The following is a 180,045-nucleotide window of genomic DNA, read 5'->3' as shown; positions in this document are numbered from 1 at the left end:
CAAGGACGGCAGATTTATGCTCCTGCAAAATCTGCATTTCCACCATCCCTGGCGGGCATAGGTAAGGAGCGTGACCGGTTTTTGCTCCTGCAAAACCGGCATACATCACATCCCTGTGAATAAGCAGGAGCGGAAGCGTTGCCTACAGGGAAGGCAAAGATTGCTCCAGGCAATCTTATTGCATTTCCACCATCCCTGGCGGGCATAGGTAAGGCCGATATTTGCTCCTGCAATATTGGCATTCAACACATCCTTGTGTTTCGAGCGTGACCGGTTTTTGCTCTGACCGCCAGGGAAGGCGGAAATGTAGAAAACGGAAATGCAGGAGCAATTTTCTACCTGCAATATTGGCATTCAAGACATCCTTGTGTTTCGAGCGTGAGCAGGAGCGGAAGCTTTGCCGTAACTATTCAGTATCTTTCAGGGTTTAGGGAGTAGACCATTGATTTCTCGGGACGCGTTCACCCAGCACCTAAATACCCTAGGTTATTGGCTATGATTAATAATCTTCGTTAATTTAGGTGCTGGGTGAATACTTCCATGGCAGCTAACGGCATCCTGCCTCACGCGGCACTTGCACTTCCCTGTGCGGCGTAAGCTCTGACTGCAACGTCTGACCGTCAGGGACGATGGAAATGCAGATTTTGCAGGAGCAAAAATCTGCCTGTTGCAGTCAGCCCGATAAATCAATAGCCTACTCCCTCTGATAAAAATACGCTGAATAATTACATAAATTTTACATCTATGCTATGCCTGTCGGCTAAAGCTGATATTCTTAAAGGTCATTTTTTCTATCGATCCAGCAATGAAACTCTTCTCAAAGTGGCAATGGGAAATACTTTCTCCATTGGCCGGATTTCTACTGACATTGTCTTTTGCGCCCTATAACTACAGTTATCTGGCGATCATTTCGTTGGTCTTTGCCTTGTTAAGTTGGCGGGCGGTATCGCCGCGACGGGCGGCCCTTCGAGGTTTTTTATATGGAGCCGGCTTGTTTTGCTCCGGAGTGTTCTGGGTTTATATCAGTATCCACGATTATGGCGGCGCCCATTTCATCGGCGCGGGGTTGTTGACGGCCTTTTTTTGTCTATTTTGGGCGTTATTCCCGTCTTTAACCGCTTACCTGATTGCCAAGTTATCAAGGGGGCAAGGTGTGGGGGCGAGCGCCTTGATCGCTGCGGGGATATGGATTCTGGTCGAGTACTTCCGAGGCTATTTGCTGCTTAATGGTTTTCCCTGGTTACAAGTCGCCTACAGCCAACTGGAGACTCCTTTGGCTGGCTATGTCCCAATATTGGGCGGTTATGGCGCAGGGTTTATGTTGTTGCTGTCGACGGCCTTGCTTGCCGGAACGCTGCAACAGCGAACTGGCTGGGGGAGAAATGCCGTAGCACTGGCTTTAATCTGGGGAGGTGGTTTTCTTTTACAATGGATCGATTGGACCGATCCTGTTAAACAACCGATTAAAGTCAGCCTGATTCAAGGCAATGTCTCCCAGGACAAGAAATGGCTGCCGGAATATAGAATCAAAACCTTGATCAAATACCGGCAGCTGACCGAGCAACATTGGAATTCCGATGTCGTGATCTGGCCGGAGACGGCGATTCCGGCGTTTTATCACCAGGTCGAGGAGTTTTTTATTAACCCGCTGGAGCAACAAGCGCGGCAGCACAACACCGATCTGATTGTCAGCCTGCCTGCGAAGGGGAAGACTTTAAAAGAGAATTACAACATGGTCGTGACACTGGGGGAGCAGAGGGGCGACTATAAGAAAAACCATTTGTTGCCGTTTGGCGAATATTTGCCGCTGCAGCCGTTATCAGGTTATGTTCTTGATTTATTGCAGGTCAATCTGGGCAATTTCTTACCCGGCGGCGATGACCAGGCGTTGATGAAGGCGGGAGGCTATAGCTTTGCGGCGTCTATTTGCTATGAAGACGCCTTTGCTTCGGCCTTTCTGCCCGCTTTACCGGAGGCAGCCTATTTGGTTAATGTGACCAATGATGCCTGGTTTGGAGATTCGATAGAGCCTCATCAGCATCTGCAGATCGCTAGGATGAGGGCCTTGGAAACAGGGCGATACTTGTTGCGCGCGACAAATACCGGGGTGACTGCCGTGGTCGATGCTAAAGGCGGAATTGTCGAGCAGGCGCCGTTGTTCGAGCAGGCAGTGGTGACTGCGGACATTTATCCGATGACCGGCATGACGCCTTACGCCTGGGTAGGCGATCAATGGATCATCGCTGTATTGGCGTTATTGTTGATGGTTCAACTGATCGTAGGCCGCGTTAAACGTAGGTGAAGCCATTGCCCGACTGCAGCGCTAAGCCGGGCGATGATGTCGAATTTAGGGATTGATTTCCAGATATAAGGCGCGAAATTCGTCGGTAAGTTTATGGTTGGGCGCGAAATGCACTAAGGGCTTCGATAGACTATGCGATTCGCGGATTTTTACCGACGGAGATATTTTTGGCTCCAATACCGCATGACCTTCCTGTATCAATTCCTCGACCAATTGACGAGGCAGATTGGCCTGCTTCTGATATTGATTGACGACGATGCCTTCAACTTCCAGAGTCTGATTATGGTCCGCCTTCACTTCGGCCACTGAATTCAGCAGCGTGTACAGGGCCTCTCGGGCAAAGGTGTCGCAGTCGAACGGAATCAGGCATTTTTGCGCCGCGATCAACGCCGATTGGCTGTAGAAATTCAGCGTCGGCGGGGTATCCATGTAGATATGATCGAAGCCGTCCAGTTTTTCCAGGGCTTCTTTCAATTTGAATATTTTATAGCGGGCGTCCAGTCTGCTTTGCAGGGCTTCCAGGTCGGGGTGGGCTGGGATCACATAAAGGTTGGGAAAAGGCGTTTCATGAATGACGCCGTCCAGGCCTTCTTTGCCGCCGCCAAACAAGCCCAATCCCAGGCAGTCCTTAAAAAAATGGGCAATGGTTTGATCCGAGTCGGTCACTTTTTCACCCAACAGGTATTGGGTTGAATTACATTGAATATCCAAATCGACCACCAGAGTTTTATTGCCTTCAACCGCACTGATAGCCGCTAGATTACAGGTGATAGTCGATTTGCCTACACCGCCCTTTTGATTGAAGATGACCCTGCGCATGTTTTTCCTCTATTGAAGCAATTGGTTTAAAGATTGCATTATCAAGCTTTAAGCCTTTAATATCAACAGCGTGTGAAATTTTCGCCGTCGCATTTAGGACATTTGGGAATGACGCTGGTCGATTTGAAAGCAATTTGTTTGCCGCAGGCATCGCAAACCAGGGTGCCCGGGCCGGTGATTTCCCCGCTTTTATAAGGGTGGTATTGCCTGGCTTGGTTCTCCAGCTTGGCCAACTCGATACGGGTTTTATCGGCGACATCCATGAATGCTTCCAGGGCAAAATTCTCGATGAGTTCGATGTCGAATTTCAGCCATTCTGTTAGCGATTCGTCATCCTTAACCGGTTCAGATGAGGTTGCGGCATGTTCGATATCGCGCAGGACGTAATGGGAGATGCGGTCCAGTTCTTCTTGAGTGAATTCCTGGGCATGACCGCCGAATTCGCTGACTTTTTCCTTGGCAATCTCCATGGCTTCGGCAACGGTATGCAGGGTGCCGTCCATTGCCTCATAAAGATGTTCCATTAATTTATTATATACGTCGATAAATTTATTTTCGTTCATGTCTATCTCCATTAAATGACACTTTAGATTTATGCGTCTGTAAGGTATTCTAACGCTTTTGACCGGAAAAAGACGAGCAGGATGGAAGAAAATTACAAACCGTTAGTGATAGAGCAAAAAGTTCAGGAAAAATGGGAGCAATCAGGCGTATTCAATGCCTCTGAAGACTCCGATAAAGAGAAGTATTACTGTCTTTCCATGTTTCCCTATCCCAGCGGCAAATTGCATATGGGACATGTCAGGAACTACACGATAGGCGATGTCATCAGCCGCTTCCAGCGCATGCAGGGCAAAAATGTCATGCAGCCGATGGGGTGGGATGCGTTCGGTCTTCCGGCGGAAAATGCGGCGATGCAAAATAATGTGCATCCGGCCGATTGGACTTATGAAAATATCGCTTATATGCGAGATCAATTGAAACGCTTGGGCTTCGGTTACGATTGGAAGCGCGAACTGGCGACGTGCGATCCTGACTATTATCGCTGGGAGCAATGGTTCTTCTTGAAGCTGTTGGAAAAGGATCTGGTTTATAAGAAAACCGCGCCGGTTAACTGGTGTCCGAACGACATGACCGTGTTGGCCAACGAGCAAGTGATCGATGGTTGCTGCTGGCGTTGCGATACCAAGGTCGAGAAAAAGGAAATCTCGCAGTGGTTCCTGAAGATCACCGCCTATGCCGATGAATTATTGCAGGACCTGGAGAAGCTGGATGGCTGGCCGGAACAGGTCAGGACCATGCAGGCCAACTGGATAGGACGCTCGGAAGGCGTGGAAATGGATTTCGCTGTCGAAGGGCAGGCTGAACCGATACGGATTTATACGACTCGCCCCGACACCTTGATGGGGGTCACTTATGTCGCGGTCGCCGCCGAACATCCGGTCGCATTGACGGCGGCGCAGAACAACGCCGACATTGCCGCGTTCCTGGAAGAGTGTCGAGTCATGGAGACTTCGGAAGCGGCGATGGAGACCATGGAAAAACGCGGTGTCGATTCAGGCGTCAAGGCGATACATCCGGTCACTGGCGAACCCGTTTCGGTCTGGATCGCCAACTTCGTGTTGATGGGCTACGGCACCGGCGCGGTGATGTCGGTTCCGGGACATGATCAGCGCGATTATGAATTCGCCAAAAAATACGATATCGACATTAAGCAGGTGATCTTTGCGGCGGACGGCGGCGATGACGATATCTCCGAACAAGCTTATACCGACAAGGGCGTCTTGAAAAATTCGGCGCAGTTCGATGGTCTGACATCGGCCGAAGCCTTCGAGGCCATCGCCGCCTATCTGGAAAAACAGGGCAAAGGCGAGCGCAAAACCAATTTTCGTCTGCGTGACTGGGGGGTCTCCAGACAGCGCTATTGGGGGGCGCCGGTGCCGGTGATTTATTGTGATGATTGCGGAACCGTCCCGGTGCCGGAAAGCGACTTGCCAGTGGAATTGCCGCGCGACGTCGTGCTGGACGGTTCGCAAGCGCCATTGGCGGCGCATCACAGTTTTCCGCATGCGGATTGTCCGCGCTGCGGCAAGGCGGCCAGACGGGAAACCGATACCTTCGATACTTTCATGGAATCGTCCTGGTATTTTGCCCGTTACGCCGGCGCCAGCGACACGGCGATGCTGGACGAGTCCGTTAATTATTGGCTGCCGGTCGACCATTATATCGGCGGCATCGAGCACGCCATTCTGCACTTGCTGTATGCGCGCTTTTATACCAAGTTGTTGCGCGATGAAGGCTTGGTCAACGCCGACGAGCCGTTCAAAAACCTGCTGACTCAAGGCATGGTCGTTGCCGAGACTTTCTACCAGATCGATCAGAACGGCCACAAACGCTATTTCAACCTGACGCAAGTCGATGTTGAGTGCGATGCTAAGGGGCGAATTGTCGGTGCTAAGTTGTTGGAAGATGGTTCGCCGGTGATCGTCGGGCCGATCGAAAAAATGTCCAAATCCAAAAATAACGGTGTTGATCCGCAAATGCTGATCGATAAATATGGCGCCGATACCGTCCGCTTATACACGATGTTCACGTCACCGCCGGATCAGTCGCTGGAGTGGAATGATGCCGGCGTGGAAGGCGCTTTCCGCTTTTTGAAACGATTGTGGCGTCAGGTGTTCAATCATGTTGAACAAGGGCAGACCACCGCGGCTCTGGACAAGGCGTCCTTGAACGAAGCGCAAAAGACGATGCGTCGACAATTGCATCAGGCCTTGAGCAAGGTCAGCGATGATTTGAGTCGTCGCCATACCTTCAACACCGCGATTGCCGCCAACATGGAGCTGATCAATGCGCTGTCAAAATTCGACGATGCTACGGATAATGGCAAGGCGATCAAACAGGAAGTTCTGGAGGCCATCGTATTGATGCTGGCGCCGATTATTCCTCATGTCTGTCAGCAATTGTGGCAGGAGCTGGGACATGACAGCGATATCGTGGTCGAAAGCTGGCCGACGATCGACCAGTCGGCGATGCAGCAGGATAGCCTACAGATGGTGATACAGGTCAATGGCAAGTTGCGCAGCAAATTGGACGTGGCCGTATCCGCTTCTAAGGAAGAGATCGAGGCGCTGGCGTTGGCCGACGATAATGTGCAGCGTTATCTGGGCGACAAGGCGGTTAAGAAAGTCATCGTCGTGCCAAAAAAACTCGTTAATATCGTCGCTTGAAGTTGGATAAGTAATAAGTCATGGGAAATCAATTAATCCGTCACGCCGCATTTTTTGCGGTGATGTTGCTGTCGACAGCCTGTGGCTATCATTTGCGCGGCGCCCTCGATATACCCGAGGAAATGAAAAATATCTATATCGAAGGCGCCAGCGCGTCATTGCGTGACGAAATCAATTTGTCGCTGAAATCAGCCGATGGGCAATTGGTCAGTTCGACTGAAGAGGCCAGCATGGTCATCAAGGTGATCCGCGATGACATGAGAAGGCGAGTGTTGTCACTGAATTCGGCCGGTAAGGCCACCGAATTCGAATTGAATTACACGGTCAGGTTCATGTTGCTCGATCCTACGGGGCAGATTTTGATGGACCAGCAGGAAGTGGAAATCAACCGAGATTTCTTCAATGACCAGGTAGATATTCTGGCCAAAAGCAATGAAGAAGCGGTGATCCGCGATGAAATCTACCGTCAGGCGGTGCGGGCTATTGTCATGCGCGCCCGAGCGGTGCTGAAAAATTAATCTCGAAGATGCGTTTAAAACTTGAACAGCTCAGTTCCGCCTTGCAAAAGTCGCTGGCGCCTATCTATCTGCTCTGTGGCGAGGAACCCTTGCAGATCGGCGAGGCGGCCGACGAAATCCGCACCTTTGCCAGGCAAGCCGGCTATAGCGTACGCGAGGTGCTTTCCGTCGAGGGAAATTTCGATTGGCAGCAATTGAGCGACGAGGCTGATTCGCTGTCCATTTTCGCCGAAAAAAAAATCATCGATCTGCGCTTGCCTACCGGTAAGCCGGGTACAGATGGGGCGAAGGCCTTGCTTGCCTACTGTGAAAGGCTTCCTGCCGATACCCTATTATTGATCAGCTGCGGTAGGTTGGCCTCAGCTGCGCAAAAATCGCGCTGGTTTCAGGCCATAGACAAGGCCGGCGCCGTGATTCAGGTCTGGCCTTTACAAGGCCCCGATCTGGTGCAGTGGCTGCAGCGCAGGGGGCAAAAAAAGGGCATGCAAATTGTTCCCGAGGCTTTGAAGCTGTTGGCCTCGCGTATCGAAGGTAATTTGCTGGCGGCGGCACAAGAGATCGAAAAACTTTATATCTTGCATGGCGCCAAGCCTATTTCCCGTCAGGACGTCGAAGACCTGGTGGCCGACAGCGCTCGTTTCGATGTATTCAAGTTGCAGGACAGCCTGTTGGCGGCCCGCAGCAATCGCGGCGTGAAGATCCTGAACGGTCTGAAGGCGGAAGGCGTCGCCGAACCGGTGGTGTTGTGGGCCTTGAGTCGGGAAGCCAGGACGCTATTGACGCTAAAAAAAGACTTGACTAAAGGCGGGCGGAAAGACAGTGTATTGGCCAAGCATCACATCTGGGATAAGCGCAAGTCGCTGGTTAGCGCGGCATTGACTCGCCTGACAGAAGCCGATCTGGAAGATATTCTGCTGTTATGCGCTAAAGCGGATCAGCAGATCAAGGGACAAAGACGAGGCAATAGCTGGGAAACGCTGTACGCCATCTGTCTGCGCTTTTGTTCGTTGCCGGTCATGGCAGAAACAGCCTGAAACGCGCCCCGCCGAGGCGGCTCTGATTGTCGATGCGAATATAGCCTTGTTTGTCGCCGTTCTGGTGCAGCGAGGCGATTGTCGCGACGAAATAAAGACCCAGGCCGGTACTACCGCTGACCCAGTCCATCTGTTCGTGGTCGGTTGGGTCGATGCTTAGTAATTCATCGGGATAGCCTGCGCCGTCATCCTCTATCGTTAAGCAAACATAGTCTCCGTGTTGATCAGCGGAAAGCGCTACCTGGCTGAGGCTATAGCGCTGCGAGTTATTGAAGATGGTGCCCAGGGCATTGCTGATATGGGTATAGTCGCAGAAACTCATGAGTTCATCCGGGCACTGCACCGTCAGCTTGATATCGTTCATTTTCAGCAAAGGGGCTTGCTGAGCCTGCACTTCATCGAGGATGTCCTGGAGCGGATATTCATCGATATCGAGATTGAATTTATCGTTATCGATCTTGTATAGGGCCAGCAGTTGCATCATGCTGTGATTCATGCGATTGGCTTCGAATTCCAGCTGCATGAAATCCGGATCGTTGTGCTGACGGCTCGCGGCAATATGATGGATGCGGTCCTGCAATATTCCCAGCGAGTTTTTGATGTCGTGCACCGTCGACGCCAGAATGGTGGAAAAATGTTGCTTCGTGTTACGCGGCATCGTGATTATTTGCGGGTCGAGCATGGGTGAGTCTGGAGAATTCCATTTGCATCGTGCCGATTTTATCATGGGCCACGCCGACTTGCTTGGCTCTTTTGAGCAGCGAATGGGCGAGCAATATTTTCTCTTCACTGGGACCTGCGGTCTTTAGATCATGCAGGGCGATTCGGGCCATGTTGAGGATAATGGTTTTGTTTTTCGGCATTTTGGCCGCCGCCCGTTCCAACAAGGTCATGGCCTCATGCGATTTTCCCTGCTTGAATAGCGAAACGCCCTGGTTGTTGATGTCGATCAGTTCCTGCTTGGTTTTCTGAATCAAAATTTCCGAATGATTATCGCGGCCGACGCTGCTTTGCATGGTGCGGATATCGTCCATAAACTGATCGTCGTCGATATGATTCTTGATCAAGGATTCGAGGATATGATCGGCGGTTTCCTGGTCATCGTTCAAAAAGCAGGCTTTGACCAGGTCCAACTGCAGGTCTTTCGGCATGTTTTTGCCGAGTTCCTCGCTGAGCGTGCGCACCTTGGCAAACGATTCCCGGGACAGCTTGTCATCACCCAGTTGTTGATAGAGTTCGGTTTCCAACGTGGCGGCGCGTAGTTCGGCCTCCGGGTTGTTGATATACTCCTGACGCATGTCGTCTAGCGTTTTGAGCGCTTGTTTACTGGCATGGGTTTTGGAATACAGTTTTGCCAGACTGGAAAAGTCGCTGCTGGACTTGTGTATCGAATGTTTGCCTAACTTGACGACCGTTTTGTAGGCCTGTTCGGCGATGTCTACGTTGTTGTTTTGATCTGCGGTTGCGGCCAGCTTCTTTTGTCTGAGTATCGATGTCGGCGATAGGTCTACGGCTTGAGTTAAAATTTCTTGGGCTTGCAAGGGCTGCTCGTCCGCTTGATAGGCTTTGCTTAGCCAGTCATAACTGTCCATGAATAGCGGATTGCTGTGGATCAGGCCTTCGAACGTGGCGATGGCTTGGTCGAGGTTGCGGCGTTGCAAATCGATGATCCCCAGCCCCAATCTGGCCCAAGGCAATTCGCGTTCCGCCAACACTTCGTGATAAATTTCCCCGGCCTTGGTCAGGTCGCCGACATTAAGCGCCAGCTCACCGCGAATCTTCAGCAGCGGCATGCGCATTCTTTTGTCGTCTTCGTTAAGCAGTCTGTCGCAATGATGGATGGCCAGGGCTAGGTTGCCGCGGTCGATTTCCCGTTCCACCGGGTGCAGATACTCCTTGCGCCTGAAATTTTTTTGCAGTCGGGTCAGCAACTGCAGCGCATTGAAGGGCTTGGTCAGATATTCGTCCGGTTTGTTTTCCATCGCGCCCAGCACCATGCCCGGCGCCTGTTCGCTGCTGATGATGATGAACACGGTGGTGAAAGGCAGAATTTTACGTAAACGCGCTTCCTCCAGCACCTGTTGGCCGTTTTTGCCGTTTCCTAGGTTGTAATCACATAATATGACGTCAAATTTTCCCCTGGCGATTTCTTTCAGGGCGTTCAGGCCGTTGTCGGCCTCGGCGATATTTTGGATTTCCAAGGTGCCCAGCATATCCTTGATGGCCTTGCGCATGACCGGATAGTCTTCGACAATCAGTATTTTTTTGGAGGATAAATTGAGCTTCATAACATGGCCAATCCGGTGTTCAAGGCATACGATCCTGAAAATCAGGTCTATCGTTAATTTTAACTTTAGTTTTCGAGCTGTCTACACTTGAAAAATAAAAATACTGTCCCCAATTTAAAGGCAATCCGTTTTTAAATTCAAATAGAGAGAAAAATGACTGTTGAGGCAAAAAAAGAAACCCTAGGTTTTCAAACCGAAGTTAAGCATTTACTGCATTTAATGATCCACTCTTTATATAGTAATAAAGAGATTTTTTTGCGTGAACTGATTTCCAACGGTTCCGATGCCGCCGATAAACTGCGCTTTGAGGCGTTGTCCAATGACGCTCTATACGAAGGAGATCCCGAGTTGAAAATCCGTCTGGATTTCGACAAAGACGCCAAAACGATTACCGTCAGCGATAACGGTATCGGCATGAGTCGGGACGAAGTTCAAGAGCATATCGGCACCATCGCCAAATCGGGCACTAAACAGTTTTTCGAACGGTTAACCGGCGATCAGGCTAAAGACAGTGAGTTGATTGGTCAGTTCGGGGTAGGCTTTTATTCCGCTTTCATCGTCGCCGACAAGGTGACTCTGACCACCCGTAAAGCCGGCGAGCAGGAAGCGGTACGCTGGGAATCAACCGGCGAAGGCGAGTATACGCTGGAAACGGTGGAAAAACCGGGGCGCGGCACCGAGATCGTCTTGCATTTGAAAGAAGGCGAAGAGGAATTTCTGGACGGTTTTCGCTTGCGTTCCATCGTCAAGAAATTCTCCGACCATATTTCGATTCCGGTGGTCATGGACAAAGAAATTCCGGCAGAGACCGACGAAGAAGGCAATGAAACAGCGCCGGCGCGAGTCGAGGAAGAAACCGTCAACAGCGCTTCGGCATTATGGACGCAATCCAGAGATAAGATCAGCGAAGAAGAATACAACGAATTCTACAAACATGTCGGTCACGACTTTCAGGATCCTTTGACCTATGTCCACAGCAAGGTGGAAGGCACCAACGAATACACGCTGCTGCTGTATGTGCCTTCACGTGCACCGTTCGATCTGTGGGATAGGGACGCCAAACACGGCGTTAAATTGTATATCCGTAAGGTGTTCATTACCGATGACGCCGAACAATTGATGCCGCGTTATCTGCGTTTTATCCGCGGCGTGATCGATGCGGACTCATTGCCGCTGAATGTGTCGCGGGAAATTCTCCAGCAAAGCAAGCAAATCAGCGCGATCAAGGCCGGTGCGGTCAAGAAAGTGCTAGGACTGTTGGAAAGCATGGCGAAAGACGATGCCGAGAAATACGCGACTTTCTGGGAGCAGTTCGGTAATGTGATCAAGGAAGGACCGGTCGAAGATCATAAAAACAAGGATCGCGTCGCCAATTTGTTGCGTTTCTCGTCGACCCATACCGACAGCGCCAAACAAGACGTGTCACTGGCCGATTACGTCAGCCGCATGAAAGAGGGTCAAGATAAGATCTATTATGTCACCGCAGACAGCTTTTCGGCGGCGAAAAACAGTCCGCACCTGGAAATCTTCCGTAAAAAAGGCATCGAAGTATTGTTGCTGTCCGATCGTGTCGACGAATGGCTGGTGTCCAGCTTGACCGAATTCGACGGTAAACACCTGCAGTCCGTCGCTAAAGGCGAGCTGGACCTGGAAAAATTCGATAGTGAAGAAGAGAAAAAGGAGCAGGAAGAAGTCAGCAAAGACTATGAATCGGTGCTGAAACAGATCAAGGAAGTGTTGGGCGACAAAGTCAACGACGTCAAGATCAGTCATCGTCTGACCGATTCTCCCGCCTGTCTGGTGACCGGCGCTTACGACATGAGCCTGAACATGGAACGGATCATGAAAGAGGCCGGCCAATCGATGAATATGATGGGCATGGGAGGCAGCAAGCCGACATTGGAAATCAATCCGAGTCATGCCTTGGTGAACGCGATCAAGGATGAGCAGGACGACGAACGCTTCGCCGACATCACCAATATTCTGTTCGATCAAGCCATCCTCAGCGAAGGCGGCCAGCTGGATGACCCGGCGGCATTCGTCCATAAGCTGAATGCCTTGTTGCAGGGATTGTTGAAGTAACGACAGCAAAAAAAGAAAGGCCGGTTTTTAACCGGCCTTTTTTATGGTTAGATAGTGTCAGTTAATATGCGTTTTGTTAAAGAGTGTAAGCGGAACGCAACTTCGGCTATTATTTTAAAACCCTGTTAAATCAGCAATTCCCATCAGTTTGAGTATTTTTGCGGTGTTTAGGGCATGGGGTGTGTCTGTCGAGGAGCGCCGTAAACCCATCCCTGGGGGCTTGACGGCAGCATCCTTGCTGCCGACATCCTCGCCAAACACACCCCATGCCCTTTTTGAACGCCAAAGTGGGAATTGCTGCTGTTAAATCTTAAGAGAAAAATATGAATAGATTTATGCTATCTCTGCTGTTGTCTACGCCATATTGGCGGCCTCCGCGCAAATGCCTCAGAACATGATGGACCAGGCGAAAATGCAGCAAATGATGCAACAAATGCAAAATATGCAGCGCTGTATGCAAGGCATCGATCAAGCTGAAATGAAGGCTTTGGAGCAACGCGGTAGAACGATGGAAGCAGAACTCAGAGGGCTTTGCGCTCAAGGCAAACGTGAGGAGGCGCAAACGGCGGCATTGGAATTTGCGATGGAAACAGCAGAGAATTCCGCCTTGCAGACGATGAAAAAATGCGGCGAACAAATGCAAGGCTTGCTTCCTGATTTACCATTAGGCCCCTCTAGAAATGATCTTAAAGACAGACATGTCTGCGATGGTATGCAATAAAGAAATTGGCTGCGCCATAAGCGAGGCTTTGCGCCATGCGACTGGCTATCAATCCCTATGACTCCCGCCATTTATGCCGTCAAGAAAGCCAAGCTTGTCCATAAGGTTCATGAATATGCCTATGAACCGTCGAATTTTTGATGCGCTTCACGCTGTTCAAAATCCGAAGGCAAGACGGTGTTTTGCGTAGGAGCGCCGCCCTCGGCGCGAAAAGAGCCATTCGGCCCGAGGGCGGGCCTCCTACGGGCAAGTCGCCCTTGCGCGAAAAGCAAGTAGCCCGCATGTCGTTATGCGAAGACGGCAGCATCCCTACTGTCGAAAACCTAACAGGAACAGTCTCTGTATCAGGTAGCCTGTGGTTTATATAGCCATTTTCGTAACTATTCAGTATCTTTCGGGTTTTAGGCAGTAGGTCATTGATTTCTCGGGACGCGTGAATACTTCCATGTAAGCTCTGACTGCAACGTCCTGTTGCAGACAGCCGGATAAATCAATAACCTACTCCCTCTTAGTAAAACTACGCTGAATAATTACGCCATTGCCATTTTATTTAATCGGGCTCTGATTCGATGAGTTCCTTCAACAATAGTTGGGCCCTGTCATAGTGACTGCCCCGCCAATAGACCTGGCCGCAGCGATCGCATCTTTTGAAGTCACGATAATGTTCTCGGGTCAGGGGCTCCAGACGTTCCAATACTTGTTTCTTATTGACGTCGACTAAGACGCTATTGCAGCGCATACAGCGGCTGAAAGGCTTAACGGCTCGATAAAGGTCGAAGCGGCGCAGGATTACTTTGACTTGTTCCCGCGGCAGCGACGCGCGGACGAAATAGCCGTGCGTGATGATTTTTCGGCGCAGCAGCAGGCGATCGCGGGTCAAGACGATGCGCCGCTGCCGGTTGGCTATCTCAGCGACTTCAACATCCCGATAATCATTGCGGTAAAGACAGTCGAAACCTAGCAGGCGCAGATAGCGCGCTAAACGGCCCAAGTTGCTGTCAACGACAAAACGGGGCTGGCGCAGCGGTTTGTCCCGCAAGCGCAGAAGGGGGCTGATATCGAGACTCTCAAACTGCGGATAAATGCTGATGCGGTCGTTATCTTGTACGGCATAGGAAAAATCGACAGAGACGCCGTTGACCAGGATCAATTCCACTTCGGTATGCGGAACTCCTAGCGATTCGATGACATCCTTGACCGAAGCGTTACGGTTAAGGGTATGCAAAAATTCGGTTTTACGTTGTTCAGGCCGGAGGAAATCGTTCAGTTCTTCATAAAATCTTAAATGCAGTGTAGGCATATTAGTTCATGGCTAATTGGCTTTTAAGCTCGTATCAATCGCCCTGTTCGTCCATGCATAGGGGTGTGAGATTATGGGCAGTTCGAAATTATTTTATGACCCGGCTCAATAAAAAGCTTGAAAAACTTTAAACGCGACTTAAAATCGCCCGGTTACTGATTTTAGCGATGTTGAGATGAAACTGATTTCATTTGATGCTTTACGGACATTGGGTATTCCAAATCAAACTTATATCAAACCCGAGCTCATGTTTGTCAAGCTCGATACCATTGTAGATGCGGATGGTGTTTTATTTCCTCAATACTGGCAGCTCAATCCACTGATCTATGGCTTGAAGGCGCGGATATTTCCCAATCAGGCGACTTATTTGATCGGACACAATAAGATTGAAATGACGCGCTGCTTCAAGACGGTGGCGCCGGCCAATGTGCCGTTTACGTTGATAGAAGCCAATTCGACTGTTAATGCCGAGCGGATATGGGAACAAATGCACCTGCCGTTCGTCGCCAAGATTCCTAAAAGCAGTATGGGGCAGGGTGTCTATTTAATCGAAACCCAACAGCAATGGCGGCAGTACTTGCAGGTGGCGCCGGTCATTTATGCTCAGGAATATCTGGAGATAGATAGAGACCTAAGGGTGATCTGGGTGGGCGACAGGGTCGTTTATGGCTACTGGCGGCTGCAAGCTGAGGGCGGTTTCTACAACAATATCGCGAGGGGCGGGACAATTGAAGACGCCGTTGTGCCGATTGAAGCGCGGCGCTTGGTCAGGCGTCTGGCGCGGAGCCTGGAAATTAACTATGGTGGTTTTGATATTGCGATGGTCGGTTCTCATCCATATGTGTTCGAATTCAACCGTCTCTTCGGCAACCAAGGCGTCGCAAATAAGAAGAGCAAGATCAATGAGGCCTTGCTCGGTTATCTGGATAAAGAATGGGGAGATTCAGATCCCGGCAGACCACGCACACCGCCTTTGTCTGTCGCCAGTTGAGGGCTTTCTATGGTTCGAAATGGATGAATCGTCAGCAGAGGCTTTCGACAACGCCAATCTCGAGACATTGACGGCGACGCCGATACGGCCCGACAGATCCCAGGGGCGTTAAAACGATGGCTTTGTCTTCTCCCTGCACCTAAATGCCCCTAAACACAGCAAAAATGCTCAAGCTGGGAAAGTTTGCTGCAGATGTTTTTGCCGTCAGTATAACTGACAGATTTTTTGTCAGTCTTATATAATAGACGATTTTGTTGATCGTCTTTATTGTCCATTCGGAGTTTTTCCATTTAACCATGCAATTTGATTTAATTAACACCGACGGCCATGCGCGTCGCGGACGGCTGACGTTTGCCCGTGGCGTGGTAGAGACGCCGATCTTCATGCCGGTAGGCACATATGGTACCGTCAAGTCGATGACCCCGGACGAGCTAACCGGCATCGGCGCGCAGATCATCCTCGGCAATACCTTTCATCTGATGTTGCGCCCCGGCATGGATGTAATCAAAGAGCATGGCGGATTGCATGGTTTCATGGGCTGGGATAAGCCGATACTGACCGATTCCGGCGGCTTTCAGGTATTCAGTCTTGGCGCCTTGCGCAAGATCACCGAGCAAGGGGTAACCTTTCAATCGCCCGTCAATGGCAGCGCCATCTTCATGGGGCCGGAAGAATCGATGCAAGTGCAACGCGATCTGGGCTCCGATATCGTGATGATTTTTGATGAATGCACTCCGTATCCGGCGACGGTAAAGGAAGCCGCCGATTCGATGCGCTTATCATTACGCTGGGCGGAACGCAGTAAAAAAGCCCATGGCGACAATCCGTCGGCGTTGTTCGGTATCGTACAAGGCGGCATGTACGAGCACCTTCGCCAGGAATCGATCGAAGGTCTGGTCGATATCGGTTTCGATGGTTATGCCATCGGCGGGCTTTCGGTCGGCGAACCGAAAGAAGAGATGTTGGCGACCCTGGAGGCGCTACAACCAAAAATGCCGGTTGATAAGCCGCGTTATCTAATGGGGGTAGGCACGCCGGAAGACCTAGTGGAAGCAGTGCGGCGCGGCGTCGATATGTTCGACTGCGTGATGCCGACTCGCAATGCCCGTAACGGCCATTTGTTTACCCGTCAGGGAGTGATTAAAATCCGCAACAGCAAATATCAGTTCGATACCCGGCCGTTGGATGAACAGTGCGGGTGCTATACCTGCCGCAATTATTCGCGCTCTTATCTGCGTCATTTGGATAAGTGTAAGGAAATGTTGGGTCCGCGGCTCAACACCATTCATAACCTGTACTATTATTTGGAGCTGATGCAAGGTTTGCGCGATGCGATTTCAGAGCAACGGTTGGATGGTTTTGTCAAGGAGTTTTACCTGCAACGAGGAAAAAGCGCACAGGCTGTGGCATAATAACGAGATTTTTCTGCTTGAATGCCGAGCGAGATTGTATCCAGCTTGGCATTCTGCAGTTTTTTTCAGCAGGTCATTGATTTCCAGGGATGGGGGTAGATATCCCACTAAGCGCTATCAGCAACGTCTGACCGCCAGGGAGGGTGGAAATGCCACACCGGTCGGGAACCGGTGAGGTAGACCGCCAGGGAGGGTGGAAATGCCACACCGGTCGGGAGCCGGTGAGGTAGACCGCCAGGGAGGGTGGAAATGCCGCACCGGTCGGGAACCGATGAGGTAGACCGCCAGGGAGAGTGGACATGTCAATTTTGCAGGAGCAAAGATTTGGTTGTTGCGGACGGCTCGATAAATCAATAACCTACTCCCTTTTCTGCAAATAACGCAGAATAACGATTTAAATTTTATATAACGATAACAATTGAGGATTACAATGAGTTTCTTTATCTCTGATGCGATGGCTGAAGCGGCGGCCCCCGCGGTTCAACAACCAGGATTTGAGGGCATGATATTCCCGTTGGGAATTTTGATTTTTTTCTATTTTCTGTTTATTCGCCCTCAATCCAAGCGCAATAAAGAGCAAAAGCAAATGTTGGCCGCGCTATCGAAGGGCGCCGAAGTAGTGACCTCGGGCGGTATTTTGGGCAAGGTGGAGGATTTGGATGAAAACTTCGTCAAACTGGAAGTTGCCGACAACAGCTTTATCCAGGTACAGCGCCACGCGATCGCCAATATGATGCCTAAAGGCACCTATAAAGCATTGAATAAAAAAGTCTCGAAGCCAAACAAATAATTTACGAGCTTTATTTTAACCGCAGATGGCCTGGCCGCTCATTTTTAGCCGCCGGGCCATAGCTGTTTTATTGATGGAAAAAAAATGCAAAACCGGTTCCCTATTTGGAAAAATACTCTGATTCTGATCGTTCTGTTGATCGGAATTATTTATGCGTTGCCCAATCTGTTCGGTAACGACCCTTCGGTGCAATTATCTTCTTCGACGGTAACGCCGCTTGAGCAGACGCAGGCGAATGAAGTCGAGGCCAGTATTAAAAGCGCTGGTTTAGCGGTCAAGTCGTTCGAATTCGCCGATGGCCGGATTTTAGCCCGTTTTAAAAATACCGATGACCAATTGAAGGCGGCCGATATGTTGCGCGACAAAATGGGCAACGATGTCACCGTGGCGCTAAATCTGGCGCCGGCGACTCCGGCCTGGTTAAGCGCGTTGGGGGCTGAGCCGATGTATCTGGGACTGGATTTGCGCGGCGGCGTGCACTTCTTGTTGGAAGTGGATATGAAGGCGGCGATCAAGCAAGCCGAAGAGCGTTACAACAACGATATTCGTTCGGCCTTGCGCGCGGCCAAGGTGCGTTACCGCTCGGTGAGCAATGAAGAGGGCGCGATCAAAGTTGTGCTTAGAAACGCCGATGACAAGCTCGCCGCTCTGGATCTGATGGCCAAAGATTTTCGCAATCTCGATGTCGTCGAATCGGAGGAAGGTTTCGAATTCAACGCGACGATTGGCGAAAATGAGTTAAGGGAAATCAAGAAATTTGCCCTGGCGCAAAACATAACTACGTTGCGTAACCGGGTCAACGAAATCGGCGTCGCGGAGCCGGTGATTCAGCAACAGGGCGACAACCGCATCGTCGTTCAGTTGCCTGGCGTGCAGGATACCACCCGGGCTAAGGAAATTCTCGGCACGACGGCGACGCTGGAATACCGTTTGGTCGATGTCGAACATGATGTAGCGAAAGCCGTGCAGGGGCGAGTGCCGGTCGGCAGCCGTTTATATTACGAAAAGAATGGCAACCCCATTCTGCTGAAGCGTCGAGTAATCGTCACCGGTGATCAGATTGTCGACGCTTCTTCCGGTCTGGATCAGAACGGTTCGGCCGCGGTTTTTATTACCTTGAATGGAGTCGGCGCCAAGAAAATGGGCAAGATGACCCAGGCTAATATCGGCAAGCCGATGGCGGTCGTGTTCATCGAATATAAAACCGAGACGCGAGTCGTCAATGGCGAAAAAGTTCGGCATAAGGTCAAAGAGGAAAAGGTCATCAGCGTGGCGACCATCCGTGATGCCTTCAGCAAACGTTTCCAAACCACGGGCCTGGACAGTACCCAGGAGGCAAGAACCCTGGCGTTGTTATTGAGGGCTGGCGCGCTGGCGGCGCCGGTTGATATCGTCGAAGAACGCACCGTCGGACCTAGCCTAGGGCAGGACAATATCGACAAAGGCATGATGTCGGTCGTCGTCGGTCTGTTGTTGGTGCTGGTGTTTATGGGCGTTTATTACAAGGTTTTCGGCTTGGTGGCCAATGTCGCGCTGGCGTTTAATTTGGTCGCTATCGTCGCCCTGCTGTCGCTGCTGCAGGCGACGCTGACCTTGCCGGGTATCGCCGGTATCGTTTTGACGGTGGGCATGGCCGTGGATGCCAACGTGCTGATTTTCGAACGGATCAAGGAGGAGATCCGTGTGGGTAATACGCCTCAGTCCAGTATCTACACCGGTTATGAGAAGGCCTTTGTGACCATTTTGGATGCCAATATTACGACTTTACTGGTCGCATTGGTGTTGTTCGGCTTTGGCACCGGCCCGATTAAGGGTTTTGCCGTGACTCTGTCGATCGGTATCCTGACGTCGATGTTTACCGCGATCATGGGAACCCGGATGTTGATTAATTGGCTCTACGGTAATCGCCGGGTTGAAAAACTGTCGATTTAATGACGCAAGCCCTTACATAAAGACCTACAGATAAAAGAAGAACATGTTTAAACAAGAAATTGATTTTTTAGGCAAGCGTAAACTGGCGCTGATTTTTTCCAGTTTGCTGTTGGTGATGTCGATCGTTTCGTTAGCGCTAAACGGCTTGAAACTGGGCATCGATTTTACCGGCGGCACGTTGGTGGAAGTCGGCTATGATCAAGCGGCCGATTTGTCGGCTTTACGCGCCTCGCTGGATGAAGCCGGATTCGCCGATGCGACAGTGCAAAATTTTGGTACTGCAAAGGATGTGTTGATTCGGATCAAACCCGATGAAAATCTGAGCAGCTCTGAGCTTAGCACGCAAGTGTTGGAAGCGATCAATAAGAATGTCGCCGATCCGGCGGAACTGCGCCGGGTTGAATTTGTCGGACCCCAAGTGGGCGATGATCTGGCCGAAGATGGCGGCTTAGCACTGCTGTATTCAGTATTTGGCATATTGATATATGTGGCTTGGCGCTTCGAGTATAAATTTTCATTAGGTTCGGTTGCCGCGTTAGTCCACGACGTTATTATCACACTGGGCGTCTTTTCGGCGTTTGCCATGGAGTTTGACTTGACGGTATTGGCGGCCATTTTGGCGGTCATCGGTTACTCGTTGAACGATACCATCGTGGTCTATGACCGCATCCGGGAAAACTTTCGCAAGTTGCGCAAGGGCGATTCGGAACAAATCATGAACGCCTCCTTGAATCAGACTTTGAACCGGACGTTGATGACCTCGCTGACGACGGCGCTGGTGCTGCTTGCGCTGGCCTTCCTGGGCGGCGAGATCATTCATAACTTCGCCTTGGCCTTGTTGATCGGCGTGGTGATCGGGACTTATTCGTCGATTTATGTCGCCAGCCCCGTCGTATTGGCCTTAGGGATCAGCAAAGATGACCTGATGATTCCGGAAAAGGAAGGTGTAGATATCGATGAGATGCCTTAAAAGGCGCTCGGCACGGCACCGGCAAAAAAAATATAGCTTGAAAAGCTTATTCGCTATAATGGTCGATTATTTTATTTTTACTTAAGCAAACTGGAGTTTGAAAAAAATGGCAATTGAACGTACGTTCTCAATTATTAAACCTGATGCGGTCGCCAAAAATGTCATTGGTGAAGTTGTCAGCCGTTTCGAAAAAAACGGCCTGAGAATCGTGGCATCCAAAATGCTGCAATTGACAAAAGAACAGGCGGAAGGTTTTTACGCTGTTCACAAAGAACGTCCTTTTTTCAATGATCTGGTGTCATTCATGATTTCAGGCCCGGTAGTGGTGCAAGTATTGGAAGGAGAAAACGCGGTATTGAAAAATCGTGAACTGATGGGCGCAACCAATCCTGCGGAAGCCGCGCCTGGAACCATACGCGCCGATTTCGCCCAAAGCATCGACGAAAATGCGGTACACGGTTCCGATGCTCCGGAAACCGCGAAAGAAGAAATCGCTTTCTTTTTCTCAGAAGATGAAATCTGCGAACGCATCCGTTAAGTCGGAAAAAATCAATCTTCTCGATTTCGACAGAAAAGGTCTGCAGGCCTTTTTTGTCGAGATGGGAGAAAAACCGTTTCGGGCGACTCAGTTGCTGAAATGGATTTATCAGGAAGGGGTCGAGGATTTCGATCAAATGACCAACCTGAGCAAATCGCTGCGCGCCTGGCTGAAAGAGCGTTGCTGCATTAAGGCGCCGGAGATTATTGTCGAACAAAAAGCCAGCGACGGCACCTGTAAATGGGCCATACAGATGAGCTGCGGTAACCGGGTCGAAACGGTGTTCATCCCCGAAGAAAAACGCGGCACCCTGTGCGTCTCTTCTCAGGTGGGCTGTGCGCTGGCTTGCACGTTTTGCTCAACTGCGCAGCAAGGCTTTAACCGCAACTTAAAGATTTCCGAAATTATCGGTCAGCTGTATGTGGCGCAAAAAAGGCTGGGCGCCCATAACAGAATCACCAATGTCGTGATGATGGGGATGGGCGAACCCTTATTGAATTTCGATAATGTCGTTGCCGCGATGAACTTGATGATGGATGATTTCTGTTACGGTTTGTCGAAGCGGCGGGTCACCGTCAGCACTTCCGGCGTTGTGCCGGCGATGCGGCGCTTGAATGAGGTCTGCGACGTCAGCATGGCGGTGTCATTGCATGCCGCTACCGATAAGTTGCGCGACGTGTTGGTGCCGATCAACCAGAAGTATCCGTTGCAAGAACTGATGGAGGCATGTCGCGATTACGCCAGACGAGGACCGCGTAAACACATCACCTTCGAATATGTGATGTTGGACGGCATCAATGATACCGTTCAGGATGCGAAGGCGCTGATCACTCTGTTGAGCCATGTGCCTTCCAAAGTCAACCTGATTCCGTTCAATCCTTTTCCGCAATCGCATTACCGTTGTTCCTCGCCGGAAACGATTTTACGCTTCCGCGATCGTTTGCATAAAGCCGGGATCGTCACGACGATACGCAAAACCCGCGGTGACGACATCGATGCCGCTTGCGGTCAATTGGTCGGGCAGGTTAAAGATAAGAGCCGAAGGCACTTGAAAATTCGACAGATGGAGGCGGAGCGTGTTGCTAATTAAAGCCGTTAAATTAGTCGCGATCGGCGCATTTTGCACGATGCTGGGGGGGTGCGTGTCGAGTTCCGGTAGCAAGGATGCGCTCAGTGATCAGGAGCAGGCGGCGCTTAATTTGCAGATGGGGACGCGTTATCTGGATATGGGCATGTTGCAAGTGGCCAAGGAAAAGTTGGAAAAAGCTCGGGAATTGGATTCCGGAAATGCCAATATATACAATGCCCTGGCCGTTTTGCATGAGCGCATCGAGCAATTCGGAGCGGCCCGCGAGTATTATCAAGAGGCATTGGCGCTAGACCCTGATAACCCCAGCAGCAAAAATAACTACGGTCGCTTCCTTTGCGAGCAAGGAAATTATAGCGAGGGCGTGGTTTTGTTGGAGCAAACGGTGCAAATGCCGTTGAATAACCGCAAATGGATTGCTTTTACCAACTTAGGGCTTTGTTATGTGCAACTGAATCAGTCCGAGCAAGCCGAACGGGCATTTCGCCAGGCCTTGGAGTTGCAACCCGATTATGCGCCGGCATTGTTGGAAATGCAGCGCATCAGTTATCAGCAAAGAAATTATATGTCGGCTCGGGCTTTTCTCGAACGTTATCTCGGCGTTTCCCAGCATACCCCTAAGACTCTTTGGATAGCCGTCCAGACGGAGAGGGCGTTGGGAAACCGGAAGCTAGTCGAAAAATATCAGCAGCAATTATTGACCTTGTTCCCCGGATCCGAGCAGGCGCAGCAGGTCAGAACGGCGGTTAATCGTTAGCCCGTTTTTTTCAAGTACAATTCGTAAACGACTCAATGGCAAAAAAACAGCAGGCAATTCAGGCTATCCGTGGGATGCACGATATCCTACCGGAACATTCTCCACGTTGGCATAAGGTTGAAGCAGCTATCAGAGAGGTCGTCGACAGTTACGGCTATCAGGAAATACGTTTGCCGATCGTTGAGAAAACCGAATTGTTCAAGCGCTCCATCGGCGAAGTCACCGACATCGTCGAAAAGGAAATGTATACCTTCGACGATCGTAATGGCGACTCGTTGACGTTAAGGCCGGAAGGAACCGCCGGTTGTTTAAGGGCTTGTCTAGAACATGGTTTGTTGCATAATCAGGTTCATCGACTGTGGTATTGCGGGCCGATGTTCAGACATGAACGACCGCAAAAGGGCCGTTACCGTCAGTTTTATCAGTTGGGTGTGGAAACTTACGGCATGGCCGGTCCGGATATCGATGCGGAAATGATTCTACTCAGTGAACGTTTGTGGAAAAAACTGGGCATCCGCAACAAGGTCGAACTGCAGCTGAATTCATTGGGCACCAGCGAGGAGCGGGCCGCTTACCGGGAAAAATTGGTCGATTACTTCAAGGCCCATCTGGAGCTATTGGATGACGACAGTTTACGCCGGCTGGAAACCAATCCGCTGAGAATTCTGGATAGCAAAAATCCGGACATGAAGCAACTGATCGCCGAGGCGCCGGAATTGATGGATTATCTCGGCGAAGACAGCCGCAACCATTTCCATGCATTGACGGCGACCCTGGATGATCTAGGCGTTTCATATGTCTTGAATTCACGTTTGGTGCGCGGGTTGGATTATTACGGCAAAACGGTCTTTGAATGGGTTACCGATGAATTGGGCGCGCAGGGGACGATTTGCGCCGGCGGACGTTATGACGGCCTGATCGAACAATTGGGCGGCAAAACCAATCATGCGATCGGTTTTGCCTTGGGCATGGAAAGGTTGTTGGCGCTGGTGGAAATGCAGGCCGATTTCAAGGTCGATCCGATGGTAGACGCCTATATGATTCGGGTTGGAACGGACGCGGAAAAAGTCGGCATGCGTGTCGCCGAACAGCTCAGAACGGAACTGAGTGGTCTGAAACTGCAGGTGCATTGCGGTGGCGGAAGTTTTAAGAGTCAGTTCAAGAAAGCCGATAAAAGCGGCGCCGAATACGCCGTGATCATCGGCGATGAGGAAGCTGCGCGCGGTGAAGTCAGTCTGAAGCCGTTGCGTACCGGAGAGGAGCAACAGAATATGCCCGTTCCCGAGCTGGTTGGAGCTTTAAAAGGCTGGCTGGCGCGTAGGAATAGCCGTTCGGCAAGCTGAATTTTTAAAGAAAACGATAGAGAAAAACCGTGGAAATATACGAGACAGAAGAACAACAGGTCGAAGCCTTAAAGCGCTGGTGGAAAACCAATGGCGGGTCTATGATTGCCGGGGTAGTCGCGGCATTGGTTCTGGTCGGTGGCTGGAATTTCTGGCGCAGTTATCAGCAAGATAAGCTGAATCAGGCATCCGCCCAGTATCAACAATTGCTGGAAGCGGCCGAGCAAGGCAAGCATCAGTCGGTGGAGAAAATCGCTGAACGCCTGTCCGAGCAATACGACTCAACGCCTTATTCGGCATTTGCCGGCTTGATGTTGGCTAAAAGTAAGGTGGAACAGGGCGACCTGGAAGCCGCTAAAGCGTCATTACAACAACTGATGCAAAATGCGGATAGTGATGAGCTCAAAAATGTTGCCCGGATCAGATTGGTTAGGTTAATGTTGGCGACTGGCGACTATGAAGCAGGATTGAAGCTGATCGCGGAAGCCGATCCGACGGCGACCGAGGGATTTGGCGCCAGTTATCAAGAACTGAAAGGGGATTTGTATGTCGCGATGGAGCGTCTGGGCGAGGCTAGAACCGCCTATCAAAGCGCCTTGAGGTCAGGGCAGGGTTCGCCGTTATTGCAGTTCAAACTGGATGACATAAGCGCGGCGGAAATTGTTGAAAATCCTGCGCCCTAACGCAATTTCTTATTGAATGCTCCCCGATTCGTTCTTTTCCCAGCAAGGAAAAGAAATGATGCTTTTAACTTGAGGATACGCCGATGGATCCGGTTCCGGGTTTATCGGCGCCCGGTCAAGGAAAGATATATCCATTCATCTCGTACTGCTGGCGGTGCGGACTTGATCGGTAGTCGCTTAACAGTATTGAGAATAAACGGCCCTATGTTGAAAGTTTTACCCCGAAAAATTCCATCATGCTGAAAAACCATAAGCTTCTTAAACTGTTGTTGCCTTTGTTGTGGGCGGCATTGCCGTTGCTGAACGGTTGTGCCGCGCTTGAGGCCGGCAAGGAGCTGGTCGGCAGCGCCAGCAGTTATTTCCTGGGAGGTGAGGATAATACCGAACCGCCTGCGCCGTTAACCGAATACGAAGCGGAAATCGAAATCGAACGCTTATGGCGGGAAAGCACCGGTGATGGGACCGATGACCAGTACCTGAAGCTGGCTGTCTCGGTCAGTTATGGCAAGGTTTTAAGCGCGGATCGCGGAGGCTTGATTATCGCTAGGGACAGTCAAACCGGCGAGGTGGTTTGGGAAACGGAAACCGATTTCGCCTTTTCAGCCGGTCCGGGCAGCGGCATCGAAACGGTGATCATGGGGACCAGCAACGCCGAAGTGGTTGCCTTCGATATCGACAGCGGCGAGCAAAAATGGGTCACGGAGGTTTCCAGCGAGGTGCTGGCGGTCCCGGTGATCGCACAAGGCAAGGTCCTTGTTCGCACCATCGATGGCAAGATTATCGCGCTCAGTGAAAAGGACGGCAGTCAACAATGGGTGTTCGAACGCAATGTGCCGGCCTTGAGCATTCGCGGCACCGGCTCCCCGATCATCGTCGAAGACAATGTGATCGCCGGCTATGCCAATGGCAAGATCATGGCGTTGCGACTCGACGATGGCAAGAATATCTGGGAGACCAGTATCGCGATACCCAGCGGTCGCTCGGAAGTCGAGCGTCTAGTCGATCTGGACGTGGACCCGGTGGCGACCGAAGGCGTTATTTTCATCGCCAGTTATCAGGGCGGCACCTCGGCGGTGCTGGAGATCGATGGCGACGTGCTGTGGCATAACGAAGACGTTTCTTCCTATTCCGGCATCAGCTACGACTGGCGCTATCTCTATGTCAGCGATAGCAGCAGCGATGTCTGGCAGCTGGACCAGCGCAACGGCGCGGCGCTATGGAAGCAAGATGCACTGCGTTTCCGCAGACTGACGACGCCGGTCGCCTATGATAATTTTGTCGTCGTCGGCGATTTTGCCGGTTATGTCCATTGGTTGGCGGGGAGCGACGGCAGACAATTAGGGCGCACGCAGGTGACGGAGGCGGCGATCGAGGCTCGGCCGGTAGTGGTCGACAATACCGTTTATATTTATGCAAAAGACGGCACCTTGGCCGCTTACAAAGTAAGAAAAAAATAATGTTACCTGTTATCGCACTGGTCGGCCGGCCTAATGTCGGCAAATCCACCTTATTCAATTATTTAACCCGCAGCCGGGAAGCACTGGTTGCCGATTATCCCGGTTTGACCCGCGATCGGCAGTATGGACGCGTCAAACGAGGCAAGCGTGATTGTCTGGTCGTAGATACAGGCGGTATTGCCGATGACGGCAACGGCATAGAAGGCTTTGCCAGAAAACAGGTGGAAACCGCGTTGCAGGAAGCGGATGTCGTCTTTTTTATGGTCGATGCCCGGGCCGGCCTCAGCGCTTCCGATCAGGAGATTGCCGATACATTGCGCAAGCTCGATAAGCCGGTGGTTCTGGTCGCTAATAAAATAGACGGCATCAATGCCGACTTGGCCTGTGCCGATTTTTATGACATGGCGCTAGGTGAGCCGGTACAGATTGCCGCCTCGCATGGAAGGGGCGTCAAGGAGCTGTTGGCGCGTATCGATGCACTGTTGCCAGAGGAGGTTGAGGAAGAGGTCGAAGAGGAAGATCAGGGCATCGGCATCGCCGTCGTAGGTCGACCGAATGTCGGTAAATCGACGCTGGTCAATCGTCTGCTCGGCGAGGAACGCGTCGTCGTCTACGATGAAGCCGGGACGACACGGGACAGCATCTATATTCCGTTCGAGCGCAATGAGCAGAAATTTACCCTGATAGATACCGCCGGCATGCGGCGCAGAGCCAAGGTTTCGTTGGCGATAGAAAAATTTAGCATCATCAAGTCGCTGCAGGCGATCGAAAAAGCCAATGTCGTGATCTATCTGATCGATGCCCGCGAGGGCGTCACCGAGCAGGATGCGCATTTGTTGGGCTTGGTGCTGGAAGCCGGCAGGGCCTTGATTATCGGTCTGAATAAGTGGGACGGCATTAGCCCCGAGCAAAAGGACATGATCAAAAAACAGATCGAGATCAAGCTGCCGTTTTTGGATTTCGCCGAAAAACACCCGATTTCGGCATTGCATGGCAGTGGTGTCGGAAAACTGTTCGATGTGGTGCATGATTTGTATGAGGCGGCGATGATAGACATGTCGACACCGATTCTGACGCGTATCCTCAACGATGCGTTGGCGGCTCATCAGCCGCCTATGGTGCGAGGGCGCCGAATCAAGCTGAAATATGCCCATCAGGGTGGACGCAATCCACCGGTCGTGGTGGTGCATGGCGTACAGACCGATTCCTTGCCGGGCTCCTATAAGCGCTATTTAATGAATTATTATCGTGAGCAACTGGGCTTGAGAGGGACGCCGGTCAGGCTGGTGTTCAAGTCGCCGGAGAACCCGTTTCAGGGACAGAAAAACAAATTAACCGAGCGTCAGTTGAAAAAACGTAAACGACTGGCCGGTTTCAAAAAAAGAAAGAGACCCTAATTTAAAGGTGAAGAGAGATGGCAACAATTACTTTCCAAGGCAAGCCCATTCACACGTCAGGAGATCTGCCGGCGGTCGGCAGTCAGGCGCCCGATTTCAAGTTGGTCAGCAACAGATTGAAGGAAGTGTCTCTAGCCAATTATGCCGGCAAAAGGAAAGTATTGAATATCGTGCCTAGTCTGGATACGCCGACCTGCCAGACATCTACCCGGAAATTCAACGAGAAGGCCGCCCGCTTGGAAAATACCGTGGTTTTGGTGATCTCGGCCGATCTGCCTTTTGCCCAGAGCCGCTTTTGTGAAGCTGAAGGCATCAAGGATGTCATTCCGTTATCGACGTTTCGGTCCAGCTTCGGCAAGGATTATGGCGTTGAATTAACCGACAGCGTGCTGGCCGGTCTGACCGCGCGTGCGGTTGTGCTTCTCAATGAGGACGACAAGGTCGTTTACACCGAGTTGGTCAGTGAAATCGCCGACGAGCCTAACTATGAGGAAGTCTGGGACGCATTGAAGGATATATAAAAGACGAAAGGGTATGCGCTTCATACCCTTTGCCTGATTTGGTTTTATTTCAATTTGTCGGGGACGTGTGGCTCGATTTTCTGATACATCAGCTGATGCATTTTTGGGTTGCCGGTAATGACGTTGCCGGATTGCAGGTATTTGTTGTTGAAGGAAAAATCGGTGACCACGCCGCCGGCTTCCTGAATCAACAACAAACCGGCCGCCATGTCCCATTCCTGTAAACCGATTTCCCAGAAACCATCCAGTCGCCCACAGGCCACATAGGCCAGGTCGAGGGCCGCCGATCCCGCGCGTCTTATGCCGGAGGTGGCGGTGCATAGGGGGCGGAACATCGCCAGATAGGAATCCAGATATTCATCGCTTTTAAACGGAAATCCGGTGCCCAGCAAGGCGCCCTGCAGACTGGCGTGTCGACCCACCCTGATACGACGGTTATTCAGCATGGCTCCGCCGCCGCGTTCGGCGGTAAACAATTCGTCTCTGGAAGGGTCGTAGACGACACCCAGTTCGATTTTACCTTTGACTTTTAACGCGATAGAGACGGCATACTGGGGAAAACCATGGAGGAAATTGGTGGTGCCGTCCAGCGGGTCTATGACCCACTGGTGATCATTGCCTTCATGTTCGCCGCTTTCCTCGGCCAGAATGGCATGGTCGGGAAAGGCGGCGCGTAAGACTTTGATGATTTCCTGTTCGGCCTGAAAGTCGACTTCCGAAACGAAATCGTGCTGGCTTTTCTTGTTAATGGTCAGCTGACCAACATTGTCGGCGGAACGTTGAATCAGATCGCCGGCGTTTCTTGCCGCACGGACGGCAATATTAAGCATTGGGTGCATAGATTGATTTTTATAGAGCAATTGGATAATGGCTATAGGATAGCAAATTTTTGTGTCTAACGATTATGTATTCTTAGCTTTTTCGCAATTCTCAGGCCGAGTATTTCGAGCGTTTTAGCGATGTTTAGGGTCTGGGTGAACCCATTCTTGGGGGCTTGGCGGCGGTATCCCTACCGCCGACATCCTCGTCAAACACATCCCAGATCCTCTTTGTTATCTAAATTGGGAATTGCTTCTTTTGCTCAAAAATACGCTGCATAAATGCATTTTTGATAGAATCATCGATTTTTAACACGGGTTACGCCATTGCTGTCTAAATTTAAAATTGTGCTGGTGGAAACATCGCATCCAGGCAATATCGGTGCCGTTGCGCGAGCGATGAAGAATATGAGCATGGAGAATCTTTGTTTGGTTGCGCCTAAGATTTTTCCAAGCGCCGATGCGACGGCGCGTGCTTCCGGCGCTAATGATATCTTGAGTTCGCTGGAAAGATGTGAGACGTTGGAGCAGGCCGTTGCCGATTGTCATGTCGTCGTCGGCGCCAGCGCCCGGGATCGGACCATCAGTTGGCCGGAACTGGCGGTTCGGGAATGTGCGGAAAAATTTGTCTCCGCTGCGTTCAGCGATGTTCGTATTGCGCTGGTGTTCGGACGGGAAAATTCCGGATTGAAGAATCATGAATTGGATTTGTGTCAGTATTTGCTGCGTATCCCTTGTAATCCGGATTTCAGTTCACTGAATTTGGCCGCCGCGGTGCAGGTGGTTTGTTATGAATTGTTTATCGCTGCCGGTGACTATCGGCAGCCCGAGATAGGGGATAGAGGCGCAGATCCATTGGCGACCGCGGAGCAAATGGAATTTTTTTATCAGCATCTGCATCAAACGATGCAAGATATCGGTTTTCTGCATCCCGATAAGTCAAAAACCATCATGCGGCGTCTGCGGAGGATTTTTAATCGCACACATCTAGATGTTAAAGAATTGGATATACTCAGAGGAATCCTACGCTTTTCCCAAAATCATAATGTCAAGAAAGGAAATGATTAACCGAATCAAAGAAGAAATTAACTGCGTTTTTGATCGCGACCCGGCCGCACAATCGGTATTTGAAGTAGTCACCGCTTATCCCGGATTCCATGCGCTGCTGATACACCGTTTGAGCCATGCTTGCTGGCGACACGGGTTTCGCTGGCTGGGGCGCTTTACTTCTCATATCGGCAGGTGGCTGACCGGAATAGAAATTCATCCGGGGGCAACCATAGGCCGGCGTTTCTTTATCGATCATGGCATGGGGGTCGTGATCGGTGAAACGGCGGTGATAGGCGATGACTGCACCATTTACCATGGCGTGACGCTGGGCGGCACAACCTGGAATAAAGGCAAGCGCCATCCGACCTTGCGTAATGGCGTCGTCATCGGCGCCGGCGCCAAGGTGCTGGGGCCGATTGAAATCGGTGAAGGCGCTCGGGTCGGTTCAAATTCGGTGGTGGTGAAACCGGTGCCGGCTGGTAAGACCGTGGTGGGCATCCCCGCGCATATTATCGAGCGTAAGGCCAAGAGGAAGGTGGCCAATCGCGATGAGATCGCGACTAAAATGGGCTTTGACGCCTATGGAGCCACTGCCGATATGCCGGATCCGGTCGCTAATGCGATCAATCACATGCTTGATCATATCCATCAAATGGATAAGCAGTTAGAAGGGATGAAGCGAGTGCTGAATGAAGCCGGCATAGAATATAATGAACAGGCGATTCCCGAGTTGGATAATTATGCCATCAAGGATAATGATTAAATTACCCGAGTTCGGTTTAATCACGCAGCATCAGCATTCAATTATTCACTAACTGGCGGCCTGCAAGGCATAGTCGCTTAGGCTGTTAATCAGCAAAAACTGGGTCCGGACTCACTAAATAAATGCTCTTTAGCAGGGGGGCAATGGATCATGCAAACAGTCTGATAAATCAATAACCTGTCGAGGATCAAAAAATTGCATCTGAATAGTTGACTAAAATACTAGGTTTTATTATAGTGTCCTTACATTCATTAGGTATATAAGGATCTTTCAGTGCGACTAACAACTAAAGGGCGTTATGCGGTGACCGCGATGCTGGATCTGGCTTTTCATAGCCAAAGTAGACCGGTAACGTTGACTGATATCGCGACCAGACAAACTATTTCTTTATCTTACCTGGAGCAGTTATTTGCTCGTCTGCGTAAAGCCGGCATGGTTAAAGGGGTCAGAGGCCCCGGAGGGGGCTATAAACTGAGCCGCTGCGCCGAAGAAATTAATATAGCCGAAATTATTGCCGCCGTAGATGAGCAGGTCGATTCGACGAAATGCGGCGGTAAAGGCAATTGCCAGAATAATCAGCATTGCTTGACTCATGACTTGTGGATGGGGCTCAGCGATCAGATTCGGGGTTATTTGCGGGGCATCAGTTTGGGGTCCTTGCTGGAAAGAGAACTGGTTTCTGAAGTAGCCAAGCGCCAGGATAGAGACCTCGAACAGACGATCGAGATTCAAAGCAAACAGGAAAATATTCCGGTTTAAATGATCTATTTCGATCATAACGCCACGACTCCGCTCGACGAGCGGGTGTTGGAGGCGATGCTGCCTTATCTACAGTCTTTTTACGGCAATCCGTCCAGCCTGTATCGCCTCGGACGAATTGCGCGCAGCGCAATCGAGACAGCCCGCGAACAAGTTGCCGCCTTGGTCGACGTGCATCCATCGCAGGTGGTTTTTACCAGTGGCGGGACCGAAGCCAATAATCTCGCCTTAAACAATATCCCCAACGATGCCAACGTGGCGGTTTCCGCCATCGAACATCCCTCCATTATCGAGCCATTGATGAACCGGAGGGATCGTTTTCAACAAATCAATCTGATCGGAGTCGACGAAATGGGGCGGGTAAAAACCTCGGCTATCGATAGCTTGGCGTTGAAAAACAATGATTTTGTCTCCATTATGCTGGCTAATAATGAAACCGGCGTGATTCAGGACATAGCCGCCTTAAGCGCAAGACTCAAGCCCTTGGGGGTCACGGTGCATAGCGACGCCGTGCAGGCATTGGGAAAGATTCCGGTATCTTTTGCCGAATTGGGGATCGATCTGATGTCGCTATCCAGTCACAAAATTTATGGACCCAAGGGCTGCGGGGCGTTGCTCGCGGCGAAAGGGTTTGATCTTAAGCCGTTGCTGTTGGGCGGGGGACAGGAAAATAATTGTCGTTCCGGGACGGAGAATGTCGCCGCTATTGTAGGGTTCGGCAAAGCTGCGGAGCTGGCCAAAACAGAAATGGCGGAGCGCCGGCAAAAGGCATTGTTATTGCGCGATCAATTGCAACAAGCCTTGCTGGAACTGCCCGGCGTGGTTATTTTTTCCCGGGAAGCGGAACGACTGCCGAATACCGTGCAGATGTCGATAGCAGGGATGGACGGGGAAATGCTATTGATGCAGTTGGATCGAAAAAATATTGCGGTTTCCAGTGGGTCGGCCTGCGCTGCCGCGGGCGGTCAGCCTAGTCCGGTTTTGACGGCGATGGGGGTGGACGAATCGACCGCAAAAGGCGCAATTCGTATCAGTTTGGGTAAAGATAGTTCTGAACAGGACGTTATTGAATTTATCTCGGTTTTAAACGGTCTATTTTAAACTTAGATTTTTACAGAGGTGTAAATGGCTATCACATTGACAGCGAATGCGGCAACGCAAATTCAGAAACAATTACAGAAACGGGGTTCCGGCATCGGGCTCAAATTAGGCGTCAAACCCTCGGGTTGCTCGGGCTTTGCCTATGTGCTGGATTATGCCGATCAGTTGGGTGAGGATGAAAGCGTTTTTGAACAATTCGGCGTGAAAGTGATCGTCAAAAATAGTGATCTGGAGAAGCTGGAAGGGATAGAATTGGACTATGCCAAAGAAGGCATCAATGAGGCCTTTAAATTCAATAATCCGAATGTAACGGGCACCTGTGGTTGCGGAGAAAGTTTCTCTGTTTAGCATCCTGACTATTCAGTTAACCACCAGGGAGGGTGGTGATGGAAATTCATGAGCTCCGCCAAGAACCCAGAAAGCCTACCCTTGCTAGCCCTGTTTAAAGCGATGAATTTGTCGGCGTTGTTTTTTATTGGGTCTGCGCTCTCTTTCCGAATGGTCCATCAAGGCTCGCTGTTGTTTTTGCACGGCGATCTGCTCCCTACGCCTCGCTAGGCTTTGTTCGTCCTCTTGATATAACAACGTTGCTTCGTTGGCGGGCCGGCGCTGGCGGTTAATGCCGGTCACGGTAATGTCCCAGCTGTAATGGTCCTTGCTGATGTGCAAGTGAGTGCCGGGTTTGACTTCCTTGGACGGCTTGCAACGCTGGCCGTTAAGGTGGACCTTGCCACCGGCAACGGCGTCGGCGGCGAGCTTGCGCGTTTTAAAAAAACGCGCGGCCCACAGCCATTTATCGATGCGTAGCGATTCTTGTTCAGCCGAGCTCATAGCCATTATCCGTCCACGCCTTAAAACCGCCCTCCATGCTGACCGCCTTGTCATAACCGATTTTATGTAAGGCTTCGGCAGCCAGGGCCGAACGTCCGCCGGTCTGGCAGTAGACGATGATTTCCTCGTCTTGTTTATTATGCAGAACCGGGTCGGCGCTGATTTTAAATTCCAACACGCCGCGCGGAATGTTGATGGCGCCGGGCAAATGTCCGGCAGCGAATTCGCCCGGCTCCCGGACATCCAAAATCGGGCGGCTTGACAGCTTGCTTTTTGCAGTTTCAACAGAGACTTCGGTGATTTTTTGTTTGGCTTCGGCGACAAGGTCCATAGCGGTCTTGGTCATAGTGAGCTCCTTAGAGATGTAAAAAGTTTGAATATTAGAGAGATTTAATATTCTAGCGCTATTTTTTTCTATGTTAAATTTTTTTTCGGCAAAAATGAATAAATAATGTAACTATTCAGTATAAAAATACTTTCACTATCAGTTACTTGCTCCAGAAGACGCCGTTTACCCAGCACCTAAATAAACGAAGATGATTTATCGCAGCCATTAGCCTATGGAATTTAGGTGCTGGGTGAATATGTCCCTATAGGCTTGGATGCGACATCCCTGCCGCATACACTTCTTCCACAAGCAATTGATAGTAAAAGAAAAATTTTCTCAGTATCAAGCTGAATAGTTACTAAATAATTAGGGTAACTATTCAGTATCTTTCGGGTTTTAGGCAGTAGGTCATTGATTTCTCGGGATGCGTTCACCCAGCACCTAAATACCCTAGGTTATTGGTTATGATTAATAATCTTCGTTAATTTAGGTGCTGGGTGAATACTTCCATGGCAGCTAACGGCATCCTGCCTCACGCGGCACTTGCACTTCCCTGTGCGGCGTAAGCTCTGACTGCAACGTCTGACCGTCAGGGACGATGGAAATGCAGATTTTGCAGGCAGAAAATTGCTCCTGCAGTTTCTACATTTCCGCCTTCCTTGGCGGTCAGAGCAAAAATCTGCCTGTTGCAGACAGCCCGATAAATCAATAGCCTACCCACCTCTGATAAAAATACGCTGAATAATTACTTTTGCGGGACATTGCTAGCCCACCGATTGTTCAATGCAACGATCAACAGCGAATACAAACTGTTCTATATTCAGCATGGACTATACATGCCTAGGGGCTACCTTGCGCAACGGTGGATGAAGAAAACAAACAGAAAAGGCCTGGAGGCTCACGATTGAACTGTATGGAGTTAGCCTCTCCCAATCGAACAGGAGAGGCCAAGTTATCAGGCTTCTAAGTGTTTTTTCAGTTCTTTGGGGAGCGAGAAGACGACTTTTTCCTCGATGCCATTGTTCTCGGCGATCGAATCTCCACCCCATTGCTTAAGCTGAGAGATGACTTCCTGAACCAGAACCTCCGGCGCCGAAGCTCCGGCCGTCACCCCGACCACATCGATGCCATCGAGCCATTCCCGTTTTAGGTCCTTGTGGGTGTCGATCAAATAAGCCGGTTTTCCCAATTGCTCGGCGATTTCACGCAGGCGGTTGGAGTTGGAGCTGTTGGGCGAGCCGACGACTAAAATCAGATCGGATTTTTCCGCGAGGTCATGCACGGCATCCTGACGGTTCTGAGTGGCGTAGCAGATGTCATCTTTTTTCTGTTCCTGAATCGACGGAAAAGTCGCTCTCAACGCATCGACCATGATCTTAGTGTCGGTCATCGATAAGGTTGTTTGTGTGACATAAGCCAGGTTTTCCGGGTTGTTGACCTTCAGGTTTTTGACATCTTCGGGGGTTTCCACCAGATAGATGTCGCCGTTCTTGGTGCATTTTTCGTATTGTCCCATCGTGCCTTCAACTTCCGGGTGGCCGGCATGGCCGATCAGGATCACTTCCCGGTCTTGTTTGGCGTGTTTGGCGACTTGCATATGGACTTTGGTAACCAGCGGGCAGGTTGCATCAAACACGGTCAAATCACGATCCTTGGCTTCCTGTTGAACTTTCTTGGAGACGCCATGAGCGCTGAAGATCAAGTAAGAGCCGACCGGCACATCGGTCAGGTCTTCGATGAAGATCGCACCTTTTTCTTTCAAACCATCGACCACGGTGCGGTTATGTACGACTTCATGGCGAACATAGATGGGCGCGCCGAATGCCTCTAGGGCCTGGTCAACAATTTCAATGGCGCGGTCGACGCCGGCGCAGAAACCACGGGGGTTAGCGAGAACAATTTGCATATCTTGAGTCTTTTACTAGGTTAATAGATATAGGGATTCTAACCCAAATTTGCGTCCGAGACGATAATTCCATCCTCATCGGCATATAAATATTGGTCTTTCTTGAAATGAATGCCGGCAAAATTAATCATGACATCGCGGTCGCCTAGTCCGCGCTTATGGCTTTTCAACGGGTGCGTGCTCAGCGCCCTAATTCCGATCGGCAGCTGGTTAATGGCTGCGGAGTCGCGGATACAGCCGTAGACGATGATGCCCTGCCAGCCGTTACGACAGGCCAGTCCGGCAAGATTGTCTCCGAGCAGCGCGCAACGGCGGGAGCCGCCGCCGTCGATGACCAAAACCCTGTTATCGACTTTTTCCTCCAAGGTCTTGCGCACCAGGGAATTGTCTTCGAACACCTTCATCGTGGTGATTTGACCGTTGAAAGCCTTGTTCTTGCCGAATGCCTGAAACGTCGGCTCGGCAATCTGGAAATTTTCCTGCTCGGAAAACTGATCACAAAGGTCCGCTGTAGCTAATGACATGATATTAACCATTTAAATGGGCCTAAAATTATAACAGTTTTTCTTTATAACGAACAAAAAAGCCATGCAAATCCTCATGATAGGATAATAAAACCGGAATGACCAGCAGCACCAGCACCGTGGAAAATATCAGCCCGAAGGCGATTGCGGTGGCCATCGGAATTAAAAACTGTGCCTGCAACGAAGTCTCGAACAGCAGCGGCGCTAGACCGGCAATGGTCGTCAGTGAGGTTAACAGCACCGCCCGTAAACGTCGACAGGATGCTTCGACCAAGGCGTCGTGAGTGCTCATGCCTTGTTGAATCAGGTGCTGATAAAAGTTGACCAGAATGATGGAGTCGTTGATGACGATGCCGGACAGACCGAAGAAACCGAATAGCGACAGAATAGTCAGATCGATGCCCATGAACAAATGACCGAAGAGGGCGCCGATCAAACCGAACGGGATCGCACTCATGACCACCAGCGGCCAGCCATAGGAGGCGAACACCCAGGCCAGCACCAGATAAATCAGAGTCAAACCGATGATCAGGCCATAGCGCATGTCGGCCATCGTTTCGGCTTGGTCGGCAGAGCGCCCCTCGAAGGAATATTGAATGTCGTAGCGGGAGGCCAGTTGCGGCATCAGAGTTTGCCGCAGGGAGTCGATAATTAGCTCGGCGTTGTTGATCTTACTGTCGATCTCGGCCGATATTTCAACGGCCAGCTTGCCTTCGGCGTGACGGAGAATTTCAAAGCCGCGCTTAGAGCGCCATTCTGCGACATTGCTCAGCAGTACGCTGTTGCCGTTGGCTAAACGGATTTCCAGCTGATTCAGCGCATTCAGACTTTGTCGTTGCTGTTCCGGCAACTTGACCCTGACTTCCACCTCGTCCAGGCCGTCCTGAAACAGCTGTATCAGCCGACCTTCAAAGGCCGTGCGTAATTGTCGGCCCAGATCGGCCACCGTTAAGCCTAGCGCCTCTCCGGCCGGCGTTAGTTTGTAAACCAGTTGATTGCGCCCGTAGGGCATATCGTCTTCTATATCGCTGACGCCTGGAATCGAGCGTATGGTCTGGGCAAATTCCAACGCAGCTTGTTTTAATATCTCTGGCGTGTTGCCGGTCAGCCTGACCGACAAGTCGCGGCCGGGCGGGCCGACCGAGCGACTGGTGATCGTGAAGACATCCAGGCCGGCCGGTTTCCGTATACGCTGTTTCCAGGCCTTGATGAAGTCGTTGTTGCGCACTGTCCGTCGATCCGGTTCTTCCAGTTCCAGTATCATCGAGGCCAGATGATCGCCGCTATGCGCCGCTCTGCCTTTATTGGAAAGGCTGCCGCCATGCCGGCTAATCGCTTTCAAAACCAGCGCTTGTGCGCTGAGCGCCTGATCCGTTTCGGTCAACGTTTGCCGCAGGTGGCTTAGAAAGCGGTCGACTTGTTGCTTGGGCGTGCCGGGTACGAAGCCGGCATTGACATAGAGTATGGCTGACTCCGGAGACGGGAAAAAATGAAACTTCAGTCGCTTGCCGGCCAGTAAACCCAGCGCCGTGATCAGCAGGGCAATCACCAGGCTGAGGGCGATGGCGCGGTGATGCAGCGTCAACTTAACCAGTTTTTTGAAATAGACATTTTTGACGTGTTCAAAATGGTCATTGAAACGTTTATGCCAGCTTTCTTGTTCGATACGCGCCATGTGCACAAAGGAATGGCGTAAATGACCCGGCAGTACAAAAAAACTTTCCATGACCGAAGCGATAATGACGGCGACGATGATCAGCGGAATATCGAACAGGATGTTGCCGATGGGGCCGCCGATCAGCATCAGCGGAATAAACGCCGCAATCGTGGTCAACGAGGAGGCGATCACCGGAGCGCGCATGCGCCGGGCGCCGCCTTCCGCGGCCATCAATGGCTGCTCGCCGGCCTGGTAATGGGCCAGAGCGTCCTCGCCGACCACTATCGCATCATCGACGATGATGCCCAGCGCCATGATCAGGGCAAACAGGCTGATCATGTTGATGCTGCCGCCGACGCCATACAAGATCAGCAACGTCGCCATGAAGGATACCGGAATGCCGACCGCGACCCACAACGCGACCCGGGTGCTTAAAAACAGGTAGAGGATGGCGACCACCAACAGCAAACCGCCGCCGCCATTTTTCAATAGCAGAGAAATACGATCCTTGATCAGTCGCCAGCTTTGATCGTAGACGTATAGATTGACGCCCGGCGGAAGTCCTTGTCTGGTTTGTTGCAGCCAGCGTTGGAAAATCTCGGCGGATTCGAAGGCGTCACCGTAATCGGAACTGCGAATGACCAATTCCACCGCCGGTTTGCCGTCCACCGACAAGGTCACGCCGCCTTTTTCATCCTGGCGTTTAATCACGGCGATATCGCCCAGGTTGATACGACTGGTCGAGTCGCTGATGATGGGCAGCGAATGAAAACCTAATTCGCTGCGGCGCTGATCCAGGCTGCGCAGCTCAGTGGCGTTATCGGCTTCGCCAAAGGTTCCGGCCGGAATATCCTGGCTTAGTTGCTGGATGCGCTGGCCGACCTGGTCCAGGCTGATGCCGAGCTGTTGCAGATCGTTATGGTTGATCTGGATGGCGATTTCCTGTTCCGGCAGGCCGGCGACATCGACCTTATCGATACCGCTGTCGAGCAATTCCTGTTCGAAGCGGTTGGACAGAATGCGTAATTCGGCTGGTTCTGCCGGGCCGTATAACAGAATTCTGGCCACCTGCTCGTAACGAGCCACATTGATGACGCTGGGTTCCTCGGCGTCGGCTGGCAGGTTGCGGAATTCATCGACTTTCTGCTTGGCTTGATTCAAGGCGTCGATGGTGTCGGTGCCTTCGACCAGTTCCAGCGTGATCGTGGCCAGACCCTGGGTCGAGGTCGAAGTCATCTTGTGCAGGTTGTCGATCGATTTGAGGTTTTGTTCCAGCGGAATGGTGATCGCGGTCTCGACGTCTTCGGCGCTGGCGCCGTTCCAGACTACGCTTACCGTGATGACATCTAGATCGAAATTGGGAAAATAGCGAACGGTCAGTTTATGCAAGGCAAACAGGCCGCCGAGGATCATCATGATCATCAACAGGTTGGCGGCTACCTTGTGATGGGCGAAGAAACCCAGTAAATCGGACTGATGCTTCATTATTTGACGTCGACTTTCAGGCCGCTGACCGCGCCCGGCAATTGTGTCGTGATAATCTCATCGCCCGCCTGCAAGTCTTCGCTTTGCACCAGCAGCCAGGATTGATTGTCCCGCTGGTATTCGCCGAGGATCTGGACATCGATGGCCTGCAGGCGACGGTCGATGATCCGGAAAACGCGGTTGTTGTCGTAAATGGCCGGGTAGGGCAGCGGAATGACATCGTCTTGCGCCGGTCGTTGCAATGTTAGGCTGACCGTGGCGCCCAGCCTGAGCCATTGTTGCCCGTCCTGAATGCGAAACAGCGCGTCTATGCCGCGGCTGTCGGCTTTGCCGGAAAGACGGTCCATTTGTAGTTGTAAGCGGGCGCCGGCATATTCAGCTACGGCCATCAATGGAGAACCGGCGACTAAGGCATGTTGGATTTCATGTTGAAAGGCGGCAGGGATTTTGGCGCGCAATTCCAGCTGATCGCTGGGATACAGGGTCAACAAGACCTGGCCTTCGTTGACCTGATCGCCCGATGCGACCGACAGTTTTTCGACGAAGCCGTCGAAGGGCGCGATGACCCAGCTGCGTTCTAGGTTCAGCGCGGCCAATTCGACGTCGGCTTCGGCGTGGGCCAGTTTAGCCTTTAATTGCTGCAGGCGGGCGCCATGATCGTCGACAGCCAATTTCCGGCTTCTGTAGGCCAATTGTTGACGTTTCAAGGCTTCCTGGGCTTCTTCCAGCGCCGCGGTCGAACCCAATTTCTGTCGCTTGAGCTTTTTCGCCCGTTCTACCGAGGACTGCTGTAATTGCAGTATCGATTGTTCGTGCTTGATGGCGATTTGATCGTTACGAAACCTGAGTCGCTCGCTGTCAATCAAGGCCCGCAATTCCTCGGCCTTCGCTTCGGCCTGAACCAGTCGCGGTTTGAAATCCCGCTCATCCAGTGCCAGCAGCAATTGCCCGGTGCTGATCGCATCACCTTCACGCACGCTGATCGTCGTGACTCGGCTCTTGGACGGAGCGGCGGGTTTGACCAGCGCAGGCGTTTCGATCTGACCGTACAGCGTTAGGGTCGGCGCCAATTGTTGAGGACGGACCTTTATCGCATCGACCAACCAGCTGCGCTCCTGGACCGGGACGGCCGGCGAACCGGGGGCTGTCGCCGTCAGCATGGCGAAGACGACGAGGCCGCCGGCGATGATTAACAGCGGCAACAGGCGCTTTAGCGTAAGGAGGCTGCTAAATTTCATTTTCGGCATCAAACCGTTAAAAATAACGGGCCAGCAGGCCGTGTTGGCTATCCACTTCCGGCAACGGAATTTTGACTTCGTAACCGCCGCCCGCGGCCTCCTGCATCGCATGGCCGTACATATCCTCCATGCGTTCGACGACGATGTCGCGGTTGCCCTGTGGCAGAATCATTTCCAACCGGTCGCCGACGGCGAACTTGTTTTTCACCTTGATTTCCGCCATGCCTTTTTCGGCATCATAACCGCTAATTTCGCCGCAGAATTGTTGTTGATGACTTTTCGAATAGCCGGTGATGTAATTCTGATGCTCATGGGTGTGATGGCGCTGATAAAAGCCGTCGGTGTAGCCGCGGTTGGCCAGGTTATCCAGCACGCCTAGCAATTGCGGCTGAAATTCACGTCCGGCCAAGGCGTCATCGATCGCCATGCGATAGGCTTGGGCGGTACGGGCGACATAAAAATGCGATTTGGTGCGGCCTTCTATTTTCAGACTATCGACGCCGATTTCAACCAGACGTTGGACGTGTTCGATAGCGCGCAGATCCTTGGAGTTCATGATGTAGGTGCCGTTTTCATCTTCCATTACCGGCATCAATTCGCCTTTGCGGCCTTCCTCTTCCAGAAAGTAGACTTTGTCGGCCAGGGGGTGGCGTTCGGCGCCGCCGCAACTGGCATGGTTGAGGTCGGACAGCGACAGCGCCGCGCTGTCCATGACATAATCGCCTTCTGCATTTTCATGGGCGGGCAGGGTGTCGTATTTCCAACGGCAGGAATTAGTGCAGGTGCCCTGGTTGGGGTCGCGGTGATTGAAATAGCCGGATAGCAGGCAGCGGCCGGAGTAGGCAATGCATAAGGCGCCGTGGACGAACACTTCCAGTTCCATGTCGGGGCATTGCTGGCGGATTTCGGCGATCTCGTCCAGCGACAGCTCGCGAGAGAGAATGACCCGTTCCACGCCCATGCTTTGCCAGAACTTGACGCTGGCGTAGTTGACGGTGTTGGCCTGCACCGATAAATGGATCGGCATGTCCGGCCACTTTTCCCGCGTCATCATGATCAGGCCGGGGTCGGCCATGATCAGCGCATCCGGTTGCATCGCGATGATCGGCTCCATATCGGCCATGAAGGTTTTGATTTTGGCGTTATGCGGAATAACATTGGCGGCCAGAAAGAATTTCTTGCCCAATCGGTGGGCTTCGTCTATGCCTTTGGCCAGATTTCGTTCCAGGAAGTCATTGTTACGCACTCGTAAACTATAACGCGGTTGTCCGGCGTAGACCGCATCGGCGCCGAAGGCGAAGGCGTAACGCATGTTTCTGAGGGTGCCGGCTGGCGAAAGAAGTTCGACTTGTTTCATGAGTGTTTCTATGATTAAAAAAATGCAGGCTATTTTATCACTTCACCCAACATCTAAATTATCCTGGAATGAAATAGTAGCCCAAAAGTCATGGAATTTAGGGGGTGGGGGCTGCCGCCGACATCCTCGCTATATACCCCAGGCCCTCTTCGTTATCCAGATTGTAACTATTCAGTATCAAGCTGAATAGTGACTCCAAATTGGAAGTTGCCGCATTGTCTTAGGAGAGGTGACCATGAAATTGATTTTTTTCCTGTTTTTAGCGCTCATTCTGGTGTTCGGCGGCGCGTTCGTGTTGCTAAGAACCGCTGAAAAACCGAAAGTTCCCAAAGACTACAAGGCAAAAGGCTATGATGACGACGAGTCGGGATGGTGAGGTCGATCCGAACATTTCTCGGCCTTCATGGATTTCCGGGCAAATAATGTCGGTTGTGTCGACGAAAGGAGGCGCACCAGGAGAATATCCGTATGATGAGTCTGTCTGGATGACGCTGCACAACACCATCCAGACGACAAGTTGGCGGATATTAAACCACTACGCTTATCGAACAGTGGCTGAGCATTAACGCAGCAAACCGCATCAATGTTTGCCCGGTTCCAGTTTCACGCCGCGCCGCTCATGGGTCACATAGGCCTGCAACGCGGTCATCTTTGGGTCGTCGGCGTCCAGCGGCTGGCCTTCCAGCGGATTGCGCAGGCACCAATTGATCATTTCCCATAACGACACCACTTTGCCGATTTGCTGCTGGAATTTGGGGTAGGTTTCCGGGTGGGTGTTGGCGGCATTCGGGTGGCACTGCGCGCAGGCCACGCCGTTGCCGCCCAGTTCGCCGCTGGTCCATAATTCCCGGCCCTGTTTGACCGTGTCCATAAATTGCTGTTGCCAGCGCTGCATATCGCTTTCGCTGAACTCGTCTGCCTGTGTGGAGAACGAGACCATAAGGGCGAAGAAGCCTAAGCCGAGCAGCGTTTTTTTGCGTTGAAAAGTTGCCATCGTGTACTCCTTGAAAAGGATTCTTGATTTCGGGACCGACGCTTTTTGAGCGCTATCAATAACCTGAGTTCGGGTTAAGAAACCAGCCGTTATCAGGTCGCTCTTCCAGAAGACGCCGTTCACCCAGCACCTAAATAAACAAAAACCGCCATGCCGCGGACACTACTTCCAGAGCTGCCTGACAACGTCTTAATCCTTTGCAATATATGAATCTTTTATCCCGAGCTGAGGTTATCAATAATGTTTTTGCGGCGGAATGCGCGTCTCTTCGTCTTGGTAGTGTATGTCCTCCGGTTGTTTATTGACTTGGCTGAAGCGTACGCTGCGGTCTTCGTTGTTATACAGGGTGAAATGGAGGTCGACACGACCGTCGTTCAGGTTGATGAACTGCCAGCCGGTCGCATCCCGCTCGAAGAACGGGTCGGCGCGATTCATCGGCACGGTCAGTTTCGGCAGATATTGTTCGGCCTGCGCGTATGAGCCCGGATAGGGCCACGGCCAGGCGGTCGCCATCACCGAGTTGAAGCTGATATTGCCGATTTGATTATATTGAATTTGATGTACGTGGCCGTAAATCACCGAAACCTTATCGAAGGGGCGCAGTAACGCTTGGACCTGCTCGGCATCCTCGGTCCAGAAATTCCAGCCCTTGTAGATTTTCTGCAGCGGTGAGTGGGAAAAGACCACGATCGGTGTGGATTTTTTGACCTTGGTCAGGTCGTTCTTCAGCCAGCGCCGCTGCTGTTCGCCGACCATAAACGGCGAGCCGTTCGGATTGTCCAGTCCGGCCATTTCCACCATGCGTTGTTCGGCGCTGGGCCAGCGATGATAGGTCCAGTCGTCGTAGGTCAGGATGCTGTTCAGCACGATGAAATGTACGCCTTTGTGATCGAAGCTGTAATATTGCGGCCCGAACAGTTTTTCCCAATAGGCGCCCAGATCCAGGTAGTAATCGTGTTCGCCCATCACATACTTGACATCATGGTGCAGCGCCGACATGATTTCGGCGCCATGGTCCAGTTCGGCCGGCTTGCCTAATTGCGCTAGGTCGCCGCCGAACATGACGAAATCCGGTTTCGGCCTCAGCAAATTGGTTTCGGCGACGGCGCGGATCAGTCCCCGGTCCCAGTTTCTAACGAAACGGCTGCCTTTGATCTGTTGGATATGGGCGTCGGAGATATAGGCGAAGGTGAAGTCTTGGTCGCTGTCGGCAAAGGCCAGCTCGACCAGGCTGATCGGCAGCGTGCCGCCCAACGCCAGGGCGCCGCTGTTTCTGATGAAATTGCGGCGGCTTTTGTTGATTTTTTTCATGGTCCTGGTCTCCCTTATTGAGGCGTCGCGGATTTCGTTTGCTGGGCGATCTGCGGGCTGGTCAGGGCTTGCAGAAAAGCGACCAGGTCGTCTATTTGCGCGTCGGTCAGGTTCAGAGGGCGGATGCCGCCGCTGAGGAAGGCGTTGACCTTGGCGCCGGCCGGCGTCACGCCGCCGTTGTTATAGTGAATCACGACTTCTTTCAAGGTTTTCAGGCTGCCGTCGTGCATATACGGCGCGGTCAATGCGACATTGCGCAAAGTCGGCGTTTTAAAGGCGCCCATTTCGCTGAGCCGGTCGGTCACGGCAAATCGACCCAGCTCGGAAGACTTTCTATTGGTCAAGACCATGGTGTCGACCTCCTCGCCTTGATTTTTCGCCTCCAGGAACGCCGTCGCCAAGCGCGGCACATCCTGTTGAATGGAATTGATGCCGATGCCGATATTATGAAAGCGACTGTCGGTGAACAGCGCTCTGTCCTGTTCGATGGTGTGACAGGAGACGCAACGGCCCTGGCCGATGAACAGTTGGAAGCCGCGGACCTGGGCTTCGCTCAAGGCGCTATTGTCGTTGTTGAAATAATAACGATCGAACGGCGAATCGCCGGACACCAGCGTGCGCTCGAAGCTGGCGATGGCCTTGGCGACATGATCCATCGTCAATTGCTCGCCGCCGACGCCGAATACCGAAACGAAGGCGGCTTTATAGTCGGGATCGCTGCGGACGATTTGCAGAATCGGTTGATGGTTTTTCAGACCACCTTCGACGGGATTGATGAACGGTTGTTTGGATTGGCTTTCCAGGTCGGGCTCCCGGCCGTCCCAGAACTGAGACGTGTAAAAGGCCGCGTTGAGCACGGTCGGGGCGTTGCGGGTGCCTTGCAGGCCGTGATGACCGGTGGAGACTGGCAGTCCGTCGGTGAAGGCTTTTTCTTCGGCATGGCAGGTGGCGCAGCTGACGTTGCCGTCGGCGGAAAAACGGCGATCGTGATAGAGTTTGTCGCCCAGCGCGATTTTTTCGGCGGACTGCGGATTATCGGTCGGGATCGGCACCGGCGGCAAGCCGAGTAACGGGGTGTCGCTGGGCTGGGCCGCGCTGCTCACCGGCGGCGGTTCGGCGGTTGAGGAGGTTACGGAATTCTGGCTGAAAGCAAACAGCGGCGTGACGCTGAGCGTTAAGGTCAGGATAAGGCGCATACGAACCTCCTCGCTTGAGAGAATGAAGCCAGCATTAACGGACGGCTTTCGCTTGACTATAACGCCGCCATCAGTATTTGTAAAATGTGGTTTATAATCAGTAATTCCCATTTGAGCGTTTTAGCGGTGTTTAGGGCCTGGGGTGTGTCTGTCGAGGAACGCCGTTCACCCAGCACCTAAATTATGCTGGAATGTAAAATATAGTCCAGTAGCCATGGAAATTTAGGTGCTGGGTAAACCTATCCTTGGGGGCTTGACGGCGGACTCCCTGCCGCCGACATCATCGCCAAACACACCCCAAGCCCTTTTAGTTATTCAAACGCTGAAAATCTTGGAAACGGAGCGCCAGCGAAGTGGTGTGACTGGCATGGTAGTCAGCTAGCTGGTGAAAGTCCAGCCTTTGCCCTGTGAGAAGGGAAGAAGTAGGCGAAAGCAAGGGTGTCCAAAGAAACTCCCGGTAGCTACCCAACAGGGAAGCACGGTTACCGAGAGCCAATGCGGAATCTGAAAGAAGCTCTAGCCGAATCGGTCACCTAAACGAGAGTGAACCTTCGTAAGGCGGCAGCAAGAGGATGAGGTGCCCGCGTCCACCGAAGTCCGATATTCTCACCGTAACTTGCTGTTGTATTGAAGGTAGGTGGACCGAGATAAAGTTGACTATCTTACCCAGTGAAGGGCCGTCGGCTTCGGGTCGGTGTAACTGCGACACCTTAAGCCCTAAGCGCAGCAGTAATGCTGACGTGATGAACCGAGGGTCTGCAGATGAAGCCGTAGTAATCGTAAAGTTCGATGCCGATGAGGTTATGGTGACATAGCTGAGGGAAAAACATCGAACCAGTGACAGGAAGTTGGAGGTGAAGGGTGGAACACGTAAGCGGCCATGGCCGTTGATTATAAACTGAGGGTCTGAGATCAGCCTGACAGGAGCAATCGACTATTCGCGTCGTAAACAGTGAACGAATCGATTGCGCGAGATTGAAGAAAGGCCATTGCAAGAGAGAGAAAAAAGTGAAATGAACGAACATGACCGATTGATTGAGGAACCAAGACTCTTTGACCAACTGTGCTCAACGTTGTATTTGAGTGCGGGATTTGAACAGGTGAAGAAGAACAAAGGCAAACCCGGCATTGACGGGGTCACGATAGCCGACTTTGAAGCCCGTTTAGACGAAGAGCTAAGTCGTCTGCAACAGGAATTGCAGGATTGGACTTACCAACCCTCGCCGGTTCGCCGAGTGGAAATACCTAAGCCTGGCGGCAAGGGCGTACGTCTGCTCGGCATACCGACGGTGCGGGATCGTGTGGTACAGACGACCCTGAAATTGTTGCTGGAACCGATCTTTGATCCGCATTTTTCAGGGCACAGCTATGGCTTTCGTCCGGGACGGAGTCAACACCAAGCGGTGCAAGCGGCGCAACGGATCGTGGAAAGCGGTAAACCCTATGTGGTGGACATCGACTTATCGAAGTTCTTCGATCGTATTCACCACGACCGGCTGATTGGCCGGATGGGGCAACGGATCGCCGACAAACGCATCTTGCGCTTGATCGGCATGATGCTGCGCAGTGGCGTGATGATCAACGGCGTCGTCAACCCCAACAAGGAAGGTGCGATGCAGGGCGGACCGTTAAGCCCTTGCTGAGCAACATTGTTCTGGACGAACTGGATCAGGAATTGGAAAAGCGCGGACTGGAATTTTGTCGGTTTGCCGATGACTGCAACATTTTCGTTGGGTCGCAAAAGGCGGCGGAGCGAGTGATGGAGAAAGTCAGCCAATTCATCGAAAACAAGCTGAAACTGAAGGTGAACCGGGAGAAAAGCCAAGTGGCTAAATCCGATGCGGTAAAGTTCTTAGGCTTTACCGTGGTCGACGGGACGGTAGCGATTGCGCACAAAGCCCTGCAAACGGCCATGAGTAAAGTCAAAGCCTTAACGCCGCGAGGCACCCATCAGACGCTGAATCACACCCTGGCCGACCTTAATCAGTGGTACGTGGGCTGGGCCAACTACTACAGCTTGACCCAATACCCGTCCCAGCTGAGGAAAATCGAAGCCCATATCCGGCGACGATTACGAGCGAGGCTGGTGAGTCAGCAGAAGCGGAAACAGCATCTGTATCGAAACCTGGTCAAACGGGGCGTACCGCGAAAGCAAGCCGCCCAGACGGTCTTTTCCAACAAGAAACGGTGGGCGCTTTCCGCAACCCGAGCGGTGACGAGAGCCTATCCGAACAGTTGGTTTATCAACCTGATGGGACAGGAAATACGATCCGACCGACAGTTAGCGCATTGGTTTGAGGTATCTCAATGGATTCGTCTTACGTGAGGAGCCGTGTACGGACCCGTACGCACGGTTCTGTGGGCAGACGGGAGCTGCGGCTCCCTCTGACCCGATAAGATTTTTAGTCCCCGATAGGCGTAGGGCCGATTGTTTTGTCGGAATCGAAGCGAGAGCGAAGGTGGAGACAAAATAAAAGGTCTCCCGAAACGCCGTCAAGTCATTTGTGGGAGTGCGACGGAGCCAGTATCGAGTTTACGATGATATGGCGAAGTGGCACGGACGCAGGACGAATCGGGGCCGCCGGAGGCAATAATCGCCACGTAATTTCTGCCGCTTGCTTGGGCTGGGATGCCCAAAACAAGCTTTCGCAGAAATAGTGGCGCGCTAGTTAGGAATTGCTGGTTTATAAAGGCTCCACCTGGCGATAAACGTTCGATATCGTCAGGTAAAGCCTCAGTTGAACAATCTGGAAACCAGATCCGAAACGGCCTGGATCAGGTCCGGCTCCGAATCCATCGCATAGCTATAATCGCTAATATGACGAGATGCTATGGTTCGATTGACGGTTCTGCGTTTGTTGGGTTTTTCTTCGCTGTTCTGGCGGTGCAGAATCTGGCCGCCCGCTTTTTTCCATTCCATCAGGTGGGTGATTTCGCCGCTTTCCAGCCAGACGCCGTGTTTCTTGCAGCGGTCGATGACGACGCCGCTGCGGTGGCCGAAGTTGACCCGATTCATCAAGATTTGGCAGTCCGGGCATTTCAAATATTTGACTTGCTTGTCCCGATAGCGGTCCTTATTGATGTTGTGCAGCAACTGGTGATTGATGTCGAACACATTGGAAACCGAGCTTTCCAGCAGTATTTCGACTTCGCCGGGATCGAAGAACAGACCGAAACATTGCTCGCAACGTTCAATCAGGAAAGGTCCGTTCAGATTCAGATCGATGGTCTGCAGATGCTCGTTGCATTCGGGGCAAAGCCGTTTCGATTGCGAGCTATGCAGACTGTATTGATGCCTGCCGTGTAAATCGATGTCATTACGGACGCCGCAATAGCGGCATAGAGTGGTGTTGGCCAGTAACGGCGCCGAACAGCTTTTACAACGAGCCATGTCAGAGTTTATCCAGTATATCCTTTTTCTTGGCGGCGTATTCCGCGGCGGAAATCAGCTCCGCCTCGAACATTTTCTTCAACTGCGCTAGTTTCGCCATCGGGTCGTCGTCCGATTGGGTCGTCGATGCGCTGGGGGTATCGGCCATCGATTGCGCCATGCTCTGACCGAAACCGATGCCGGCGCCCAGCCCCATGCCCATTCCGGCGCCGCCGCTTTCGTTACGCGCCGCTTCGCGCATCGCCTCCAGATGCTGGACCTTGACGTAATCCAGGCCTACCGCCTGCGCCGCTTGGGCTTCGGCGCTGAGGTCGGCGATGCGATTGATCCGTTTTAAGGTGTCTTCGTCGAAGTCGGTGCCTTCGATGCGGAAATCGGTGATGTCGAAACCCAGTTTGCGGAAGGCGATCGACAGTTTGATCGAGATGCCGCGGCCGATTTCCTCCCGGTTGGCGTCGATTTCGGCATAGCTGTAGCGACTTTCGGCCAGGTAGTCGGAAATCGGATCGATGATCCGCGCCGACATCACCCGGCGGAAATCATCGATGTAGAATTCATTGTGGCTGCCGACTACGCTGACGAAAAAGGCCTTGGGGTCGTGAACCAGGTAGCTGTAATTGCCGAAGGCTTTCAGGCCGACCGGGAACTTGTATTTAGGGTCATCGTATTTGATCGGCGACAACGTCCCCCATTTTTGATCGAGGATTTTATTCTTGCGGTAGAAATAGATGCCGACCTTGTGTTCGCTCTCAAAAAACTGCATGAATTTTTTGATCGTGGTCCAGAACGGAATGTTGTCGGATTCCAGGTCGATCAGGCATTGTTCGTCGATGACCGCCTGTACCTTGCCTTCATAGACGAAAATACAGCCTTGGCCGGGGCCTACGATCAGCTTGGAGGCGTTCTTGATTTCGTCGCCGTTTTCGGTCCATTGCACCAACAGCGCATCGGGATGCGGATTTTTCCATTCGATGACGGAGCGAAGCTGGCGTTTGATGCCGTCGATAAAAGCCATGTCTACCTCGGTTTATGCATTGAAAAGAGATTCCACGTCGACGTCCTGGGTTTCCGTTTCGCTGAATTCCAGCAGATCGAAGGCCTGGAAGTTGGATAGCCTGGCGATGATCAGATCCGGAAATTGTTCGATGCGGATATTATTTTGGTTGGCCGATTCGTTGTAAAATTCGCGTCTGAAGGCGATGTCGTTTTCCAGGGCCGTGATGCGTTGCTGCAGTTGCTGAAAAGACTGATTGGCCTTGAGTTCGGGATAGGCTTCGGCGACCGCGAACAAACCGGACAGCCCTTGACGTAATTGTGTTTCAGCCGCGCCCAGCGCCTTGATGTCGCCATGTTCCTGGGCGCTGGCGATGCCGGCGCGGGCCTGAATGACTTTTTCCAGCGTAGTCTGTTCAAATTGCATGTATTGTTTGCATACTTCGACGAGCTTGGGCAGTTCGTCATGGCGCTGTTTTAATAATACATCGATATTGGACCAGGCCTTTGCGGTATTATGTTTTAAACTGACCAGGCCGTTATAGGTCACGATGACATATATGATCAGTAGAGCGATAATGCCGAAAAAAACGGCGCTGAAAACCAGCATGGTAACCCGTCGTTAATGTTATGAGTCATAAAAGTCAGCAATTCCCATCATCAGTTTGAATATTTTTGCGGTGTTTAGGGCATGGGGTGTGTCTGTCGAGGAGCGCTGTAAACCCATCCCTGGGGGCTTGACGGCAGCATCCTTGCTGCCGACATCCTCGCCAAACACACCCCATGCCCTTTTTGAACGCCAAAGTGGGAATTGCTGCATAAAAGTATAGTTAAAATTCGGAGAGAGTGTGGCGATTAGAAAATTTAAAGATAAGCACCCGCAAACAGGCAACAATGTCTATATCGATGACAGCGCCGTCGTCATCGGCGACGTGACGCTGGGCGATGACGTTTCGATCTGGCCGACCGTCGTGGTGCGCGGTGACGTGGAAAGCATCAGCATAGGCGCGCAAACCAATGTACAGGATGGCTCGGTGTTGCATGTCTCCCATGCCGGCGATTTTTCACCGCAGGGTTATCCGTTGGCAATAGGCCGCTGCGTGACCATCGGTCATAGGGCCGTCGTGCACGCCTGTAGCGTCGGCGATTACTGTCTGGTCGGTATCGGTGCGATCATCATGGATGGCGCGGTGTTGGAAGATTATGTCATGCTGGGCGCCGGTGCGTTGGTGCCGCCCGGTAAAAAACTGGAGAGCGGCTATCTGTATGTCGGCGCGCCGGCCAAGCAGGTGAGGCCGCTATCCGATGAAGAAAAGCGCTTCCTGGAGTATTCGGCCCGTCATTATGTGCAGCTGAAAGATGAGCATCGTGCGGAGCTGGGCTTAGACTGAAGACGATACGCATAGCCCCGACGAAACGTAAGGATGGCCATTTATGTCGGCCTCGTTCGGGCTTGCGCGGCACAGGCTTGCGTTTATTTTAGAGTAACTATTCAGTATCTTTCGGGTTTTAGGCAGTAGGTTATTGATTTCTCGGGACGCGTGAATACTTCCATGTAAGCTCTGACTGCAACGTCCTGTTGCAGACAGCCCGATAAATCAATAGCCTACTCCCTCTGATAAAAATACGCTGAATAATTACAAATATAGTCCAGTAGCCATGGAATTTAGGTGCTGGAGCTTGACGACCGCATCCTATCTGCCGACATCCTCGCCAAACACACCCCATGCCCTTTTTGAACACCAAAGGGAAATGCTGAGATAGATGCGAATTTATTCGCATTGCGCGGCTAAATCTGCACTTACTTTCATAATTGCCGATATATTTGTACTGTATTGAACGTTAATGGCAATGCTTTTCAAAGCTGTAAGGCGGATTCGCGTCAGCAATCCGCCATGACCGGAATAATCCGAGCGGATTCTCCCAGGATCGTTGCAAGAAGAGCCTTTGGGATGTGAGGGTTTTCGATATAGTAGTCGAAATGCGGTTTGCTGGCGCGTAATCGCATTTCGTCCTGATAACGCAAGCTTAGCTTTCTCTAGGCGGGTGACGCTGTGCTTGTTCCTTCTTGCGCCTGCACCAGGATCCAAGGTTTTACGACCACCGCCCAGACTTCGCTGTTATGCTGTATCCATTCCGCCGCCTGCTGGTCGCTGACATGGCCGACCTTATTTTGTTGCATCCATTGTTGTACCTGGGCTTTGTTGTCCTGGGAAAATTGGTAAGCCACTTCCACCAAATCTATATCATTGGCGACATGTATGGCCAGCCCGGCGGCGAAAAAACGCTGTAATTGCGACCAGGGGATCAATGATGTTTCCAGGTTGACTTTTTCTTTTTCGATATTTATCTCGGCTTCGCTCATTTAAGCTTTCTCTGATGCTGTATGCTGTTGTACTATCTGCGCTTATTTTAAAACAATAACTACAACTACCACCAGTTAATGAGGAACAGTATTCATGTCGTTATTCCCTCCGTTTTCTAAGAGTTCCACCTTAAAAGCCGCCATTAAACATGTCGCCGAAGCCCGCAACAGCGAAGGCGGCAAGGCCGATCAGCTTTATAAGAGCGCCTATCAGGGTTTTGCCAAAGTGGTTGCCGGTGACGCGGTTCTTGCCGATGCATTGCATAATTGGGGATTTGCCCAGCTGCATCACGCCAAAAACAAGGGGAAGGACGAGGCTATAGGCCTATATGAGGATGCCGTAAACAAGTTTACTTTTTGTCTGCTGGCCTCGCCTAATCATCTGGGCGGCGCGATTGACGGCGGCTTTGCTTATATGGAGTTGGCGCGTCTGAATAATGCACAGCCGGAGGATCCGCTTTATGACAAGGCGATCGAATTCTTTGAAAAAGCTGGGCATATTCAAAAAGGCAGTGCGGCTTATAACCTGGCTTGTATCCATGCCTTGCGTGATGATCACGAGGCCTGCCGCGCGGCGTTGGAATTGGCCAAGGAATGCGGCAGTTTGCCGGATGAGCAGGATGTGATGAACGATCCCGACATGGCTCCGGTAAAGGATGCTCAATGGTTTCATGAATTTCTCGGCAGCGTCGCGGTCAAGTTGGCGGAAGCGGCGGAAAATGACCGTAGAACTCGTCGAGGACTTAAGAAGGTGGACGAAGTCAAGCTGGATTTGCCGCCGCGTCCGACCGATTCTACGCTGAGACGCCATTATGACACGATGATTGCCGCCGAAATCGACAGGCAACGGGAAGCGCTGAAGGCAAAGCAGGAAAGAGAGGCGGAAGAAAAGGCTAAGAAAAAGAAGGGCGATAAGTTCGATTACTATAAATAGTACTCAGCGCAGAGGCATAGAAAGTTGCTGCTAGTACTCAGTCATTTTATATGTGACGGGTAAACCCAGGTCCAGGGCTCCCTCATTAAAAAATACCTGAATCAACAGATTGGTTAATATCGCGCCATCCATCAGGGCGGGGCGGGTTATTTAACCCGCCCCGAACGTTTAACTTACTCTAGTCACGGTTAATTCGTTCAGGGCCTCGTTGACCTGCATTTCGCATAGCGACAGCGGACTACTTGCTTTTCGCGCCAAGGGCGACTGCCCGTAGGAGGCCCGCCCTCGGGCCGAATGGCTCTTTTCGCGCCGAAGGCGGCGCTCCTACGCAAAGCACTGACTTGCCTTCGGATGTGCCGAACAGTGTGAAACGCATCAAAAACGGTGCGCTTCCTATCGTCAGCACACCCTACCGCATCGTAGGGCGGCTTCGCGAAGCAAGCCGCCAAAAACCGCCACCGGGACAAAATTGGCCGTTGTGCGTATCCAGGCGGATTGCCTGGCGGCGAATCCTGTTGCATGCCAATGTAGCCTTGCCTTCGGATGTGCTGAACAGTGTGAAGCGCATCAAAAATGGTGCGCTTCCTCTCGTCAGCACACCCTACCGCATCGTAGGGCGGCTTCGCGAAGCAAGCCGCCAAAAACCTGCGCGCGTGGCGGGTTATTTAACACACCCTAAACGTTTAACTTACTTTAGGCGTATTTGTTGCTAATTTTCTGTTTTGCTACTCATTCATTTAATGAGGTAGCCCTGAGGTCCCTAGGAGGCTGTCCGAGAATAGCAATCTCAGCTTTCTAGGCACAATATTCAGTGTTTAATGATTATTTACAGACGCTATATATTGACGTGAATGAGTTAAACGTTAGTTCTCGGACGGGCTCCTAGGCTGTTTTTAGCTCTGTGTCTCTGAGTTATCGCGTTTAGCCGCAGTTTGGCGGCACTGTTGCAGCAACCTTTGCAGTTTGTCTAAGCCCATTTGTCGGGTCAGCCTTATATTGCGCTCCGGAATGTTTTCCGGATGGGGGTAATGCCGTAAGGCTTGTTCGATGCTGGCTTCTCTGATCAGATGCAGCATCGGATAGGGCGAACGATTGGTGTAGTTGGCCGGGTCTTTATCGTCGCTGTCGGCAAATCGGTAGTGCGGGTGGAAGCTGGCCAGCTGATAAACGCCTTCATAACCCTGATCGACCAGCAGTCGTTCTGCGAGGCCGAGGAAGTCAAGATAGGCATCGAAGTCATGCAGCGTTTGCGGAAAAATGATCAACGTGGTTTCCGTATCCGGATCGGTGTCGAGGATATGGCATTCGCCGACTAGCCGGGTCAGACAGTCTCCCCAGTCGAGATCCTCGACGACGGCGTATCGGATGCGGTTTCTCTCGTATTCGCGCCGCGCAAACGGACAGATGTTGTAGTCGATGATGAATGATTTGAGCCATTCTCGGGTCGACGCCACGACGAGATCGGGATTCATGGTTGCAATAAAAAAGCCTCCTTCGCGGAGGCTTTGTTGTTATTGATGGCTGACGCCTTCGGCAATGCGTTTTTCCCTTTCTTCACGGGCGTGTTCCAGTTTTGAAAATACGCGCAAAATGTCGGTGGCCGACAAAATGCCAACCAGCTTTTCATCTTTAATGACGGGCAGGGCGCCGACCTTGTGTTCCGCCATGATGCCGGCGGCGTCGGAGGCTAGGGTATCCGGTTCGACGGTTAACACGCCTCGACGCATGATATTCATCACCTTTTTGGGGATGACATGCAGCTCGGTGCTGGCGGTGTTTGCTTCAATCGCATTGGAATTGCTTTTAGGCCCTAATGCCTTATACATGTCGCGATCGGATACGATGCCGATGACTTTGCCTTTTTCAACGACGGGCAAATGGCGGACTTTTTCGTAATGAATCAAAAAGAACACTCGATCGATCATGTCGTGGGGGGCCACGGTAAAAACTTTTGAAGTCATTAACTCTTCAACGCGCATGAAAGTACTCCTGGTTTAAATTAGCTGAACAAGAATAAGGAAAATTGCTCATTTTGACAAGAGATAAAGCGCTTGGTTATTAATTGAGATAAAATATAACGTTTTGCTGCGGTCGGAGCAGTTGTCCGAGTCCGCGTCGCTGTTTGTTTTTTCGGGCGCTCGCCGCCTCAATCATGCTTCTGGAGTTGTTTGTATGCGTATTATTCTTTTAGGTAGTCCTGGTTCGGGTAAGGGGACTCAGGCTCAGTTTATCACTGAAAAGTACGGGATCCCGCAGATTTCAACCGGCGACATGCTGCGCGCCGCGGTGCGCGAAGGCACTCCTTTGGGACTGGAAGCGAAAAAAGTCATGGATGCCGGCGGCTTGGTGTCCGATGACATCATTCTAGGACTGATCAAGGAACGTATCGCCCAGGACGATTGCGCCAACGGCTTCTTGCTCGACGGTTTTCCGCGCACCATCGCACAAGCGGAAGGTTTGCAGAAGATGGGGGTGGATATCGATCATGTCATTGAGATTGCCGTCGATGATGAAGAGATTATCAAACGCATGAGCGGCAGACGCGTCCACCCGGGGTCGGGGCGGACCTATCATGTCGAATTCAATCCGCCGCAACAGGAAGGCATCGATGATGTGAGCGGCGAACCGCTGATACAGCGCGACGACGATCAGGAAGAAACGGTGCGCAAGCGCCTCAGTGTTTATCATGAGCAAACCAAACCGTTGGTCGGTTATTACTCTGACCCGGCACAGCCGGCACAATTCGATTCGATAGCCGGCGTTGGTTCGGTCAGCGATATCACCACCAAGATTTTTGCCATTTTAGGTTGAGACGATCTCGTTAATTCTTAGGATGCTGCTTTAAACGCTATTTGAGTAGAGCGGGCGGAGAGCGCAAGATAGTCATTTTTCCGATGGGTTTTTTCGGCGAGCGTTCTTCCCATCTTACTCAGCGACACATAGACGGCGCTTTCCGGCTAGAGCGCGAGGTCTTTAAACCGCGCAAGGAATAATGAATATTTTTAGGTTTGCGCTGTCGCATTCAGCAATAGCAAGACTTTTGTCGACCGCTTGAACACATTAACAAGTTAAACAGAGAACGATGGCAGGTAAAACTTTATACGACAAATTATGGGACGATCATGTTGTCCATAGCGAAGAGGACGGATCTTCCTTGATCTACATCGACCGGCAGTTGGTGCACGAAGTGACATCGCCGCAAGCCTTCGAAGGCTTGCGTTTGGCCGGCAGAAAGCCATGGCGCACGGCCAGAAATCTGGCGGTCGCCGATCATAACGTGCCGACGACCGACAGGGAGCAGGGTATCGCCGATCCGGTTTCGCGTTTGCAGGTGGAAACGCTGGATAAAAACTGCGCCGAGTTCGGCATTACCGAGTTCGACATGAGCGACGTGCGTCAGGGCATCGTCCATGTGGTCGGGCCCGAGCAGGGCGCAACACTGCCGGGCATGACTGTGGTCTGTGGCGATTCGCACACTTCCACCCATGGCGCTTCGGCGGCGCTGGCGTTCGGCATCGGTACTTCGGAGGTCGAGCATGCGTTGGCGACCCAGTGCTTGATACAGAAAAAATCGAAAAATCTGCTGATCAAGGTCAATGGTCGAGTCGGGCCAGGCGTCACGGCCAAGGATATCGTGCTGGCTATCATCGGCAAGATCGGCACCGCCGGCGGCAACGGTTATGCGATCGAATTTGCCGGCGAGGCGATCACCGCATTGTCGATGGAGGGACGGATGACGGTCTGCAACATGGCGATCGAAGCGGGCGCGCGCGCCGGTCTGATTGCCGTGGACGACACGACGATCGATTATTACCGCGATCGACCGTTTTCGCCGAAGGGCGAGCACTGGCATATGGCGGTGCGAGCCTGGGAAAAACTGCATTCCGATGACGACGCGGTGTTCGATAAGGTCATCGAGCTGGATGCCGCCGCGATCAAGCCTCAGGTGACCTGGGGAACATCGCCGGAATTGGTGGTCGCGGTCGATGAAGTCGTGCCTGATCCGGCTGCGGAAGCCGACCCGGTCAAGCGGCAAAGCATGCAGCGAGCGCTGGAATACATGGATTTGAAAGCGGGTCAGAAGATCGCCGACATTCACGTCGATAAGGTGTTTATCGGTTCCTGCACCAATTCCCGCATCGAGGATTTGCGCCAGGCAGCTGCGGTTGCCAAGGGTCAGAAGGTCGCCGACAATGTCAAACAGGCGCTGGTGGTGCCCGGGTCGGGGCTGGTCAAGCAACAGGCCGAGCAAGAAGGTTTGGACAAGGTCTTTATAGAAGCGGGTTTCGAGTGGCGTGAGCCGGGGTGCTCGATGTGTCTGGCGATGAATGCCGACCGTCTGGAGCCGGGCGAACGTTGCGCCTCGACTTCCAACCGTAACTTTGAAGGACGGCAGGGCTATGGCGGCAGAACTCATCTGGTCAGTCCGGCGATGGCCGCCGCCGCGGCGATTACCGGTCATTTTGTCAATGTTGCCGAACTGGCGGGAGACGCGCAATGAGAGCTTTCACCACCTTAACCGCGCTGGTGGCGCCGTTGGACAGAGCCAATGTCGATACCGACGCAATCATTCCAAAACAATTTTTAAAATCGATCCGTCGCGCCGGTTTCGGCCCCTATCTGTTCGACGAATGGCGTTATCTGGACCATGGCGAGCCGGAAATGGATTGCAGCAACCGACCCTTGAATAAGGACTTTGTGCTGAATCAGCCGCAATATCAGGGGGCGGAAATTCTGCTGACGCGGGAAAATTTCGGTTGCGGTTCTTCGCGTGAACACGCGCCTTGGGCGTTGGAGGATTATGGTTTCAGAGCGATCATCGCGCCCAGTTTTGCCGATATTTTCTACAACAACTGTTTCAAGAACGGCATTCTGCCGATTGTGCTGGATGCCAAGGTCGTCGACAGTTTGTTCCAGGAAGTCAAGGATGGCTATCGCTTGACGATCGATCTGGAAAAACAAACCATCACCACACCGGCGGGCCGGGTCATCTCTTTTGAGATCGATGAATCCCGCAAACATCGTTTAGTGAACGGCCTGGATGATATCGCTCTGACCTTGCAGCATGCCGATGAAATAAAGGCCTATGAGTCGGAGCGGGCCAAACGAGCGCCGTGGCTGTTCGCCGATTGATGCCTACGCCGTCGTCGCAGCGCGGGGTTTCGCGAGCGCTTTACTCAGCCTACCTGGAGGATTTCTGCGCGGCGCTCAGGATGAATACAGCAATTCCCCGTTTGAGCGTTTTAGAGGGGAGTGTCTGTCGTGGAACGGCGTTCACCCAGCACCTAAATTATTCTGGAATGTAAATGTAGCCCAAAAGGCATGGAATTTAGGTGCTGGGTGAATCCTTGGGGCTTGACGTCGGACTCCCTGCCGCCGACATCCTCGCCAAACACACCTCAATCCCTCTTTATTATCAAAATCGGGAATTGCTGGGATGAATAAATAAATTGAATAAAGGTTTTATATAGATGACAAGAAAAATTGCCATTTTGCCGGGGGACGGCATCGGCCCGGAAATCGTTGCGGAAGCCGTCAAGGTATTGGAGTGCCTGAACACCGATATGGATTTGGGGTTGGAGTTCGAGAGCGGGCTGATCGGCGGCTGCGCTTATGATGAGCACGGCACGCCGCTGCCTCAGCAAACGCTGGATTTATGCAAGGCCGCCGATGCGGTGTTGTTGGGCGCGGTCGGCGGGCCGAAATGGGAGCCCTTGGAGCACGCCGTTCGTCCGGAACGCGGGCTGCTGGGCATTCGTTCCGAATTGGAACTGTTTTCCAATCTGCGGCCGGCGATTCTGTATCCGCAATTGGCCGACGCCTCGACCTTGAAAGCCGAAGTTGTTTCCGGGCTGAATTTGATGATCGTCAGGGAGCTGACTGGCGGGATCTATTTCGGTCAACCGCGAGGGGTCAGAACCTTGGCAAACGGCGAAAAGCAAGGCTATAACACGCTGGTTTACAGCGAATCGGAAATCCGCCGTATCGCCCATTCGGCTTTTTCCATCGCCCAGAAGCGGAACAAGCGCTTATGTTCGGTCGACAAAGCCAATGTGTTGGAATGCACCGAATTGTGGCGCGAAGTGATGACCGAGGTGAGCAAGGAGTATCCCGATGTCGAGCTTAGTCACATGTATGTCGACAACGCCTCGATGCAATTGGTGAGGGCGCCTAAACAGTTTGACGTGATGGTGACCAGCAATATGTTTGGCGACATATTGTCCGATACCGCGGCGATGTTGACAGGCTCTATCGGCATGCTGCCTTCCGCGTCGTTGGATGCGAACGGCAAAGGCATGTATGAGCCGATACACGGTTCGGCGCCGGATATCGCCGGGCGGGGCGTCGCCAATCCGCTGGCGACGATCCTGTCGGTGGCGATGATGCTGCGTTACACCTTCGCCGAAGCGACCGCCGCCGATCGCATCGAAAAAGCCGTCAATGCGGCCCTCGATGCCGGCATCAGAACCGCCGATATTTATTCGGAGGGAAAGCAAAAAGTCAGTACTGCGGAAATGGGTGACGCAGTCGTAAATGCCTTAAAAAACGGAGCGTAATTATGTCTAAGACCTATGATGTGGCTGTTGTCGGTGCAACCGGCGCGGTCGGGGAAGTCATGTTGTCGATCCTGGAAGAAAGAAATTTTCCGGTCGGTAACGTTTATGCATTAGCCAGCAAGCGTTCGGCCGGTAAACGCATCGCCTTCAAGGGCGGTTCGATTAAGGTCGAAGACCTGGCGGAATTCGATTTTTCCAAGGCGCAGATCGGCCTGTTTTCGGCCGGCGCCGGGATCTCTGCGGAATATGCGCCTAAAGCGGCCGCCGCCGGTTGTGTCGTGATCGACAATACCTCGCAGTTCCGCTATGACGATGAGATTCCGCTGGTGGTGCCGGAAGTGAACCCGGATAAGATCGCCGACTATAAGAAACACGGTATCATCGCCAACCCCAACTGTTCGACGATTCAGATGCTGGTGGCGCTGAAGCCGATATACGATGCCGTCGGTATCGACCGCATCAACGTCAGCACCTATCAGGCCGTTTCCGGGTCAGGCAAAGAAGCGATGGAAGAACTTGCCTCGCAAACAGCAGCCTTGCTGAATGGCAAGCCGGTCAAAGCCGAGGCCTATCCGAAACAGATCGCCTTCAATGTATTGCCGCAAATCGATGTGTTCATGGATAACGGCTATACCAAGGAGGAGATGAAAATGGTATGGGAAACCCGGAAGATATTCGGCGATGAAACGATAAGAGTCAACCCGACAGCCGTTAGGGTGCCGGTGTTTTATGGCCATTCCGAGGCCATTCATATCGAAACCAAGGCCAAGATTTCGGCCGAAAAAGTCAGGGAATTATTGTTGAACGCCCCGGGCGTTACCGTGCTCGATGATCGTGTCGATGGCGGCTATCCTACCGCAGTGACTGAATCGTCAGGCAAAGATGACGTTTTCGTCGGCCGTATCCGCGAGGACATTTCTCATGCGCAAGGCATTGATTTATGGGTGGTTGGTGACAATGTGCGCAAGGGCGCGGCATTAAATAGCGTACAAATTGCAGAAGAGCTGGTAAAAAATTACATCTAGGCTAAGCTTACCCAGTATATTTGGTTATTCTCGGTAAAGAACTGTGGTCAATATATTTGTAGGAGAGCGAAGTGCGCAATTTAACTAAAACTTTAGCGGTTGTATCGTTACTGGCACCGGCTAGTGCACAGCCCTTGGGAATTGGCGATCTTAAATTGCATTCAGCCCTTAATCAAAAACTCAATGCCGAGATTGACCTGTTGTTGTCCGCCGATGAAAATCCTGCCGATATCCAGGTAAGATTGGCGCCGCCGGAAAAATTTGATGAAGTCGGCGTGCCATGGAGCTATTTTCTGTCGAAAATCAAATTCGATACCGTGGTGCAGCCTAATGGCTCCGTCGTGGTCAAACTCAGTTCCAACGAGGCGTTGAAAGAACCTTTTCTGGATTTTCTGGTGGAAGTGAGCTGGGAAAAAGGCAATCTGTATCGTGAATTCACTGTGTTAATCGATCCGCCGGCGGCTTATCAGCAGCCGGTGATTCCGGTTGTCGAAAAAGCCGTGCAAGCGCCCGGGGTTGACGAACAAACAACTCCGGTCGTCGAGGAATCGTTGTCAGCACAGCCCGCTCCGGCCATTAACACTTCCACCGAGGCGGTTGGGAAGGTCGCGGTCGACAGTTATGGACCAACAACGCCCAGGGACACCTTGTGGAGTATCGCGGAAAACGTTAAACCATCGGCTGATATCGCCACCGAGCAAATGGTCATGGCGATCTATCAGGCTAATCCGCGCGCCTTTTATCAAGACAATGTCAACGCCTTGATGTCTGGAAGCACGCTTGAAATTCCTGATCGCGAGGCGGTAATCAAGCTGTCTAAAAGACAGGCTTTTCAGTTGTTCAAGCAACAAAACCAAGCATGGAAGGCGGCGGTTGAACAGAAGCCGGCTCAAGAGTCGGTTGCCGAAGCGGAACAGCAGGCCGAGGCAAGTCAACTGGAATTAGTTGCGCCGGTCGAAGCCGAAGTTGAAGAGCAAGTTGTCGTCACGCCGGAGCAACAGGCAGCTGCAGAACAGGCCCCGGAGGAAGGCTCGCCCGAGGCGGCGATAGCCGAGCCCGAAGTTTCTGAGGAAACGGCGGCTGTCGACGAGACGGGAGATGAGCCGTCGACCGAACAGACCAGTAACCTGGCCATGCAGGCGCGCTTGGAGAAACTAGAGCAGCAATTGGAAATGATGCAAAAGCTGCTGGTCATGAAAGATGAGCAGCTTGCCGCTTTACAGAATAAACAATTGCTGGAACAACAGCAGACTCAAGCCGCGACGACGGAGCAGGTAAGAACGGCCGAGGAGACGGTTAAACCGGCTCAGCAAAGCAAGCCGGTCGATCAGCCTAAACCCGCACCGCAACCCGAGCCGGTTGAAAAAGCCAAGCCTAAAGCGAAGGCTAAATCAGCCCCGTCTAAGCAAGCTGAAACCAGTTTTTTTGCGGATAACTATTATTTGCTGGTGGGCGGCCTAGGCGTGGCGATATTGGGTGTTTTGGGGTTATGGTGGCGCAAACGTAAGGTTGAGGAAGAGGCGGAAGCGGAAAGCATGTTCGCGTCATCCAGTGAAATCAGAATGCCGGATTCCGATGTTTCCGTGTTGAATGTCGACGATAATACGCCGGCCTATGATGTCGGTACGGTCGGGGAAAGTTCGTTCCTGAGCGAGTTTACCCCCAGCGATTTCGATGCCTTCGAAACCGATCAGAATGAAGTCGACCCTATTTCCGAAGCCGATGTTTATTTGGCATACGGACGATATCAACAGGCTGAAGAATTAATGCGTCAGGCGATCAAAGACGAACCGGATCGTGAGGATTGCAAGCTCAAATTATTGGAAATCTTTTATGCCAATGAAAACAAGGAAGCTTTTGAAGAGTATACCTTGGAGTTGGTCAAGGCAGGGTTGCATGAGGATCATGCATTTTGGTCCAAGGTGCTGGAAATGGCGAATGAGATCATTCCCGATTCCGCGGTATTGGCGCAGCCCAAAGACTCTGACGAGGCTGATTTTGACAGCGCTGAACTTGAATCCGATGAGTTGGAGTCATCTGATCAAGCCGAAGCCAAGCCTGAACAAGATAAGGATGAGATCGGTAAAGGAAACGTCGATTTAGCATCATTTGGTGAGTCCGTCGCGGATGAAGAGGAATTCAAACTCGATAGCGAGGAAGCGCTGGCCGACAATCAGGATTTAGATTTTGACCTGAGTTCGTTTGCCGAACCGGAAATCACGGGCGGCAGCGATGAACAAAATGCCGGAGACGAGACTGACCGAGCAGAAGAGGAATTGGAAGGCGTCGAATTTGATCTGAGCTCATTATCCGAGCCTGAGCCAAAAAGCGATGATGAGGCGGCCATTGTGTCGGAGACCGAAGATGAAATTGAATCGTTTGATTTTAATTTCAGCACCGAGGAGACTGAACAGAAAGTTAGCGGCGATGAGGCCGCTATCGCTTCGAAGGCGGAGGATGAAATTGAATCGTTTGATTTTGATTTCAGTACCGAGACTGAACAGAAAGCTGGCGATGTAGACGATAGCGGATTGAATTTGGATTTGCCTGATGACGGCGATGAAACGGAAACGCTGGAAAGCTTCGATTTTTCAACGACCAGCGAGTCGCCGGATACGCAACAGAAAAGCGCAGATGCTGAATTGAAAGACGATAGCGAGGATGATTTCGAATTCAACTTTGATTTCGATGACACGACATTTTCGGGTTCTTCGGAACAGGAAGAGGGCGAGCAAGGTGGTGTGGCTGACTTAACCGATATGGATGAGTTTGAAACGAAGATCGATTTAGCCAAGGCCTATATCGATATGGGGGATGAAGAATCCGCAAAATCGATAGCCGAAGAGGTACAGGAAAAAGGTAATGATCAGCAAAAACAAGCTGCTCAGGCCATTCTGGAACAGCTGCAATAATCACAAAGATGTCAAAATACCCAAAAAAAGCCCGTTCAGGGCTTTTTTTATGCCTGCTAGAATCATGGCAATGCGAGGTTTGTAGCGGCAATCCGGTCAATAGTCGAGTAGGCGGGCCGAATAGATAGAAACACAACAAGTCGAAGTCTTGCATGTTGATTTCACTCCCCGAACTGTCAGCCCACTGTGCGCGGTTAGTAACTATTCAGCTTGATACTGAGATAATATTTCTTTTACTATCAATTGCTTGTGGAAGAAGTGTATGCGACAGGGATGTCGCATCCAAGCCTATAGGGATATATTCACCCAGCACCTAAATTCCATGGCTACTGGACTATATTTTACATTCCAGCATAATTTAGGTGCTGGGTGAACGGCGCTCCTCGACAGACACACTCCATGCCCTAAACACCGCAAAAATACTCAAACTGAATTGCTGCCTTGTGCGGCGTAGGCTTGACGGCGGCTATCTGCCCGCCAGGGATGGTGGAAATGCAGATTTTGCAGGAGGAAAAAATCTGCCATGCCGCCGACACCTGTCAATCGAGCCACCGATTCCTCTTCCGACATTTGGGAAAGTTATTTCATACTCGTTCCTTAGAGCGCAAAAAGGATCGCTTACATTCGATACGGGGACTTATCTGACTGAAGCCTATGTCAGCGAAAACGGCAAGGCGGACGGCCGAATGCTGAGAGAGATTGAGCAAACTCTCGATGATGCCGACGCCCAGGTTGTCGGCATGGTGCGCAACAAGTTCCGGGTGATCGCTCCAAATCCGGGGCGGCGGCTCCGCGCCGGCGACATTCTGGTGATCGAAGCCGAGTCGCAGTCATTGGCGACGGCGCTTTCCAGTCTTGGTCTTGAAATTCAGAAAGACACCGTAGCGGATACCGGGACGGACTCCATCCCACGGAAAACGGCTGGCAATGAAAAAAACGACGACGATAAGGGCGAAGGGGAGAGCGAAGAAACAGCCTTGCTGGAAGCGGTCGTCAGGCCGGGTTCCAGCCTGATTGGTCGTTCCGCCAATAATATTCGATTAAGCAGCCGTTATGGTCTCAATCGTAAGTATTCACACACCCTAGCTGAAAATACAAAATAATTGACAAACCGACACAAGAACATTGTACAAATCCATTAAGAAGCCTTAGTATTTATCCCATGCAACTCAGTAACCAGGACCTAAGCCAAATCGATGAAGACGAGCTTCTCAATTTACCGGAAGAGGAATTACGTTACCTATCGATTAAGTTACTTAACGACCTAAAAGAAGCGCGTGAGCGCTTAAGCCAAAATTCGCGCAACAGCTCTCGTCCACCTAGCAGCGAAGCGCCTTGGGATAAAGCAGCTACAGATAATACAAACGATCAAGAACAAACGGAGATCGATAAGTCTGCTGAAACGGAAGACACCGTCACCCCCCCGTCGCCTTCTAAAAAAGATCAGCAACAGTCCGCTGATCCTAACAATGAACATCAAGAACCCCGCAAACCCGGCAAACAACCAGGCGCACAAGGCTTTGGCCGGACACAAAAGCTAGCCATTACCCACTATCAAGATCATTACCCTGAAATATGTGCCTGCTGCCATCAAACATTAGAGCCGCGTCATGCTATCGCCTATGCCGCGTATGAAACAATCAATGTCGAATGGGGCGATGTTGAGCATCCAGGCATTCTAGTCACCCATACCAAGCACACTCTCTATGAAGTAGTGTGCGCCAATGGACATATCACGCGCAAAGAAGTCAGTCGTAGCAGTCATGCTCAATTGCCGGGTATTAGCCGAACTGAATGGCGTTTAGTGGGGCCTGGACTGGCAGCAATGATTGTTTGTCTTGCCTACCGTATGCGCCTATCGCGTGAGCGTATTCAGGAATTTTATATGACTGGTTAGGTATTAAATTAAGTGTTGGCACCATCAATAATACCCTGCATGAAAGTGGCGCAGCGGCTATGCCGCTTGAAGATGAGTTTGCACAAGAAATCATTAACAGCGAATTGCTGCATGTAGACGAAACCTCCTGGATGGAGCACACGACTTTTCTTTGGTTATGGGTGTTCAGTACGAATCGCGTCACAGCCTATTGGATTGCTACGCGTAGCGCTGAATTATTGGAAAATCTTTTAGGCGACGACTTTAATGGTTGGTTAATGAGCGATGGCTACACGGTTTATCGCAAATATCTGAGTCGGTTACGTTGCTGGGCTCATCTTCTGCGTAAAGCGAAAGGGCTCAATGAAAGCTTAAACAGAGACGCCCAGCTTTTTGGTCAACAAACGCACGATTTACTGGCTGTGTTGATAGGTGCGGTACGCAAAGCGCGAATAACACCACCTGATACGCCACTTTCTGAAACTTATCGCCTGCAATTACTGCTCTATCAGCAGATGTGTATACAAATGAAAACCCATGAACATAAGAAAACAGCAGCATTAGCCACGGAAATGCTAAATGACTGGACAGCTATTTTCCAAGTTCTGGATCAACCGCATCAGCCCTTAACGAATAATGAAGCGGAGCGAGCGTTGCGCCACTGGGTTATTTTACGCGGCATTTGCTATGGCACGCGCTCGGAAAATGGGACGCGTGTGTTCGCTATTTTAATCAGCGTCATTGAAACCTGCCGCAAAAGAAATCAGTCACCGTGGATTTATTTGGCACAAGTGATCGCAAGTCAGCGGTCAGGCTTGCCGGTACCGGCCTTGCCAATTGTTAGGGTGTCTGAATAATTACTCTCAATCTGCTGGCTATTTCTCGGCAGGGGCGGAGTTCAATCAAGCGGCGGCGGTTCACTAAAATCATGGCGGGCGATGTTCTATTACTGCAAGGTCCGCTGGAAGCTTTGTCCGGTTTCTCCGACGAATTCGGCTGTGTGCCTCTGGCCAAACGCGCCATCCATATCCGGGATAAACGTAAATTGGCCATTGCCACGATAGTGATGACCATGGCGATTGGAGGCGCCGCCCTGGGGTTGTTATCCGCGGCAATCTCCTTTGCCGCCGGCGCTCTGCTGTTTACCGTGCTGAGAATAGTGCCGGCGCGGAATATTTATGATGCTATCGATGGGCCGGTGATTTTGTTGTTGGCTTCATTGATTCCGGTGGCCGGCGCCATGACGACGACCGGCGCGGCCGATCGGGGCTCCCAATGGTTGTTGAGCAGCATCGGTCAAGAAAGCCCGCTGATGGTGTTGGCGCTGATCTTAATAGTCACGATGACCTTGTCCGACTTCATGAACAATGCCGCTACCGCGGCGGTGATGAGTCCGATAGCGCTGAGCACCGCCGCAAATCTCGAAACCAGTGCCGATCCGTTTTTGATGGCGGTTGCGATAGGTGCATCATGCGCGTTTCTGACTCCGATAGGCCATCAGAACAACCTGTTGATTCTCGGGCCTGGCGGCTTTCGTTTTGGCGACTATTGACGTCTGGGGTTGCCAATGGAAATTCTGGTTGTAACCGTCAGCGTGTTGATGTTGCCTAAAACCCGAAAGATACTGAATAGTAACAAATTCGTTAAAGGTTTTGCAGAATGGCCTGTTCTAGGCCGATAAAGTGGTCGATTTGTCGCTGCAGCGTCGCAAAACTGCTCAATGCCGCTTCAATCTCACCGTCGCTCAAATGGGTCTCCAGCCGATGAGCGGCATTTTGTAAGTCCTTGAAGCCGCAAAACCCAACCGAGCCATGGAGCTTATGGGTTACATCCTTTGCCGACGTCCAATCCGTTTGCTCTAGCGCTTGCTTGATAACGTCTATTTGTTCCGGTAATTCGGAAAACAACTTGTTAAACAACACATTCGCCAAGTCTTTATTGTGCATCGTTTTTTCCAGCATCTGCTCGATATAGGCGTGGACCGGACTTTGTTTGTTGACGTTGTTGTTTTTTATCGGCTGCCATACATTAAGGACCTCGTCTAATTGTTCCAGCAGTACCGGTTTAATCAAGCATTCATCAAAACCGGCGTCGATCAATTTCTTGCGTTGGTGGCTCTGGGCGTGGGCGGTGATGGCGATGACCGGCGTATTGTGATTGATGCAATTCGACTGCTTGATCTTTTCCAGCAGTTCCAAGCCGTTGTAATACGGCATTTGTAGATCCAGCAAGATCAAACCATATTTGTTTTGTTGTAATAAAGAGAGCGCCTGTTTTCCATCTTCGGCCAGGGTAATGTCATCGGATCGCTTTTCCAATTGCGATTTAAGCAACAGACGGTTAATTTCATTATCATCGGCGATGAAGATCGGAAATGTTTGTTGAGGAATGGCCTGGGCATTATCAGCCGCTTCTGCTGGGACAGGTGCTGACAGCGTGGTTGTGTTTTCTATCAGTTGTTGCAGAAAACCCGAACGGCATGGCAGAGCCAGAGATTCTATCGTGCCCGAATTCAATAATTGATGGGTGATAAATATCACGCTAGCGCCTTTTGTATAGGGCCTTATTCTAGCGAGTTCGACATGATAGTCATCATCGCTGTTTATGTGTTCGGGAGCGGCGTATAAAATAATGTCCTGGCGTGTTTCCATAGACGCCTGATAATCTTCGATCGTATTAAAACATCGGTTTCTATAACCTAGATAGTTCAATTGTTTGATCAGCGCCTTACGTCTCAATCTAAACGGGTCGACCAATGTAACCAGGGTGTCGGCTTTCTTTCTCGGCGGCTCCAGAGCCGCGTTGACCGGAATATCAAACCAAAATACAGAGCCTTCTCCGAGGCGACTGCGGACGTCGATCCGCCCCTTCAGCCTTTCAATGATGTTTTTCGATATCGTTAAGCCGAGACCGGTTCCCAGTTCGTTATCAACCGCGTATTCGCTGATTTGTAAAAAGGGATGAAACAGGTCCTTGATCACTTCTTCGGCGATGCCGATGCCGGTGTCCGATACCGAGATAAACAGTCTGGACTGTCTGGTGAAGGTGCAGCGAATGATAATATGGCCCTGTTTAGTGTATTTACAGGCGTTTCCGACCAGGTTGGTGATGACTTGGCGGATACGGATGGGGTCGCTGTTGATCAGGGTCGGCGTTTGAGGGGCGATATCGATAATGATCTGGATTTTATCGGAGCGAGGAAGAATCGAGGTAATGCTGTTTTCAATGCATTCGCGGATATTGAAGGTGATGGTTTCGGTTTTGAAATTTCCCGTCTCGATGCTGGAAAAATCGAGGATTTCATTGACGATCGTCAGTAGATTGCTGGCCGAGGTCTTGATCAGTAAGGCTTGTTCCAATTGCCTGGGAGTCAGTTCCGACTGGGTGAGCAAGTCGATGAAGCCGATAATGCCGTTCATCGGTGTGCGAATTTCATGGCTGATATGGGCGAGAAACTGCGATTTGGTTTCGTTTTGGGAGACAGCCAGTTGAGTGGTTTTTTCCAGCGACTGATTTTTTTCTTCCAGGGTCTGCATCGCCAAGGTCAGTTCTTTGACGGCGTTATCAACTTGCTGCAATAGGTAATTTTGCGTTTGCTGCAGGCCGATGGCCATCGCATTGAAGCTATCGCATAACGTGGCAATTTCGGTGGTGCCGGTTTTCTTGGCTCGCGCATCCATGTTGCCGTTGGCCAAATCATCGGCGACCTCGGTCAAGTTAATAATCGGGGAGCTGATGACCTTGCCCAGACGAAGGGCGAACAGCGTGGCGAATATAAAGCAGGCGCTGATAATGGTTAGGCTATTCAGCAAAAAGCGTTGCTGGGCTCTCTTGATATTATCCAGCCCTAGGCCGATTTCCACGGAACCGATTTTTTTTTCAGCGTCTTTTTCAGCAAAATCAAAGAGACTGAGATCCATGTCGGCCGCGCTTTGCTGTAATAGTTGAATTTTAACGGGCGAGTCGAAAATTCGTATATTCCCCGTTTCTGTTCGAAGAATATGGCTGGCTAGCGCCAATGATTCACCTTGCGTATTTTTGATGCTGACAAAAACGACATCCTTTTCCTTCAACAAGTCGTTTGAGAGTTCTTGCAGCATCGGTTTGTTAGCGGAGAATACCCCGTAGATACTGGCCACAGCCAGTTGCTTGGAGATCGTTCTGCCGCGTTCATTCAAGGACTGCTCAAGATAATGAAACTGGTGTTCAATAAAATAATAAGTCAGCGAAATAACTAATAACAGGGCGGGAGCGACACCCAGGATGAATAATCGAAATCTTATCCCTTTGAAATTGATTTTCAGATGCATATGAAGTTAATCGTTAACGGTAATTGTCAGCATCATAAAGGAAGGAGAAGGAAAATTAAATTATGCTTGAGTACTTTAGAGAATTCTAATATTCTAAAAATGCGTATTACTTTAAAAAAAATCATATTCGGTGGCTTTTTCTGTTGTATAGTGCTATGAGCACTGGCACGATAAGTACGGTCCGAATAAGTAAAAAAATATCATGAGGAGAGTGTTATGGCTAGAATTGTAGTATTAGGCGCCGGAATAGGGGGTGTGCCTATGGCCTACGAAATGAAGGAGGTGGTGGGTAAAAATCATCAGGTTACCGTGATTTCCGATTCACCGACTTTTCATTTTGTACCATCGAACCCTTGGGTTCCCCCCAAATGGCGTAAACCGGAAGACCTGAAAATCGAGTTGGCGCCGGTGATGAAGAAAAAAGGCATCGAATTTATTCAACAAGCTGCCGTTAAATTAGACCCTGAAAACAACAAGGTGCATTTAGCCGACGACTCTACGGTTGAATACGATTACTTAATCATCGCCACAGGTCCTCGTCTGGCGTTTGATGAAGTGCCAGGTTTGGGGCCGGAAGGTCATACCACCTCGGTTTGTCATGTCGATCATGCCGCCATTGCGGCTCAGGATTGGGAAAAATTCATGGACGATCCGGGACCGATTGTGGTCGGCGCCGTACAGGGGGCTTCTTGCTTCGGTCCGGCTTATGAATATTTGATGATTCTTGAAACCGAATTGCGCAAACGTAAAATTCGCCACCAGGTACCGATGACATTCGTTACCTCGGAGCCCTATATCGGTCATCTAGGACTAGGCGGGGTCGGAGACACCAAGGGCTTGTTGGAAAGCGCATTAAGGGATAAAACGATTAAATGGATCACTAATGCCAAGGTCGATCGTATCGAGGAAGGCATGATGTATGTGACCGAAGTCGATGAAAATGGCAAGGAAAAGGCCAAACACGAATTGCCATTCAAGCATTCGATGATGTTGCCGGCCTTTACCGGTGTTGACGCGGTGCGTAATGTCAAAGCGGAAGGTCTGGTGAATCCGCGTGGTTTCGTGATCGTTGACGAGCATCAACGTAATCCGACCTTCAAAAACATCTATTCGGTAGGCGTCTGTATCGCCTTGCCGCCGGTGGAAAAAACGCCATTACCGGTGGGTACGCCTAAAACCGGCTATATGATCGAGTCTATGGTGACGGCGACGGCACATAATATTCGCGATGAATTGGCCGGTAAAGAACCCAGCGATGTGCCTAGCTTGAGCGCGCTGTGCCTGGCGGATCTCGGTGATACCGGTGTCGCATTTTTGGCGGTGCCGCAGATTCCACCTAGAAACACCACTTGGGCCAGCCAAGGAAAATGGGTGCATATGGCAAAAATAGGCTTTGAGAAATACTTCATGCGCAAGGTCAGAAAGGGCATCAGCGAACCTTTCTATGAAAGATTGATGCTGAAGCTGATGGGGGTCGTGCGCTTAAAATAGGAGCGAGCAATGACTATCGATCGTTGGGTTCTGGCGATTGCCGGAACGTTTATTCTAGTCAGCGTGGGCTTGGCGGTATGGCATTCCCTGTACTGGCTATGGTTTACCGCCTTTGTCGGTGCTAATTTGTTGCAATCGTCATTTACCGGCTTTTGTCCGTTAGCGATCATCCTGAAAAAAATGGGCGTCAAGTCGGGCACGGCGTTTTAATAGGCTATCACAGCGGGAGAATGGCCCCATGCCATTCTCCCGCCTATCTACTTTTTAGTGGCTATCACTATTTTTGTGTGCTTAGTCATCATTTCTTTTGCTCTCGATGGCGTTCATGCTGTCGTGAATCCTAATCTACGTTGCCGGTTTTTTCGATGCCGTGCAGATTATTACGCCTACTATTTTGTTTCATGCGCTCGGTTAATAAATCGCGGCGATCTGCTAGAATATTCAGATTAATGACTTGCCTCGATTTGTTGTGGCGGTGGTCGACCCCCGCGACAAAGCAGGAAAATTTCCAAACTGCCGTTGCTGATTACCTTGTCGATGAAAATAAGGGGTAATAATTATTCAGCGTAGTTTTATCAATGAACTACTGCCTAAACCCTGAAAGATACTGAATAGTTAGTGCGGCTTTTGTTGTTGTGGAAATTCTAACTTACTGATCTATAGGTTCTTTTTTTTGTTTGGAACATAGATTGCTTATGAATTCTTAATCGCAGGTTACCAGAATGGCGGAAGAAAATCCGGATGTAGGCGAAAAAAAATCGTCGAGAATACTGATGATGATCATCATTGTGTTGCTGTTGATCATTGCGGGCGGAGTCGCGGTATTTTTCATCAAAGATAAATCGGTCCTAAAGGGTGACGGAAGTGAAGCGCTTGGGCAGCAGGCCCATGCGGACGAGAATGCGGAAGCAACTGCTCAGGAATTTATTTACTATGAGCTCGAGCAGCCTTTGCGAGTAAATTTTCCCAAAGGCAGCAGCGCCAATCTGATCGAAATTCGGGTGGCTTTTTTAGTCGATCATGAAGAGGCCGAGGAAGCCCTGGAAAAACATGAGCCTATGATTATTAATAATTTATTGATGACGATTAGCGCGGCAGGCGCCGATAAATTAAAGCTGACCGAAGGTAAAAATGAATTACGCGCCAAGATACTTGAGGAGACGGGGAAAGTCATGAAAAAAATGACCGGCAAAAACGCTGTCAAAGAAATCTTTTTCACTGCGTTCGTGATGCAATAATATGTCGACGGCAGATCTTTTATCGCAAGACGAGATCGACGCGCTGCTGCATGGCGTCGATGATGGCGAGGTTGAGACCGAGGCGGCTGAGGAAGAGGGCGAACAAGGCGCGCGGGTCTATGATTTTACCAGCCAGGAGCGCATCGTCCGCGGGCGGATGCCAACGCTGGAAATGGTTAATGAACGATTCGCCCGTTATTTCCGTATCTCTTTATTCAATTTTCTCAGGCGCTCAGCTGAAATCTCGGTATCGGGCATACAAGTCCAGAAATTTTCCGAGTTTATTCAAAGTTTGTTTGTACCGACCAACCTGAACATTATTCGCATGTCTCCGTTACGGGGGCGCGCCCTGGTTGTGATGGAGCCACGGTTGGTTTTTACCGCGGTGGATAATTTCTTTGGTGGCGGCGGTCAGTTTTATAACAAGGTAGAGGGCAGAGAATTCACGCCGACCGAAATGCGCGTGATCCGATTGATTATCGACATTATTTTCAAGGACTTGGAAGAGGCTTGGAAACCGGTAATGGATATGGAGTTCGGCTATATGAATTCGGAGGTCAATCCCCAGTTCGCCAATATCGTCAGCCCGTCCGAGATTGTCGTTATTTCCACGATTCATGTCGAACTGGAAGGGGGGGGCGGCGATCTGAATATCGCCATGCCTTATACGATGATCGAGCCCATCAGAGAACTGCTCGATGCGGTGACCAGTGATCGCGGCGAAGTGGATGGGCGTTGGCGGGAATCCTTGCGCAGTGAAGTGATGCGCAGTCAGGTAGAGCTGAACAGTGTATTGGTGGAAAAGGAAATGACCCTACAAACCGTGATGAAGCTGCGAAAAGGCGACGTCATTCCCATCGAGATGTCGGAAACGGTGGTGCTGGCGGCCGAAAATGTGCCTGTCTTCAAAGGCAAATTGGGGTTGTCGGACGGTAATTACGCGATACAGATTTTAGAAAAACTAACTCAGGATTCCCTGTAAAGACCCTCGATAATCGTTTTTGATAGACTGGCGGCGAGGAAGCGAGATTTATCGGAGAGTCAATCGGGGGCCGTATCTCAGGCGGCGAGGAAGATTTTGCATGCAAGCGAGTGCTTTAACACAGATCGGGTAAGGTTATGAGTGAAAACGAGAATGACGAATTAGGCGACGATTGGGCCGCTGCGATGGATGAACAGTCGGGCGCCGAAGCCGATTGGGGTGATGCGATGAAGGAACAGGCCCAAGGTGGAAGCGGTGAGTCGTTTGACTCGGCGGAATTTCCTGAATTTGATGAAGACGGCCAGAATAATGACTCGGCTCTGGACGTCAATGGCGATGAACTGAAGTTGGATGTCATTCTCGATGTGCCGGTTACCATCTCGATGGAAATAGGACGCACCAAAATCAACATTAGAAATTTGTTGCAGCTCAATCAGGGATCGGTAGTCGAGCTTGATCGTCTGGCAGGCGAGCCGATGGATGTGCTGGTGAACGGCACCTTAATCGCGCATGGCGAAGTGGTCGTGGTCAACGATAAATTCGGTATCCGTTTGACCGATGTGATCAGTCCTTCGGAACGCGTGAAAAAGCTGGGCTGATGCTGACTCGACTGCTTGCTTTGTTCTGTGTGCTGGGGTTTGCCAGCGTCGCCTTGGCCGAGAATAAGGACTTGCCGTTGAAGCCGAGCGCCAAGACTTTGTCCTACAACGACGCATTAAACTGGTCCTTCAGTTTGTTACTGGTATTGGCGCTGTTCTTTCTATTTATTTGGCTGATTCGTAAGAGTGGGCAATGGTCAGGCGCCGGACGCAGTAATCTGACCGTGCTGGCCGGACTTTCGTTGGGCATGCGGGAGAAGGTGGTGTTGATCAAGGTCGGCGACAAACAGCTGTTGTTGGGCGTCACGCCGGGAAAAATAGACAAATTGATGGAGCTGGAAGGAGAGGAACGCTTGTTTCAGGAACCGGCAGACGGCGGCGCTTTCGCTCATAAATTGTTACAGGCAATGAAGGGGAAGAGCGGTGAATAAACTTTGTCGGATTGCCTTGCTGCTGGCGGCGGGCTTATGGCCCGAGACGGCGCCGTGGGCGGCCCCCGGCATCGATGCGGTGACCGTCACGACCGATCCGCAGGGAGGCCAGACTTATACCGTGACGATTCAGGTCCTGGCGCTGATGACGATGCTGACGCTGTTGCCGGCATTGTTGTTAACGATGACTTCGTTTACCCGGATCATGATCGTGTTAGGGCTGTTGAGACAGGCCATCGGCACCGCGCAGGCGCCCAGCAATCAGGTTTTGCTAGGTTTGTCGCTGTTTTTGACTATTTTCATCATGATGCCGGTGGTGGAAAAGGTCAACGAGAATGCGGTGCAGCCTTATCTGGAAGAAAAAATCGATGTGACTACGGCCTTGGAGAAGGCCTCCGAGCCGTTCCGCGAATTCATGCTTAGGCAGACCCGCGAGGCGGATCTGGAAATGTTTATGCGCATATCCGGTCGGGAGGATTTCGAGTCGATCGCCGATGTGCCGTTTTCGCTGTTGCTGCCGGCTTTCGTCACCAGCGAATTGAAAACGGCTTTTCAGATCGGCTTCCTGATTTTTCTGCCGTTTCTGGTCATAGACCTGGTCGTCGCCAGCGTGTTGATGTCGATGGGGATGATGATGTTGTCGCCGATGATCGTGTCGTTGCCGTTTAAAATCATGCTGTTCGTGTTGGCCGACGGTTGGTCTTTGGTGCTGGAAATGCTGGCCGCCAGTTTTTATATTTAAGGGGGAAGCATGACGCCGGAGACCATTTCTGTCATCGCCCAGGAAACGGTCTGGGTGGCGGTGAAAATCATCGGTCCGATACTGTTGTCGTCGCTGGCGGTGGGGCTGCTGGTGTCGATGTTTCAGGCCGCAACCTCGATTCAGGAACAAACCTTGACTTTCATTCCCAAGCTGGCGACGATCATTATTGTCTTGATGATTGCCGGCCCCGGCATGCTGCAAATGCTGATCGACTATTTTCAGGGCTTGGTCAGAGAAATTCCCAGCCTGATAGGATGAACTTCAGCGAGGATCAACTGCTGGGCTTGCTGGCCTCGTTTATTTGGCCCTTCTTTCGCATCAGCTCGATGTTCTTGGTCGCCCCGGTGCTCAGCGTACAAGCGCTGCCGGCCAGAATCCGGGTGATGGCGTCGTTGCTGATTACCGGCGTGATTGTGCCGGTGTTGCCGCCGATGCCGGCTATCGAATTGTTCAGTTATCAAGGCTTCGTCGTGGCGATACAGCAAATGGCCTTGGGCGTCAGCGCTGGATTTATTCTGCAAATGGTGTTTTCGGTGATGCTGGTGGCGGGACAGTCGATCGCTTACAGCATGGGGCTGGGGTTTGCCTCTCTGGTCGATCCCGCCACCGGCATACAGGTGCCGGTCGTGGCGCAGATTTTTGTGATTTCGGCCAGCCTGTTATTTCTGGCGGTAAACGGTCATCTGTTGTTGATCGAAATGCTTGCGCAGAGTTTCACCACGTTGCCGGTGGCGGAAATCGGTTTGCAAAAGTCGGATTTATGGCGCTTGATTGCCTGGAGCAGTCAAATTTTCGCCGGCGGCGTTTTATTGGCGTTGCCGGTCATGGTGACGATATTGTTTGTCCATATCAGTTTTGGCGTGGCCTCAAGGGCGGCGCCCCAGTTACAGATTTTCGGGGTCGGTTTTCCGATTACCATCATGCTGGGCATGGTGCTGATCTGGGTTACCTTGGCGGACATGTTGGAAGGTTTCGCCACGATTTTGCATGACGGCTTTACCCTGGTCAGCGACTTACTGAGGTTATAAATGGCTGAAGATTCAGGGCAAGACAAAAGCGAAGAGCCCACCAGTAAGCGTCTTGAAGACGCGCGTAAAAAAGGCCAAGTCCCCCGTTCCAAGGAGTTGGACACCTTTGTCTCGTTGATCACGAGTTCGGTGCTGTTCATTTTCATGGGCGGCTATATGGCTCGCGGTCTGGCTGAGATCATGAAGCGACAGTTTCGCTTGTCCCGGGAAGTTATTTTCGACCCGAGCAGTCCGCTCAGTCACTTCGGCCGCAGCATGAGCGATGGCATTCTGTTGATTGCGCCCTTCGCGTTGGTGCTGGCGGTGGCGGCGCTGATCACGCCGATGTTGATGGGCGGCTGGAATTTCAGCGGCGAGGCCATGCAACCGAAGCTGTCGAAATTCAATCCGTTGAAGGGGCTGAAGAAAATCTTCGGCATTCAGGGGTTGGTCGAACTGTTGAAGGCCCTGCTCAAAGTCACGTTGGTATTCATCGTCGCCGGCGCCTTGTTCAATGTATATCGAGATGAACTGGTCGCGATGAATAATTTGCCGGTGGACCGAGCCATTTATCGTTCCGCCGACATTATCGTTCGTTGCCTGTTGATCCTGAGTTCGGCGTTGTTATTGGTGGTGCTGGTCGATGTGCCTTATCAGTTATGGAATAACAAGCGCCAGCTGAAGATGACCAAGCAGGAAGTGAAGGACGAAAACAAGGAATCGGAAGGCAGTCCCGAGGTCAAGGGGCGGGTCCGGCGCATGCAGATGGAAATTTCCCAGCGTCGCATGATGGACGAGGTGCCGAAGGCCGATGTGATCGTGACCAATCCCAGTCACTTTGCCGTCGCGTTGAAATATGATCAAAACGGCAGCGGCGCCCCGGTATTGGTCGCCAAGGGCGTCGACCTGATCGCCGCGCAAATCCGTAACGCGGCGTTGGCGGCCGATGTGCCGTTGGTGGCCGCACCGCCGCTGGCCAGGGCCTTGTATTATTCCACCGATTTGAACGAGGAAATTCCGCAAGGTCTTTTTTTGGCTGTCGCCCAGGTCTTGGCCTATGTTTTTCAGTTAAAGGCGGCCTCCGAAAACGGCTGGGAAAAACCTTACCCGCCCGCCGACGTGCCGGTGCCCGATGAATTTAGACAGTCTTAAACGGTTATGGATTTACAGAAAATAGCGCATGCAGGCCGGACGATATCCGGTATGGGGCTTGGCGCTCCATTGATGATATTGATGATCTTGGCGATGGTGGTGCTGCCGTTGCCGCCGTTTTTATTGGATCTATTCTTCACCTTCAATATCGCTTTTTCGCTGATTATCTTGTTGGTGGTCGTTTATACCATGAAGCCGCTGGAATTCGCGGTGTTTCCCACCGTCATCCTGGTGGCGACGCTGTTGCGTCTGGCCCTGAATGTCGCCTCGACCCGGATCGTGTTGTTGGAAGGTCATGAAGGCGGAGATGCCGCGGGCAAGGTCATCGAAGCGTTCGGCTCCTTCGTCATCGGCGGCAACTTTGCGGTCGGTTTGGTGGTGTTCGCGATCCTGGTGGTGATCAACTTCGTCGTCGTCACCAAGGGTGCCGGTCGGGTCGCCGAAGTCGGAGCCCGCTTCACGCTAGATGCGATGCCCGGTAAACAGATGGCCATCGATGCCGATTTGAATTCCGGTCTGATCAACCAGGAGGAGGCCCGGGAACGGCGCGAGGAAATCGCCGCGGAAGCGGATTTTTACGGCTCTATGGATGGTGCCAGTAAATTTGTCCGCGGCGATGCGGTGGCCGGCATTATCATTTTATTCGTCAACATCATCGGCGGGCTGGCGATCGGCGTCGGACAGCATGACATGAGCTTTGCCGACGCCGGTGAAGTCTATGTGCTGCTGACGATCGGCGACGGGCTGGTGGCGCAAATTCCCTCGTTGTTATTGTCGTCGGCCTCGGCGATCGTCGTGACCCGGGTTAGGGGCAGCACCGAAGATATCGGCAAGCAGGTGTCGTCGCAATTATTCAATGACCCTAAGACGCTGTTGATTACCGCGGCGGTGATGGGTTTATTGGGCATCATACCGGGCATGCCGAATGCGGTGTTCATCCTGCTTTCTGCGGCCCTGGTCGGCGCCGCCTATCTGATCGATAAGCGACATAAACAGGAAGAAAGCCTGGCGTTGGAACGGGTCGCGACCGCGCCGCAGCAGGCGAAAACCGAAATCAAGGAGTTGGGCTGGGATGACGTGATGCCGGTCGATATGATCGGATTGGAAGTCGGCTATCGCTTGATTCCGCTGGTCGACAAAAACCAGGGCGGGCAGTTGATGACCCGTATCAAGGGCGTGCGCAAGAAATTGTCGCAGGAACTGGGTTTTCTGATTCCGTCGGTGCATATACGCGATAACCTCGATTTATCGCCGACCGAATACCGCATTTCCCTGATGGGGGTGACGACCGGGCAGGCCGATATCATGCCGGATTTGGAAATGGCGATTAATCCGGGCAGGGTGTTCGGCAGTTTGCAAGGCACGCCATGCCAGGATCCCGCGTTTGGCCTCGATGCGGTATGGATCGAGCCGTCGCAGAGAGATCATGCGCAAACGCTGGGCTATACCGTGGTTGATCCCGGCACGGTCGTGGCCACCCATCTGAGCCATATTCTGCAGTCCAACGCCCATGAATTGTTCGGTTACGAGGAAGCGCAGCAAATTCTCGACAATCTGGCCAAACAGGCGCCTAAACTGGTTGAAGATCTGGTGCCGAAAACGCTGCCGCTGGGCATTGTCGTCAAGGTTCTGCAAAATCTGCTGCAGGAACGCGTTTCGATTCGAGACATGCGGACGATCGCCGAAACTTTGGCGGAATACGGGGGCAAGAGTCAAGATCCGGACATCCTGACCTCGTCGGTTCGGTCCGCCTTGGGACGCTCAATTATTCACGAAATCAATGGGGTACATCAGGAAGTCGCGGTCATCACGCTCGATCCGGAGTTGGAACGGATATTGCAGCAATCTTTGCAGACGGCGAGCGAAGGCGGGGCCGGATTGGAGCCGGGATTGGCGGAACAAATGCACAAATCACTGGAAGAAAGCGCACAAAAAATGGAAATGGAAGGCATGACGCCGGTATTGTTGGTGTCCTCTTTCGTGCGTCCCTGGCTGGCCCGCTTCGTTCGTCATTCAATTTCCGGATTACATGTGCTGGCATATAACGAAATCCCCGAGGATCGGCAGATCAAGGTGATTTCGACTGTCGGACAGCGTGCATAATAGTGATGAGGACGCGCGATGAAGATTAAACGTTTTTTTGCTCCCGATATTCGCAAGGCGATGAAAATGGTCAAGGAAGAACTGGGCGCCGATGCCGTCATTATGTCCAACCGTTCGGTGGATGGTGGTGTGGAAATCGTGGCCGCCAGGGACTTCGACGAGCAGGTGATACATAATCGATTGAAAAAACAGACGACGGAAAGCAATGCTGGCGTGGAGCGGAAATCGGCCGGGTTCGCCAGCTTCGATAACTCTGACAAGCCGCTGCATGTCATTAGCAGCAGTAGAAAGAAAAGGCCTGACGGAACTATACCGGAAAGCCCGATTCGTCGTAACATGGATCAGTACTTGGGTTATGCGGAAAAAATGCAGGTGGCGAGTCGTCAGCAAAGTCAAAAAGCTTCCGATCAACGCCAGGTTAAGGCGAACAAAGCGGAAATTAGCCGGCCAGACCCACAGCCTCGGCAGGCATCGGTGACAGCGCCACGACCTGAAATATCGGTCGAACAGATCATGCAGGAGGTGCGTGGCGAGATGCGCAAACAAATAAGCGGCTTAACGTCGTTGATCGACGCCAAGCTAGAGGCATTGAACGGGCCGGTCGAACAGCCGGGACAGCCTGTCCGCCTGGAATTATTGCGACATTTGGCGGACATGGGGTTTTCCAGGAAGTTGTCGGCAAAAATCGCCAATCGCCTGGGCAGTCATAAAGAGACCGGCTTGGCCTTGGAAAAGGCCCAGGAGATGCTGGCCAGGATTACGCCTATCGCCGACGATCAACTGCTTGAACAGGGCGGTGTCGCGGCCTTGGTAGGGCCGACAGGGGTCGGGAAAACGACGACCATCGCCAAGATCGCGGCTCAGTTCATTCTCAAGCACGGCCCCCGGCAAGTGGCGTTGATCACGACCGACAATTATCGGATCGGGGCCCACGAACAATTGAATACCTATGGTCGGATTCTCGATGTGCCGGTCAGGGTGGCCAACAACGCCGAAGAACTCCGTCGTCATATCCAAAGTTTCGCCGACAAACGACTAATCTTGATCGATACGGCCGGCATGAGTCAACGCGATATGCGTTTGGCCGAGCAGATCAAGACCCTGCAGTACGATGATATGCCGATCAAAACCTATTTGGTGATGTCGGCGGCAACCCAGTATAAGGCCCTCAGTGAAACCATCGAAGCGTTTCAACAATATCAGCCTCAAGCCGGCATATTGACCAAGTTGGATGAATCAGTCGCGCAGGGATCGGCAATATCGGCTATCATCGAATATCAACTGCCGTTGTCATTTTTAACTGACGGGCAGCAGGTTCCCGAAGATATTCATATCCCGGAAGCGGAATCATTAATTGGTCATTGTGTTGCTGGGATAGAGCAGGAAAACGACTATACTAATGAATTGAGTTATGATGATTGGGGCGCCGAAGGTTATGTTTAGGTCCCTCGATCAGGCAGCTGGAATTAGAAAAATGAGTATGATGAAACCGGTGCGTGTTATTGCCGTCACCAGTGGTAAAGGTGGCGTAGGTAAAACCAACTTATCGGTCAACATGGGTGTGGCGCTGGCCAAGATGGGGCGGCGCGTGGCTTTGTTGGATGCCGATATGGGCTTGGCCAATGTCGATATCCTGCTGGGATTGTCGCCAAAATTTAATCTATCGCATGTGTTGAAAGGCGAAAAAACGTTGAATGAGATCATGTTGACGGCCCCGGGGGGGCTGCGGGTGATTCCGGGGGCGTCCGGCATTCAGCACATGTCGGAATTGTCGACGATAGAGCAAGCCGGCGTGATTCGCGCATTCAGCGAAATCGATAAAGAGTTGGATGTGTTGATTGTCGATACCGCGGCCGGCATCTCCGCCAGCGTCGTTAACTTCGCCAGGGCCTGTCAGGAAATCATCGTCGTCGTTTGTGACGAGCCGACTTCGCTGACCGATGCTTATGCCTATATTAAACTGCTGAATCGCGACTATGGCCTGAATAATTTTCATGTGATCACCAATATGGTGCAGTCTTTTCAGCACGGACAAAACTTGTTCACGAAGCTGACGAAGGTGACCGACCGTTATCTGGATGTGAATTTGCAGTTTGTTGGTGCGATTCCTATGGATGATTATTTGCGTAAATCGGTGCAAAAGCAGAGTCCGGTGGTCGATGTCTTTCCGCAGAGCAAGGCGGCATTGGCGTTCAAAAATCTGGCGCGTAGAGTCGATCAATGGCCGGTCAGAACCCGCAGTGGCGGTTACCTGGAATTTTTTGTCGAACGCATGATTCAATACGCATCGGAAGAGGACGTTGCATGAATGGAGCGGCTATGTATGCTTCGGTGCAGACCGGCGACACCCAGGACAGGGTGTTGCAACATGCGCCATTAGTCAAGCGCATTGCCTACCATCTGCTCGGCAGGCTGCCCGATACGGTACTGGTCGACGATTTGATTCAGGCCGGTATGCTGGGTTTGTTGGAGGCGATGAAAAACTATGACGCTTCACAGGGCGCCAGTTTCGACACCTATGCGGGCATCCGCATACGCGGCGCGATGTTGGACGAAGTTAGACGCTCCGATTGGACGCCGCGCTCCGTGCATAAAAAGGCGCGCATGGTGGCCGAGGCGATCCATGACGTTGAAAACAAACTGGGACATGACGCCCGAGAAAGTGACGTCGCCGAGCACTTAGGGATTTCGCCGGAAGAATACCGACAGATCTTGCAAGACAGTGTCGGTTGTAAGACTTTCAGCGTCGAAGAATTGGGCGATTCCGGCGATGCCTTTCTGCAAGAGGCGCAATTGTCGGACATGCAGCCGGTGGATCATTTGCTCCAGGAAAATTTTCATCAGGCATTGGCCGATGCGATTAAGAAATTACCGGAGAGAGAGCGTTTGGTGGTCTCGCTGTATTACGACGAAGAGCTGAATTTGCGAGAAATCGGTCAGGTGCTTGAGGTCAGCGAATCCCGGGTCAGCCAGATTTGCAGTCAGGCCATGCTGCGGCTGCGCGCCAGGCTTGCAGATTGGGTGCAGGGGAATGATAATAAACAAGATGTTTATTAAATGGTTATATAAACCACAGGTTACCTGAAACAGCAGCAGGTCATGGATTGTTCAGAATGCGATGCCATAAGTCCGAGAGCAATGCAAAAATCCGCCTGTTGCAGTCGGTCTGCTCAATCAACCGCCGACTCCTGTTCTGAAAATCACCGTGAATATGGTTCCCGCGACATGAATGGCCGTTCAGCTAAGCATTTACGGCGTTTGTTTAGAAACCGTTCAAGTTATCGCGGTTGATGTCGATTAATTGATTAATGATTATAGAGAGTAGCTTGGAGTTTATCCTTGGATAAAAATATGAAAATTCTCATCGTTGACGATTTTTCAACGATGCGGCGTATTGTCAAAAATCTATTGAGAGATCTCGGTTTTACCAACACCGTTGAAGCAGACGATGGTAAAACGGCTTTGCCTATCTTAGAAAAAGGCGGCATAGATTTCTTGGTAACGGACTGGAATATGCCGGGCATGACCGGTATCGATTTATTAAAGGCCGTTCGCGCCAATCCGAATTTAGCCAATCTGCCGGTGCTGATGGTCACGGCCGAAGCGAAGCGGGAACAGATCATACTGGCGGCGCAGGCCGGCGTTAACGGTTATGTGATCAAGCCGTTTACCGCAGCGACATTGAAGGAAAAAATCGAAAAAATCTTTGAACGAATCGATGGTTAGCGCGGAAAAGGAGAATATTGATGACTCATGAGACTCGCCTAGCGTTGGCCAGAGATTTAGTGACCGCCTTGGAGCAAGGCGACGAAGCAAGCGCCGATAGCTTGCTGGATGAAATTGCCGGCCTGCGGGAAACTCAGTTATTCAAGGAAGTCGGCCGTCTGACCCGTCAATTGCATGACACGATGACTGGTTTTGCGGTGGATTCAAGAATCGCGGCGATGACGGAAAAAGATATACCGGATGCTAAGGAGCGTTTGCATTATGTCATCAACATGACCGAACAGGCCGCTAATCAGACCCTGAATGCCGTCGAGGCTTTATTGCCGGTATCCGAACGATTGAACGAGCAGGCCTCGGCGCTGGCCGGAAAATGGGAGCGTTTTCTGGACCGAGAAATGCCCTATCAAGAATTCAAGGCGATGAGTCGGGAGATCGCCTTGCATTTTAGGACTTCGGAGAAATCCTTGCATGACGTTCAATCCGGGCTCAATGATATTTTAATGGCGCAGGGTTTTCAGGACATCACCGGCCAGATTATCCGCAGGGTCATCGACCTGGTGCAAGAACTTGAAGCCAGTATGGTGGAGCTGATCCGCATTTCCGGCGGCCGGGTGAAACAGGAAGAGGCGGTGGAAGAGTCACAGCTGCCTGGCCCGGTCGTGCCAGGCGTCGATGACAAGGTCGGCGATGTGGCAAACAATCAGGACGATGTGGACGATTTGTTGTCCAGTTTAGGATTCTAAGGGAACATCATGTCGATTGATCTGGATGACGAAATTTTACAAGACTTCCTGGTGGAGGCCGGAGAGATACTCGAGTCGTTGGGTGAACAGCTGGTCGAGCTAGAGCAATCACCGGATGACCTGGACTTATTGAACGCCATTTTCAGAGGGTTCCATACCGTCAAGGGGGGCGCAGGTTTTCTGGCGATCAATGCGCTGGTCGATGTCTGCCACAGCGCTGAGGACGTCTTCAATGTGCTCAGGCAGGGCGATCGTCAAGTTTCCGCCGACTTAATGGATGTCATCCTGCAGGTTGTCGACGTCGTCAATGAAATGTTTGACCAAGTGCGCGCCGGCAACCAACCTGAGCCGGCCAATCAGGCGCTGTTGCAACGTCTGCGGAGCTATACCGCGGCCGAGGAAGCAGAGCCCTTTCCGGGCGGCGATGTAGTCAGCGTGGAGCCGGCCCCTATTGTCGAGCCGGCAGCGGTGACCGATATCGTCGAGCAGGAATTTGAGGCGATGCTGGACAGCGGCGAAGAGGGCGGCGCCCAGGCTTCCGATGATGAGATTAGCGAAGAAGAATTTGAACAGCTTTTAGACAGCTTGCATGGCAAGGGCGGTTCGCCAACGCCTCAATCGAACAGCGCCCCCGCCGAGCAGCCGGCCGCGGACGAAATCAGCGAAGAAGAGTTCGAGCAGCTGTTAGACGAACTGCACGGCAAGGGCCGGTTCTCCGGAGAAAACGTCGTATCGGCGCAACAACAAACGGAAAACGAGGCTGTGACTGCGAAGACCGGCGATTCCGGCGATATTACCGAGGAAGAGTTCGAGCAGCTGTTGGATGAACTGCATGGCAAGGGTAAATTCAGCGGCGAAAACCTCAAAACCAACGTTCCATCAGTCGCCGAACCGGAAATTGCGGTTAACGAAACAAAAATCACAAAGCCGCAAGCGTCCTCCGAGCCAACGCCGAAAAAAGTCGAACCGGTCACAGCGGCGGCAAAACCGGTCAACGCCTCTACCGCTAAGGACGCGAAAAAAAATCACAAAGCCTCGCCTGCGCAAGGGGAATCTACCGTTCGAGTCGACACCCATGTATTGGATGAAATCATGAACATGGTGGGGGAACTGGTTCTGGTGCGCAACCGTTTTCAAACGCTGAAAGCGAATGAAGAGACCGGGGAGCAATTCTCCAAGGCCGTTTCTAATCTCGATGTGGTGACGGCCGATTTGCAGCTGGCCGTGATGAAGACCCGGATGCAGCCGATTAAGAAGGTGTTCGGCCGTTTTCCCCGCGTGGTCAGGGACTTGGCCAGAAGTCTGAATAAGGAAATCCGTCTGGAGCTGGTCGGGGAGGAAACCGATCTCGATAAGAATCTGGTCGAAGCCCTGGCCGACCCGTTGGTGCATCTGGTGCGCAACGCTGTCGATCACGGCATAGAATTGCCCGAACAGCGGCAAGCGGCCGGCAAATCCAGGGAAGGTTTGGTGATTCTGACCGCATCCCAAGAAGGGGATCATATCCTGTTGTCGATTCAGGATGACGGCAAGGGCATGAATGCCGATGCATTGAGGGCAAAAGTCATCGAAAAAGGCTTGATGGATGCGGAGACTGCCGCCAGACTCGATGACAAGGAATGCTATAACTTGATTTTTCTACCGGGTTTTTCCACCAAAACCGAAATCTCCGATGTTTCGGGACGCGGGGTCGGCATGGATGTGGTTAAAACGCGTATTTCTCAAATGAATGGCGTCGTGGAAATTGACTCCGAGGAAGGCGTCGGCAGCACCATCGTCATCAAGGTGCCGTTGACGTTGGCTATCATGCCGACGCTGATGACCAAACTGGGCGATCAGGCTTTTGCCTTGCCGCTGGCCAGTGTCGTGGAGATACTGGATTTGGACTTGCGCAAAACCAATGTCGTCGACGGGCAGCCGGTGGTAATCGTCAGGGAAAGAGCGCTGCCGTTGTTTTATTTGGGGGAATGGCTGGTTCATGAGCCCGGCTACGAGGTTAACAAACAGACGATGAGTCATGTGGTGGTCGTCAATGCAGGCGGTCGGCAGGTTGGCTTCGTCGTGGACCAATTGATCGGACAGGAGGAAGTCGTGATCAAGCCCTTGGGGGCACAGTTGCAAGGCTTGGAAGGCCTGGCGGGAGCGACCATTACCGGTGATGGCAAGATTGCATTGATCCTCGATGTGCCGGGACTAATGAATCGCTATGCCGGTTAGGAATATGCACAAAATAACTTCCCGAAACAGTAGGCTTTGTGGAGGTTCGGTAACTCGCTTGACAGGACGCCGTGAATACATCCGTGGCAGCTAACAGCTCCTGCTTACCGCAGCACTTATACGTCCTTGTGCGGCGTAGGCTTGACGGCGGCTATCTGCCCGCCAGGGATGGTGGAAATGCAGATTTTGCAGGAGGAAAAAATCTGCCATGCCGCCGACACCTGTCAATCGAGCCACCGATTCCTCTTCCGACATTTGGAAAAGTTATTTCATACTCGTTCCTTAGCGATGGCGGTTAGATTATGACTATTAGGGTGCTGATTGTTGATGATTCCAGGTTTATCTGCAAAAGAATACAGCAAATCCTGGAGGAAGATCAGGAATACACGGTTGTCGGGGTCGCCGGAAATGGCCGGGAGGCCGTCAAATTGGCCGCCCAACTGAAGCCGGATGTGATCACGATGGATGTGGAAATGCCGTTGATGGACGGCATCACCGCAGTCAAGAAAATCATGAGCGATTGTCCTGCGCCGATCCTGATGTTTTCCGCCTCGACTCAAGTCGGCGCCAAGGCCACGCTGGATGCGCTGAATGCCGGCGCCATTGATTTTCTGCCGAAACAGCTGGACGATATCGACGGCAATCGGGAAATGGCCAAGAGGCTGTTGAGAAGGCGTGTCCGGGTGGTCGCCCAGCAGGCGTCAAAAATCAGGAGACAGGTCAGTCAGGCTCAGGTGAAGCAGGCGGCTGCGCCGGTTCAGCGCATGGCCGGCGGCCGCAAGCCCCGGCGTGATTTGTTGTTGATCGCGGCCTCGACCGGGGGGCCGGTGGCGATACAAAAAGTTTTGGCTCGGATACCGAAGAGCTGTTCCATTCCCATTTTACTGATTCAGCATATGCCGCAGAACTTCACCAAGAGTTTTGCCGAGCGCCTGAATGATCTATGCAATATTCGAGTAAAACAGGCCGAACAAGGCGACATATTGCAGCCGGGGCTGGCGTTGCTGGGACCGGGGGGCATGCAGATGGAGCTGAAAAACCAATATGGCAAACAGATAGTCAGTCTGCGGCCTAAGGCTCTGGGAGAAATTTATAGTCCCTGCGCCGACATCACCTTCTCCTCGGTCGCCCGCCAGGCATCCGGTCAGGTGTTGGCGGTGGTTCTAACCGGCATGGGTTCTGATGGCCAGCAAGGCGCTAGCTTGCTAAAACAACGCGGCGCCGAGATTTGGGCCCAGGACGAGGCCAGCAGCACCATTTATGGCATGCCCAAGGCGATAGCCGATGCCCAATTGGCGAATCATATCTATAGCCTTGACGAAATCGCCCAGCAATTTGACAAATTAAGCTGATGGATATTCTGAGCATTATTGGCGTTTTGATTGGTTTTTCCGCGATCATTGCCGGTAATTCGTTGGGCGGCGGCGACTTTGACTTTTTATTGAATGTGCATGCACTGATCATCGTGCTCGGCGGCACTTTGGGGGCAACCTTGCTGCATTTTCCTCCCAGAGTCGTCTGGCAAAGCGTCAAAATATCGCGCTGGGTGGTCAGTCCGCAAAAAATTCCTTTGCGCCGGCAAATTATTAAAATAGTCGATTGGAGCGCGTTGGCCAGGAAAGAAGGCTTGTTGGGCCTGGAAGGGGTCATCGAGGTGGAACAAGACGCCTTTGCCCGCAAGGGCCTGCAATTGTTGGTCGACGGTAACGAACCGGAAGCGATACGCGATTGTCTGGAAGTTGAAATCACGACTCGCGAGCAGATGGATCTGCAGGCCGCTAATGTTTATCACGCGATGGGCGGCTATTCGCCGACGATCGGCATTATCGGTGCGGTTATCGGACTGATTCATGTGATGCAGAACCTTGCCAATCCGGAGCTGTTGGGGGCGGGCATCGCCACTGCATTTGTCGCGACGATTTATGGCGTGGGGCTGGCCAATTTATTGTTCTTGCCGATCGCTAATAAGTTAAAGGCTCAAGTGTTGATGATTTCCCAGGCCCAGGAAATGATGATGGAAGGCATCAGCGCCATTGCCGAAGGCGAAAATCCCAGGAATATCGAGCTGAAGCTGTCCGGATATTTGCTGGATTAACGGGAGCTAACGATGGCTAGACGCAGAAAAAGGGTTGTTGAAGAACCGCAAAATCATGACCGTTGGTTGGTTTCCTATGCCGATTTCATTACCTTGCTGTTCGCTTTTTTTGTCGTGATGTATTCGATTTCTTCGGTCAATAACAAAAAATATCAAAGCCTTAGCTCGGCGCTGGATCAGGTTTTTCATCGTCAACAAAGGCAGCAGGGCAGCGACAACCCGATTCAGATGGGCAATCCTCCCACCGTCATGCAGCCGATAGTCCTCGACCATCCAACGACCGAGGAAGACATCAAGCGCCAGCAGTTGAGTGAAGAGATCTTGCAGGAAAGAAGGCAGCTGAAACAGGTTTCGGAAAACCTGGAGGATGTGCTGGCGCCCTATATCGAAGACGAATTAGTGGCGGTGAAAAGGCATGATTTCTGGATCGAACTGGAAATGAACAGCGAATTGCTGTTTTCCAGCGGCGAAGCGGAATTGTCGCGCAAGGCCATTCCAGTGCTGAAAAAAGTCGCTGTAGTGATCAGACGGCTGCCGAATGTGGTTCATATAGAGGGGCATACCGATAATGTGCCCATCGATACGGTGGAGTTTCCGTCCAACTGGGATTTATCGGCTGCGCGCGCCACAAGCGTGGTCAGGGCATTAATCGATAGCGATATTCCGCCGTCACGCTTATCGGCGGTCGGCTATGGAGAATTTCATCCGATTGCCGATAACAATACCAGCAAGGGGCGTTTCAAAAATCGTAGAGTGGAAGTGGTGTTGATGTCTCAAGCCTTTGCTCGCTATGGCATGAGTGACGATGAAAGAGCCAAGGCATTGAATTTCGAGCGGGCAAGCGAAGGTTCGGTCAGCGAACGCGCCTTGCCTTAACCCGGGTTTATTATGAAAGTATGGTCCGTATCTAATCAGAAAGGCGGCGTCGGCAAAACCACGACGGTGGTGACCTTGGGCGGTCTATTATCGTCCTGGGGCTTTAACACCCTGTTGGTGGATCTCGATCCTCATGGTTCTTTGACCAGTTATTTCAAAATGAATCCCGATGAAATGCAAGCCAGCGTCTATAACTTGTTTCATGACGCCAGCCTGAAGAAAAAAAACAGCGGGCCGGAACCTTATATCGTCAAAACCGAGTTCGACGGCATTTCGGTGTTGCCGGCCTCGACCGCTATCGCGACGCTCGATCGCCAGGTGGCTTCAATGGGCGGCATGGGGCTGGTGATTTCCTCGGCCTTGAAAAAGGTCGCTAATCGCTATGATTATGTGATTATCGACAGCCCGCCGATGCTGGGCGTGCTGATGATCAATGCATTGGCGGCCTGCGATCATCTGGTCATTCCGGTGTTGTCGGAATATCTGGCCCTGAAGGGATTAGATCGTATGTTGCATACTATTGGCATGGTGTTTAATTCGCGTAAAATACCCCCACATTACACCATCGTGCCGACGATGTTTGATAAAAGGACACGGGCCGCGCGGGAAAGTTTGAGTTCACTGCGCATGAAATACCCGGATCATGTTTGGAAATCATTTATTCCGGTCGATACCAAGGTCCGCGAAGCCAGCCAGGCGGCGACGCCGCTGTCCTTGTTCGTCAAGGAATCGAAAGCGGTCGAGGCCTATGCCGATTTATTGGAATTATTATTGCTGGACAATCAGCAGCATGACAAAAAAATGGCAATGTCTTAATGGCCCATGATAAATCCCCTCATCAGCTTGTTCATCAGGAACTGGCGCTCGACAGCTATCTAAAGACACTGCTCGATGAGATCCCGAGCGACGACGCGGCGTCAGCGCTGGATAACGCGGAAGCGCAGTTAGAGCCCGCGCGGCAACAGGCAACGGAGCCGCTAGCACCGCCGCCGCTTGAGCAAGCGCCGAAAATGCCAGACATCGACGTCGAGTCGTCGGCGATCGTCAATGCTCCGGCGGTCATAAAGCGGCAGCCCTTATCGCTGATGCCGGAATGGTCCCGACATGAATTTCAGGCCTTGTTTTTTAAAGTGGATCAGCTAATCTTGGCCGCGCCCTTGACCGAGCTGCTCAGAACGATCACCATCACCCGGCAACCGACTAAAATACCGGGCCAGCCTTCCTGGTTTATAGGCTTGCTGGATGATCAGGATAAGCGCGTCGGGGTGCTGGATACCGGACAGCTGGTCTATGGCAAGAGCCGGGGGGGGCAGCGTGACCTGAAACAAGACCCTTTCAAGAGTATTTTGATTACCCAAGACGGACGCTGGGGCCTGGCTTGTGACGAAGTCTTGTCGATCAGCAAGTTGGAGCCGGAAAAAGTCAGATGGCGTACGTTGCGGAAAAAAAGACCGTGGCTGATCGGGACCGTGATCGAAGAATTAACCGCGGTGATCGATGTACAGCAATTGGTGCCGCATCGGAAGCCGCGCTGATAACGGATGGCGGCTGGATTGCGATTTCATGATTTGAAAGAGTGTCAGTCGTTCGGTTATGCGCCGAGCCACTCGCGAAGAACAATAATTGGATAACAGCAAACATGAGTGAAGAAGATAAGCAAAACGATCCGGTCATGCAGTGGGTGACCTTTTGTCTGGGCGATGAAAAATACGGCATCAACGTGATGCAGGTTCAGGAAGTGCTGAGAATCAGCGAAATTGCGCCGGTGCCTGGTGCGCCTTCCTATGTCTTAGGTATTATCAACTTACGCGGTAATGTCGTCACCGTGATCGATACCCGTAATCGCTTTGGCTTGCCTTGTCAGGAAGCCGATGATGCCTCTAGGGTCGTCATTATCGAAACCGAAGATCATATTATCGGCATCCTGGTCGACAGCGTTGCCGAGGTGGTCGAACTCAGGGCCTCGGATATTGAAACGGCGCCGAATGTCGGCAATGAAGAAAGCTCGAAATATATCCAGGGCGTGACCAGTCGCGATGACGAACTGCTGATCTTGGTTGATTTAAACAAATTTCTCAGCGACGACGAAAAAGCGGAGCTAGATATGTTTTAACCTCAGTTCGGGATAAAAGAAACGTAACAACGTAACTATTCAGTATAAAAATGCTCGCCCCACTTATCGAACGCGGCAGGGCCGATTTTTGCTCCTCGGCAATTGCTCCTGCATTGCTCTAATACACGCCCTCCATGGCGTTATCGGCAATTGCTCCTGCATTGCTCTACTACATGCCATCCATGGCATTATGGCAAAATCGGCATTTCCACCATCCATGGCGGTCAGCATGTAGGGTGGATAAGCCTGAAGGGCGCATCCACCAAAGATGCCGATCCGGGGGGATGCGCTCCGCTTATCCACCCTACGAATGGGGGTGAGTAGTTACAGTAAAAGAAATATTTTCTCAGTATCAAGCTGAATAGTTACAAAGAAACATATCTTGCAAAGGGTTAAGCCGGTATCAGGTTAAATACCGTTAAAACGCTCTGGGCATTGCTGCAAGCCGGTTATGCGTCGTTGTCGTGACAGACAGTATGGTAAAGTGAGGGCATTATGGCTGAAATAACTCCGATAACTCCTACCCATCCGCCGATCAGGCCGCATCGTATCGAACGTGATGACAAACGACGCCAGGATGAACAGCAACAACCACGGCGAGATGATGACAGCGGCGAACAAGGCGGCGATGAGCCGCTACAGCACATCGATGAAAGGGTTTAATGAACGAAATTCTGCTGGCTAGTTTGGTAGCCTTATTGATGGCTGTGCTTGCCGCTGTGCTTTGGTTGTTATATGAGCACAGAAAACTGAGACGGCGTTTGCTCGAACTGGAGCACAAGGTCAGTCGTAACAGCGAGGACATTGCCGGCATTTGTTCGGCGGCGGTCGCGGTCGATAGCCGCGTGCAGGGGGCCGATGAGCAATTGAAGGCGATGGCGGCGAAGATCGCGGCTTATGATGATGGAAACGCGACTCGGGATCAGCAAGCTGAATTGCCGCCCTATCAAGTCGCCATCGACAAAATACATCAGGGCGCCAGCGCCGAAGAGCTGGTCAGGGAATGCGGTTTAAGCCGAGACGAGGCCGATCTACTGATCAGGCTGCACGCCCGCTAAACTGTGAGGTAACTATTCAGTATCTTTCGGGTTTTAGGCAGTAGGTCATTGATTTCTCGGGACGCGTTCACCCAGCACCTAAATTAACGAAGATTATTAATCATAGCCAATAACCTAGGGTATTTAGGTGCTGGGTGAATACATCCATGGCAGCTAACAGCATCCTGCTTCACGCGGCACTTGCACTTCCCTGTGCGGCGTAAGCTCTGACTGCAACGTCCTGTTGCAGACAGCCCGATAAATCAATAACCTACTCCCTCTTAGTAAAACTACGCTGAATAATTACACTGTGAGAACAACGTTTCGGTACGCTGGCGGGCGGGTCAGATACTGTCCTGATAAGGGTCCGGCTTTTGCTTCGGTGGCGGAAATGATTTTTCCAGCTCCTTGCCCAAGTTGTCCAGCTGCTTTTGCAGTTCCTGCCCGAACGATTCCATTTCCTTTTCGATCTGCGGCATTTGCTGTTCCAATTGTTTGTTCAAGTTTTCGCCGATATTCTTCAGGCTGTCGAACAGGCCGTTGAACAGGTTGCCGGATAAGCTGTAGCGGGTGCGCCGATAATCGATTCGCCAATCATCGCCTTCTTTGATCAGGAAGGTGGAAAAAGACGACTGGGTGTTGTCGGGAAAGCTGGCCACGGTTTCGACGCGGGCCTGAGTGTCGTTAATGACGATTTGCCCGACCGCAAAATCGGCCTCTTGCAAGTTCCTTTCAGGCGCTTGCAGCAAATCCTCGCTATCCTTGCTGACATAGAGTCTGGCGCTGTCGAGGTCGTTGTCGGCCATCGCCTGCCAGAACTTCAGCGTGACTTGATCCGGAGTCTTAGCGACCTGGCAGCCGGTCAGCAGGGCGATAAAAAAAAGTCCGGCCAAGACCGGACTTTGTGCGCTTTTCGGGATGAACTTATTCATCGCCGCCAAAAGCCGCCAGCAATTGCAGCAGACTCAGGAACAGGTTGTAGATCGATACATACAGCGAAACGGTCGCCATTATGTAATTGGTTTCTCCACCGTGGATGATCGCACTGGTTTGGAACAGGATCATTCCCGACATCAACAGCACAAACATCGCCGAGACCGCCAGTGATAAAGCCGGAATGGAAAACAACATCGCGGCCAGGCCGGCGATAAAGGCGACCAGTATGCCGACCATCAGGAAACCGGCAATAAAGCTGAAGTCCTTGCGGGTGGTCAGAGCATAGCCAGACAAGCCCAGAAAAATGACCCCGGTGCCGCCCAATGCCGTCATGACCAACTCATGGCCGTTGCTGAACGCATTCAGATACATGTTCAGTATCGGGCCCAGCGTCAATCCCATGAAGCCAGTCAACGCGAATACGAACAACAGACCCAGAGAGCTGTTGCTGAATTTATTCGTTAAAAACAGCAGGCCGAAGTAACCGACCAAGGTTATGATCATGCCGGGATGCGGCATATTCAAGTACATGGCCATGCCTGCCATGGCCGCACTGAACAGCAGGGTCATGGACAACAGCATATAAGTGTTTCTCAGCATTTTATTGGTTGCTAAAATGCTTTCTTGTGAGTGTGAGCTTGCGGTAGTCAGTCTCATAGTTCTTTGGTTCCTCAATTAAACACAGTAACGATTATGACCAGACAATCTTACAAGAGTTTCTGTTCTTTTGTCAGTAATTTAAAAGCTGACTGCGGATATTTTAACAAAATGCAGATTTATTCAATGTTTCCTTAGAATAATTATTCACGCGTCCCGAGAAATCAATGACCGACTGCCTAAACCCTGAAAGATACTGAATAGTGACTCCTTAAGCGGAGAGGCGATACAGGGGAATCAGTTGAGCTGTATCGCCTATAGCAAGACGTTTGCGCCTCCAAGACAAGGGCTGTTCCGGCAACGATGGGCAAAAAATCCGAAACGGATCGCTGGCGGCTGTAAAATAAGCAATTAAGGAAAAACAAATATCTAATAATGGCAACACAAACAAAGACACCTTATGAATTGATCGGAGGCGAACAGGCCGTGTTGAGCCTGGTCGACCGCTTTTATTTTTACATGGATACCTTGGGCGAGGCCCAGGAGGTCCGGGCCCTGCATGGCAAGAGTCTGCAGCCGGCGAAGGATAAATTATTCAAGTTTTTGTCCGGATGGTTGGGCGGGCCAAATTTGTTCATTGAGGAATACGGCCATCCGATGTTGCGGAAGCGTCACTTTCCCTTTGCCATCGGTCAGGCGGAACGCGATCAATGGATGCTGTGCATGAACAAGGCGTTGGACGAAGTAAACATGGACGCAGCACTGCGCGAAAGCATCCGTTCGTCCTTGGCGCAGCTCGCCAGTCATATGATCAATCAATGACGCTGAGAAAACGTGTGCTGAACGGCGAAAAATACATTATTGGGCGACGACTGTGCGCTTCCTACGTCAGCACATCTTATGGACCCTATCTGTCATGCTGAAACATCTATTTACCAAAAAACGAGGCCGGCCTTTGGCCTTTGATTATCAGATCCGCCGCAGTCGACGAGCGAAAAAAACGCGTATCGTCGTCACCGGCGATAAGATCGAGGTCGTCGCGCCGCCCAAGGTAACGGAACAGCAAATTCATGGCTTTGTCTGTGCGCAGCAAGACTGGGTGCGCGAGGCCGTTAAAAAAATGCAGTGTCGCGGGGAAACGATCAAATCGATGGCGCCGGCTCACTATGGGCATGGTGTTAAAGTGCCGTTTAAGGGGCAACATTTTCTGTTGTCGGTCAAACCAGCGTCGGTACGCCGGACCCGCATCGATTTTGAACGAGAGCTGGGCTTTAGCGTCCAGCTTCCCAGTCAGTTGGACGGCGAAACCAGCGAGTTGATTCGCGCGGCGTTGATCAAATGGATGAAGGAGCAGGCCAGAAAGGAGGTGACCCTTTACGTGGAAAAACACGGCCAAAGGCACCGGCTTTATCCCCGTTCTATACGCATTAAAACGCAGAAAAGCCGTTGGGGCAGCTGCGGAATTCATGACGATATCAACATGAATTGGCTGCTGATCATCGCGCCGCCGGCGGTGATGGAATACGTCGTGGTGCATGAGCTTTGTCATATCCGCCATCGCAATCATTCGCAGGATTTCTGGCAACTGGTCGAGGATCATCTACCGGATTATCGGCGGCACAGGAATTGGCTGAAACAGCATGGCCACAGTTTGATGTTGGGGTTATGAAACTGAAGAAAACCTTGTTTTATCTGTTCGTGATCGGAGTCATCTTCGGCGGCCAGTTTTTCGTCAATCGTGGGCTGGTAAGCGGCAGGATGCCGCCGATCGCAGAGAAGACCCTGGCCGGCCGAACGGCCATGCCGCAAACGGACGCAGGCCCTAGAATGATTTATTTCTGGGCGGAATGGTGCGGCATCTGCAAGATGATGCAGGCTTCGGTGGATTCGCTATTGCGGGACGCTCCAGCAGTGACGGTGGCGGTCAGGTCCGGCAATGACGCCAAGGTCACAGCCTATTTACGGGAACGCAGGCTGACATGGCCGGTGGTCAACGATAACCAAGGGGCGATCGCCGATCGCTACGGCGTCAAGGGCGTGCCGGCGCTGTTTTTTGTCGACGGTGATGGCGACATCATGCTGACCTCGGTCGGTTACAGCAGCGAATGGGGCATGCGTTTGCGCTTATGGCTGACGGGGTTGATTTCCCGATAATACGCCCGCCTTCAACATGAGCCGGTAGTCGGGATGGTGCCAGCAATTTCCATCAGTTTGGCGTTCAAAAAGGACATGGGGTGTGTTTGGCGAGGATGTCGACAGCAAGGATGCTGCCGTCAAGCCCCCAGGGATGGGTTTACGGCGCTCCTCGACAGACACACCCCATGCCCTAAACCCCGCATAAATACTCAAACTGGGAATTGCTGGGATGGTGCGCAGCGTAATCCAGGAAAATAAGCTATGGGACTGTAGGCCTGATCTCAACATAATTCACCGCGTACTGACCGTTGATCAGGCTGTCTAATAGCCCGTTTAAATCGTATGTCGCCGGAACGCTGCTATGCGGATCAATGATGCGGTAGGTTCGGGAGTCGAAATCCAAGTCGACAATGGCCGAGGCGTGATAACGGATATAATCGATCAGCACCATGCTGATGCCGTCCCTGTCGCCAGCGATAATGTTTTTCAGGATCATCTCGGCATTCGCCGGGCTGCTAGGCTGAATTTCTTTCACCAGGCCCGCCGGCAGGCGGCGGTATTTATCGATATCGTCGATGTTTTCGACAGCCGCCTTGCCGCGCTTCCAGATCAGCATCTGTTCAGCGCCTGAAAACATGAACAAGGCATTCATCGGCACATCGTCCCAAAGACCTTCCGCCTTGATCGTTTTTTTCCAGATCTTATCGGCGGCGATTTCCAGGCTCGCGACATCGGGATCGCCCCAAACCGGCGCGGAATAACGATGACTATCCGAGCCGAGCAGGCGGTATGAGCGTTGTTCTTGTTCGCTCACCTCGGCGGCTCGTTCGGGGAGATTGGGAAAAACGATACGCCAGCGTCGTTGCTGTGGATTGCCGCGGAACGCCGATTCTATCAGTGCTTGGCCCTTAGAATCCTGGGCAATGGCCAACAGGCTGGCGAGAAAGAAACAGTCCCCGCCGGCGTTTTGCTTGAATGCGCCCAGTTTGCCATCTGCGACCGGGGCGCCGGCGCTCAAGAAAGGGTTTTCGGCGCCATGGGCGGGGCTTAATAAACCGAATCCCAGCAATAAATTTGTGATAAGGAGCGGCAATAACGTCGCCATGACCTTTAGGCCTTTTGTTTCGGGGTGTCGCTTTGCCGTCCCCATTCCGCCCAGGAGCCGTCATAAACCGGGACTTCGGCGACGCCAATTTGATATAAAGCCAATGCCAGCACCGCCGCGGAAACGCCCGAGCCGCAACTGGTGACGACCGGTTTGGCTAGCTCGACGCCGGCATCGGCAAACAACGCCTGCAATTGCCGGTTCGGCAGTAAGGTTTGCTGATCGTCATCCGTTAGCTTGGCATAGGGGATATTGAGACTGCCGGGTAGATGACCGGGCTGAAGCTTAGGGTCGGACAATGACCGGCGTCCCAGAAAACTGTCCGGCGAGCGGGCATCGATGATTTGCCGTCCGGCCGTTTGCTGGATGCGCTTCATCCGGGGCAGATCGCAGACCAGCTCGGGGCGATAATGCGCGCTAAAGTGTTTGTTTTTCGGCGCCGGCATGGCGCTGTCCAGCGGAAAAGATAATTGCTTCCAGCGGACCAAGCCGCCGTCGACGACCTTGACCCGCGCGTGTCCGAATAGACGGAACATCCACCAGGCCCGGGCGGCGGCGAAAAAACGATTGTTGTCGTAAATGATGACGTCGCTGTCATTGCCGATTCCCAGCTGTCCAACGGCCTCGGCGAACCGTTCGGCGCTCGGCAGGCTATGCGGCAAGGGATTGTCCAGGTCGGCGATCTTATCGATATCGAAAAACGATGCGCCGGGAATATGGGCCAGTCGATATTCGGCTAGCGCATCGCGCCGCTGTCTGGGCAGAAAGAAGGTCGCGTCCAGGATGACTCGCGATTCGGCATGCAGGTTTGTCCGCAGCCATTCGCAGCTGACCAAGGCCGATTCAGACATCGTTAAAACGGTTTCACTGTCGCCAAAATGACGATGCCGATCAGGAACAGCACCGGTATCTCATTGACCCAACGGAAATAAACATGGGAACGTCGGTTACGGTCATGTTTGAAATCCGACAGCCATTTTCCACAAAAAATATGGTAAATCACCAACAACAGCAACAAGGTCAGCTTTGCGTGCAGCCATCCGGAACTGCCGTATAACGCCCAGGCATAATCGACCAACATCCAGATGCCGAATAGCAGGGTCAGGATCATACCCGGGGTCATAATGCCGTAATAAAGCTTGCGCTCCATGACCTTGAAGCGCTCATGGCTTATCTGGTCCTCGCTCATGGCGTGATAGACGAACAATCGCGGCAGATAGAACAGACCGGCGAACCAGGTCACCATGAAAATCAAATGCATTGCTTTTAACCAGAGCATGTTTTTTCCTAATCTGTTGACGGAACGCGGTCATCTGAAAATGTCCGCAAAGGAGCATTCTATCACGGCTGAGCTCAGCAGGGTTCGACGCCGTCGTTCGAGTCCCGGCAAAAGTCGGCGGTGATGGAGGAGGTTAATTCGGTAATTTTTTTCTGCATCTGTGCACCGATGAATAATTGGGGCTGGGAGGGCGTCAGCTGTTCGGCCATTTCCCGTTTTGCTATGTTCTCGGCCGCCAGCTGAAAGGCCTTGACGAACGAAAACTGATATCTCAGTTGATCCTTGACTAGCGCTTCGCCGAAATAGGTGAAATCGTTTTCATGACTGCAGCCGAATGAGGTTCGTTCGGAGGCAGCGGCGGTGGCGATCAGCGTATGATCCGTCTGTAACGGCGCGATGAAGCCGCCGGAATAACAGGCGGAGATGACGATGATCCGCCAGCGTATCCCCGCGTCGTCCAGCATCGTTTTCAGCATCTCAGGATTAATATCGTTCAGCGGCAAGGGCCAAAAGTCGACCGCCAATTGATGGTCTTCGGAGCCGTGACTGCTTAGATAGAGGATCAGGACGTCTTCATCGCGGTTCATGAGCCTGCCGATATGGTTTAAGCTGGCCGCCAGATTGGTGGCGCTGGCCAGCGGAACGCTTTGATAGGTTTTCAGGTGATTGATCAGGCGTATAGAATGACCCCGGGCGCCAAAACGCCGGTCCAACAGGTCCTGGGTGTATTCCACCTCTTTCTTGAAGACGTCTTGATAGGCATAGCCGGCGAAGTTGACAGAAAATACATCGATGCGACCTTTCCGGCCCGGCTGCAAGGCGCCTAGGTGGTTAGACAAAATTCTCGCTTGATTAAACAGGATTTGTTCGGCGTTTAAGGCGCGATATTCGGCGTAGGGGTCTTCTTCATTGTCTCTTTCTTCCTGATACCAAAAATCGTAACGGTCGAAATAATAGGCGGGAGCGATCCACAGCAGCGCAAAAAGCACGATTCCCAGCCAGGCGTAACGTTTCAGCGGCCGGGCTACCAATTGGACTGGGCGGCTTAATAGCGCGGCCAGCAACGCATAATACAACAGCGTTACCGCATAGACGCTAAAGTTGACTTCGCTATAGCGTTGCAGCAGCCATAGCGTCGTAGATGTCAGATAGAGCAGAGGCATCGAGCTGTATAGCAGCACCAGCAAGCTCAACAGTGCGTCGCGCCGATCGATGATCTTGCCGATCAGATAGCAAGCGAACAGCAGGCAGGTCAGGCTGAATCCGAAGCCGGCGAAACCGAAGACGCTGAAATATGGGGCCGGCAAGTTCGTCAGGTAATCACCGAGGATATTCACGAGCAGCGCCAGAATCAGCAATAAAACGGCCTGATCGATGTTGATATGGAAATCCTGCAATCGGCAGCTTCTCCAGAGCATTAATTTCAGCCCGGAATGCAGATTCGATTTAAGTTCCGCCAGTGCCTTGTTCATCGATTCGGTGATCCTCGCAGCATGGTGATGACAGATTTTGAATAAAGTATGTGGCAACTATTCAGTCTGAAGTTTCCCAATTTTTTGAGGGCAAGGAATATCAGATAATGCTAATATTCAGCTTAAACATTAGCTGGCTCTAATATTGATTGTTAGGCTATGCCGAATCTCATTAAAAACAATAGCTTATGGGTGAATGAGGTCGCCTTTTGTAGTATAATATTGGTTTCTAAATCATTGATTACACAAACAAAAGGGCCTCATTCATGTTCATTTTACGCGATCTTCTCCGCCCTCTCCAAGCCCATTTTTCCGAGACTGATCTGGGACGGGAGCGAGCTTCTTTGTTTGTCTACACGCTGCTCGCCGTGATTGTTCCGTTTACCTCATCGATGTCGTCTAATTTATGGCGGGCCTTGGAGACTTTGTTCGGGATCGAGATTAAGCAAAAGCGGTTCTATACCTTCATGGCTTCGTCGACACTGCCCTGGGAAAGGCTTTGGACGACGCTGTGGGGATTGATTCCGTCCCCCACGACCGATGGCCGCTTATTGATTGGCTTGGACGATTTTATCAACCTCAAAGTGGGTCAACACATTTTCGGCTGCGCGTCGATTTTCGATCATGCCGCCAAAGCGAATCAAAGCCGTTACCCCTGGGCGCAAAATGTGGTGTCGATCGGCTTACTGAAGCAGGTCAAAGGTCGTTGGGCCTGTTTGTTTTGGGCTTTCGTTTTACTTACCCCGTCACATGATCGCCGAACAAAAGGAAACCGCCAAAATCAAAGGCCAAGTCGCGCCGTTTCAAAGCAAACTCACGCAAGCGGCGGAATTGCTAATCGCCGTCGCCGGTCACTTTGCTTCGACACCAATGCTGGCGGTCACCGACAGCTGGTTTGGGAATCAGGGGTTATGGAAGCCGGTGCGCCAAACGGTAGGCGAACGTTTTCACCTGTTATCCCGATTGCGCAGCAACCAGGTGCTCTATGCGCTCCCCGACGCCCGGTCCGCCGATGCCAAGACACGCGGACGCCCCCGTAAATACGGCCAGCGTCTGGGGACCGTGACCGACCGAGCGCACGCGCTCCGGCAGCAAACTGCTGCCTATCAGGTTAACCTGTATGGCAAAGTACGCGAAGTACTGGCGGTTGAGAAAACCGTCATGCTGAAGACCTTAAAATGCCCCATCAAGGTCGTGTGGGTGTTTCGTAAAACCCAGTGGGTCGCCTTGTTTACGACCGATCTCGACTTGTCGGTCACCCAGGTCATCGAATATTATGGCGCTCGCTGGAAGATCGAGTCCGGCTTTAAAGAACTCAAGCAAGACATTGGCAGTCAAAAATGCCAGAGCCGGAATGCCCAGGCCGTGATAAACCACCTGCATTTCTGTATGATGGCCACCACGGTCACCTGGATGTACGCCGATCGCATCAAAGCGGATCCGCAACGTCGGCACAAGGTCAAGGGGCGGACGAGTTTCGCCTTTTCCGATGTCCGGCGCCTCATCGCCGAAGCCTCACTGAGTGAAGATTTTGATAGGCTTTGCCATAAACCCACCAATCCCATGAAAAATTCGCTGGTCGCGGTGTTGTTACGCATGGTGGCTTGAGGCGTTTTTAGGAAACTTCAGCTATTCAGTATCTTTCAGGGTTTAGGGAGTAGACCATTGATTTCTCGGGACGCGTGAATACTTCCATGTAAGCTCTGACTGCAACGTCCTGTTGCAGACAGCCCGATAAATCAATAGCCTACTCCCTCTGATAAAAATACGCTGAATAATTACGTATGTGGTAACTATTCAGTATGAAAATGCTTTTACTATCAGTTACTTGCTCCAGAAGACGCCGTTTACGCAAGCAATTGATAGTAAAAGAAATATTTTCTCGGTATCAAGCTGAATGGTTACAGTATGTGTTTGTTAATTCATGGCAGGCTGTTTTCCTAGCACACTCCTTCCCGAGCGACCTGATACTGTCTTAACCCTTTGTAATATACGATTCTTTTATCCCGAACTGAGGTTAAGTCAAAGTCACCTGTGATTGGTTCCTAGTATAGGAGTTCGCAGGGAATACGGCCAGTCAAGTGCAGCAATTCCCAATTTAAAACCCTGGTAAAATAGTGGCAATTTTAAACCTGTAAATCACCCCCCATAATCCCATAGGTCAATTCAAATGGACTTGGAAATAATTAACCAGATTCGCACTACCTTCGAAAACCTGCCTGACCACCGCAAACCCGGCAACAATCGGAAATATGCGGTGGAAGATGCCGCCCTGAGCGCCTTCTCGGTCTTCTTTACGCAAAGCCCGTCTTTTCTGGACTATCAGCAGCGAATGCAAAAGCTTCACAATCGAAATAATGCGTAATCAATTTTTGGTGTCCATCAAATTCCTTCGACCAGCCAAATCGGCAACCTGCTGGATCCGATTGCACCGGAAACACTCTATCCGGTGTTGGCCGAGGTGGGTGACCAGCTTTACACGCAGGGTTGTCTGAAGCCGTTCATGAGTGTTGGCGGCACCTTGTTGGTGGCGATGGACGGCACCGATTCCTTCAGCTCGGAAAAGATTTCCTGTCCGTGCTGTACTCAACAAACGCTGAAAAACGGCCAAACCTTATACCGTCACACCGTCGTGACACCGGTGATTGTCGCCCCCGGGCAAAGCCGCGTGGTGCCTTTGCCGCCGGAATTTGTTCGCGTCCAAGACGGCGTCGACAAACAAGACTGCGAATTGGCGGCGGCCAAGCGCTGGCTCACCACGTGGGTGCTCATTACGCTCCTCGAGGCATCACCGTGCTGGGCGATGATTTGTATTGTCACCAGCCGTTTTGTGAGGCCGTGCGTGCGCAGCACCTGGATTTTCTGTTCGTCTGCAAGCCTGATTCCCATGCGTTATTGTACGAATGGCTCGACGATTTTACCCGGACCGGCGAGGTCCAAACGCTCGAAAAAAGCCGTTGGAACGGCAAACAACGCCTGACCGAACGCTACCGTTACCTCAATCAAGTCCCGCTCCGCAACAGCGACGATGCGTTAATGGTCAATTGGTGCGAAGTGACGATCCTCAATGCCAAACAAGAAGTGGTCTACCGTAATGCCTGGGCGACATCACACACCCTCGACGAACACAATGTGATCGACATGGTCGCTGCAGGCCGCGCGCGCTGGAAAATAGAGAACGAAAACAACAATGTTCTCAAGAATCACGGCTATCATTTCGAGCATAACTTTGCCCACGGCAAGCAGCATTTGTCCAACTTCTTGGCGACCCTTAACTTATTGGCTTTCCTCGCTCATACCGCGCTTGAATGGTTGGACGAGGCTTACCGGGCCGTCCGCCATGCGGCGCCCTCCAGGCGCACTTTCTTCGAACAATTCCGAACCTTGCTTCAGTTCATGCCTTTTGATAATTGGCAGCATCTGATGCGGTTCATGCTATATGGTGAAAATCTAATACCCAGGAAAACGTAAGGTTTTAAATTGGGAATTGCTGCAGTCAAGTGTTACGGAAATCCGCTTCGTGTCCGTTGCCGCATCCAACGGCCACGAAGAAATGTCTGTCGTCGCGCTCGCAGCGCTAGGTCTCGGGATGGCCGCCGTTTGCCGCTGTGCTTGTTGTCGGCGCGGGCTTAGCGAGGTTCAACAAGGCTTCGATTCTCGCCTTCATGTCTTGTAAATCGAACACGCCGATTTTCTGCATCACGATATTGCCTTCCGGCGATATCAGGAAGGTCGTCGGCGTCAGCATCACGTTGCCGAAGGCCTGGCTGTGTTCGGCCCGTAAATCCAGGACGACGTCATAAGGCAATTGCTTGGCGGTGCGCATGTTGACGACATGACTGGGTGGGTCGTAATACATCGATACCGCGATGATTTCCAGGCCGCGTCGATGATATTGGCGATAGAGCTCGATCAGGTGCGGAATTTCCTCGATACAGCCCGGACAGTCTGTGGCCCAGAATGTCACGATGACCGGTTTGCCTTTTAACGCACCCAGGCTGATGTCTTCATTGTCGATGGTTTTAAAGGCGGCGGCGGGAGCCGGTCTTATCGTCTCGGTCCGCCAAAGCCAGACGGCGGCGATAGACAGAGCGGCAATGAATAATAAGGTCAGGCCATGTTTAATCTTCATCTTTCGGTTCTACTTTTTTGTTCTCGTCGCGTTTGTAGTTGTCGCTCAAGGCGCGGTACAAAGGCAGTGGATTAATCAGTTTCGAGGTGCCGGTGGCGAAAAAGGCGGACGCCATTAACGGGATCAGGATCTCGTTGCTATAGGTCATTTCCATCACGATCACAAACGAAGTCAATGGCGACTGCAGCATGCCGGAAAAATAGGCGGTGATGGTCAACAGTATCATCACCGATGCGGGAGCTAGGGGAATCCAGTCGGCCAGATTGGCGCCGATGCCGGCGCCGGTCGCGATCGATGGCACGAAGATGCCGCCGGGAATGCCGCTGAAATAGGTGGCGCAGGTCGCCAGCATTTTATAGAGCGGGAAGTAAGGATCCATGTCATTCCGATTGACCAAGATCGATTTGGCTTGTTGGTAGCCGGTGCCGAAAGAGTCACCATGCGAATAAAAACCCAAGATCGCGATCAGGCCGCCGCAGACGAAGGCGATCGTGACGAACGATAAGCCGGTTCGTTTCAGTAGCTTGTCGCCGCTGATGATGATTTTGCTGAACAGGCCGCCCATGAAGCCGCCGACGATGCCGCATAAGGGCACGGCGAGCCAGCTGCGGTCCCACGGCATGACGAAGAAGTTGTCGGCGAAAAAGATATAGCTGTTAAGCAAGGCATAGGCGGTGACCCCGGAAAACACGATTGCGGTCAACACCAGGCTGCTGACTTTTTCTTCCAGGGCGCGGCCCATTTCTTCGATGGCGAAGATGATGCCGGCCAGAGGGGCGCTGAACATCGCGGCAAAACCGGCGGCGCTGCCGGCCAGAATCAGGCCTTTCTCCATATAATGCGGCGGGAATTTGACGGCCTTGCCCAAGGAGGCCATAAACGACGCGCCGACATGAGTGGCCGGTCCGCCGAAGCCGACCGAAGCCCCCGACAGCAGACCCATGATCGGCAGCAGCATTTTACCGACGGCGATACGCAACGACAGCAAACCGGCGCGCTGGGATAGGTCGCCGGTGATTTCCAGTGCGGATTTGACTTGCGGGATGCCGCTGCGTTCAGAGCCGGGGAAAAAACGGTAAGTCAGCCAGACGGTGAGACTCAATCCCAGCGGAGCGACGACAAAATTAAACCAGAAAAACTGTTGCGACAGGCTGCGGTAGGTTTCGGCGGCCCATTCGCTGAGCAGCGTCATCGCGACGATCAGCAGTCCGACGAAGATGGCGCCAAACCAGAAAACCAGACGTTGTTTCCAGGCGATGATCGATAAAAATGAGGCGGATTGTTCGGACATTAGGGAATTAAAGGATTGGTTAGGGATCAGGGATGCATTTTTTCAGAATTAGCGAGCCAATCCCCGTTTGAGCGTTTTAGCGGCATAGAATAAGCGCCGAGTTATTGTAATTATATCAAAGCTGTTAAAATAATTGGCTTATCCCAACACCTTCGGCAATGCACATATGAAGAAGATACTGATTTCCGATAAGCTGGCTGATGACGGCATTAATTTTCTGAATCGCCAGGAAGGCATACAAATTCATATTCAAACAGGCTTAAGCGAAGAGGAATTGTGCGAACTGATTCCGGAATATGACGCCTTGCTGATTCGCAGCGGCTCGAAAGTGACCGCGAAGGTATTGAAGGCGGGACGGAAACTGAAAGTCGTAGGTCGCGCCGGCATCGGCGTCGACAATGTCGACGTGCCGGCCGCCACCGAACAGGGCGTCATTGTCATGAACACGCCGGACGCCAATGCCACGACCACGGCCGAACTGGCGCTGGCGCATATGTTCTCGTTGAGTCGCAATCTGCCCGAAGCCAACCAGTCGGTCAAGCAGGGAAAATGGGAACGCAGCCGGCTGATGGGTGCGGAAATCAGCCACAAAACCCTGGCGATACTGGGCTTCGGTACGATAGGGCGCATCGTTGCACAACGCGGTAACGGTTTGAAGATGCGGGTCATCGCCTATGATCCGTTCGTGACGCCGGAGGTGTTCGCCGAATACGGCGCCGAACCGGTCAGTCTCGAAGAATTGATCAAGCAGGCCGACTATCTGACTCTACATTGTCCGATGATGGAAAAAACCCGAGGGATCATCGGCGCCGAACAATTGACGATGATGAAGAAGTCGGCCTTCCTGATCAATTGCGCCCGCGGCGGCCTGGTCGATGAGGACGCCTTATACCGGGCCCTGAACAATCACGAAATCGCCGGCGCGGCCCTGGATGTATACGAACATGAGCCACCCAAGGATTCGCCGTTGTTAGACTTGAGCAATGTCTTGTTTACGCCGCATTTGGGGGCGTCGACCCGCGAAGCCCAGGTTGCAGTCAGCGTCGAAATCGCCAGACAAGTCGTCACCTATCTGAATAGCGGCGAGGCGGTCAATGCGCTGAATCTGCCGCGGCTCTCGGCGGAAGAACTGAAGAAATCACGTCAATTCATGATGCTGGCCCACATTCTCGGCAAAATGCTGGCCAACCTGGTCGATGCGCCGATTAGGAAGTTGGAAGTGGGCACCTACGGCAAGGCGGCGGAAGTAGCGATTCGTCCCATTTCGGTGGAGGCGCTGGTGGGTTTGCTGGCCGATCAGTTCTCCACACCGGTAAACAGCGTCAACGTCGAAAACATCGCCAAGCGTCAAGGCATCTCGCTGATAGAAACGATGACCGACGAATCACAGGGCTATTTGTCGCTGATCAAGGTCACCGGTTACTGCGAAGACAAATCGGTGTCATTGGAAGGCGCTTTGCTCGGCGATTGCCATCCTCGTCTGGTCAGTATCGATCAGTTCGAAATCGAGGTGGTGCCGGAAGGCACGTTGTTGGTGACTCGTCATGATGACAAGCCGGGCGTCATCTCTGCGATCAGTTCGGTATTGGGTGAGTCGAATATCAACATCTCCAGGATGCAGGTCGGCATGGCCGATGAGCAACAGCAAGCGATGGCGGTGATTAGCGTCTCTGAACCGCTCGATGAAAAATTAGTACAGGCGGTTTGTGATATTGCTGCGGTCCATACAGTCAAACAGATACAATTATGAGTTTCGATACCGTTTGCTTTGATTGCGACAGCACCTTGAGTCGCGTCGAAGGCATAGATGAACTGGCGCGCCGCAACGGCATGTTCGAGCGCGTCGCCGAATTGACCAATGCCGCGATGAATGGCGAGCTGGCGCTGGAGGAAGTTTATGAAAACCGCTTGGCGTTGATTAAACCGGATAAAGCCTCGGTCGATTGGTTGGCGCAGCTCTACATCGACGAAGTGGTGCCCGGTGCGCGAGACACGATCGCCAAGCTGCAACAACAACACAAACAGGTGCATATCATCAGTGGCGGCTTGCGCCAGGCGATTTTGCCGCTGGCCGAATTTCTCGGCGTGCCTTCGCAGCAGGTTCATGCCGTCGATATAGAGTTAAGCGAAGAGGGCGCCTATCTGGGTTATGCCAAGGCCTCGCCGCTGGCTTACAGCGGCGGCAAGGCCAAAGTCTGTAAGCAGATTATTGATGGCAACGGCGTATTGGCGATGGTCGGCGACGGAAAAACGGACCTGGAAGCGAAACAGGCCGGCGCGACGGTGATCGGTTTCGGTGGCGTTGTCGCCCGGGATGCGGTCAAGGCGCAGGCGGACTATTTCGTCGCCGGACCGGATCTGACCGCGGTGTTGGCTTATCTGTTATAACTGTTCCCATCCTCAATTCGATCAGCGGATGGCGGCTGTGATAACAGTCATTCCCATTTGAGGATCGAAGAGGGTAAGGAGTCTATCTGGCGAGGACTTGGCGGCAGGTAGGCCGGCGTCAAGCCTCCAGCACCTAAATCCATGGCTTTAAAAATGCTCAATCTGGGAATTGCGGCTGTGATAAGCAAAATTCGATATGACGCGGGCACAATGGTAAAATCGGCTGTTATTCTGTGTGTCAGGGATTCGCGCATCGAACAGGATATTGACTTATTTCGTCCCGGATTTCGCGACTGTAAAAAAGGCGAGACCTTATTTACCCGCGATGCCGGGTCAACACAAGTAATTTTCAAGAACGATTTAGAGAGTAAACATGGCAGGACATAGTAAGTGGGCTAATATTAGACACCGTAAGGGCGCCCAGGACGCAAAACGAGGCAAAATTTTCACCAAACTGATCCGTGAGATCAGCGTCGCGGCCAAAGCGGGGGCCGATCCGACCAATAATCCAGCCTTGCGTTCGGCTATCGATAAGGCGCTGGGCGCCAACATGAAAAAAGACACCATCGATAATACCATCAAGAAAGCGACCGGCGCGTTGGATGGAGTCAGTTACGAAGAGGTTCGTTATGAAGGCTATGGCCCCGGCGGCACAGCGGTTATGGTCGATTGTTTGACCGATAACCGTAATCGCACCGTCGCCGAAGTGCGCCACGCTTTCTCCAAGGCCGGCGGCAACCTCGGCACCGACGGTTCCGTGGCCTATATGTTCAACAAGGTCGGCATCATCAGTTATGGCGATTCGGTGGACGAGGACGCCGTGATGGAAGCGGCGCTGGAAGCCGGCGCCGAAGATATTGTCACTAACGATGACGGTTCCGTCGATGTGATGACGACGCCGGAAGAGTATCTGACCGTCAAGGAAGCGATGGTCTCGGCCGGATTCGAGCCGGAGAACGCCGAAGTGACGATGCAGGCGGACACCAATACCGATCTGGATGCCGATACTGCGGCCAAGATGTTGCGCTTGATCGATCGCCTGGAAGACCTAGACGATGTCCAGAACGTTTATTCCAATGCCGATATCAGCGATGAAATCATGGCCGATATCAGCGAACAATGAGCTTGCCGCCGTTAATCCACGAGGATGAGATCGTTCACCCTCGCTATTTAAAGTTGAATAATCATTGACCAGAATTCTAGGTATAGATCCCGGTTCCAGGATCACCGGTTATGGCGTCATCGAATCGCTGCCGCAGGGCAACCGCTATATCGCCAGCGGCAGTATTCGGATCAAGGCCGATTCTTTTCCGCTGCGCTTGAAACAGATCTTTGACGGCGTGGCCGAAGTCATTGCCCTTTATCAGCCCCAACAAATGGCGATCGAGCAGGTGTTTATGCACAAGAATGCCGATTCGGCGCTGAAGCTGGGGCAGGCCAGGGGGGCGGCGATTTGCGCGACGCTGAACAGCGATTTGCCGGTTTATGAATACGCCGCCCGCCAAATCAAACAGGCTCTGGTCGGCAAAGGCAGCGCCGAAAAGGCGCAGGTGCAGCACATGGTGAAAATTCTGCTCAATATTCAAGGCGAGATGCAGGTCGATGCCGGTGATGCGCTGGGCATTTGCCTGTGTCACAGTCATCACCGGGAAACCGCAATGCGTTTGCAAAAGGGGCGAGTGTGATAGGCTTTTTGCGCGGTAAATTGGCGGCCAAGACGCCGCCGCAGTTGTTGCTGGATGTACAGGGCGTCGGCTATGAGGTCGAGGCGCCGATGACCACCTTTTACCAGCTGCCGGCTTTGGGCGAAGAGGTCACGCTGCACACCCATCTGGTGGTGCGCGAAGACGCCCATACGCTGTTCGGCTTCAGTTCCGTAAGCGACCGGATGATGTTCAGGACTCTGATCAAGGTCAATGGCGTGGGGCCCAAGTTGGCGTTGACGATCTTGTCCGGTCAGAGCGCCGAGGAATTTCATCGCTGTATACATAATAACGACACCCAGTCGTTGGTCCGCCTGCCGGGGGTCGGGAAAAAGACCGCGGAGCGCTTGATCATCGAAATGCGCGACCGCTTGCCGGATTTAAGCGATTCATCAGCTACGGACGGTAGAATGCCGGCGGAAACTGCCGATACGGCGGTCGGCAACCCCAGGCAAGAGGCGCTCTCGGCGCTGTGCGCGCTGGGTTATAAAGCGCAGGACGCCGACAAGATGGTGCGCAATATCGCCGTTGAAGATAAGAGTTGCGAAGATATTATTCGTTTGGCCTTGCAAGGAGCGCTGCGATGATCGAAAGCGACCGTTTGATCAGCGCGCAAGGCGGTTCCGATGAGGAGCGCTTGGATCGGGCGATCCGCCCCAAGCGGCTGGCCGATTATGTCGGACAAACGGAATTGCGTCAGCAGATGGATATTTTTATTCGCGCCGCGCTGGCGCGCGACGAAGCGCTCGATCATGTGTTGATTTTCGGTCCGCCCGGCTTGGGTAAAACCACGCTGGCCAACATCATCGCCACCGAAATGGGCGTCAATATCCGCCAGACCTCCGGGCCTGTGCTGGACAAGGCCGGCGACCTGGCGGCCTTGTTGACCAACCTGGAAGCTCACGATGTGCTGTTCATCGATGAAATTCACCGCCTCAGCCCGGCGGTGGAAGAGGTCCTGTATCCGGCGATGGAGGATTATCAAATCGATATCATGATCGGCGAGGGGCCGGCGGCGCGTTCGATCAAGCTGGATTTGCCGCCGTTCACGCTGATCGGCGCCACCACCCGGGCCGGCCTGCTGACCTCGCCGTTGCGTGACCGCTTCGGCATCGTGCAGCGCTTGGAATTCTACAGCATCGCCGAGCTGGCCGATATCGTGCGGCGTTCAGCCAGATTGCTGGGCGTCGCGATGGACAATGACGGCGCCGACGAGGTTGCGCGGCGTTCCCGCGGCACGCCGCGCATCGCCAACCGTTTGTTGAGGCGGGTGCGCGACTTTGCCGAGGTCAAGGGTGACGGTAAGGTCAACCGGGATATATCCAGTCAGGCATTGAAGATGCTGAAAATCGATGATAACGGCTTTGATGCGCTGGATCGCAAATTATTGTTGTCGATGATCGAACATTTTGACGGCGGGCCGGTCGGATTGGATACGCTGGCCGCTGCGATCAGCGAGGAACGCGGCACCATCGAGGACGTGCTGGAGCCTTATTTATTGCAGCAAGGGTTCATCATGCGCACGCCCCGCGGCCGCATCGCGACCCAGAAGGCTTATCTGCATTTTGGTTTGCAGTCGCCGGCAAAGGAAGCTCTCCGCGATGATATTTTTAATATCTGAGCAAGGTTCGGCGGTTTAAACTTCGTCCTAGGGACTGATAGTCGTCGCATTGAGCCTGATAAAATCAACACAAGCAGTAATCACAGACGTTGTTAAGCAATGGGAAAATTTAACTGGCCCGTCAGGGTCTATTACGAGGATACCGACGCCGGCGGCGTCGTATTCTACGCTAATTATTTGAAGTTTTTTGAACGAGCCAGAACGGAAATGCTGCGCTCCCAAGGCTTTGAACAGGATCAGTTGATCAACGAGCAAAAGGTCATTTTTGTCGTGCGTTCGCTACAGGTCGACTACCTGAAGCCGGCTCGCTTCAATGAGCAAATCCTGGTCAGCGCCGAAGTGACGCAGGCGAAAAAAACCAGTTTCTTGTTTGCCCAGGAAATCGTTCGCGGCGACGACTTACTCTGTCAAGGCGAAGTACGCATCGCCTGTCTCGATGCGCAAAGCATGCGCCCGAAGGCGATACCCGCCGCTATTTTGGAACAATTATCATGAGCAGTCATCCTTCTTTCATCGATTTAGTGCTGCAAGCCAGCTTTGTCGTGCAGTTTGTCATGCTGATCCTGCTGGTCGCTTCGGTGCTGTCCTGGACCTTTATCTTCAACAAGCGCAAAGAACTGAGCAGGTCGATGGAAATCACCGAAGATTTCGAACAGGAATTCTGGTCCGGCGGCGAGCTGACGGATCTCTACCGCAAGTTGGCCGGGCACGACATTCAACCGGAAGGCATCGAAAAAATCTTCATGGCCGGCTACAGGGAGTTTTCCCGCATGCACCAGAAAAGCGATATCAGCGCCGAGGTCAAGGTGGAAAGCGCGCAACGGGCGATGCGCATCGAATTATCGCGCGAGCTGGACCGGCTCGACGAAACCTTACCGTTCTTGGCGACGGTCGGTTCGACCAGCCCTTATGTCGGCCTGTTCGGCACCGTGTGGGGCATCATGAATTCCTTCCGCGCCTTGGGCGAAATGAAGCACGCCACGCTCGCCAATGTCGCTCCCGGCATTTCCGAGGCGCTGATCGCGACCGCGATCGGTCTGTTCGCGGCGATCCCGGCGGTGATTGCCTATAACCGTTTCAGCACCCGCCTGGACAGGTTGGCGGGCCGCTATGAATTGTTTATCGACGAATTCGTCACTCTATTGCACAGACAGGCGTAACCACGATGAGTCGGCGTTCCTCAAAAAGAAAACCGATGGCCGAAATCAATGTCGTGCCATACATTGATGTCACCTTCGTGTTGTTGATTATTTTCATGATTACCGCGCCGCTGGTGCAAACCGGCGTCGATGTCGATTTGCCTCAGGCCGTCACCGCGCCGGTAGAGCAGGAAAATGAACCGCCGGTGATCGTCTCGATCGACAAGCAGGGCCGCTATTATATCGATCTCGGCGAGCGCGAAGACCAGCCGGTGCAGCCCCAGGATTTGTTGATTCGGGTGGCAGCGGTGTTGCGCAATAAGCCGCAAACTCAGGTTTATATCCGTGGCGATCACAGCGTCGATTACGGCAAGGTCGTGACCGTGATGGCGGCGCTGAAAAATGCCGGCGTGCCCAGCGTCGGCCTGATGACCAGTCCGCTAGAGCAATAGGCGATGAACAAGATGCAGAAATTCGGTCTATCGTTTGCGCTGGCCTTGGCCCTGCACTTCAGCCTGTTGCTGGTGTTCGGGCTGAGTTTCGACAGCGAACCGGAAGTTGTGACGCAAAAGCCGGCGCCGGAAATTATCCAGGCCTCGGTGCTCGATGACGAACAGGTCATTCAGGAAGCCGAGCGTCTCAAGCAGGCGGAGGTGGAAAAACAACAGCTTAAGGAAAAGCGGCGGCAAGAGTTGGCCGAGCAAAGAGCGGCCGAGGAAAAAAGACTACAGCAGGTCCGCGAACGACGTCTGCGAGAAGAGAAAAAAGCCAAGGAGTTGGTCGAACGGCGAAAACAGGCGGAAGAGAAGGAGCGGCAAAAACAGGCCGATTTGAAAAAACAACTGGTTGAAGAAGCGGCCAGATTGGCTAAGATAAAGGAGCAGCGGGCCGCCGAACAGAAAAGGCTGAAGGCGCAACGCGAGGCCGAACAAAAACGCATCGAGGCGGAAAAAGCGGCCGCGGCGAAAAAACGCGAACAGGAAAGGTTGGCGGAGGAAAAACGTAAACAGGAATTGTTGGCCAAACAGAAAGCGGAGCAGGCTCGTCGTGAAGAGCTCGCCAGACAGCAGGCCGAGGCCGCCAAGGCCAAAGCCGAGCAGGATCGTCAGGCCACGATCACCGCGACCGCGGCGATCCAGCGCAAAGTCAACAACAGTTGGATACGGCCGATGACCTCCAGCAAGGGGCTGAGCTGCACCGTGCAGGTGAAGTTATTGGCCAGCGGCGATGTGATGGATGCCAGCGTGGTTAAAAGCAGTGGCGATTCGGTATTCGACCGTTCCGCCGAAAATGCAGTGCGCAAGGCCTCGCCATTGCCGGTGCCTAAGGACAGAACCTTATTTAGCCGCAACTTCAGGACATTCACCTTTGTATTTAAACCGGAATAATTGCCAAGTATGCCGCTATGATGGCGGCTAGGAATAAAAAAATGGTTTTATTGAGAAAATTAGTGCTGATCAGTTTATGCCTCTTGTGGAACGGAGTCTCCCAGGCGGCATTGACGATAGAAATTACCAAAGGCGCGGAAACGGCGGTGCCGATCGCCGTCGTTCCCTTCGCCGAGCAGCTGCCGGGGAGAGCGCCGGTCGATATCGCCGCCGTCGTTCAGGCCGACTTAAGCCGCAGCGGTTATTTTAAGACCCTGCCGGAGCGGGATATGCTGACCAAGCCTTCGGATGCCGCCAGCGTAAAATTGAGAAACTGGCGGGCGTTGGGACAGGACTATCTGTTGATCGGACAATTGAGCCCCAACGGCAGCCGTTATAACGTGCAGTTCCAACTGTTCGACGTCTACCAGGGCGTACAGATCATGGGCTATCGGTTGACCGTTTCCGCTTATGAGCTTCGCCGCACCGCACACCATATCAGCGATCTGGTGTTCGAGAAGCTGACCGGTAAGCCGGGGGTGTTCGACACCCGCATTGCCTATGTCACCAGCGTTATCGGCGCAGGGGGTAAAAAGCAGTACAAATTACAGGTCGCCGATGCCGACGGCTACAGTCCGAAGACCATCGCCGCTTCGTCGGAGCCGTTGATGTCTCCGGCCTGGTCGCCGGACGGCAAAAAAATCGCCTATGTTTCTTTTGAACGCAAGCGTTCGGCGATCTATGTGCAGACGCTGGCGACGGGACAACGAAACCGGGTGGCGTCGTTCAGGGGCATCAATGGCGCGCCGGCGTTTTCACCGGATGGCAAGCGCCTGGCGCTGACCCTGTCCAAAGATGGCAGTCCGGATATTTATGTGTTGAACCTGGCGAACAAATCGTTGCAGAAGCTGACTAAAAGCTATGCGATCGACACAGAACCGAACTGGTCGCCGGATGGCGGGAATATCGTGTTCACCTCGAATCGCGGCGGCAAACCGCAGTTGTACATGATTCCGAGTCACGGAGGCAGGGTCACTCGACTGACTTTTACCGGCGATTACAATGCCCGCGGACATTTTTCCCACGACGGCAAAAGCATCGTCATGGTCCATGCCAATCGCGGCGATTACCGGATCGCGGTGATGGATATGAAAACCCGCACCCTCAATGTACTGACGGCCGGGCCGCTGGATGAATCGCCCAGTTTCGCGCCCAACGATACGATGATTTTATATGCCTCCAAAAAAGGCAACCGTTCGGTGTTGGCAGCCGTTTCGGTGGACGGCAGAATGCAGCAGAAATTGGCGTTCGAAAGTGGCGAAGTGCGCGAGCCGGCTTGGGCGCCCTGACAAGAAAGCCGGCTGGCCGGCAGTAACGTAATTATCAACCAGTGTTATCAATCCTATATTCGGGGAATTAGACGATGAAATTTAGCAAAACTTACCTGGCTTTAGCCGCGACCGCGTTCCTGTTAAGCGGTTGTAGTTCGACAGAAGAAAAAGGCGCAGACTTGTTGGAAGGCGGCCAGAGCGCCGCCGTTGAAGGCGCCGCGACCAGCGGTTACAGTGAGGGAGCGGGGATCGGCGGTGGCGAAATGATCACCGGCGAGCTGAGTCCCGAGGAAATGGGGGCCGAGTTCACCGACCCGCAAAACCCGTTATCCAAACACACCATTTATTTCATGTATGACAGCAGCCAGGTGCAGCAGGATTTCATTCCGGTGATCGCCGCGCATTCTCAGTATTTGTTGGCACATCCTGCCCAGCGTCTGGTGTTGGAAGGACATGCCGATGAACGCGGTTCACCGGAATACAATATTGCGCTGGGTGAGCAGCGCGCCAAGTCGGTCGCCAGAATGATGAAGGTTCAAGGGGTTGCCGAGAGTCAATTGGAAGTGGTCAGCTATGGCGAAGAAAAGCCTGACGCGACTGGACATGATGAGGCTGCCTGGCAATTAAACCGCCGTGTTGAATTGGTTTATCAGGCTCGTTAAATGAACAAAAAATATTTGTTATTGTTGCCGTTATGCACCGGCGTGTCGGCCGAACCTCGGTCGTTGCCGCCGGTCATCGATAACTCGACCTATCCGGGAGGCGCCGCTTACAGCAGCGACGCGCCCTCCAGTAATGCCCTCTACGAGGTGCTGGGCCGGCTTGAACAGCTCCAACACGAGGTCCAGCAGTTGCGCGGCGTCGTCGAAGAACAGGCGCAGGCGATAGAAAACTTGAAGAATCGGCAGAGCAATATTTATTCCGATCTGGATCAACGGCTGCAGGCGCTGAGTTCAGGTTCGCAAGAGGGGGCTCCGGCCTTGCCGCCGACGCCTGTCTCGCCCGCGCCTAGTCGGATCGAGTCGACCAAGGTCGCCAGCCCTCAGGCTCCCGCCAGCCAGCCGGTCACGGTCAATCAGAAGCAACTCTATCGGGAGGCTTATGAAACGCTGAGAAACGGCCATAACACCCAGGCCATCGCGGCGTTCAAGGATTTGCTGAATCAATTTCCGGCCGGCGAGTATGCGGATAACGCCCAGTATTGGTTGGGCGAGGCCTACAAGGTCAATCAGGATATCGAATCGGCGCGGGTCGCCTTCACTAAAGTCATCGAGATCTATCCAAACAGTCCCAAGGTGCCGGATGCGTTATTGAAACTGGGCTATATCGAGTTTGACCAGAACAACATCGCCAAGGCCAGGGATTATCTGACTCAAGTCTCCGTGCAATACCCCGGCTCCACCGCGGCCCATCTGGCGGCGAAGAAATTAATGCAGCTGGATCAGCAGTAGGCCTAATGGATAAGACATTACGTATCAGCGAGATTTTTTACTCGCTGCAAGGGGAAGCCAATACCGTCGGTCTGCCGACCGTGTTCGTTCGATTGACCGGTTGTCCGTTGCGCTGCGTTTATTGCGATACCGCTTATGCCTTTACAGGGGGCGAGAAAAAGACCTTGGCCGAGATTCTGGCCCAGGTCAGGCAATATGACACCCGCTATGTCACCGTGACCGGCGGCGAGCCGTTGGCGCAGCCGAGGTGCAACGATTTGATGACATTACTGCTCGAAGAAGATTACAGCGTTTCATTGGAAACCAGCGGCGCGCTGGATGTGTCGGACATCGATCCGCGCGTCGTCAAGGTCATGGATTTGAAAACACCGGCTTCCGGCGAATTGGACAGGAACCGTTATGACAATATCGACTATCTGACTGAGCAAGATCAGGTGAAATTCGTCATCGCCAATGAGACGGACTATCAGTGGTCCAAGACCATCCTAGAAGAACATCGGCTCGCGGCAAAATGCCAGGTGCTGTTTTCGCCGGTCATGGGACAGATGCAGCCGGCGCAGCTGGCCGACCAGATTCTGGCCGATCAACTGCCGGTCAGGTTTCAGATCCAGTTACACAAATATCTTTGGAATGACGCCCAGGGAAAATAAGCTATGTCAAAAAAAGCCATCATTTTATTGTCGGGCGGCTTGGACTCGATCACCGTATTGGCCCATGCCAAGCAGCAGGGCTATGTATGCTATGCGCTGAGTTTCGATTATGGCCAGCGCCATAACGCCGAGCTCAATGCGGCCAAAAAAATCGCCGAGCATTATCAAGTCGTCGAACATAAGATTATCAGCCTGGGCTTGGGCGCGATAGGCGGTTCCGCCTTGACCGATGTGCATATCGCAGTCCCCGACCACCCCCAGGAAGGTATTCCGGTCACTTATGTGCCGGCGCGCAACACTATTTTCCTGTCCTTCGCGTTAGGTTGGGCGGAGGTTTTGCAGGCCCGGGATATATTCATCGGCGTCAATGCCGTCGACTATTCCGGCTATCCCGATTGTCGCCCGGAATTTATCGAGGCCTTCCAGAATCTCGCCAACTTGGCGACCAAGGCCGGCGTCGAAGGCGAAAAAACCATGATACATACCCCGCTGATTGCGTTAAGCAAAGCCGAAATCATCAAAGAAGGTTTGGAGTTGGGCGTCGATTATCGTCAGACGGTTTCCTGTTATTCCGCCGATAGCGAAGGCCGCGCCTGCGGCCACTGCGATGCCTGTCGCTTAAGAGCCGCCGGCTTCGCCAGCCTCGGTGTCGAAGACCCGACCCGCTATCAAAAAACGGCGACCGACGCTTAACAAATCCGGTAGGGTGCGCTGACGATAGGAAGCGCACCGTGTTTTTCGGGGGACGGGATATGTATCCCGTCCCAATGTTTCCCTTTTCCCCGGGCGCCCACGCTCCACCTTACCCATAACTTGCGGTATTTCTCACCGCGTAAATTGAGCTGAATGACAACCAGCAAATTCAAGGCGCTCCGAAAATGCTGGGCTCCACTATCGTTCATCGCCAACCGGCGCAATTAACCTAAAAATTAATCACAATTAGGAGCGCCGTCCTCGGAATTGATGATAAAACAAACCTAGTAGGGTGCGCTGACGATAGGAAGCGCACCGTGTGTTTTGCTTGGCTTTGGTTCAACACCGCCTACAATATCCCCTCGTATTCGCAAGCATTGGTCTCCGTTAATTGAGCGCCGCACCCGGCGCGCGAGGCTGTGCTGGTCGATTTTAAGCCTTGTTGCCCAGAGTTTAATTCCATAGTCTCGTGCTCGAAACCTGTTCAGTCGACTAGGATAATTTTGCGATCTGATCTAAGCTGGCTGTAACCAAACCGAATATCGCCCTGTAAGCGCCATAAAACCATGAGTGTGAGTCAAACAAAATCGCAGTTTGTAGCCGTCGCATCGATTGCCGCCGAATTAAGCGCCGTCATGGACGTCGCCAAAGAAATATCGCTGGCCGCCGCCAATGCCAAGGCCATCGCCTTCAGGGCCGGAGAGAAGGCCAAGGGCTTTCAGCCGATCACCGATTTCATCAATGAACTGGCCAAGGAAACGATAGAGCTGGTCAACGATATCAACAAACACGCGTCGTATCTTTATCAACTGACGGTCGATGAATATCGCATGACCGAGGCGTGCGATAAATTCGAACGGGTCTATCAAACCAGCAATAATGCCCCTTATGGGAGTTCTCTGGAACAGCCGTTGCATGAGGTCAGGCAAAAAATGCAGCAATGCCGGAAAAGCTTCAATGTCCATGTGACGGAATTGCTGGATCAATTAGGCGAGGTCATGCATCCGGCCAGGGCGGCCAGGGTGATCGCGGCCAATTCCAGAATCGAAGCCTCACAGGCCGGAGAATATCTGCAGAGCCTGCAGGCCGTGGCCGAAAGCGTTGACCATGCGGCGCAGATTATCCATGATAAGGTGCAACGATGCAGAAGTGCGTTAAATGTCATCGATTTGACCGATTGACGACATCTTCTTCAAGAACTTGTTAAAAGAGGCGGTGTATAAATGAAAATGACCAAAATTTACGAAGGATCGTACCAATGGATTATGTTCGGTCGTGACCCCGGCAAGCCGGAAAAAATTATCGATACCAATCAGTATGTCGTCAGAACGGCAAATCGCTGTCTTCTGATCGATCCCGGCGGCATCGAATTATTCGCGCCGATGCTGGCGGCAGTTCTGCATCATGCCCCCGTGGAAGAAATCACCGATTTGTTCGCCTCGCATCAGGATCCCGACATTATTTCGTCGCTGGGACTATGGGATCAGGCCTTGCCGCACGCCAAACTCCATGCCGCCGGCTTGTGGGAAGGCTTTTTAAGGCATTTTGGCTGCGAAACGATAGAATATGTGCCGATAGCCGATAATGGTGGCGTAATTCAACTGGATAGGGTAGAATTGCGCCTCGTTCCGGCGCACTATATGCACTCCTCGGCGAATTTTAATATTTATGATCCCGAGGCGAAGATTTTGATGTCCGGAGACATAGGCGCAGCTTTGGAGGCGCCTGGAGCACCGGTGTTTGTCGAAAACTTCGATGCGCATGTTGAAAAGATGCGCTTTTTCCATCAGCGCTGGATGCCCTCGAACCAGGCCAAGAGAGCGTGGATCGATAGAGTCAGAGAACTCGATATCGACATCCTGGCTCCACAGCACGGCAGAATGTTTAAAGGCGACGATGTCAAGCGTTTCCTGGATTGGTTTGAGGCTTTGCAAGTAGGGATAGCGGTTTAAACAACTTTTTTGAAAAAATAAAAAAAAGAGTTGCCAAGCCGGAAAAAATCTTTATAATAGTAAATCTTTCTCGGGTCGTTAGCTCAGCTGGTAGAGCACCGCACTTTTAATGCGATGGTCGAGCGTTCGAATCGCTCACGACCCACCATCAAGTTACAAATAAATCAAGCAGTTACAGTATAATCTGGGCTGCTTTTTTTATGCCCGTCGTTTTTATTTCCAAGTATTTTCTATCTCAAGGGAAATGTCGATCCTGATTTTCACCTGCAACGTCTAAAAAATGAAGCTCACGGAGATATTTGGTTAAAGCTGCCATGAAAAAACAAGTGTGTAAGTACAGCATTATTCGATTTCAGCCTTATGCTGAAACAGAAGAGTTTGCCAATATCGGTATTGTGCTGTATGCAACGGCTTCCAATCGCCTTGAATTCAGGCTGCTGGATAGCAAGCAACACGCAAGAATCACGCATTTTTTTGATCCCATGTGCAGGGATATTTTTGTTCAGACGAATAAAGTCATTCGTCGTGAAATTGAACGGATTAAGAAATTTATGGACAAAACAAAAGGAGCAGAGATTGATTTGTATGCCGAGTTAATTCGTTGTCGTGAAGATATTATTCGTTTTAGCGATAACCGTGTTTTATTTTGCAGTGACCCGGTAAAAACTGTTGATGAATTATTCGAACATTACGTTCATCGTAGCTTTCTTCATGAACCAAGTTATGAGGAAAAAATGAAAAAACAGATGCGCGATTTGCTTGATCGATATGATCTGGGAGCTAAATACAAAGAAGGTGCTGTCGGAGAACGTGATAAATATGAAGTTCGATTTCCATTTGTTCGTCAAAATAATAAGCTAAAGATCATTAAGCCTCTTCATTTCAAACATGATAAACCAAGTCAGCTAATTGATCATGGTCTTACATGGTTAGCAAAAATTCAACAGCTTGAGAAGTTACGTTTCATAAGGCCGGATGAGATTTTATTTGCTTATGATGCGCCAGATAAAAGTCAAAGTAATTTGACCGAAGCATTTAGCGAAATCAAAGAGCAAATTGAGAGAGAAGGAATAGTTATGGCTGATATGGGTAATCAAAATAAGATTATAAGTTTTGCCAGATAAGCCATGAAAATAAAATTGCGAGAAGCCAGGGTCAAGTCTTGCAATCAAGCGTTTATAGCTAAACACTGTCAGGCAGCTTTCATTTAAGTGCTGTCATACGTAATATTAACGTAGGAGGCGGCTTTTGGTCGACTGGGGCGGTTAATGAACGATAAGATCCTAGCACTATTCTAAGTTCACTTGATTTGTCGATTGTAGGACATCGCATTTTAAGGCGATAGAAAGGCGATTTTTTGTAACCGTTCACAACCCTCTAAACAGGTAGTGCCGGTAAGCGTTCTGAAAACAGGGAAACGTCAATGGGCTTGACTACTAAGCCTTGGGTACAGATTTCACTCAACAAGTCATAGTCGCTGATTGTTTGGCGCTTGCAGGTTTCCAACATGGATAAGATCATCGGTCGGAATTGGTCCCTTTGATGGGGATTGACTGAAGAAACGGGTCTTTCGCCTAATGACGTAGGGCCTTATCGCCCGTTCCGCCGTATTGTTAGTCAATGGAATGGCGCCGGGGGCATCCTTGAGAAAGGTCCAAAACCGCGGTTCATCGTGTAACAATTTTTGGCATTATTGATGTTGCTTGGCGGGATGGTCGTTGTAACCGCCATGACGATCGCTGACCAAGACCCCGTCGAAATTCGCCAACAGTGCATTGGCCGCTGTCTTGCCGCGTGAATAATGCGTCATCATATAAACGGCTTGGTCGGTACAGAGCCCCCACAGCCAAAAATGTGACGTGTTGCGATAATGCGTGGTTTCGTCGGCATGCGCCACGGCCGATTGGCGCACTTCATCGCCAATTTGCGCATAAACCGGTTGCAGCCAGTCCGTGATTTTGCCCTGTGATTCGCTGATCGCCCCTAAACTAAAGGCCAGTCCCCAGTCCCCAGTCCCCAGTGCTCTTGTAACAAGCGCTGAACCTGCCTCAACGACAACCGATAGCCGCCATTCAGTAAACTGATCCAGCTGATTAACCCCGGCCCCATTTGGCCTGATGGCACCGTATCCGGATACGCGCTTTTATGCCGACTGCCGCAATGCCGGCAAACGTCGGAATAGCGTTGATGTTCGGTCACGGTCGGTTTGACTTCGGGCAGATCAAAAATTTGATGACGCTCATCTGGCAGGCCGGCCATCTCTATCGTCCCTCCACAGGCCAACGCGCCGACGGGTAATAACGCTCGATGACATCCACTTTCCCTTCCTCCCATAAGGCTCGTTGATGTTTGCGATGACCGCGTTGCGCCCCTTTCGGCCGGCCACTTTTCGGTTTCTTCCGCCGTTCAGCCCGTTGTTTGGGAGAATCCTGCGAGGGAGGCGTTGAGTAAATGATCACCATGCCCCGTCACTACATGATTACAAAGGTAAGGAATATTTTTGACTCGTTCTGTTTGTTGAATCGGTGAAACAACCATTTTCACCGTTTTTAAAACAGCAAGCGTTTCTTCGTCCGATGCATGAGTGAGGGTTAAGCTCATTAAGCAGGGCTTCGTGAAGATATGTGCTCATGGTCACATCAGTTTTGATGATTATGTTGTTTTGTGATCTTTGAGTCATTGTGGAGTAATGCGCTGGGCTATATCAATTGCGTACTTTGTAGCTAATCATGGGCGACATCGCATACTCATTTTACAAATGAGCAATGAGGCCGTAGTAATACCGTTCAGTAATAATAAAGGTCTTTTCTAATGATTAGGCTATAATCTTACTTATCGGTAATTATTTTCTAATTAGGTATGAAAAATACAAAAAAAGTACCTTACGGTAAGATTAATAGCGTAGCAGAAATGGGGGTGTTAGTCCGTCAGCATCGTAAGTCTCAAAAAGTACGGATCGAAGATTTATCCGATCTTGCCTTGATAAGCCCTCGACTCATTGGGGAATTTGAACGGGGAAAAGAAACCTGTCAAATTGGCAAGGTATTGCAGATTTTGAAATTCCTAGGTCTTGAGATTCGTATCGTTCCACGGGGTACACCATGATCGAAGACGAGCTGAATGTTTGGCATGATGATCAGATAGTGGGCTATCTGTGGCGCAATGAGGCTGGCGTTATGTCCTTTCAGTATGATGATAATTGGAACCTGTTTCCGCTGTCTATCAGCCTCCCTTTGGATAAAAAAATTGAGCAGTCGGTGGGGCATCGTTTTTTTGCAAACCTGCTGCCGGAAGGTTCTGCAAGAGAACGATTATGTCGACGGCTTCGATGTCCGGATACCGACTTCGATTTACTCAGGGAAATAGGTGCTGAGTGCGCAGGGGCTATTTCTATATTGCCTGTCGAACAATCACCGGATCTTCAGTATGCATATCAGAAAATCGATGAAGCAGATTTGGTTAAACTGATTGAAACACGAGGGGCTTCTATAATACTTGAAAACAAACCGCGATTATCATTAGCCGGCGCCCAAGATAAAATGACCGTTCATGTCAAAAAAGACGGTCTTTATTTACCTGTTGGGCAGACGCCCTCTACCCACATTCTGAAATTTGAAGTTACCGATTTTAAGAATGTACCGCTCTATGAAGTATTTACTACGACTTTAGCGCAAGCCGTTGGCTTGAAGACTATCGATATTGAACTCAGATTTTTGGACTCGAAGAGTTACACACTCTCAAAACGTTATGATAGGTTGATAGGTGAAGATAAGGTGACCCGGATTCACCAGGAAGACTTTTGTCAAGCTTTAGGGTATAAGGAAAAATATCAACGAGGAAATGAGCCGAATTTTACCCAATGCTATCAATTGATCATCGAATACTCTTCTAATCCGTTAGAGGATGTAGAGCAACTTTTAAAGTGGCAGTTGTTTAACGTGATTGTGGGTAATTCGGACGCGCACATCAAAAACCTGTCGTTCCTTTATGACAAAAATCAAACTCGATTAGCGCCATTCTATGATCTGGTCAGTACCCGTGCAATTGAACATTTAGATAGCACATTAGCTCTCTATGTCGGCAATCAAAAGAATCCCGACCTAATTACCAGAACAAATTTAACCGAAATGGCGAACCAATGCCGAATACGCCCCAAGCGATTGATTGATATTTTGGATCAACTGATAACAGCATTTGAAAAACACTATCAGTTAATACAAGCAACGATCGAAAATCAGTATGGACAGCAACCAGCATTGCAGCGGGTAGGGCGTGTGATAGAAAAGCAGACCAAACTATTACTCGATTAGCAAGATGCGTCAGCTTGCCGAAGCCAATAATCCGGGCGGGGTTCAGTCGTAGCCGCAGCCACGATAAGGCGCGTCGTAATGGTATCGAGACGGAAGCGTCGGTTAAAGCGGTATGCGAACGCACCTAAGTAACGGGTGCCGTATTTTGCGAAATCGAAAGCATGGTAGGCGCCCCTAGACTGGTTTTGAGATTGCCCAGCACCGTATTGATCCAACAGAATTCCGGCAGGTCCTTGGGTTTCCGGCCACCGGCGATGATCACCTGGTGTTTGCAATCGGCATCGGTCACGCCGGAAAAACAGGCCAATCCATCGGGCCGCACGACACAGCCGGGGCTGAGATCATCTTGTGCCCAATTGGCAATGGCTTTACGGGTAAAACCGGGAATCGGCTCCATCTTGATAAACCTCGGCTGTCCCTCGGGGGTGAGTGAGAGTGCCGCGATAAACGGTACCTTGTTCTCCGAACCGCGACCGGCCTTGCTGCCAGCCAATTCGCCCCCGAGATAGGCATCGTCTACCTGGATGTCGCCGTCCAAGGTGTATCGGGCCTCTCGTTCGACCATCGCTTGCATCAGTTTCTGCTGGATCAACCATGCAGTGGGGTAACTGACGCCCAATTGCCGTTTCAAAGTGAGGGCAGACAAGCCGGTCTTAGCCTGGCTGATCAAGTAGATCGCCAGAAACCAGACCGTCAGTTTAAGGTGGGTGCTCTGGAATAAAGTGCCCGCAATCAGCGACGTCTGTAACCGGCAGGACCGACATTGGAAGGTTTTGCGCCTGCCAGATTTAAGTGCATAGTGTTCGGCATGTCCGCAGTCGGGGCAGCGAAAGCCTTGGCGCCAACGGGACTGTTCCTGGCTGACTTCACATTGCGCTTCGGTGCCGAATTGCGCTAAAAAGTCAGGCAGTGACAGGCCTGCTTGAAACTGAATTTTATTCATGGCCATGAGTTGGACTCCTGGGGAATTAAGTGGCCAGTATGCGCCTTCTGGCCGAGAATATCCTGGTTTTTGGGCTTTATCTGAAGAAGCTTGCTAATCAAAAAAAATTGCTGTTCTCGTTAAGCCAGAGGTGCCTGGAACTGGGTAAATGTATCCGAATCAACAGAGAAAAAGGCCTGATCAATCTGACCACATTGATTGCTCTGACCGCGAATATCGACTGAAACCAACTCATCAGATAGACTGTGTTTCATTGCTATGCTTTCTTGATTAGCCAACTAAGACAGACAACAGAAATTCATCCTCTTCAAAAATTGAAGGTTCGATTGCTGGCATTATTTTGATGATTCTTTGACGTGTTCTTCTTGAGGGGCATCTTCACCAATCAAAATGGGTTTATTGTCCGACCAGATAACAGCTATTGTCCCAAGCGCCTTTTCTTGTTCAGTGCTTTACTCACTGCTTTTTTTAACGCATCCAGCATGACTTGACTATCAGGCGAAGGTGTTTGATCAGGGCTAATCATCGTTCTGACTCTTGTAAAAGTAACGGGTATAAATCTTGATGAGCAATCGTCCGTTTATCGTTTTGCTGTTCGAAAATGAGCTCAGGGATTTCGCTACTATTCATAAAACAGCGCGTTCGATCTACGTGATGGCTGAAATGCATCAATAGATTTTTTAAACTTCGGGGAAAACGCCGAGAAATATCCTTTACTGGAATGTTATGACCACCATGCGCTACGCGTTCGGCCCCCCGAAGCTTTGACATTTCCATACTGGGCAATGTTAAATAAACCAACTCTATTCGCCAGCCATCATTTTGCAAACGATCGATCAACTTTAAATAAGTTTTTCCCGAAAGCGTAGTTTCGAAAGCAAAGTCTTGACGTTTGTCGATACGACGTTCAATCTCATTAAGAAAAATACGACTCGCAGCGATCGGTTGATGTCAGGCGCTAGCGGAGACACTCCTACCGCAATCATATCGGCATTGATAACGTTTTTACAGTGGGTAACTGCTGGCAGATACTCCATGGCAAACGTGGTTTTACCAGCCCCGTTAGGGCCGGCAATGATCCAAAAAACTTGCATGTATCTGTCTCCAATCTCCAGTGTTCAATAAATAAGTCAATCGCAACAATCGCTATGCGGAAATTATAAGCCATCATAGCAAAGGAAGCTCTAGACGGATCACATTGTAGTTCTTTAGGCTTAAGAATTGCTCGCAACGGATTTCAGAAATGCTGGTTCTGAGTATGCCACTATTGTTGCTTGCGTTAAGCTGTATTAACGCAAATGATCGAAAAAATGAGCGGTTATCTGTCATTTTCAGCACCAAAGCTAAGTCCTTTGAAAGAAGTTCATTGGTATAAGCTATCATCCATAATAACTGGATTCCGGCAATCCATGCCGGAACGACGAAGTCAAAGACAAGTAAACTTTTTCAGGTCACTTACTGTCTTTCCGGCAAAATAGCTAAAAACTCCTGAATATCAGTTGCCTGTGGACGGCTAGCCCTAATATCAGGAAGCCCAGACAAAAAAATAACCTCTGAGCGGGCATCCAAATAGGCTTCAAAGATATATTCGTGCCAATAAAAGGGTGATAGCCCGTATTTCATCAATTGATTTACGTCAGTCGCCGTTGTTTTGGTCTTTTTACCTGTCACTGTACGTGCCAGATAGTCTAACCAAGCATTTTTATCGGCATGAGATAATACATAAGGCGTTGTAAACACCAAGCTGTAATCGAAGCAATCAAATACGGGTGGCAAGATCCTGACAAACCATAACTCACCAGGCTGACTACCTTGATAACCTGCCGGGCAAATACACTCGATAATAGAGTCCTTGGTAAGTTCCTTTAACAAAATATGTCCGTTTTGCCGTCCTATAAATTCGTAGATGCCCATACGTGAATCTTGCATGATCCCTATGGTCTCAATCATTTGTTTATCTAAACCAAACTGACGAGCAAGATCGAGAATAATCGTTGTCAAAGTTTCTTTGTCCAACCCAATGACCAAGTCAAACAGCAACCAGCTATTGAAGTAACTTTTTGTCAAAGGGCTAATAGGTGGACCCTCGGGCATATAATCTCGATCAGCCTCGTCAATCACTTTAAAAAACCGATCAAGTGCGGGTTCAGGAACTTCTTGAAGACAATCCACTAATACAGACAATAAATTTTGGGCATGAATATAAACGGCATGTAAGGGATCGTGACCATTATCGATGTTTTTTTGAGTAGTTTTGATTTGACTAAATAATGCCTCAGCTTCTTGCTTTTGCTGGCGATAGCTAGAGAGGTCGATAATCTTAGAAGCTTGGACTTTACTCAATCGTTTAGAGATTTTACTGGCTATTTTTTTCATCAATTAAATTTGGAAGTAACAATCTGAATTAAGACCAGTGACTAATAACCTGGCACTGATAGCGGCCTTCCGTTATCGCTAGCACTTAACTTAAGCAGAAAAGGTACGGCTATTTCAGCCCAGCGTTCTGCAGACGGGTAATGCTTGGCCTCGTCACCAAAACAGATTTTCAGCATGTCGGTATCGATGATGCCCGGATTCAACGGTATCGCCGCCATATTCTTAGGCAGTTCTTGCGCTAATGAGCGTGTTAGTCCTTCAATAGCCCATTTAGTTGTACAGTACGGCGCGACACCTGAATCGGTTCCTCGCCCCCACCCCGAGCTGAAATTGACGATAACACCCGATTGCCGTTCGATCATGGCCGGGACAAAGTGACGAACGACGTTAGCGACTCCTTTTATGTTGACGTCGATAACCGGATCAAAATCTTGCGCTGACATCTGCCAGAGTGGCTTGACCGAGTTGATCAATGCAGCGTTGTTCATCAACAGATCGGGCGGTCCGAAGTCCTTAATGACCGATGCCGCCCAGGTCGCCACGTCTCCATCTCGGGTCACGTCAACCACATCAAACCGATGCGGCGTGCCAAGCTCTGTCATGAGGGTATCTATCGCGGCTTCAGATCGACCGCAGCCAATCACGGTGTGACCCAAACTGGCAATTTGACTGGCCATGGCGCGACCAAGTCCTCTTGTAGCACCTGTGATAACAATAACTTTGTGTTTATCCACGACGTTTCTACCGTTTGCATTGTAAGCTTTCTGGCTGAACATAGCGAATGACGATTTTTCCATCGTCGTCTGCCTTAATCTTTACCCGTTTTGGGGTTAACGCTAGCACATTAGCGCTAACCGGGTAGACATATTCCCCACCCGGAATACGCTCAAACCAAACAACTTTCTCCTGGTTTAAAAGTGCTTGGCGATTTGTTTTCTGAAGAAGTCATGAACGATACGCCTAATAATCAAACGCATATTGCTTTGGCGGCTTACCCTGTTTCTTAAGAACTTTTGGCTTTTGGTCACAGGGCTGATCAAGGATCGACTCTACGACACATGAAAACTCCCAGTTATCTCCAAAATCAAAAGTGAATACGATTTCCATTCCTTGCATTAACGGCAATTCACCAACCCTACATTCGACTGTGATTTTGGCGACATCAGTCATCATAGGGTGGCTGATGTGTTCTGAATAGCCATATACGTTTTTGAAGGAAAATTGGTATAGATGATCATGATCGAAGTCAAATGCATCTAAAATTGCGGAGGCAAAATCATCTAAGATGGTTGATCCTGATACCTGTATTAAGCGATAAGCCTTATGTAAAACCACTTTAAACACAATCGTTGCATTCAACATCCCCTCAGATACAGGTTCTGCCAATTGCCGTTTTAATTCGGGAAAAACCGATTGCAATTCGCTATCCCACGCCAGCGTAAACGGTCCTTGTTCCTCCTCTTGCTCTAAATTGCGGAGAGTTCTTGTACGATAATATTCGGTAATAAACTGTCCCCACTGAGTGGGTATTATTTTCGATACCGGCCAGTTCTGCTCTAAAGAGGGATCGATTTCAATTGTTACCAAACCGAACAAGTCCATTAGCGCTAGATTGTGCAACTCTGGATAATACTTGAGATGATCAAACCCATCTTTCGTGGCCGTGACATCAATACCTTCAGCAGGCATTCGCTTGAAAAATTCAAGACATTTGAAGAGGTAATAATGGCATTCCCAAATCCCAGGTCTATCCCCTAGAATCTCGGGACTACCACGTAAAAACCACGCATTGAGTAGAGAAAAATATTGCTCGATAGCTGTCAGCGAATGCCAATTGGCCAACACCTTCTCATCTAAAATCAAGCGAGGTTTTGGTCCAGCGTTGATTACCCTTGTTAAACCCGATGAGCGCAGAATCAAAAACAAGCCATTGATATAGGGAAACGACTTTTGTTGCGGCCGTTTCAATTTGACTGTCATTGGATTCGCCAAGCGCTGATTGATTTCCAGTAATGCCTTCTGGGGTAACAAATGTGTTTTGGCTGATACTTCAATGCCTGCGCTGACGAAATCCAGCAATACAGCAAAGTCGTGCAGCAACGATCCAGGCTGATCTAGTGCAAATCGCTGCAATTTTAGCGTGTTTAGATCAACATTGATAACAAGATTCGAATCCATCTATAAAACCTTCGATGACAATAATCAAGGCCGAGTAAATCGGGTTTCTAAACTGCATCGCTTCTATTCTGCGCGTATGATCTTCATCATCCCGAGGTAAGTTGATAATATTTTAAAAGTTAAAAAACCTATTTAATAACTTAACCTGATGTTACGTAAAACGATTGGCTGAATCACAATATATAGTGGTTATTTAGTCTATCATTACCCAATATTTTGTTGGTTTGCGTAACATCTGACTTTAATAGAAAACTAACCTTAAAATGTGTAAAACAGACCTATGCTCAGCAACCAGCTAAAAACACCTAAAAATCGATAATTTTAGGCGTTTTAATTCGCATTAATACGGAAAGGTAAAAGTCTGCGCTTAATCCCAAGGGCTATTTTCTTGAGTAAACGACGCAATTTATCCGTAGGAGGTAATGGTTAATCCAGCAACGTTTGGAACTTGAGCCAATGACCCCTCATCGACAGTGAAAAAAGATTGGTCGAGTAAGATATGCTCTGCTCTGCTTCAAGACAACTAGGCTCATGCATGTACTGAGCTAATGCAGCCCGAACAACTAATCACAAAGTTAATTATATCATGTTGTTTGCCACTAGAGCGGATATCGACTGAAACTGGCTCATCAAAATGAACTGACTGTGTTGCATTGCTATACGCCGCTTCAGCTAAAACTTTATCGTTAAAATAATAACGTCTTAGTCGTTAGCGTTCGGATTTTTAGAGATTTCGATTCTGAGTACGTTTCTATTACTTGTGTTAATGTGAATTAACACAAGTGATCAGAACCAATAGTCTGAAACATAACACACTCGTTCTTTTCAGGATCACGATCATTGATAGACAAAGATCAAGAGCAGGGGAGGTAATTCCGTTTTGTAATGTTAGAGCAAAATTCTATCTTTGATTTTTCCAGTTAGTGTTGGATTTTACTCGCCAATGAGTTTTTTAATGGTAACTACTCACCCCTAAAAAAGTCAAAAAAAGACTTGACAGGTTTTTCGACACAGAAAAGCTGTTTTCCGAAGAAGACTATGTTCATGCCTATTGCCGGATTTCCAGTTATTTACAGACCATGGCCAATAAAGGCTATAACCCGCTGACCGCCATTCAATTAGCATTGGCGGGGAAGGCTTGCGAGTGAGGGGCGAGTAGTTACGTTTTTTCAAGCGCGCCACGATTTTTCGCGAAAGCTGAAATGGGGTCCGTCCGATTTCAGCAGCGAAAAATGACGTGGCGATTATTGCCTTCGGCGGCCTCGATTCGCCCTGCGTCCGTGCCACTGCGCCACATCATCGTATACTCGATGCGGGCTCCGTAGCACTACCTCAAATGGCTCTACGCCGTTTCGCGAGGCCTTATCTCGACCATGAGATTCTTACCGCTCCCGATTGCAGTATGATTACCGAATGACTTTCTAAGGGCACTCTAGTTATCAGCAAGTACGTAGCCCAGTCCCTTATAACCCGCCAGGCGTTTGTCTCTCATCCGGTTCAGCATGGGCACATCATCCGCATAGTCATAAATGAGGACTTCGGTTTTGGCGTGATGTAGCCGGTGTAGCCTTCCAACGTACTGAGCTAATGTGCCTTTCCAGGATACCGGTAAGACTAATAACAAAGTATCCAAGCGAGCGTCATCAAATCCTTCGCCCAAGTAGCGACCGGTTGCAATTAAAACCCGTTCTTCCTGTTCAGGGATATTGTCGAGTGTTGATTGGATAATCTTTCGTTGTTTAGTTGTTGCACCACCTTGCAGTACGACAACATGTTTGGCAAATATTCGGATTTTTTCCGCCAATACGGAAACATGCTGTTTACGTTCAGTTAGCACTAGCGGTGATCGTCCTTCTTGCAACAATTTTTTCACATCATCAATGATCAGCTGATTGCGTTTTTCATCCTGGATCAACGCTTGGTATATTTGATGAATAGCTAAATGAGAATCAACATTTTCTGTTGCCGGTAAGCTAAACTCGGTATCCCTGAATACCAACCTGTGCTCAAATGGCCGGGCTACCGCTTGTTTTTTCGCATCGACTTTATAGCGTACAGGGCCGCATTGCATGGTGACGATCGGATGATGCCCATCTTTACGAACCAATGTTGCCGACAAGCCGAGAACGTATTTTGCTTTACAGGCTTTAGCTACATTTTCAAAACTCACTGCGGACAAATGATGGCACTCATCAAAAATGACTTGACCATAATGTGCGACTACGTCTTCGACCTGTTGTTGTCGAAACAAGCTTTGCATAACCGCCACATCGATAATACCCGTCGGCTTGCGCTTGCCTCCGCCAATCCGTCCTACCTTTTTTTGATCTATCGCTAAAAACTGTGCAATTCGTTCAAGCCATTGGTCAAGTAATTGCCGACGGTGAACAACGATCAATGTATTGACCTGCCTTTGTGCCAAAAGATTTAAAGCGATGACCGTTTTGCCGAAAGCCGTTGTTGCCGATAATGTACCGGTATCGTGCTGCAATAAACAATCCACTACCGTTTGTTGTTCAGGCAATAATTCTCCCTGAAAATGTATTTCTTCAATTTTGTTACCGGCAAAACGTTCATCCTGTAGATCCACCTGAATGTTCAATTCCTGACATAACGACAGCAGTTCTTCAAGGCAACCTCTGGGTATGGCAATATGTTGTGAATAGTTTTCTGCACAGGCAATGATTCTGGGTTTATCAAACGTCGGCAATCTCATCGCCTGGGCTTTATAAAACTCCGGGTTCTGAAATGCCGCCAAATGAATAATTTTATTTTGTAGGTTTGCCGGTAAGTTTTGTTTTTCGATGAATAACTGGTTAGCCTGAATGACACGCAATGTTGCCGGTAACTGATCTGACTGAATAGTAATCTTGGTTTTACGTGAAGGGGGTAACACCCAAGGTTCGCCATCGTCTTCTGCAACCGGCATACGAACGCCCAACAAGTTACCTTCGCTCTCTGCTTGTTCAATCAGTTGTCTCGTCTCAATGGGAGATAAGCGTTTCAGTGTGGATAAAAACGCCCATTGGTCTTCATAAGGCTTGAAATGTTCATCGACAAATACGCTATTTCCTTGACCACGCGCTTTCTTTTGTAACGGCAAAGCAATCAGGTTTCCAAATCCTCCTTTTGGCAGAGTATCCTGATTCGGAAAAAAGCGATCATACGAATCGAACCCGATTTCAGGATGTTTCGCCATCGCTTGTGTTAATAACAGCGCGGCCAATTTCCGAGCTTCAACCGCAAAAATCGCTTGGGTAAAAAACACCCAAATATGTGCTCCCTGTCCGGAGCGGGAAATTTCTATGGCATGAGGAACTTGTTTTTGTTGGCAGATGCGTGAGAAGGCCTGAACATCGGATTGCCATTGTGCTTTATCAAAATCCACCGCGACAAACCAACAACGCTCATCCGGCAACATGGGATATACTCCCATCACAAAACCAGTATTTGAGTGATAGTCAGTTCCGGAAAGATGGCTTTGAATAACCTGGTCCGTTACCGGCAGAAATACCTTGTGTTGACACGCGCCGCATTTGACTCTGGGTTTTTCACAGATACCTTTCTTCCATTCATTACCACAAACAGGCGAATAACCTGACTTTCCGGTTTTGCTGTTTTCCCAGCGCCGTGGATAGACATCTTCCCGGCCTTTAAACAGCTCGCGAAATAAACGAATTTTCTCGGAGTTAGACGATAATTGGGTGACCGGGGCTGAAGAGCTAGGTGATTTTAATGATTTGAGATCGTTGAGTTGTCGCTGTAACGATGCTCTTTTGGCATCTAAAGCATGAATCTCTTTTTCTAAAGCGGCAATTTTTTGGTTAAGGTCGTTATTCATATTTTCTTTCAGCCGAAAGTATGTTATTCGACAATAACCCATCAGGTCGGATTACTGCTAATCGAGTATGATTCACTGAGCACCAACAGTTTATTATGAAAGTCGCGAAGCGTACCTTAATCTCCCTCGCCCTCTGGGAGAGGGTCGGGGAGAGGGAACGATCAGTTCATTGGCTGGGGTGGCGCCCAAGCGCCATGATCGTTAGGATATGGCTGTGTAACTAACTTTCAGGATCTGCACAATCGTTCCCGCGCTCTGCGTGGAAATGAAGTCTGAACCGCTCAGCGGTTCGGGACGCTGGAGCGTCCCTAGCCGGGTTCCCACGCAGAGCACTCATCGTTATACGCATCTTTATGTGAACCATGTCATTCCGGCAGGGATTGCCGAAATCCAGGCTACAAGGATGTATTTGGCTTGTCATCCTTGTAGCCTGGATACCCGCTCCCGGCGGGTATGACGAGACTTATGTATAACGATGAGCGCAGAGCATGGGAACCCTATCGGGAGGTCATTTTTAGCATGATCCTTAACAGCCAATTGATTGCAATTATTCTGAAAACGGGTTTATCAATCGTACCCCGGTATTTTCAAAGTCTTTGGTGTTTCGCGTAACAACGGTTAAATCATAGATTATCCCGGTAGCAGCAATCAATTTATCTAAAGAGTGCTCGTGTCTAGGGACGCGTAACTTTCCCCAAAGTAAAGCAATTTCACCATCAATGGACAGGATGTTGTCTTGATATTGATCGAGAATAGTATTGAGCCAATTTTCCAGCAGTTTGCCTTGAGTTGTGTCGCCACGGTGAAGAATCAGATCGACGCCTCTGCGTAATTCCCCAATTGTCATGGCTGAGATATAAATAGGTACATTCTCCTGAATGACTTTATCGAAGAATTCCCGCACACCGGAATTGGCATTATGACCTTTCCTAAGTTCGCTGATGATGTTGGTGTCAATCAAATACATTGGATTCGTTGGTATCGTCATTGGCCCGCTGAAAATCCGACTCCATGCCAACGGCAGGAATGCTGGTTAACGCTTCAGCAAAGCTTTTACGTTGCGGTTTCATCAGCACTTCGGCCAGAATAGCTCGGTGTTCGGCTTCGGTCGAGCGGTGGTGTTTAACGGCTCGTTCCTTCAACGCATTAACGATCGATTCATCCAGATTTCTAACAACTAAGCTTGGCATGACGGGCTCCTAGAACTTGATTGCTATCAATGCTATCACTGTTTGGTGCGAATTCAAATGATGTAATGCTTAGCTTAAATTTTCGCCTCTAGCACCAGGTTGGTTGGCGTCGTAGCGGCGCGTCTGACTTGGCCGAAACCAGCGGCGTTCAGCACTTCGGTGAGCCGTTTCTGCCCGGCCTGGGCGCCCAGACCTAGGCCGACTTTTTGCGATTTGGACGCGGGTACGCAGACCATGGTCGAGAACGAATAATAAATTTGCCCCAATGGATGCAGGTTCTCTTCCAGACTGTCGCCGGCAAACGGTTCGACCAGCATGAGGGTTCCACCATCGGCCAGGGTGCTTGCGACATGGCTGGCCGCGCCGACCGGATCGCCCATGTCGTGCAGTGCGTCGAAGATCGTCACCAGATCGTAGTTCTTGCCCGGATATTCCTTCGCCGTCACTACCTCGAAAATCGTGTTGCTGGCGACGCCGGCGGCACGAGCCCGTTCGCGGGCGTGTTCGATCGATGGTTCGTGGAAATCGAAGCCGTGAAACGTCGAATTCGGGAAGGCCTTGGCCATCAAGATCGTTGACGAACCGTGACCGCAGCCAATGTCGGCGACTCTGGCGCCTGCTTCGAGTTTTTCCCGCACACCGTCGAGCGCCGGCAGCCAGACATCGATCAGATTCATCGCATACATCGGCCGGAAGAAGCGTTCGGTGCCGCAGAACAGACATGGGCTGTGTTCGCGCCATGGCAGCCCTTGGCCGGAACGGAAAACTTCGGTCAACTTGGGTTCGTCGATATAAACCGACATCACCGCTTGAAAGAAGCCCTGCATGCAGGCCGGATGGCCTTCCGAGGCAAAAATGACCGCTTGTTCCGGCGACAGTGAGAATTTTCCGGATGCGGCGTCATAATTGACGTAACCGGCGGCGGCATTGGCGGAAAGCCATTCACGTAGATAGCGTTCGTCCATGCCGGTGCTGTCGGCGAGTTCCCGGCTGCTGGCCGGACTGATCTCCAATAGCGCGCTGTAGAGATCGAGTTTGTCGCCGATATAAGCCATCAACAGGCCCAAGGAGCCGGCGACATCGTTGATCACTTTGCCTTGTAGCTGTTCCAGTTTACCGGCGTCGACTTCGTTCAAATGCATTGTCATGTGTATTCTCCGGTTGTGGGTGTTGTTTGTTGTTGCCCTGTTCTAATATCAGCTTGTTCAAATTAGGCGATTTCTTAGATCGATTGCAGCCATCGACTTCGGCTCCGCTCAATCAACGGAGAATGTTTCGGACTGGGCGGCTTTATTTCTATAAGTCGCTTTAGCAGATGCTTATGAGTAATCAGGAGAGATTAAGCAGAACTGCACGACTATTTAATAGTGCCGGTTTTTGTCTTACTTTTGGCCAGCAAATTGGAGGGCGGGCCGATTGGATCGAAGTTCTTGAGTAACGGCACCTCGTCTTTGTTGACCTGCATAACATTCATATCATAAGAGCCTCGCGAACCCCAGCCGCCGAAAAATTTCTTGCCATCTGGCGTGAATGCCCAGCACATGTCTTCGCCGTCCGTGTTGACGGTGTCGCCCAGGTTCAAGGGCTCTTGCCATTCGCCCTGGGGGTTCTGGTAAGAAATCCATTCGTCATGGCCGCCACGCGAGCCCATGTCGGTGCGGGTGCTGGTAATGATCAGGCTTTTGCCGTCTTTTGAGAGTCCCGTCCAGTGCAAATGGTCCCGGTAAGGCGAGTTGATCCGGGGACCCAGGCTCTGGGGTTTCTGCCAAGCCCCATTTTTCTTTTCGACTTTCCAAATGTCGCTATCCTGGGTGACGCCGGGTTGCTGGTAGCTGAAGTAAATCAGGCTGTCCGACGCAATGATCGGGCAATGTTCTTCCCCGGTCGGCGTATTGAGGTGGGGCAGTTCCGGTACGTCGTTCCAATTTCTGGCCGGTTGCCAGACTCCATCGATTTTCTGCGCCACGTAGAGATCGCCGGTAGAGAGGTTGCCCGGTTCGTAACGGGTGAAATAAAGGGCGTTGCCGTCATCCGAGAGGCTCGGTTCCAGCTCCCAGGCAGACGTATTGATGTTTGGCCCCACGCGTGGGTCGACATCGGGCCCCAAATGAATCGGGGTTTGCCAAATGCCATTCACGTTATGAGACATCCAGATGTCGAAGCTGTAGGGATTGCCTTTTGACTCGATGACGCCAGGTCGAGTTGAAACGAAAACGACCGTTTTACCGTCGGCACTGTAGGTTAGTTCAAATTCCGAGGCTGATGAATTGATCGGCGCGCCAATGCTTTTCGCTAGCGGGTGCGGTTTCGCCTTTTCGCTGGTCGACATGTCCATGCCAGGCATCGCATAAGACACGTTCTGCGTCAAAAGAAGCGTCAACGCCGCCAAACATGGCTTGGGGATAAAGGATTTTGTTTTCATAGTGTGCACAACGTTATTTGGGTTAGGATCAAGATTATCAGATCTTAGGTTTTTCCGTCTCGAATAGAATCGCTTGCATCGGATAGCGCGTCGGACTGGAACCGAACTCTTTTTTGAAAGCGTCGGCCAGTTCTTTGACGATGTCTTCAGGATCGACTCCGCCTTTGTCTCTGATTTCGAAGATCACCGGCGTGTAGACCAAGGCGCGGGCAAATGCGGTCACGTCGAGAATGTCGTAGACGTGCCGCTGCACCGAAATGACGATGGGATCGAAGCCGATCTGAATCAACTGTTCCTTGAGCGGATCGATTTGATGGCAGGATACCGTATCGAATAAAAACCGCGGGGTATCCGACGGAAAATATTGCTTGAGCACTTCAAAGGTCAAACTGGCATACGGGTTGTAGTGTTCCGAGTCCCAAACGCGGAACAAGTAACGGCCGCCGGGCTTTAAAGCCCGGTAAACCTCGCGAAAGCCTTTGTCGCGGTCGAAAAACATGATGCCGAATTGACAGACGACGGCATCGAAGGCTTCGTCAGCGAACGGCAAGGCGGTGGCGTCGACGTTTTGAAACGTGACTTGTTCGTCGGGCCGAAACTTTTTTCGAGCCACGGCCATCATCGAATCGCTAATGTCGACGGCGGTCAGGCGAGCGTCTTGCGCTAACAAGTTGCGCAAGTGGCGCGTCACGATCCCGGTTCCGGCGGCGATTTCCAACACGTCCTTCGGCGCTTGTTCGGCGACGCGTCTTGCGGTATCGGCACCGTAATGTTCGAATAGGACCGGTCCGAGATCGCGATCATACGGAATGACAACTTCATCGACGTAGCCGGACATAGGCAATCTCCTTTAAGTAGCGGCTTCTTTAGGATGCTTTTGAATCAGCAGGATAATTATATAATAAATTTCTAATCATTAAAATACATAGCCGATATCGAAATTAGCATAAGACTGTTGCGAATATGCATAATTTAAATGGGGTGATCTGCGTTATACAGTTCGCACTGCAAAATCCGGTTTTTATGAGTTCTCATCCAACCTTCTCCCGGAGGGAGAAGGTATCAATGTGCCGAATTTTGAAGTGCGATGACTATATTTCATCTAAGCCGGGGTCGGAGTGAAATTTGTGCATATTCCTTACTCATTGTCGAGGTAGTCTTTTTTACCGAGTTCGACTCCTTGATGGCGCAATATGGCGTAGGCCGTCGTGACATGAAAATAGAAATGGGGAAGGATATTAGCCAACAAATAATCTCGCCCCGTATAAACGACTTCTTTGTCCGCTAACTTGAATGTAATCAGTCGATCATGGCTATGGTTGATCAATTCGCTATCGATTCCTCGCAAAAAATCAGTGGTCTTGCTTATTCTCTTCTTGAAGTCGTCGAATGTGATTTCATTGAATTCGTATTGGGGGGCGTTAATCCCGGCTAAGCGCGCAGCGCACGTTTTCGCCATATCGGCGGCGATTTGAATTTGTTGGCTGAGCGGATACATATCCGGCGCCAAACGGGCGTCGAGAAGAACGGCTTCATCGATTCCTTCGGCCTCGGCATAAGAACTGGCCTTGTCGATGATCGACGATAAATTACCAAGCATACGAATAAAATGGGGAATAGAGGCTTGGTACATGGAAATAGACATAGTTAGTGCAACAATTAACGGTTAGCAGCATGGCGGCGGCAATATGGATTGAACGTTCATATGAACGATTTCAGCCCGACTTAATAAAGTCGAAAGTCGTTATGGACAAATTCCGATTTGAAGGCTACTCGAACAACAAATTCTGCGATTGTTTTGATTTCCCATGAAATCGATCTCTGATCGAATATTTAGTCGACATTCATTCGGCCTCATCGAAAAAGAAAAGCCTCCCGGACCGGTTGTCTACTATTGATGCAAGCCAAGGTATAATTTCGGCATCTATAGTGGCCGGACCAGTCTTCTCGTATCCCAGGCAGCTTATGCAGATCAATCTGCACTAGATTACCCAGGACCTGCATGCCCTTAGGCCCGGTAGCTGAGATAAGCTTCGAGGCAATTGGCCGACGGGCATAAGACAACGTAATCGTTTTTGGGAGACCGCCAAGCCATACCGATATCGGCACACAGACGACGCAGTCGGTAGTTCTTATCGGCCTGATAAGAACTCTATATCATAAAATGGTATGAATAACAGATTCGACATTAATATCCAGCAATTCCCACTTTGGCGTTCAAAAAGGGCATGGGGTGTGTTTGGCGAGGATGTCGGCAGCAAGGATGCTGCCGTCAAGCCCCCAGGGATGGGTTTACCCAGCACCTAAATACCATAGACTATTGGCTATGATTTATTATCGTCGTTTATTTAGGTGCTGGGTGAACGGCGCTCCTCGACAGACACACCTCATGCCCTAAACCCCGCAAAATACTCAAATTGGGAATTGCTGATTAATATCACTTATGAATTTTAAAAAAACCATCGTTATCTTCTTGCCTATAGTCTTGTTGTTAATGACAGTCGTTATCGGAATGCCCCAAGGAGATCGCAATGCCTATCTTTGCTTGTTGCTAATGGGGTGGATGGTTGTGTGGTGGATATTTGAAGTTTTACCCCTTGGGATCACAGCACTGATTCCGCTTTGCTATTTGCCATTAATGCAGATCATGCCGATCAAGCAGGTCAGCCCTTTTTATGCGAATCCCGTCATTTATTTGTTTTTGGGCGGATTTATGATTGCCCGAGCGTTAGAGAAAACGAAACTCGACGAGCGCATTGCTTTGAAGATCTTGTCGGTGACCGGGCGATCGGATTTGGGGATCATCACCGGGTTCATTATCTCGACCGCCTTTTTAAGTATGTGGATTAGTAACACGGCCACGACTGTCATGATGGTGCCCATTGCGCTGTCGGTGATCCATTTTTTAAAGCAAAATTTGCCTGCAGACGCCCATCGAACGCTGCAATCGATGACGGTCGTGTTGTTTTTGGCCATTGCTTACTCCGCCAATATCGGCGGCATCATGACGCCTATCGGTACACCGCCCAATGTGGTGTTCATGGGGTATTTGGACGAGCTTTACACCCGCAAAATAGATTTTTGGAAATGGTCTGTCGTCACAACGCCTGTGGCAATCGTATTATTGGCGATTATGCTTTATGTTTTAAGGCGCATCTATCGGTTTGCTGTACCTATTCCGCCTAACTTTAAAGATTTTATAGAAGAAAGAATCCAAGCGCTTGGGCGTATCGATAGTTCTCAAAAAGTGACGGTTGCAGTTTTTTTATTGGCCGCCTCGTTGTGGATATCAAAAGGCTTGATTCATTATCTGGCTGGGAGCGAGTTTCTCAATGACACTTCCATTGCCATCTTGGCAGGCATATTACTGTTTTTAGTGCCGACCAACTTTCAGGAGTTGACGCCGGTTTTAGACAGAAAGGATATTGCGCAGTTGCCTTGGAATATTGTGTTGCTGTTTGGGGGCGGCATGGCGCTGGCGGGGGCTTTAAAAGAAGTAGGCCTTATTCAAATGATCACAGAGTATTTTACAACGCTTGATTTCGTGAGTCCTTACTGGTTGATTGCAGCTCTGGCGGCTATTGCCTTGTTTCTTACCGAGGTGATGAGCAATGTCGCTCTCTGTGTCGTCGCGTTGCCGATGATTATGAAGCTGGGAGAGGCGCAAGGTTTGGATCCTGTTATCGTGGCGATGCCGGCGGCTCTTTGTGCGAGTTTTGCCTTTAGCATGCCGATTTCCACACCTCCTAATGCGATTGTATTCGGGACTCACACCATAACCGTAAAACAAATGTTAAAAGCGGGAATTTTGCTGAATTTTATTGCATTGGCGATAGTCATGACTCTCGGTTTCTCGCTGATGAAAGTGATGATTGATTAGCATGCCGACATGTTTTTTAAAACCGGTCACATAACCAAAATTGCCTATATCATCTACCAGCACTCCCCGTCGATTTACCATATAGCCCAGCGGCTACGATGCAAAAATATTGATGCAATTTTATTAATCAATTGAGTCTTTGAGCATGCCGGGGTTTGTAACCCCGGCCTGAATCTTTCAATGCTATGCCAAACTAAAAACCAAAACGTTCGAGGCGGGTTGAATAATCCGCCCCGCCCGGAAGTACTCTGGTATCAAATTGATGGGACGATAGCATCAAGGATTGTCCCGTTTAGTTATCTCCATACGAGCCGCAAAACGCCGGCTGGAATTCCGGATCATGACAGCGGATGGATTGGTTTAGAGAACTTTCTTGAAGTCGGTGATCCGCCAGAAACCGCAATGCGCTCCAGACAGACTCATGCCTTAGCTTTCTTACGTAAGAATTTTTCAATGACGGTAGGTAATTTTTGAGGTGCGCGTATCCGCAATTGTTTATTGATGTTCATGCGCCCAAACACCACTTCTATATCAGATTTTTTCACGCCAAATTCCTTGGCAAGAAAGGCGACCATATGGTCGGTTGCCTTGCCCGCTACGGGAGCGGCGGTAACGCTGATTTTTAACTGGTTGCCCTTGGCTTTTCCAATGACATCACGTTTTGCCGAGGGGGTTCCCAATACATTAAGAACCAAAACATCTTCCTCCCAATAACAAAAACCGCTGGGTTTTTTATTGGCTGAGCTGGTCTTGCTTTTATTTTTTATAGCTTTCTTACTTTTCACAGTTTTATAAAAATTTTATCGAGAAAACCTTTAGTCACGGTTATTCGCGCCGAGGGCGGTGCTCCTACGATTCCAAATTCGTTAGGTGGCTTATGTCTATCAGAATTGTTGTGATCCGGTTTTTCTTTGCTGTTTATTAGGATATCCAAACTTACCGTTTTAACCGGGGCAATGGTCGGCCGAACAAGCAGAGACAGCAGAAATCTATGGTATTTGCCTAATCATGCGGCATTTAGGAAATCCGGAACATCCCCAAAACTGTTTTCCTTGATTGACACCACTTCGAGTTTTTCTCAGCACCATAGGATTGCCGCATTTAGGACATAAATTTTCATCAAGTGAGCGTTGCTTGTCTTCGACGATCTTTTTGACATGTTTAACATGCGTTCGATGGGTTTTGATAGAGGGAGTTAACCGGCCGGATTCAATGCTGGAGGCTATTGTTTTAACTTCAGTCTCGGTTAAAATTGGTTGAATCTTGCTTTTGATAAAGCGGATATAGGCGCCTCCATAGACGACATTTTCTGGCATAGGGGTTTTGAACTCACTATTACCGACGAACACAACTAAGGAAAACATTTTTTCTGGCGCGATTTGCAGGGCGGATTTTAGCGTTTCGGTGTGTTTATAGTTCTGATGCAGGGGGGTCTGGAATTTTTGGGTATGCCGATAAATTTTCTGCGTCCAGGTCTTCTGATTTTGTCCGCCGAATATCCAGCCTCGGATGTTTTTTGTTTCAATGACGAACACCCCATAGCGGGAAACGATAATATGATCGATTTGGGTGCTGCCATCCTCTGTCGGCAATGTGACGTTTTTGAATAGTTTGTATTGGTTCTTATCCAAAAAGAATCTAGCTGCAAGGTTGACTTGCAATTCTCCCAGCACGCCTTTCATGACGGGCGTTTTTAAGAATGCTACCAACAATAGTAGCGGTATCACCCAGCCATAGGCGCTTAATATCGGGCTTAAAATGTTAGTGAATAGCGTGAGGTCCATTGAGATATGTTGTATTTTTGATTATGCTAAATTTTTTGGTAACTATTCAGTATAAAAATGCTTTTACTATCAGTTGCTTGATTCAGAAGGCGCCGTTCACCCAGCACCTAAATAAACGAAGATGATTTATCGCAGCCATTAGCCTATGGAATTTAGGTGCTGGGTGAATATATCCGTGGCAGCTAACAGCTCCTGCTTACCGCTGCACTTACACGTCCTTGTGCGGCGTAGGCTTGGATGCGACATCCCTGTTGCATACACTTCTTCCGCAAGCAATTGAGAGTAAAAGAAATTTTTTCTCAGTATCAAACTGAATAGTTACATTTTTTGGTTATCAGCCTTAAAGTATTAATTGAGACTTTAGACTTATTTATATGGGCTGATGTCAATCAAGATTGCCTATGACGACACCCGATGGTAATTATAGATCAAAAAAGCCAGTTTTTTCTGACGTCCTTTACCGGAGATGGGCTGGATAGTGCAAAGCTTCCGTTGTGAATTTATTCTAGTGGTCGTAGAGCGGACGTAAATTATCGTTAATCTTTGAAGTTTTTTGAGTCGCGTTGGATAAAGTTGGCGTTTTTAGCGCAAAGACAAATCACTTTTTCTGTTAGTGCTTGTTGAGTGTTGTGTATTTTTTCTGGATGTGCTAGGTTGGCTGAGAAATTGTATAAATTTCAAACACAATAAATCAATTTCATTAACGATCCATTCATCAATACAAGCAAAAGTGTTTGTTTTCAGGCGCTTTTGTCGGCATCATCCGATAACTACAACAAAGGCCGTAGATTATGAATATTATCAAAAACACAGCGTTAATGTTATCACTGGCTTTCTCTTTAGGTTCATTCAGCTCTATTGCATATGCAGAAGACGCCGCTAAGGGTTCCGTTCACAGTCCGAATCAAGCCATTATGCATCTTGAAAAGGCAAAAGTTGAAATCATGCATAAAGATTTCGTGCCGCCCAGCGAACACCTAAAGGCGGCGCGAGCGGAATCCGAGAAAGTAACGGGCAAACCGAGCGTCGTCAAAGAGGCTGCGGCAAGCATCATTCAAGCGCAAATTAAAGTCAAAGAGGGCGATCTCAAGGGCGCGACAGAGGAAATGAACAAGACGTTAGAGCTTTATAAATCGCTCCAAGAAGAATAGTGAATAAACGTCGTTTAACAGAAATGTAACTGGTTGCTTGTTTTTTCCATTAACATTAGAGCCGTTTCGGCCCGGGGTCGGCCATGCCGCCTAGCCTGGTCGTAGAGAATGGAAGCGGGGCCGCGCGGCTCGAAACCGGAGCTCGTTACTCTTTAACTGCAGCCATTGACGTAGGATTTTAGGCAAATTGATGCAGCAGATGTCCCTTTCTTGGTTTTTACTGTTCATTCCCCAATAACGCCGCGCGGAGTCTTGTTTTTCATTGGCGTTTTCACGGTATTCCCGTTCAATGATAAATCTGGGATTGTCGCACAAACTTTTTTTGCTCGATCAATGAAATGGAAACATTTTGCCAGTGTTCCAACAACCGCGAATACATCTCGCGACTTTCCACGTTGCGCTGTGTGACAGGGTGGGCCAGCAGCTTTTGTAATTGTTGCACAATGACGTGGCTTAGTTTCGGACAATGGTAACCATTGATGAAGCGAGTCATCAGCAGGCAGGTGGCGGCATGCAGTTGAGACATGTCTTGTTTGTCCATCGTGTTGATTCTGTTTGAATTCATAGCATCCCCTAAAAGTAAAAAAAGCATTGTTCGGCACAACAGCAGCACATTTCAAATAACGGCTCTGATGCCGAACAATGATCAAAAGTTAAAAGGGCGCAGGCTGAGGGTTCTTTCCGGAGGACGATCAGCTGCGCCTAAGATAGTGTGAGACAACTATCAAATACAAATGATAATGATTCTCAGTAATGTTTCAAGAAAAACTTAACTCCCTTTGTATTTATTTGGAGCGCGAACTGAATCCTAGCGGATAGATTGCTTTGCGGCTTCATGCTAGTAGCTGACACGGTTGACGGCTAATAATGCAGCAGCGACTAAGCCGTATTAAGGGGCAGGCGTGTTCGATATCACAACAGACTCAATGGCTCGTCGTGTGACAGCAATGCACAGAGATTTCGTTATCTCGGATGGAATCATCGCATTAGCAGATTAGAGGCGACAAACTTGCCATCGATGTTATTAATGACGGATAAGCGATTGATTTATAGTGTGAACAGGCCGGCTGTATAAATTGTGGTCAATTTAATGCAAACTGAGGAAAAACGCCTATTTGCAGAGAATAGCAAGGTTTTATGCACAGAGTTATCCACAGTTTCTGTGTATGGCGTTTTTTACCGTAAAAGCAGGCAGCGAGTCACAAACAAAAGCGCTCACGGCAGGGCATGTAGGGTGGATAAGTCTGAAGGACGCATCCACCAAAGATGCCGACCCGGTGGATGCGCTCCGCTTATCCACCCTACGAATGGGGGTGAGTAGTTACAAAAATTTCCAATAATTAACGATGACATAGCCTTAATTAATGATCCGGCACTTGCACATCCTTGGGCGGCGGCAGCTTGGAAGCGACATCTGCCTTGTCGCATGCACTTCTTCCGCAAATAACTGATAGCCCAGGAAATATTTTCTCGATACCAAGCTGAATAGTTGCAAAATATCTTGACTTCAATAGTTGATGTTTCTATGCTTCGAAGCGTTGCCCGACAGCGTTCGTTCCGATGATTCACGTTAATAATTTTACCAAGACCTATCATGATTTCGTCGCAGTACGCAATCTGACGTTTAACGTCGAGGCCGGTGAAATTCTGGGGCTGGTCGGACCGAACGGGGCAGGCAAGACGACCATGATACGGACTCTGTCCGGCATCATTCCACCCAGTTCGGGAACGCTCTCGGTCGCAGGCCATGATATCGTCAGTGATGCGGTGATGGCCAAGCGGGCGCTCGGTTATATTCCCGATGATCCGCGCTTGTTCGATAGTTTGACCGTTTGGGAGCATCTTGAGTTTATTGCCGCAACTTACGGAGTCGATCATTTCAAGCCAGCCGCCGAGTCGCTGCTGCGTTTTTTTAACCTTGAAGGCAAACGCAATCATGTCGTGCAAAGCCTGTCGCGCGGCATGCGGCAGAAGGTGGCCATCGCCTGCGCTTATTTGCATCGCCCCGACGTCATTCTATTTGATGAGCCGCTGACGGGATTGGACCCGGCCGGTATCCGAGCCATCAAGGAATCCATGCAGCAGCAGGCGGCGCAGGGCGCGGCCATTATTATCAGTTCACATTTATTGGAACTGGTGGAAAGTCTTTGCAGCCATCTGCTGGTTTTGCATCAGGGACAGTGTCGATATTTTGGCCGCATGGAGGACGTACTGCAGGTGCTCGATCATGCCAACGGTGATGCCTCGCTTGAAGACGTGTTCTTTTCGATCACTCATTCCGACAATCCGGATTTAGGGTCGTTCTAAACTTGGATGCGATGCTGATCAAGCTGCTGACATTACGCTTACGCGGCGGCGTGCGTCAGCGCTTGCGAGAATTAAAAACGGTGCGCGGTCTGCTGTTTCTATCGCTCACGATGGTGATAATAGCCTTGCTTTTCAAGCAGTCCTCCTTACCGGCTAACCCACTGATAAGCTTAGTGTCGGCAGATGGGGAACAGCGAGCAGGGCAAGTCGCACGGTTCATGCCGATAGGCTTGCTGGCCGCCTACTTGTTGACGGTGTTCACCGCGCCGAGTCCGGCCTTATACTTCAATCCCGCTGAAATTAACCTGCTTTTTTGCGGCCCGTTTACGCGCGGCGCGCTGCTATTGTACAAGGTGTGCTTCTATGCGTTTGGCGCATTGCTGAGCAGTTTGTTGATTATGCTGCTGGCATCGGCATTCGTTTACAGGCCGGCGTCCGCCTTTCTCGGCGTTTTTCTGAGTCTGATGTTCATCCAGTTGCTCACGGCGGCGACCGGTTTGCTTGGCCAGTGTTTGCGAAGCCATTTTGATGTGCGGATACGGTCACGCTATCTATTCATGTCGCTGATTTCACTGCTGGGCGCGACAGGCTGGTTCTATGCCGGGGATGTCGGCAGCTTGATCGAGGCGCTCATGCAATTTCGGGGGTCGATGATCGGGGCTTTGCTGTTGGCGCCATTTGATGTCTTTGCCCATATCTTTCAGGCGCAGACCGTTTTTTCCAGTCTATGGCCATGGGCGGCGCTTGGTTTAGGCATGAATGTCGGATTACTCGCCATCGTCATTACCTTGGACCGATATTCCGGCGAGGCCGTCACCATGGCGAACTTGCAGCTTCATCGGCGTCGGGAGAGGGCGCGTCGCAGTGGTTTGCCGTGGGGCGCGCAGGTGGTGCAGGTTCGCTCGATGATCAGTCCGCCAGTGCTCGGCGGCGTTGGTCCTTTGGCATGGCGTCAGATGCTCTCGGCATGCCGCAATGCCGGTAAGGCATTATGGGTTTATTTGGGGATGGCAATATTCGCCGGGCCTTTACTGGTATCGGCCGGTGAGGAGGTCCCCAAGGCAACGCTGCTGGGCGGTGTTTTTTTCGTCGCAGTATTCATGTTGCCGAAAACGCTGGTATTCGATTTTCGCAGCGATTTGGAGTCGATGGCAAGCCTAAAGGCGCTGCCGCTGGCGGCTTGGCAAATAAGCATCGGTCAGGTGGCGACAGTGGTGTTGCTGAGCAGCCTGATTGAGCTGGTTTTGCTGGGGAGCACCGCGATATTTATCGGCAGTCAATGGCATGTTTTTTTGCTCTGCATTAGTTTTTTTCTGCTGCCTTTCAATGTGTTGCTGTATGGACTGGAAAATCTCTTTTTTCTGATATTCCCCGCCGCGTTGGTGCCGGTTGGCCGGGTCGATTTCGATTTCCTGGGTCGGACGCTGGTGGGATTTGCGGTGACGGCGGCGATACTGATCGGCGGCTGTTTGTTGGCTGCGGTCGTCGGTCAAAAGGTTGCACAGGCTATGAGCTGGCCATGGCCTGGATTGGCGGCAGTGGCATGGTGTTTATTTGCCCTAATCGCCTCGATGACGCTACCCTTGTTAGCTTGGGCATTTAAACGATTTGACGTCAGTCTCGGTAGAAGCAAAGGCTGAGGGACGGGCGTATCGATTCTTGAATGCTTTATAGCAACATATACTTTCTCCACCAGCCACCTGGAACATACGATGACAACGTTCTTAAATGGCGTGATATCAATCAATGATAGGTTATGAAGAAAAAAGCGATTATTTATCTGCACGGATTCAATTCCGCATCACTGGATTTAGAGGGCAATCTGCTAAGCAACAAGGAAAAACTGCGGCTGATGCAGGAATTCTGCTCGCAAAAAGAGATACTGTTCGATACGCCGAATGTCGATTACCGGGATTTCCAGGATATCGTCGAGGACTTGTTGATGCTGTGGAATCAATATTTGGACCAGGGATACGACGTGGTTTTCATGGGCTCCTCGATGGGCGGTTTTACCTGTGAGTATCTGGCGATGAAGACCGGTGGTCTGGCCATCATGATTAATCCGGCCATAAACCCCAGTGCATTGCTGCCACAATTCATTGGGGTCGAAGAAAATTTCGAAACGGGCCAGCCTTATCATTGGGAGCAGCAGCATTGTGCTCAGTATGTGCATTATGAGCAGGAACTCGCCAGCAGTCATCAGCCGATAGGGCGGACGATACTGTTGGATATGGCCGATGAATTGTTAGATGCGGAAAAAACGCTAGAAAAATATCAAGGCAAGGCTCATGTGCTCACTTATGACGGTGGCTCGCATAGTTTTGAACATATCCGGGAGGCCTTGCCGGTGATCGAACAGGTGATTTTTTCGAGCTGACGCCGGCAAACTGCGCACTAGCCACTTGGCGCGCTTGGTGCAATTAATGCGTTGTTAAGATTTACTGGGTTATGCTTTAGGTTTCATTCAAACCATAGAAAAGGGCTTCCATGGGACACAAAGCAATATTATTCAGTTCTATCTTATTGGTTTCTGGCGCCGGATGGGCCGGACAAAGTTTACTTGAAAATGCGGCACGACAAACGGCTAGGGATACCTTACAGGCGCTTTCGCCGAATGCCATCGAAAAGGCGGAACTGACTTCTAAAAGACTGGAATATGCCAGGAGATTAAGAGAAAGTGTGGAAAACGCGCCCGATGCGGTTAAGTATCGGGCCCAAGAAAGCGTGAAGGCGTCCGTCAAGCAAAGCATACAGCAAGCGACGCCGGAACAGCTGGAAGCAGCCAGGGATTTGAAGCGAAGGCTTGAAACCGCGCCTAAAAACCGCGAGGAAATCGAAGTTATGACTAAACAAAAAGCCGCGGAAAAAGTGCTGGAGCTGTTGTATTAGTCCATGTCAAAGCTCGGCTATATGCTTCTTCGTTACTGGCGGAGAAGCCTGGGCGGGACGGGTTATTTAACTCGCCCCGAACGTTTGGTTTTTTGCTTGGCAAAAGGTTGTAAGATTCAGGCCGGAGTTACAAACCCCGGCCTGCTGAAGCTATGTGCTTCTTTGGGCGGGGTTAACTCCCGTCCCGCTCAAACCGGTGACTTAATGTTACCGCTTTAATCGACACTTCCTTAGTGGGACGCCGCGTACAGCTGTTTTATTTCCCGATAACGGTTTAAGGCATCCACTAACAATCCTTGAGCCGATTCCAGGTTATCTCTTTTTATCGCGCTACGCGCTTTTTTCAATTTTGCACTGGCTCTGTTGCGTTTAACATCCAGGTCGTTATTAGCGATCTCCTTCTGCAATTGGCGGGCCTCGGTGACCATATCGATCAGCGCCTCTTTATCGGCGCCATTTTCCAGGGCGCTTTTAGCCTCTTCGACTTTGGCGATCGTATTGTCGATAGCCGCCCAAACTTCTCCATAGGTCGGATTGGCCACGGCAAAGGCGCTTGACGAGAAGAGGGCAAAAAGGACGGTCGCCAGGATCTTGTTGAATGTGTTCATCGGTGAAAACCTCATAGTGAAAAACAAAGTATTGCTACCTGACGATGAAAGTTGCTTTGGTTTAGAAAGAGCCGCGTTGATCGCTAGGTATGGTTAAAGTCTAGCATATGTAGTCCTAATTAGAACAAAAAAGTACTTATAAGAACTAAATATATCTTGTCAGGGCTGGGAAAAAGTGTCGCTTTTCTCTGTGATAAAATAATAAAATACTTATAAGTCAATGCGTTAAGAAATCAGGGGAAGCTTTTTCGGGGATTTGGACGAAGAGCGGATGACATTCGTTTTTTCGGCAAGCCTTGCCGAAACCGAAAGAAATGACCCGAGCCGGAAATGAAATCGGCTCAAAACCGGGTGGGTCGCTTAGTTAACGCGATGCCGTCGATTACGGTATAAAACTTGAGGTTATTGCAGTTTGGGATTATGATCCCGTTCTAATTAGAACTTTGTTTTATTCGGACACTATGACTAAACCATCAACATTTCCATCGGTGCTGCGCGAGCTATTACGTACGCATCAAGCCTTTTTATCGTATGCCGCCAGTCATGTTCACAAGCTTGATCTGACATTGCCGCAATACGATGTCATCATCACATTAGGCAATACCGCCGGCATGACTCCGAAAAAACTAGGCGAACAAACCTTGATTACCAAAGGGACGCTGACCGGCGTCGTCAGCCGGTTGGAATATAAAGGATTGGTTCAGCGCGCTGCTTCTAAGAAGGATGGCCGCAGTCAGGTTGTACGCTTGACTGAAGCGGGCAAGACTTTATATGAAAGCTCCTTCCCCGAGCATCTGCAGCATATCAATCGCTTGTTCGATGATTATTCTTCTGAAGAGATCACGGTGCTGGAAGCTGATTTGGTGCGCTTGTATCAAGCCGTCGTCAGGGCGCGGAGCATGCATGATGAAGAGGTCGCCGTAGATATTGATGAAGAGGGATAAAGCAGAAATGCAAAACAATGGGGCGGGACACATATTTAACCTGAGTTCGGGTTAACAAACCAGCCTGTATCAGATATCTATTCCAGAAGGCGCCGTGAACCCAGCACCTAAATAAACGAAGATGATTTATCGCAGCCATTAGCCTATGGAATTTAGGTGCTGGGTGAATACATCCATGTAGGCTTGAGCGCGGCCTCCATGCCGCACACACTTCTTCCAGAGATACCTGATACCGTCTTAACTCTTCTTGATTACTTATAACTCTCAGCTACTTGGCGAGTGTTCGGTGGCTTGATCTGCAAGTGTGTGAGGCATGGAGGCCGAACCCAAGCTTATAGGGATATATTTACAGCGTCTTGCAGAGCGAGTTACCGAATGCTCGTTTTTCACCTATCTTAGCAAGTACGCTTAATGCAGTTAATAATTATTCTTTAAAGTTGGCGGAAACTTATGGGTAATCAGGTAACTCTTTGCAATATATGATTCTTTTCTCCCGAACTGTGGTTATTTAAGGCTTGGGGTGTGTTTGACTAGGATGTCGACGGCAGGGATGCCGTCGTCAAGCCCCCAAGGATGGGTTTACCCGGCACCTAAATTCCATGGCTACTGGACTATATTTTACATGCCAGGATAATTTAGGTGCTGGGTGAACTTCGTTCCTCGACAGACACACCCCTGGCCCTAAACACCGCTAAAACGCTCAAACTGATGGGAATTGCTGCATATTTCCTCCCCTTGATCCGATATTAATGCAAATGCATGGGGCTTAAAACTTCTTGCTTTGTGAAATATCCGGGTGAGTTGTCTTCATTGATAGACCATTGCTAAGGCTTGTTTGCTGGGCCTGATCACGACCTTTCTAAGGCTTTATAATGGGCGTCGGCTTTTTCCGCAAATTCCATCTGTAGCTTGCTAAGGGATTTTGTGATGTCGAGATGCATGGCGTTGAGTCTTTTTAATTCTTCTTTTACTAAATTCGGACGTCCTGACTTTTCCAATGCCACGAGGTAGGCGGCATGGCGATGAATCTTTTCATGGATCGGCTCCAACGCTTTAAAGGTGGGCAGGTTTCCGTAACGAGCGCTTCCTTCATTGTAATACCAAAGGCCGAAGCGGCATCTTTTACTGTCCAATTCAGGCGGCGGTATCAGCTTCGTACCCGCATTGATGCTTGCGCTTAAGTCATTAATCCAGCGTCGATAAATTAATTCGGCGGTAAACAGCGGGAAGTCTTGTCGAGACCAGTGAAACTGGGCTGTATGCTGCCAGGAGGAGACATTATGATAGTTGCTTGCCCAATGCGGAAATTCTTCGGCCGGCATCGGGCGGGCAATGCCGTAACCTTGGCCGAGTTCGCAGCCAAGCCTCAGCAAAAAAACGCCGTGCTCTTCGCTTTCGATGCCCTCGGCAATGACTTTACGGCGAAAAGCATGGCTCAAACCGATGATGCCTTCGACGATAGTCAAATCTTCTATGTCCACCAGCATGTTACGTATGAATGATTGGTCGATTTTCAGCGTGTCCGCCGGCAATCTTTTCAAATAGGTCAATGAAGAATAGCCGGTGCCGAAATCATCGATTGCAACCGGTATGCCCATGGCGCGGCATGCCGATATCACTTGGGAAACCGAATCGATGTCTTCCAGGGCCGACGACTCCAAGACTTCCAGTTCCAGTTGCGATGGTTTTACCAACGGATATCGAGTCAATAAAGCCATTAATTTTTCGGCAAAATTCTCTTTCTGGAAATGGCGTCCCGAGATGTTGACGCTGACCGTGGTATTTAACCCATTTTCCTTCCAGAGGGTTAATTGACGCAAAGCTTCGTTTAAGACCCACTCGCCGAGTTGAATCGAAAAATCGCTTTCTTCGGCGATCGGCAGAAACTTACCGGGCGGCAAAAGACCTTGTTCGGGATGAAGCCAACGCAGCAACGCCTCGGCGCCCAACACTTTGCCGCGGCGCATATCGACCTTGGGTTGGTAATACAGCACGAATTCTTGGTTTTGCAAGGCTTGTTCGATGCGGTTCAGCGCTTCACGATGAGCGCGGACTTGGCGGTCGCGCTCGGGGTCGAATATTTGATAGCGGTTGCGGCCGTTTTCCTTGGCGCGGTACATCGCTTGATCTGCATGGCGCAGCAAGGTATCGGCATCGACATCATCCCATGGGAAGAGCGTAACGCCGATACTGGCGGATACCAGAATCCGCTTGTCGTCCACGTGGTAAGTAGCGGTCATGCGCTCCATCAAGCGTTGCAAGGCATGGTCGCATTCTTCGACGCCTTCAAGATTATTCAGTAACAGCACAAATTCGTCACCGCCCAAACGCGAGACGCTGTCGCTTGCCCGCATATGGTCATTTAAACGCTCGGCGACTTTGACGAGCAGTTGGTCGCCCACATCATGTCCATAATTATCGTTAACCGGTTTGAAACCATCGAGATCCAGATAACAAACTGCAAGCACTAAACCGCTGCGACGAGCCTGCGCCATGGCCTTATTCAGATGGTCGGCTAATAACACCCGGTTGGGTAATTGGGTGAGGGCGTCGTAATGCGCCAAGCGAATTAACTTTTCTTGCTGATGCTTCAGTTTGGTGATGTCGGAAAAAATGGCGACATAGCGGTAGGATTGTTCGCCGAGCTCGCGTATCGTCGATATGCTGAGCAATTCGGCATAAAGTTCGCCGTTCTTTCGTCTATTCCATATTTCCCCCTGCCAAAAACCGGATGTTTTGATTTCTTGCCACATGTGCTGATAAAACGCTTTCTCTTGTCGTCCCGACTGAAGCATGCGAGGCGTCTCGCCGATTATTTCATTTTTGCTATAGCCGGTTAATTCGCAAAAGGTAGGGTTGACATCGATAATGCGCTCATTTTCATCGGTGATCATGATGCCTTCATGGGCATGTTCAAAGACGTTGGCCGCCAGCATCAATTTTTCTTCGTTGCGCCTGCGCTCGGTGATATCGCTGTTGATGCCGACCATGCGCACGGGCTTGCCGCCGCTGTCTTGCAATAATGTCGCATGCGCTTCCAGCACTCGAATCTCGCCATTGCCGAGAGAAATACGAAAAGAGGACTTGAATTTTTCACCCGTTGCAATGGAGCGCTTGAATTCGGATTCGACACGAGGAAAATCGTTGGGGTGGAGGCAACTGCTCCAACAATCCAGGTTATGAGTAAAGTTTTCCGGAGACATCCCGTAAAGCTTGAACATGCGAACATCCCAGAGCAAATGATTGTTGGTCAGGTCCAGGTCCCAAGTACCTATGCCGGCTGATTCCTGAGCCAAATCGAGGCGTTGGGAGAGGTTGCGTAAATCCACGGTCATCGCTTCTGCCTTGCTTTGCACCCGGCTGCGTTCACCGGCCAACGACCAAATAATGGTAAACAGCAAGAGGTCGACGACTAAGCCGCCTATCGCGATTAATATCGGTTGATTGCTGGACATGGCTTCAGTAAATGCAGGACGACTATGGAAACGGGCTGTCCATGTGCGTCCGGGAAGTTCAATTTGAGACTGAATTTGATGAGCCGGCGCTTGCTGGTTGTCCCAAACAGGATCGCTGTCATATAACAGGGTTGCCATATCTTGGCTGGAAACGCCGTCATAAAGCTCAAAGCCCACATTAGGCGTGTCAGTGCCGAGGATTCCGCTCATCAGATCATTCATCCTGAAAGGGCTGTAAACGAAGCCCGTTAATGCTTGGCGGCGCTGTTCGACGGTATCTAGCGGCATTTCCTTGCGGTATATGGGAAGGTAAACCAAAAATCCTGCTTGCACATCGTCCTTGGTTTCTTGAACCAAGGTGACCCGACCGGATAGCGAAGGCAAGCCGGTATCGCGGGCGCGCTCCATGGCCTCTCGACGCATCGGATTGGAATACATGTCATAACCGAAGGCTCGTCGATTGCGCCAATCGAAAGGTTCTAAATAAACGATGGCGCTATAGTTGTCACGTTTGCCTTGCGGTTTTACCGTATAGTTTGAAAAACCTTCCTGACGAATTGCATCGATATGGGGCTGTAATTCGGAAGGCTTCAGCATCAATGTCACCCCTATGCCCTGAATGCCGGGGAAGTAGGTTTGAATATCCAGAGAAGACACATAGCGATGCCATTCTTCTCGCGTTGGGGTTCTTTGCAAGGTGTGAAAAAGCGCGACCCCGCCGCGTAAAACTTGCTCGTAGTCGAGCATACGCTTGAGTATGCGTTGACGGGCGTCCTCGCCTTCAAAATAAAAACGCTCCGTGGCCCGTTTCTGGACATAATGATTGGCAATATGCCAACCGGCGGCAGTTATGCACAAAGAGATGATCAGAATGAACCAGGCGGTGACTTCGTTATGAAAGATATCCGCAATACTTTTGCGCTTCTTGCCGCCGGCATGTTTCGCGTTATGGATTGAATGTGTTTGAGGTTTTGTGGACTTTCGTGTTTTTGAAGAATGGGACACTTTATTTATATCGACTTGCGTTGTTCGGCGGCATTTTATCATCGAAGACTTTATTCGTGCGCCAAGTCGCTAACAAATCGTCGCCTAGCTATTCGTTATGTTGTCGGGCTGATAAAAGTGTTGCAAGTTACGCCGATTAATATAATTAATAACAGCTAATATTCTAATGTTATTTTTTATAATTAAAAACAAAAAGTTTAAAATTAAGGAAGTTCTCTTACAATACAACTCCGGCGGTAAGGACAGCGTAGTTATCAGTGCTTTACGTTGCCGCGCTAGCGGATTCTTGACCCATCTGCGCGGGGCGGGTTATTCAACCCGCCCCGAACGTTTTGATTTTATTGGCATAGGATTGAAAGATTCAGGCCGGAGTTACAAACTCCGGTCTGCTCAGAATATGCAGACTTTGTTCGCGATTTATTTGCACTAGGCTGAGCGGCACGTTTTAGCTTAAAACATGGCAATGGACTGATTTTGGAATCATCAAAAATACTCTTCAATTATCGAATCGGCAGGCTGGCCGCATTGTTTGCGGCGCATTGCGATTATCAGTCATTCGCCATCAGCGATGACGGCATATTGCTGTTTGGCCGAGACAATGCCAGAGACAAGATCTCTCACTTGTCTATTGGTCGCGGGGGCGCTCTAGAGCCGGGTTATTTCTGGGATGTGTTAGAGATTCATCTGGAAAACGGCGATCTCATCCGCATCGGCGGAATCAACAAAAAACAGTCGAGCCGTTTTCTGGTCGGGTTAAATAAGACTTACCGCGCTTATCTCAGGGATTTTTATCAAGGCCTGGCGCCGCAAATCCAAGCCGCATCCGAGCAGGCGCGGGGACTGCTTTCCGGTCGGAGGTATATACGCCGGGGCCTAGCCAGACAATGGCTGAACACCTATCAGGATTTGGCTGATGGCATACAACGTAAGGATGTGCAACGTTTTTTGCCGAGCGAGGCAGGGCAGCAGCTGCAATCGATCCGGCCATTGTTGAACCACGGTTTAGCGGTGATCGAGCAAGTGAACGAAAGCTATGTCGCTCGTCAGCTTGAGGTTTTTCAGCAGTTTTTCGATCAGATAGAAAGCAAGCCGCTGACGCCCAACCAGCGCCGGGCCTGCGTGATCGATGAACAGCATAACCTGGTGCTGGCCGGGGCCGGCACCGGCAAGACCAGCACGATGATAGGCCGGGCCGGCTATTTGCTCAACGCCGGTTTAGCGCAGCCGGAACAAATCCTGATGCTGGCCTTTGCCCGCAAGGCGGCCGATGAAATGGAAGAGCGCATCCAGGACAAGCTCGGCATCGATTCGTTGACGGTGAAGACCTTCCACGGTCTAGGCAAACACATCATCGCCCAAGTCGAAGGCAAGGCGTCAGCCATCAACACGCTGGCCGAGGACGATCATCTACGCGCCCGCTTTGTCGATGAGCAGCTTCAGCGTTTATTAAAGGACGAGCTTTATCAATCCCGCTTCGTGAACTATGTGGTCAGATTTCGCTATCGGTATAGCAGCGTTTTTCATTTCAATAGCCAGGGCGAATACAACGACTACATCCTGGAAAACGATATTCGCACCTTGCAAGGGGAACTGGTGAAAAGTTATGAGGAATGCGAGATCGCCAATTTTCTCTATCGTCAGGGCATCGCTTATCAGTATGAGGCCAATTATCAGGTGAATACCTCGGGACCGGATTTTCGCGTTTATCAGCCCGATTTCTATCTACCCGAATACGGCATTTATATCGAGCATTTTGCCGTCAACGAACACAATCAAACGCCGCCGTTCATCGATCAGGAAAAGTATCTGGATGGCATGGAGTGGAAGCGGGAGTTGCATCAGAAGCATCGAACCCATCTGATCGAAACCTACAGTTATCAGAAGCAGCAGGGCGTTTTGACCGAAGCTTTGCAACAGCGGCTTAAAGCAGCGGGCGTGACCTTCCGGCCGTTGTCGAACCATGAATTGCTGGATCAACTGAACCGGTTGGGCCAGGTTTCGTCGTTGGGGCAATTGTTGGCGCAGATGCTGGCCTTGTTCAAGGCCGCCTGCCAGAGCATCAAGGGCATGGTGACATTGGCCAGACAACATGAAGACAGCGAGCGCATGCAGGCGGCGGCCTTCTTGTTCGAGCCGATATACGAGGCCTACCAGCAATATCTGAAGGACACCGACAGCATCGATTTCGACGACATGATCGGCCGGGCGATCGAATACGTCGAAGCCGCGCATTACTGCTCGCCGTATCGCTATATTCTGGTCGATGAGTTTCAGGACATCTCGGCCAGTCGGACCAGGTTGATCAAGGCCTTGTTAAGCCAGAATCCGGATAACGGCTTGTTCTGCGTCGGCGATGACTGGCAATCGATTTACCGCTTTACCGGCAGCGACGTCAGCATCACCAAGGAATTCGAAGAGCATTTCGGCGCGACGACGACCAGCGTTCTGGATCAAACTTTTAGATTCAATAACAAGATCGGCGAGGTTGCATCCCGCTTCGTGATGCAAAACCCGACCCAAATCGATAAACAGATCCTAAGTCATCGTATTATCGAACAAGCCGCCGTTTCGCTGATCAAGACCCAGCACGATCAGGTCGGTCTGAATGCCGCATTGTCGGCAATCAACAGCCAAGCCGAAGAGCATGCCAGCGTGTTGATTCTGGCCCGCTTCAAGTTCAGGAAGCCGGATTTATCCGCTTTGCAGCGGCAGTATGCCAAGCTGAAATTACAGTTCATGACCGTGCATGGCTCGAAAGGCAAGGAGGCGGATTATGTCATCGTGCTGGGACTGGAAAAGGGCAGGCACGGCTTTCCGTCCGAGCAGAGCACACATCCGTTGTTAGAGCTGTTGCTGCCGAAAGCGGAAAGCTTCGCCCACGCGGAAGAGCGGCGTTTGTTCTACGTGGCGCTGACCCGCGCTCGCCATCATGTCTATTTGATCAGCGACGCGAATAAGGCCTCCGACTTTGTTCGTGAGCTAGTCGATCAGCGCTACGACATTCACAGCGAGGAATTTAGCGGCGAAGGATTTCAGCACAAGATTGCCGACATCGTCTGCGGCGAATGCGAAACCGGTTACATGGCGCCCAGGGACGGTAAGCACGGCAACTTTTTCGCTTGCAGCGGTTATCCGCTTTGCAGTCATACCGAATCGGCCTGCCAGCGCTGCGGCGGCGCTTTAAAGGAAAACGGCCGTTTCAGGGTCTGCGAAAACAAAGGCTGTGATTATGTCGAACCGGCGTGTCCGAAATGCGGCGGCAAGATGAGTCAGAGAAAAGGCCCGTATGGCCAATTCTGGGGCTGCTCGAACTACCGCAAGGGCGCCGATTTTTCATGCGCTCATACCGAGCAATTCATAGACCTGCAGGCGGCCAAGCATAACTACGCGCCCGATGATCGTTATATTAGCTGATTTTGACGATAGCATAGAGAGATCTGAACGCAGCAGCTTGATGGTTATTAAATGGGAGGGGCGGTCTGGTATTTGACTCTTAGGACCTGGGCGAGCCGATGACGAAGACCGAGTTTCTCAAAGTATTGATCGAACAGTTTTGTAGATACTCTGTTCAAAGTCAATAAAATTACATCGCTTGATTGCTCAGGGTGAATCGATGCCGAAATGGCATAAAACCGTGTGTTGTCGAAAGGCTCGACATGCTGCAACGTCATAAATCGCATGAAATTCGTAGGGCGGATCAAGCACAGCGGATCCGCCACTCTGCTAAGTACAGGAGATTGCTATGAAAACCGCATTAACGCATAAAACATTTGCTTCGCTATTGATGGCGTTGTCCTTTTCGACAACGACGCTGGCGACGGAGGGTGACAAAGCCATCGAAGTGGCGGACGTAGGTTTTGCCACGCCGGAGTCGGTCGAATACGATGCCGCAGGGGATATCTATCTGGTCACCAATATCAACGGCGGCTCCTTGGCGGTCGACGGCAACGGTTTTATTTCCAAGCTTGCGCCCGACGGCAAGGTCATCGAGCTTAAATGGATAGACGGCGCAAACAACGGCGTCACGTTGAATGCGCCCAAGGGGGCGGCCATCGTCGGCGATAATTTATGGGTCACAGACATCGATCAGGTGCATGTTTTCGCATTGTCCGACGGCCAGCAGAAAAAGTCGATCAAGATTGAGGGTAGTACGTTTTTGAACGGCATTACCCCGGGTGCCGGTGATTATGTTTACGTGACCGACAGCGGATTGAGCGAAGGCATGGCGCCATCGGGGAGCGACGCTATATACAAGGTTTGGGCGAGCGGCAAATACGAAGTGATCGTCAAGGACAAAGGCATGGGGCGTCCGAACGGCATTTGGGATGATAACGGCCGGCTGGTCGTGGTCACCTTCGGTTCCGGAAAAATGTTCGCCATCGACCGTTCCGGCAGACAAATAGCCCTGCCGACTCCGCCTCATGACGGCTTGGACGGTTTGGTCAAATTGGCAGATGGCCGCTTTCTGATCTCAAGTTGGGGAGGCTCGGCCATTTATGCGTTGGATAAAGACGATAATTTCACGACGCTGGCCGATTCGCTGGATGCGCCGGCCGACCTGGGCGTAGACACCAAGCGTCAGCGTGTGCTGATTCCTTTGTTCAAACAAAACAAGGTGGTCATACTGCCATTTTGAATTTGGACAACGAGCCTTTTCGTAAAATGCCGTTTAAAGGGTATCAAGGAAGAGGTTATCGGCAACGATGCGTCTCTTATAGGCCTCAGGTTTCGTCTTTATTGACCCAGTGCGGCACCGCGGGCGCTTGATGTCGGGCGTATCTGTCCAGCAGCACATCCGCTTCGTTTTCGACGATCAGCATCGCGCGTTGATGCGGTTTGACGAATTGCTCGGCTTGTACGTGATCCAGAAAACGAATCAGAGAGTCGTAATAACCTTCGACATTGAGCAGTCCGCAGGGCTTGGCGTGAAAGCCTAGCTGCGCCCAGGTCCAAATCTCGAATAATTCCTCCAGCGTCCCGATGCCGCCGGGAAGGGCGATAAAACCATCCGACAGTTCGGCCATCATCGTCTTGCGCTCATGCATCGATTTCGTGACGTGCAATTCGGTCAGCTTATTGTGCGCGACTTCTTTATGCGCCAAGGCTTTCGGTATCACGCCGACTACTTCGCCGCCAAGCTGCAAGACATGATCGGCGACCTCGCCCATGACGCCGATGCTGGCGCCGCCGTAAACCAGGCGAATGTTTCGTCTGACCAGCGCTTCGGCCAAAATGCGGGCCGATTCGGCATAAGCGTCAAGCCGGCCGGGACTGGAGCCGCAATAAACGCAGAGACTTTTTATAGGCTTGATGTTTTCTTTCATATCGGTTGGCGTAAGATTTAGTTTACGGCATTTATTGTAGGTCGGAATAAGGTAATCTACAATCGATTGAAACTTCTGGGTTATATGCACATCGTTATACACATATTGCGGGATGTCTTAAATTTGTGTAGGTTGGCTGAATAAAATGAAGCACAGCAAATTGAGTCGCGCCGGAATACGAGGGCGTGGGCAACGTTTCCTGCGATGAAGTAATCGGTGAAAAGTTGCAAACTCCGTCCGGCTTTGGATCACAATGCCGTTAGGAGCTCCGCCCTCGGCGCGAAAAGCTTCATTCGGCCCGGGTTCCTAAGATAATCTTGGTGTAACTATTCAGTATCTTTCGGGTTTTAGGCAGTAGGTCATTGATTTCTCGGGACGCGTTCACCCAGCACCTAAATACCCTAGGTTATTGGCTATGATTAATAATCTTCGTTAATTTAGGTGCTGGGTGAATACTTCCCTGTAAGCTCTGACTGCAACGTCCTGTTGCAGACAGCCCGATAAATCAATAACCTACTCCCTCTTATAAAACTACGCTGAATAATTACATCTTGGTTTGAGCAATGAAGATTTTCGAGGCTTGAATTTTTCAGCGGAGTTTTAAACTATGCAAGAGTCTGATGGCAAGGTGTTTCTGGTGACGGGGGCGACCGGCGCGATAGGAAAGGCGATTGCCCGGCAAGTGGCTGAAACGAAGGACGCCGAAGTGGTGCTGGTCTGCCGCGACCGGCATAAGGCGGAACGAGCGGTGCAGGACATAGCCCGAGCGAGCGGCAATCAAAGGGTGCGTTATGAATTGGCCGATTTGAGTCGTCATGATCAGATCCGCGTCTTGGCGGAGCGCTGGGCCGGGCCACTGCATGTATTGATCAACGCCGCCGCCTGCACGCCGCGCAGCCGACAGGAAACGCCGGAAGGCGTCGAAATGCAATTCGCCACCAATGTATTGGGTTATTTTCGGCTCATCGACGAATTCTCCGATATATTAAGGGCGTCGGCGCCCGCGCGTGTCGTCAATGTCGCCAGCTATTGGGCGGGCGGTTTGGATTTGGACGATTTGGAATTTATCCGCCGCAGATACGATAACGACGCCGCTTACCGACAGTCCAAACAAGCCGACCGTATGCTGACCGTCGCTTTCGCTGAAAAACTCGCGCCTTACCAGGTCGCCGTCAATGCTTGCCACCCCGGGGACGTCAATTCCACCCTAAGCAATAATCTGGGTTTCGGCGGCCATGAATCGCCGGATCAGGGCGCCGATACCCCGGTCTGGTTAGCGACCGACTCCGTCGGCCAACTAAATACCGGGCGATATTATGAACATCGACGAGAATCGAGTTGCACTTTCGGGCGAGACAAGCGGGCGGTCGAAAACCTCTATCAAATCTGCGCAAGTTATTCAGACGCTGACGGTTAATAAAAAAGCTAATGTTCCGTTCTGTGGGAGCGCCGCCCTCGGCGCGAATAGAGGTCGGCCAAACCGGCTGTTAGACTGGAAGTAGCATTGGGGCGCGCGATAGCGTTCGCTGGCCATGCCCCACATGACTTTGAAGTGTCACGTAACCGCTAACGCGGCAACGTGACCTACGACTATGCCTGTTAAAGTTTGTCAAACCGCAGAATCACGGAGACGCAGAGCTTTTGATCAACCCGTCAAATAAACTTAAAAATTAAACTGCAATCCTAAGTTTGCTCCTAATGATTCCCAGTTCACCTCATTAAGCTTAGTTTCCAGAACTCTTCCATCCGATAAATAGGTGGTATCGAACCCTTTATTGTCGGCTTTCCAATTTTTGTAATCGACCGATAAGGTTAAATGCAAGTTTTCATTGAGTCGAATCAAACTACCCCACGATAAATCTAAGCCAGTACCTCTGGCCTCATGGCTAAAACTTTCCGGATGAGCAAAATCTTGTCTCAAATTCCAATCGGCAGTTCCTTCGTAAAAGGCATAATGATATTGAAACGAAGTGGTAAAGCTGACTCGGTCCACGATGCTTAATTCGCTATCGAAACCTGCCCAGGGCCCGTACCAGGTAGCGTCATAACTGCTGTCCAGCCCGCCAAAATGATAGTTGAACGGAACAGTTTGCTTGCCGTTCGTCATTTTCAAGTTCTGCTCGTGATAAGAGAAACCGACCATGGGAGTGAAACTCAGGGTTGGCTTTTTAAAACGACGCGATGACGGAATGATATTAAAACGATAGCCTAAACCAACGGATGCATCGATCGTGCTGCCCTCGTCGGCATTATTGTTGGAACGAGAGAATTCTTGGGTTCTATTGTCGCCATAATAGTCTGAATCTTGATTGTCCCCATTAAAAATACGGCCATAAGTAAATTTTCCATCCAGTACTAAATTAGCCGGCAAATACATTGTTGCACCGAGCCCGAAAGTGGCAATTTCAAGGTCATCCCAGCTTAATTCCGAGAGGATATTGGGCGTTCCAGTTGGATAAGCAATATTCCAATCCAACTCATCTTGGCGATAGCCGCCATTGATATAAAATTCCATTTGGATATTTTGCTCATCGACCTTACTAGCGTATTTATCCTTTTTGCTTTCAGTCTTAGCCTGATCATCTTCCTGATAAATCACCATATGCAACGTCGGCTCGTCTTCAACCGGCTCGGCGCCCGGATCAAAAAACGCGATATTGATATTGTCGTCGGTGATGGTGCGATTGCCGGCGTAGCCCACGCCATGAACGGCGAAGATCAGACATCCTGCGGAAAAAAGCGCACTGGTTTTCATGTTAGCGACCTGCCTTGTCCATGATTTCCCAGAACGGTTGCGACGAAACCAGATATAAATAGGTGGAATCGCCGAACTGATAGTTAGGCGCCAACTGCGTGTCCTCAATAGTGGAGGCGAGCCAGCGTCCCTTCAAGCTGCGATGGTTCACCTTGACCGGCGACTGGGAAATATTATGCACCTCCAGCGCGGTGACATGAATGCCGCCTTTTTTCCAGCTGGCGACCGGTATCGTGCGCAGCTGGCCGCTGTTATTTTTTATGACATCCACGTCGTCAGTGCGCTCGAGTCGAGCGGGACGGATATGAGCGACTTTTTCCCGCTCATGCTCCGGCAATCTGACCGCCTTGGCCGCATAACGGGTCAGCTCGATATAGGTTTCTTGGGCGGCGCTGGGCTGGCTTGCCGATTTGTCCCGTTGTCTTCGTTCCTGCTCCGGACTGTTCCAGCGTTGAGAGTCTTGCTTATCTTGCAGACGGTATTCCTTATAGGGTTTTTCCAGTTTGTAGTTTTTGTGTTCGCCGCTGTCATTGGAATAAATATCCAGGCTATCCTGATGCTTGGTATAGGGGTGGATGCTGTTGTTGTTTAAAAACTCATTGCTGAACTGCATGTCGCTTTCCCCGTTGCTCATGATATGCGGCTTGATGATGATGATCAGCTCTTCGCGTTTGCGTTCCCTGACCTCGTCGTTGAACACCGTGCCGATGAAGGGAATATCGCCGAGAATAGGGACTTTTCGCTCGACGTCCCTTGCTTTTTCGGTGATCAAGCCGCCGATCGCCATCGGCATGTTATTTTGAATGACGACATTACCGGCGAAGCTTTTGCGCGAAACCACATCGACCTCGACTTGTTCGATGGCGCCCGATCCGGTGTCGACCGGGATCTCGCCCTTAATGGGACTGATCGAAGACTGATCGATCAACAGATTCAGGTTGACGCTGTTGTCCTTGCTGATGCTCGGCGTCATGATCAACGTCGTGCCGATTTGCTGGCGTTCCACGACCGCATCGTTTCTAAGGGTATTGACCACCGTTCCGCTACCGGTTGCGGTCGTGTTGCTGCTCGATACATTGAAATCGACGGTGATCGGCCGCTCTTCCGCCAGCGTAATGCGGCTGACTTCCTGGTTGGCGGTCGAGACCACCGGCGTCGCCAATTCGGTCACTCGGCCTTCGTCCTCCAGCAGTTCCAGTCGCGCTTGAAAATTTCTCGACACATAGCCGGCGACCAGCCCGGAAGGGCCACCGAGTGCGCCGCGAACCAGGTCGGCGGCCAGCGTGTTGGCGTTGGTCGCCAGCGACGAAAAATTAGCGTCTCCTTGGGTAAAGTTGATGTCGTCATTACCGAGGGAAAAATCGAACGCCGAGGTATAGTCGTCGTTTAAGGCGATGCTGAGGATCTTGACTTCCAGAAGAACGGTGATCGGCGGTTTATCCAGGTTGTGGATCAGATTCTGTATTTCCTTGATCGCCATCGGGTCGCGGGTCCTGACCAGGATGTTGTTTTGATTCTTCAGCAGGGTCAGGAAGATCGGCGCATCCTCCTGGATATGTTGGGTGATTTGACCTCTTCTGCCCTGAATATCCCCGCTGATGACGTTCTGAAGGTTTTCCTGCAGATCTTCGTTACTGAGCAGGGAAAGCCTATTGCCCTGATTATTGCGTTGAGATCCGGAACCGCCGAATCGGTTATTGCTGTTGTTTCGATTGTTGCTGTTGTTATTGCGGTTATTAGACGAGTTATTATTGAAGTTGTTGTTATTGTTGACGCCTCCAGTATTGCCGGAGCCGGTTTCGATGGTGCTGCGACCGGCGATCAAATCGAAACGTCGGAACCGGTTCTGCAAATCCTGATAGATCTCGTCCTGCTCCTCGCCCAGCTGCATTTGCACCCGTTCCGGATAGAGATTCTGAACCGCGTAAGCGATCGACAGCACGTTCTGATAACGGGCCGTGAAAACCTCGACATGTTCGCGATTGGCGTCTACATTACCCAGGCGAAATTCTTCCGCGGTATACATGCGATAGATATTCGAGTTCGGATCTTTGCGATACCAAAGATTATAGGTTTTCGCCAGCGTTTCCAGCACGTCCACCGGCGTGACCCTGTTCAAAAACATCGTCACCCTGACTTCGGCCGCCTTGCGCGAGGTGATGACGTTCAGCTTGTATTGATCGGACAACATCCGCAAGGCCTCCGCCATTGGAATATCGTGAAACTCGATGCGTTCGATAATGGGCGGATTGGGCCTTTGGGCCGGCCAGCAAACGGCCGGTTGGGTTAAAGCAATAACAATCAAAGCGCCTTGGAGGCTGCTCTTGAAAAAGCGGTTCATAAAAAGTCCTGAATTGCCTGTCTAGCGTAGAATCAAAATTTCGTTCATCGGCAACAGCCGGATACGCACCGAATGAAGGTCGATGCTTTCCACCTGCACTTGATAAATCTCGTTATCCTGCATGAAGGAAAATCCGCCGCCGGGTTTGATGAAATAAAGCTTGTCGTTGATGCTCAAGATCGCGGATGTGTTCTTGCCGTCTTCGCTATAGGTCTTCGCCGATAATGATATTTCCGGGAGCTTATTAGCCGATTGGTTGCCGCTGCGGTTGGTCGATAAACGCCTGAGGGCATCATTGAAGCTGCCGTTGATTTGAGTGGGGTCCTTGATGGGGGAGGGGGGTGATGACGGTTTGTTTGTGTCGCCTGCGTCGGTAATCGTTTGCTTGATTTTGTCCAAGGCGAGGGGCGGATCGCGCAAGACCTCGGTGGCCTGGTTCAGCTTTTCGACTTTACGGTTGGAGCCTTCGCTATAGTTCGGGTTGATATTTTTGACATGCTCGGCCATAGCGCTTTGGGCCAGGCACAGCAATAACAGGAGTGACAGACGTTTCATCAGGAAGGGCTCCCTCCGGCGGCGGAAAACATCGCCACCAAAAACGCGGCGTAGACAAAGCCGACGATACCGCCGACAAACACGGTCATCAACGGCGCGATCATGCCGGTTAATTTGGCTATCGCCTGTTGCAACAGCTCGTCATGGTAGTCAGTCATTTCGATCAAAATATCATCCAGTGTGCCCGAGCTCTCGCCGACTCGGATCATTTGCAGCATTAATGGCATATAGCCGGTATCGGCCTGCAACGGTTCCGTCAACGACGAGCCTTGCATGACCCGATTGCGGGCCATGCGCACCTTGCTGGCCATGTAGTGATTGCCATGCAGTTTCTCCATCGTCTCCAGCGCCTCGACGATGACCACGCCGCTGCGCAGCAGCAGCCCCATCGCGCGGGCGAACAGCACCGTCCCGGACAGGCGCAAGACATAGCCTAACACCGGTAGTTTCAGGCTAATTCTGTCTATCCACCAGCGGCTTCTGGGAACCTGATAAAGGGCGATGAAACTGAATAAAATGCCGCCTATCAACACGCCAACATAAATGCCGTTGGCCAGAAACCAGTCGGATATATCGATTAGCGCCTGGGTGATCGGCGGCATCGGCTTGCCCATGATCTGCAGCAGCTTCTTGATTTCCGGAATGATGCTGGTCAGCATGAAAACCACCAGGCCGATCGCAAACAGCAACGTGAAAGCGGGATAGCGCAAGGCGGTCATGATTTGTTTTTTCAGCTTGCGGTTGGCCTTCATTTCTTCTGCCGCCTGATCCATGACGGTATTCAGATGCCCGGTCTGTTCGCCGACGCGAACCAGTTGTATCGTGAAGTTGGTGAAGATTTTGTGCTCAGACAGGGCTTCGGTGAAGGAACTGCCTTGCTGAATCCGCTTGGTCAGGTCCTGCCAGGTGGGGCGGGCGCCGATGCGGCAATGGCGGGCGGTCATGTTCAACGCGTCCATCAAGCTGATACCGCTGCGCAGCATCACCGCCATCTGGTGAAATTCATGTTCGATGTCATCGGGACGGATGGAACGGTAATCCAGCGGATTCCAGCTGAAGGACGCGGAACCGTCTGTTTTGTTTTTGACTTCGGTGATCCGCAACGGCAGCAAACCTTGACCGCGCAAGTTGGCGATCGCCGCCTCGCGGGAAGGGCTTTCGATCGAATCGTTACGTTGCTGGCCGCTTCGGTCGCGGGCCGTATAACTGAAAACAGGCATGGTTTTATGTCGTAAATTGTAATGAATTACCGCAGAGACTCAGAGACGCAGAGATTTTTCAAGAGCTCACCTGCTTCGGGTTAATAATCATCACTAAGCGTTTGATTCCTTTGTGTAATAGAGGAGCATTGAAATTTATTAATAAGTCTACTTTGCATCGTGTCAGCTTGAGGTAGGTGAGTAATTGGGCATCATGGATCGGCATCAGTTTTTCCACCGCAGAGCCGCCGAGACACAGAGAATTTATGATCTTAAAAACTCCGTGTCTCTGTGTCTCCGCGGTTCACCATTCCAAAGTTTTTAATTCCAAACATCACCACGATGAAGCAATTTGTATTACCTCGCCAATTGCCGTTTCGCCCTTTATTAGCTTGTCGATCGCATCATCGAGCAGACTTTTGATGCCCGCTTCGCGCATCTTCAAGACCAATTGCGATTCGCCTTCGCCGTCGGCCACCGAACGCGCCCAATCCTCGTTCAGCTCCAGCATTTCATATAAACCGATGCGGCCGGCAAAGCCTTTGCCACCGCAATAAATACAGCCGCAAGGGTCGTAAATCATCTTTTGCTTCAATTCCGGCCGGCCGATGCTGATCGCCTCCAGCTCCGTCAGCGGCCGGGCGATACGGCAGTGCTTGCATAGGCGACGCAGCAGGCGTTGGGCTACGGCCAAGCGCAAGGCCGCCGCGACCAGATAAGGCTCGACGCCCATATCCAGTAAACGGGTCACCGTGGCCGCGGCGGAATTGGTATGCAACGTGCCCAACACCATATGGCCGGTCAATGCCGCCTTGATCGCGATGTCGGCGGTCTCCTTGTCGCGAATCTCGCCGACCATCACGACATCGGGGTCGTGTCGGAGTATGCTGCGCAGCGCCTTGGCGAAACTGACCTTGTCGCCGGCGTCTACCTCGCATTGAGCGACGCCGGCAATTTCGTATTCGATCGGATCTTCGATGGTGATGATATTGACGTTGCGCTCGGCCATCAGCATCCTGATCGCCGCATATAAGGTCGTGGTCTTGCCGCTACCGGTCGGTCCGGTCATGATCATCATGCCCTGGATGCGGCGCAGAAAGGTCTCGATCATGTCCTGATGCTTGAAGGTGAAACCCAGTTTGTCCAAAGTCAGCGAGTCGGTTTGCACGGCCAGCAGCCTCATCGTGACCCGTTCGCCGTATTTGGTCGGCAGCGTTGCGACCCGGACATCTATACGGCGTTCGCCGGCGACGAATTGATGGGAAAAGCGACCGTCCTGGGGCGAACGTTTCTCCGCGATATCCAGGTTGGCCATGACCTTCAGACGACTGACCAGTTCGGTGTAAACATGGGTATTGGTCTTGTTGTAAACCTCTAGTTGGCCGTCGGTTCTAAAACGAATGGTTGCGCCGTCGAAGCTGGGGTCGATATGAATATCGGAGGCTTGGCGCATATAAGCCGCATACAACAAGTCGTCGCCTAGGTTGACGGCCGAGTCCTGATTGTTGTTGGCGGCGGCATTGGGCAGGGCCTGTACCGGTTGACCCGGATTGCTGCCGTAAACCTGTTTCAATTTGATCGTCAGCAGATTTTCCGGCGCCTGCCACAGCTTGATTTCGGTTTTGACGAAGCGTTCCAGCAACTTAAGCGTTTGGGAATTGGGAGGAGCGCTGCAGGCGATATGGGTGACATTGTCTTGCAGCAAGAAGGGCAGCGCCTTTTGTCTGAGGGCGATATTGCCGGGCAGTTTGAGCGCGCAGGTCGGACACACCTTGACCTCATCGATATTCAGTTGGTGAGTGTCGGGATCGAAGCCGACGTGGTCGATATAATGCACACCGAAATGCAGACTCTCACCGTGTGTTTTCAGCCAGCGCACCTCGGCCTTGCGGGTGAAGCGGCGATGTTCGGCCTCGACATGCAAGGTCATCGTTGTGTTTTCGGCGATCCAGCTGGTTTCCTTGCTGACAACCAGACAGGCGCCGCTGCCGGTGATATCGACGACATTGCCATAGGTGAGGGAAGCATCCCCGTCCTGAAAGATCGTCGCATTCCAGGCGGAAATCGCTTGGCGTTCTTCGATGCGCTGATCTTCGGCCAGGCTCGACTTTTTTAAATCCACAGTTCTAGCAGCCATTTTTTTAACCCTATATCGTTTCGGTCATCCGAATTCAAATTCGTCATCGTCAAAGAGACCGGCAGCGCCTTGATGTTTTCATCGGCCAATTGTTGCATCATTGCGTATACATCGACATAACGGCCGACGAAGCCGATCTGCTGCAGCTTGACCGCATCATCCGATTTCAGCGCCTCACCTAGCCATTGTTGGACGTCGGCAATCGATTGCGGCATATCGCCGACTTTCTTCTGCTCGGTGACCGATTCCTCGGTAATACGCAGTCGATGCTGAGCAAGAATCACCGCAATGCGGTCGATGGCTTCGTGGCCGTCGCTTTGGCCATAGAGAAAACCGGCTTTTTCCGACAGGCCGTTTTGCACGGCTTCATCCCGTTGTTTCAATTTGATGAGTTCGTCCTGCAAGCGGTTTTTCTGGCTTTCCAGGCTCGGCAAAGCTGCGCTGGAAATGCCTCTCTGCATCAATTTTCGATAGGCATCCTCGGCGGTTTTCGCCTTGTCGCTGACGATGCCGCTGATGAAGACGAAATAAATCACCGAAATCACCAGTCCCGGCAAAACCCGCTTCAGCCATAATTCACGTTGTTGTTCAGGCGTCATGGTTATTGTCGGTGATTGATTTTGAACGTGAACCGCGGAGTCGCCGAGGTACAGAGAATATTGAAATAAAAAACACTGCGTCTCTGTGGCTCCGCGGTTAACTTATTCATTGCTTCCCGGCCATAGATATCATGTTTGGACCGCAGAACCGCCGAGTGACAGAGGTTTCTGAAATCCAATGCTCTGCGGTTAAACTAATACAAACATTCATTTCTTCTCATCCTCGCCAAAGCCCGGGATGCCCTCATCGATCAGCGCCAGTTCGAAAGACCAAGGTCCGCCGTCGTCGAACAACGCCATATCCTTTTTGGTCGGCGCCTGCACATGCCAATTCAGATCCGGCAAATTATCTTGTAGATAAGTCGCCAGCTGATTGGCCAGCTGAGGTTTCAAGGTTACGCCGGTGATGACGATGTCGTTGTTGCGGTTCTCGATGGTTTCCACGACCAGTTCTTCGTCGCGGCCGTTGGCCAATGCCAACAACAGTTTTGCTGGGCGTTGCTGTAGCCGTTTCAGGGTGTTGGGGATCAGGTCGGCGTCGCCGGTTAATTTACCCAGTTTTTTTTCCAGCTTGTCTTTCTCATCGCGGCTGTTGTTGACTTGTTTGCGCAGCGCCTGCATCGATTGATCAATCTTGCTCAATCGGTCCGCCTCCTCCTGGTAATGATTGCTCTGACTGATGAACCAGCCGGCATGCAGCAGGCACAGCAGCAGCGCGCCGCCGCCGGTGCCGGCCATCCAGGCGATATCCGGATTAAAGTTAGAAGGGGGGCGGATGATCGGAACCGGAGTTTTCTTATTGGCTATCAGCGCTTGCGCCCACAGCCCCAGCCATAAACTCAGGCTGTGATCCTGATTTAAATGATATTGGCGGTCGGTATCCGGCAACACTTCCAGCTTGTTATTCAGCAAGGCTTCGCTGGACGGCTTGTCGTCCAGGCCATGCAGCCACTGATCCAGTTCGGTTTGCCAGTGATGGCTTTCGAGGGAAAAGACCTGCAGGTTCAGCTGGTCTTCGTTCTGATGAAGGGCGTAGAGTTGATCGGGCCAGCATTCCAGGCGCAGCCATTCCGGAGTATCCGGTTCACCGATCGCCATCGGCAGGCCGCCGGGATAGAGCAGGCCGGCCAGCTTGGTTTTGCATTGCTTGGCAGCCTTGAGCAGATCGTCCAGCGCCAATTGATCGATCTGGGTCAACCAATAATCGCTCATTTCATCGGCGCTTTTGATGAACTGAAAGGCGATGCGGCTATCCTGAGATGACTGCCCGGTGACGCCTTCCAGTTCGAATTGCAAGGCTTGCATCAGCGTGTCGTCGTCCACGCCTTGCACCTGCATGGCCGGTAGACTGATCAAGTGTGAAGGCAGGCGCAGGAATAATAGCCATAGTTTACGGCCGAAAGGGGCGCTTTCCTCGCTGATCTTTTGCAGCGTTTTCGCCAGTCGCGCCGGCTCGTCGCAACCGCGTTCTATCGTTTCCACATCGGTAAGCAAAATACCCTTGCGGTCGGCATCGACTCGGAAGGTTTTGACTTCGGTGATGAACAGCAGGGTGTGAGCGGGGCGTTGGCTAAAAGCAGGAAGCTTCATTATTTGTTGTTATTCTTATGTATAAAAGCTTAGAAATAATCGTAGGATGAGTGGCATGTAGCTTAGCTCATCAAAATTCAAATAAACCGCAGAGTCACAGAGACACAGAGGTGTTTGATATTAAAACTCCAAAACCCATCAAAACGTTTATAAAACCGACGAGTCGCCAAAACATGGAGAAGGTTGACAATTAAAAACTCTGCGCCTCTGCGACTCCGCGGTTAAAAAAATGAATCCGCAAATTCATCAAAATTCAAATAAACCGCAGAGTCACAGAGACACAGAGATGTTTGATATTAAAACTCCAAAACCCATCAAAACGTTTATAAAACCGACGAGTCGCCAAAACATGGAGAGGGTTGACAATTAAAAACTCTGCGCCTCTGCGACTCCGCGCTTAAAAAAAATGAATCCGCAAATTCATCAAAATTCAAATAAACCGCAGAGTCACAGAGACACAGAGATGTTTGATATTAAAACTCCAAAACCCATCAAAATGTTTATAAAACCGACGAGTCGCCAAAACACGGAGAGAATCGGCAATTAAAAGCTCTGCGCCTCTGCGACTCCGCGGTTAAAAATCAAATCGGCAAAAACAATCATACCGCTGCGCTCTCAGTGAAAACGCAGCGGTATAAGAGGGAACCGGCATCCCTCTCCGGTTCCAAATCGTCCTTAATTGAGTGTCCTTAGCTTGGTAGTCTTAAATCCTTGTTAGACGAAAGCGGACCACTGAAACCGAGGGGAGGTTGGTGGTCCGTTTTTAAAGAAAGCGGTTTTATGTTAAAACCGCTTTGGTTTGATCATCCTTGAAAGATAGATTGTCTAATGGTGAATCACCATAGGTCGCTATGGCGCTAATTATTTAGCAGCGATATTGGCATAGGCGGCATCCATTTCTTCAGCCAGACCGATGATGTGGTTAGGCATCATAATCATGGCTGTGCCGATGAATTTGGCTTGTTCTGTATTAGTTGAACAACCAGCTGTCGAATTGTCTTTATCTACTTGGAAAACCGAAACAAAACGGTTGTATCTTTTGTCTGGGCCCATGTCGCCATTTTGTGCGAAATGCACTGGTGCTTCTTGAATCGCACGGCCGGTCATTTCGGATTCTTGGCCAACACCCATAACGATGTAGTCATAGCAAGTTGAATTAAAATTAGTGGCTTGGCGACCAAATGCTGTTGCCAAATGAGTTTCAATATCTGCTCTGTCTCCAGAGTTCAATGCTGCTAGAGTAACTGCCGCAGCATTACCTGCAGAAGGCATTGGAACCGTAACTGGGGCATTGCCGGCATCAAAAGTCTTGCTGCCATTAGTAGTTGGATCTTTCATATCATAAACAGAGGTAATGCCGGCGGAGGTAAGCGACATTAATGGAATCTCAGTAGCGACCATGCCAGTTGTGCCATCTTCGGTATAGGTAACTGGCGACAGCATGTTAGGATTCATTAATTCAGAATATACGGTGCCAGGATTCGTACCTGTTGAAGTTTCGATTAATGAATGAAGATCATCCGGCAAGCTGTTGAACTGGGTATGGAAACGTTGAATGGTTCCGTTTAATGCGGCTAGATTGTTTGTGCCGGTTGAGTCGTGAGTTTTAGATACAAAACCAGACACATAAGGAATCATTAAGCCAGCCAAACCGATCAATACCAGCAGGACAACGGTCAATTCGATTAAGGTCATACCCGCTTGGCGAGCCATGTTGTTATAATGTTTCATGTTGGGTTTCTCCCCGTTTTGTTAGTTAGTGTTATTAAGTGAGCACTAACAAAGTCACTGCCCTTTGCTGTACCAGAGCGCCCGGCAGTGGGGGGGAAGCCCTTCCCCCGTGTTCATCCTACTCCTTATTTCAGTCTTTCCCGACTGTTTCTCTTCCCTTAGGCGAACAAACTCAGTTAGATCGCGATAATAAAAGCAATCGCTGTGCCAAAGTTGTAATTATCTGTTTTTTTTGAAGTTGTTGGTTTTCGACGATTTTCGGCGATTTATAAAGTGCGGCATATGCCACACCTTGAGTGAGTTATATCCCTCACTTTTTTATTTTTCTTTAGCTCTTCTTCGATTTGCCGCATTGCTTTGACGAAAAAGCTTGGTAAGCGGATGCTTCGCGTTTATCGGAATGTCCGGTCGGCTGTAAGTAGGAATTACTGACATCTTGGTTTATCAGGAGTGAGCAAAAGTGAGGCGGCCTGCAAGGCTTCGCGCCGGGGGGCGGCGCTCCTACGATTCACTTTTGCCAGAACAAAAGCGGATGTCTTATCAAACCGCTCATTTCTCGTTCCCTCGGTCCTCCGTGGGAATGTTGGTTGTTTTGAATCTTGAGCGCCAAGGCATGAATGTCGAATGGTGTGATTTTTGCTTTATATTTTAATTTTTGTCTATGATGTTTCATCTTCCAAAGCAAAACGGTTTTTCCTTGTTGGAATTGCTGGTGGTGTTGATGCTGATCTCGGTGCTCGGCGCCATCGCCATCCGCTCCACTGTCGATATCGGTTATTCGGCCCGCTACGAACAAACCCGCGAGCACCTGGAAAGCATCCGCACCGCCATCATCGGCAACCCGAAACGCACGATCAACGGCCAGCCGGATATCTCGGGGTTTGTGGCGGATATGGGGCGGTTGCCGGTAAATTTAAGGGAATTGGTGGACCAAAATTATTGCACGGTAAACAGAACGATAGACGAAACAGCCTACGATTCTTCGCTATATGGATCGGCGCAGGCGCATTGCGATGCATTAGCGGCCGGCGCCTGGAAGACTCAGGCTGCTGCGTCAACGGATACGACTAGCAGCCTGAAATATGGTTGGCGAGGACCTTATTTGTCGGTGTCTGAGTCGGTATTGGATGCGGATTTATATACGGATGGCTGGGGCAGGGAAGCGCAGAACGCTACCGATTTTGATTATGGTTGGCGATTTGGGGATGGCTATGATTTATCAACCGCGACACCTCATATAACCGATCCGGATCGCTTGGTGGTGCAAAGTTATGGCAAGGACTATGCCGCTGGTGGAACTGATTATGATGAGGATTATCCGGTCAATAGTTTATCCGCAACTGATATTGCACCATATGATCAGCCAGCGCCATTGGTCGATAAGGATGATTGGTTGGTGGATATTTCGGGCGGGATAAGCGCGACGCTCCGTTTACCCTTGAACGGCACTCGGCAGATAGCGCCGGTTTCCTTTTGCACGGATTCAAGTAAAACGACTAAAACCGTCTGCACATCACCTGCAGTGTGGTTTGGCGGCTGTGAAGATCAAAGTTATTACAACAAAAGCTCCTGTAAAACCGCATTAGGAACAGGGAAATGGATTAATTGTTCATTAGGAGTAACGTATTCTGATAAACAAACATGCGAAACCGATGGAGGCGTTTGGTTCGGAGAAGGCTTTGGTTGCGAAGACCAAACACAAAACACTAAAACCTCTTGTGTGTCCGCCGGAAAAGTCTGGCGAAGTTGTACGGATGACGGCACGATTTCGACCCAATCTACCTGCACTGCGGCAAATCAACTTTGGTATGGGGATGTTTTGATCACAACCGGTTCAAATGGAGGGTGCAACGATATTCATTACACAAACAAAACAAGTTGTGTAAACGCCGGAAAAACCTGGCAAAGCTGTTCTATTGTTGGGCAGACTACGCCTGATGACTGTCGGTCTGCTGGAGGGTATTGGTTGGGCAATGGTTACGGTTGCAGTAATCAGCAATACAGTAATCGATTAACCTGCGAAAGCAGCGGTGGAAGCTGGGTGGAATCGTGGCCTCGATGTTACAAAACGACTGCGCCGGATATCGAGTCGATCGTTCCTTATCGTTTTATTAAAACCAATAAAGCTGAGTGCGAAAACGACATCAGTGGCGTCTGGACTTACCCTTCGAAAGATATATGCATGAATGTGTTTTATCGAAATAACGGAGCAATCAATTTCGCATCCAGTTCAGCGATTTTGATCAAGGAACATGGTGGTTATCAGACCCTGCAATTCAATAATTTTAACGTTTCGCCGATTCCAATCGGTATCAATGCCATAGGTATCTATGAATATGACGGCGATTGCAATACGGATAATGCGATGTATCCCAGCGATCGAACACAGCCGATACAGGTTATGTTTATATCGCATAATGATTTACCCGTTATTAATTGGTAATAAAGGGTAAAATCCATCAACCTGATACAAGATTGTGCCGGACAAATGATGGGTTTCGTTTTGCTCTACCAATCTTACGAAAAATGGATGCGGTTGGCGACGAAACGAAATGGGGGGCACCGAGGCGCAAATTGATGAAATCTCTGTGCCTTCGTGACTCGGCGGTTAACAAGTCTGTGGTTGGCTTGGTCGATGGGTTTCGGTGCGATCCTGTATTAAAAAAAGGGTTATGTAGAAAAATTGAAACTAAAAATCAGTGGGATGGATAGAGATGGAACAAGATGTTCGCTGGAAACAGCGTTTTTCAAATTTTGAAAAGGCCTTTTTACAGCTTAAACAAGCGGTCGAGACTTATGATGATAATGCGGATGCGATTATCAAAGAGGGAATTATCCAGCGTTTTGAGTTTACTCATGAACTGGCATGGAAAGTGATGAAGGATTTTCTAGAATATGAGGGGTATCAAAATATCACTGGTTCCAGAAGTGCAACCCGAGGTGCTTTCAATATTGATTTACTGGAAAACGGCCAAGCTTGGATGGATATGATTGAAAGCAGGAATAGAACGGTGCATACCTATCAAGAAAGTATACTGGAGCAGGAGTATAAAAAAGTGTCTGGGCCTTATTTTTACTGTTTCTCCAATTTTTATGAAAAAATGAAGACCCTATTATGAGATTTGGCCTAGATCAAGCTACATTTAAACGCATTTTAGCGGTTTTTGAGAGCTATCCGAAGGTTGATCGGGTCATCATTTACGGTTCTCGCGCCAAAGGAAGTTTTCGCAAAGGTTCTGATATTGATTTGACGTTGATCGGTGAAAATCTTACGGAAGCCACGCTATCATCCATTAAATTAGCATTGGACGACCTGAATACGCCTTATCTATTCGATGTCTCGATTTTTGATCATTTGCAGTCGCCTGATTTAGAAGAACATATTGCCAGAGCAGGACGGGTTTTTTACCAAAAGAAAAAGTCTAATTAAAAATCTATCCCCCTTTTTATTGAAGATGAATTTGGAAAAAATACTATGAATGGCAAATATGGCATGCAGACGGGCATGACCTTGCTGGAATTGACCGTGGTGTTATTGATCTTGATTGCGGTGGCCGGTTTGGCGATTCCTTATGTCGGCGGCGCCGGGCGGATGGCGATGTGTCAGGCGACCGATGCGACGATGCAGGCGGTCAAGCAGGCGATCATGGGCGGTGCTGCCGGTCCTGGGTTTTATGGCGATACCTTGGGGTTTTATCCTCAAAATACTAAAAACGACTTAACAACAATCAATTTGCGTTATTTATTTACACAGCCCGCCGGGTTTAATAGTTTCAACCCAAAAACCGGCGTGGGTTGGCGTGGTCCTTATTTGGCAGCCGGTGGAGCTTTAGTGACGGCTGGGTTGGACAGTAGTTTTGCTAATGATATGGCCGATAACAGTGGTTTTGTACATCAAGTCATTAGCGTTGGAGAGCAACAGGTTATGGATGCTTGGCGCAGGCCTATTGTTTTGCAAATTCCTTTGGATAGCAGCAATGGATACGCGCCAAATTTTGATTATGCTCGTTTGGTTTCGGCGGGTCCGGGCGCTGGACTAGCATTAGGTGATGCCGCCATTGATACCCATATCGAATACGATAGCAGCGTTAACTCTCTTCCAGAAGCGAATGATCGCAACGATGACAGGGTGTTATATTTGAAAAATCCCGATCCCTATGCGAGCGGCAATATTCCTTGTGATCAGTTGTGAGGGGGCTCAAAAAGTGTGGGAGCGATGCCTAACTTAGGCTAAAGCCGCTCCCTGTCGTTGCAAAACAATCCTGATTATCTGAGGGTTTTGATCTTTAAAGGCAATATGCCTTTACAGCAATTCGGAAATATTGGCGGCGGCTCTTTTAACATCCAAGAAGATCAGGCCTAATTTGGCGTTGGGTTTGGCCAAGACCGTCAATACCGCTTCATTGCCGGCATAAGTCATCAGGACGTAGCCTTTCTCGCCTTTAATCAATACTTGTTCCAGGTCGCCGCGGGCCAGTTCTTGCGCGGTTCGGTCGCCCAGCGACAACATCGCGGCGCTCATCGCGCCGACTCGGTCTTCATCCAGCGAAGCGGGCAGGACAGCGGCCATCATCAGACCGTCGGTGGAAATAACGCCGCTGGCTTCGATATCCGCCGAAGAGCCGTTGAGCTCCGTCAAGATGGAAGATAGCATATCAGAACGCATGGTGATTCTCCTTTAATCTTTATAGGCCGAGGCTAAATTAGTGAACAAAGCCCGGCTCATGCCTGAAATCTTCAGAAATTTTTCGAGCTCCTCCGCCAGACTGGCCTCTTGATAAGACTGCTGCATAACAAGCAGAGACATGCCGGTTATGGCGCTGATCGCAACTTGGGTTTGCTTGCAATATTCCTTGTCATCACCATAAGTATCGATAAGTAATTCGATCAGGCGATTGTTGATCAAGGTCATCGCGCCGGCCATAAATTCGACCGGTAAATTGACCCTGACATGGACATCGCCGACTTTAAACATCTGTTCGGTGTAGGTTTTATCGAAAGGGCCGGTAAACAAGCCTTCCAGCCAGAGTCGGTGCGTCTTTTTCAATGATTCGACTCGGTCCTCCAGAAAATCCTTCGCTTCCGGAATGGAGAGTAAATGCTGGTAAAAGTCCTCGGTAACGCCGGCTAATTTCGGTTTAATCTCTGCTCCCACCTCAATCAATATGTTTTCCAGTTCAGGGGTTAAGCCGCTGAAGGATTTAGCGTAACGAGTTAACTTGTCAAAATCATGTGACATGGATAGTTCTCCTTGATTATTGTTTTGATACCCGCTTAGGAGTATTTTTGCTGACTTAACGAATCAAGTCGCGCTCAAAGTATAAACCAAGTGAATTAGTCGGGATTGTAGGGGTAATTGTTTTTTTAGATTCTGCTTTGTTGGTCACGAAATTTAATTGTCATAAAAAGCTTGTGGTTTTTATTGAATATCAATCAGTTAGCGTAATCTTCCTTTTAAAGAGGGGAGAGTTGCCTTTCAATAAATTCCACTCAAGGAAAGACTCTGATATGGCGATTTTCAAGGAAGAAGGGGGTAAACTCTGGGGTGTCAGTTAGTATCAAGATCAGCCTGGTTAAATAATATGCTAAGCCGATTCAGGGATCAAACTACTTGCATTGACTGAAAAAGAAATAGGTTAGAGCAAGAGGGTGGTGTTTAATTAGGCTGATTCCGACAGTGTCGGGCAAATGCAGGATTTCAAATGCAATAGGGGGCTTGAAAAGAATGGGGTGAACGATGGGGCTCGAACCCACGACAACCGGAATCACAATCCGGGGCTCTACCAACTGAGCTACGCTCACCATAATATGAGATCTTGCAAGAATGGCACGCTTGGCAGGATTCGAACCTGCGACCCTCGGCTTAGAAGGCCGATGCTCTATCCAACTGAGCTACAAGCGCAAATCTTGGTCGGGGTAGAGGGATTCGAACCCCCGACATCCTGCTCCCAAAGCAGGCGCGCTACCAAACTGCGCTATACCCCGATCTGAACCTTCTATATGAGGAGAACCAAGTAAGTAGGTCACCCTGCGAAGAACCGCTATGATACGGAAGACGGCCTTGAGCGTCAAGTAATTTTTGCGATTTATTTTCAAGGCAAGACGGTGCTTTGCGTAGGAGCGCCGCCCTCGGCGCGAAAAGAGCCATTCGGCCCGAGGGCGGGCCTCCTACGGTAGACTTTGGCGGAGCAAGCGCGGCCCTACGTTGGCGGATCCGCTACGCTTGATCCACCCTACCGGTGCGGGTAGGGTAGGGTGTGCTGACGATAGGAAGCGCACCGGTTTTTGATGCGCTTCACGCTGTTCGACACATCCGAAGGTAAGGCTATATTGGCATGCAACTGTAGGGTGATTCGCCGCCAGGCAATGCGCTTGGATACCACAATGACCAATTTTGCCTCCGGTGGCGGTTTTTGGCGGCTTGCTTCGCGAAGCCGCCCTACGTTGGTGGATCCGCTACGCTTGATCCACCCTACCGGTGCGGGTAGGGTGTGCTGACGATAGGAAGCGCACCGGTTTTTGATGCGCTTCACGCTGTTCAGCACATCTGAAGGCAAGACGGTGCTTTGCGTAGGAGCGCCGCCCTCGGCGCGAAAAGAGCCATTCGGCCCGAGGGCGGGCCTCCTACGGCAGACTTTGGCGGAGGCGCGGCGCAAGTAGACGCATGTCGCTATGCGAAATGCAGGTCAACGAGGTCCTGAACGATTCAACCGTGAATAGAGTAAGTTAAACGTTTGGGGCGGGTTAAATACCCGCCCCGCCCAGATACTAGCCATGCCGCTGGATTGTCGATGGGAGGTAGTTACAATTTTTCTTTGACAAGCTGATAAATCTCTTCGCTGGCGATATCGGCGCCTTGCAG

168 protein-coding genes, 4 tRNA genes and 4 pseudogenes (1 of these 176 running past the window's edge) are annotated in these 180,045 nt (G+C 50.9%); 106 read left to right on the top strand and 70 right to left on the bottom strand.

Annotated elements, in window-relative coordinates; translation table 11 throughout:
- Positions 1 to 805 precede the first annotated feature (805 nt).
- On the top strand, positions 806 to 2,302 hold the full coding sequence (gene lnt, locus Q9L42_RS20125; RefSeq protein ID WP_305906611.1) for an apolipoprotein N-acyltransferase: 1,497 nt from the start codon (positions 806 to 808) through the stop codon (positions 2,300 to 2,302).
- Between the two features lie 45 nt (positions 2,303 to 2,347).
- Here lnt and Q9L42_RS20120 read toward each other — a convergent pair whose 3' ends face one another.
- Together Q9L42_RS20120 and Q9L42_RS20115 are read right to left on the bottom strand one after the other, a co-directional pair.
- A complete protein-coding gene (locus Q9L42_RS20120) occupies positions 2,348 to 3,121 on the bottom strand; it encodes a ParA family protein (protein WP_305906612.1) in 774 nt (257 codons plus the stop codon).
- A 62-nt stretch (positions 3,122 to 3,183) separates the two neighbouring features.
- Positions 3,184 to 3,684, bottom strand: coding sequence for a zinc ribbon-containing protein (locus Q9L42_RS20115; RefSeq protein WP_305906613.1), 501 nt, complete (start codon positions 3,682 to 3,684; stop codon positions 3,184 to 3,186).
- 81 nt (positions 3,685 to 3,765) lie between these two features.
- Between Q9L42_RS20115 and leuS the strand changes: the two genes are divergently transcribed.
- Genes leuS through holA form a run of 3 tightly spaced genes read left to right on the top strand, consistent with a single transcriptional unit; the run spans position 3,766 to position 7,903 of the window.
- Positions 3,766 to 6,351 carry a leucine--tRNA ligase gene (gene leuS, locus Q9L42_RS20110; RefSeq protein ID WP_349431710.1) on the top strand — a complete coding sequence of 862 codons (2,586 nt, stop codon included), beginning with the start codon at positions 3,766 to 3,768 and terminating at the stop codon, positions 6,349 to 6,351.
- A 20-nt stretch (positions 6,352 to 6,371) separates the two neighbouring features.
- Entirely contained in the window at positions 6,372 to 6,869 is a 498-nt protein-coding gene (lptE, locus tag Q9L42_RS20105; RefSeq protein ID WP_305906614.1) for an LPS assembly lipoprotein LptE, read from the top strand.
- An 8-nt stretch (positions 6,870 to 6,877) separates the two neighbouring features.
- Positions 6,878 to 7,903, top strand: coding sequence for a DNA polymerase III subunit delta (holA, locus tag Q9L42_RS20100; RefSeq protein ID WP_349431709.1), 1,026 nt, complete (start codon positions 6,878 to 6,880; stop codon positions 7,901 to 7,903).
- Here the strand turns inward: holA and Q9L42_RS20095 are convergent.
- Both Q9L42_RS20095 and Q9L42_RS20090 read right to left on the bottom strand, forming a co-directional pair.
- Positions 7,884 to 8,561: a sensor histidine kinase gene (locus Q9L42_RS20095; protein WP_305906615.1), complete on the bottom strand. Its 678-nt coding sequence runs from the start codon at positions 8,559 to 8,561 to the stop codon at positions 7,884 to 7,886. The genes holA and Q9L42_RS20095 overlap by 20 nt on opposite strands.
- Positions 8,551 to 10,191 (bottom strand): response regulator, encoded by a 1,641-nt coding sequence (locus Q9L42_RS20090; RefSeq protein ID WP_349431708.1) that lies wholly within the window; start codon positions 10,189 to 10,191, stop codon positions 8,551 to 8,553. The genes Q9L42_RS20095 and Q9L42_RS20090 overlap by 11 nt, the downstream gene beginning before the upstream one ends.
- 153 nt (positions 10,192 to 10,344) lie before the next feature.
- Between Q9L42_RS20090 and htpG the strand changes: the two genes are divergently transcribed.
- Positions 10,345 to 12,273 carry a molecular chaperone HtpG gene (gene htpG / locus Q9L42_RS20085; protein ID WP_305906618.1) on the top strand — a complete coding sequence of 643 codons (1,929 nt, stop codon included), beginning with the start codon at positions 10,345 to 10,347 and terminating at the stop codon, positions 12,271 to 12,273.
- A gap of 394 nt (positions 12,274 to 12,667) precedes the next feature.
- Positions 12,668 to 12,994 carry a hypothetical protein gene (locus Q9L42_RS20080; protein ID WP_305906619.1) on the top strand — a complete coding sequence of 109 codons (327 nt, stop codon included), beginning with the start codon at positions 12,668 to 12,670 and terminating at the stop codon, positions 12,992 to 12,994.
- A gap of 550 nt (positions 12,995 to 13,544) precedes the next feature.
- On the opposite strand, the gene Q9L42_RS20075 is transcribed toward Q9L42_RS20080, so the two are convergent.
- Positions 13,545 to 14,294 (bottom strand): Mut7-C RNAse domain-containing protein, encoded by a 750-nt coding sequence (locus Q9L42_RS20075; RefSeq protein WP_305906620.1) that lies wholly within the window; start codon positions 14,292 to 14,294, stop codon positions 13,545 to 13,547.
- A gap of 175 nt (positions 14,295 to 14,469) precedes the next feature.
- On the opposite strand from Q9L42_RS20075, the gene Q9L42_RS20070 reads away from it, so the two are divergent.
- From Q9L42_RS20070 to tpx, 13 genes are all read left to right on the top strand, one after another.
- Positions 14,470 to 15,285 (top strand): ATP-grasp domain-containing protein, encoded by an 816-nt coding sequence (locus tag Q9L42_RS20070; protein WP_305906621.1) that lies wholly within the window; start codon positions 14,470 to 14,472, stop codon positions 15,283 to 15,285.
- A gap of 296 nt (positions 15,286 to 15,581) precedes the next feature.
- Positions 15,582 to 16,697, top strand: a complete 1,116-nt coding sequence (gene tgt, locus Q9L42_RS20065) for a tRNA guanosine(34) transglycosylase Tgt (RefSeq protein WP_305906622.1) — start codon at positions 15,582 to 15,584, stop codon at positions 16,695 to 16,697.
- 430 nt (positions 16,698 to 17,127) lie between these two features.
- Entirely contained in the window at positions 17,128 to 17,487 is a 360-nt protein-coding gene (yajC, locus tag Q9L42_RS20060; protein WP_349431707.1) for a preprotein translocase subunit YajC, read from the top strand.
- Between the two features lie 84 nt (positions 17,488 to 17,571).
- On the top strand, positions 17,572 to 19,419 hold the full coding sequence (gene secD / locus Q9L42_RS20055; protein ID WP_349431706.1) for a protein translocase subunit SecD: 1,848 nt from the start codon (positions 17,572 to 17,574) through the stop codon (positions 19,417 to 19,419).
- 43 nt (positions 19,420 to 19,462) lie between these two features.
- Positions 19,463 to 20,389: a protein translocase subunit SecF gene (gene secF, locus Q9L42_RS20050; protein WP_305906623.1), complete on the top strand. Its 927-nt coding sequence runs from the start codon at positions 19,463 to 19,465 to the stop codon at positions 20,387 to 20,389.
- Between the two features lie 106 nt (positions 20,390 to 20,495).
- The gene (ndk, locus tag Q9L42_RS20045) at positions 20,496 to 20,927 is read left to right on the top strand and encodes a nucleoside-diphosphate kinase (protein WP_305906624.1); all 432 of its coding nucleotides are present in this window, start codon (positions 20,496 to 20,498) and stop codon (positions 20,925 to 20,927) included.
- A complete protein-coding gene (gene rlmN / locus Q9L42_RS20040; protein WP_305906625.1) occupies positions 20,902 to 22,017 on the top strand; it encodes a 23S rRNA (adenine(2503)-C(2))-methyltransferase RlmN in 1,116 nt (371 codons plus the stop codon). Before ndk ends, rlmN begins: the two co-directional genes overlap by 26 nt.
- Positions 22,004 to 22,771, top strand: coding sequence for a type IV pilus biogenesis/stability protein PilW (gene pilW, locus Q9L42_RS20035; protein WP_349431705.1), 768 nt, complete (start codon positions 22,004 to 22,006; stop codon positions 22,769 to 22,771). Before rlmN ends, pilW begins: the two co-directional genes overlap by 14 nt.
- A 35-nt stretch (positions 22,772 to 22,806) precedes the next feature.
- Positions 22,807 to 24,114, top strand: a complete 1,308-nt coding sequence (gene hisS, locus Q9L42_RS20030) for a histidine--tRNA ligase (RefSeq protein ID WP_305906627.1) — start codon at positions 22,807 to 22,809, stop codon at positions 24,112 to 24,114.
- A gap of 29 nt (positions 24,115 to 24,143) precedes the next feature.
- A complete protein-coding gene (locus Q9L42_RS20025) occupies positions 24,144 to 24,797 on the top strand; it encodes a YfgM family protein (protein ID WP_305906628.1) in 654 nt (217 codons plus the stop codon).
- A gap of 236 nt (positions 24,798 to 25,033) precedes the next feature.
- Positions 25,034 to 26,254, top strand: a complete 1,221-nt coding sequence (bamB, locus tag Q9L42_RS20020; protein ID WP_349431704.1) for an outer membrane protein assembly factor BamB — start codon at positions 25,034 to 25,036, stop codon at positions 26,252 to 26,254.
- Positions 26,254 to 27,651 (top strand): ribosome biogenesis GTPase Der, encoded by a 1,398-nt coding sequence (der, locus tag Q9L42_RS20015; protein ID WP_349431703.1) that lies wholly within the window; start codon positions 26,254 to 26,256, stop codon positions 27,649 to 27,651. The genes bamB and der overlap by 1 nt, the downstream gene beginning before the upstream one ends.
- Before the next feature lie 17 nt (positions 27,652 to 27,668).
- Positions 27,669 to 28,172, top strand: coding sequence for a thiol peroxidase (gene tpx / locus Q9L42_RS20010; RefSeq protein ID WP_305906630.1), 504 nt, complete (start codon positions 27,669 to 27,671; stop codon positions 28,170 to 28,172).
- 44 nt (positions 28,173 to 28,216) lie between these two features.
- On the opposite strand, the gene Q9L42_RS20005 is transcribed toward tpx, so the two are convergent.
- Complete coding sequence (locus Q9L42_RS20005; protein WP_305906631.1) at positions 28,217 to 29,011, bottom strand: inositol monophosphatase family protein; 795 nt, start codon at positions 29,009 to 29,011, stop codon at positions 28,217 to 28,219.
- Positions 29,012 to 29,317: 306 nt separating this feature from the next.
- Here Q9L42_RS20005 and Q9L42_RS20000 point away from each other — a divergent pair, with 306 nt between their 5' ends.
- From Q9L42_RS20000 to Q9L42_RS19980, 5 genes are all read left to right on the top strand, one after another.
- A complete protein-coding gene (locus Q9L42_RS20000) occupies positions 29,318 to 30,058 on the top strand; it encodes an RNA methyltransferase (RefSeq protein WP_305906632.1) in 741 nt (246 codons plus the stop codon).
- The gene (gene cysE / locus Q9L42_RS19995) at positions 30,051 to 30,803 is read left to right on the top strand and encodes a serine O-acetyltransferase (protein ID WP_305906633.1); all 753 of its coding nucleotides are present in this window, start codon (positions 30,051 to 30,053) and stop codon (positions 30,801 to 30,803) included. Before Q9L42_RS20000 ends, cysE begins: the two co-directional genes overlap by 8 nt.
- Before the next feature lie 273 nt (positions 30,804 to 31,076).
- Positions 31,077 to 31,562, top strand: coding sequence for a Fe-S cluster assembly transcription factor (locus Q9L42_RS19990; protein WP_305906634.1), 486 nt, complete (start codon positions 31,077 to 31,079; stop codon positions 31,560 to 31,562).
- Positions 31,563 to 32,663, top strand: coding sequence for a cysteine desulfurase family protein (locus Q9L42_RS19985; protein ID WP_349431702.1), 1,101 nt, complete (start codon positions 31,563 to 31,565; stop codon positions 32,661 to 32,663).
- Positions 32,664 to 32,687: 24 nt separating this feature from the next.
- A complete protein-coding gene (locus tag Q9L42_RS19980) occupies positions 32,688 to 33,011 on the top strand; it encodes a HesB/IscA family protein (RefSeq protein ID WP_305906635.1) in 324 nt (107 codons plus the stop codon).
- An 84-nt stretch (positions 33,012 to 33,095) separates the two neighbouring features.
- Here Q9L42_RS19980 and Q9L42_RS19975 read toward each other — a convergent pair whose 3' ends face one another.
- The 7 genes from Q9L42_RS19975 to yegQ form a co-directional block, all read right to left on the bottom strand.
- On the bottom strand, positions 33,096 to 33,494 hold the full coding sequence (locus tag Q9L42_RS19975) for an RNA-binding S4 domain-containing protein (protein WP_349431701.1): 399 nt from the start codon (positions 33,492 to 33,494) through the stop codon (positions 33,096 to 33,098).
- Positions 33,481 to 33,840, bottom strand: coding sequence for a rhodanese-like domain-containing protein (locus Q9L42_RS19970; RefSeq protein ID WP_305906636.1), 360 nt, complete (start codon positions 33,838 to 33,840; stop codon positions 33,481 to 33,483). Before Q9L42_RS19970 ends, Q9L42_RS19975 begins: the two co-directional genes overlap by 14 nt.
- Before the next feature lie 937 nt (positions 33,841 to 34,777).
- Positions 34,778 to 35,728, bottom strand: a complete 951-nt coding sequence (ispH, locus tag Q9L42_RS19965; RefSeq protein WP_305906637.1) for a 4-hydroxy-3-methylbut-2-enyl diphosphate reductase — start codon at positions 35,726 to 35,728, stop codon at positions 34,778 to 34,780.
- Between the two features lie 38 nt (positions 35,729 to 35,766).
- A complete protein-coding gene (rraA, locus tag Q9L42_RS19960; RefSeq protein WP_305906638.1) occupies positions 35,767 to 36,252 on the bottom strand; it encodes a ribonuclease E activity regulator RraA in 486 nt (161 codons plus the stop codon).
- A gap of 28 nt (positions 36,253 to 36,280) precedes the next feature.
- Positions 36,281 to 39,394: an efflux RND transporter permease subunit gene (locus tag Q9L42_RS19955; protein WP_305906639.1), complete on the bottom strand. Its 3,114-nt coding sequence runs from the start codon at positions 39,392 to 39,394 to the stop codon at positions 36,281 to 36,283.
- Positions 39,394 to 40,632, bottom strand: a complete 1,239-nt coding sequence (locus Q9L42_RS19950) for an efflux RND transporter periplasmic adaptor subunit (protein ID WP_305906640.1) — start codon at positions 40,630 to 40,632, stop codon at positions 39,394 to 39,396. The genes Q9L42_RS19955 and Q9L42_RS19950 overlap by 1 nt, the downstream gene beginning before the upstream one ends.
- Positions 40,633 to 40,648: 16 nt before the next feature.
- Positions 40,649 to 41,989: a tRNA 5-hydroxyuridine modification protein YegQ gene (yegQ, locus tag Q9L42_RS19945; RefSeq protein ID WP_349431700.1), complete on the bottom strand. Its 1,341-nt coding sequence runs from the start codon at positions 41,987 to 41,989 to the stop codon at positions 40,649 to 40,651.
- A 235-nt stretch (positions 41,990 to 42,224) separates the two neighbouring features.
- Here yegQ and Q9L42_RS19940 point away from each other — a divergent pair, with 235 nt between their 5' ends.
- Positions 42,225 to 42,365 (top strand): hypothetical protein, encoded by a 141-nt coding sequence (locus Q9L42_RS19940; protein WP_349431699.1) that lies wholly within the window; start codon positions 42,225 to 42,227, stop codon positions 42,363 to 42,365.
- 204 nt (positions 42,366 to 42,569) lie between these two features.
- Here the strand turns inward: Q9L42_RS19940 and Q9L42_RS19935 are convergent, their stop codons facing one another.
- The 3 genes from Q9L42_RS19935 to Q9L42_RS19925 all read right to left on the bottom strand — a co-directional run bounded on the left by Q9L42_RS19935 (position 42,570) and on the right by Q9L42_RS19925 (position 45,490).
- The gene (locus Q9L42_RS19935; RefSeq protein ID WP_305906641.1) at positions 42,570 to 42,983 is read right to left on the bottom strand and encodes a cytochrome C; all 414 of its coding nucleotides are present in this window, start codon (positions 42,981 to 42,983) and stop codon (positions 42,570 to 42,572) included.
- 234 nt (positions 42,984 to 43,217) lie between these two features.
- Entirely contained in the window at positions 43,218 to 44,294 is a 1,077-nt protein-coding gene (locus Q9L42_RS19930; protein ID WP_349431698.1) for a metallophosphoesterase family protein, read from the bottom strand.
- A gap of 14 nt (positions 44,295 to 44,308) precedes the next feature.
- On the bottom strand, positions 44,309 to 45,490 hold the full coding sequence (locus Q9L42_RS19925; RefSeq protein ID WP_305906643.1) for a cytochrome-c peroxidase: 1,182 nt from the start codon (positions 45,488 to 45,490) through the stop codon (positions 44,309 to 44,311).
- A gap of 1,013 nt (positions 45,491 to 46,503) precedes the next feature.
- On the opposite strand from Q9L42_RS19925, the pseudogene ltrA reads away from it, so the two are divergent.
- Both ltrA and Q9L42_RS21575 read left to right on the top strand, forming a co-directional pair.
- Positions 46,504 to 47,297: pseudogene (gene ltrA, locus Q9L42_RS19920) on the top strand (group II intron reverse transcriptase/maturase); the annotation flags it as partial.
- A 105-nt stretch (positions 47,298 to 47,402) separates the two neighbouring features.
- Positions 47,403 to 47,816: a group II intron maturase-specific domain-containing protein gene (locus Q9L42_RS21575; protein ID WP_349431453.1), complete on the top strand. Its 414-nt coding sequence runs from the start codon at positions 47,403 to 47,405 to the stop codon at positions 47,814 to 47,816.
- Positions 47,817 to 48,224: 408 nt separating this feature from the next.
- Here the strand turns inward: Q9L42_RS21575 and Q9L42_RS19910 are convergent, their stop codons facing one another.
- From Q9L42_RS19910 to Q9L42_RS19900, 3 genes are read right to left on the bottom strand one after another with little or no spacing between them, the layout of a single operon-like run.
- A complete protein-coding gene (locus tag Q9L42_RS19910; protein WP_305906645.1) occupies positions 48,225 to 48,881 on the bottom strand; it encodes a zf-TFIIB domain-containing protein in 657 nt (218 codons plus the stop codon).
- A gap of 1 nt (position 48,882) precedes the next feature.
- Positions 48,883 to 49,896 (bottom strand): SPFH domain-containing protein, encoded by a 1,014-nt coding sequence (locus Q9L42_RS19905; protein WP_305906646.1) that lies wholly within the window; start codon positions 49,894 to 49,896, stop codon positions 48,883 to 48,885.
- A gap of 12 nt (positions 49,897 to 49,908) precedes the next feature.
- Positions 49,909 to 50,484: a LemA family protein gene (locus Q9L42_RS19900; protein WP_305906647.1), complete on the bottom strand. Its 576-nt coding sequence runs from the start codon at positions 50,482 to 50,484 to the stop codon at positions 49,909 to 49,911.
- Between the two features lie 238 nt (positions 50,485 to 50,722).
- On the opposite strand from Q9L42_RS19900, the gene Q9L42_RS19895 reads away from it, so the two are divergent.
- Complete coding sequence (locus Q9L42_RS19895) at positions 50,723 to 51,265, top strand: gamma carbonic anhydrase family protein (protein ID WP_305906648.1); 543 nt, start codon at positions 50,723 to 50,725, stop codon at positions 51,263 to 51,265.
- Between the two features lie 647 nt (positions 51,266 to 51,912).
- Here the strand turns inward: Q9L42_RS19895 and Q9L42_RS19890 are convergent.
- A complete protein-coding gene (locus Q9L42_RS19890) occupies positions 51,913 to 52,239 on the bottom strand; it encodes a DUF2288 domain-containing protein (protein ID WP_305906649.1) in 327 nt (108 codons plus the stop codon).
- 94 nt (positions 52,240 to 52,333) lie between these two features.
- Between Q9L42_RS19890 and Q9L42_RS19885 the strand changes: the two genes are divergently transcribed.
- Complete coding sequence (locus Q9L42_RS19885; RefSeq protein ID WP_305906650.1) at positions 52,334 to 53,173, top strand: hypothetical protein; 840 nt, start codon at positions 52,334 to 52,336, stop codon at positions 53,171 to 53,173.
- Between the two features lie 365 nt (positions 53,174 to 53,538).
- Positions 53,539 to 53,886 carry a hypothetical protein gene (locus Q9L42_RS19880; protein WP_305906651.1) on the top strand — a complete coding sequence of 116 codons (348 nt, stop codon included), beginning with the start codon at positions 53,539 to 53,541 and terminating at the stop codon, positions 53,884 to 53,886.
- A 180-nt stretch (positions 53,887 to 54,066) separates the two neighbouring features.
- Here Q9L42_RS19880 and Q9L42_RS19875 read toward each other — a convergent pair whose 3' ends face one another.
- Both Q9L42_RS19875 and Q9L42_RS19870 read right to left on the bottom strand, forming a co-directional pair.
- Positions 54,067 to 54,645 carry a DUF1415 domain-containing protein gene (locus tag Q9L42_RS19875; RefSeq protein WP_305906652.1) on the bottom strand — a complete coding sequence of 193 codons (579 nt, stop codon included), beginning with the start codon at positions 54,643 to 54,645 and terminating at the stop codon, positions 54,067 to 54,069.
- A gap of 39 nt (positions 54,646 to 54,684) precedes the next feature.
- Entirely contained in the window at positions 54,685 to 55,134 is a 450-nt protein-coding gene (locus Q9L42_RS19870; protein WP_349431697.1) for a CBS domain-containing protein, read from the bottom strand.
- Positions 55,135 to 55,345: 211 nt separating this feature from the next.
- Here Q9L42_RS19870 and adk point away from each other — a divergent pair, with 211 nt between their 5' ends.
- The 10 genes from adk to Q9L42_RS19820 all read left to right on the top strand — a co-directional run bounded on the left by adk (position 55,346) and on the right by Q9L42_RS19820 (position 67,095).
- Positions 55,346 to 55,984, top strand: coding sequence for an adenylate kinase (gene adk / locus Q9L42_RS19865; protein WP_305906654.1), 639 nt, complete (start codon positions 55,346 to 55,348; stop codon positions 55,982 to 55,984).
- Between the two features lie 271 nt (positions 55,985 to 56,255).
- On the top strand, positions 56,256 to 57,674 hold the full coding sequence (gene leuC, locus Q9L42_RS19860; protein WP_305906655.1) for a 3-isopropylmalate dehydratase large subunit: 1,419 nt from the start codon (positions 56,256 to 56,258) through the stop codon (positions 57,672 to 57,674).
- A complete protein-coding gene (gene leuD / locus Q9L42_RS19855; protein WP_305906656.1) occupies positions 57,671 to 58,306 on the top strand; it encodes a 3-isopropylmalate dehydratase small subunit in 636 nt (211 codons plus the stop codon). Before leuC ends, leuD begins: the two co-directional genes overlap by 4 nt.
- Before the next feature lie 338 nt (positions 58,307 to 58,644).
- The gene (gene leuB, locus Q9L42_RS19850) at positions 58,645 to 59,730 is read left to right on the top strand and encodes a 3-isopropylmalate dehydrogenase (protein ID WP_305906657.1); all 1,086 of its coding nucleotides are present in this window, start codon (positions 58,645 to 58,647) and stop codon (positions 59,728 to 59,730) included.
- Between the two features lie 2 nt (positions 59,731 to 59,732).
- Positions 59,733 to 60,755, top strand: coding sequence for an aspartate-semialdehyde dehydrogenase (locus Q9L42_RS19845; protein ID WP_349431696.1), 1,023 nt, complete (start codon positions 59,733 to 59,735; stop codon positions 60,753 to 60,755).
- 155 nt (positions 60,756 to 60,910) lie between these two features.
- Complete coding sequence (locus Q9L42_RS19840) at positions 60,911 to 63,667, top strand: FimV/HubP family polar landmark protein (RefSeq protein ID WP_349431695.1); 2,757 nt, start codon at positions 60,911 to 60,913, stop codon at positions 63,665 to 63,667.
- Between the two features lie 362 nt (positions 63,668 to 64,029).
- Positions 64,030 to 64,770 carry a TrkA C-terminal domain-containing protein gene (locus Q9L42_RS19835; protein WP_349431694.1) on the top strand — a complete coding sequence of 247 codons (741 nt, stop codon included), beginning with the start codon at positions 64,030 to 64,032 and terminating at the stop codon, positions 64,768 to 64,770.
- A gap of 59 nt (positions 64,771 to 64,829) precedes the next feature.
- The gene (locus tag Q9L42_RS19830; protein WP_349431491.1) at positions 64,830 to 65,564 is read left to right on the top strand and encodes a DUF6444 domain-containing protein; all 735 of its coding nucleotides are present in this window, start codon (positions 64,830 to 64,832) and stop codon (positions 65,562 to 65,564) included.
- Positions 65,546 to 66,400: an IS66 family transposase gene (gene tnpC / locus Q9L42_RS19825; protein ID WP_349432745.1), complete on the top strand. Its 855-nt coding sequence runs from the start codon at positions 65,546 to 65,548 to the stop codon at positions 66,398 to 66,400. Before Q9L42_RS19830 ends, tnpC begins: the two co-directional genes overlap by 19 nt.
- 71 nt (positions 66,401 to 66,471) lie before the next feature.
- Entirely contained in the window at positions 66,472 to 67,095 is a 624-nt protein-coding gene (locus Q9L42_RS19820; RefSeq protein WP_305906661.1) for an SLC13 family permease, read from the top strand.
- Between the two features lie 91 nt (positions 67,096 to 67,186).
- On the opposite strand, the gene Q9L42_RS19815 is transcribed toward Q9L42_RS19820, so the two are convergent.
- A complete protein-coding gene (locus Q9L42_RS19815; protein ID WP_349431693.1) occupies positions 67,187 to 69,853 on the bottom strand; it encodes an ATP-binding protein in 2,667 nt (888 codons plus the stop codon).
- Between the two features lie 216 nt (positions 69,854 to 70,069).
- On the opposite strand from Q9L42_RS19815, the gene Q9L42_RS19810 reads away from it, so the two are divergent.
- The 25 genes from Q9L42_RS19810 (at position 70,070) to Q9L42_RS19690 (ending at position 92,447) form a co-directional block, all read left to right on the top strand.
- Entirely contained in the window at positions 70,070 to 71,344 is a 1,275-nt protein-coding gene (locus Q9L42_RS19810; RefSeq protein WP_349431692.1) for an NAD(P)/FAD-dependent oxidoreductase, read from the top strand.
- A 9-nt stretch (positions 71,345 to 71,353) separates the two neighbouring features.
- A complete protein-coding gene (locus tag Q9L42_RS19805; protein WP_305906665.1) occupies positions 71,354 to 71,554 on the top strand; it encodes a YgaP family membrane protein in 201 nt (66 codons plus the stop codon).
- Positions 71,555 to 72,132: 578 nt separating this feature from the next.
- The gene (locus Q9L42_RS19800) at positions 72,133 to 72,582 is read left to right on the top strand and encodes a flagellar basal body-associated FliL family protein (RefSeq protein WP_305906666.1); all 450 of its coding nucleotides are present in this window, start codon (positions 72,133 to 72,135) and stop codon (positions 72,580 to 72,582) included.
- 1 nt (position 72,583) lies between these two features.
- A complete protein-coding gene (fliM, locus tag Q9L42_RS19795; RefSeq protein WP_349431691.1) occupies positions 72,584 to 73,564 on the top strand; it encodes a flagellar motor switch protein FliM in 981 nt (326 codons plus the stop codon).
- 137 nt (positions 73,565 to 73,701) lie between these two features.
- A complete protein-coding gene (gene fliN, locus Q9L42_RS19790) occupies positions 73,702 to 74,163 on the top strand; it encodes a flagellar motor switch protein FliN (RefSeq protein WP_349431690.1) in 462 nt (153 codons plus the stop codon).
- Entirely contained in the window at positions 74,163 to 74,594 is a 432-nt protein-coding gene (gene fliO, locus Q9L42_RS19785; RefSeq protein WP_305906667.1) for a flagellar biosynthetic protein FliO, read from the top strand. The genes fliN and fliO overlap by 1 nt, the downstream gene beginning before the upstream one ends.
- 10 nt (positions 74,595 to 74,604) lie before the next feature.
- Complete coding sequence (fliP, locus tag Q9L42_RS19780; RefSeq protein WP_349432771.1) at positions 74,605 to 75,336, top strand: flagellar type III secretion system pore protein FliP; 732 nt, start codon at positions 74,605 to 74,607, stop codon at positions 75,334 to 75,336.
- 9 nt (positions 75,337 to 75,345) lie between these two features.
- Positions 75,346 to 75,615 carry a flagellar biosynthesis protein FliQ gene (gene fliQ, locus Q9L42_RS19775; RefSeq protein WP_305906668.1) on the top strand — a complete coding sequence of 90 codons (270 nt, stop codon included), beginning with the start codon at positions 75,346 to 75,348 and terminating at the stop codon, positions 75,613 to 75,615.
- Entirely contained in the window at positions 75,612 to 76,385 is a 774-nt protein-coding gene (gene fliR / locus Q9L42_RS19770) for a flagellar biosynthetic protein FliR (protein WP_305906669.1), read from the top strand. Before fliQ ends, fliR begins: the two co-directional genes overlap by 4 nt.
- A complete protein-coding gene (flhB, locus tag Q9L42_RS19765) occupies positions 76,386 to 77,516 on the top strand; it encodes a flagellar biosynthesis protein FlhB (protein WP_349431689.1) in 1,131 nt (376 codons plus the stop codon).
- Positions 77,517 to 77,522: 6 nt separating this feature from the next.
- The gene (gene flhA, locus Q9L42_RS19760; protein WP_349431688.1) at positions 77,523 to 79,619 is read left to right on the top strand and encodes a flagellar biosynthesis protein FlhA; all 2,097 of its coding nucleotides are present in this window, start codon (positions 77,523 to 77,525) and stop codon (positions 79,617 to 79,619) included.
- Positions 79,620 to 79,637: 18 nt separating this feature from the next.
- Complete coding sequence (gene flhF, locus Q9L42_RS19755; protein WP_305906671.1) at positions 79,638 to 81,062, top strand: flagellar biosynthesis protein FlhF; 1,425 nt, start codon at positions 79,638 to 79,640, stop codon at positions 81,060 to 81,062.
- Positions 81,063 to 81,093: 31 nt separating this feature from the next.
- The gene (locus tag Q9L42_RS19750; protein WP_349431687.1) at positions 81,094 to 81,927 is read left to right on the top strand and encodes a MinD/ParA family protein; all 834 of its coding nucleotides are present in this window, start codon (positions 81,094 to 81,096) and stop codon (positions 81,925 to 81,927) included.
- Positions 81,924 to 82,676, top strand: coding sequence for an RNA polymerase sigma factor FliA (locus Q9L42_RS19745; protein ID WP_305906672.1), 753 nt, complete (start codon positions 81,924 to 81,926; stop codon positions 82,674 to 82,676). Before Q9L42_RS19750 ends, Q9L42_RS19745 begins: the two co-directional genes overlap by 4 nt.
- A gap of 294 nt (positions 82,677 to 82,970) precedes the next feature.
- On the top strand, positions 82,971 to 83,345 hold the full coding sequence (locus Q9L42_RS19740) for a chemotaxis response regulator CheY (protein WP_432648863.1): 375 nt from the start codon (positions 82,971 to 82,973) through the stop codon (positions 83,343 to 83,345).
- Positions 83,346 to 83,365: 20 nt separating this feature from the next.
- A complete protein-coding gene (locus Q9L42_RS19735) occupies positions 83,366 to 84,088 on the top strand; it encodes a protein phosphatase CheZ (RefSeq protein WP_305906674.1) in 723 nt (240 codons plus the stop codon).
- Between the two features lie 9 nt (positions 84,089 to 84,097).
- Positions 84,098 to 86,305 carry a chemotaxis protein CheA gene (locus tag Q9L42_RS19730; protein ID WP_349431686.1) on the top strand — a complete coding sequence of 736 codons (2,208 nt, stop codon included), beginning with the start codon at positions 84,098 to 84,100 and terminating at the stop codon, positions 86,303 to 86,305.
- Positions 86,306 to 86,607: 302 nt separating this feature from the next.
- Positions 86,608 to 87,657 (top strand): protein-glutamate methylesterase/protein-glutamine glutaminase, encoded by a 1,050-nt coding sequence (locus tag Q9L42_RS19725; protein ID WP_349431685.1) that lies wholly within the window; start codon positions 86,608 to 86,610, stop codon positions 87,655 to 87,657.
- On the top strand, positions 87,657 to 88,400 hold the full coding sequence (locus tag Q9L42_RS19720) for a flagellar motor protein (RefSeq protein ID WP_349431684.1): 744 nt from the start codon (positions 87,657 to 87,659) through the stop codon (positions 88,398 to 88,400). Before Q9L42_RS19725 ends, Q9L42_RS19720 begins: the two co-directional genes overlap by 1 nt.
- Before the next feature lie 12 nt (positions 88,401 to 88,412).
- On the top strand, positions 88,413 to 89,276 hold the full coding sequence (gene motD, locus Q9L42_RS19715) for a flagellar motor protein MotD (RefSeq protein ID WP_349431682.1): 864 nt from the start codon (positions 88,413 to 88,415) through the stop codon (positions 89,274 to 89,276).
- A 12-nt stretch (positions 89,277 to 89,288) separates the two neighbouring features.
- Positions 89,289 to 90,092, top strand: a complete 804-nt coding sequence (locus tag Q9L42_RS19710) for a ParA family protein (RefSeq protein WP_349431680.1) — start codon at positions 89,289 to 89,291, stop codon at positions 90,090 to 90,092.
- Positions 90,092 to 90,811: a chemotaxis protein CheW gene (locus tag Q9L42_RS19705; protein WP_349431678.1), complete on the top strand. Its 720-nt coding sequence runs from the start codon at positions 90,092 to 90,094 to the stop codon at positions 90,809 to 90,811. Before Q9L42_RS19710 ends, Q9L42_RS19705 begins: the two co-directional genes overlap by 1 nt.
- Before the next feature lie 104 nt (positions 90,812 to 90,915).
- The gene (locus Q9L42_RS19700; protein ID WP_305906685.1) at positions 90,916 to 91,389 is read left to right on the top strand and encodes a chemotaxis protein CheW; all 474 of its coding nucleotides are present in this window, start codon (positions 90,916 to 90,918) and stop codon (positions 91,387 to 91,389) included.
- Positions 91,390 to 91,884: 495 nt separating this feature from the next.
- Positions 91,885 to 92,052 (top strand): hypothetical protein, encoded by a 168-nt coding sequence (locus tag Q9L42_RS19695; RefSeq protein WP_305906686.1) that lies wholly within the window; start codon positions 91,885 to 91,887, stop codon positions 92,050 to 92,052.
- Positions 92,052 to 92,447, top strand: a complete 396-nt coding sequence (locus Q9L42_RS19690) for a DUF2802 domain-containing protein (RefSeq protein WP_305906687.1) — start codon at positions 92,052 to 92,054, stop codon at positions 92,445 to 92,447. Before Q9L42_RS19695 ends, Q9L42_RS19690 begins: the two co-directional genes overlap by 1 nt.
- 323 nt (positions 92,448 to 92,770) lie before the next feature.
- Here the strand turns inward: Q9L42_RS19690 and Q9L42_RS19685 are convergent, their stop codons facing one another.
- On the bottom strand, positions 92,771 to 93,358 hold the full coding sequence (locus Q9L42_RS19685) for a hypothetical protein (RefSeq protein WP_349431676.1): 588 nt from the start codon (positions 93,356 to 93,358) through the stop codon (positions 92,771 to 92,773).
- Complete coding sequence (locus tag Q9L42_RS19680) at positions 93,351 to 94,019, bottom strand: Bax inhibitor-1/YccA family protein (protein ID WP_305906689.1); 669 nt, start codon at positions 94,017 to 94,019, stop codon at positions 93,351 to 93,353. Before Q9L42_RS19680 ends, Q9L42_RS19685 begins: the two co-directional genes overlap by 8 nt.
- Before the next feature lie 375 nt (positions 94,020 to 94,394).
- On the opposite strand from Q9L42_RS19680, the gene Q9L42_RS19675 reads away from it, so the two are divergent.
- The 3 genes from Q9L42_RS19675 (at position 94,395) to Q9L42_RS19665 (ending at position 96,113) form a co-directional block, all read left to right on the top strand.
- Positions 94,395 to 94,781, top strand: a complete 387-nt coding sequence (locus tag Q9L42_RS19675; RefSeq protein ID WP_305906690.1) for a group II truncated hemoglobin — start codon at positions 94,395 to 94,397, stop codon at positions 94,779 to 94,781.
- Positions 94,782 to 94,875: 94 nt separating this feature from the next.
- Entirely contained in the window at positions 94,876 to 95,628 is a 753-nt protein-coding gene (locus Q9L42_RS19670; protein ID WP_349431673.1) for a M48 family metallopeptidase, read from the top strand.
- Complete coding sequence (locus Q9L42_RS19665; protein ID WP_305906693.1) at positions 95,625 to 96,113, top strand: protein disulfide oxidoreductase; 489 nt, start codon at positions 95,625 to 95,627, stop codon at positions 96,111 to 96,113. The genes Q9L42_RS19670 and Q9L42_RS19665 overlap by 4 nt, the downstream gene beginning before the upstream one ends.
- Before the next feature lie 241 nt (positions 96,114 to 96,354).
- On the opposite strand, the gene Q9L42_RS19660 is transcribed toward Q9L42_RS19665, so the two are convergent.
- From Q9L42_RS19660 to Q9L42_RS19645, 4 genes are all read right to left on the bottom strand, one after another.
- A complete protein-coding gene (locus tag Q9L42_RS19660) occupies positions 96,355 to 97,200 on the bottom strand; it encodes a hypothetical protein (protein WP_349431671.1) in 846 nt (281 codons plus the stop codon).
- Positions 97,201 to 97,205: 5 nt separating this feature from the next.
- The gene (gene sseA / locus Q9L42_RS19655) at positions 97,206 to 98,051 is read right to left on the bottom strand and encodes a 3-mercaptopyruvate sulfurtransferase (protein WP_305906695.1); all 846 of its coding nucleotides are present in this window, start codon (positions 98,049 to 98,051) and stop codon (positions 97,206 to 97,208) included.
- Between the two features lie 2 nt (positions 98,052 to 98,053).
- Entirely contained in the window at positions 98,054 to 98,479 is a 426-nt protein-coding gene (hemJ, locus tag Q9L42_RS19650) for a protoporphyrinogen oxidase HemJ (protein ID WP_305906696.1), read from the bottom strand.
- Positions 98,480 to 98,553: 74 nt separating this feature from the next.
- A complete protein-coding gene (locus Q9L42_RS19645; RefSeq protein WP_349431669.1) occupies positions 98,554 to 99,951 on the bottom strand; it encodes a C13 family peptidase in 1,398 nt (465 codons plus the stop codon).
- Between the two features lie 747 nt (positions 99,952 to 100,698).
- Here Q9L42_RS19645 and Q9L42_RS19640 point away from each other — a divergent pair.
- Positions 100,699 to 101,559 (top strand): annotated as a pseudogene (locus Q9L42_RS19640) (IS701 family transposase); the annotation flags it as partial.
- A gap of 574 nt (positions 101,560 to 102,133) precedes the next feature.
- Positions 102,134 to 103,422, top strand: a pseudogene (locus tag Q9L42_RS19635) (transposase).
- 106 nt (positions 103,423 to 103,528) lie between these two features.
- Here the strand turns inward: Q9L42_RS19635 and Q9L42_RS19630 are convergent.
- Both Q9L42_RS19630 and Q9L42_RS19625 read right to left on the bottom strand, forming a co-directional pair.
- Entirely contained in the window at positions 103,529 to 104,083 is a 555-nt protein-coding gene (locus Q9L42_RS19630) for a peroxiredoxin family protein (RefSeq protein ID WP_305906699.1), read from the bottom strand.
- Positions 104,073 to 105,374 (bottom strand): chloride channel protein, encoded by a 1,302-nt coding sequence (locus Q9L42_RS19625; RefSeq protein WP_305906700.1) that lies wholly within the window; start codon positions 105,372 to 105,374, stop codon positions 104,073 to 104,075. The genes Q9L42_RS19630 and Q9L42_RS19625 overlap by 11 nt, the downstream gene beginning before the upstream one ends.
- Before the next feature lie 166 nt (positions 105,375 to 105,540).
- On the opposite strand from Q9L42_RS19625, the gene serA reads away from it, so the two are divergent.
- From serA to Q9L42_RS19530, 19 genes are all read left to right on the top strand, one after another.
- Positions 105,541 to 107,124, top strand: a complete 1,584-nt coding sequence (gene serA / locus Q9L42_RS19620; RefSeq protein ID WP_349431668.1) for a phosphoglycerate dehydrogenase — start codon at positions 105,541 to 105,543, stop codon at positions 107,122 to 107,124.
- The gene (locus Q9L42_RS19615; RefSeq protein ID WP_305906701.1) at positions 107,121 to 107,762 is read left to right on the top strand and encodes an HAD-IB family phosphatase; all 642 of its coding nucleotides are present in this window, start codon (positions 107,121 to 107,123) and stop codon (positions 107,760 to 107,762) included. The genes serA and Q9L42_RS19615 overlap by 4 nt, the downstream gene beginning before the upstream one ends.
- A gap of 373 nt (positions 107,763 to 108,135) precedes the next feature.
- Positions 108,136 to 108,885 carry a YebC/PmpR family DNA-binding transcriptional regulator gene (locus Q9L42_RS19610; RefSeq protein ID WP_305906702.1) on the top strand — a complete coding sequence of 250 codons (750 nt, stop codon included), beginning with the start codon at positions 108,136 to 108,138 and terminating at the stop codon, positions 108,883 to 108,885.
- A 64-nt stretch (positions 108,886 to 108,949) separates the two neighbouring features.
- The gene (ruvC, locus tag Q9L42_RS19605; protein WP_349431666.1) at positions 108,950 to 109,447 is read left to right on the top strand and encodes a crossover junction endodeoxyribonuclease RuvC; all 498 of its coding nucleotides are present in this window, start codon (positions 108,950 to 108,952) and stop codon (positions 109,445 to 109,447) included.
- Positions 109,444 to 110,052 carry a Holliday junction branch migration protein RuvA gene (gene ruvA, locus Q9L42_RS19600; protein WP_305906703.1) on the top strand — a complete coding sequence of 203 codons (609 nt, stop codon included), beginning with the start codon at positions 109,444 to 109,446 and terminating at the stop codon, positions 110,050 to 110,052. Before ruvC ends, ruvA begins: the two co-directional genes overlap by 4 nt.
- On the top strand, positions 110,049 to 111,086 hold the full coding sequence (gene ruvB / locus Q9L42_RS19595; protein ID WP_432648862.1) for a Holliday junction branch migration DNA helicase RuvB: 1,038 nt from the start codon (positions 110,049 to 110,051) through the stop codon (positions 111,084 to 111,086). Before ruvA ends, ruvB begins: the two co-directional genes overlap by 4 nt.
- A 99-nt stretch (positions 111,087 to 111,185) precedes the next feature.
- The gene (gene ybgC, locus Q9L42_RS19590) at positions 111,186 to 111,581 is read left to right on the top strand and encodes a tol-pal system-associated acyl-CoA thioesterase (protein WP_349431665.1); all 396 of its coding nucleotides are present in this window, start codon (positions 111,186 to 111,188) and stop codon (positions 111,579 to 111,581) included.
- On the top strand, positions 111,578 to 112,246 hold the full coding sequence (gene tolQ, locus Q9L42_RS19585; RefSeq protein WP_305906704.1) for a protein TolQ: 669 nt from the start codon (positions 111,578 to 111,580) through the stop codon (positions 112,244 to 112,246). Before ybgC ends, tolQ begins: the two co-directional genes overlap by 4 nt.
- Before the next feature lie 5 nt (positions 112,247 to 112,251).
- Positions 112,252 to 112,677, top strand: coding sequence for a protein TolR (gene tolR, locus Q9L42_RS19580; RefSeq protein ID WP_349431663.1), 426 nt, complete (start codon positions 112,252 to 112,254; stop codon positions 112,675 to 112,677).
- 3 nt (positions 112,678 to 112,680) lie between these two features.
- Positions 112,681 to 113,613, top strand: coding sequence for a cell envelope integrity protein TolA (tolA, locus tag Q9L42_RS19575; RefSeq protein ID WP_349431662.1), 933 nt, complete (start codon positions 112,681 to 112,683; stop codon positions 113,611 to 113,613).
- 41 nt (positions 113,614 to 113,654) lie between these two features.
- A complete protein-coding gene (tolB, locus tag Q9L42_RS19570) occupies positions 113,655 to 114,941 on the top strand; it encodes a Tol-Pal system beta propeller repeat protein TolB (RefSeq protein WP_349431661.1) in 1,287 nt (428 codons plus the stop codon).
- A gap of 74 nt (positions 114,942 to 115,015) precedes the next feature.
- Entirely contained in the window at positions 115,016 to 115,585 is a 570-nt protein-coding gene (gene pal / locus Q9L42_RS19565; RefSeq protein ID WP_305906708.1) for a peptidoglycan-associated lipoprotein Pal, read from the top strand.
- Entirely contained in the window at positions 115,586 to 116,374 is a 789-nt protein-coding gene (ybgF, locus tag Q9L42_RS19560; RefSeq protein WP_305906709.1) for a tol-pal system protein YbgF, read from the top strand.
- Between the two features lie 5 nt (positions 116,375 to 116,379).
- A complete protein-coding gene (queE, locus tag Q9L42_RS19555; RefSeq protein WP_349431658.1) occupies positions 116,380 to 117,024 on the top strand; it encodes a 7-carboxy-7-deazaguanine synthase QueE in 645 nt (214 codons plus the stop codon).
- 3 nt (positions 117,025 to 117,027) lie between these two features.
- A complete protein-coding gene (gene queC / locus Q9L42_RS19550) occupies positions 117,028 to 117,717 on the top strand; it encodes a 7-cyano-7-deazaguanine synthase QueC (protein WP_349431657.1) in 690 nt (229 codons plus the stop codon).
- Between the two features lie 566 nt (positions 117,718 to 118,283).
- Positions 118,284 to 118,898 (top strand): chemotaxis protein, encoded by a 615-nt coding sequence (locus Q9L42_RS19545; RefSeq protein WP_305906710.1) that lies wholly within the window; start codon positions 118,284 to 118,286, stop codon positions 118,896 to 118,898.
- A 42-nt stretch (positions 118,899 to 118,940) separates the two neighbouring features.
- A complete protein-coding gene (locus tag Q9L42_RS19540) occupies positions 118,941 to 119,669 on the top strand; it encodes an MBL fold metallo-hydrolase (RefSeq protein ID WP_305906711.1) in 729 nt (242 codons plus the stop codon).
- 72 nt (positions 119,670 to 119,741) lie between these two features.
- A tRNA-Lys gene (locus tag Q9L42_RS19535) sits at positions 119,742 to 119,817 on the top strand.
- Between the two features lie 166 nt (positions 119,818 to 119,983).
- Positions 119,984 to 120,793, top strand: a complete 810-nt coding sequence (locus Q9L42_RS19530) for a DUF3037 domain-containing protein (RefSeq protein ID WP_349431655.1) — start codon at positions 119,984 to 119,986, stop codon at positions 120,791 to 120,793.
- A 344-nt stretch (positions 120,794 to 121,137) separates the two neighbouring features.
- Here Q9L42_RS19530 and Q9L42_RS21570 read toward each other — a convergent pair whose 3' ends face one another.
- From Q9L42_RS21570 to Q9L42_RS19515, 5 genes are read right to left on the bottom strand one after another with little or no spacing between them, the layout of a single operon-like run.
- A complete protein-coding gene (locus tag Q9L42_RS21570) occupies positions 121,138 to 121,350 on the bottom strand; it encodes an IS66 family transposase (RefSeq protein ID WP_432648861.1) in 213 nt (70 codons plus the stop codon).
- A gap of 9 nt (positions 121,351 to 121,359) precedes the next feature.
- On the bottom strand, positions 121,360 to 121,614 hold the full coding sequence (locus Q9L42_RS19525; RefSeq protein ID WP_305910137.1) for an IS66 family transposase: 255 nt from the start codon (positions 121,612 to 121,614) through the stop codon (positions 121,360 to 121,362).
- A gap of 38 nt (positions 121,615 to 121,652) precedes the next feature.
- Complete coding sequence (locus Q9L42_RS19520) at positions 121,653 to 122,003, bottom strand: IS66 family transposase zinc-finger binding domain-containing protein (protein WP_305906713.1); 351 nt, start codon at positions 122,001 to 122,003, stop codon at positions 121,653 to 121,655.
- Positions 121,931 to 122,131, bottom strand: a complete 201-nt coding sequence (locus tag Q9L42_RS21565; RefSeq protein WP_432648860.1) for a DUF6444 domain-containing protein — start codon at positions 122,129 to 122,131, stop codon at positions 121,931 to 121,933. Before Q9L42_RS21565 ends, Q9L42_RS19520 begins: the two co-directional genes overlap by 73 nt.
- On the bottom strand, positions 122,076 to 122,270 hold the full coding sequence (locus Q9L42_RS19515; RefSeq protein WP_305906714.1) for a hypothetical protein: 195 nt from the start codon (positions 122,268 to 122,270) through the stop codon (positions 122,076 to 122,078). The genes Q9L42_RS21565 and Q9L42_RS19515 overlap by 56 nt, the downstream gene beginning before the upstream one ends.
- 258 nt (positions 122,271 to 122,528) lie before the next feature.
- Here Q9L42_RS19515 and Q9L42_RS19510 point away from each other — a divergent pair, with 258 nt between their 5' ends.
- Positions 122,529 to 122,774, top strand: a complete 246-nt coding sequence (locus tag Q9L42_RS19510; protein WP_349431654.1) for a helix-turn-helix domain-containing protein — start codon at positions 122,529 to 122,531, stop codon at positions 122,772 to 122,774.
- On the top strand, positions 122,771 to 123,979 hold the full coding sequence (locus Q9L42_RS19505; RefSeq protein ID WP_305906716.1) for a type II toxin-antitoxin system HipA family toxin: 1,209 nt from the start codon (positions 122,771 to 122,773) through the stop codon (positions 123,977 to 123,979). The genes Q9L42_RS19510 and Q9L42_RS19505 overlap by 4 nt, the downstream gene beginning before the upstream one ends.
- On the opposite strand, the pseudogene Q9L42_RS19500 reads toward Q9L42_RS19505, so the two are convergent.
- Positions 123,976 to 124,928 (bottom strand): annotated as a pseudogene (locus Q9L42_RS19500) (IS1595 family transposase). The gene Q9L42_RS19505 and the pseudogene Q9L42_RS19500 sit on opposite strands and share 4 nt — an antisense overlap.
- Positions 124,929 to 124,951: 23 nt before the next feature.
- Here Q9L42_RS19500 and Q9L42_RS19495 point away from each other — a divergent pair.
- Entirely contained in the window at positions 124,952 to 125,146 is a 195-nt protein-coding gene (locus tag Q9L42_RS19495) for a hypothetical protein (protein ID WP_349431653.1), read from the top strand.
- A gap of 298 nt (positions 125,147 to 125,444) precedes the next feature.
- Here the strand turns inward: Q9L42_RS19495 and Q9L42_RS19490 are convergent, their stop codons facing one another.
- From Q9L42_RS19490 to Q9L42_RS19435, 12 genes are all read right to left on the bottom strand, one after another.
- Entirely contained in the window at positions 125,445 to 125,822 is a 378-nt protein-coding gene (locus Q9L42_RS19490) for a zeta toxin family protein (RefSeq protein WP_349432770.1), read from the bottom strand.
- Positions 125,765 to 126,016 (bottom strand): hypothetical protein, encoded by a 252-nt coding sequence (locus Q9L42_RS19485; protein ID WP_305906717.1) that lies wholly within the window; start codon positions 126,014 to 126,016, stop codon positions 125,765 to 125,767. Before Q9L42_RS19485 ends, Q9L42_RS19490 begins: the two co-directional genes overlap by 58 nt.
- A 361-nt stretch (positions 126,017 to 126,377) precedes the next feature.
- Positions 126,378 to 127,298 carry a hypothetical protein gene (locus Q9L42_RS19480; RefSeq protein ID WP_305906718.1) on the bottom strand — a complete coding sequence of 307 codons (921 nt, stop codon included), beginning with the start codon at positions 127,296 to 127,298 and terminating at the stop codon, positions 126,378 to 126,380.
- Between the two features lie 41 nt (positions 127,299 to 127,339).
- A complete protein-coding gene (locus tag Q9L42_RS19475; RefSeq protein ID WP_305906719.1) occupies positions 127,340 to 128,095 on the bottom strand; it encodes an SDR family oxidoreductase in 756 nt (251 codons plus the stop codon).
- Positions 128,096 to 128,258: 163 nt separating this feature from the next.
- The gene (locus tag Q9L42_RS19470) at positions 128,259 to 129,476 is read right to left on the bottom strand and encodes an IS1096 element passenger TnpR family protein (protein WP_305906720.1); all 1,218 of its coding nucleotides are present in this window, start codon (positions 129,474 to 129,476) and stop codon (positions 128,259 to 128,261) included.
- Positions 129,477 to 130,908: 1,432 nt separating this feature from the next.
- The gene (locus Q9L42_RS19465) at positions 130,909 to 133,317 is read right to left on the bottom strand and encodes a TOTE conflict system archaeo-eukaryotic primase domain-containing protein (RefSeq protein ID WP_349431651.1); all 2,409 of its coding nucleotides are present in this window, start codon (positions 133,315 to 133,317) and stop codon (positions 130,909 to 130,911) included.
- Between the two features lie 547 nt (positions 133,318 to 133,864).
- Positions 133,865 to 134,284: a type II toxin-antitoxin system VapC family toxin gene (locus Q9L42_RS19460; protein WP_305906722.1), complete on the bottom strand. Its 420-nt coding sequence runs from the start codon at positions 134,282 to 134,284 to the stop codon at positions 133,865 to 133,867.
- Positions 134,271 to 134,507 (bottom strand): FitA-like ribbon-helix-helix domain-containing protein, encoded by a 237-nt coding sequence (locus Q9L42_RS19455; RefSeq protein WP_305906723.1) that lies wholly within the window; start codon positions 134,505 to 134,507, stop codon positions 134,271 to 134,273. The genes Q9L42_RS19460 and Q9L42_RS19455 overlap by 14 nt, the downstream gene beginning before the upstream one ends.
- A gap of 74 nt (positions 134,508 to 134,581) precedes the next feature.
- On the bottom strand, positions 134,582 to 135,655 hold the full coding sequence (locus Q9L42_RS19450; RefSeq protein WP_305906724.1) for a class I SAM-dependent methyltransferase: 1,074 nt from the start codon (positions 135,653 to 135,655) through the stop codon (positions 134,582 to 134,584).
- A gap of 209 nt (positions 135,656 to 135,864) precedes the next feature.
- Positions 135,865 to 136,929 carry a TolB family protein gene (locus Q9L42_RS19445; RefSeq protein ID WP_305906725.1) on the bottom strand — a complete coding sequence of 355 codons (1,065 nt, stop codon included), beginning with the start codon at positions 136,927 to 136,929 and terminating at the stop codon, positions 135,865 to 135,867.
- Positions 136,930 to 136,966: 37 nt separating this feature from the next.
- Positions 136,967 to 137,767 carry a class I SAM-dependent methyltransferase gene (locus Q9L42_RS19440; protein WP_349431649.1) on the bottom strand — a complete coding sequence of 267 codons (801 nt, stop codon included), beginning with the start codon at positions 137,765 to 137,767 and terminating at the stop codon, positions 136,967 to 136,969.
- A 300-nt stretch (positions 137,768 to 138,067) separates the two neighbouring features.
- The gene (locus Q9L42_RS19435) at positions 138,068 to 138,574 is read right to left on the bottom strand and encodes a DUF1993 domain-containing protein (RefSeq protein ID WP_349431647.1); all 507 of its coding nucleotides are present in this window, start codon (positions 138,572 to 138,574) and stop codon (positions 138,068 to 138,070) included.
- A gap of 798 nt (positions 138,575 to 139,372) precedes the next feature.
- Here Q9L42_RS19435 and Q9L42_RS19430 point away from each other — a divergent pair.
- A complete protein-coding gene (locus tag Q9L42_RS19430; RefSeq protein WP_305906729.1) occupies positions 139,373 to 140,809 on the top strand; it encodes an SLC13 family permease in 1,437 nt (478 codons plus the stop codon).
- A gap of 419 nt (positions 140,810 to 141,228) precedes the next feature.
- Here the strand turns inward: Q9L42_RS19430 and Q9L42_RS19425 are convergent, their stop codons facing one another.
- Together Q9L42_RS19425 and Q9L42_RS19420 are read right to left on the bottom strand one after the other, a co-directional pair.
- Entirely contained in the window at positions 141,229 to 141,594 is a 366-nt protein-coding gene (locus Q9L42_RS19425) for a DUF167 domain-containing protein (RefSeq protein ID WP_305906730.1), read from the bottom strand.
- Between the two features lie 204 nt (positions 141,595 to 141,798).
- Positions 141,799 to 142,491, bottom strand: coding sequence for a nuclease-related domain-containing protein (locus tag Q9L42_RS19420; protein WP_349431646.1), 693 nt, complete (start codon positions 142,489 to 142,491; stop codon positions 141,799 to 141,801).
- Positions 142,492 to 143,384: 893 nt separating this feature from the next.
- Between Q9L42_RS19420 and Q9L42_RS19415 the strand changes: the two genes are divergently transcribed.
- Positions 143,385 to 143,744: a hypothetical protein gene (locus Q9L42_RS19415; protein WP_305906733.1), complete on the top strand. Its 360-nt coding sequence runs from the start codon at positions 143,385 to 143,387 to the stop codon at positions 143,742 to 143,744.
- Between the two features lie 286 nt (positions 143,745 to 144,030).
- Here Q9L42_RS19415 and Q9L42_RS19410 read toward each other — a convergent pair whose 3' ends face one another.
- The gene (locus tag Q9L42_RS19410) at positions 144,031 to 144,309 is read right to left on the bottom strand and encodes a hypothetical protein (RefSeq protein WP_305906734.1); all 279 of its coding nucleotides are present in this window, start codon (positions 144,307 to 144,309) and stop codon (positions 144,031 to 144,033) included.
- Positions 144,310 to 145,304: 995 nt separating this feature from the next.
- Between Q9L42_RS19410 and Q9L42_RS19405 the strand changes: the two genes are divergently transcribed.
- The 4 genes from Q9L42_RS19405 to Q9L42_RS19390 all read left to right on the top strand — a co-directional run bounded on the left by Q9L42_RS19405 (position 145,305) and on the right by Q9L42_RS19390 (position 148,940).
- The gene (locus tag Q9L42_RS19405) at positions 145,305 to 146,051 is read left to right on the top strand and encodes an ABC transporter ATP-binding protein (RefSeq protein ID WP_349431645.1); all 747 of its coding nucleotides are present in this window, start codon (positions 145,305 to 145,307) and stop codon (positions 146,049 to 146,051) included.
- Positions 146,052 to 146,062: 11 nt separating this feature from the next.
- Positions 146,063 to 147,691 (top strand): hypothetical protein, encoded by a 1,629-nt coding sequence (locus Q9L42_RS19400; RefSeq protein WP_305906736.1) that lies wholly within the window; start codon positions 146,063 to 146,065, stop codon positions 147,689 to 147,691.
- A 116-nt stretch (positions 147,692 to 147,807) separates the two neighbouring features.
- Entirely contained in the window at positions 147,808 to 148,428 is a 621-nt protein-coding gene (locus Q9L42_RS19395) for a YqiA/YcfP family alpha/beta fold hydrolase (RefSeq protein ID WP_305906737.1), read from the top strand.
- A 110-nt stretch (positions 148,429 to 148,538) separates the two neighbouring features.
- Positions 148,539 to 148,940 carry a hypothetical protein gene (locus Q9L42_RS19390; RefSeq protein WP_305906738.1) on the top strand — a complete coding sequence of 134 codons (402 nt, stop codon included), beginning with the start codon at positions 148,539 to 148,541 and terminating at the stop codon, positions 148,938 to 148,940.
- 230 nt (positions 148,941 to 149,170) lie between these two features.
- On the opposite strand, the gene Q9L42_RS19385 is transcribed toward Q9L42_RS19390, so the two are convergent.
- Positions 149,171 to 149,548 carry a hypothetical protein gene (locus Q9L42_RS19385; protein WP_349431644.1) on the bottom strand — a complete coding sequence of 126 codons (378 nt, stop codon included), beginning with the start codon at positions 149,546 to 149,548 and terminating at the stop codon, positions 149,171 to 149,173.
- A gap of 461 nt (positions 149,549 to 150,009) precedes the next feature.
- Between Q9L42_RS19385 and Q9L42_RS19380 the strand changes: the two genes are divergently transcribed.
- Positions 150,010 to 150,492, top strand: coding sequence for a MarR family winged helix-turn-helix transcriptional regulator (locus Q9L42_RS19380; protein WP_305906740.1), 483 nt, complete (start codon positions 150,010 to 150,012; stop codon positions 150,490 to 150,492).
- Between the two features lie 848 nt (positions 150,493 to 151,340).
- On the opposite strand, the gene Q9L42_RS19375 is transcribed toward Q9L42_RS19380, so the two are convergent.
- Positions 151,341 to 154,952 (bottom strand): EAL domain-containing protein, encoded by a 3,612-nt coding sequence (locus tag Q9L42_RS19375; protein ID WP_349431643.1) that lies wholly within the window; start codon positions 154,950 to 154,952, stop codon positions 151,341 to 151,343.
- A gap of 474 nt (positions 154,953 to 155,426) precedes the next feature.
- Here Q9L42_RS19375 and Q9L42_RS19370 point away from each other — a divergent pair, with 474 nt between their 5' ends.
- Positions 155,427 to 158,366 (top strand): UvrD-helicase domain-containing protein, encoded by a 2,940-nt coding sequence (locus tag Q9L42_RS19370; protein WP_305906743.1) that lies wholly within the window; start codon positions 155,427 to 155,429, stop codon positions 158,364 to 158,366.
- Positions 158,367 to 158,694: 328 nt separating this feature from the next.
- Positions 158,695 to 159,588: an SMP-30/gluconolactonase/LRE family protein gene (locus Q9L42_RS19365; RefSeq protein WP_305906744.1), complete on the top strand. Its 894-nt coding sequence runs from the start codon at positions 158,695 to 158,697 to the stop codon at positions 159,586 to 159,588.
- An 85-nt stretch (positions 159,589 to 159,673) separates the two neighbouring features.
- Here Q9L42_RS19365 and Q9L42_RS19360 read toward each other — a convergent pair whose 3' ends face one another.
- Positions 159,674 to 160,276 (bottom strand): TIGR00730 family Rossman fold protein, encoded by a 603-nt coding sequence (locus tag Q9L42_RS19360; RefSeq protein WP_305906745.1) that lies wholly within the window; start codon positions 160,274 to 160,276, stop codon positions 159,674 to 159,676.
- Between the two features lie 607 nt (positions 160,277 to 160,883).
- On the opposite strand from Q9L42_RS19360, the gene Q9L42_RS19355 reads away from it, so the two are divergent.
- A complete protein-coding gene (locus tag Q9L42_RS19355; protein WP_305906746.1) occupies positions 160,884 to 161,693 on the top strand; it encodes an SDR family NAD(P)-dependent oxidoreductase in 810 nt (269 codons plus the stop codon).
- 246 nt (positions 161,694 to 161,939) lie between these two features.
- On the opposite strand, the gene Q9L42_RS19350 is transcribed toward Q9L42_RS19355, so the two are convergent.
- From Q9L42_RS19350 to Q9L42_RS19310, 9 genes are all read right to left on the bottom strand, one after another.
- A complete protein-coding gene (locus Q9L42_RS19350) occupies positions 161,940 to 163,031 on the bottom strand; it encodes a hypothetical protein (protein ID WP_305906747.1) in 1,092 nt (363 codons plus the stop codon).
- 1 nt (position 163,032) lies between these two features.
- Positions 163,033 to 165,372: a DUF3438 family protein gene (locus Q9L42_RS19345; protein ID WP_305906748.1), complete on the bottom strand. Its 2,340-nt coding sequence runs from the start codon at positions 165,370 to 165,372 to the stop codon at positions 163,033 to 163,035.
- Between the two features lie 21 nt (positions 165,373 to 165,393).
- Entirely contained in the window at positions 165,394 to 165,927 is a 534-nt protein-coding gene (locus tag Q9L42_RS19340; RefSeq protein WP_349431642.1) for a hypothetical protein, read from the bottom strand.
- Positions 165,927 to 167,147: a type II secretion system F family protein gene (locus Q9L42_RS19335; protein ID WP_305906750.1), complete on the bottom strand. Its 1,221-nt coding sequence runs from the start codon at positions 167,145 to 167,147 to the stop codon at positions 165,927 to 165,929. Before Q9L42_RS19335 ends, Q9L42_RS19340 begins: the two co-directional genes overlap by 1 nt.
- Positions 167,148 to 167,205: 58 nt before the next feature.
- The gene (locus Q9L42_RS19330) at positions 167,206 to 167,385 is read right to left on the bottom strand and encodes a GxxExxY protein (RefSeq protein ID WP_305910140.1); all 180 of its coding nucleotides are present in this window, start codon (positions 167,383 to 167,385) and stop codon (positions 167,206 to 167,208) included.
- 75 nt (positions 167,386 to 167,460) lie between these two features.
- Complete coding sequence (locus tag Q9L42_RS19325; protein ID WP_305906751.1) at positions 167,461 to 169,263, bottom strand: GspE/PulE family protein; 1,803 nt, start codon at positions 169,261 to 169,263, stop codon at positions 167,461 to 167,463.
- Positions 169,239 to 169,862 (bottom strand): hypothetical protein, encoded by a 624-nt coding sequence (locus Q9L42_RS19320; RefSeq protein WP_305906752.1) that lies wholly within the window; start codon positions 169,860 to 169,862, stop codon positions 169,239 to 169,241. The genes Q9L42_RS19325 and Q9L42_RS19320 overlap by 25 nt, the downstream gene beginning before the upstream one ends.
- A 207-nt stretch (positions 169,863 to 170,069) precedes the next feature.
- Positions 170,070 to 171,452 carry a hypothetical protein gene (locus Q9L42_RS19315; protein ID WP_349431640.1) on the bottom strand — a complete coding sequence of 461 codons (1,383 nt, stop codon included), beginning with the start codon at positions 171,450 to 171,452 and terminating at the stop codon, positions 170,070 to 170,072.
- 861 nt (positions 171,453 to 172,313) lie between these two features.
- A complete protein-coding gene (locus Q9L42_RS19310) occupies positions 172,314 to 173,183 on the bottom strand; it encodes a type II secretion system protein (protein ID WP_305906755.1) in 870 nt (289 codons plus the stop codon).
- A 661-nt stretch (positions 173,184 to 173,844) separates the two neighbouring features.
- Between Q9L42_RS19310 and Q9L42_RS19305 the strand changes: the two genes are divergently transcribed.
- The 4 genes from Q9L42_RS19305 (at position 173,845) to Q9L42_RS19290 (ending at position 177,375) form a co-directional block, all read left to right on the top strand.
- Positions 173,845 to 175,626 (top strand): prepilin-type N-terminal cleavage/methylation domain-containing protein, encoded by a 1,782-nt coding sequence (locus Q9L42_RS19305; protein ID WP_349431639.1) that lies wholly within the window; start codon positions 173,845 to 173,847, stop codon positions 175,624 to 175,626.
- A 271-nt stretch (positions 175,627 to 175,897) separates the two neighbouring features.
- Positions 175,898 to 176,302 carry a nucleotidyltransferase substrate binding protein gene (locus tag Q9L42_RS19300; protein ID WP_305906756.1) on the top strand — a complete coding sequence of 135 codons (405 nt, stop codon included), beginning with the start codon at positions 175,898 to 175,900 and terminating at the stop codon, positions 176,300 to 176,302.
- Positions 176,299 to 176,613 (top strand): nucleotidyltransferase domain-containing protein, encoded by a 315-nt coding sequence (locus Q9L42_RS19295; RefSeq protein ID WP_305906757.1) that lies wholly within the window; start codon positions 176,299 to 176,301, stop codon positions 176,611 to 176,613. The genes Q9L42_RS19300 and Q9L42_RS19295 overlap by 4 nt, the downstream gene beginning before the upstream one ends.
- A gap of 45 nt (positions 176,614 to 176,658) precedes the next feature.
- On the top strand, positions 176,659 to 177,375 hold the full coding sequence (locus tag Q9L42_RS19290; RefSeq protein WP_305906758.1) for a hypothetical protein: 717 nt from the start codon (positions 176,659 to 176,661) through the stop codon (positions 177,373 to 177,375).
- Positions 177,376 to 177,486: 111 nt separating this feature from the next.
- On the opposite strand, the gene Q9L42_RS19285 is transcribed toward Q9L42_RS19290, so the two are convergent.
- The 6 genes from Q9L42_RS19285 to fchA form a co-directional block, all read right to left on the bottom strand.
- Positions 177,487 to 177,849, bottom strand: coding sequence for a roadblock/LC7 domain-containing protein (locus tag Q9L42_RS19285; RefSeq protein WP_305906759.1), 363 nt, complete (start codon positions 177,847 to 177,849; stop codon positions 177,487 to 177,489).
- 12 nt (positions 177,850 to 177,861) lie between these two features.
- Entirely contained in the window at positions 177,862 to 178,422 is a 561-nt protein-coding gene (locus Q9L42_RS19280; RefSeq protein WP_305906760.1) for a protoglobin domain-containing protein, read from the bottom strand.
- Between the two features lie 487 nt (positions 178,423 to 178,909).
- Positions 178,910 to 178,985: transfer RNA gene (locus Q9L42_RS19275), tRNA-His, on the bottom strand.
- A 23-nt stretch (positions 178,986 to 179,008) separates the two neighbouring features.
- A tRNA-Arg gene (locus Q9L42_RS19270) sits at positions 179,009 to 179,085 on the bottom strand.
- Positions 179,086 to 179,091: 6 nt separating this feature from the next.
- A tRNA-Pro gene (locus tag Q9L42_RS19265) sits at positions 179,092 to 179,168 on the bottom strand.
- 817 nt (positions 179,169 to 179,985) lie between these two features.
- Positions 179,986 to 180,045, bottom strand: the end of a protein-coding gene (gene fchA / locus Q9L42_RS19260; protein ID WP_305906762.1) for a methenyltetrahydrofolate cyclohydrolase. The gene runs 570 nt beyond the window's last position; only the last 60 of its 630 coding nucleotides appear in the window; its start codon lies beyond the right edge, outside the window — the gene reads right to left on this strand; the stop codon is at positions 179,986 to 179,988.

Origin of the sequence: Methylomarinum sp. Ch1-1, from assembly GCF_030717995.2 — a bacterium.
Taxonomy (GTDB): Bacteria; Pseudomonadota; Gammaproteobacteria; order Methylococcales; family Methylomonadaceae; genus Methylomarinum; species Methylomarinum roseum.
The sequence above is the reverse complement of the archived record's forward strand: the minus strand, read 5'-3'. Positions and strand labels throughout refer to the sequence as shown.

Coding starts and splice junctions, on each gene's coding strand:
- lnt (WP_305906611.1), top strand. CDS start 806: ATGAAACTCTTCTCAAAGTGGCAATGGGAAATACTTTCTCCATTGGCC.
- Q9L42_RS20120 (WP_305906612.1), bottom strand. CDS start 3,121: ATGCGCAGGGTCATCTTCAATCAAAAGGGCGGTGTAGGCAAATCGACT.
- Q9L42_RS20115 (WP_305906613.1), bottom strand. CDS start 3,684: ATGAACGAAAATAAATTTATCGACGTATATAATAAATTAATGGAACAT.
- leuS (WP_349431710.1), top strand. CDS start 3,766: ATGGAAGAAAATTACAAACCGTTAGTGATAGAGCAAAAAGTTCAGGAA.
- lptE (WP_305906614.1), top strand. CDS start 6,372: ATGGGAAATCAATTAATCCGTCACGCCGCATTTTTTGCGGTGATGTTG.
- holA (WP_349431709.1), top strand. CDS start 6,878: ATGCGTTTAAAACTTGAACAGCTCAGTTCCGCCTTGCAAAAGTCGCTG.
- Q9L42_RS20095 (WP_305906615.1), bottom strand. CDS start 8,561: ATGCCGCGTAACACGAAGCAACATTTTTCCACCATTCTGGCGTCGACG.
- Q9L42_RS20090 (WP_349431708.1), bottom strand. CDS start 10,191: ATGAAGCTCAATTTATCCTCCAAAAAAATACTGATTGTCGAAGACTAT.
- htpG (WP_305906618.1), top strand. CDS start 10,345: ATGACTGTTGAGGCAAAAAAAGAAACCCTAGGTTTTCAAACCGAAGTT.
- Q9L42_RS20080 (WP_305906619.1), top strand. CDS start 12,668: ATGATGGACCAGGCGAAAATGCAGCAAATGATGCAACAAATGCAAAAT.
- Q9L42_RS20075 (WP_305906620.1), bottom strand. CDS start 14,294: ATGCCTACACTGCATTTAAGATTTTATGAAGAACTGAACGATTTCCTC.
- Q9L42_RS20070 (WP_305906621.1), top strand. CDS start 14,470: ATGAAACTGATTTCATTTGATGCTTTACGGACATTGGGTATTCCAAAT.
- tgt (WP_305906622.1), top strand. CDS start 15,582: ATGCAATTTGATTTAATTAACACCGACGGCCATGCGCGTCGCGGACGG.
- yajC (WP_349431707.1), top strand. CDS start 17,128: ATGAGTTTCTTTATCTCTGATGCGATGGCTGAAGCGGCGGCCCCCGCG.
- secD (WP_349431706.1), top strand. CDS start 17,572: ATGCAAAACCGGTTCCCTATTTGGAAAAATACTCTGATTCTGATCGTT.
- secF (WP_305906623.1), top strand. CDS start 19,463: ATGTTTAAACAAGAAATTGATTTTTTAGGCAAGCGTAAACTGGCGCTG.
- ndk (WP_305906624.1), top strand. CDS start 20,496: ATGGCAATTGAACGTACGTTCTCAATTATTAAACCTGATGCGGTCGCC.
- rlmN (WP_305906625.1), top strand. CDS start 20,902: ATGAAATCTGCGAACGCATCCGTTAAGTCGGAAAAAATCAATCTTCTC.
- hisS (WP_305906627.1), top strand. CDS start 22,807: ATGGCAAAAAAACAGCAGGCAATTCAGGCTATCCGTGGGATGCACGAT.
- bamB (WP_349431704.1), top strand. CDS start 25,034: ATGCTGAAAAACCATAAGCTTCTTAAACTGTTGTTGCCTTTGTTGTGG.
- der (WP_349431703.1), top strand. CDS start 26,254: ATGTTACCTGTTATCGCACTGGTCGGCCGGCCTAATGTCGGCAAATCC.
- tpx (WP_305906630.1), top strand. CDS start 27,669: ATGGCAACAATTACTTTCCAAGGCAAGCCCATTCACACGTCAGGAGAT.
- Q9L42_RS20005 (WP_305906631.1), bottom strand. CDS start 29,011: ATGCACCCAATGCTTAATATTGCCGTCCGTGCGGCAAGAAACGCCGGC.
- cysE (WP_305906633.1), top strand. CDS start 30,051: ATGATTAACCGAATCAAAGAAGAAATTAACTGCGTTTTTGATCGCGAC.
- Q9L42_RS19985 (WP_349431702.1), top strand. CDS start 31,563: ATGATCTATTTCGATCATAACGCCACGACTCCGCTCGACGAGCGGGTG.
- Q9L42_RS19980 (WP_305906635.1), top strand. CDS start 32,688: ATGGCTATCACATTGACAGCGAATGCGGCAACGCAAATTCAGAAACAA.
- Q9L42_RS19975 (WP_349431701.1), bottom strand. CDS start 33,494: ATGAGCTCGGCTGAACAAGAATCGCTACGCATCGATAAATGGCTGTGG.
- Q9L42_RS19970 (WP_305906636.1), bottom strand. CDS start 33,840: ATGACCAAGACCGCTATGGACCTTGTCGCCGAAGCCAAACAAAAAATC.
- ispH (WP_305906637.1), bottom strand. CDS start 35,728: ATGCAAATTGTTCTCGCTAACCCCCGTGGTTTCTGCGCCGGCGTCGAC.
- rraA (WP_305906638.1), bottom strand. CDS start 36,252: ATGTCATTAGCTACAGCGGACCTTTGTGATCAGTTTTCCGAGCAGGAA.
- Q9L42_RS19955 (WP_305906639.1), bottom strand. CDS start 39,394: ATGAAGCATCAGTCCGATTTACTGGGTTTCTTCGCCCATCACAAGGTA.
- Q9L42_RS19950 (WP_305906640.1), bottom strand. CDS start 40,632: ATGAAATTTAGCAGCCTCCTTACGCTAAAGCGCCTGTTGCCGCTGTTA.
- yegQ (WP_349431700.1), bottom strand. CDS start 41,989: ATGAAACAAGTCGAACTTCTTTCGCCAGCCGGCACCCTCAGAAACATG.
- Q9L42_RS19940 (WP_349431699.1), top strand. CDS start 42,225: ATGAAATTGATTTTTTTCCTGTTTTTAGCGCTCATTCTGGTGTTCGGC.
- Q9L42_RS19935 (WP_305906641.1), bottom strand. CDS start 42,983: ATGGCAACTTTTCAACGCAAAAAAACGCTGCTCGGCTTAGGCTTCTTC.
- Q9L42_RS19930 (WP_349431698.1), bottom strand. CDS start 44,294: ATGAAAAAAATCAACAAAAGCCGCCGCAATTTCATCAGAAACAGCGGC.
- Q9L42_RS19925 (WP_305906643.1), bottom strand. CDS start 45,490: ATGCGCCTTATCCTGACCTTAACGCTCAGCGTCACGCCGCTGTTTGCT.
- Q9L42_RS21575 (WP_349431453.1), top strand. CDS start 47,403: ATGAGTAAAGTCAAAGCCTTAACGCCGCGAGGCACCCATCAGACGCTG.
- Q9L42_RS19910 (WP_305906645.1), bottom strand. CDS start 48,881: ATGGCTCGTTGTAAAAGCTGTTCGGCGCCGTTACTGGCCAACACCACT.
- Q9L42_RS19905 (WP_305906646.1), bottom strand. CDS start 49,896: ATGGCTTTTATCGACGGCATCAAACGCCAGCTTCGCTCCGTCATCGAA.
- Q9L42_RS19900 (WP_305906647.1), bottom strand. CDS start 50,484: ATGCTGGTTTTCAGCGCCGTTTTTTTCGGCATTATCGCTCTACTGATC.
- Q9L42_RS19890 (WP_305906649.1), bottom strand. CDS start 52,239: ATGAGCGAAGCCGAGATAAATATCGAAAAAGAAAAAGTCAACCTGGAA.
- Q9L42_RS19885 (WP_305906650.1), top strand. CDS start 52,334: ATGTCGTTATTCCCTCCGTTTTCTAAGAGTTCCACCTTAAAAGCCGCC.
- Q9L42_RS19875 (WP_305906652.1), bottom strand. CDS start 54,645: ATGAATCCCGATCTCGTCGTGGCGTCGACCCGAGAATGGCTCAAATCA.
- Q9L42_RS19870 (WP_349431697.1), bottom strand. CDS start 55,134: ATGACTTCAAAAGTTTTTACCGTGGCCCCCCACGACATGATCGATCGA.
- adk (WP_305906654.1), top strand. CDS start 55,346: ATGCGTATTATTCTTTTAGGTAGTCCTGGTTCGGGTAAGGGGACTCAG.
- leuC (WP_305906655.1), top strand. CDS start 56,256: ATGGCAGGTAAAACTTTATACGACAAATTATGGGACGATCATGTTGTC.
- leuD (WP_305906656.1), top strand. CDS start 57,671: ATGAGAGCTTTCACCACCTTAACCGCGCTGGTGGCGCCGTTGGACAGA.
- leuB (WP_305906657.1), top strand. CDS start 58,645: ATGACAAGAAAAATTGCCATTTTGCCGGGGGACGGCATCGGCCCGGAA.
- Q9L42_RS19845 (WP_349431696.1), top strand. CDS start 59,733: ATGTCTAAGACCTATGATGTGGCTGTTGTCGGTGCAACCGGCGCGGTC.
- Q9L42_RS19830 (WP_349431491.1), top strand. CDS start 64,830: ATGCAACTCAGTAACCAGGACCTAAGCCAAATCGATGAAGACGAGCTT.
- Q9L42_RS19820 (WP_305906661.1), top strand. CDS start 66,472: ATGGCGGGCGATGTTCTATTACTGCAAGGTCCGCTGGAAGCTTTGTCC.
- Q9L42_RS19815 (WP_349431693.1), bottom strand. CDS start 69,853: ATGCATCTGAAAATCAATTTCAAAGGGATAAGATTTCGATTATTCATC.
- Q9L42_RS19810 (WP_349431692.1), top strand. CDS start 70,070: ATGGCTAGAATTGTAGTATTAGGCGCCGGAATAGGGGGTGTGCCTATG.
- Q9L42_RS19805 (WP_305906665.1), top strand. CDS start 71,354: ATGACTATCGATCGTTGGGTTCTGGCGATTGCCGGAACGTTTATTCTA.
- fliM (WP_349431691.1), top strand. CDS start 72,584: ATGTCGACGGCAGATCTTTTATCGCAAGACGAGATCGACGCGCTGCTG.
- fliN (WP_349431690.1), top strand. CDS start 73,702: ATGAGTGAAAACGAGAATGACGAATTAGGCGACGATTGGGCCGCTGCG.
- fliO (WP_305906667.1), top strand. CDS start 74,163: ATGCTGACTCGACTGCTTGCTTTGTTCTGTGTGCTGGGGTTTGCCAGC.
- fliQ (WP_305906668.1), top strand. CDS start 75,346: ATGACGCCGGAGACCATTTCTGTCATCGCCCAGGAAACGGTCTGGGTG.
- fliR (WP_305906669.1), top strand. CDS start 75,612: ATGAACTTCAGCGAGGATCAACTGCTGGGCTTGCTGGCCTCGTTTATT.
- flhB (WP_349431689.1), top strand. CDS start 76,386: ATGGCTGAAGATTCAGGGCAAGACAAAAGCGAAGAGCCCACCAGTAAG.
- flhA (WP_349431688.1), top strand. CDS start 77,523: ATGGATTTACAGAAAATAGCGCATGCAGGCCGGACGATATCCGGTATG.
- flhF (WP_305906671.1), top strand. CDS start 79,638: ATGAAGATTAAACGTTTTTTTGCTCCCGATATTCGCAAGGCGATGAAA.
- Q9L42_RS19750 (WP_349431687.1), top strand. CDS start 81,094: ATGAGTATGATGAAACCGGTGCGTGTTATTGCCGTCACCAGTGGTAAA.
- Q9L42_RS19745 (WP_305906672.1), top strand. CDS start 81,924: ATGAATGGAGCGGCTATGTATGCTTCGGTGCAGACCGGCGACACCCAG.
- Q9L42_RS19740 (WP_432648863.1), top strand. CDS start 82,971: ATGAAAATTCTCATCGTTGACGATTTTTCAACGATGCGGCGTATTGTC.
- Q9L42_RS19735 (WP_305906674.1), top strand. CDS start 83,366: ATGACTCATGAGACTCGCCTAGCGTTGGCCAGAGATTTAGTGACCGCC.
- Q9L42_RS19730 (WP_349431686.1), top strand. CDS start 84,098: ATGTCGATTGATCTGGATGACGAAATTTTACAAGACTTCCTGGTGGAG.
- Q9L42_RS19725 (WP_349431685.1), top strand. CDS start 86,608: ATGACTATTAGGGTGCTGATTGTTGATGATTCCAGGTTTATCTGCAAA.
- Q9L42_RS19720 (WP_349431684.1), top strand. CDS start 87,657: ATGGATATTCTGAGCATTATTGGCGTTTTGATTGGTTTTTCCGCGATC.
- motD (WP_349431682.1), top strand. CDS start 88,413: ATGGCTAGACGCAGAAAAAGGGTTGTTGAAGAACCGCAAAATCATGAC.
- Q9L42_RS19710 (WP_349431680.1), top strand. CDS start 89,289: ATGAAAGTATGGTCCGTATCTAATCAGAAAGGCGGCGTCGGCAAAACC.
- Q9L42_RS19705 (WP_349431678.1), top strand. CDS start 90,092: ATGGCCCATGATAAATCCCCTCATCAGCTTGTTCATCAGGAACTGGCG.
- Q9L42_RS19700 (WP_305906685.1), top strand. CDS start 90,916: ATGAGTGAAGAAGATAAGCAAAACGATCCGGTCATGCAGTGGGTGACC.
- Q9L42_RS19695 (WP_305906686.1), top strand. CDS start 91,885: ATGGCTGAAATAACTCCGATAACTCCTACCCATCCGCCGATCAGGCCG.
- Q9L42_RS19690 (WP_305906687.1), top strand. CDS start 92,052: ATGAACGAAATTCTGCTGGCTAGTTTGGTAGCCTTATTGATGGCTGTG.
- Q9L42_RS19685 (WP_349431676.1), bottom strand. CDS start 93,358: ATGAATAAGTTCATCCCGAAAAGCGCACAAAGTCCGGTCTTGGCCGGA.
- Q9L42_RS19680 (WP_305906689.1), bottom strand. CDS start 94,019: ATGAGACTGACTACCGCAAGCTCACACTCACAAGAAAGCATTTTAGCA.
- Q9L42_RS19675 (WP_305906690.1), top strand. CDS start 94,395: ATGGCAACACAAACAAAGACACCTTATGAATTGATCGGAGGCGAACAG.
- Q9L42_RS19670 (WP_349431673.1), top strand. CDS start 94,876: ATGCTGAAACATCTATTTACCAAAAAACGAGGCCGGCCTTTGGCCTTT.
- Q9L42_RS19665 (WP_305906693.1), top strand. CDS start 95,625: ATGAAACTGAAGAAAACCTTGTTTTATCTGTTCGTGATCGGAGTCATC.
- Q9L42_RS19660 (WP_349431671.1), bottom strand. CDS start 97,200: ATGGCGACGTTATTGCCGCTCCTTATCACAAATTTATTGCTGGGATTC.
- sseA (WP_305906695.1), bottom strand. CDS start 98,051: ATGTCTGAATCGGCCTTGGTCAGCTGCGAATGGCTGCGGACAAACCTG.
- hemJ (WP_305906696.1), bottom strand. CDS start 98,479: ATGCTCTGGTTAAAAGCAATGCATTTGATTTTCATGGTGACCTGGTTC.
- Q9L42_RS19645 (WP_349431669.1), bottom strand. CDS start 99,951: ATGAACAAGGCACTGGCGGAACTTAAATCGAATCTGCATTCCGGGCTG.
- Q9L42_RS19630 (WP_305906699.1), bottom strand. CDS start 104,083: ATGAAGATTAAACATGGCCTGACCTTATTATTCATTGCCGCTCTGTCT.
- Q9L42_RS19625 (WP_305906700.1), bottom strand. CDS start 105,374: ATGTCCGAACAATCCGCCTCATTTTTATCGATCATCGCCTGGAAACAA.
- serA (WP_349431668.1), top strand. CDS start 105,541: ATGAAGAAGATACTGATTTCCGATAAGCTGGCTGATGACGGCATTAAT.
- Q9L42_RS19615 (WP_305906701.1), top strand. CDS start 107,121: ATGAGTTTCGATACCGTTTGCTTTGATTGCGACAGCACCTTGAGTCGC.
- Q9L42_RS19610 (WP_305906702.1), top strand. CDS start 108,136: ATGGCAGGACATAGTAAGTGGGCTAATATTAGACACCGTAAGGGCGCC.
- ruvB (WP_432648862.1), top strand. CDS start 110,049: ATGATCGAAAGCGACCGTTTGATCAGCGCGCAAGGCGGTTCCGATGAG.
- ybgC (WP_349431665.1), top strand. CDS start 111,186: ATGGGAAAATTTAACTGGCCCGTCAGGGTCTATTACGAGGATACCGAC.
- tolQ (WP_305906704.1), top strand. CDS start 111,578: ATGAGCAGTCATCCTTCTTTCATCGATTTAGTGCTGCAAGCCAGCTTT.
- tolR (WP_349431663.1), top strand. CDS start 112,252: ATGAGTCGGCGTTCCTCAAAAAGAAAACCGATGGCCGAAATCAATGTC.
- tolA (WP_349431662.1), top strand. CDS start 112,681: ATGAACAAGATGCAGAAATTCGGTCTATCGTTTGCGCTGGCCTTGGCC.
- tolB (WP_349431661.1), top strand. CDS start 113,655: ATGGTTTTATTGAGAAAATTAGTGCTGATCAGTTTATGCCTCTTGTGG.
- pal (WP_305906708.1), top strand. CDS start 115,016: ATGAAATTTAGCAAAACTTACCTGGCTTTAGCCGCGACCGCGTTCCTG.
- ybgF (WP_305906709.1), top strand. CDS start 115,586: ATGAACAAAAAATATTTGTTATTGTTGCCGTTATGCACCGGCGTGTCG.
- queE (WP_349431658.1), top strand. CDS start 116,380: ATGGATAAGACATTACGTATCAGCGAGATTTTTTACTCGCTGCAAGGG.
- queC (WP_349431657.1), top strand. CDS start 117,028: ATGTCAAAAAAAGCCATCATTTTATTGTCGGGCGGCTTGGACTCGATC.
- Q9L42_RS19545 (WP_305906710.1), top strand. CDS start 118,284: ATGAGTGTGAGTCAAACAAAATCGCAGTTTGTAGCCGTCGCATCGATT.
- Q9L42_RS19540 (WP_305906711.1), top strand. CDS start 118,941: ATGAAAATGACCAAAATTTACGAAGGATCGTACCAATGGATTATGTTC.
- Q9L42_RS19530 (WP_349431655.1), top strand. CDS start 119,984: ATGAAAAAACAAGTGTGTAAGTACAGCATTATTCGATTTCAGCCTTAT.
- Q9L42_RS19520 (WP_305906713.1), bottom strand. CDS start 122,003: ATGGGAGGAAGGGAAAGTGGATGTCATCGAGCGTTATTACCCGTCGGC.
- Q9L42_RS21565 (WP_432648860.1), bottom strand. CDS start 122,131: ATGGTGATCATTTACTCAACGCCTCCCTCGCAGGATTCTCCCAAACAA.
- Q9L42_RS19515 (WP_305906714.1), bottom strand. CDS start 122,270: ATGAGCTTAACCCTCACTCATGCATCGGACGAAGAAACGCTTGCTGTT.
- Q9L42_RS19510 (WP_349431654.1), top strand. CDS start 122,529: ATGAAAAATACAAAAAAAGTACCTTACGGTAAGATTAATAGCGTAGCA.
- Q9L42_RS19505 (WP_305906716.1), top strand. CDS start 122,771: ATGATCGAAGACGAGCTGAATGTTTGGCATGATGATCAGATAGTGGGC.
- Q9L42_RS19485 (WP_305906717.1), bottom strand. CDS start 126,016: ATGCAAGTTTTTTGGATCATTGCCGGCCCTAACGGGGCTGGTAAAACC.
- Q9L42_RS19480 (WP_305906718.1), bottom strand. CDS start 127,298: ATGAAAAAAATAGCCAGTAAAATCTCTAAACGATTGAGTAAAGTCCAA.
- Q9L42_RS19475 (WP_305906719.1), bottom strand. CDS start 128,095: ATGGAAAAATCGTCATTCGCTATGTTCAGCCAGAAAGCTTACAATGCA.
- Q9L42_RS19470 (WP_305906720.1), bottom strand. CDS start 129,476: ATGGATTCGAATCTTGTTATCAATGTTGATCTAAACACGCTAAAATTG.
- Q9L42_RS19465 (WP_349431651.1), bottom strand. CDS start 133,317: ATGAATAACGACCTTAACCAAAAAATTGCCGCTTTAGAAAAAGAGATT.
- Q9L42_RS19460 (WP_305906722.1), bottom strand. CDS start 134,284: ATGTATTTGATTGACACCAACATCATCAGCGAACTTAGGAAAGGTCAT.
- Q9L42_RS19455 (WP_305906723.1), bottom strand. CDS start 134,507: ATGCCAAGCTTAGTTGTTAGAAATCTGGATGAATCGATCGTTAATGCG.
- Q9L42_RS19450 (WP_305906724.1), bottom strand. CDS start 135,655: ATGACAATGCATTTGAACGAAGTCGACGCCGGTAAACTGGAACAGCTA.
- Q9L42_RS19445 (WP_305906725.1), bottom strand. CDS start 136,929: ATGAAAACAAAATCCTTTATCCCCAAGCCATGTTTGGCGGCGTTGACG.
- Q9L42_RS19440 (WP_349431649.1), bottom strand. CDS start 137,767: ATGTCCGGCTACGTCGATGAAGTTGTCATTCCGTATGATCGCGATCTC.
- Q9L42_RS19435 (WP_349431647.1), bottom strand. CDS start 138,574: ATGTCTATTTCCATGTACCAAGCCTCTATTCCCCATTTTATTCGTATG.
- Q9L42_RS19430 (WP_305906729.1), top strand. CDS start 139,373: ATGAATTTTAAAAAAACCATCGTTATCTTCTTGCCTATAGTCTTGTTG.
- Q9L42_RS19420 (WP_349431646.1), bottom strand. CDS start 142,491: ATGAAAGGCGTGCTGGGAGAATTGCAAGTCAACCTTGCAGCTAGATTC.
- Q9L42_RS19415 (WP_305906733.1), top strand. CDS start 143,385: ATGAATATTATCAAAAACACAGCGTTAATGTTATCACTGGCTTTCTCT.
- Q9L42_RS19410 (WP_305906734.1), bottom strand. CDS start 144,309: ATGAATTCAAACAGAATCAACACGATGGACAAACAAGACATGTCTCAA.
- Q9L42_RS19405 (WP_349431645.1), top strand. CDS start 145,305: ATGATTCACGTTAATAATTTTACCAAGACCTATCATGATTTCGTCGCA.
- Q9L42_RS19400 (WP_305906736.1), top strand. CDS start 146,063: ATGCTGATCAAGCTGCTGACATTACGCTTACGCGGCGGCGTGCGTCAG.
- Q9L42_RS19395 (WP_305906737.1), top strand. CDS start 147,808: ATGAAGAAAAAAGCGATTATTTATCTGCACGGATTCAATTCCGCATCA.
- Q9L42_RS19390 (WP_305906738.1), top strand. CDS start 148,539: ATGGGACACAAAGCAATATTATTCAGTTCTATCTTATTGGTTTCTGGC.
- Q9L42_RS19385 (WP_349431644.1), bottom strand. CDS start 149,548: ATGAACACATTCAACAAGATCCTGGCGACCGTCCTTTTTGCCCTCTTC.
- Q9L42_RS19380 (WP_305906740.1), top strand. CDS start 150,010: ATGACTAAACCATCAACATTTCCATCGGTGCTGCGCGAGCTATTACGT.
- Q9L42_RS19365 (WP_305906744.1), top strand. CDS start 158,695: ATGAAAACCGCATTAACGCATAAAACATTTGCTTCGCTATTGATGGCG.
- Q9L42_RS19360 (WP_305906745.1), bottom strand. CDS start 160,276: ATGAAAGAAAACATCAAGCCTATAAAAAGTCTCTGCGTTTATTGCGGC.
- Q9L42_RS19355 (WP_305906746.1), top strand. CDS start 160,884: ATGCAAGAGTCTGATGGCAAGGTGTTTCTGGTGACGGGGGCGACCGGC.
- Q9L42_RS19350 (WP_305906747.1), bottom strand. CDS start 163,031: ATGAAAACCAGTGCGCTTTTTTCCGCAGGATGTCTGATCTTCGCCGTT.
- Q9L42_RS19345 (WP_305906748.1), bottom strand. CDS start 165,372: ATGAACCGCTTTTTCAAGAGCAGCCTCCAAGGCGCTTTGATTGTTATT.
- Q9L42_RS19340 (WP_349431642.1), bottom strand. CDS start 165,927: ATGAAACGTCTGTCACTCCTGTTATTGCTGTGCCTGGCCCAAAGCGCT.
- Q9L42_RS19335 (WP_305906750.1), bottom strand. CDS start 167,147: ATGCCTGTTTTCAGTTATACGGCCCGCGACCGAAGCGGCCAGCAACGT.
- Q9L42_RS19325 (WP_305906751.1), bottom strand. CDS start 169,263: ATGGCTGCTAGAACTGTGGATTTAAAAAAGTCGAGCCTGGCCGAAGAT.
- Q9L42_RS19320 (WP_305906752.1), bottom strand. CDS start 169,862: ATGACGCCTGAACAACAACGTGAATTATGGCTGAAGCGGGTTTTGCCG.
- Q9L42_RS19315 (WP_349431640.1), bottom strand. CDS start 171,452: ATGAAGCTTCCTGCTTTTAGCCAACGCCCCGCTCACACCCTGCTGTTC.
- Q9L42_RS19310 (WP_305906755.1), bottom strand. CDS start 173,183: ATGAAACATTATAACAACATGGCTCGCCAAGCGGGTATGACCTTAATC.
- Q9L42_RS19305 (WP_349431639.1), top strand. CDS start 173,845: ATGATGTTTCATCTTCCAAAGCAAAACGGTTTTTCCTTGTTGGAATTG.
- Q9L42_RS19300 (WP_305906756.1), top strand. CDS start 175,898: ATGGAACAAGATGTTCGCTGGAAACAGCGTTTTTCAAATTTTGAAAAG.
- Q9L42_RS19295 (WP_305906757.1), top strand. CDS start 176,299: ATGAGATTTGGCCTAGATCAAGCTACATTTAAACGCATTTTAGCGGTT.
- Q9L42_RS19290 (WP_305906758.1), top strand. CDS start 176,659: ATGAATGGCAAATATGGCATGCAGACGGGCATGACCTTGCTGGAATTG.
- Q9L42_RS19285 (WP_305906759.1), bottom strand. CDS start 177,849: ATGCGTTCTGATATGCTATCTTCCATCTTGACGGAGCTCAACGGCTCT.
- Q9L42_RS19280 (WP_305906760.1), bottom strand. CDS start 178,422: ATGTCACATGATTTTGACAAGTTAACTCGTTACGCTAAATCCTTCAGC.